The 230,686-nt window shown below is 33.4% G+C and carries 174 protein-coding genes, 2 tRNA genes and 1 pseudogene (2 of these 177 cut by a window edge); 74 read left to right on the forward strand and 103 right to left on the reverse strand.

Features of this window, described 5'->3' with window-relative positions; all coding sequences use genetic code 11:
- The 12 genes from QWY92_RS10000 to QWY92_RS10055 form a co-directional block, all read left to right on the forward strand.
- Nucleotides 1–5: the 3' end of a hypothetical protein gene (locus tag QWY92_RS10000; protein ID WP_290270827.1), read on the forward strand. It extends 376 nt beyond the left edge of the window; the window shows 5 of its 381 coding nt (coding positions 377–381); its start codon lies beyond the left edge, outside the window; it ends in the stop codon at nucleotides 3–5.
- Nucleotides 6–233: 228 nt separating this feature from the next.
- On the forward strand, nucleotides 234–755 hold the full coding sequence (locus QWY92_RS10005; protein WP_290270829.1) for a hypothetical protein: 522 nt from the start codon (nucleotides 234–236) through the stop codon (nucleotides 753–755).
- 141 nt (nucleotides 756–896) lie between these two features.
- Entirely contained in the window at nucleotides 897–2,771 is a 1,875-nt protein-coding gene (locus tag QWY92_RS10010) for an ATP-dependent nuclease (protein WP_290270831.1), read from the forward strand.
- Nucleotides 2,772–3,071: 300 nt separating this feature from the next.
- Nucleotides 3,072–3,398: a helix-turn-helix domain-containing protein gene (locus tag QWY92_RS10015; protein WP_290270832.1), complete on the forward strand. Its 327-nt coding sequence runs from the start codon at nucleotides 3,072–3,074 to the stop codon at nucleotides 3,396–3,398.
- Nucleotides 3,399–6,494, forward strand: a complete 3,096-nt coding sequence (locus tag QWY92_RS10020) for an Eco57I restriction-modification methylase domain-containing protein (RefSeq protein ID WP_290270833.1) — start codon at nucleotides 3,399–3,401, stop codon at nucleotides 6,492–6,494.
- A complete protein-coding gene (locus QWY92_RS10025) occupies nucleotides 6,491–8,383 on the forward strand; it encodes an Eco57I restriction-modification methylase domain-containing protein (RefSeq protein WP_290270834.1) in 1,893 nt (630 codons plus the stop codon). Before QWY92_RS10020 ends, QWY92_RS10025 begins: the two co-directional genes overlap by 4 nt.
- 465 nt (nucleotides 8,384–8,848) lie before the next feature.
- On the forward strand, nucleotides 8,849–9,580 hold the full coding sequence (locus QWY92_RS10030) for a phospholipase D family protein (protein ID WP_290270836.1): 732 nt from the start codon (nucleotides 8,849–8,851) through the stop codon (nucleotides 9,578–9,580).
- Between the two features lie 151 nt (nucleotides 9,581–9,731).
- The gene (locus QWY92_RS10035; RefSeq protein ID WP_290270838.1) at nucleotides 9,732–10,427 is read left to right on the forward strand and encodes an SH2 domain-containing protein; all 696 of its coding nucleotides are present in this window, start codon (nucleotides 9,732–9,734) and stop codon (nucleotides 10,425–10,427) included.
- 162 nt (nucleotides 10,428–10,589) lie between these two features.
- Nucleotides 10,590–11,921, forward strand: coding sequence for a hypothetical protein (locus tag QWY92_RS10040; RefSeq protein WP_290270839.1), 1,332 nt, complete (start codon nucleotides 10,590–10,592; stop codon nucleotides 11,919–11,921).
- 143 nt (nucleotides 11,922–12,064) lie between these two features.
- The gene (locus QWY92_RS10045) at nucleotides 12,065–12,652 is read left to right on the forward strand and encodes an XAC2610-related protein (RefSeq protein WP_290270841.1); all 588 of its coding nucleotides are present in this window, start codon (nucleotides 12,065–12,067) and stop codon (nucleotides 12,650–12,652) included.
- Between the two features lie 165 nt (nucleotides 12,653–12,817).
- A complete protein-coding gene (locus QWY92_RS10050; RefSeq protein ID WP_290270843.1) occupies nucleotides 12,818–14,407 on the forward strand; it encodes a hypothetical protein in 1,590 nt (529 codons plus the stop codon).
- Complete coding sequence (locus QWY92_RS10055) at nucleotides 14,391–14,888, forward strand: chlororespiratory reduction 6 domain-containing protein (RefSeq protein ID WP_290270845.1); 498 nt, start codon at nucleotides 14,391–14,393, stop codon at nucleotides 14,886–14,888. The genes QWY92_RS10050 and QWY92_RS10055 overlap by 17 nt, the downstream gene beginning before the upstream one ends.
- 132 nt (nucleotides 14,889–15,020) lie before the next feature.
- On the opposite strand, the gene QWY92_RS10060 is transcribed toward QWY92_RS10055, so the two are convergent.
- Nucleotides 15,021–15,989, reverse strand: a complete 969-nt coding sequence (locus QWY92_RS10060) for an IS110 family RNA-guided transposase (protein WP_290270848.1) — start codon at nucleotides 15,987–15,989, stop codon at nucleotides 15,021–15,023.
- Nucleotides 15,990–16,361: 372 nt separating this feature from the next.
- Here QWY92_RS10060 and QWY92_RS10065 point away from each other — a divergent pair, with 372 nt between their 5' ends.
- The 3 genes from QWY92_RS10065 to QWY92_RS10075 all read left to right on the forward strand — a co-directional run bounded on the left by QWY92_RS10065 (nucleotide 16,362) and on the right by QWY92_RS10075 (nucleotide 18,157).
- Nucleotides 16,362–16,862 (forward strand): hypothetical protein, encoded by a 501-nt coding sequence (locus tag QWY92_RS10065; RefSeq protein WP_290270850.1) that lies wholly within the window; start codon nucleotides 16,362–16,364, stop codon nucleotides 16,860–16,862.
- 179 nt (nucleotides 16,863–17,041) lie between these two features.
- Nucleotides 17,042–17,542 carry a hypothetical protein gene (locus QWY92_RS10070; protein WP_290270850.1) on the forward strand — a complete coding sequence of 167 codons (501 nt, stop codon included), beginning with the start codon at nucleotides 17,042–17,044 and terminating at the stop codon, nucleotides 17,540–17,542.
- 183 nt (nucleotides 17,543–17,725) lie between these two features.
- Nucleotides 17,726–18,157 carry an aspartyl protease family protein gene (locus QWY92_RS10075; RefSeq protein WP_290270852.1) on the forward strand — a complete coding sequence of 144 codons (432 nt, stop codon included), beginning with the start codon at nucleotides 17,726–17,728 and terminating at the stop codon, nucleotides 18,155–18,157.
- Here the strand turns inward: QWY92_RS10075 and QWY92_RS10080 are convergent.
- Nucleotides 18,117–18,308 carry a hypothetical protein gene (locus QWY92_RS10080; protein WP_290270854.1) on the reverse strand — a complete coding sequence of 64 codons (192 nt, stop codon included), beginning with the start codon at nucleotides 18,306–18,308 and terminating at the stop codon, nucleotides 18,117–18,119. The genes QWY92_RS10075 and QWY92_RS10080 overlap by 41 nt on opposite strands.
- A gap of 19 nt (nucleotides 18,309–18,327) precedes the next feature.
- On the opposite strand from QWY92_RS10080, the gene QWY92_RS10085 reads away from it, so the two are divergent.
- On the forward strand, nucleotides 18,328–18,546 hold the full coding sequence (locus QWY92_RS10085) for a hypothetical protein (protein ID WP_290270856.1): 219 nt from the start codon (nucleotides 18,328–18,330) through the stop codon (nucleotides 18,544–18,546).
- Here QWY92_RS10085 and QWY92_RS10090 read toward each other — a convergent pair.
- The 3 genes from QWY92_RS10090 to QWY92_RS10100 all read right to left on the reverse strand — a co-directional run bounded on the left by QWY92_RS10090 (nucleotide 18,533) and on the right by QWY92_RS10100 (nucleotide 19,544).
- Nucleotides 18,533–18,775: a hypothetical protein gene (locus QWY92_RS10090; RefSeq protein ID WP_290270858.1), complete on the reverse strand. Its 243-nt coding sequence runs from the start codon at nucleotides 18,773–18,775 to the stop codon at nucleotides 18,533–18,535. The two genes, QWY92_RS10085 and QWY92_RS10090, sit on opposite strands and share 14 nt — an antisense overlap.
- Before the next feature lie 191 nt (nucleotides 18,776–18,966).
- Nucleotides 18,967–19,185 carry a hypothetical protein gene (locus tag QWY92_RS10095; protein ID WP_290270859.1) on the reverse strand — a complete coding sequence of 73 codons (219 nt, stop codon included), beginning with the start codon at nucleotides 19,183–19,185 and terminating at the stop codon, nucleotides 18,967–18,969.
- Nucleotides 19,186–19,208: 23 nt separating this feature from the next.
- Complete coding sequence (locus QWY92_RS10100; protein WP_290270860.1) at nucleotides 19,209–19,544, reverse strand: carboxypeptidase-like regulatory domain-containing protein; 336 nt, start codon at nucleotides 19,542–19,544, stop codon at nucleotides 19,209–19,211.
- A gap of 667 nt (nucleotides 19,545–20,211) precedes the next feature.
- Between QWY92_RS10100 and QWY92_RS10105 the strand changes: the two genes are divergently transcribed.
- The 6 genes from QWY92_RS10105 to QWY92_RS10130 all read left to right on the forward strand — a co-directional run bounded on the left by QWY92_RS10105 (nucleotide 20,212) and on the right by QWY92_RS10130 (nucleotide 24,547).
- Nucleotides 20,212–20,787 (forward strand): hypothetical protein, encoded by a 576-nt coding sequence (locus QWY92_RS10105; protein ID WP_290270861.1) that lies wholly within the window; start codon nucleotides 20,212–20,214, stop codon nucleotides 20,785–20,787.
- Between the two features lie 209 nt (nucleotides 20,788–20,996).
- The gene (locus QWY92_RS10110; protein ID WP_290270862.1) at nucleotides 20,997–21,389 is read left to right on the forward strand and encodes a helix-turn-helix domain-containing protein; all 393 of its coding nucleotides are present in this window, start codon (nucleotides 20,997–20,999) and stop codon (nucleotides 21,387–21,389) included.
- A gap of 14 nt (nucleotides 21,390–21,403) precedes the next feature.
- On the forward strand, nucleotides 21,404–22,252 hold the full coding sequence (locus QWY92_RS10115) for an IS3 family transposase (RefSeq protein ID WP_290271577.1): 849 nt from the start codon (nucleotides 21,404–21,406) through the stop codon (nucleotides 22,250–22,252).
- A gap of 38 nt (nucleotides 22,253–22,290) precedes the next feature.
- Nucleotides 22,291–22,710 carry a hypothetical protein gene (locus QWY92_RS10120; RefSeq protein ID WP_290270864.1) on the forward strand — a complete coding sequence of 140 codons (420 nt, stop codon included), beginning with the start codon at nucleotides 22,291–22,293 and terminating at the stop codon, nucleotides 22,708–22,710.
- Between the two features lie 153 nt (nucleotides 22,711–22,863).
- Nucleotides 22,864–23,307 (forward strand): hypothetical protein, encoded by a 444-nt coding sequence (locus QWY92_RS10125; protein ID WP_290270866.1) that lies wholly within the window; start codon nucleotides 22,864–22,866, stop codon nucleotides 23,305–23,307.
- 157 nt (nucleotides 23,308–23,464) lie between these two features.
- A complete protein-coding gene (locus QWY92_RS10130; RefSeq protein ID WP_290270869.1) occupies nucleotides 23,465–24,547 on the forward strand; it encodes a toxin-antitoxin system YwqK family antitoxin in 1,083 nt (360 codons plus the stop codon).
- A gap of 128 nt (nucleotides 24,548–24,675) precedes the next feature.
- On the opposite strand, the gene QWY92_RS10135 is transcribed toward QWY92_RS10130, so the two are convergent.
- Nucleotides 24,676–25,644 (reverse strand): IS110 family RNA-guided transposase, encoded by a 969-nt coding sequence (locus QWY92_RS10135; protein WP_290270848.1) that lies wholly within the window; start codon nucleotides 25,642–25,644, stop codon nucleotides 24,676–24,678.
- A 361-nt stretch (nucleotides 25,645–26,005) separates the two neighbouring features.
- On the opposite strand from QWY92_RS10135, the gene QWY92_RS10140 reads away from it, so the two are divergent.
- Nucleotides 26,006–27,187, forward strand: coding sequence for an acetyltransferase domain-containing protein (locus QWY92_RS10140; RefSeq protein ID WP_290270871.1), 1,182 nt, complete (start codon nucleotides 26,006–26,008; stop codon nucleotides 27,185–27,187).
- Between the two features lie 235 nt (nucleotides 27,188–27,422).
- Here QWY92_RS10140 and QWY92_RS10145 read toward each other — a convergent pair.
- A pseudogene (locus QWY92_RS10145) lies at nucleotides 27,423–28,390 on the reverse strand (IS110 family RNA-guided transposase).
- Nucleotides 28,391–28,695: 305 nt separating this feature from the next.
- Between QWY92_RS10145 and QWY92_RS10150 the strand changes: the two are divergent.
- The 4 genes from QWY92_RS10150 to QWY92_RS10165 all read left to right on the forward strand — a co-directional run bounded on the left by QWY92_RS10150 (nucleotide 28,696) and on the right by QWY92_RS10165 (nucleotide 30,994).
- Nucleotides 28,696–29,133: a helix-turn-helix domain-containing protein gene (locus QWY92_RS10150; RefSeq protein WP_290270873.1), complete on the forward strand. Its 438-nt coding sequence runs from the start codon at nucleotides 28,696–28,698 to the stop codon at nucleotides 29,131–29,133.
- Nucleotides 29,134–29,480: 347 nt separating this feature from the next.
- Entirely contained in the window at nucleotides 29,481–29,951 is a 471-nt protein-coding gene (locus QWY92_RS10155) for a DDE-type integrase/transposase/recombinase (RefSeq protein WP_290271579.1), read from the forward strand.
- Between the two features lie 75 nt (nucleotides 29,952–30,026).
- A complete protein-coding gene (locus QWY92_RS10160) occupies nucleotides 30,027–30,500 on the forward strand; it encodes a Crp/Fnr family transcriptional regulator (protein ID WP_290270875.1) in 474 nt (157 codons plus the stop codon).
- An 83-nt stretch (nucleotides 30,501–30,583) separates the two neighbouring features.
- The gene (locus QWY92_RS10165) at nucleotides 30,584–30,994 is read left to right on the forward strand and encodes a DoxX family protein (protein WP_290270877.1); all 411 of its coding nucleotides are present in this window, start codon (nucleotides 30,584–30,586) and stop codon (nucleotides 30,992–30,994) included.
- 501 nt (nucleotides 30,995–31,495) lie between these two features.
- Here the strand turns inward: QWY92_RS10165 and QWY92_RS10170 are convergent.
- The 24 genes from QWY92_RS10170 to QWY92_RS10285 form a co-directional block, all read right to left on the reverse strand.
- Entirely contained in the window at nucleotides 31,496–32,086 is a 591-nt protein-coding gene (locus QWY92_RS10170) for a hypothetical protein (protein ID WP_290270879.1), read from the reverse strand.
- Nucleotides 32,087–32,168: 82 nt separating this feature from the next.
- Nucleotides 32,169–33,473, reverse strand: a complete 1,305-nt coding sequence (locus QWY92_RS10175; protein WP_290270882.1) for a tyrosine-type recombinase/integrase — start codon at nucleotides 33,471–33,473, stop codon at nucleotides 32,169–32,171.
- Nucleotides 33,474–33,816: 343 nt separating this feature from the next.
- Complete coding sequence (locus QWY92_RS10180; RefSeq protein ID WP_290270883.1) at nucleotides 33,817–35,346, reverse strand: aminotransferase class V-fold PLP-dependent enzyme; 1,530 nt, start codon at nucleotides 35,344–35,346, stop codon at nucleotides 33,817–33,819.
- A 65-nt stretch (nucleotides 35,347–35,411) separates the two neighbouring features.
- Nucleotides 35,412–37,379, reverse strand: a complete 1,968-nt coding sequence (locus tag QWY92_RS10185) for a protein-disulfide reductase DsbD family protein (protein ID WP_290270885.1) — start codon at nucleotides 37,377–37,379, stop codon at nucleotides 35,412–35,414.
- A 5-nt stretch (nucleotides 37,380–37,384) separates the two neighbouring features.
- Nucleotides 37,385–38,311, reverse strand: coding sequence for a M16 family metallopeptidase (locus QWY92_RS10190; RefSeq protein WP_290270887.1), 927 nt, complete (start codon nucleotides 38,309–38,311; stop codon nucleotides 37,385–37,387).
- A gap of 260 nt (nucleotides 38,312–38,571) precedes the next feature.
- A complete protein-coding gene (locus QWY92_RS10195; protein WP_290270889.1) occupies nucleotides 38,572–39,945 on the reverse strand; it encodes a TlpA family protein disulfide reductase in 1,374 nt (457 codons plus the stop codon).
- Between the two features lie 68 nt (nucleotides 39,946–40,013).
- Entirely contained in the window at nucleotides 40,014–41,216 is a 1,203-nt protein-coding gene (locus QWY92_RS10200) for a thioredoxin family protein (RefSeq protein ID WP_290270891.1), read from the reverse strand.
- A complete protein-coding gene (locus QWY92_RS10205) occupies nucleotides 41,216–42,583 on the reverse strand; it encodes a RagB/SusD family nutrient uptake outer membrane protein (protein ID WP_290270893.1) in 1,368 nt (455 codons plus the stop codon). Before QWY92_RS10205 ends, QWY92_RS10200 begins: the two co-directional genes overlap by 1 nt.
- A 4-nt stretch (nucleotides 42,584–42,587) precedes the next feature.
- Nucleotides 42,588–45,872, reverse strand: coding sequence for a SusC/RagA family TonB-linked outer membrane protein (locus QWY92_RS10210; RefSeq protein WP_290270894.1), 3,285 nt, complete (start codon nucleotides 45,870–45,872; stop codon nucleotides 42,588–42,590).
- Nucleotides 45,873–46,039: 167 nt separating this feature from the next.
- Complete coding sequence (locus QWY92_RS10215) at nucleotides 46,040–47,173, reverse strand: FecR family protein (protein WP_290270897.1); 1,134 nt, start codon at nucleotides 47,171–47,173, stop codon at nucleotides 46,040–46,042.
- 127 nt (nucleotides 47,174–47,300) lie between these two features.
- Nucleotides 47,301–47,858, reverse strand: a complete 558-nt coding sequence (locus QWY92_RS10220) for an RNA polymerase sigma factor (RefSeq protein ID WP_290270898.1) — start codon at nucleotides 47,856–47,858, stop codon at nucleotides 47,301–47,303.
- 171 nt (nucleotides 47,859–48,029) lie between these two features.
- Nucleotides 48,030–51,035 (reverse strand): type I restriction endonuclease subunit R, encoded by a 3,006-nt coding sequence (locus tag QWY92_RS10225; protein ID WP_290270900.1) that lies wholly within the window; start codon nucleotides 51,033–51,035, stop codon nucleotides 48,030–48,032.
- A gap of 34 nt (nucleotides 51,036–51,069) precedes the next feature.
- Nucleotides 51,070–52,266: a restriction endonuclease subunit S gene (locus QWY92_RS10230; RefSeq protein ID WP_290270901.1), complete on the reverse strand. Its 1,197-nt coding sequence runs from the start codon at nucleotides 52,264–52,266 to the stop codon at nucleotides 51,070–51,072.
- A gap of 180 nt (nucleotides 52,267–52,446) precedes the next feature.
- Nucleotides 52,447–54,099 carry an ATP-binding protein gene (locus QWY92_RS10235; RefSeq protein ID WP_290270903.1) on the reverse strand — a complete coding sequence of 551 codons (1,653 nt, stop codon included), beginning with the start codon at nucleotides 54,097–54,099 and terminating at the stop codon, nucleotides 52,447–52,449.
- A gap of 3 nt (nucleotides 54,100–54,102) precedes the next feature.
- Nucleotides 54,103–55,692: a type I restriction-modification system subunit M gene (locus QWY92_RS10240; RefSeq protein ID WP_290270905.1), complete on the reverse strand. Its 1,590-nt coding sequence runs from the start codon at nucleotides 55,690–55,692 to the stop codon at nucleotides 54,103–54,105.
- 164 nt (nucleotides 55,693–55,856) lie between these two features.
- Entirely contained in the window at nucleotides 55,857–56,270 is a 414-nt protein-coding gene (locus QWY92_RS10245; protein ID WP_290270908.1) for a hypothetical protein, read from the reverse strand.
- Between the two features lie 172 nt (nucleotides 56,271–56,442).
- Entirely contained in the window at nucleotides 56,443–57,033 is a 591-nt protein-coding gene (locus QWY92_RS10250; protein ID WP_290270909.1) for a hypothetical protein, read from the reverse strand.
- Nucleotides 57,030–58,343, reverse strand: coding sequence for a tyrosine-type recombinase/integrase (locus QWY92_RS10255; RefSeq protein WP_290270911.1), 1,314 nt, complete (start codon nucleotides 58,341–58,343; stop codon nucleotides 57,030–57,032). Before QWY92_RS10255 ends, QWY92_RS10250 begins: the two co-directional genes overlap by 4 nt.
- A gap of 54 nt (nucleotides 58,344–58,397) precedes the next feature.
- Nucleotides 58,398–58,470: transfer RNA gene (locus QWY92_RS10260), tRNA-Met, on the reverse strand.
- Nucleotides 58,471–58,811: 341 nt separating this feature from the next.
- Nucleotides 58,812–59,636 (reverse strand): leucine-rich repeat domain-containing protein, encoded by an 825-nt coding sequence (locus tag QWY92_RS10265; protein ID WP_290270914.1) that lies wholly within the window; start codon nucleotides 59,634–59,636, stop codon nucleotides 58,812–58,814.
- A 191-nt stretch (nucleotides 59,637–59,827) separates the two neighbouring features.
- Entirely contained in the window at nucleotides 59,828–61,144 is a 1,317-nt protein-coding gene (locus tag QWY92_RS10270; RefSeq protein WP_290270916.1) for a TolC family protein, read from the reverse strand.
- Entirely contained in the window at nucleotides 61,134–64,331 is a 3,198-nt protein-coding gene (locus QWY92_RS10275; RefSeq protein WP_290270918.1) for an efflux RND transporter permease subunit, read from the reverse strand. The genes QWY92_RS10270 and QWY92_RS10275 overlap by 11 nt, the downstream gene beginning before the upstream one ends.
- Nucleotides 64,331–65,461: an efflux RND transporter periplasmic adaptor subunit gene (locus QWY92_RS10280; protein WP_290270920.1), complete on the reverse strand. Its 1,131-nt coding sequence runs from the start codon at nucleotides 65,459–65,461 to the stop codon at nucleotides 64,331–64,333. Before QWY92_RS10280 ends, QWY92_RS10275 begins: the two co-directional genes overlap by 1 nt.
- 215 nt (nucleotides 65,462–65,676) lie before the next feature.
- Nucleotides 65,677–67,587 (reverse strand): ABC-F family ATP-binding cassette domain-containing protein, encoded by a 1,911-nt coding sequence (locus QWY92_RS10285; RefSeq protein ID WP_290270922.1) that lies wholly within the window; start codon nucleotides 67,585–67,587, stop codon nucleotides 65,677–65,679.
- Between the two features lie 85 nt (nucleotides 67,588–67,672).
- On the opposite strand from QWY92_RS10285, the gene QWY92_RS10290 reads away from it, so the two are divergent.
- The gene (locus QWY92_RS10290) at nucleotides 67,673–68,056 is read left to right on the forward strand and encodes a DUF983 domain-containing protein (RefSeq protein WP_290270924.1); all 384 of its coding nucleotides are present in this window, start codon (nucleotides 67,673–67,675) and stop codon (nucleotides 68,054–68,056) included.
- 216 nt (nucleotides 68,057–68,272) lie between these two features.
- On the opposite strand, the gene QWY92_RS10295 is transcribed toward QWY92_RS10290, so the two are convergent.
- From QWY92_RS10295 to QWY92_RS10330, 8 genes are all read right to left on the reverse strand, one after another.
- Complete coding sequence (locus tag QWY92_RS10295; protein WP_290270926.1) at nucleotides 68,273–69,313, reverse strand: NAD(P)/FAD-dependent oxidoreductase; 1,041 nt, start codon at nucleotides 69,311–69,313, stop codon at nucleotides 68,273–68,275.
- A 90-nt stretch (nucleotides 69,314–69,403) separates the two neighbouring features.
- On the reverse strand, nucleotides 69,404–70,294 hold the full coding sequence (porN, locus tag QWY92_RS10300) for a type IX secretion system ring subunit PorN/GldN (protein ID WP_290270928.1): 891 nt from the start codon (nucleotides 70,292–70,294) through the stop codon (nucleotides 69,404–69,406).
- 114 nt (nucleotides 70,295–70,408) lie between these two features.
- A complete protein-coding gene (gene porM, locus QWY92_RS10305; RefSeq protein ID WP_290270930.1) occupies nucleotides 70,409–71,968 on the reverse strand; it encodes a type IX secretion system motor protein PorM/GldM in 1,560 nt (519 codons plus the stop codon).
- A gap of 65 nt (nucleotides 71,969–72,033) precedes the next feature.
- Nucleotides 72,034–72,675 carry a type IX secretion system motor protein PorL/GldL gene (gene porL / locus QWY92_RS10310; RefSeq protein ID WP_290270933.1) on the reverse strand — a complete coding sequence of 214 codons (642 nt, stop codon included), beginning with the start codon at nucleotides 72,673–72,675 and terminating at the stop codon, nucleotides 72,034–72,036.
- Nucleotides 72,676–72,780: 105 nt separating this feature from the next.
- Nucleotides 72,781–74,142: a T9SS ring complex lipoprotein PorK/GldK gene (gene porK / locus QWY92_RS10315; protein ID WP_290270935.1), complete on the reverse strand. Its 1,362-nt coding sequence runs from the start codon at nucleotides 74,140–74,142 to the stop codon at nucleotides 72,781–72,783.
- Between the two features lie 161 nt (nucleotides 74,143–74,303).
- On the reverse strand, nucleotides 74,304–75,470 hold the full coding sequence (locus QWY92_RS10320) for a formimidoylglutamase (RefSeq protein ID WP_290270937.1): 1,167 nt from the start codon (nucleotides 75,468–75,470) through the stop codon (nucleotides 74,304–74,306).
- A 123-nt stretch (nucleotides 75,471–75,593) separates the two neighbouring features.
- On the reverse strand, nucleotides 75,594–78,146 hold the full coding sequence (gene topA, locus QWY92_RS10325; RefSeq protein WP_290270939.1) for a type I DNA topoisomerase: 2,553 nt from the start codon (nucleotides 78,144–78,146) through the stop codon (nucleotides 75,594–75,596).
- 210 nt (nucleotides 78,147–78,356) lie between these two features.
- Nucleotides 78,357–79,142 (reverse strand): hypothetical protein, encoded by a 786-nt coding sequence (locus QWY92_RS10330; RefSeq protein ID WP_290270940.1) that lies wholly within the window; start codon nucleotides 79,140–79,142, stop codon nucleotides 78,357–78,359.
- 485 nt (nucleotides 79,143–79,627) lie between these two features.
- Here QWY92_RS10330 and miaB point away from each other — a divergent pair, with 485 nt between their 5' ends.
- From miaB to groL, 7 genes are all read left to right on the forward strand, one after another.
- Nucleotides 79,628–81,076, forward strand: coding sequence for a tRNA (N6-isopentenyl adenosine(37)-C2)-methylthiotransferase MiaB (gene miaB / locus QWY92_RS10335; RefSeq protein ID WP_290270941.1), 1,449 nt, complete (start codon nucleotides 79,628–79,630; stop codon nucleotides 81,074–81,076).
- A 4-nt stretch (nucleotides 81,077–81,080) separates the two neighbouring features.
- Entirely contained in the window at nucleotides 81,081–82,349 is a 1,269-nt protein-coding gene (locus QWY92_RS10340; RefSeq protein ID WP_290270943.1) for a sigma-54 interaction domain-containing protein, read from the forward strand.
- A gap of 46 nt (nucleotides 82,350–82,395) precedes the next feature.
- A complete protein-coding gene (locus tag QWY92_RS10345) occupies nucleotides 82,396–82,902 on the forward strand; it encodes an LptE family protein (RefSeq protein ID WP_290270945.1) in 507 nt (168 codons plus the stop codon).
- 58 nt (nucleotides 82,903–82,960) lie between these two features.
- Nucleotides 82,961–83,926 (forward strand): DUF8458 domain-containing protein, encoded by a 966-nt coding sequence (locus QWY92_RS10350; RefSeq protein ID WP_290270948.1) that lies wholly within the window; start codon nucleotides 82,961–82,963, stop codon nucleotides 83,924–83,926.
- A complete protein-coding gene (gene secG, locus QWY92_RS10355; RefSeq protein WP_290270950.1) occupies nucleotides 83,926–84,273 on the forward strand; it encodes a preprotein translocase subunit SecG in 348 nt (115 codons plus the stop codon). Before QWY92_RS10350 ends, secG begins: the two co-directional genes overlap by 1 nt.
- A 151-nt stretch (nucleotides 84,274–84,424) precedes the next feature.
- Nucleotides 84,425–84,700 carry a co-chaperone GroES gene (locus QWY92_RS10360; protein WP_042498021.1) on the forward strand — a complete coding sequence of 92 codons (276 nt, stop codon included), beginning with the start codon at nucleotides 84,425–84,427 and terminating at the stop codon, nucleotides 84,698–84,700.
- A 102-nt stretch (nucleotides 84,701–84,802) separates the two neighbouring features.
- A complete protein-coding gene (gene groL, locus QWY92_RS10365; RefSeq protein WP_290270957.1) occupies nucleotides 84,803–86,431 on the forward strand; it encodes a chaperonin GroEL in 1,629 nt (542 codons plus the stop codon).
- Nucleotides 86,432–86,706: 275 nt separating this feature from the next.
- Here the strand turns inward: groL and QWY92_RS10370 are convergent, their stop codons facing one another.
- The 10 genes from QWY92_RS10370 to QWY92_RS10415 form a co-directional block, all read right to left on the reverse strand.
- Complete coding sequence (locus QWY92_RS10370) at nucleotides 86,707–88,317, reverse strand: RagB/SusD family nutrient uptake outer membrane protein (RefSeq protein WP_290270959.1); 1,611 nt, start codon at nucleotides 88,315–88,317, stop codon at nucleotides 86,707–86,709.
- A gap of 39 nt (nucleotides 88,318–88,356) precedes the next feature.
- Nucleotides 88,357–91,473: a SusC/RagA family TonB-linked outer membrane protein gene (locus QWY92_RS10375; RefSeq protein ID WP_290270961.1), complete on the reverse strand. Its 3,117-nt coding sequence runs from the start codon at nucleotides 91,471–91,473 to the stop codon at nucleotides 88,357–88,359.
- A 37-nt stretch (nucleotides 91,474–91,510) separates the two neighbouring features.
- Nucleotides 91,511–93,034 (reverse strand): fasciclin domain-containing protein, encoded by a 1,524-nt coding sequence (locus tag QWY92_RS10380; RefSeq protein ID WP_290270962.1) that lies wholly within the window; start codon nucleotides 93,032–93,034, stop codon nucleotides 91,511–91,513.
- Nucleotides 93,035–93,061: 27 nt separating this feature from the next.
- Nucleotides 93,062–94,720, reverse strand: a complete 1,659-nt coding sequence (locus QWY92_RS10385; RefSeq protein ID WP_290270964.1) for a fasciclin domain-containing protein — start codon at nucleotides 94,718–94,720, stop codon at nucleotides 93,062–93,064.
- A gap of 10 nt (nucleotides 94,721–94,730) precedes the next feature.
- Complete coding sequence (locus QWY92_RS10390) at nucleotides 94,731–96,185, reverse strand: RagB/SusD family nutrient uptake outer membrane protein (protein WP_290270966.1); 1,455 nt, start codon at nucleotides 96,183–96,185, stop codon at nucleotides 94,731–94,733.
- A 23-nt stretch (nucleotides 96,186–96,208) separates the two neighbouring features.
- Nucleotides 96,209–99,463 (reverse strand): SusC/RagA family TonB-linked outer membrane protein, encoded by a 3,255-nt coding sequence (locus QWY92_RS10395; RefSeq protein WP_290270968.1) that lies wholly within the window; start codon nucleotides 99,461–99,463, stop codon nucleotides 96,209–96,211.
- A 20-nt stretch (nucleotides 99,464–99,483) separates the two neighbouring features.
- Nucleotides 99,484–101,787: a fasciclin domain-containing protein gene (locus QWY92_RS10400; RefSeq protein WP_290270970.1), complete on the reverse strand. Its 2,304-nt coding sequence runs from the start codon at nucleotides 101,785–101,787 to the stop codon at nucleotides 99,484–99,486.
- A gap of 522 nt (nucleotides 101,788–102,309) precedes the next feature.
- Entirely contained in the window at nucleotides 102,310–106,500 is a 4,191-nt protein-coding gene (locus tag QWY92_RS10405) for a hybrid sensor histidine kinase/response regulator transcription factor (RefSeq protein WP_290270972.1), read from the reverse strand.
- Nucleotides 106,501–106,803: 303 nt separating this feature from the next.
- Nucleotides 106,804–107,775 carry a type I phosphomannose isomerase catalytic subunit gene (locus QWY92_RS10410; RefSeq protein ID WP_290270975.1) on the reverse strand — a complete coding sequence of 324 codons (972 nt, stop codon included), beginning with the start codon at nucleotides 107,773–107,775 and terminating at the stop codon, nucleotides 106,804–106,806.
- A gap of 14 nt (nucleotides 107,776–107,789) precedes the next feature.
- A complete protein-coding gene (locus tag QWY92_RS10415; RefSeq protein WP_290270978.1) occupies nucleotides 107,790–108,812 on the reverse strand; it encodes a LacI family DNA-binding transcriptional regulator in 1,023 nt (340 codons plus the stop codon).
- Nucleotides 108,813–108,942: 130 nt separating this feature from the next.
- Between QWY92_RS10415 and kduI the strand changes: the two genes are divergently transcribed.
- From kduI to QWY92_RS10430, 3 genes are read left to right on the forward strand one after another with little or no spacing between them, the layout of a single operon-like run.
- On the forward strand, nucleotides 108,943–109,785 hold the full coding sequence (kduI, locus tag QWY92_RS10420) for a 5-dehydro-4-deoxy-D-glucuronate isomerase (protein WP_290270980.1): 843 nt from the start codon (nucleotides 108,943–108,945) through the stop codon (nucleotides 109,783–109,785).
- A gap of 5 nt (nucleotides 109,786–109,790) precedes the next feature.
- Nucleotides 109,791–110,585: a gluconate 5-dehydrogenase gene (locus QWY92_RS10425; protein WP_290270982.1), complete on the forward strand. Its 795-nt coding sequence runs from the start codon at nucleotides 109,791–109,793 to the stop codon at nucleotides 110,583–110,585.
- 17 nt (nucleotides 110,586–110,602) lie between these two features.
- A complete protein-coding gene (locus QWY92_RS10430) occupies nucleotides 110,603–111,778 on the forward strand; it encodes a BT3233 family polysaccharide utilization protein (RefSeq protein WP_290270984.1) in 1,176 nt (391 codons plus the stop codon).
- Between the two features lie 79 nt (nucleotides 111,779–111,857).
- Here QWY92_RS10430 and QWY92_RS10435 read toward each other — a convergent pair whose 3' ends face one another.
- The 12 genes from QWY92_RS10435 to QWY92_RS10490 form a co-directional block, all read right to left on the reverse strand.
- A complete protein-coding gene (locus QWY92_RS10435) occupies nucleotides 111,858–113,438 on the reverse strand; it encodes a solute:sodium symporter family transporter (RefSeq protein ID WP_290270986.1) in 1,581 nt (526 codons plus the stop codon).
- 153 nt (nucleotides 113,439–113,591) lie between these two features.
- Entirely contained in the window at nucleotides 113,592–114,470 is an 879-nt protein-coding gene (locus tag QWY92_RS10440; RefSeq protein ID WP_290270988.1) for an inositol oxygenase family protein, read from the reverse strand.
- 105 nt (nucleotides 114,471–114,575) lie between these two features.
- Nucleotides 114,576–118,616: a hybrid sensor histidine kinase/response regulator transcription factor gene (locus tag QWY92_RS10445; protein WP_290270990.1), complete on the reverse strand. Its 4,041-nt coding sequence runs from the start codon at nucleotides 118,614–118,616 to the stop codon at nucleotides 114,576–114,578.
- A gap of 16 nt (nucleotides 118,617–118,632) precedes the next feature.
- Nucleotides 118,633–120,474 (reverse strand): metallophosphoesterase family protein, encoded by a 1,842-nt coding sequence (locus QWY92_RS10450; protein WP_290270992.1) that lies wholly within the window; start codon nucleotides 120,472–120,474, stop codon nucleotides 118,633–118,635.
- An 8-nt stretch (nucleotides 120,475–120,482) separates the two neighbouring features.
- A complete protein-coding gene (locus QWY92_RS10455; RefSeq protein WP_290270994.1) occupies nucleotides 120,483–123,479 on the reverse strand; it encodes a glycosyl hydrolase 115 family protein in 2,997 nt (998 codons plus the stop codon).
- Nucleotides 123,460–125,271: a Ca2+-dependent phosphoinositide-specific phospholipase C gene (locus QWY92_RS10460; protein ID WP_290270996.1), complete on the reverse strand. Its 1,812-nt coding sequence runs from the start codon at nucleotides 125,269–125,271 to the stop codon at nucleotides 123,460–123,462. Before QWY92_RS10460 ends, QWY92_RS10455 begins: the two co-directional genes overlap by 20 nt.
- Nucleotides 125,272–125,387: 116 nt before the next feature.
- On the reverse strand, nucleotides 125,388–126,803 hold the full coding sequence (locus QWY92_RS10465; RefSeq protein WP_290270998.1) for an alpha-L-fucosidase: 1,416 nt from the start codon (nucleotides 126,801–126,803) through the stop codon (nucleotides 125,388–125,390).
- A 37-nt stretch (nucleotides 126,804–126,840) separates the two neighbouring features.
- On the reverse strand, nucleotides 126,841–128,142 hold the full coding sequence (locus QWY92_RS10470) for an alpha-L-fucosidase (RefSeq protein WP_290271000.1): 1,302 nt from the start codon (nucleotides 128,140–128,142) through the stop codon (nucleotides 126,841–126,843).
- Nucleotides 128,143–128,154: 12 nt separating this feature from the next.
- Nucleotides 128,155–130,485, reverse strand: a complete 2,331-nt coding sequence (locus QWY92_RS10475) for a GH92 family glycosyl hydrolase (protein WP_290271002.1) — start codon at nucleotides 130,483–130,485, stop codon at nucleotides 128,155–128,157.
- A gap of 12 nt (nucleotides 130,486–130,497) precedes the next feature.
- Nucleotides 130,498–132,531 carry a glycosyl hydrolase 115 family protein gene (locus tag QWY92_RS10480; RefSeq protein WP_290271004.1) on the reverse strand — a complete coding sequence of 678 codons (2,034 nt, stop codon included), beginning with the start codon at nucleotides 132,529–132,531 and terminating at the stop codon, nucleotides 130,498–130,500.
- Nucleotides 132,532–132,679: 148 nt separating this feature from the next.
- Nucleotides 132,680–134,311, reverse strand: a complete 1,632-nt coding sequence (locus QWY92_RS10485; protein ID WP_290271007.1) for a RagB/SusD family nutrient uptake outer membrane protein — start codon at nucleotides 134,309–134,311, stop codon at nucleotides 132,680–132,682.
- Nucleotides 134,312–134,344: 33 nt separating this feature from the next.
- Nucleotides 134,345–137,257: a SusC/RagA family TonB-linked outer membrane protein gene (locus tag QWY92_RS10490; RefSeq protein WP_290271009.1), complete on the reverse strand. Its 2,913-nt coding sequence runs from the start codon at nucleotides 137,255–137,257 to the stop codon at nucleotides 134,345–134,347.
- Between the two features lie 270 nt (nucleotides 137,258–137,527).
- Here QWY92_RS10490 and QWY92_RS10495 point away from each other — a divergent pair, with 270 nt between their 5' ends.
- From QWY92_RS10495 to QWY92_RS10510, 4 genes are all read left to right on the forward strand, one after another.
- Nucleotides 137,528–138,904 carry a 3-keto-disaccharide hydrolase gene (locus tag QWY92_RS10495; protein WP_290271011.1) on the forward strand — a complete coding sequence of 459 codons (1,377 nt, stop codon included), beginning with the start codon at nucleotides 137,528–137,530 and terminating at the stop codon, nucleotides 138,902–138,904.
- 19 nt (nucleotides 138,905–138,923) lie between these two features.
- Nucleotides 138,924–140,273: a Gfo/Idh/MocA family protein gene (locus QWY92_RS10500; protein ID WP_290271012.1), complete on the forward strand. Its 1,350-nt coding sequence runs from the start codon at nucleotides 138,924–138,926 to the stop codon at nucleotides 140,271–140,273.
- A gap of 135 nt (nucleotides 140,274–140,408) precedes the next feature.
- The gene (locus QWY92_RS10505; RefSeq protein ID WP_290271014.1) at nucleotides 140,409–142,247 is read left to right on the forward strand and encodes an alpha-L-rhamnosidase-related protein; all 1,839 of its coding nucleotides are present in this window, start codon (nucleotides 140,409–140,411) and stop codon (nucleotides 142,245–142,247) included.
- A 13-nt stretch (nucleotides 142,248–142,260) separates the two neighbouring features.
- On the forward strand, nucleotides 142,261–143,781 hold the full coding sequence (locus QWY92_RS10510) for a sialate O-acetylesterase (RefSeq protein WP_290271017.1): 1,521 nt from the start codon (nucleotides 142,261–142,263) through the stop codon (nucleotides 143,779–143,781).
- 2 nt (nucleotides 143,782–143,783) lie between these two features.
- On the opposite strand, the gene QWY92_RS10515 is transcribed toward QWY92_RS10510, so the two are convergent.
- The 17 genes from QWY92_RS10515 to QWY92_RS10595 all read right to left on the reverse strand — a co-directional run bounded on the left by QWY92_RS10515 (nucleotide 143,784) and on the right by QWY92_RS10595 (nucleotide 169,723).
- On the reverse strand, nucleotides 143,784–145,289 hold the full coding sequence (locus QWY92_RS10515; protein WP_290271020.1) for an aminotransferase class V-fold PLP-dependent enzyme: 1,506 nt from the start codon (nucleotides 145,287–145,289) through the stop codon (nucleotides 143,784–143,786).
- 73 nt (nucleotides 145,290–145,362) lie between these two features.
- Nucleotides 145,363–146,364: a TlpA family protein disulfide reductase gene (locus QWY92_RS10520; RefSeq protein ID WP_290271021.1), complete on the reverse strand. Its 1,002-nt coding sequence runs from the start codon at nucleotides 146,362–146,364 to the stop codon at nucleotides 145,363–145,365.
- A 4-nt stretch (nucleotides 146,365–146,368) separates the two neighbouring features.
- Nucleotides 146,369–148,345 (reverse strand): protein-disulfide reductase DsbD family protein, encoded by a 1,977-nt coding sequence (locus QWY92_RS10525; protein ID WP_290271023.1) that lies wholly within the window; start codon nucleotides 148,343–148,345, stop codon nucleotides 146,369–146,371.
- A gap of 451 nt (nucleotides 148,346–148,796) precedes the next feature.
- Nucleotides 148,797–151,073, reverse strand: a complete 2,277-nt coding sequence (locus tag QWY92_RS10530; protein WP_290271026.1) for a DUF7133 domain-containing protein — start codon at nucleotides 151,071–151,073, stop codon at nucleotides 148,797–148,799.
- 197 nt (nucleotides 151,074–151,270) lie between these two features.
- Nucleotides 151,271–152,785, reverse strand: coding sequence for an aminotransferase class V-fold PLP-dependent enzyme (locus QWY92_RS10535; RefSeq protein WP_290271028.1), 1,515 nt, complete (start codon nucleotides 152,783–152,785; stop codon nucleotides 151,271–151,273).
- Between the two features lie 101 nt (nucleotides 152,786–152,886).
- A complete protein-coding gene (locus QWY92_RS10540; protein WP_290271031.1) occupies nucleotides 152,887–154,848 on the reverse strand; it encodes a protein-disulfide reductase DsbD family protein in 1,962 nt (653 codons plus the stop codon).
- A 14-nt stretch (nucleotides 154,849–154,862) separates the two neighbouring features.
- On the reverse strand, nucleotides 154,863–155,309 hold the full coding sequence (locus QWY92_RS10545) for a protein-disulfide reductase DsbD domain-containing protein (RefSeq protein ID WP_290271033.1): 447 nt from the start codon (nucleotides 155,307–155,309) through the stop codon (nucleotides 154,863–154,865).
- A gap of 246 nt (nucleotides 155,310–155,555) precedes the next feature.
- Nucleotides 155,556–156,452, reverse strand: coding sequence for a S1 family peptidase (locus QWY92_RS10550; RefSeq protein ID WP_290271034.1), 897 nt, complete (start codon nucleotides 156,450–156,452; stop codon nucleotides 155,556–155,558).
- Nucleotides 156,453–156,718: 266 nt separating this feature from the next.
- Nucleotides 156,719–158,092 carry a TlpA family protein disulfide reductase gene (locus QWY92_RS10555; RefSeq protein ID WP_290271036.1) on the reverse strand — a complete coding sequence of 458 codons (1,374 nt, stop codon included), beginning with the start codon at nucleotides 158,090–158,092 and terminating at the stop codon, nucleotides 156,719–156,721.
- Nucleotides 158,093–158,121: 29 nt separating this feature from the next.
- Complete coding sequence (locus QWY92_RS10560; protein ID WP_290271038.1) at nucleotides 158,122–159,504, reverse strand: TlpA family protein disulfide reductase; 1,383 nt, start codon at nucleotides 159,502–159,504, stop codon at nucleotides 158,122–158,124.
- A gap of 19 nt (nucleotides 159,505–159,523) precedes the next feature.
- A complete protein-coding gene (locus QWY92_RS10565; RefSeq protein WP_290271040.1) occupies nucleotides 159,524–160,897 on the reverse strand; it encodes a TlpA family protein disulfide reductase in 1,374 nt (457 codons plus the stop codon).
- 133 nt (nucleotides 160,898–161,030) lie between these two features.
- Nucleotides 161,031–162,227, reverse strand: a complete 1,197-nt coding sequence (locus QWY92_RS10570) for a DUF4465 domain-containing protein (protein WP_290271043.1) — start codon at nucleotides 162,225–162,227, stop codon at nucleotides 161,031–161,033.
- Between the two features lie 17 nt (nucleotides 162,228–162,244).
- Nucleotides 162,245–163,762, reverse strand: a complete 1,518-nt coding sequence (locus QWY92_RS10575; RefSeq protein WP_290271045.1) for a RagB/SusD family nutrient uptake outer membrane protein — start codon at nucleotides 163,760–163,762, stop codon at nucleotides 162,245–162,247.
- Between the two features lie 12 nt (nucleotides 163,763–163,774).
- Nucleotides 163,775–167,212: a SusC/RagA family TonB-linked outer membrane protein gene (locus QWY92_RS10580; protein ID WP_290271047.1), complete on the reverse strand. Its 3,438-nt coding sequence runs from the start codon at nucleotides 167,210–167,212 to the stop codon at nucleotides 163,775–163,777.
- Nucleotides 167,213–167,363: 151 nt separating this feature from the next.
- Entirely contained in the window at nucleotides 167,364–168,524 is a 1,161-nt protein-coding gene (locus tag QWY92_RS10585) for a FecR family protein (RefSeq protein ID WP_290271050.1), read from the reverse strand.
- A gap of 197 nt (nucleotides 168,525–168,721) precedes the next feature.
- On the reverse strand, nucleotides 168,722–169,285 hold the full coding sequence (locus QWY92_RS10590) for an RNA polymerase sigma-70 factor (protein ID WP_290271052.1): 564 nt from the start codon (nucleotides 169,283–169,285) through the stop codon (nucleotides 168,722–168,724).
- Nucleotides 169,286–169,648: 363 nt separating this feature from the next.
- Nucleotides 169,649–169,723, reverse strand: a tRNA-Pro gene (locus tag QWY92_RS10595).
- Between the two features lie 224 nt (nucleotides 169,724–169,947).
- Here QWY92_RS10595 and QWY92_RS10600 point away from each other — a divergent pair.
- The 12 genes from QWY92_RS10600 to QWY92_RS10655 all read left to right on the forward strand — a co-directional run bounded on the left by QWY92_RS10600 (nucleotide 169,948) and on the right by QWY92_RS10655 (nucleotide 184,889).
- A complete protein-coding gene (locus tag QWY92_RS10600; RefSeq protein ID WP_290271055.1) occupies nucleotides 169,948–171,084 on the forward strand; it encodes a PQQ-dependent sugar dehydrogenase in 1,137 nt (378 codons plus the stop codon).
- A 177-nt stretch (nucleotides 171,085–171,261) separates the two neighbouring features.
- On the forward strand, nucleotides 171,262–171,867 hold the full coding sequence (udk, locus tag QWY92_RS10605; RefSeq protein ID WP_290271057.1) for a uridine kinase: 606 nt from the start codon (nucleotides 171,262–171,264) through the stop codon (nucleotides 171,865–171,867).
- Nucleotides 171,868–172,200, forward strand: coding sequence for an FtsB family cell division protein (locus tag QWY92_RS10610; RefSeq protein WP_290271058.1), 333 nt, complete (start codon nucleotides 171,868–171,870; stop codon nucleotides 172,198–172,200).
- A complete protein-coding gene (locus tag QWY92_RS10615) occupies nucleotides 172,193–173,572 on the forward strand; it encodes a methylmalonyl-CoA mutase subunit beta (RefSeq protein WP_290271060.1) in 1,380 nt (459 codons plus the stop codon). The genes QWY92_RS10610 and QWY92_RS10615 overlap by 8 nt, the downstream gene beginning before the upstream one ends.
- Nucleotides 173,556–174,209: a hypothetical protein gene (locus QWY92_RS10620; RefSeq protein ID WP_290271062.1), complete on the forward strand. Its 654-nt coding sequence runs from the start codon at nucleotides 173,556–173,558 to the stop codon at nucleotides 174,207–174,209. Before QWY92_RS10615 ends, QWY92_RS10620 begins: the two co-directional genes overlap by 17 nt.
- A 9-nt stretch (nucleotides 174,210–174,218) precedes the next feature.
- On the forward strand, nucleotides 174,219–176,348 hold the full coding sequence (gene scpA, locus QWY92_RS10625) for a methylmalonyl-CoA mutase (protein WP_377879811.1): 2,130 nt from the start codon (nucleotides 174,219–174,221) through the stop codon (nucleotides 176,346–176,348).
- A gap of 24 nt (nucleotides 176,349–176,372) precedes the next feature.
- Nucleotides 176,373–177,122: a DUF5995 family protein gene (locus tag QWY92_RS10630; protein WP_290271065.1), complete on the forward strand. Its 750-nt coding sequence runs from the start codon at nucleotides 176,373–176,375 to the stop codon at nucleotides 177,120–177,122.
- Nucleotides 177,123–177,304: 182 nt separating this feature from the next.
- A complete protein-coding gene (locus QWY92_RS10635; RefSeq protein ID WP_290271067.1) occupies nucleotides 177,305–179,602 on the forward strand; it encodes a TonB-dependent receptor in 2,298 nt (765 codons plus the stop codon).
- Between the two features lie 24 nt (nucleotides 179,603–179,626).
- Nucleotides 179,627–180,751, forward strand: a complete 1,125-nt coding sequence (locus QWY92_RS10640; RefSeq protein ID WP_290271070.1) for a PQQ-dependent sugar dehydrogenase — start codon at nucleotides 179,627–179,629, stop codon at nucleotides 180,749–180,751.
- A 10-nt stretch (nucleotides 180,752–180,761) separates the two neighbouring features.
- The gene (locus QWY92_RS10645; protein WP_290271072.1) at nucleotides 180,762–181,178 is read left to right on the forward strand and encodes a c-type cytochrome; all 417 of its coding nucleotides are present in this window, start codon (nucleotides 180,762–180,764) and stop codon (nucleotides 181,176–181,178) included.
- 333 nt (nucleotides 181,179–181,511) lie between these two features.
- Nucleotides 181,512–182,516, forward strand: a complete 1,005-nt coding sequence (locus QWY92_RS10650; protein ID WP_290268461.1) for an IS30 family transposase — start codon at nucleotides 181,512–181,514, stop codon at nucleotides 182,514–182,516.
- Between the two features lie 162 nt (nucleotides 182,517–182,678).
- Nucleotides 182,679–184,889, forward strand: coding sequence for a response regulator (locus tag QWY92_RS10655; protein WP_290271074.1), 2,211 nt, complete (start codon nucleotides 182,679–182,681; stop codon nucleotides 184,887–184,889).
- A 90-nt stretch (nucleotides 184,890–184,979) separates the two neighbouring features.
- Here QWY92_RS10655 and QWY92_RS10660 read toward each other — a convergent pair whose 3' ends face one another.
- From QWY92_RS10660 to QWY92_RS10670, 3 genes are read right to left on the reverse strand one after another with little or no spacing between them, the layout of a single operon-like run.
- Nucleotides 184,980–185,207, reverse strand: coding sequence for a VF530 family protein (locus QWY92_RS10660; protein ID WP_290271076.1), 228 nt, complete (start codon nucleotides 185,205–185,207; stop codon nucleotides 184,980–184,982).
- The gene (locus QWY92_RS10665; RefSeq protein WP_290271078.1) at nucleotides 185,188–185,412 is read right to left on the reverse strand and encodes a DUF6500 family protein; all 225 of its coding nucleotides are present in this window, start codon (nucleotides 185,410–185,412) and stop codon (nucleotides 185,188–185,190) included. The genes QWY92_RS10660 and QWY92_RS10665 overlap by 20 nt, the downstream gene beginning before the upstream one ends.
- A 3-nt stretch (nucleotides 185,413–185,415) precedes the next feature.
- Nucleotides 185,416–186,696: a DEAD/DEAH box helicase gene (locus tag QWY92_RS10670; RefSeq protein WP_290271080.1), complete on the reverse strand. Its 1,281-nt coding sequence runs from the start codon at nucleotides 186,694–186,696 to the stop codon at nucleotides 185,416–185,418.
- A 178-nt stretch (nucleotides 186,697–186,874) separates the two neighbouring features.
- On the opposite strand from QWY92_RS10670, the gene QWY92_RS10675 reads away from it, so the two are divergent.
- Nucleotides 186,875–188,731 (forward strand): M1 family metallopeptidase, encoded by a 1,857-nt coding sequence (locus QWY92_RS10675; protein WP_290271082.1) that lies wholly within the window; start codon nucleotides 186,875–186,877, stop codon nucleotides 188,729–188,731.
- 85 nt (nucleotides 188,732–188,816) lie between these two features.
- On the opposite strand, the gene QWY92_RS10680 is transcribed toward QWY92_RS10675, so the two are convergent.
- Nucleotides 188,817–189,491 carry a uracil-DNA glycosylase family protein gene (locus QWY92_RS10680; protein ID WP_290271084.1) on the reverse strand — a complete coding sequence of 225 codons (675 nt, stop codon included), beginning with the start codon at nucleotides 189,489–189,491 and terminating at the stop codon, nucleotides 188,817–188,819.
- A 63-nt stretch (nucleotides 189,492–189,554) separates the two neighbouring features.
- Here QWY92_RS10680 and QWY92_RS10685 point away from each other — a divergent pair, with 63 nt between their 5' ends.
- On the forward strand, nucleotides 189,555–189,689 hold the full coding sequence (locus tag QWY92_RS10685; protein ID WP_290271086.1) for a 30S ribosomal protein THX: 135 nt from the start codon (nucleotides 189,555–189,557) through the stop codon (nucleotides 189,687–189,689).
- 3 nt (nucleotides 189,690–189,692) lie between these two features.
- Here the strand turns inward: QWY92_RS10685 and QWY92_RS10690 are convergent, their stop codons facing one another.
- From QWY92_RS10690 to QWY92_RS10715, 6 genes are all read right to left on the reverse strand, one after another.
- Nucleotides 189,693–190,418: a hypothetical protein gene (locus QWY92_RS10690; RefSeq protein ID WP_290271087.1), complete on the reverse strand. Its 726-nt coding sequence runs from the start codon at nucleotides 190,416–190,418 to the stop codon at nucleotides 189,693–189,695.
- A 74-nt stretch (nucleotides 190,419–190,492) separates the two neighbouring features.
- Complete coding sequence (gene yaaA / locus QWY92_RS10695; protein WP_290271089.1) at nucleotides 190,493–191,251, reverse strand: peroxide stress protein YaaA; 759 nt, start codon at nucleotides 191,249–191,251, stop codon at nucleotides 190,493–190,495.
- Between the two features lie 62 nt (nucleotides 191,252–191,313).
- Nucleotides 191,314–191,982 (reverse strand): VOC family protein, encoded by a 669-nt coding sequence (locus tag QWY92_RS10700; RefSeq protein WP_290271091.1) that lies wholly within the window; start codon nucleotides 191,980–191,982, stop codon nucleotides 191,314–191,316.
- A 320-nt stretch (nucleotides 191,983–192,302) separates the two neighbouring features.
- Complete coding sequence (locus tag QWY92_RS10705) at nucleotides 192,303–194,021, reverse strand: sodium:solute symporter family protein (RefSeq protein ID WP_377878705.1); 1,719 nt, start codon at nucleotides 194,019–194,021, stop codon at nucleotides 192,303–192,305.
- Entirely contained in the window at nucleotides 194,011–194,268 is a 258-nt protein-coding gene (locus tag QWY92_RS10710) for a DUF4212 domain-containing protein (protein WP_290271093.1), read from the reverse strand. Before QWY92_RS10710 ends, QWY92_RS10705 begins: the two co-directional genes overlap by 11 nt.
- Nucleotides 194,269–194,456: 188 nt before the next feature.
- A complete protein-coding gene (locus QWY92_RS10715) occupies nucleotides 194,457–195,818 on the reverse strand; it encodes an alanine/glycine:cation symporter family protein (RefSeq protein ID WP_290271095.1) in 1,362 nt (453 codons plus the stop codon).
- Between the two features lie 89 nt (nucleotides 195,819–195,907).
- On the opposite strand from QWY92_RS10715, the gene QWY92_RS10720 reads away from it, so the two are divergent.
- Both QWY92_RS10720 and QWY92_RS10725 read left to right on the forward strand, forming a co-directional pair.
- Complete coding sequence (locus QWY92_RS10720) at nucleotides 195,908–196,999, forward strand: heparan-alpha-glucosaminide N-acetyltransferase domain-containing protein (RefSeq protein ID WP_290271098.1); 1,092 nt, start codon at nucleotides 195,908–195,910, stop codon at nucleotides 196,997–196,999.
- Between the two features lie 11 nt (nucleotides 197,000–197,010).
- Nucleotides 197,011–197,379 carry an RNA methyltransferase gene (locus QWY92_RS10725; protein WP_290271101.1) on the forward strand — a complete coding sequence of 123 codons (369 nt, stop codon included), beginning with the start codon at nucleotides 197,011–197,013 and terminating at the stop codon, nucleotides 197,377–197,379.
- A 136-nt stretch (nucleotides 197,380–197,515) separates the two neighbouring features.
- On the opposite strand, the gene QWY92_RS10730 is transcribed toward QWY92_RS10725, so the two are convergent.
- The 4 genes from QWY92_RS10730 to QWY92_RS10745 all read right to left on the reverse strand — a co-directional run bounded on the left by QWY92_RS10730 (nucleotide 197,516) and on the right by QWY92_RS10745 (nucleotide 201,494).
- A complete protein-coding gene (locus QWY92_RS10730) occupies nucleotides 197,516–198,667 on the reverse strand; it encodes an adenylyltransferase/cytidyltransferase family protein (protein ID WP_290271103.1) in 1,152 nt (383 codons plus the stop codon).
- Between the two features lie 93 nt (nucleotides 198,668–198,760).
- Nucleotides 198,761–199,705: a phosphoribosylaminoimidazolesuccinocarboxamide synthase gene (locus tag QWY92_RS10735; RefSeq protein ID WP_290271105.1), complete on the reverse strand. Its 945-nt coding sequence runs from the start codon at nucleotides 199,703–199,705 to the stop codon at nucleotides 198,761–198,763.
- Nucleotides 199,706–199,826: 121 nt separating this feature from the next.
- Entirely contained in the window at nucleotides 199,827–200,336 is a 510-nt protein-coding gene (locus QWY92_RS10740) for a hypothetical protein (RefSeq protein ID WP_290271107.1), read from the reverse strand.
- Nucleotides 200,337–200,540: 204 nt separating this feature from the next.
- On the reverse strand, nucleotides 200,541–201,494 hold the full coding sequence (locus QWY92_RS10745; RefSeq protein ID WP_290271109.1) for a PhoH family protein: 954 nt from the start codon (nucleotides 201,492–201,494) through the stop codon (nucleotides 200,541–200,543).
- Between the two features lie 169 nt (nucleotides 201,495–201,663).
- On the opposite strand from QWY92_RS10745, the gene QWY92_RS10750 reads away from it, so the two are divergent.
- The 4 genes from QWY92_RS10750 to dnaN all read left to right on the forward strand — a co-directional run bounded on the left by QWY92_RS10750 (nucleotide 201,664) and on the right by dnaN (nucleotide 206,609).
- A complete protein-coding gene (locus QWY92_RS10750; protein WP_290271112.1) occupies nucleotides 201,664–202,521 on the forward strand; it encodes an SAM hydrolase/SAM-dependent halogenase family protein in 858 nt (285 codons plus the stop codon).
- A 103-nt stretch (nucleotides 202,522–202,624) separates the two neighbouring features.
- On the forward strand, nucleotides 202,625–202,921 hold the full coding sequence (locus QWY92_RS10755) for a putative quinol monooxygenase (RefSeq protein ID WP_290271114.1): 297 nt from the start codon (nucleotides 202,625–202,627) through the stop codon (nucleotides 202,919–202,921).
- Between the two features lie 10 nt (nucleotides 202,922–202,931).
- A complete protein-coding gene (gene gldG, locus QWY92_RS10760) occupies nucleotides 202,932–205,316 on the forward strand; it encodes a gliding motility-associated ABC transporter substrate-binding protein GldG (protein ID WP_290271115.1) in 2,385 nt (794 codons plus the stop codon).
- 174 nt (nucleotides 205,317–205,490) lie between these two features.
- Nucleotides 205,491–206,609 (forward strand): DNA polymerase III subunit beta, encoded by a 1,119-nt coding sequence (gene dnaN / locus QWY92_RS10765; protein WP_290271117.1) that lies wholly within the window; start codon nucleotides 205,491–205,493, stop codon nucleotides 206,607–206,609.
- Between the two features lie 322 nt (nucleotides 206,610–206,931).
- On the opposite strand, the gene QWY92_RS10770 is transcribed toward dnaN, so the two are convergent.
- On the reverse strand, nucleotides 206,932–208,659 hold the full coding sequence (locus QWY92_RS10770; RefSeq protein WP_290271119.1) for a porin family protein: 1,728 nt from the start codon (nucleotides 208,657–208,659) through the stop codon (nucleotides 206,932–206,934).
- Between the two features lie 79 nt (nucleotides 208,660–208,738).
- A complete protein-coding gene (locus tag QWY92_RS10775) occupies nucleotides 208,739–211,777 on the reverse strand; it encodes a tetratricopeptide repeat protein (protein ID WP_290271121.1) in 3,039 nt (1,012 codons plus the stop codon).
- A gap of 257 nt (nucleotides 211,778–212,034) precedes the next feature.
- On the opposite strand from QWY92_RS10775, the gene QWY92_RS10780 reads away from it, so the two are divergent.
- Complete coding sequence (locus QWY92_RS10780) at nucleotides 212,035–212,718, forward strand: cell division ATP-binding protein FtsE (protein ID WP_290271122.1); 684 nt, start codon at nucleotides 212,035–212,037, stop codon at nucleotides 212,716–212,718.
- Nucleotides 212,719–212,865: 147 nt separating this feature from the next.
- Nucleotides 212,866–213,756 (forward strand): glycosyltransferase family 2 protein, encoded by an 891-nt coding sequence (locus tag QWY92_RS10785; protein ID WP_290271124.1) that lies wholly within the window; start codon nucleotides 212,866–212,868, stop codon nucleotides 213,754–213,756.
- Nucleotides 213,757–213,766: 10 nt separating this feature from the next.
- Here the strand turns inward: QWY92_RS10785 and QWY92_RS10790 are convergent, their stop codons facing one another.
- Both QWY92_RS10790 and QWY92_RS10795 read right to left on the reverse strand, forming a co-directional pair.
- Nucleotides 213,767–214,831, reverse strand: coding sequence for a glycosyltransferase (locus QWY92_RS10790; RefSeq protein ID WP_290271126.1), 1,065 nt, complete (start codon nucleotides 214,829–214,831; stop codon nucleotides 213,767–213,769).
- A gap of 6 nt (nucleotides 214,832–214,837) precedes the next feature.
- On the reverse strand, nucleotides 214,838–215,926 hold the full coding sequence (locus QWY92_RS10795) for a glycosyltransferase (protein ID WP_290271128.1): 1,089 nt from the start codon (nucleotides 215,924–215,926) through the stop codon (nucleotides 214,838–214,840).
- A 102-nt stretch (nucleotides 215,927–216,028) separates the two neighbouring features.
- Here QWY92_RS10795 and QWY92_RS10800 point away from each other — a divergent pair, with 102 nt between their 5' ends.
- The gene (locus QWY92_RS10800; RefSeq protein WP_290271130.1) at nucleotides 216,029–216,958 is read left to right on the forward strand and encodes a glycosyltransferase family 2 protein; all 930 of its coding nucleotides are present in this window, start codon (nucleotides 216,029–216,031) and stop codon (nucleotides 216,956–216,958) included.
- Here QWY92_RS10800 and QWY92_RS10805 read toward each other — a convergent pair.
- The 6 genes from QWY92_RS10805 to typA all read right to left on the reverse strand — a co-directional run bounded on the left by QWY92_RS10805 (nucleotide 216,955) and on the right by typA (nucleotide 224,183).
- Entirely contained in the window at nucleotides 216,955–217,374 is a 420-nt protein-coding gene (locus tag QWY92_RS10805) for a sugar 3,4-ketoisomerase (RefSeq protein WP_290271133.1), read from the reverse strand. The two genes, QWY92_RS10800 and QWY92_RS10805, sit on opposite strands and share 4 nt — an antisense overlap.
- A gap of 8 nt (nucleotides 217,375–217,382) precedes the next feature.
- Nucleotides 217,383–218,660, reverse strand: coding sequence for an O-antigen translocase (locus QWY92_RS10810; protein ID WP_290271135.1), 1,278 nt, complete (start codon nucleotides 218,658–218,660; stop codon nucleotides 217,383–217,385).
- Entirely contained in the window at nucleotides 218,657–219,757 is a 1,101-nt protein-coding gene (locus QWY92_RS10815) for a DegT/DnrJ/EryC1/StrS family aminotransferase (protein WP_290271138.1), read from the reverse strand. Before QWY92_RS10815 ends, QWY92_RS10810 begins: the two co-directional genes overlap by 4 nt.
- Nucleotides 219,754–220,740, reverse strand: a complete 987-nt coding sequence (locus tag QWY92_RS10820; RefSeq protein WP_290271140.1) for a GNAT family N-acetyltransferase — start codon at nucleotides 220,738–220,740, stop codon at nucleotides 219,754–219,756. Before QWY92_RS10820 ends, QWY92_RS10815 begins: the two co-directional genes overlap by 4 nt.
- Before the next feature lie 52 nt (nucleotides 220,741–220,792).
- The gene (locus tag QWY92_RS10825) at nucleotides 220,793–222,100 is read right to left on the reverse strand and encodes an O-antigen translocase (RefSeq protein ID WP_290271142.1); all 1,308 of its coding nucleotides are present in this window, start codon (nucleotides 222,098–222,100) and stop codon (nucleotides 220,793–220,795) included.
- 283 nt (nucleotides 222,101–222,383) lie between these two features.
- On the reverse strand, nucleotides 222,384–224,183 hold the full coding sequence (typA, locus tag QWY92_RS10830) for a translational GTPase TypA (RefSeq protein WP_290271144.1): 1,800 nt from the start codon (nucleotides 224,181–224,183) through the stop codon (nucleotides 222,384–222,386).
- A gap of 156 nt (nucleotides 224,184–224,339) precedes the next feature.
- Here typA and QWY92_RS10835 point away from each other — a divergent pair, with 156 nt between their 5' ends.
- The 3 genes from QWY92_RS10835 to QWY92_RS10845 all read left to right on the forward strand — a co-directional run bounded on the left by QWY92_RS10835 (nucleotide 224,340) and on the right by QWY92_RS10845 (nucleotide 226,561).
- Complete coding sequence (locus QWY92_RS10835; protein WP_290271146.1) at nucleotides 224,340–224,699, forward strand: hypothetical protein; 360 nt, start codon at nucleotides 224,340–224,342, stop codon at nucleotides 224,697–224,699.
- Between the two features lie 143 nt (nucleotides 224,700–224,842).
- The gene (gene kdsA, locus QWY92_RS10840) at nucleotides 224,843–225,661 is read left to right on the forward strand and encodes a 3-deoxy-8-phosphooctulonate synthase (protein ID WP_290271147.1); all 819 of its coding nucleotides are present in this window, start codon (nucleotides 224,843–224,845) and stop codon (nucleotides 225,659–225,661) included.
- Between the two features lie 21 nt (nucleotides 225,662–225,682).
- Nucleotides 225,683–226,561, forward strand: coding sequence for a hypothetical protein (locus QWY92_RS10845; RefSeq protein ID WP_290271149.1), 879 nt, complete (start codon nucleotides 225,683–225,685; stop codon nucleotides 226,559–226,561).
- 265 nt (nucleotides 226,562–226,826) lie between these two features.
- Here QWY92_RS10845 and QWY92_RS10850 read toward each other — a convergent pair whose 3' ends face one another.
- The gene (locus QWY92_RS10850; protein ID WP_290271151.1) at nucleotides 226,827–227,207 is read right to left on the reverse strand and encodes a DUF1801 domain-containing protein; all 381 of its coding nucleotides are present in this window, start codon (nucleotides 227,205–227,207) and stop codon (nucleotides 226,827–226,829) included.
- 89 nt (nucleotides 227,208–227,296) lie between these two features.
- On the opposite strand from QWY92_RS10850, the gene QWY92_RS10855 reads away from it, so the two are divergent.
- The 6 genes in view from QWY92_RS10855 to QWY92_RS10880 are tightly spaced (at most 53 nt apart) and all read left to right on the forward strand, a layout consistent with a single transcriptional unit that may run on beyond the window.
- Nucleotides 227,297–227,905, forward strand: coding sequence for a hypothetical protein (locus QWY92_RS10855; protein WP_290271153.1), 609 nt, complete (start codon nucleotides 227,297–227,299; stop codon nucleotides 227,903–227,905).
- On the forward strand, nucleotides 227,902–228,237 hold the full coding sequence (locus QWY92_RS10860) for a hypothetical protein (RefSeq protein WP_290271155.1): 336 nt from the start codon (nucleotides 227,902–227,904) through the stop codon (nucleotides 228,235–228,237). The genes QWY92_RS10855 and QWY92_RS10860 overlap by 4 nt, the downstream gene beginning before the upstream one ends.
- 4 nt (nucleotides 228,238–228,241) lie before the next feature.
- Nucleotides 228,242–228,535, forward strand: coding sequence for a winged helix-turn-helix domain-containing protein (locus QWY92_RS10865; RefSeq protein WP_290271157.1), 294 nt, complete (start codon nucleotides 228,242–228,244; stop codon nucleotides 228,533–228,535).
- 53 nt (nucleotides 228,536–228,588) lie between these two features.
- On the forward strand, nucleotides 228,589–229,971 hold the full coding sequence (locus QWY92_RS10870) for a DUF4153 domain-containing protein (protein ID WP_290271159.1): 1,383 nt from the start codon (nucleotides 228,589–228,591) through the stop codon (nucleotides 229,969–229,971).
- Between the two features lie 6 nt (nucleotides 229,972–229,977).
- Nucleotides 229,978–230,376 carry a hypothetical protein gene (locus QWY92_RS10875; RefSeq protein WP_290271160.1) on the forward strand — a complete coding sequence of 133 codons (399 nt, stop codon included), beginning with the start codon at nucleotides 229,978–229,980 and terminating at the stop codon, nucleotides 230,374–230,376.
- On the forward strand, nucleotides 230,373–230,686 hold the 5' portion of the coding sequence (locus QWY92_RS10880) for a SanA/YdcF family protein (protein WP_290271162.1). Its footprint extends 316 nt past the window's final position; 314 of the gene's 630 nt are visible here — the first part of the coding sequence; it begins with the start codon at nucleotides 230,373–230,375; its stop codon lies beyond the right edge, outside the window. Before QWY92_RS10875 ends, QWY92_RS10880 begins: the two co-directional genes overlap by 4 nt.

A 230,686-nucleotide genomic window follows, 5' to 3' on the forward strand; every position in this document is an offset into this window, starting at 1 on the left:
ATTGAGCGAAAAACTACCCACAACAATGCCTAAACGTAATGCGGACTTTATGGCTAAATCTAAAGGTCTGTGTATATTTATAATGTCGCTAAATCTTTGGGATTTAGCTTTGGACAAGAAAAAATAAAAACTAAACCAAAAGCTTTAGCTTCGTGCGTAGACGGAAACTAAATGTTTCCTTACTTCCGCACTACGCTTAGCCGAACCGTTGGCAAACATTTGAAAAAAACGAAATGAGGATAATTCCATCTGATAAAATTGAAATAATAACTACTCTTTCAAATCAAGAAGTCAGAAAAATATTAGCGGAAAATATTCGACCAAAAAAAAGACTGAAAATTGGATTTGACAAATCTCAAGAAAAGGAATTGTTTGAAGGAAATTTTGAACAAGACAAGTTTGAAATTCAGCGAATAATAACTGGTCGGAATTCTTTTCTTCCTCAAATCAAAGGAAAAATTCAACCGAATATAAATGGAACCAAATTAGTTGCGGAATTAAAAGTTCACACTTTTGTAATTGTGTTTATGCTATTCTGGTTGACTTTTGTCGGATTTTCCTTCATTATGGGAATTGTAGGGGTTATAAATCAAGGAACTAATCCTATTTTGCTAATCTTTCCATTAATAATGATTGGTTTTGGAATCAGACTGGTACATTACGGATATAATAGTCAAAAGGACAAGTCTATAACTGATTTAAAGAAAATTATAAACGGACAACTAAAAGAAAAAACGTTTGCCAACAATGTATAAACGCAATTACGGCGGATTCGACTTCGTCCGAATCCAAACGTAATTGCTAAAGCCTGTGCTCAATCGAAAATTTCCGTATATTTATTCCGTAACTGACGTTTATACCAAACCGTTGGCATTAATACAAAACCAGAACTATAAATGACATTTCCATTTGATATTACGATTAATCTATCTCAATCAAGAATAAAAGAAGTTCAAAATAAAAAAATCACTATTCATAATGGAATCACTACATTTTTGGGTCCCAATGGAGCTGGGAAAACACAATTACTTAGAGGATTAAAAGTTAGTTTAAACTCTCACCTAAATGGAAAAAAAATAAGATATGTTTCTGCTGGAAGACTAAGCCCAATGGAAAGTTATCGTTCGGACAATCAAGGATACGGAAACACTATACAATTTGACAATGCTCAATTTGGAGATAAAAGTGCCGTTTCAAGAAGACATAAAAATGAAACAATTCTAGGTGATATTGCTACTCTTTCGGAACGTGCGGATATACTTATAAAAATTCAAGAAAGATTAAGGAAATTATTCAATAGAGATGTGATTATTGATTGGGATGGAGGAATGTTAAAAGTTTTTTTTGCTAGAATAGATAGTGATAGTAGTGAAAGTTATTCTTCAGCAAGAGAAGCGAGCGGTTTGTTACATTTAGTCTCAATATTAGCAGCTTTATATGATGACGAGGTTGGTTGTCTACTTATTGATGAACCCGAAGTTTCATTGCATCCTCAATTACAAGCATTCTTACTTGAAGAAATTAAAAAAGTGGCTGGTAGAAATAACGAGATTGGGAAAAAACTTATTTTTATTTCTACCCATTCTACAGAATTCGTAGAACTCAGTTCGGTACAACAATTGGCTTCAATAGTCTTTTGCAAAGATATTTTTGAGAATCCCGTACAAATTGACCCAAGTTTAGGCGAATTTCAAGGAAAAAAATTACAAGCACTTCTTGCTAGACTTGGTCAAGAACATAAACTTGCCTTATTTTGTCATAAGCCTTTACTTGTAGAAGGTCCAAGTGACCAAATTATTTGTTCTGCAATAAGTAGAAAACTCTCTTTAAATACTGAGGCAGCTGGCTCTCAAATTTTACCTGTCACAGGAAAAGGTCAGTTTCCAGTAGTAATCAAATTAATGAGACTAATTGGTAAAGAGCCAAGTATTTTGGGTGATGCTGATGCGCTTACAGATGGTTTAGATATCATTAGCTCTTTCACTACTTTAAGTTCGGCAAATAATCTTGCAAACGAACTAGGTCATCGAGATGCTTCAAAATTTGCTCGTGATATATATAATGATTTTTGCCTTCAAATATCTGAACATTGGAATGATATTAGCTCACTTTGTAAGAAACATTATTATTGGGTAAATAGAGATAAAGAAAAAGAAGAAATTATTGCACAAAAAAGAAGTGCTTTTTGTTGGCTATTTAACACAGATAATGAAATCATTAAAACTCAACCTAATGGAGAATCTTGGTTAACAATAAAAAATCGTTTAAGTTCATTATTAGACTTTTTGGAAAAATTAGGTTGCTTTATTCTTAGAAAAGGTACAATTGAAGCCTATTATCAACATTCAGAAACATTAACAAATGATGAAAAACCTAACGCTGCATCATACGAGGTAAATGGATTAATGGACGAAGACGATATAAAAGTTAAATCTGCTTATTCTGACATTATAAGACCAATAAAGTTTTGTTCGAGTGCAAAAGAAATAAACGAAGCACAAGCTACAAGGGATTTATTATTAGCAATTGCATCACCTGCTTTAGCTTCAATTAATAAAAATACATCTGATAATGAGTTAAGAATCCTATCTAATAGCTTATTAGGTGACAAATCAAATTTATTTAAGCTAAGCTGTATTGTAGAAAGGGAAGATATTTTTTTAAACATTGAATTATTATCTAATATTTTAGATATAAATGGATTTCCTATAAAAATTAAAAAAGGAGCAAATCCAATTGAGGTTGTGAATAATTCATTGGGATTAAAATAAAGTACTAATGCCAACACAGTATATAAAAAATTGCTATTTTGTGCTTAACCAATGTTAGTTGCTTTGTTTGCTAGCTTCTGATTTTCCTTCGGAAAATCCTCGCACACAAACACGCAACATTTCATATACATAAACGTTAGCCACAAGCTGAAAAGCCAACCGCACAGTCAAGCACATTTCATTTTTTTCGTGCCTCAAAAAATAAAAAGAGCTTGCCTTTTTCCACCACCACCTGAATAGGAAATCACGAAATATTTATTATATTTGTCAAATACTGACAAGTCTAAATATTCAAGTCAAATGAAACAATATTTTGGGGAATACATTAGGAATTTACGAACGAAAAAAGGACTTACTTTAACGCAATTAGGTGCTAAACTTGATTTAGATTCTGCAAACCTTAGCAAAATTGAAAATGGAAAAAGAGAGTTTGATGAAAAAAGACTTGAATTATTAGCTTCAGTTTTTTGTCTTGATATTGAAAATTTAAAAACAGAATTCTTTAGTGAACTCTTTGCGAAAAAAATATACGAAACTAATTGCTCTACAGAAGTTCTCAATGTTGCCGAAGAAAAGGTAAAATACTATAGAGAGCAAAATGTAAAACAAGGAAAACTTAAATTATAGATGTCTCAGAGAAAAGAACAATTAACCGAATTGGTGCAAAGATACCAAGCCTTCAAAGAAGAAGGACGTTTAGATTTAAGCTCTGAGGAAACCATCAGAACGTGGATAAATGAATTACTTTCTATCTTTAATTGGAATGTGATGGACACATCTCAAGTACTTCAAGAGAAAGTTTTATCTAGAGAAGAAAAAGAGAGATTAGTAGAAATTGACTCAACCTCTACTCGACCAGATTACACTTTTAAAATAGGAAATCAAAAACTTACTTTTCTTGACGCTAAAGCAGTTTCGGTTAATATAGAAACAAGCACCTCTTCCGCTTTTCAAATAAAATCTTATGGTTGGTCAATTTTGGCTTCTTGTACATTTTTAACAAATTTCGAGGAATTTGCTATTTATGATTGTACTTATGTTCCAAACCAAGGTCAGCCAGCTAACTTAGGTAGAACCTATTTAAAAATAGATGATTATGTTGAGAATTTTGACGTTTTAGAAACACATCTTCTTAAGTCTAACATCTTAAATGGAACTCTTGAAAAACTTTATGCAAACACTCTTAAAAATGTAAGTAGTGTTCAAAAGCTTTCACCTGACTTAGTTTTTGCAGAACAGCTTTCAAAGTTTAGATTATCTCTGGCTAAAAATATTGTAGAAAACAATAGCGACCTGATAAGCAATAATTCAGAGTTACTAGCTTATCTAACACAAGTAATTATAAATCGTATAATATTTATTAGAATTTGTGAGGCTAGACGAATTGAAAGAGATGGCTTGCTATTAACCTTTCAGGAAAATGGGTTTTGGTCTGAATTCAAAAATTCATCTTACAATGATTTCTTCGAACATTATGACGGACCTCTTTTTGATAGAATAAGTGATATCCAAGAATTAGAAATAGATAACGAAATCATTAAGGATTTAATAGATACACTCTATTATCCTTCGCCTTATAGATTTGAGGTTATTCCAACAAAACTTTTGAGTGACATTTATGAGATTTTCTTATCAAAAAAACTAATAATTGAAGATGGAGAAGTTTCAGAGAAACTTAAACTTGAATACATTAAAACTAATGGTGCTATTAGTACACCTCAATATTTAGTTCAAGACTTACTTAAAAGAACTATCATTAAGGAAAGTCTGACAGAAAGAGGGCTTGAAAGTATTTCAGAAACTAAAATTTTAGATTTTGCCTGTGGTAGTGGAATTTTTCTAATTGAAACTTTTGATTACTTACAAGATATTTTCATTGATTACTACAAAGAAAATCCATCCCAAGCTTTTAGTCACTTCTTTTTTCAAAACTCTGATTTAACAACATTAACTATTGCTGGAAAAAGGCATTTAATATCTAATTGTATTTTTGGTGTCGACATTGACCCAGAAGCAGTTGAAGTTGCTCGAATGTCATTGTCACTTAAAGTTGTTGATAGTTCCGAATTTTATGAAAACTATCAAGAAATTGGAATCTTTGGTAGTCAAATCTTAAATAACGTTGGGAATAATATTAAATGTGGTAATACACTAGTTTCAAAAGATATAACTGTAAAATATCCACTAATAATTTCAGACCAGCCACAACTTTTTAGAACAAATGCATTTGACTATAATAGCGAAGATGGTTTTTCTGAAATTTTTGATACTAAAGGTGGTTTTGACTACATAGTTGGTAATCCACCTTATGTTGAAGTCAAGAATTATAATGTAGAATATCCTATTATGCATCAATACATTAAAGCGGAATATGAAACTACAAAAAATGGAAAAATTGATTTAGCTGTAGCTTTTATAGAAAGAGCATTTTCAATTTTAAATGATAGAGGGAAATTAGGACTAATTGTTCAAAGAAGATTTTTCAAGACTGATTATGGAAAAAAAATTCGTGAATATATTAGTTCTAGAAACTTACTTTCGCAAGTTATAGAGTTTGAAAGTTCGGATATATTTCCAAATCGAATAACATATATAGCAAATCTTATTTTGGATAAAGCCAGACCAGAGAGTATTTCATTTTTGAAAATTGATTCTGATTTAGAGCAAATTCCTTCGACTTTGCGTAGTATCGAACCATTTGAAAATGATGACACTAAATTTTCGACAATACCTTCTAGCGGATTAAATCAAAATCCTTGGAATTTTGAAGATGCTGATTTGCTTGCGATAAAAACTTTGCTTCTAAACAATCACGGAAAATTTGGAGATTTTGCAAAAGTAAAAGTTGGTATTCAAGTTCTCTGGGATAGAGCTTATCATATCAAAGTAACATCAATAAATGATGATGGTACACTTACAGGAAACACGCATCTCGAAGAAAATATTACAATTGAAATAGATGCTTGTCGTCCATTAATGGTTAATGAAAAATTTTATCCTTTTTGCAATGACGAAACATCTACTTATGTAATTTTCCCTTATGACACATCATTAGAAGAAAACATACCTATTCCATTCTCTGAATTCAACGAACGATTTACATTAGCAGGTCAATATCTCAATAGGCATAAGGATGAAATTGTTAGTAATGTGGCAACTTGTGATGGAGAGGAAGTTTGGCATCAATTCACTAGAGTGCAAAATCATAAAGCAATTTATCCTAAGGTCTTACTGCCAATGACTGCAAATGATACATACGCTACAGTTACACAGAATCCTTTAAACTACTGTGACAATGCTAATATGTTTTTCATTGATATTCCAGAAAAAAACGAAAATAATTTGTTTGCAATGTCTGGAATAGTTAATTCTACTTTATTTTCAGTTTTAGCTAGGTCAATTGCATTAAGTCAAATGAATGGGTATTTTAAATTTAATAAACAGTTTATAGAACCAATACCGTTTCCTAAGGAGAATTTCAATACTAATATTGCTTTAGTAAATGAGATTTCGGCAATAGCAATTAGTATTAATCAAACACAGCAACGATACAGAAGTTCATCACCAAGACAAAAGACTACATTAAAGACTTTGCTTAACACATATTGGACTAATCTCGATAATAAAGTCTATGAATTGTACGATTTGTCTAATGACCAAATTTCCTTTTTCAATGGAAGAGGTAGAAACATTAACAGAATAGAAATACTTGATAGATTATGATTAATAAAGAGATATCAAAATTTCTAAATGAGCTATCTGACAATTTATCAATTGTCAATAAGCTAATTATTGGTGCTTATCTTAAATTTAATAACATCAAAATTAAGAACAATAAATTAATTCTTTCTTGTATCCAAGGTAATGATAAACAAACGATTGATAAATTCATTAATTTAATAAAACTAAAGAATGGAAAATTTGACTTTGAAGATGTAATTCATTTATTTGAAACCAGTATACCTTCAAAGGATGTTTCTGTAAATGGAGCTGTTTACACACCTAATTATATAAAAGATTATATAGTTAAAGAAACACTTTATAAAATAAAAAATGCTGATTTACCTGATATAAAAGTAGCAGATATTGCTTGTGGAACTGGAGCCTTTTTATACACTGTAGCTCAAGAAATAAAGGTTAAGTCTAACAAAAGTTATTTTGACATTTTCAAGCAAAATATTTACGGTCTTGATATTTCTGATTATACAATTACTAGGGCAAAAATTTTACTCACGCTCTTAGCACTTTCTAATGGAGAGGATGAAAAAGAATTTGAGTTTAATTTAATGGTTGGAAATGCTTTAGATTTCAACTGGTATAAAAAAATAAAAGATTTCAATGGTTTTGATATTGTTTTAGGTAATCCGCCTTATGTTCGAGCGAAAAATTTGAGTGAAGAAACTAAATCGCTTTTATCAAATTGGGAAGTTACAAAAACTGGAAATCCAGATTTGTACATTCCTTTTTTTGAAATAGGTCTCGAATACTTAAAACCAAGTGGAATACTTGGTTACATAACTGTAAATACTTTTAAGAGAAGTGTAAACGCTAGAAACCTTAGGGAGTATTTTAAAACTAATCTATTCGACTTAAAAATAATAGATTTTGGTAGTTCACAAATATTTGCAAACAAATCTACTTATACCTGCATTGTATTTATTGAAAAACAAAAATCAAATCAAGTTAAATACCAAAAAATAACAGCTAAAGATTTTCTAAATAAAAATCTAAAAGACTTTACTCGAATCAATTATAATCTATTAAACACAAAAAAGGGTTGGATTTTAAATAAACCAGATGTTTTAAAGAATATAAACAAAATTGAAAGTATTGGTATTCCATTAGGAGACAAATACCCAATAAGAAATGGTTTAGCCACATTAAGTAATGATATCTTCATATTTAAGCCAGTTGATGAAGATGAAAATTATTACTACCATCAAAACGGAAAACTTCACAAAATAGAAAAAGGAATTTGCAGAGATGTTATAAAACCTAATAGACTAAAGGCAGAATCAGAAATTCCGGTATTAAAAGAACAAATAATATTTCCTTATTATCAAGATAATTTTCAAGCAAATAATTTCGACTATAAATCAAATAAGAAAATAGTATTTGACGAAAATTACTTCAAAGAAAATTTTCCTGAAGCATACAAATATTTAGAAGGAAACAAGGTTCAGCTATTAAATAGAGACAAAGGAAAAAAAACAAAATATAAATGGTTTGAGTTTGGAAGAACACAAGCATTGAATGATTTTGGTAAAAAGTTACTATTCCCTTATATGGCTGGACAACCTTATTTTGTTTATACCGACCAGGATGACTTATTACTATATGCTGGATATGCTGTTTATTTTGATTCGGAACGAGAACTAAAAGTGCTAAAACGAATTTTAGAATCTAAAGTGTTTTGGTATTACATTAAAAAAACTAGTAAGCCATATTCAGGCAATTATTTTGCATTAGCTAAAAATTACGTAAAAGATTTTGGAATTTGCAATTTAAATGAAAATGAAAAAAATTATTTACTAACGACTGAATCATTTGATGAAAGAAATGACTTCTTATTGGAAAAATATAACATAAATCCAACAGCATTAGCCGAATAAGCCCACGCTTAAAGCCATACACATTTACAGTCGCATCATCCAAGCTTCACCAAAACTGTAAAAGAGTATGTCTTTGCCAACGCTAGCAAGTTTGCGGAAAAAAGCCAGTGGCTAACAACGTGTATAAAACATAGCTATTATAGGCTTTACGAGAGGTTTTTGTATATTTACAAAGTACGCCAAATTTTTAATTTGGTTATATTTAAAAAATAAAATTAAACATAAAAATTAAAATTTCGGCTCGTGCTAAATCCGAAAAGTTAGTGTCTATTTATACGCTACGTTTCATACACAAGACCGTTGTAAACAATTGCTCACGAATCTCAAAAATGGGGAACAAAACTTTCATTGACGGAAAAGGTTATGTCAATTATAAAGGATTTGAAAAGCACGAAAATTCTGATTGTTTAGTTTTATTTATTATAATAATTTCTTTATTTTCGATTCTCAAAATTATAATATAAAATGGCAAAATTCCTAAACACTACAGGTGTTTCATATCATTTAGAAGAACTAATAAAAAATACTACAGACAGATTAATTTTAATTAGTCCATATCTTCAATTTCATAAAAGAGTTAAAGACCATTTGGAAAATTTAAACATTCAAAAAAAAGACATCCGAATTATTTATCGAGAAAACAAATTACAAGTGGCAGAAAGTAATTGGTTGGAAAGTCAAATAGGAATTAGGACAAGCCTTTGCAATTCTCTTCACGCAAAATGTTATTTAAATGAAAACGAGGCGATTGTAACTTCAATGAATTTATATTCTTTTTCGCAACAGAATAATGATGAAATGGGAATTCACGTTACCAAAGAAAAAGATGCTGATTTATATAATGACATTTACAATGAAGTTCAAAGACTTTTAACGATTAGTGAGGAAATACGAATTACTGTAAAAAAAGTTGATAAGGAAATTGAACAGAAAACTGAAGAAAAGATTAAAAAAGTTCAAGAAAATAAGGATTATACAAAATCTAAATTATTAACAACAAAAGAATTGTCAAAATTGACTGGTTTGAGTAGTCGAAAAGTTAACAGCTGGTTTACCGAAAATAAACTGATGTATAAAAAAGATGACGATTGGATTACAACAAAACGTGGAAAAGAAACTGGTGGAATTGAAAAAAATGGACAATATGGACAGTTTGTTATTTGGCCAGAAAATATAGCGAAACATATAACCGAATAAAAAACTGTTTACAACACCGTGTATAATTAATTGCTTGTTTTAAGCCTACTTACGAACATTCCTGCGGAATATTCTATCCGTGATTTATTTGCTAACTTAGTGCCTAAATCACGCAACTAACCATACACAAAACCGTTGTAAGTCATACAAAATGAGAACTTATCTATTAATTTCCTGTACTAAAAAGAATGAAAATTTTATTTCTAAAGTAGAATGGAATGAGGATGAAATGGGACAAAAAATCATTTTTGAATCCGAATTTGAGACAATAGCAAACTCATTATTAAATGTTAAGTTAAATAAGAGACTTGATGAGATTTGTAAAATTTGGCTTAAATTCAATCAAGAAAAATATAGAGGTGGAACGAATTGTCAAAATGGAATAATTGAAGTTCCGTCTGACAATTGGATATGTAAATTAGATAAAAAACTGTGTTTATTACAAGCTGTAATAGAATTAAATAATAAATCTGATTTTTATGAAAAGTGTCACGCAAACGAAATCGAGAAAAATAATATTATAAAAACAATAGAAAGCAAAAAATATAACGGATTTCATCATTTGGCAGGAAGGTATCAGTGCCCTAAATGTCAAAAAGATAAAAAACAAGAAAAATTTAGTTTTCATTATCCTTGGGAATTTATTCCTTTAATAGACCTTGAGCTAAAAGAAACCGATTTTGAAATCTTAAAAAAAGAAACTGACAAAATTCTTTCAAGAGATTTCGCAAAAGACCCAATAATCTGTAGTAACTGCGCTATTGATTTAATAAAAAAGCATCTACCGAATGAAAGTAGGTTTAAAATATTTGAATATATAATTGATAGAAAAAAATTAAACTTATAAAAGTACGCCTTACAACACCGTGTAAAAAACATTGCTTATTTTAGTTAAACCGAAAGGTTGTTGCTTTTTTGCTAACTCTGATTTTCCTGCGGAAAATCCTCGCATACAAAAACGCAACGTTCCTTACACATAAACGTTGGCAGCAACCTGAAAAACAACTAAATGATAAACAAACATATTTTAGATTTTAACGAAAACTTAATTGGGCTTAGGGACTTTGTAGAACTAATTGACCCATTCCTAAATGAAAAGCTTGAAGAACACGACCAACATCTTCAACCTCTGATTTTATCCGCAATGCTCAAAGAAGTATTAACTAATCCACAAGACTTCGAACAGGAAGACAAGGAAAAATACACGGAATTTCAGCAAAAACTCACCAAGGACCTTGAGGCTAAATATTCTGAAATACCTGATGTTATAATTGACAAAAAAGAAGATGGAGAACAAAAAAAATATTCAATAAAAATTGCGAATACAAATAGTGAAGTTTCAAAACATTTAGATAACGTTGCTAAAAACAGAAGTCATATTGAATTACTTTATACTAATTCTCTTATATCGACTTTAAGTTCTGTAGAATGGTTTTTCTCTCAATTATTACATTTCTTTTATGACAAACATCCAGAATCAGCAGGCGTTCAAAAAAGGACAATGACTTTGACAGAATTGAAAAGTTTTGGAAGTATCGAAGATGCAGAAAAGTATTTAATTGATGTAAAAATTGATGAAATATTGAGAGGGAATTTTGAAAGTTGGCTTAATTTATTAAAAACAGAATTATCACTTGGACTTGGTTATCTAAATGATATAATGGACGAGTTAATTGAGGTTTACCAAAGGAGAAACCTATTTGTTCATAATGGAGGAATAGTAAACTCTATATATCTTTCAAAAGTCAACGAAAAAGAAAGGAATGGAATTTCCCTCAATGATAAGTTAACAGTTGATAAAGAATACCTTGATAATGCAATTTGTAAACTACAAAAGGCATTTATTCTTATAGGTGCTGAGCTTTGGAAAAAATTAAGTCCTGAAGATACTTCAAGAGGCGATATTCTTGGAGACATTGTTTATGAAAACCTACTCCATTCTCGATGGGAAATTTGTGAAGGTCTGTGCTATTTTTCACTTAAAGATTCACAAATTGACCCAGTTGACAAGGTTATTGCTCAAATCAACTATTGGCTATGCAAAAAGGAAACAGGGGAATATAAATCAATTGAAAAAGAAATTAATAAAGCTGACTTTTCAGATAAAAAAGAAATATTTCAATTAGGCTTATTTGCATTACGTGGAGAAACGGAAAAAATCCTAGAAACCTTACCAATAGTTCTTGAAACTAATCAAACAAATATTGAGAGAATAGAACAATTTCCATTACTTAGAGAATTTAGAGAAACCGAAGAATACAAAACGTTTAAAAAAGAGTCAAAATTCTTCAAAGAAAAAAATAAAGAAGTTATAACACCAAATAAAGTAGAAAAAGAATAAAGGCAGCTGCCAACACCGTATATAATTTATTGCTAGTTCAAGCCTACTTACGAAAATCCTCGCGGATTTTCTATTCGGTTTTTATTTATTAACTTAGTTGCTTAACCACGCAACAAACCATATACAAACACGTTGCCAGTAATATGAGAAAAACTCTGCTAATATTAATAATACTGTTTTCATTTGAACTTTATTCACAAGAAATAATAAAGTTTTCAGATGCGGAATTTGAATTTTGTCTGACAAAAAAATGCGGAGAAACTGACTGTGAAATAACTAAAATTGAGGTTCTGAAAAATGGAATCTTAAAGCAAACTATAAAACCGAGCGAAAACTATTTCAGCAAAACATTTCCAAACGACCAACTATTCGCAATTGAGGATATGAATTTTGACGGAAAAACGGATTTTAGGCTAATGGAATTTCTTCCTGCTGGACCGAATGTTCCTTTTCTATTTTGGATTTATAATCCGACAAATGAACTCTTTGAAGAAAACAAAGATTATGGAGAAATAACTTCACCTGAATTTGATTACGAAAAAAAGCAAATTAATTCGACTTGGAGAAACGGTTGTTGCGAACACGGACGAGATATTTATGAATTAACAAACGGAATTCCAAAATTGACCGAACGATTTGTTATTGGACATAATTCGGAGGACAAAGAATATTATGAACATTGGAAAGTTGAAAACGGAGAATTAAAACTAATTGAAAAGAAAGTTGAATAAAATACTACTGGCAACACCGTATATAATTTATTGCTAGTTCTAGCCTACTTACGAAAATCCTCGCGGATTTTCTATTCGGTTTTTATTTGCTAAATTACGTGCTAAACCACGCAACAAACCATATACAAACACGTTGTATGCAATTTACGAACATCAAGAATATAGATGAAACACATTGATCCAAGACAACAAATCAGAATAAATGATTATATAATAATTGCTGAAAAATCTTGGCCAAAAAATTATTTTCGTGAAATTTCTGATTTTGATGTGATTAAAAAATTTTATAATGATTCATATCAAAATTTTGAAAATGAAATTGAACTATTATTAGAAAAATTCCATCCAGCTTCTTGGGTAAGAGCTGCATATATTCAGTTAGAATTATATACCTTGGAACTGCATACAGCTCATATTGAAAAAAAAGACCTAACTTCTGTACCATACTTATTTATTCCAATCGCAAGATATGGTTGGAGATATATCATTGAAAAATCATTAGAAAAATTAGAAGATTATGATTCTGAAATAGAAAATGAGAAAAGACCAGGTGATGAATCTATAAGTAAAGTTTTCACATTACTTATAGGTCTTAATTATACAAATGAAATTTCAAATTATTTACATTTCTTTAAAGATAAATTTAATGATATAAAAATTATTTTTTCTCCTTCAGTATATTCAACTTTTCCTACAATAAAAAAATCAGATAGACTTTTTTTTGATAATCTAATAAAATACATCGGACAACAAGTAGAGTATGCAAAATTTCCTGATTTTGACTTTCGTAAAAACAAAAAATTATTAAAAAAAATTAATACTTTTCTAATAAATAACTTCAATTTTGTTTTAAAAGATATAGAAACAATTTTGTTTTTTTTAAGAGATAAAGTGAGTGTTGAAATAAATGCAACAAACCTTGTAATTCCAACTGACGAGTTGGCTATATTAATTTCTGAAAGGAATAATTTAGAAATTGAACAAGTTCAAAATATTATAAATTTTATTTTTTTAGACACCTCTGTTTTTCATTATCAAAAACGAGACTTTTTAAGGAGAAGTCAAAATATTAGAATGCTTAATTATTCTGGTTGTAAATTTAAACTAACTAATAATTTAAGAACAATTTATGACAACGAATCTTCAAATTGGGAACATATAAAATCAGCCGAATCTCATTCCATAATCTCATTTGTAGTATTGGCTGAATGGTCTGATAATTTCATTTCAAGACTTGCTTTCGGACAAAGAACAGACTTAAAAAGCTTTAGTAATATTTTAAATAAAGAAATCACAAACATTGAGGACTATTTTCACCGAAATATCTTTGAAAATGCTATTAGAAATATATTAATTAACAAAAATATTCCATCTTTATCAATTAATAAGGTGAATAAAAAAAATATTCCTTGTGGTGAAATCGATGCTTTGGCTGTAGATAAAGAAAATAAAATTTTATATATAATAGAAGCTAAAAATACTGCGCCTACTAAAGATGCAAGAGCATTTGCTAAAAATATAAAAGACCATTTTAAACAAAAAAAATATGACTTAAAATTTTCTAATAAAATAAATTGGGTTAAAAACAATCTATCTTCAATATCTGAAATTTTTGGTATTGAGATTACAAATGATTTCTTAATTGAAAAATATTATATCACAGGAAACCCAAGTCCTATCAAATTTTTAGTAACTGATTATTCAGTAATGACATTTTACGAATTTTATCAAATAATTAATGAAAGATACAGATAATATTAACCCAGATGAGTACGACAAAATAATGTCGGTAATAAGTAAAGAGTATATTGAAAATAAAGATTTTGAATACGTGCAAAATTTTTATAATCAGATGTTGGAAAACCCAACTAAATATGAAAACAAAGTAATATTGATTATACAAGGTTACGATGATGATCCAAGAGAATTATTTGAAATAAAAGAGGTAAGAGAATATTTTTCAACTTTAGATAAGTTGTTTCCATATTGGTTTTACTTCATTTATAGAAAAATTGAAGAAGGATACTCATCCCTAAAATTAATTATGCTCTTGTTAGTTCCTTGCGAAGTAATTAATCTAAACAATGGAAAGAAAAGTATTGAATATGATTTAGAAGAATATGCCAAGTTTATAGAAATTCATTTTCATTACTTTAATGAATTAACCGATAAACTAAATATGACGATCCAAGAGAATGAAAGAATTTGTTCTGAAATACATAAAAATTACAATTAACAAAAAACTGCATACAACAAAGAACTGAGGTAAAAAACAACATTTTTCTTCATTAAATTTAGGTACTATTATATTGGGCTTACAAAATCAAGCCATTGGTTTTGTAAGCTTTTTTTATACTATTTTTTTTAATTATCTAGGCAATACAGAAACGTGATTTTCATCGTAAGGCCTACCCGATTTAGCAATGGCAAAACACTGTTTTAGCAGCTTATTACCAACAGCTATTAAGGCTACTTTCTTGCTTTTTCCTTTGTTTACTATGCGCTGATAAAGTTCCCGACAAGCTTTATTGTGTTTACAGGCGTTAAACGAACATAAAAACAAGAGATTCCGTAGCTTTTTATTACCTACTTTACTTATGCGTGAGCGACCTCGAATACTGCTTCCAGACTCTCGTATAGTAGGTGTTATACCTACGTAACTACACAATTGAGATGATGTCTCGAATTTTGTAAATCCATCGGTTATTACAACTAAAAATAATGCCGTCTTTATACCTATTCCTGGCACAGAAGTCAATAAGGTTAATTGTTCTTGTCCGTCTTGCTTTACTAACGATAAAAGCTTTAATTCTATAGCTTCTATCTCTTTATCAAGGTGCTTTTTATTGCGTTTTAAAGAACGATAAACATTCTTGGAGGGGATTCCTAAAACCTCCTCGCCGTGCAACTTGTTCTTTGTTGCTGTACGATGTTTAATGTAAACATCCATTAATCGAAACAACTGTAAACATTCAATTTGCACATCTGTAAGTGCATTATAAAGCGGAACTTCGTTAATTAAAGCATACTCACAAATAGCTTTCGAATCGCTCTTATCTGTTTTTACTTTAGCTAGCTTCATTTGAATAAATCGTTTTACGGATAACGGATTTACGACTGAAACGATAACGCCATTTTTGTACAAATACTGAGCAAGACGGTAATGATAATAACCAGTAGCTTCCATAACGACTAAGCTATTAATAGGTAATTCTTTTAGAAACATTTTAAAGCCAGACTCATCATTTTTATACTGATTATGGCCAGATTTATTACCATGCACATCAAATACATCTTTACTGATGTCAATTCCAAAAGTTTCTTTATATTTATTCATAAGAAAATGAGTTATGAAAGAACGAACTACTAGGTTCACAACAACTTGAAAACGAGATCTAAAAAGTCTCACAGAACTGATCGTGATTTAGTAGGAAAAGAGAGCGGATTATCAATGTTGTCGAAGTCTTAAGCTTCACCGTATATAGTAACCTTAATGCGCTCTTTTGTTCTTTCTGATTTATAGCTAATTTAATAGAAATCAAACTTAAGCCGTGTATAAAAAATTGCTAAATTAGTGCTTTACCAAAGGCAGTTGCATTTTTGCACACTTTGATTTTCCGGTGGAAAATCCTCGCGCACAAAACCGCAACTTTCCATAACACAACAACGTTGTGCTTCATTAAAACCAAACTAGAACGAAATAAAAAATATGGGAATATTTGACTTTTTTAAGAAAAAACAAAACGGAAAAACAAATGAAAATCCGATTGATGAAACTCAATTAGAATTTATTGAAAAATCAACTAATAATGCTGAACGACTGATTTCAAGTTTCAATGAACGACTAGATGACGGATTGGATTATAGCGAATCAAGTTTGGCTCTTTTAGACGAGGAAATTTTGAGTTTATTTTCGGAAAACAAGGATGATATGGATTCTGGAATGTTGGAGGACATAATTGCTCAAGCAGGTTCGTATATATTTGAAGTTGCTAGAAGAAATTACGGAGGGAAATATTATTGGTATGACCAATTAAATCAGCCGATTTTAGTCACGGGACAACCTAATTTTGAAATTTCAATTTTAGCCTTTGAGAAAGTAAAACAGCGAATTGAAAACGGAAATGAAGACAATATTCCTTTCTTTTTTGCAGGATATTCGGAACGAGTAAAAAAAGGAAAAAAGGGAGATAAACCAATGATTACGTAAAGAAAAAACGAAAGCACAACACCGTATAAAAATAATTGCGGTTTAGTGCTTAATCAAAGGTCGTTGCGTGTTTGTAACGTCTGATTTTCCTTCGGAAAATCCTCGCATACAAACCCGCAACTATTCTTATACATCAACGTTGTGCTTCATTAAAACCAAACTAGAACGAAATAAAAAATATGGGAATATTTGACTTTTTTAAGAAAAAACAAAACGGAAAAACAAATGAAAATCCGATTGATGAAACTCAATTAGAATTTATTGAAAAATCAACTAATAATGCTGAACGACTGATTTCAAGTTTCAATGAACGACTAGATGACGGATTGGATTATAGCGAATCAAGTTTGGCTCTTTTAGACGAGGAAATTTTGAGTTTATTTTCGGAAAACAAGGATGATATGGATTCTGGAATGTTGGAGGACATAATTGCTCAAGCAGGTTCGTATATATTTGAAGTTGCTAGAAGAAATTACGGAGGGAAATATTATTGGTATGACCAATTAAATCAGCCGATTTTAGTCACGGGACAACCTAATTTTGAAATTTCAATTTTAGCCTTTGAGAAAGTAAAACAGCGAATTGAAAACGGAAATGAAGACAATATTCCTTTCTTTTTTGCAGGATATTCGGAACGAGTAAAAAAAGGAAAAAAGGGAGATAAACCAATGATTACGTAAAGAAAAAACGAAAGCACAACACCGTATAAAAATAATTGCGGTTTAGTGCTTAATCAAAGGTCGTTGCGTGTTTGTAACGTCTGATTTTCCTTCGGAAAATCCTCGCATACAAACCCGCAACTATTCTTATACATCAACGTTGTACCCAATTAGAAACCGCCCAATGAAAGGTGAGGAAAGAGAATGAAAGATAAAGGGATATATGATTTAGGAATAACGCATAAAGGAAAATTAACACCTAACGGAATGCCTTATTTTAAAGTTAATATTGTTGGTGGTAATTTACCGAAATATAATGTTTACCATAATGGAATTGATGCTGTTTTAGACACGGGAGCTACTAAAACTCATATAACACCACAATTAGCAAAAGAATTAAATTTAAAAGCAACAAATGTTGATTATGGATTATATCCATTAAAAGAAGGGGTTTCAGAAACAAATGTTTTCAAAATAGATTTTATTATAAATGGAATAGAAGCGTGTTTTAGTGAAGAGTTTAAAGAAATGCCTTATGGGTTTCAATTCCCTTTAGTTTTCGGAACTGAATTTATGATTAAATGTAAAAAACTATCTATTGATTTTCAGAAAGAGGAATACGTTTTAGAATTGTAGAATTATATTCCAAAACACCAATAGGAAGATTCCATTCTAGTTTTTGTGTTTCAGTAAGGTCTTTTCCTGTTGAATTTAACGAGTCATAATATAAATCATCTGACTTATCACTCATGCTCAAACTCTTATGCGCTTCTGACTTATCACTCATAATCTAAAAACTAAATAAAATGAATTACGTTATTAACGATAGAACAAACAAGAAACGATATGAAAATGTTAACTTGGATTACAGAACAGAAATTGGTAACGATATTATGCATAAAAACATGACTTTTCGTGTTGAAGCTATAGCTATAGCGATTCCTGAACATGGAGTTATAGAACTTATATGTATAAACCGAACAAACAAGCCTAAACAAGCCGATTTAGAAGTTACTTATCGATAAACTTAATATTTTTTAAGTATATTAAATATCTGTTAGCTTCTTCAATTAGCATTTCCGTTGCTTCTGTTAAATCATCAGTAATACCTTCGTAATGCTCTTGATTTATAAAAGGAAAACTGAAATTTGCTATTTGTTCAACTTTAGAATAGTACGAAGTTACTTTATAGTCTAAATTTCTGTCTTGAGGTGTTTTGTCTCTAAAAGGAACGACAGTTGTTTTATCCGCCATAATAACTGGGTACAACACTGTATATAATTAATAATGGCTCTAGTGTTTTATTTTAAAGTTAGTATTTATCAATGGTCGAAAACTGTATTTCATTAGTTTATATATTAGCCATTACTAATAATATACGATTTCCGTTGGCAATAATAGATCAACGAACTAAACATTGAATAATTATGAATTATAAAAAAAAATTAAAACTCCTTTCCTATAAAAATTAAATTTGAAGATTCTAATGTATCACCATTATCTAAATTAGGGATTTGAAGTACATCATAGTCTGGAATTATAAGTGTATTTATTAATTGAGGCTGTTGATCTTTATTTATCAATATTTCATTCTCATCTGCAATACAACTACAAAAAATCAAAATAGATATTAATAAAATAGATGGAATAGATTTTGTTTTCATAATAATAAATTTTGCTTTCATAATCAAGTTATATCGTCACATTCTAACTTTACATAAAGTAATTTTGTACAGGGTGTATTTGATGGACAGATATTAGTCACATCAATAGTTATTTCTTGTGTCTTAAACCCAATCATACTAAAAACTAAAACATCTCCATCATCAATAGGGGAAATACTGAAATTACCTTCAAAATCTGTGTAAGTACCTACAGCCTTATTTTTAATTTTTACAGTTACCCCTGGAAGAACAGTACCATCACATTTACTAGTAACTCTTCCAATTATTATGTTCAACAATGCATTCTGCTCTGAATAAGATCTTTTTGTTTCTATTAAATTACTTGAATTTTTATTCAAATCATTAGAAATGCTAAAACTTGAACAAAACAAAACAAAACAAAATTTTTCCTGTCATAATATATTATTTTATCAAATATAACACTTTATTTGTCAAATAAATACAAAAATTACACTTTTTTTAGATAGAGTCTTTGCGTGGTATCTTGGACTATTGAGGTCTGTTTTAAAATTACACTTTTGTTGATGATTCTCTGTGATATCATATTTCTTTACTTAATTCTCATTTCAATAGTATTAAAAATACAAGCCAAACATCCTATCGTATTTATCGAATTTGCTAACCCTTTAAAACTTAATCTTTTTGTTAAAGCAGACCTAGAACAAATAACTAAAAAAATCTCTTTGTAGAGAAATAACTATCATAAGACAAATATATAGAATTGGTTTAAAAAAATCAATGAAAACTATAAAACAAACGAGTAAAATAGTTATATTCAAAATGTAAAAAATTTATTTAATAGAAAACTTGGTATTTAATATAATGAAAAATATAAAATAACTTTAAGCTTAAAATAAAGCTACTATTGCCAACACCGTGTATAATTAATTGCTTGGTTTTAGCCAATTTACGAAAATCCTCGCGGATTTTCTATTCGATTTTTATTTGTTAAATTAAGTGCTTAAACCACGCAACAAACCATATACAAAAACGTTACCTACAATATTGAAAAAACTGCTTCAAATAATAATTCTGACTTTAATCACAGCTTGTGGTTCAACTAAAAATACGACTGACCTAATTGCGGACGAAAAATTTGAATTATGCTCTGAAATCAAATATAATCGACTCGTAACGGAAATTGGACCGATTGAGGGAAAGCTGATTTACAAACAAAATATTCATAGTTTATTAGAAAATTCACTAATTCAAGAAAAATATCTGACTGAAATAAGCAAAAACGGATATACGGAATTATTAAAAAAGGCAAGTCGCAAAGAAATAGAGCCTGAGTTTTTTGAGAAACTTAAATCGGATTTAGGATTTGACCCATATTTGTTATTTCCGATTAATTCCCATTTATCCTGCTATGGTTATTTATTTGAACAACTAAAAATTTTAGACAAGTCAAGTTGGCAATTTGAATTTGGATTAGCTTATAACAAATTTGAGGCTTACGGAGATTTAAAAACTGACAGCGAATATTTAATTGATGCGCTGAATAAAATTCCAGAAGATAAATTTCAAAAAATAATGTATCGGAAATTATTCTTGGATTTAATATACACGAATTTGAATTAAAAATACTGTAGGTAACACCGTGTATAATTAATTGCTTGGTTCTTGCCTACTTGCGAATATTCCTTCGGAATATTCACGGGTTCGTAAAAGTTTGCTAATTTAGTTGCTTAACCACGCAACTAACCATACACAAAACCGTTGTGTGCAATTTGACAAAATGTAAAATCCTGAAATAGGTTGACTAAAAATTAAACACTTTTAGTTACACTATGGACACAAGTAAAAAACAACCCTGCCGAAAAAAGAACTACAAAAAAGTAGGTTTCGAACTCAAACTTTTCATCATTGATCAAATTCATAATGGACGAATATCTGTCAATTATGCAGCTAAGAAATATGATATTTCTAGACCAACTATTCAGTACTGGATTAAAAAATATAGTACTTTAGAGCAAAAGAAATTAGGCATGAGTAAGCAAGACGAAATTAAAAGATTGAAAGAAAAAATTGAGGAATTAGAATTCGTAAAAGACTTCCAACAAGATATAATTGCAGACATGGAACTTATTACTGGAGTCGATATGTCAAAAAAGTCATTGCCCAAAACATTAGCAGACGAGATTCAAAAAAAGAAGACAGACCGTTTAAAAGAAAATGGTTAATTCAGTGTTTTGGGATTAGTAAACAAGCTTTCTATAAACGCTTGAAATCTCATCAAATAAAACAAAATAACGAGCTTGTTTTGACCCAAATGGTAAAGCAATGTCGTAACCAGATAGGACAGCGAATAGGCGCTAAAAAACTGTATCATGAATTAAAAAACGACATAGAAAAACAAGGAATTAAAATGGGAAGAGATAAATTCTATGCATTCCTTAAAGCCAATAGATTACTGGTTCCTAGGACAAAAAGGTTTCATATAACAACCAACTCTAATCATCATTTTTATAAATATAAAAACCTGGTAACTAATAAAATTCCAACCAGAGCTGAACAGCTTTGGGTAACAGATATTACCTATATCAAAACACAAAAAGGTCATAGTTATTTAGCTTTGATAACAGACGCCTATTCTAAGCAAATAATGGGCTATAAATTAGATGCACATATGAGAACATCACTTTGTATAGATGCGTTAACTATGGCTCTTAAAAATCGTAAATACCCTAATCAAAAACTGATTCATCATTCAGATAGAGGGATACAATATTGCAATCCAACCTATACTCTATTCGCAGAATCCAATGGATTAACAATGAGTATGACTGAGAAATATGACCCATATGAAAATCCAATTGCCGAGAGAATTAATAGAACTTTAAAATATGAATACGGTTTAAAACTTACAATTAAAAACACTAAATTAGCTCAGAAAATTACAAAAAGAGCTATTAATATTTATAACAATATTCGACCACATTTAAGTCTTGATTTATACACACCGAAACACGTACATACAAATCAAAATGTAGACTACAAATCGTATCGAAAAAATAAAAACAAACTGGAATTATTAACCTTATAAAAACAAAAAAAAGGTCAACCTATTTCAGGACAATACAAATGAGTACGGAAAACAAAAATGAATTGGAAAAACAAGAAAAGACAATCCGAAAAAGTCTTGCATTGGTATTTATTCCAATTTTTATTGTAATTATCTCCATCTCACTTATTCAAAACAATTCGGAAAGCTATCTTGAAAAAGAATACAAAGAAATCCGAAATAACTCATACTCTGGAAAAATAACAAGTCTATTATCAGACAAAGATAACGGACGAACAAGACCAATTCTCATTGATAATAAATGGGAAAAAGAAATTCCTTTTTTCATACACGAAAAACTGAATATTGGAGATTCCTTATATAAGAAAACTGATTCTGATTTTGAATATTATGTTCGAAAATCAAAAACGGACACTATAAAAAGAGATGTGAATAAGTTTTATCGGGAAAAATATTTTGACAAACTGAATGAAAAATAAAAAACTACCTACAACACAGTATATAAAAAATTGCTATTTTGTGCTTAATCAATGTTAGTTGCTTTGTTTGCTAGCTTCTGATTTTCCTTCGGAAAATCCTCGCACACAAACACGCAACTTTCCATATACATAAACGTTAGCATACATTTGAAAATGACACTTTCCGAAGTATCTTTTTATATAATTATTATCATTTACCAACTCTTTAGTATGGTAATAATAACATTTACGGAAGACCTAAAAGATGACAAATATTTTAAAAGATATTTAAAAATCACTTTCTTAATCGGATTTCTTGGAATTATAATGGAGTTAATGAATTGGACTTATTTCTGTACATTTAATTGCACACTTCTGACTTTCTCACCTTTTCTGACTTTGTTAATCTCAAAAGGGATTATTGAATTTTATAAAAAAGTTTTTAAAAAAGAAGCTTTTCAAATGCAATGGGGAAGATTGTCAGACGGAATTTGGATAAAGAACAACGGAGATATAAAAAACAGAGGATATTATGGTTGGTATAGCGTAAACATTGGGAGTTTTCCAATTTTCATAATTACAGCTATATTTTTGCTAATAGAAAAAAACGTATGCTAACATTGTATAAAAATAATGCGTAAGTTTATTCCTAAATCAAAAGTTAGTGCTTGTTTGCTTGCATCTGATTTTCCTTCGGAAAATCCTCGCACTCAAACTACGCACTATTCTTATACGTAACCGTTGTGTGTAATTTAAAACAAGTAACCTACCAAAATTGAAAAATAAGCTCTTCATACTTTTTTTAATACTTTTTTGCTCTTGTAAGGACAACCCAAATGATTCTAGATACAAGAATTCAGACTATGTTTTTTATGAGGAAAATGGTAAAAAAGGTTATTGGCAAAAAATAAGTAAAGACTCAGACTTTAAATACAAAAAAGGAATACTAAAATATTACTACGACAATGGAAACAGATTCGGAGAAATAGAAATATTGGACAGCTTACCAAACAGAATAGAAAAATTATTTGATAAAGAAACAGATACCTTAATAAAAACTGTTTGGAAAAAAAATAACGAGGAATACGAGCGGATTTATGAAAATGGATATTACAAGCATTTTTACTCTAACAAAGGAGAAATAGTAATCGAAGAAGGTTTAGTTGAAGATAATTTAGAGCAAGGTCTTTGGAAAAGATATTGGAATACAGATGGTAACATTAAACAAACCATTAATTTAAAAGATGGAAAAAACCATGGAGAAAGAGTAAATTATAGGAGAAACGGAAATAGAAAAGACTTATCAAATTGGGATATGGACAAACAAATAGGACAAGCAATTTTTTATTACGAAAATGGAAAAATAGAAGAAGAAAATCATACAAAAGATGGCGAATTTCATGGTTCAATGATAAAGTACTTTAAAAACACAAATGTCGAATCTGAAAGACAATATTGGAAAGGAGAACTCATTGATACTTGTAAAACTTATTACGAAAGTGGACAATTAAAACTTTTACAGTTTTTCGATTTAGATACCATCTCAATGAAAAAAAGCGGGAGTCAAATTAATTACTATCCAAGTGGCAAAATAGAAGCTGAAATCACTTATAATGATAACATTGCGAATCTTAAGAGATATTATGAAAGCGGAGAATTGGAAGAATTATCTACAAAGATTAATGGTAAACATGATGGTAAGGTAATTGCTTACCATGAAAATGGAAATAAAAAAATTGTAGGAATAGCAAGTAAGGGTTACTATAATGGGGAATTTCAATTTTTTAATAAATCAGGAAAATTGGAAAAAACTGTGAACTATGATTTAGGAGAACCTTTAGATTCTATAATGCATTAAAAACTACACACAACAAAGAACTGAGGTAAAAAACAACATTTTTCTTCATTAAATTTAGGTACTATTATATTGGGCTTACAAAATCAAGCCATTGGTTTTGTAAGCTTTTTTTATACTATTTTTTTTAATTATCTAGGCAATACAGAAACGTGATTTTCATCGTAAGGCCTACCCGATTTAGCAATGGCAAAACACTGTTTTAGCAGCTTATTACCAACAGCTATTAAGGCTACTTTCTTGCTTTTTCCTTTGTTTACTATGCGCTGATAAAGTTCCCGACAAGCTTTATTGTGTTTACAGGCGTTAAACGAACATAAAAACAAGAGATTCCGTAGCTTTTTATTACCTACTTTACTTATGCGTGAGCGACCTCGAATACTGCTTCCAGACTCTCGTATAGTAGGTGTTATACCTACGTAACTACACAATTGAGATGATGTCTCGAATTTTGTAAATCCATCGGTTATTACAACTAAAAATAATGCCGTCTTTATACCTATTCCTGGCACAGAAGTCAATAAGGTTAATTGTTCTTGTCCGTCTTGCTTTACTAACGATAAAAGCTTTAATTCTATAGCTTCTATCTCTTTATCAAGGTGCTTTTTATTGCGTTTTAAAGAACGATAAACATTCTTGGAGGGGATTCCTAAAACCTCCTCGCCGTGCAACTTGTTCTTTGTTGCTGTACGATGTTTAATGTAAACATCCATTAATCGAAACAACTGTAAACATTCAATTTGCACATCTGTAAGTGCATTATAAAGCGGAACTTCGTTAATTAAAGCATACTCACAAATAGCTTTCGAATCGCTCTTATCTGTTTTTACTTTAGCTAGCTTCATTTGAATAAATCGTTTTACGGATAACGGATTTACGACTGAAACGATAACGCCATTTTTGTACAAATACTGAGCAAGACGGTAATGATAATAACCAGTAGCTTCCATAACGACTAAGCTATTAATAGGTAATTCTTTTAGAAACATTTTAAAGCCAGACTCATCATTTTTATACTGATTATGGCCAGATTTATTACCATGCACATCAAATACATCTTTACTGATGTCAATTCCAAAAGTTTCTTTATATTTATTCATAAGAAAATGAGTTATGAAAGAACGAACTACTAGGTTCACAACAACTTGAAAACGAGATCTAAAAAGTCTCACAGAACTGATCGTGATTTAGTAGGAAAAGAGAGCGGATTATCAATGTTGTCGAAGTCTTAAGCTTCACCGTATATAGTAACCTTAATGCGCTCTTTTGTTCTTTCTGATTTATAGCTAATTTAATAGAAATCAAACTTAAGATGTATAAAAATAATTGCGGTTTAGTACTAAATCAAAGGTCGTTGCGCGTTTGCTACGTCTGATTTTCCTTCGGAAAATCCTCGCACGCAAACCCGCAACTATTATTATACTAGACCGTTGGCGGTAATTAAACATCACAATCAGAAGAATGAACACATTTACAAACAAAAGAATTCAGTCCATAGACCTGCTAAGAGGTTTGGTGATTTTGCTAATGGCACTTGACCATGTAAGAGATTATTTTCATTACGATTCTTTCATGTATGACCCATCGGATTTAACCCAAACGACTGTTCCGGTATTTTTTACCAGATTTATTACTCATCTTTGCGCACCTGTTTTTTGTTTTTTAGCAGGAACTTCTGCTTTTTTTGTTGGTCAAAAGAAAGATTTAAATTCACTATCGGTTTGGCTTTTAAAAAGGGGATTATGGTTGATTATTGTTGAGTTTACAATTGTAAATTTTGGATGGTATTTTAAATTCAATACTACGTTTATTGATTTAGCAGTTATTTGGTGTTTAGGCGCTTCAATGATTTTCCTTGCGGGTTTAATCCGCCTACCCAAATCCATGGCGATATTAATAGCTCTGTTTTTTGTGTTTGGTCATAATTTATTTGATTCCTTTAAACCAATACCAAACGATATATTCAGTAAGCTTTGGTATGTTTTTCATGTTGAAGGTGAATTTAAACTGGGGTCATTAACTGTGTATTCTGTATACCCTTTAATGCCTTGGATTGGATTGATGACATTAGGTTATTTCATTGGTCAACTTTACCTGCCAACTTTCAACAGTAAAAAGAGAATAAAAATATTGTATGGCGCAGGTATTTTATTAATTGTTTTATTTGTTGTTTTTAGAATTAGTAACCTATATGGCGATTTGCACCCATGGACAGAACAGAACTCATTGACATATTCTATATTGTCAATATTAAAAGTTACTAAATACCCTCCATCATTTGCCTTTATTTGCATTACAATTGGCCCTGCTTTAATTTTATTGGCGGCATTTGAAAATTTTAAAAATAGCTTATCGAAAATATTTATAACTATCGGACAAGTACCTATGTTTTTTTATGTTGTACATATCTACATTATTCACGTTGTAGCCATTTTTGCAGCTTTAGCAACTGGGTATCAATTCTCCGATATGATACTAGACATCTGGATACCTTTTAGTCCTGATTTAAAGGGTTATGGATTCAGTCTCCCTATTGTATACCTAGTCTGGTTAGGTATCCTTGTGGCCTTATATCCTATAACCAAAAGATATAACCGTTATAAAAAAGACAATAAAAACAAGTGGTGGCTAAGTTATCTATAATTAACTACCGCCAACACCGTATAAAATTAATTGCTAGTTCTAGCCTACTTACGAAAGTCGTCGCGGACTTTCTATCTGTGATTTATTTGCTAACTTTAGTGCATAAAACACGCAACTAATCAAGAACTGTGTTAAAAACCTATAAAAAAGCAGTTAATTTTTAAACAATATTCTTCTATTACGTTTTTATCCTAGAATAAAAACATATTGAAATAAATAATTTTATAACTAGGGTTTACCTTACTAAAACGCTTTCGTAGTTTTCGTCATACCACAAATGAGATTTAGCAATTGCAAAGGCCTGTTTTAGTAGCTTATTACAAACAGCAATCAAAGCTAATTTTTTGCTCTTCCCTTTGGCTACAATCCTGCTATAGAGCTCTCGACAAGCCTTATTATGTTTACTTGCTGAAAAACTACAAATAAATAATACTTTTCTCAACCGCCTATTTCCCATTTTACTTATTCTAGGTCGTGATCTTATACTACTTCCTGATTCTCTTATAATAGGTGTTAAACCTGCAAAAGAACAGAGTTCGGATGCTGTATTAAAACGTTCAAACCCATCGTCAAAACTATTAAAAGAGCACTGGCTTTGACTCCTAAACCTGGGATACTTTTTATGCGACTATGCAAGTCCTGATACTCTTGTTTTACTAATTTTAAAACGGTTATCTCCAGAGTTTCTATTTCTTTTTTATAAAATTTTAAGCTTCTATTTATCGACCGTATCACTCTAGGAACAGGACTGCCTTGGGCCTCTTCAGAATGCAATTTGTTTTTAAGAACTATTATCTCTTTGGTATATAAATTACTTAAACTTAATAGATGAGAACATTCTATTTGACTTTTAGTCTGACCTGTCCATAAGCTAGGTCTATTCATAATTGCATATTCATAAATCATTTTAGAATCACTCTTGTCTGTCTTTATTTTTGATAGTTTCATTTGAATGAACCGTTTTACAGACAAAGGATTTTCAACACTAACTTTAATATTATGCTCTATTAGGTAGTACGCTAATCGCAAGTGATATACCCCTGTAGATTCCATAACGCAATGGGGATTGCTTCCCATGAGTTTGATGAATCTCTTAAAGCCTGTAAGCTCATTACTAAACTGGTGAAACAATCCATCGCTTCCCATTACATCAAAAACATCTTTACTAATGTCAATTCCAAAATAATTCGTATTTTCATTCATATTTAATATGTTATGAAGGAACATATCTACCGTGTTTTCTACAACTTAAAAACGAGATCCTTAGTCTCTTAGAACTGTACGAAATAATAGTAGAAAAGAGAGGGGATTCTCAAGAAAATCGAGATCTTGTCTCACTATACAAAATAACCTTTATCCTCTCTTTTTGTTCTTTCTGTTTATATACTTAAATTTAATATCTTTAATCAATAATCAAACTTAAGTTATACAAGACCGTTATGTGCAAAATTGAGCAACGTAAAATCCTGAAATAGGTTGACTAAAAATTAAACACTTTTAGTTACACTATGGACACAAGTAAAAAACAACCCTGCCGAAAAAAGAACTACAAAAAAGTAGGTTTCGAACTCAAACTTTTCATCATTGATCAAATTCATAATGGACGAATATCTGTCAATTATGCAGCTAAGAAATATGATATTTCTAGACCAACTATTCAGTACTGGATTAAAAAATATAGTACTTTAGAGCAAAAGAAATTAGGCATGAGTAAGCAAGACGAAATTAAAAGATTGAAAGAAAAAATTGAGGAATTAGAATTCGTAAAAGACTTCCAACAAGATATAATTGCAGACATGGAAATTATTACTGGAGTCGATATGTCAAAAAAGTCATTGCCCAAAACATTAGCAAAAGAGATAGAGCTAAAGAAAAAACAGCGTATAAAAGAAAATGGCTCTATGGATGTTTTGGGATATCTAAACAAGCCTTCTATAAAAGACTAAAAGCTCAACAAAAACAACAAATAGAGCATCAAGAACTAATTAAAATGGTCAAGGGCTACCGTAAAAAAGTAGGCTCGAAAACCGGTGGAATTAAGCTACACACAGAACTAAAACAAGACTTTGTAAACGCTAATATTAAGATCGGCAGAGACAAGTTCTATCGCTTCCTCAGACTAAATAATTTTTTGATTCCCAAAACTAAAAATTACATCAAAACGACAAACTCAAACCATATGTACAAAAAATATAAGAACCTAGTAAAAGACCACGTTCCTACTCGACCAGAACAACTATGGGTAAGCGATATCACTTACATTAAAACACAATAAGGTCATAATTATTTAGCCATTGTTACAGATGCTTATTCTAAACAGATTATGGGCTACAAACTAGATAACCATATGAGAACATCACTTTGCACCGATGCACTCGCTATGGCCATTAAAAACAGAAAATATCCCAATCAAAAGCTTATTCATCATTCAGACAGAGGTTTTCAATACTGCAATCCTAAGTACACAACTTTTGCTGAAGACAACAGTATCGTAATGAGTATGACTGAGCAATACGACCCTTATGAAAATGCTGGAGCAGAAAGAATTAATAGAACGTTGAAATACGAATATGGATTAAAACAAACGATTAAAAACACAGAACTAGCTCAAAAAATGACGGAGCAAGCAGTCTATATTTATAACAATTTAAGAACGCATTTTAGCCTGGAATTAAGAAAACCTGCAGAAGTACATTTAAATCCTAATATCAAATACAAGTCGTATCGAAAAAATAAAGTAAATTTACATGAACTAACGATTTAAGAACGGAGAATTTTAATTAAAAAAGAGTCAACCTATTTCAGTATAATACACCCATCCTAAAATAAGGCTACATAATTGAAAAAAATAAACGTAAAAAAAGGAGATATCTTACAGCGAAAAGGAGACATAAGCACTAAGATATATATTGTTGAAAGCGGTTTGTTGCGTAGTTATACAATTGATGATAAAGGAAAAGAACACATTTATATGTTTGGGCCTGAAAACTGGTTAGTTACTGATAATTGTGCCCCCAATACACCTTGTCAATTATTTATAGATGCTCTTGAAAATTCAATTATAAATGTCACTTCGAAAGAAGAATTATTAAAAGAAAGTCCAGATCTCGATTCCTTGTTGAGACGATTAAATATAATGCAAAATAGAATTATAATGTTAATGAGTTCTAATGCAAAAGAAAGATATGAGCATTTTATTAAAACCTACCCAAATATTACTCAAAGGGTTCCACTAAAATTGGTGGCTTCTTATTTAGGAATTACACCTGAATCTTTGAGTCGTGTTAGACATGAACTCACTCAAAAAAAATAATCTAATGTTATTTCTTGATCTACATCAAGGCATACGTTTTCCAAAGCGATGATTTTTGTAGAATAAAATAAAAAGAAATAAAAATGACAAATCAAAAAAGTAAAAAAGCAATTAATATAGTATTATGGGTTGCCCAAGGATTATTAGCTATCATGTTTATAATGGCTGGTATAATGAAAGCTACTCAACCATTAGAGGCATTAGTAGAATCACTTCCATGGGTCAAATCTACACCATTAGGATTGATAAGATTTATTGGTATTAGCGAATTATTAGGAGGTTTAGGTTTATTAATTCCCTCTATTTTTCGTTTTAAACCTTTTTTAACTGTTTGGGCTGCTTTAGGTCTTGCATTAGTTATGCTTTTAGCTAGTGGTTATCACGCTTCAAGAGGTGAGTTTTCTGCGATAGGAGTTAATTTAGTGCTACTGGCTCTTTTCCTATTCATTGCGTGGGGAAGAAGTAAAAAAACACCTATACTCCCTAAAAGTTAGTGGTAAATTAATAGCTGAATTAAAACGGCAAACAACAAAGTACTGTGGTAAAACACATATAAAAACACTTTAACTCTTCTCTACAATATTTAGCGGAAAATGGATCGTGTATTTTTACGCAACTAACAATTTAACTTTAGTTAGAACCTCTGAAAAAAGGCCTACCAGTTTCAGTATAATACACAGAAACAACTAAAAGAAGATATAAAAAATCATTTAGATGTTCTTCTTCAGCTCACTGATTATAAATTCATTTTTTATTCTAATAATCATAAAAAAATTGAATTTAGCGTAAAACGAACGTTCGTTTTACGCTAAATTCAATTATGTGGATATTAAAAGAGTTTTTAATTTTTATAAAAATTGACTACAATTATCATGTATAGCATATGAAATAACATATAACCTCACCTATTTACAAAAAACTAAGAATACACAACAATACCTATCCTGTCTTTTCATTTGGTACGTTATATTATAGAAAAATATAGTATTTCCCTGTTAGATCTCTTTTCCAATCTGAAATACCGTTTCTAACAAAAAGGCTTCTGCATCTTCTTCTGTTATTAAAGGAGATTTCTTTTTTAGGAGTTTAGGGGTTTCAACGTTCTTTAATAAGTCATTCGAGCGTTCTGAATCAGTAATAATATTTAATTCACTTTTTACTTCCGTTAAATTGTTTTCTATAAACTTTAAAACATTTACCTCTTGGTTTTTGAGTAATTTATTCGGTATGATAATGTGAGATTTTAAATCCTCTACATGTTTTAAAAATACTTTGGTCTGGGATATAAATGTATTCTTAGTATCTTCTCTTAAATTAGGAATATCTAATTCAACATGATTTTCCATCCAATCGGAAACATACAAGACAAAATTGACATGTTCTAAATACTTTTCCAAGACAAATTGAAATTGTTGCTTTGGCAAGCGTTCATTTTGATCGATCAGCTTAAAGATGGTATCATTTAAAATCATCGGCTTGCTCAATATTTCAAAATGACATTGCTGATCTTTTAACTCGCTATCAAATCCTTTCCTATCAATTAAAATAACCCTATTCAACATCTTTGTATTCTCTAACTCAGGCATCAATCGAGATGGTATATAAAACACGAAAGGCTTGTAAAGCGTCTTCCATAGATCAGCAAATAGTTTATCAAGCTCCATAGTCCTATTTAATGTGTTCGGAATAATCTTCTGGTAACTCCGCATCAATATCTCTAAGGTATTTTTGAAGCGCCGACATCGAGGAATGACCTGTTATTAACATAAGCTTACTTTTTGCCTCGAATGGAGAGGAGCCTTTTACCAAAGCTCTATATAGCTTTGTTATATACGTATGCCTAAAACTATATAAACCATAATCTTTACCTAATCCAAAAGGATTTTTTACTACCTTTTTAAAACGTTTTGAAAAGTAATCTCGTTTATTATCCACAGCAGTTTCCCACTCTCCTCCTATTTGTTCTGGCGTGAATAAACTAAGAGATTTATTCATTTGAGAAAGATCGGGTAAATCCTTAATTAACAAATCAGGAATAATTTTTGTTTTTAAAGGGCTGTTTTTAGCTTTAAACTTAATCACTTTATTTTTTAGGTCAATATCTCCCACTTTTAACCTACAGACTTCTATTGGTCTTAAAAAATTATAGGAGATAAACTTAATATATAATAACAATAAGGCATCTTGATTCTCTAGGTATTGATAGATTTCTTCTTGCTTTTCCTTAGTGTAGGTTTTATTTCGTTGTGGTATCGTTTTTAACACAGGAATTCTTTTCATGAAATTGCTTAGTACGATATCATTATCTTCCAAAACCTGTATTAAACTGCTTAAATCTACTCTAAAATTGTTTCGGTTACGTGCGCTTGTATTATCCAATACATGGTTTAAAAACTGTGTTACAAGCCTTCTATCTAACTGATCTATTCTAGTTATTTCGGGATGGACATCTTCAACCCATTTTAAAAAATTATTTATCCTATTCTCATAGGCGCGTTTGGTTGTTTTACTCAATAATTTTTCTTTCAGTTTTAATCCGAACTCAAAAGCTTCTTTGATCGACATTGCAGGCGCAGTTGAATCTTTTTCTTCTGATTTAACAGCTTCTGGCTTTTGTTCAACTTTAGAACGCTTCTCTTTAACCTTTCTTTTAGCTAACAAATCCCTGTTATCTTCAAAAGGATTAAACCCTTCTTTTAGTAGTTTGAGTAAATTTCGTTTGTATACGGTTAAAATAAAAAGACGGTCTTCTTTGGTATTATATTTATTCGTTTTACCGTAAACATTTTGCATACGTTGCAATTTTCCTGTTTTAGGATTACGATAAGAAAAGTAGACATACCAACGCTTGCTCAAATCTCCTTTGGCGCTATAAATTTTTGGTACGGAAAAAAGAGTCTTCAATGGTGAGTTATGTTCTAAATCGTGTTCACTTTCGTGTTCAAATGTAAGAATTCTATTCAAATTAGGCATAAAAAAAACGGTTTAGTGTGAACTAAACCGTCTGTTTTAAAGCAATTCTACTTAGTAGCGGGAACTGGACTCGAACCAGTGACCTTCGGGTTATGAGCTCTGCGTTCACCAAATACTAAACACATTTACTGGGCTCACAAGCCTTCAAATTATAAAATCGTATGCAAAAACGTATGCAGCTTTTTGTTTTCAGATTATTGAAATATTTGATGCAATTTAAGAATAAATTTGAAAAAACAAAACTTCTTATTTTTTTGATATCAATTAGAATTAAATTCTTGATAATATAAATTCCATGATATGATTTTTTATTATTGTTGATTCAAATATAAATGCTTAATCATTACTTTTTAAACCAATCCTTTATGATTTCGCTTTCTGTATTCAAATTAGAATGATGGATATATTCGTTTTTTGAAGCATCATAGTTATAATCTTCAGACCAAATCTTGAAATTTTTGGCTACCGTTTCAATTCCATCACAAATAAATTCCACTTCAGTATTGGTCATCGTTGGGTGTATAGACATACGTATCCAACCCGGACGCTCCACCAAACAACCTTCCAGAATTTTCTTTTCAATAGATTTTGAAGTCGGTTCATCTACATGTAACAAATAATGTCCGTATGTACCGGCACAAGAGCAGCCTCCGCGTGTTTGCACACCAAACCGATCGTTTAATAATTTAACCACCAAATTATAATGCGCATGATTGATGTAAAATGAAAAAACGCCTAAACGCTCCGTATGTTTGGGTGACAAAAGGTTTAAATTTTTAATCTTTGAGAGTTTTTCAAAGATAATAGCATTCAGTTCATGTTCTCTATCCAAAATATTTTGAATGCCCATTTTTTCTTTCAACTGTATGGAGAGTGCTATTCGGATGGCTTGTAAAAAACCAGGAGTACCGCCATCTTCCCGAGATTCAATATCATCAATAAAATCATGGTCACCCCAAGGATTGGTATAACTTACCGTGCCGCCTCCTGGATGGTCTGGCACTAAGTTTTTATATAATTTTTTATTAAAAATTAATACACCTGTGGAGCCGGGACCTCCTAAAAATTTATGTGGTGAAAAAGTAATAGCATCTAAATATGACTCCTCATTTTCAGGATGCATATCAATTTTTACATAGGGCGCCGAACAAGCAAAATCTACAAAGCACAGACCATTGTTATCGTGCATTATTTTAGCAATCGCATGATACGGTGTTCTAATACCTGTAACGTTGGAACACCCAGTAATTGCCGCTATTTTTATGGGTGTTTCACTATACTGCTCTAATAATTTTTCTAAACTTTCTAAACACGGCAAACCTTCTTCATTTGACGGAATGACTTTTACCCGAGCAATAGTTTCTAACCATGATGTTTGGTTGGAATGATGTTCCATATGTGCCACAAAAATAATGGGTCTTTTTTCTTCTGGGATTTGGGTGTGTTCTTTTAGGTTTTCATTTAATTTAAGACCTAAAATACGCTGGAATTTATTGATGGCTCCCGTCATGCCTGTGCCCTCAGTTAATAGCACATCATCACTTGAAGCATTCACATGTTTTTTAATAATGCTTCTTGCTTCATGATAAGCGTGCGTCATCACACTACCGGTTATCGATGTTTCTGTATGTGTATTTGCTACAAAGGGACCTATATCATTTAAAAGTTGGTCTTCGATAGGCCGGTATAATCTTCCGCTGGCTGTCCAATCCGCATAGATGATTTTCTTTTTTCCATAAGGCGACACAAACGTCTTATCCAAGCCCACTACATTTTCTCTAAATGTCGCAAAATAAGTTTCAAGGTTTGATGGGAATTCAGATGTTTTTTTGGGACGCAATATGTCTTTTATAAAATTTCTAATAACACTCATGGTTTTCTATTTAAGAAAAAATAGTTCTGACTTTAACATCAAAAATATTTCTCATCAAAAAAATATTATTTTTCAAAGTTTTCAATACCTGTTTGAAGCCATGTGTGATAGTCTTCTACATCGGGGGTATAACCTACAGGTTCTAATAAATTTTCTTCATTATGATCCATTAATACATAAAACGGTTGCGAATTGGCTTTGTACTTAATGGTTTGCAATTCACTCCATTTCTGACCAATATACTTTAGTTTCTTACCTGGTTTCAATTTTGACTCTACCACTTCATGAGTTTCTAAGGGGCGTTTATCATCCACATACAAGGATATCAAAACCACATCGTTTTTAAGGATGTTTAATACTTCTTGTTTTGGCCAAACGTTTTGCTCCATTTTTCGGCAATTCACACAAGCCCAACCTGTAAAGTCAATCATAACAGGCTTACCTACTTCTTTTGCGTATAAGAGACCTTTATCATAATCATTAAATGCTAAAATATCGTGTGGAGCCAAGAGATGTGAGCCATCTGGCAGTCCTTCATGCAAATCTAAAACTGAGGCTGTTCCCATTTTTGAATACCCAACACCGTATGGCGATTCGCTATATTCCAATGGCGGAGGGAAAGCACTTATTAAATTTAATGGTGCTCCCCAAAGGCCGGGAATCATGTAAACGGTGAATGATAATACCACTAAACCTAAGCTCAATCTTCCCACAGAAATATGGGTTAAGGGTGAATCGTGTGGTAATTGTATTTTCCCAAATAAATAAAATACTAATGTTCCAAAGATGGCAATCCAAATAGCTATAAAGACTTCACGTTCCAGCATGTGTAATTGTAATACTAAATCGGCTTGCGACAGAAATTTAAAAGCCAAAGCTAATTCTAAAAATCCAAGGACTACTTTTACCGTGTTTAACCAACCTCCCGATTTTGGCAAAGAATTTAACCAACCCGGAAATGCTGCAAATAAAGCAAAAGGTAAAGCGATGGCTAATGAAAAACCTAACATGCCAATTATAGGAGCCAATCCTCCTTTGGATGCGGCTTCAACTAGTAAAGTACCAACAATAGGGCCTGTACACGAAAAAGACACTATTGCAAGGGCTAAAGCCATAAAAAAGATACCTATCAATCCGCCTCTATTGGCTTGTGAATCTACTTTATTTGCCCAAGAATTTGGTAGCATAATCTCAAAAGCACCCAAAAAGGATACTGCAAAAATAACTAACAGTAAAAAGAAAATAATATTAAACCATACATTGGTTGCCAGTGCGTTTAAAGCATCGGCACCAAAGATGCCTGTTACAGCAGTTCCTAAAAGCACATAGATTACAATAATACAAATACCATAGATAATTGCATTTTTTATTCCAGCAGCTTTATTTTTACTTTGCTTAGTAAAGAAACTCACGGTCATAGGAATCATAGGAAATACACAGGGTGTTAGTAATGCCGCAAACCCCGATAAAAAAGCAATAAAAAAGATAGACCAAAGCCCTTTTTTGGAGTCTTCATTGGTTGTTATATCTACATTACCTGAAACAGCTTCATTTACATTGCTTTTAGTTGAATTTACTACTGAACCATCAGAAAGTGTGTATACCAAATCTACTTCGGTTGGTGGTAAACAACGTGCATCATCACATACCATAAATTCAACAAAGCCCTTGATAACCGTTACACCTTCTTCTACTATAACTTTTTGTTTGAAGGTTGCTGTTGCTTCAAAAAACTTAATTTTCATTTCAAAAACAGGGTCGTCTACAATATGCCCCTCACCTTCTGTGGTATTTCCTGATATTTTAAAATGGCCATCGCTATCATCATAGGTAAATGTGGTTGGTATTGGGCCGTCTTCAGGGACCTTTTGTGAATACAAATGCCATCCTTTTTCAATAGATGCTTTTGAAACCAAAACATATTCGGTGTCTGATAATTTTTCAACACTAGTTTTCCATTTTACGGGGTCTAGTACTTGAGCTTGACTAACTAAAGAGGCAGTAAACACTAAAAATAAAAGTATGTTCTTCATGGTCTTTATTTTAAAGATTTCTTACTATTCTGGTTTAAATCGGCAACGGTTTCCGTTTCCAAAGATTTTTTATGGCGTATACCAAAATTAATAGAAGCAGACGAGATTTCCGGATCCATGCCTAAACTATATAACATAGTGTCGTTTTCTGGAATATTAACTACAAAACGTTCTTTAGAGGTTTTAACCGCTGGGATTTTTGAGAATTTTTCTATTATTTTTTGTTCAATCTCGGCAACATTTATATCTCCAATTATAACAAAGGCTTGTAAATCTGTTCTATACCAATCATGATAAAAATCACGAAGGGATTTATAGTCAAAACTTTCAACCACACTCATTAAACCAATTGGCATTCTGCTAGCATATTTTGAATGGTTAAATGTAATAGGCAATGATGTTTCAAATAAACGCATGCTCCCATTTTGACGTGTACGCCATTCTTCTTTTATAACACCACGTTCTGAATCTATTTCTTCATCTGTTAATAATAAATAATTAGACCAGTCTTTAAGAACGGTTAAGCAAGTATCAATCAAACCATCTTTTGTTGGGATGTTATTTAAATTATATACGGTTTCGTCAAACGATGTATAAGCATTTATATCTTTTCCAAAAACAGCTCTATGCTTTTGTAGCGTATTTAATATGCCTTTACCAGGGAAGCTTTCGGTACCATTAAAAGCCATATGTTCTAAAAAATGTGCCAAGCCTTGCTGATTATCGTTTTCTAGAATAGAGCCTACATTTTGAATTATATAATAACTAACAGCATCTTTTACTACATCGGTATTTTTAATATAATAGGTAATCCCATTGGTTAAATTGCCTTTCTTTATAGAAGTATCTACTGGTAAATAATCGGAATAAGTGACTCTTTGGGCTATACTTTTACAGGCGAAAAGGATAAATAGAATAAAAACACGTTTCATAGTTGCTGCTGTTTTTTTCAGAATTTTAAAAAATGATTTTAGGAAATTTATAAATTTGGGGTTAAGTAACTGTACATAAAAATTGTTTTTATGTACAGCCCTTAAAAACCTTTTTGTTCATTAAAGAGTGACTAATTTAAAACTTGAACAGTAAAGACTTTAATTGATAATCGCTGTTATTTATTAAAACAAAATAATTAAGTTTTACCCCTATTAATTAAATATTAAAATTAAAAAAAATGTTTTTTAGCATGACATTGCTATATACTTAATTCATTAAATAAACCAATTAGTTCTGGTTCGGATGGTCTAGGCGCATTCGCTGTCAAAATATGACCTTGAGGGTCTAATAAAATAAAACGAGGGATTCCTTTGATTAAATACTCTTGAATAAATTGAGATTCCCAAGCATTATCCGCAAATAGCTGAACGCCTCCTAAGTTTTCTTTAGAAACCATTCTTTTCCATTTTTCGTAATCCGAGGTTTTATCAATTGAAATACTTATAAATTCAATATTCTTATTGTGGTACGTTTTTTCAATTTCTTTTAAAGAAGGAATTTCTTTTTTACAAGGTGCACACCATGTTGCCCATACATCAATATACACGTATTTACCTTTAAAATCGGATAATGACTTTGTGCCTCCCGAATAGTTTTTATAATCGACAAACTGCGGTGAAACTTGCCCTTTTTCTACCTTTTTTAATTTTTTATAGTTATCGCTAATAGTTGCCTTATGGTCGCTATTTGTTGAACCTTCCATAAATATTTTATAAAACTCATCTAAGCTACTTGTATATGTAATACCGTAAACAGATTCACTGTACAATAAACTATTACGAATGGTATCATTCTGTATAGCTGCTATTTCTTTTAAATTAGCTATGTCTCTTGGCATTTTATTTTCCTCTATTAATGTTTTTGCCGTTTTCTTTAAATTTATATTTAATATTCTTTTATATGCTGAAGAAAAGAGATAATCATCACCATTATTAAAATCAAAATCTTTTAAATCTGGAAGAAATTGCTCTGAGACTTTAAACGTGTTATCTTTTGTAAAATAATTATGAAACTCTTCATAACTTAATAGGTTATTGATGTATTCATATCTTATATTTCTTAACTCTTTCTTTCTAAAATCATTAGAAATTTTCAAATTTTTAGCCAATAAACTTATACTGGTATCCTTAATTTTAGCGACTGTTTCTTTATAATCTTTTTCGCTTAAGCTATAAAAGTGTTTTCTGTTTTTTATTAATTTCAATTCCTTTTGTCTTTTAGCTAAAATATAGTTATTAGCCTCAGCGCCTTTTCCTGCATACGTTAACGTATTATTGAAATCGTTAGCATCAAATTTTAATGTAACGTTATACCCTTTCTCAAAATAAGGTCTTAGATACACTTTTCCATGAGATATTAAATGCGCCCCATTATCAACCTTTAAAGTATCTATAAAATGACCGGTTGAAGACAATTGTATGGTATCTTTTATTTCTGTATTGTTAATAGAAACAACTATATAATCTTGTATTTTATTTGCTATTTCACCTGATAGAATAATGTAGTCTTTCTCATGGTCTTTTTTACATGATACTAGACATAGTATGCAAAATAATTTTACGATATTTTTCATCTGTTCTCTGTTTTTTTTTATATTATTTATAAACCATCCATTTTTATAATGGATGGTTTATAAATAAATTAATTAGCAAATTGTGCCTGAATGGCTTCTAGCTTTTTTTTAGCAATCTTTTTTACTTTAGTGCTAATGGTATCGGCCATTTTTACCGCAAGTATTCCTGCTTTTATGGCTTCTTCTTTATTACCCATCTTACTTTGTATTAGGGCGTACGTTGAAACCGTACCATAACTATTCTGTGGCATTTGGTAAGCTTTAGATATTAAATAAGCCGATTGTTTTAGAATATCTTTATCAATATCCGTTTCATCACGAGTCGCAGACCTTGCAATAAAAGCAATTGTTTCTGGATCGTTTTGTAACACATTATCAACATAAAAATTAGACGTTTCTATGAATTTTTTAGAATCTTTTGTTTTTAAGAAGTATTCACAATGTAAAATTGCTACATCTTTAGGGTTATCTGTGATTTTTTTCAAAGAATCTAATTGTGATAAAAATAAGGTGCTATTCAAGGTGTTTAAACTTTGGTATATGTTTCTTTTCAACACTTTCTCATAAACTTTATTTATGGCAGACTCTCCAGCGATTTCTTTGTATAATGATTTATTCTTATTAAGTAATTTAAATAAATCGCTTTCTTCATTAGAAGTAAAAGCTTGAACAAGTTTCCATCCAGAATATGTTTTTAACCAAGTACTATCTACCTGAGACATCACCTCATCTAAAACTTTTTTGCTTTTAGAGGCGCCACTTTTTCTTAAAGCTATGGCATAATCTAGCTTTTCGTCTACGGATAATTTTCCTTCTTCATAAAATTTAGCTAAAGTGCCTAATGCTTTTTTAGGGTTAATTGCATTTTGCCCCAAATCTAAAAAGCGTTCTGCACTCATTTTAGATCCAGATTTATGTATAACTTCTCCCTTATGGTTTATAAACAAATAGGTAGGAAATGATTGGACTCCATATTTTTTTCCAATTTCAGGGCCTTCGCCTTTTTCCATATCCAGTTTTACATTAATAAAAGTTTTATTATAAAAACTAAAAACTTCTGGTTTAGTAAAAACATTTTTATCCATCCATTTACACGGAGCACACCAAGATGTATAACAGTCAAGAAAAATTAATTTATTTTCTTTTTTCGCTATTTCAAGTAAACTAGTAAAGGAGCCGTTTTTGAAATTAATTTCTGAATCTGGTTTTGGCTTTTCTTTACAAGAAATGAATAGAAATAAAAAAACTAATGCAATAGAAAAATGTTTCATTAATAATCTGGATTTTGATCTATCATATTGTTAGATAGTTTAACTGATTGAAAAGGTATTGGTAAAATAAGTTTAGAATCAGAAGAAATAGGTTTAAAGTCATTAATATCAAGATCTCCTTCTTTGTAATAACGTACTAAATCAAACCATTCTTCGCCACCTTCACCACCTAATTCATATATTTTCTCTTTTCTAATAGCTTCTAAAAGCTCAGTTTTATCGGCTGTTTCAATAAGTGTATTATCACTTCGTTCTCTAATCATATTCAACGCATCTAACGAGGCTTCAATATCATCATCTCCTCTTAACACTGCTTCAGCATATATTAAATAAACCTCTCCTAAACGCATAAAATATTCTGTGTCTGCCGTAAGTGCCTCGCCATTATAAACTGAATTATTAAACTTATTATTTACGCCATTAGAAGCTATAGCTGCACTTTTTCTTAAATCCCCCTCCATAAAGTCCTTGTAAAAGTCAGTTAGGCCAAAATAAGATCTGAATATAAATGCTTTGTTGTTTCTATCATTGGCATTATCAAAAGGAGTTTGAAATAATACTTCTTTGGTATTTGCTATTTTTTTTGTAAAAATATCAGCAAAAGCATCTTCTAAAGTTCTATCATCAGCCTCAATTACTTCAAGTGCAAGTTTGGCTGCTGTAGTATAATCCTTTTTATAAAGCAATACTTTACTCTTTAACGCTTTAGCAAATAAATTTGATGTATAGAATGTGTTTGAAAAATCTGGCCCATATTGTATGGCATAATCTAAATCTTCTAAAATTAGCGCATAGGTATCCTTAACGTTTGCTCTACCTTGAATTATAGCATCCGAAATTGGTTCTTCTTTTAAGACAATTCCGTAGTTTGAATTTTCATCAAAAAACTGTCCCCAAAACCTTAATAAATAAAAATTTGTTAGTGCTCTTAATGTTTTTGCCTCTGCAATAATTTCATTTTTTCTAGAATCATCAGAATCAAGTTTCTCAGTTTTTGTGATGATATGATTTGCATTATTTAAAAGGAAATACATTTTTGTATATAGCAATTCTATATAAGCATTTTCTGAGGTAACTTCATTGTTAAAAAACTGACTAAAACTACCTGGCCCTCTACTGCCAACTTTCATAGTTAACCCCATTAAGGAAGAAAACCCAGGTACATATGATGTAAATTCTAATCCATCTATTAATATTCCATAAGTGCCATACAATGCTGTTTGAGCCTGATCTATGTTGGTAATTACATTCTTCTCTGATACCTGATATACAGGTTGTATATCTGTGACATCAACTAAATCACAAGAGGTGATAAATAAAAACGTAGTTAAAAAAACTATATGCTTTGTAAATTTTATTGCTTTCATAATATTATAAGTTTAAATTTAATCCTAATGAAATGGTTTTTACAGGAGGGTAAGAGGCGGTATCATAACCTTGTCTAAAGTTATTTGAACCGTTGTAATTAACTTCAGGGTCTAAGCCACTATATGATGTAATTACAAAAATATTACTTGCCGATAATGATAAGCTTGCCCGTTGAATAAATAGCTTTTTAAGTAGGCTAGGATTAAGTTTATATGTGACATTTATATTTTTAAGTCTAAAAAATGAAGCATCTTCAATGAAAAAGTCAGAATTTCTACTATTGTTATTTGGATCTCTTAACGCCAAACGAGGAATATCAGTATTTGTATTTGTTGGAGACCAAGCATCTAAAATTCCTGTTGAGTAATTATTTGTATGTGTGTCAAAAATTAATAGATCTGTTTTATTAGTATTGTATAAATAATTACCAACACTAAAATTAAATAATGCAGAAACTTCAAAATTTCCAATGCGAATAATGTTACTCCATCCACCAAAAAAGTCTGGTTCAGCTTTTCCAATAATATTATTATCATCATCACCTATATATCCATCTCCATTTACATCAGCAAACTTAAAATCACCTGGAGCCGTATTAGCAGATTGATAAACACCATTGGGAGAATTAGTATTTAAATCATCTATTTCTGTCTGGTTTTGAAAAATACCTGCTACTTTATATCCAGAAAAATAACTAATTGATTCTCCTTCTATTAAATTATTATAATATCCGCCATTTAATTTAAGTACTTTACTTTTTATTGATGTTATATTTAAGTCGGTAGTCCATTGAAATTTATCAGTTGAAATAACATCTATACCAATTTGAAATTCAAAACCTTTATTTAAAAAATCTCCAATATTTGAAAATTGACTACTACCACCTGTTTCTAAAATAACGTCTCTAAGTAATATTTGATCAGAGGTTTTCTTATTAAAATATCCTAAAGACCCATTAATTCTTCTGTCCCACAAAGAGTAATCTAATGATACATCTAACTGGTTAGTGGTTTCCCATCTAATATTTGGGTTTGGAATTGTATTTGAAACCACCCCATTATTATTGTTATAAAAACTCCCTGCAGCGAAAAAAGTGTCATATTGAAAATCTGAAAAATTAGCAGATCCAGTTTTTCCGTATGATGTACGAAATTTTAAATCATTTACAAAATCAACATCTTCTAAGAAAGACTCTTTGCTAATTCTCCAAGCTATTGCACCAGATGGGAAATATCCCCATCTATTTTCGGGTCCAAATTTGGTAGATTTATCTGCTCTACCAGTAAAAGTTACATAATATTTATTACTATAATTATAGTTAACTCTTAAAAAAGATGATGATAAACCACTAATAGTACCTCCAGTGGTTAAAGCAACATTTGATGCAGCTCCTGGCGTTATTAAAACCTCATCATCAGGAAAATTGGTAGCATTAACATTAGAATATTCACTTTTGTTTTGTGTATGTGAAACACCTATAACAGAATTGATATCATGCTTATTAATTTTTTTATTAAAATTAAGAGTGTTATCTAAAACTCTAGAAGAAAATGTATTTTCTCCTTGCTTAAGGGTTCCTTTACGAGAATAAGCCAATTCTAATGGGTCATAACTTGGTGTGTATCTAAAACTAGAATTATCTGAAGTTCTATAAGAATAGGTTGTTTTAAAGAAAAGCCCTTTGGTTATTTCGTATTCTCCAAATAATGATAATATTATGCTTTTGTTTGTAACAGAATTAGGGTATGTTGTTTTTGCGTAAGGATTTGCTTGAAACGAAAAACTAGGTGCATCATAAGCATAATCACCATTTTCGTCATAGATAGGAATATCTGGTCTATATTTTACGGTTTGATAATAAAATGTATTTCCTCGTCCTTTATTTTCTGAATCGTTGTAATTGAAATTAGTCCCGACTCTAAGTTTGTCAGAAAGTTTGGTTTCTAACTTTGTTCTTAAGGTATTTCTTTTAAAGCTAGTTCCTAATATGGCTCCTTTTTGATCTGTAACTCCAGCCGAAAGCGAATAAAGTGAAGACCCGTTTAAAGAACCACCATTCGCATTTAAATAGTAGTTTGTATTAATAGCCCCTTGGTCTGTTTCTTCTTTCCAATCAGTATTAACATTTGTACCGTATGGGTATAGCGAGCTATCAGCAGGAAGATTTGCTCCTGCATTGCCATAAGCTTGTTCTATAACATCATGAAACTGTTCTGAATTAAGCATAGAATAATCATTAGTAAACCTAGAGATGCTTGTAGTTCCACTAAGACTAATACTAGGTACAGAAGAATAACTACCTTTTTTGGTTGTAACAATTATAACACCGTTTGCTCCTCTTGAACCATATATAGCTGTTGCTGAAGCATCTTTTAAAATATCAATACTCTCAATATCCTGAGGGTTTATTGAAGATAAAGGAGATAACTGCGAATATGAACTCTCTGCGTAAAAGGAATTCCCTAAGCCTTGCCCTATTTCAATTGGAAGTCCATCAATAACATAAAGTGGTTCATTATTTCCAAAAACAGAGGTTAGTCCTCTAATTCTTATTGACGCTTCTGAGCCAGGCGCTCCTGATGCTGTGACCACATGCACACCTGAAGCCCTACCAATTAATGCATTATCTAAACTTATTGGATTTGATTTATTTATTTCACCAACATTAATGGTAGAGACTGACCCTGTTAAATCTCTTTTCTTTTGGCTTCCATAACCTACTAGTACAACGGCATCTAAAGACTCTGAATCTGTTTCTAGAGTTACACTAATTTCTAAACTGTTAGCTACCACTATCTCTTTAGTTTTTAGACCTACATAGCTAAAAACCAAAACACTTCCTTTTGTTGCAATTATGGTATATTTTCCATCAAAATCGGTAAAGGTTCCATTTTTAGTGCCCTTTTCAAGAACATTAACTCCTGCAGCAGGCACGCCGTTGTTGTCTGTAACTATTCCAGAAACCTTACTCTGAACGGCTTCATTTTCTACAATAAGTATGGTATTATTTTCAATACATTTTATACTAAAATCGCCATTTGACAGACTCCTTTCTAAAAGGTTATTAACTTTAACAGTTCCTTTCCTTAGATGAATTTTCGGATAATCTTTAAACATGTTCACTTGATAAATAAATGTATAATCGGTTTGATTCATAATAAGATCAAAAATCTGATCCACAGTTATCGTTTTATCGGCGTTAATAGTTATTTTAACGTTCTGAGACAGCACATTATCTGGTGTAAAGCTAAAAACGGTTGTGCATAATAAGAATATAAATGCTCTCATAATGGTTGTTAATAATTTTTTTCTTAAACAAAAAAAATCTTTTGTTGGTTTAATTTTCATAAATTTAAATATTGTTAGTGAGTTAAACATTTAATTGATTAATGATTCAAAAAAGGGGGATAAAGTGATATTCTTTGGCTAGTTGAAAACTTTGCTCCCTTTTATTTTTAATTTTTCAAGAATATTGTTTTGTTTTCTATGTCATAGGCTTCTATAAAATTTATATTTTGGATTAATTTCAAAATATCTTCGATATCCTGATTTTTATTTAACACGCCTTTAAAATGGATATCTTCTAGCGACTTGTCTTCAAAAACAATTTCAACATCATACCATCTTGATAATGTCTTCATAATGTCTTTTAAGGTTTTATCCTTAAAGCTAAATAGTCCATTTTTCCAAGCAATTTCTGAATACACATCAACCGAGGATACACTTGATTTTTTAGTATCAGTATTTAGGTTAAATTGCTCTCTAGGTTTCAGTACTTTTCTTTGATTTTCAACGCTCACTACTACTTTTCCTTTCACTAATGTTGTAGCGATACTGGTTTCATCTTTATAGGCTTTGACGTTAAATTCTGTTCCTAAGACTTGTATTTCTTGTAGATTATGAAGCACTTTAAAATCGGCTCCATTGTGCTCACTACTATGAGAGACATCAAAATAAGCCTCGCCGTAAACAAGTTCAACTTGACGACTGGCGCCTTCTCTAAAACTTACTGGATATTTAAGCTGGGTTTCTGAATTTAACCAAACTTGAGTGCCATCGGATAATTTCACGAAATATTGGCCACCTCTTGGTATGGTTAAATAATTGTAGATTATTTCCTTTGTAGCTACACTAGGTTCTTTATAAACCAATGCTTCACCATCGCTAGATAAATTATCAGAAATGTATTGTTTCCCTTTTTCTAATGAAATCGCAGTACCATCTTCTAAAGTTAAAGTAGCCTTATCTGATCCTATTTTTATAGTATTATTAGTAATTACCGGATCAACTACTTCATTAACATTTTCCTTCTTAATTAAAAAAGTAATAGAAATTAATAACACAATAGATGCTGCTGCAACATACTTTAAATAGTTAGTTTTCTTAACTTCTTTCGGCTTTATCTTCTTTTCTATTGCATTCCAACCTTTTTCAATATCTATTAATAAGTTATCATCATGATAATTTCCCTGAACTTTCTTAAAATATGCTTTATGAAGTTCGGACTCATTATACCATTCCCAAAAAATAGTGGCTTCTTCTTCAGAAAGGGTATCATTTAGTTTCTTTAAAATTAATTTGAATTCCATTTAGTTGTCTTGTATTAGCATGCTTTAACATTATGACAACGATTAGGTAACAATGGGTGACAAAAAAATTGCGTTTTTTTTAAAAAAAATTGAAATTACATAAATTTAAATCAAAGAAAGTGGATTTTTACTGATTTAATTTAAGCAACATAAGGATAACTGTTACCATTTCTGCGATTTTAGATTTAGCTCTTTTTAACTGCGTTTTAACTGTGTTAACTGAAATACCCAATTCTTTGGCAATTTCTAAGTACTTATAATTGTGCAAAAATTTAAGTTTAACAATTTGTTGCATTTTTTCTGGAAGCGTATCTACAATTTTTAAGATTTGATGGTACACAATGGCTTTATCTTCTTCAGAAGTAGAATTAAAAACATGTTCAGAAATTAAATTGATATTAAAATCCAATAATTCTAAATTATCAGTAATCTTTATGGACTTTAAGTAGTTAAAGCATCTATTTCTAACCATAGTATAGAGATAGCCCTTTAAAGAAGTTTCAATATTTAATTTATTTGCATGCTCCCATATATATATAAAGATTTCTTGAACAATGTCTTCACTGGCATCTTTATCAAAAAGATAACCATTTGCATAAACAACAAATTCTTCATAATGCTTATCAAAAAAGGTTTTAAAAACCTTTTCGTTTTTTTTACTTATTTCCTCAAGTATAAGGTTCATTAAATTAGGGAGCTATTATGTGTTTAAACAAATCTATTAAAAAGAAATATAACAAAAATTAATAACTATAAAACATTTGCTAGTTATTCAATTTAAAAGAACTAAAATTGAGATTAAAAAAATTAAATTAACGATTAACTATAACTAAATTCTAATATATGCACTTCAAGTTTAAGCACTCCAATCACTATACTGACCTTCGGCTTGCTGCATAATTTCTTCTAGAATTTCATTAAGCTTTGCTAAACTTACTTTTTTACGCAATTCCTTTTTAACAGCAAGTCTAATAGCTGCTTTGGCATTTTCTTTCTTAGTCCAATCGTATTGAAGATTAGATTTTACCGCTTTTACCACCGCATGTACAATATCTTGAATGGGGCCTTCTTCTTTTATAATATCTTTTTTTGCTGCCAGAATATCATAAAACGCTAATTCTTCTTCGCTTAGTCCTAGCTCTTCGGTACGTTTATCTTCATTTTGTAAGTCTTTTGCACGTTCTACCATTTCGGCAATAGTAGCATAACTATCTAATGCATTGGTGTGGTAGCGTTCTATTACCTTTTCAAGTTCCTCTCTTAAAGATGTGTATTTTTTAATATTTTTATGAAGACGTAATTTGATTTCATCTTTTAAAATATTTTTAATCAATTCTATTTTTAAAGCGTGTCCATCTTTTTCATTTTTTGCTCCTAATAAAAAGGTTTCATCTAAAATGGAGATATCTGGTTTTTCTATGCCAGCCATGGCGAATACATCAACAATATCCTCAGAATCGATACTTTGACTAATCAGTTCTTTAATTCTTTCTTTTTGCTCGCCTCTACTTGATGTTACCGATTTGGCGTTTCGCAAAGCTTTAGAAACATGTTGCGCAAATAATACATCTACAGCATACGCTTGTATTTCGGTTTGGCTTTTTACAATAGATAACAGACTAGACAATGTTTTCTCTGCCTTCATGTAATTGTTTGCATCTTCATCGTATTTAATCACATGATTTAATGCTGCTTTTACTAAAAGCACTTTATCAGCATCACGCAAACGTTTCCAATCGGAATAATCAATAGATTCAGGTATAAAGGCTTTGCATATTTCAACTTGATTGAAAAACAATTCTAAAGCTTGCTCCATATCAATTGTTGGCTTGCCTTCTCCGCCACTGCCTGTATATTTACTAGTTGCTGTTTTTAAGTTATCGCCAATACCAATATAATCTACAATAACCCCGTTTTTCTTATCTTTTAAAACACGGTTGGTTCTAGTAATGGCTTGCATTAAATTATGACCTTTCATAATTTTATCTACATACATGGTGTGAACACAAGGTGCATCAAAACCTGTCAACCACATGTCTCTAACAATCACGATTTTTAAAGGATCGTCTTCTTTTTTAAATCGTGCTTTTATCCCTTCAGTAGCATCTTTTGTTCTAAAGTGTGGATTCCAATCTACTGGATCTTTAGAGATATTTCCTGTCATCACTACGGCGACTTCTGGGCAACCGTCTAAAGCGGTTAGGGCATTATACATTTTTACGCAATTGCGTCTGCTCATGCAAACCACCATCGCTTTCCCTTTTAAGGTGTTCGTTCGGTTTGTATAATGGTTTAAGATGTCTTTTGCTATTTTATTAACACGATCTTCACTTCCTGCGGCATCTTCAATAGCGGCCCATTTCAGGTTACTATTATCTTCTTCACCTTCGGTTATTTCATCAACTTCATCATCAATACTTTCATTCCATAAATGAAGCTTAGCCAAACGGGGTTCGTAAAAAATATTTACAGTGGCATTATCGGCTACCGCTTGTTTAATATCGTAAGTATGAATTACAGACCCAAATACTTCTTGTGTATCGGCATCTTTACTATCTATGGGCGTTCCTGTAAAACCTATAAAAGACGCTTTTGGCAACGCTTTACGTAAATTAGAAGCAAAGCCATCTAGCAAACCATATTGCGTTCTGTGGGCTTCGTCTGCCATAACGATAATGTTTTCGCGATCGGACAAAATAGGATGTTCCAATTCGCCTAAAGCCTCGTCTGTGGTTTGCTTTAATCTGAACTTTTCAATAGTTGTAAAAATAACACCGCCAGCACCTGCGCTTAATAACTTGCGTAAATCGTTTGTGGTATCGGCATGTTGCACATCGCCAACTAAATCTTTTGCGAGTACAAAGTTTTCATACAGTTGTCGGTCTAAATCACTTCTGTCGACTTGTATAACAATGGTTGGATTTTTTAATTCTTGAAGACTACGCAAAATACCTGTGTAAATCGCCATAGAAATACTTTTGCCCGAACCTTGGGTATGCCAAATGACACCAATACGACCATCACCAAACGGGCGTACCGATTTTTTTGCTGCGTCTACCGCAAAATTAACACCGAAAAACTGATGGTATTTGGCTCCTTTTTTTATGAGCTTTCCATTATGATCTTCATGAAAAATGAAGTTTTTTATATAATTAAGTATTCTATCTTTTGGAAATAAACCGAATAACAAGGTGTGCATTTGGAAATCGTTGTCTTGTACGGTATCTCTACCGTTAATACTTTTCCAAGCTGCAAACCATTCCATACCCGAACTAAACATACCATGTTGCGCCTCGTTACCATCGCTAATAATAGTTAGAGCATTATACTCAAACAACAACGGAATATCTTTTTTATAATGCTGTATTTGGTTGTGTGCTTCTTTTACGTTGGTGTTTTGATCGTACCAGTTTTTCAATTCAAAAACAATTAATGGTAAACCGTTAATGTAAATAATAATGTCTGGTCGACGTTTATTTTTTCCTGTAATGCTAAACTGATTCACTGCCCAAAAGCTATTATTTTCTGGGTTTGTAAAATCTATAGGATACATATGTACTGCTTTTTCTTTACCCGAAGCATCTTCGTAAGCAAACTCAATCCCTTTTGTGAGTTTTAAATGAAAGCTGCGGTTACGATGCTCTAAATCGGCTCCTGCATTATTGGTAAACTCCGATACTGCTAAGGTTTGAATTTCTTTTGGAATATCTGGATATTGCTGTTGTATAAACTGAAGCAACCTATCTTTTAATACCACTTCGGTATTATGGTTTTGTGGTAAGGCTGTGCCTAATTGGTGTTTGTAACCTAAATCGGTTAACCAATCTATAGTGGCTTGTTCTATGGTTGCTTCTGTTGTCATAATTCATATCCTGTGAAAACAGGAATCTTATTAATTAAACTAGGTGTTCTACTTGTGCTCTAAATTCTTTTAAACGGACTTCTCCACTTATTAGTTTTGGTAATAGGGTGTCCCGGAGTTTTGTTAGGGATTGGTTTTCTTTTTCATTTGAAAAAATCAATCTAGATAATGAATAAAATTCAGCTAAAACCTCTTGAATAATTGAATCCTCCTTTGGCATCGCAATACCAATTGATAGTAAATTACTTTTATTCAATTTTGGTTGAACAGCACCTGTTAAATACGGATTCATATCCATTTGGGCAATATGACAAATAACCAGTTTATTAATTCCGTTTTGTTTTCCTTCCAAAATATGTGCATGATTATTAACCCAAAATTTACCAATAGCACTAAAGCCAATAGGAGTTTTACGTGAGCGCAAATTTTCTCCATCTTCAGATATAATTACATATTCTCCATCAAAAATAAAATCATCAATATTATCAATTACACCTGATGCCCCATAATATGGATATTCACCTTTTCTTTTACTTCTTTGTCCTGTACTTAAAGGAATCCTTTTGGAATTTAGTATATACGCCAGATCATCTATTTTCTTTTCTTCCCAACCTTTAGGAATCATCCCCAATTCACTATCTACAAACTCGCCATCTTGAAAAGGGCCAAAATCTACAAACCAATGCTTGTACAATGCCATAGCCATGCCTTCTAAGGTTTTGTTTGTGGCTAGGTTGTTTTCTATTTTATCGTCTATTGCTGATAGGATGTTTGCTATTTGGGTTTGTTCTGGGAGTGGGGGAAATGGAATTTCCCATTGTTTTAAATTGTTCCAATCTGCACGAGGCATTTTTGTTCCTGTACTAGTTTCTGTTGCTTTATCCGTAAATTCTTGAGTTTTTATAAACTGATGTAAATAACTTTGAGAAACTAAACTTTCATTTTTAGTATTAATTATTAGCATATCCGTTGAACATATTCCTGAAAACTTAGGTCTATAAACCTTTTTGAAATATGGCCTTATTTTACCATAAAGAATATCTCCTTCAACAAATTTTGATTTATTACTTGAAACTTCACTTGCATTACCTATTCCATCCAATAAAAAATTTCCTTGTCCGATATGTTCTAAACCTAGATACTTTTCACCATTAAAGTCAGAAGGTTTAATTCCTTCTTTTCTTAATTTGGCAATGTCTTCTAGTTTATATGTTTTCCAGTTATTTGGCATTAATTTTTTTATTACTTATTCATTCTTTTTGTTTGTTCATATCACATGAGCAAACTTGTTTTTTTGAACATTAAAAATGGTTTATTTCTATTTTTTATTTAAAAACCTAAAAAGAAATAAAAAGAAAACCCCTTGTAAACACTGTGTTTTAACTATTTTATTTTCGTTTTTATTTTTCATTTATTTTTTTTTAGACAATTTATATGTTCTATTTTTTCTACCTCCTAAAGGAAGTAAACGCCCCTCTTCTGTGAGTGCATATAAACACTTTTGAATATCGTTTAGTTCTACATCTTTAATATGCTTATGGATTTCTTGTTTAGAACGCTCACCATTATATTTTAGATACTCAATAATTAAATGCTTTAACTGTTCTTTATCTATTGTTTTTAAGGTAGGAACGATGTTTAATTTTGATTGTGAAAATAAGGCTGGGTTTAATAAATACTCTGTTCCTTTTTTAATACCTCTTGTGGTTAAAATAGACTTTTCTAATAAGCTACCTAACCAACTTCTTAACCGATCTTCTGTAGATAACTGTAATTTAAAGGATAATTGTGTAGAAAGTATTTTTTTATCAGAAGCCACCAAGCCAAGTACAATATATTCTTTTTGACTTAATTTAAAGTGTTGTGAAATATACTCTAAAATCTCTAATGCCTCTTTGTCTACAACACCAGAATATACGGTAACCGCAGTTTTATTAATGGAACTCTCTATTACTGGTAAAGGCTTTATTTCTCTTACTAGTTTTTCATAAATAAGATCATAACCAGAACCTTCTCCTTCCATTAACCCTAAATCATGAAGTGTTTGTATTAAATGCGGATTACGCCTGTGTCTTTCATGCAAAATATTATCGGCTGTAATACCTAAAGGCAAACCACCAGGGTTAGTAATTACCATTCTGTCGGGATATACTTCTATAAATATATCTCCAGAAATGGTATATCGTTTGTGTGCAATGGCATTAATAAGTAATTCTCGAATTACTTCTTTTGGATAATTGCGTAATTGTTTCCTAAAGAGTCCACTAGAAATTTCTGTTGAATAATTTAGCTCTATAGCTTCTTTTTCAATTTCGATAAGTAATTCCTTAGGGTTGTGTAAATGAAAGTGCCAGTCCTTTTTTCTTATTTTCTCTTCAAGGTCATTATAAACAATATACTGAATAGTTAAGGGATAACTTAATCGGGCTCGTTGATTCGCTCTACCTAACCAAATTACACCTAAGTTTGTTAAAAAGCCTTCTTGATTAATTAATTGATAAAACTCTAAAATTTCCTCGTTAGATTTTTCTTTTATAAAATCTGAAACAAATTTCGAATTTTGAATTTGCTCTATAAAATAAGTGACTTGATTTATGTCTGCATCCTCTAATCTTATTCTTCCTACAGAGACCAACTCCCACTGAAAAGCACTTTTTTCTGCTGCTAAATTGGTAAGTTCTTCACCAGAAACAGGCACACAATTATCTGTAACTCGAATAAAAACTTTACCTGTAGAAGTTGTAGCAATTGTACGCGTGGAAGGATGTATCATAAATTTAAAATACTCTCCTCCATTTTCGTGAGTAATAATTTCTGGGTTTACAATACCAACAGAATCGGTTAAATCTCTAAGCCTTGATATGGTCTTATTTGCTGCTTCTTGCTCAATTTTCTGATCTTTAGGCGGCTCTGATTTGCGATCTTCAATACCAACAATAATTGAACCTCCTTGTGCATTTGCAAAAGAAACACAAGTTTCAGCTAAACTTTTAAGGTCGGACTTAGGTCCAACTACTTTTTTTAAGCTTTTAAAGTCGATATTACTATTTTCTAAAAAATCCATATATTAAAACTTGTCAAAATTCTCTAAAATCTGCTTTTGTAATTCATTCCCTTTTTCAAAATGGGTTTGCAACTGCGCTTTTAAGGTTTCCATTTTATCTTCAAAAGGAATCCCATCATCTTCAACCGCTTCCGTACCTACGTAAATACCAGGAGTTAGTTTGTAATCTTGCTTTTGTACTTCTTCTAGGGTTGCGCTGTAGCAAAAACCGTCGGTGTTATTATAATCACCTTTTATATTACGCCAAGCGTGGTAGGTTTCTGTTACTTTATCAATATCTTCATCGGTAAACACACGTAGTTTTCTACTTTCCATAGTGCCCATTTTAGAGGTGTCTATAAAAAGAATTTCGTTGGTGCGTTCTCTATGTTTGCCATCTTTACCATCTCTATTTTTACTTAAAATAAAAATGCATGCAGGAATACCTGTGGTTAAAAACAATTTGTCTGGTAAACGCACTATGCAGTCAACCATGCTATGGTCTACCATGTGTTGGCGTACGTTTTTCTCACCTTTATTATTAGAGGTCATGGCTCCATTTGCCATAACCACACTTGCTGTACCTGTACCACTTAAATGGCTCCAAAAGGTTTGCATCCACATATAATTGGCGCTACCATCGGTGGTAAATTCATCTTTTGGACCAAAGAGTCTTGGATCGTTTTCAGGTAAATCTTCGGGATGCCATTGGCTGACATTAAACGGCGGATTTACTATTATGAAATCGGCTTTTAAGTCTGGGAATTTATCTTGTAGTAAAGAATCTCCTAAGCGTACATCGAATGATAAATCGCGTAAGGCTAAATTCATTTTACATAAACGTAGTGTACCATCATAACGCTCTTGTCCGTAAATAGAAATGTTCTTTTTATCTCCATTATGGGCTTGTAAAAACTTAAGCGATTGAACAAACATACCACCAGAACCACATGCGGCATCGAAGATTTTACCTTCGTAAGGTTCAATCATTTCTACTAGTAAACGTACTATACTACCTGGTGTAAAGAATTGCCCTGCGCCAGAGCCTTCTGCAATCGCAAACTTACCAATGTAATACTCGTACACACGCCCAAGAATATCACTATCTGGATTTTCTTTTTCGGATAGTTTTGGGTTGGCTAATAGGTTAATTAAACCTGCGACTTGTTTTGCCGTTAATTGGCTTTTCACAAAAATACGCGGTAGAATACCTTTTAAATCTGGTCTATAAGTTGCTAATGTTTGATCGAGAACATCGAAAGCATCATCTACCAAAACCTTAATATTATCTTGCTCTGCATTGTCTTGCAAGAATTGCCAAGTGGCTTTTTCTGGAATAATGTATGTGTTTTTAGATAGATACTCGTCTGGATCTTCTAAAACATAGTTTTGTTCCTCTATATCTTCGGTATAATAATCTGACGCCTTATCTTCTAGTAAATCTTTTAAGGCATCTCTGCGTAACTCATAACGTTCGGATATGTGCTTTAAAAATATTAACGGCAAGATGTAATCTTTATATTGATTCTCGGCTACTGCGCCTCGTAATTCGTTTGCTGCTTTCCATAACTCCTGTTCGAAGTTAATATCTGCTTTTAGCTGGTTTTTTGACATTAAATGGTGATCTAAACTATAAAGTGACTCTAAAGAGTCCCTATTGATTATTAATTATTGGAATTTATAAATTTAATAAAGAAATGTAATTTAAAACTCAAATACTGAAATTTCTTTCGTTATTTTAAATTCTCTTATACTTTAGCGAATGTGTTACTTAAAAATCACATATATACCACACTCCCAGTCTCAACATCATAGAAGGGACACCTCCCCATTGAATCTATACTAATATTATTTATTGGTAAAAAACGCCCAATTATAAGTGTTTTGAGCTCCTGTATATCTTTTTTAGTAGCGGCTTTGTTTTCCTTAGCTGTGAGCAAGCTTTTCAAACCATCAACAACCGCCACACCAGCTGCTGCATTTCCAACACCGGCAAAACTCATTGCTTCAACCTTTGCTCCTTGCTTTTCAACTGTATTTTCAACTTTGCTTAATACTACTTCATTGGTTTTATTGCTTTGTTTTGTTTGCCAATGTCTACTTCGGCAGGAATTGGTGCAGAATTTTTGAGCACCACGCCTTTTTGGAATATATTCATCTCCACAATGCAAGCAAACTTCTGTTTTTTTCATAATTATACGTAAATTGAACGTTAAATTTACGTATAATTTTTCACTTTAATATTTTTTTGTCTAAACAAAAAACGCGTTCCAACAATAGTTTTTCCGCTTCCTTTTCTGTAATTACTGAATGTTTTTTAGATTTTTTCAATGATTTACTATCAACGTTAGGTAAATCTTGAACTTAATCACAGTTATTATTATCTGTATTATCAAGTGGCTTTATATACTGTTTTGAAATATCTGGAAAATAAGTCTGTATTTTTCCTAATACATCAAATTTACCTTGAGGAACGGCTTGCCTATTTGGATAAAAATGTTTTATAAAGGTTTCCAAGTGCTTTTTGTAATAAACAGTTTGGATCTCGAACAGCCCTTTTACCGTATTATCTGTATTTGACACTTGCTTTATGTTCCTGTTCATCCAATCGGTTATATAAAATATACACTCCACTTGTTCATAATATTTATCCAAAATATAATTGAAATTAGACAACTCGCCATTGTTTCTCTCTTCCAATAATTTGTAGAGGTTTCTTTCCAACTTTGACGCTTTAAACAAAGCATATTTATTGTCTCTCCCTGTTTTATAAGGCATAGGGCCTTGCGTGGTATCCATAACCAGAATCTTACCGGTTATTTTCCCTATACCTTTAACATATAGTGCATCCTTAATTTCTTTAGTAAAATTTTTATCGGGAATAAAGAACAACAGCACTTCCCATAGGTTGGGAATCAATCCCATAAAAAAATGTTCTAAAGGGGTTTCACTCATGATGTCTTTAACATTTTAGAATAATCCTCAGGCAATTCAGCATCAATATCTCTAAGGTATTTTTCAAGCGCTGACATAGAAGAATGACCAGTTATCAGCATGAGTTTACTTTTAGCCTCAAATGGTGATGATCCTTTCATCAGGGCACGGTAAAGTTTGGTTATATAGGTATGCCTAAAACTATATAATCCATGGTTTTTACCCAACCCAAAATGATCTTTTACCACCCGCTTGAAGCGTTTTGAGAAATAATCCCTTCTGTTCCCTACTTCGGTTTCCCACATACCTCCAATTTGTTCGGGAGTGAACAAAACCATATCCTTATCAAATTTTGATAAATCTGGTAAATCATCCCACAATATTTCTGGAATAATTTTAGTCTTTAGAGGACTGTTCTTTGCTTTGAACTGGATGGTTCTATCTGCTACATTAATATCACCTACAGTAAGTCTACAAACCTCAATAGGACGTAAAAAATTGTAGGAGATAAACTTTATATAGAGTAAAAGCATGGAGTCTTTCTTTTCTAAATAATCGAAAATAGCTTCTTGATCATTGTCTGTATAGGTTTTGTTACGCTCTGGTATCGATTTTAGCACAGGTATTTTTTTGATGAAGTTTGACTTTAAAATATCATTATCTTCCAATACCTGCATGATACTACTCAAATCCGTTCGGTAATTATTCCTATTTCGTGAACTCGTCTTATCTAAAACATCATTCAAAAACGCAGAAACTATTTGTTTATTTAATGCATCTATGGTTTTAATTTCTGAATGATTAGTATTAAGCCATTCTAAAAAATTCTTAATATGATTGGCATAGCCTCTTTTTGTGGTTGAATTGACGAGCTTCTCTTTTTGCTTCAACCCAAAATCAAAAGCTTCTTTCAAGGTCATTGCAGGTTTTTCTAACTCGACCCCCAAATCTTTGATTTCTGCTTTATCATGAACTTCGGATTCTTTGTTTTTTTCCTGTGAATGCAATCTTTGATATAATTCAGTGTTATCGGCATAAGGGTTATAGCCTTGTTTCAATAGCTTCAACAACACTTTTCTATAAGTAACCAGAACAGAGAGTCTTTCCTCCTTTGTTTTATACTTGTTGGCATTGCCATAAAAAGGAGTTACCCGTTTTAATTTACCGGTTTTTGGGTGCCTATACGAAAAATAGAGATACCAGCGCTTTTTTAAATCGCCATTCCCTGAATAGATCTTTGGAGTTGAAAATTTTTTGTTTACTGACAAATCGTATGCACTTTCGTATTCATTTTGTGCATCTAAGGTAATTAATTCTTTTAAATTAAGCATAAAAAAACGGCTTAGAGAAAACTAAACCGTTGTTTTTAATACTTTTAATCTTTGTAGCGGGAACTGGACTCGAACCAGTGACCTTCGGGTTATGAGCCCGACGAGCTACCTACTGCTCTATCCCGCGATATAATCTAGAAATAATTTACTTAGCTTTTAACTCTTGGCTCATAATACCAATCAAATTATTTCCGACTGCAAATATACAACCCTTTTTAGATATAACAAGCATTTAAATAGAAAAAAATTAAACTAAATACTAAGCTATTTAAAACGTGTGAGTTATAATGAATAAAAAAAATCATTTTTCTTTAGACTTATTGAAGTCTATATACTTTATAATTAATATTGATGAAAATACGTTATACAAATATTCCAAATCATTCTAAGCGAAGTTATATAAACAAAAAAAAGGTAGCCATAACGACTACCTTTTCTTCTTATTAATTATAAAAAACACTTCGAGTTTTATTCTTTTTCGATGTCCATCTCTGCTGTTGCAGATTCTGATAACATCATAGATAAGCTTTGCGGACCACTACCTGAAACTGAAACGTACTCTTGGTTTAGGTTGTTGTCGCTCACCATTAATGTTTTTAGCTGTGTTAAACGTATAAATTCTATTGGCAGATTTCCTGTAAATTGATTTACAGCAAGTATCAATTCTTCTAAGTTATTAAGTTGTGCTAATTCGGCTGGTATTTCACCTTCCATTCTATTATCCATTAAACCTAGCTTTTCTAATTTTACTAAGGCATGAATTTGAGTTGGAATAGAACCTGTTATATAATTACTGCTTAATAATAGTTCTTTTAAATTAGTAAGTTGCATTAATGATTCCGGTAAGTCACCTGTTAGCTGATTGCTATATAATCTTAAGTATTCTAATTGTTTTAATTGTCCGAGTTCCGTAGGAATATCTCCTACAAGCTTATTCATAAATAATTCTAAGGCGGTTAACTTTGTTAATTTTGCTAAGGCCACTGGCAATTCACCCGAAATTTTATTGAATCCTAAATTAAAAACTCTTAGTTCCGCTAAATCTCCTATCTCACTTGGCAATTCACCTACTAGGTTATTAAATTGAAGATTGATTTCTACAACATTATTATCTTTCACTGTTACACCATGCCATGTATTTACTGGAGATCTTAAATTCCATGTGGTGTGCCATGCAGCTCCATTTGTGGAGTTATACAACGCGATTAACGCATTTTTTTCTACCGACGATACATTTGCAAACGAATAACTTGTTACTAGGCAACAAATTAAAATAAGTTTTAAAGTTTTCATAGAATGGGGTTTTTATTGTTCTCTCTTGTACGAAAGTACCCCATAGATAGATTAAAAACTATTTTATTCGCTGAAACGCACTAAATTTTAACATTTATACATCGTTGAAATACCTTTTTAAAAGGATAAGTAACATCAATTTGTACGACAATTACAACTCATCTTTAGCTCACACTCCGTTTACAAGCTCTTTAAAACCTTACATTTAAAAGCTGCCCACTAATTTGCAACATAAGTAATTCGGCTACTTTTGCGGTGTACTTTGCTTGATTTCTGCTAAGCTCTGCGTTTAGTAAATTAAGTTGGGCTTGTCTAAATTCTATGGAATTAACTTGACCAATCTTAAATTTTTCTTCGGTTCTATCAAAGTTATTCTGAGCGGTTTTAATGTTATCTTCTTGAAGTTTAAAAATATTCAGCTTGTTTTGGTAATCGTCCCAAGCATTATTAAAATCGCGTTCAACAGATACTAAAAGTTGTTCCTTTTGAATATTTTGTGCCTCCAAGTTTACTTTAGCATTTCTAACGTTGGTAATAGTACTACCTCCATCGAATAAATTCCAACTAAAATTTACCCCTCCTGAAAACCCTGTATTTATAGAATAACTAGAAAAAGAGGCTGCATTATTATTGTTTTTGTTCCATCCATAACTTCCCGTTAAACCTATTGTAGGCAAATAAGCCGATGCTTGAGATTTTACGCTTAAAGTATTAATGTCTATGTTTTTGTTTACCTGTAAGATATTAATGTTACTCGTTTTCACATTCTGTAACAATTCCTCTTTATCATATAAGGTATTAAATGCGATATCCGATTCAACAGAAAAATCTGGTGCTAATGAATTTCCTAATACAAAGTTCAAATCACGTTTAGCATTTTGCAATTGCTGTTGGGCATTCATTAAACTAATACTATCATTATTAATATCAACTTCGGCGTTAAGGCTTGCTAATTTGGTGCTTTGTCCGTAATCGAATTGATATTGCGCTCTCACCAAACGATCTTTAGAGATAGCCAAGGTTTGAGTAATAGCACTCGAATTCTCATGCAATTCTGCCACATTATAATAAATGGAAAACAACTGTATAATGGTATTCTCGATAGTTTCTCGAGCTTGCAACTCGGTTAATTGTAAGTTTTCTTTAGATTGCTTGTAATCGTAAGAACGTCCTAAACCATCAAATAAAGTGTAATTCAAATTTGTACTGGCATTATAACTCGAACTTTCAGCACCTTTCAAAACCCGGTCTGTTCCGTCAGAAAACCCAACCTCTGTATCGTCTAAATTATAGTTTGCACCCGCATTCCCCGTAAGGGTTGGTAAAAAACCAGAATTTAAAATATCAGCATTATTTTCAGCGATTTCCACATCAGTCTTAGCCAATTTAATACCGTAGTTATTATCTAAAGCCAAGCTTACGGCTTTTTCCGGCGTTATTAATTCCTGTGCAAACAGCGATGTTTGCGTTATTAATACTAGACTTAAAAAAACAAATTTAATGTTCATCTTCTTCTTTTTGTTCTTTAATGGCACGTTCAACTTCTTCTTTAGTCACTTTTTCTCCTGTAGCTAACCATTTGGTATTCTTTTTAATACCATTACTGAAAGCTAAAAATAGCGGTAAAACTAATAAGGTTAAAACGGTGGCATAAGCGATTCCGAATGAAATTGAAATGGCCATGGGTTTTAAAAATTGGGCTTGTCTACTTTTTTCAAGTAATAAAGGTGCCAAACCTGCAACGGTGGTTAACGAGGTTAAGAAAATAGCTCTAAATCTAGATTTTCCGGCGTCGGAAAGAGCTAAATCGAAAGACATCCCTTCTTTTAAATTCGCATTAAATTTCCCGATTAACACCAAACCATCATTCACCATAATACCAATTAATGCAATAATTCCTAATAATGATAAAATATTTACAGGAAAACCTAAAATCCAATGTCCCCAAGCTACTGCCGTTAAACTAAAAGGCACTAATAGCATCAGTAATAGTGGTTGACTATAACTTCGGAAGGTAAACGCAATGGTTATATATATCAGTAATAAAATAGGAATTCCAGCGGCTTTAAGTGATTTAGATAACTTGGAAGCCTCTCTGTTTTGTCCTTCAAATGATGCTGAAATAGTTGGATATCTTGATTGAATTTCAGGAATTACATTTGCCTTAATATCGTCAATAATATCTGTTGTACTTGTATTCGGATCTTTTAAATCTGCAGAAACTTGAATTTCACGTTGACCTTCTAAGTGATTTATAGCCACATCGCCACGTTCAATAGTGTAAGTCGCAATATCCTTTAATGATACACGCGCCCCCGAAGGCGTTACAATACGCATATCGTCTAAATTATTTATCGATTGTCGGTTGGTTAAATCATAACGCACCCAAACTTTAATTTCATCTTGACCACGCTGAAAACGCTGTGCTTGCACCCCGAAAAACCCAGAACGTACTTGCAGCATAACCGCTTGTAAGTCTAACCCCATTAAATAGGCGCTTTCTTTTAATTCTAAACGAATTTCCTTAATACCCGCAGGATCATTATCTTCTACATCCTTTAATAATGGATTGGTTTTTAGAACTTCTTTCATTTCTAATTTAGCCGCCTTTAACTCTTCAATATTATTACTTAAAAGTGATACTGAAACGGGACTTCCTCCAAAATTACCACCAGAACCAAAAATTAAACGCTCGGTACCAATAACGGGGCCTACTGCTTCGCGTAGCCTATTGGTAACTAAAGTTGCACTAATGCTATTCGGACGCTCTTCTCCAGGTAGCATATTAATACGTAATTGCCCGCTTGACGAACTTGTTAAGGAAACAATAATATTTTCGAACAACTCCTTGCCGGTACCTTTAAGATACTCTTCTGTTAATTCTTTATTTAAAATAACGGCTTTTTCTTCTATCATGGAAATAATAGAATCTGTTACCTTAACATTGGTTCCGTTAGGCATATCTAATTCTACAGAAACACGATCACTGGCCACAGATGGAAATAATGTAACTCCAATAACACCGCCTCCAATAGCGCCCATAGTGAGTATTAAAATTCCAATAAAAAAGCTTAATGATAGCATTTTGTATTCTAAAACAAAATCTAAACACGGACTATAAACCTTATCACGTAGAAACGTCATAAACCGATCGCCCATTTTATTAATGATTCTCATTTTAGAGAAAAACTGTTTTAATTTAGATGGATTTTCATCTTCAACCGGTTTCCGAAGTGCTTTGGAATGCGCTAAATGCGCTGGTAAAATAATCAAAGCTTCCACTAATGAAACCACTAAAGTTAAAATTACGATAACGGAGACTTCACTGAAAAACTCACCAATTCTACTATCCAAAAACAGGAATAACGAGAAGGCTAATAAAGTTGTAATAATAGCGGATACAACAGGTGGAATAACTTCCATAGTCCCATCGATTGCTGCTTGAATTGGTGTTTTACCTTTTTCGTAATGCTGATAAATATTTTCGGCTATTACAATACCATCATCCACTAAAATACCAATCACGATAATCATTCCGAAAAGGGATAGCACGTTGATGGTGACATCAAATTGAGCGGCAAAAATAAACATCCCTAAAAAGGAAACCGGTAAACCAAAAGCGACCCAAAACGCCAAACGCGTATTTAAAAATAAGGATAAGAAAACCAATACTAAAATCATCCCAACAATGGCATTCTCTGTCAATAATTGGGTTCTTTGATTTAGAGTGATCGATAAATCTCGAACGATATGGATTTTAACGTTATTATGACTTTGATTATAACCTTCTATATAGGTTTTAATTTTTTCGGCGGAAGAAATTAAATCTTCATTATTGGTACTAGTTACTGAAATATCAACCGCTAATTCACCATCAAAATAAGTAGATTTTGGTGTTTCAGAAAAACGATCTCGAATAACGGCAACATCACCTAAACGCACTACTTTTCCATCACTGGTGGCTTTTACAACGATATATGACAATTCTTTTCCGTAGTACGATCTATTATTAGCTCGAATTAAATATTCTTCGGCATCGGTTTTAATATTACCACCTGTAACTAAAATATTAGACGCGCTTACTGCTTTCGATACATCGGAAAAACTAATGTTGTATGCTAGTAAACTTGCTTCGTTAACTGCTATTTCAATTTCTTCATCCGGATATCCCGAAACTTCAATTTGCGAAACGCCTTCGAGCGCTCGTAAATCATTTTCAACTTGTCGACCTAATTGTTTTAAAGTTGCTAAAGGAATATTATTTCCGCTTAAAGCGAAAGAAATCGTCTCTCGTACAGCCTCTTGTTTGGCTACAATAAGCGGTTCCATTCCTGATGGAAAAGAAGGCACACGATCTACCGCATTTTTAACTTCCAAAAGCATGAAATCTATATTTTCACCTTTTTCAATCTCTACTGTTATGGCACCACTATTTTCTCTAGACACTGAAGTTACCCGGTCTACACCACGTAATCCTTTAAGATTATCTTCAATTTTAAGTACAACTCCTTCTTCTATTTCTTGAGGAGAGGCTCCCGGATAGGCAACACTAATATTAATAATTTTAGATTCGGTTAAAGGAAAGTATGAGGATTTAAGAGACAATATACCAAGTGTTCCAAACACGAAAAATGCCAAAATAAAAATATTTACAGCAACGTGATACTTAATAAAATAACTGATTAATTTTCTCATTATTTATTTCCCGTTTTATCAGTTCCTTTAAAAGGCTTTACCAGCATGCCTGCATAAGCGCCTGGCACTGGTTTTTTAAGAATAATGGTGCCATTAGGTACATTTTTTAAAACCACTTTTGTGTCTGAAAAATAAACAGGTTTTGCTTTTATAAGGTCCAACAAACTATCGCGAACAATAAAAATCTCATTGCTTTCCGATAGTAAGTTTCTATCTATTTCAATAGCGTCTTGCTCTTGTTTCGCATTTAAATTAGCTTCTAAATAGATCCCTTCCTTTAAATTACTATCCGTAACATCAATATAGGCTGTAATGGTTTGTGTGGTAGCATCTACGCTTCCGTTTACACGAGAAACTTTACCGGTGTACGTTTGTGTTTTATCTAAATTAGTAAGCGCAACCTCTTCGCCCACTTTTACTAAGTTTGCGTAATTTTCATTAAGCGCCACTTCCATTTCGTAAACCGACGTATCGATAAATTCTCCTAATTTTTGTCCACTTCTTACTAAAGTTCCCTCCGTAATTAAAGCCTCAGTTAAAATACCAGAAAAGGGTGCATAAATATTATATTTTGAAAGGCGTTGTTCTAGATTTTTAACATTGTAATATCTAGAAATAATACCACGACCGGTGATAAAATAATTTTCTTTATCCGAAGTTATTTCAGGTAACTGCGGTGTTGTTTTATTCAAATCAAAACCTGTAAGATAGTTTTGCCATTTTTGAAAAACTTCAGGAAAATCTAAACGCAAATCAGGCATTATAGCCGCAATATCGTTATATAAATTACTTTTTTCAGATTGTACACTGGCGTAGTGTTCCGAGGCATCGATGCGCACTAAAGTCTGTCCTTTAGAATATATTTGTCCGGGTTTAAAAAGCGTTTTAGAAGATTTAAACAAGCCTTGAACTTCTGCATAAATCTCTAAACGGCGCTTGGCAACTAAACTCCCATTCGCAGGAATTATAATTTGAACTGTACCGTTCGCCACAGTATCTATCAATACCGTTTTTACCACTTTCTCCTTTACAGGCTTGGGTTTGTTTTTTTCGTCTATCAGTTTTTTAGCAATAAAAAAGGAGACCACAATGAATAGAATTCCAAGGCCTGAAAGTATAATTTTGCGCATGTTTTTAGTTTAGATAATCTGTTTGTAAAATTACCTAATACCAACTACCAAAAAGTTAAAAAAAACATAAAAGAAACTTAAAAAACGCAGGAAACCTTATTCCAACAGGCATTATAAAACTTTCATTGTCTTAAAATTAAGATAAAAACATTCTATTTACCTTAATAATCTAAGAAAAACGTTGAATGAAACTCGTCTAAACATAGAAAAATTGATTAGCTTTCGAATGCTTCAATTTCCATCTGGATATCTTCCCATTTTTGCATGAACCCCTGTAAATCGGTTTTCATTTTCTGGTAATTATCAAAGAAATTAGGCTTAGAAGATACTTCTTCATAATTAAGTTCAAGTTCGGCATCAATCTTTTTAATCTTGCGCTCCATGTCGTTTATTTTAGACTCCACGTTGCTCAATTTGTTATTCAAAGACTTCATTTTCTTTTGATCTTCGTACGATTGTTGATTTTTCTCCTTCGGAGTTTCCTTGATAATGGTACGTTTTTCAACCTCACGTAAACTATCAACATTACGTTTCTCTAAATAATAATCAATATCCCCTAAGTATTTCTTAATTTGTTGATCTTTAAATTCGTAAACCGTGTGCGTTAAGCCTTGTAGAAAATCACGATCATGCGATACTAAAATCAAGGTACCTTCAAAACGTTTTAAAGCCTCTTTCAATACGTTTTTCGATTTAATATCCAAGTGATTTGTTGGCTCATCCATAATCAACACGTTAAACGGTTGCAGCATTAATTTTGCCAACGCCAAACGGTTTCGTTCCCCTCCTGAAAGGACACGTACATACTTTTCAGCCTCGTCTCCTCTAAATAGAAACGATCCTAAAATATCACGCACTTTGCTACGGTTGGTTTCGTTTGCCGCATCAATCATAGTATCTAAAACAGTTTTATTACCATCTAAATACTCGGCTTGGTTTTGAGCAAAATATCCAATTTGCACATTATGTCCCAATTTCAATTCACCATCATGTTGAATATCGCCCACCATAATTTTGGCCAGCGTCGATTTTCCTTGACCATTCTGCCCAACAAATGCCGTTTTTGTATCGCGTTCAATCAATAAATCAATAGCACTTAAAACTTGATTACTTCCGTAATTTTTTGAAATCTGATTAGTTTCTACAACCACTTTTCCTGGCGTAATAGATACCGGGAAATTAAGTGTCATCACACTATTATCATCTTCATCAACCTCAATTCTATCAATTTTATCTAACTTTTTAATCAGCGATTGCGCCATAGTTGCTTTCGATGCTTTCGCACGGAACTTTTCTATAAGCTTCTCGGTTTGCTCAATTTGCTTTTGCTGATTTTTTTGCGAGGCTAATTGTTGCGTACGCAACTCTTCACGCAATACTAAAAATTGCGAATAAGGTTTCGGATAATCATAAATGCGCCCTAACGAAATTTCAATAGTTCTATTCGTTACATTATCTAAAAACATTTTATCGTGCGACACAATAGCTACTGCTCCTGTATAATTTCTTAAAAATCCTTCCAACCAAATAATAGATTCAATATCCAAGTGATTGGTAGGCTCATCCAGCAGTAAAATATCGTTGTTTTGTAATAGTAATTTCGCCAGCTCAATACGCATACGCCATCCTCCCGAAAACGTATCGGTTAGTTTGGTAAAATCTTCGCGTTTAAATCCTAAACCTTGCAAAATCTTTTCCGTATCACCTTGGTAATTATAACCGCCCAAAATATCGTATTGGTGTTGCAAATCGTTAATATCAATCATTAACTGGTTGTAACCCTCACTTTCATAATCGGTACGTTCCGCCATTTGCGTATTTACCGTCTCCATTTTAGCTTCTAGTTCCTTGATTTCAACAAAAGCCTCGTAAGCTTCTTCTAAAACGGTGCGACCTAATATAAAATCGATATCCTGTTTTAAGAAACCAATTTTAAGTTCCTTATCAGCTGCAATTTGCCCTGTATCAGGTTCCATTTCCTTCGACAGAATTTTAAGCATGGTTGATTTTCCTGCACCATTTTTACCAATAAGGCCGATTCTATCACCGTTCCCGAGTTTAAACGTAATATCTTCAAATAAGTATTCGCCTTGAAATGAGACCGATAAATTATGAATGTTCATCATAGAAATGTAACTTTTATTACAGTGGGTTAATTGAAAAATCTGTACTTTTGCCCTGTAAATGCGTTTGCAAAAATACACAAATATTATGTTTAAAAAAGGCTCAAAATTATATAGTATTTTCACAGGATCTTGCCCAAAATGTCACGGCGAATCCATGTACAAAAACAGCAACCCCTATGCGCTTTCCGAAACGCTAAGCATGCACGAAAATTGCAGCTGCTGTAACACAAAATACAAAATAGAACCCTCGTTCTTTTATGGCGCCATGTACGTTAGTTACGGTGTGGGCATTGCTTTTGCCGTTGCCGCCTACGTTATAAGTAGTTTAATTTTCAATGCTAGTTTAAACGGTATTTTTATTTCTATCATAGTAACTCTCGTTGCATTTATGCCTGTAATTATGCGTGTATCTAGAAATATTTGGATTAACCTTTTTATGAGTTACGACAAAAAATTAGTAAAAAAATAAAACCTATTTCTCTATTTGGGCGTTACCCAAGGGTCGGGCTTTCCGCTATATCTTTTTTTAAAGTCTCTTTTTACAGCGCATATTTCACCATAAAACTCAAGGCCTTTTTAAAATATCAGCATTAATCCGAAAGTTCAAAAAAAGGATGCCGCATCAATCCCTAACGCGAGGCTCGTTTACTAAAAACAGTCTAAAATTGTGAGTTCCTTTTTTAGGCTATAAAAAACGTTCAATATTAATTTCTTTATCTAAAGGTGTTCCTGCTTCAATAAATTCAAAAAGAGATTTAGCCATTGCAGGTCCAATCATCACACCACGTGTTCCTAAACCATTTAAAACATAAAGATTTTTAAGTGTTTGATGTTGCCCTACTAACGGACGTCTATCCTTCACCGTAGGCCGAATTCCTGCCACTTGGTTCACAACTTCAAACTCACAGTCAATCACTTTTATCAGTTTATCTAATAGTTCCTTCTCTGCTTTTTTGGTGGTATCGTGTGTGGTATCATGCCAATCGTAAGTTGCGCCAACAGTATATAGATCGTCTCCCAACGGAATTAAAAACACACCGGCTTTCAATACAAAATTCATTTTTAATTCAGGAGCCAAAATAGTAAGCAACTCTCCTTTTGTAGGCACTAAAGGTAAATCACTAAAAAACGGATTTTTAGTTACCCCGAAACCTTCAGCAAAAACAATATGTTTGGCTTGTATGTTTTTATAAGTAACTCCAGAGTTTTCAGCAGTTACAGCATCATAATCAAAACCTTCTGTAATTAGTAGGTTTTCAGCTTTTAGATCGGCTTTATAGGCTTCAATTAATGTTTTCACATCAATTCTACCTGTTTCTAAAACTTCACCAAAACCAAACGAAGCATTTATACCATTATTGGTATTCTTAATTAACGATGTAGAAAGGTATTTGCTAAGCGCTGGTTTATCGGAAGCTGTAAACCAATCATTCTGCTCTTCCACCGAAGCAAACTTCCTATAAACAGGTATTTTATGATCGAGTTTTACCTTTAACCTGTCTTCTAAAACTTTATACATAGGTAAAGCGAGTTCCAACTGTGCATCGCTTTGCCATACCGATGTAAAACGTTTTAGCACCACCGGGTTGTACAAACCTCCAGCCACCGTAGACGACTGCTGTGATGCATTATCGCACACTATAAAACTTTTGTTATGCGCTTTTAATTGTTCGCAAAAACTAATACCGGCTAAGCCTATTCCTACAATAATATAATCTACTTTCATACGCTACGAAGATAAATATTTACGCACTTTATTTAACAAAAAAACGCCCACTTAAAAGTGAGCGTTTTATATTTTAATAAGATCTAGAATTTAATATGTCCACATATCTAATTCAAAATCTCTAATTTTATCTTTAATTCTATCAGACTCTAACAATTGCATTAAAGCATTATTCGAAATATATTCTGATACTGCTCTATCACCTTGTACATTTTCTTCTTTATAAGTATACCCTTGAAAACGTCTTGCGTTTAAAATGTGGTCGAAAGAAAATGGCATAGAACTATTTTTGTTATTAAAGGATTTTGCTTCGTGTAGAACTTTACGAGCATCTGGGAAGAAAATCCAAAATAGCTCTACTAAGTCTGGCTCAGCGTCATCAATAAAGTTAACATCTGGTGCCACAGGAGCAATACCTAATAAACGGTATTTCATTTCAGCTTGACGTTTATCAAAGTACCAAAGTCCTTTAATATGGTATTCTCTAATTTCGGCAGATGTAATACTTCTTTTGTTAATATATTCTGCAGATAATGTTTCACCTGCATTTAATTGCTCGATACCATACTCTGTAGTATCTACTTTTACTAAAGCAGATTCTATATCCAATAACGTTCTTTTACCATTAAAGTAAGAGTCGTCATAAATATTTTCAATATTTCCATTTTTGATGTTCTTCATTAAAACATCATATAATGAACGTCTGTTACTACTAATATTATTAGTATCTACAGGGTAATACAATGGAAAGTTTGCACGCTCGTCTAAAACTATTTTTTCCCAAGTCATTTTAGAAAACAGAATATCTCTATCATCTACATAGCCGTATTCTAAAGGTTTATCATTATCAACAGCCTTTTGAGCAGCGGTTCTAACACCAATTTCTTCTGGGCTTTTAGCGTTTAAAATATTTGCTTGAGCAAATGCACCAGACACTGTACAAACAGTTGTTACGGTTAATAAAAAACTTTTCAAATTCATGTGCTTACTATTTATTGTTTTTAATGAAACATCTTAAATAAAATAGATTTTACCTAAGATGTTTTATCCTGTCCTACTTTTATTCAGTAATAACTAAACGTTATTTATACTTTTTTAGTTTGTAAGCTCGATAATAATCGGTGATACTTTTTTAAGTATTACACTTACACCGGTAGCTTTAGCATTGATATCAAAGATAGTAATATCTGAACCACGTTTTGCTTTACGCAACGCCCCTTTTGCTCTACCATCTAATTTATTTCCACTAACATTTATTGTTGGTTGCCCTGGTACTTTAAATTTAAAACCTGTAACACGTAATGGCAATTCAAAATCAAAATCGTCAAACTTAGCACCAATAGTAGAAATTTCAAGACTGTTACGTTGCATTTTTACAGCACCATCTTCCCCTCTTACAGTTCCCGTTGGTTTTGGTAGATCTTTAATTCTAAATGTTGCTTTATCTCCAACTTTTCCACCATCAGGTAAAGTTCCAGAAACATTAATGGTTACTTCTCTACCCTGAATTTTAGTAGCATCCATGGTGTAGCTACTTCCAGATCCTCTTGATAAACCTTGTGCGCTTGCGCTTACTTTATTATCAGGAATACCAGCAAATGAAATAGTCATTGGATTTTTAACACCTCTATATACTACATTCATTTTATCTGCAGAAATAGTTGCAGAGTTTGGTTTAGAAACCGTTGCAAACGATGATTTAACAGGTACTTCTACCTCTTCACCATCTTGAGCAAAATATAAAGCTCCTGCAATTTTATGTTCTCCAACACCACCTGTTCCTATTTTAAGCTTCACTTTTCCACCTTCAATAGAGTATTGATCTTCAGATAATTTTCTACCGTCTAAAGTTAACTCCACACGACTTGGTTTTGTAGACGCATCTGTACGACCTAAAACAATTTGTCCGTCGAACTGCTCACCATTAAAGTAAGCCGATTTAGACGTTTCCATTAACGTTGTATAGTTTGTCATAGACACCTCGCTAGATAATGTACCTTGTAACATGTTGCCTAAGATTTCAGACTCGGTTGCTTTAACATCCGATTGAAGTTGTGTCATTTTAGTTAAAGACGCTACTAAAGGAAACCCTTTATAGTTATGATCTAACCATTCTACTTTTCCAGCGCCACGTTTAACATCATCAGTATTAAATTTGTCTTTCACAGATTTAACAACCTCTTCCATGCCTTTTTGGCCTTCCAATAACTTAATAACACCTTCTCTAAAGGTTACAATTTGTGCTTTGAATTCTTTAGCTTCTGGTGTTAAAACACCACCTTTAAAAAAGTTTTGATCTAAGTAATCTCCCTTATCCATACTTTCGTATTCTTCAGGATCGTCTACTGTTGCAATCATTTTTCCTTTTAATTCTTCAATGTAAACATTGAAGTTTGAAGCCAATTGATCTAAAGCTTCACCTTTAGCTTTTAAAGGTTCGTATTTTTCTGGTTGCTCATCTGCTTTTAACTTTAAGTTATTTACAAATGCTTTGTTTCTTATTTCTGCCGACTCGTTTGATTCTTCAAGTCTTTGGTTCATGATTCCGAATGCTGAAAGTACTTCTTTCGACATATTTAATGCTAACATCGCAATAAATATGAGGTACATCAGGTTAATCATTTTTTGTCTAGGTGATAAATTTCCTCCTGCCATAGTTAATTAGGTTTTTTTGTGGTTGATTAATAATAAGATTTGGGATTATTAACTCGCCTAATTAATTATTTATTCATTGCAGATAACATTCCGCCGTAAACTCCGTTTAAAGATGATAAGTTTGATGCTAGAGATTGCATTTGCTCTTTCAATTTAGCGGCATTCTCAACAGATTCTTCATTAATGCTGGCTTGTTTGCTAGCACTTTCTAATTGCACTTTGTATAAACCGTTTAACGATTCCATTTGTGCTGCTGCTAAAGATAACTCTTCACCATATTTTTTAGTTGCTTCAATAGAATCTACAGTAGACCCAATATTTTTTGCTGCGCCTTCAAAGTTTTTGATACTATCTCCTAAACTTGCGATTAATTCTCCATCAATTTTAGCTTCTTTCAATAAGTTATCCAATTTTTTAGATAATAAACCTTCAGCGTCTTGATTTTGAACAGCTTCTTTTTTAGATCCTGCTCCTCCAGCTAATTCTGGGTATACTAATGACCAGTCTAATTCATCATCAACAGGTTCAAATGCTGATAATGCAAATATAATTGCTTCGGTAACAAGACCAATAGTTAACATGACGTTACCTGTTAATGGACCAATTTGAAAGTGAATAATTTTGAATAAAGCTCCAACAATTACCACTGCTGCACCTAATCCATAGGCCATATTCATGAATCTTTTACCTGTTTTTGACTTTGCCATAATTTTTAAATTTTAAGTTTAAGTACGAATACTTAAGTAGGTTAATTAATTAAATTTATTTTGATTTGATTTGATTTGATTTGATTTGATTAAATATAAAATAGATTAGTTTCCGTTCTTAGTTACTTGTGTCCCCATATAATCTTGAACGGTTCTAAAACCTATATAACTTCTTGCAGAATCTGCATACTCGTAATCTCTTGAACTTACCTGTAAAAAGTAAGCAACATCTTTCCATGACCCACCACGAACAATTTTACGTTTATTGTCTCTATCGTTTACACTTGGATTTATACTAGAAGTGTATTCGTATGATGAAGGATCGTATGATGCGTTCACCCATTCTGAAACATTACCCGACATATTATATAAATTATAATCGTTTGGTTCGTATGATTTTGCTTCTACGGTATATAATGCTTGATCGGCAGCGTAATCCCCACGTACAGGTTTAAAGTTTGCCATAAAACAACCTCTATCACTTTTTGTGTAAGGCCCACCCCAAGGGTATGTTGCTGCTTGTAGACCACCACGTGCGGCATACTCCCATTCTGCTTCTGATGGTAACCTAAACGTATTTACCATAGCTGCACCTTTTCTTGATTTTTGGTACGAATTTTTATTTATGGTTCTCCACTCACAAAATGCTTTCGCTTGTTGCCAAGTAATACCTACTACAGGATAGTCTCCATAAGCATCATGCCAAAAATAATCGTTGTGCATTGGTTCGTTATACGAATACGCAAAATCTCTAATCCAAACCGTTGTATCTGGGTAAATTTTAATTTCTTCTTTTACAATCGCATCTTCACGCTTAATACCTCTATTTTTCGCAGCTTCTTGGATGTCCATATAGCTGTATTGAAATTTAAATTTATTAACATCCCAAGTACGTTGCCCATTATAAGACGCTTCTAAAGGCAAATACATAGTATCCATAACCTCAGCATACCACTCATCTGGATATTCAGCTGTATCAAAAATTAAATCAACATCTTTGTTCAACTTTCTACCTTCATAGCCTGTTGGGCCTAATCCTGTATAATTTTGAAACATGTATTTTTCGTAAACAGACATATTTGCTGTATCTGCATCTTTAAATGCAAACTCACCAATACCTCCATCGTCAGGAATTTTCCCAATTTCATCCGCTAAAACAGCTAATTTCATTCTAACAATAGAATCTCTAACCCAATTTACAAACTGACGGTATTCGCTGTTTGTAATCTCGGTAGCATCCATATAAAATGATCTTACTGTAACCGTCTTTGCTGGAGCATCTTGCACACCCGCTAAATCATCATCAGCTTTACCCATGATAAATGCGCCACCAGGAATAAGCTCCATGCCATAAGGCTTTTCTGGATGCCATTTTTTCCCTTGTACACCGGTTAGTTCGCCTCTATCGTTAGAGCCGCAACTGGCTAGCATTGCTAATACTGTGGTTAATAAAATAAACTTCTTCATAATCATAGAAAACTCGCGGTTAATTATTTAAGCTTCAACTTGAGAGCGTAAACTTATTTATATATTTTGTAATACACAACTTTTTAATTAAAAAAAATACATTTCATCGTAAAAAAATTACATTTCATCGATTAAATGCGCATTTAAGCCATATTTCGTATTTATAAGCTATTTTTCCTAATGGCTTTATACCAACGTTCTGGCACTTTATTATTACAGGCATCTTTATAATCTTGATGCATGCAAGGTAATAACGTGTGCCTCTTTAATTTATTATTGACTTCAGATAAAAAAGGAATTTCAATCCACCATCGCCCGGTTTTAATACTCTTGTAAAAAACAAGTTCTTCCGAATCGACCAAGGTAATGAATTTTTGGTAAGTATTTTCTTCCGAGAAATCATCATCTTTAACCCTATAATTCACACCTTCTATAAAATACCACAACATTTGTGCAACCAACATGGAGGTAATTTCATCATCTTTGGAAGGCTTATACTCGTAAATACCAAATGATGTTACTTTATTGCTTATACCAGCATAACGAGCAATGGCACAAATTTCTTTTCCATCTAAACCGTTAGGTGATACTTTTTGTTTTAAACTTACTTCGGAACTTTTTACTGAATTTAAATCGACACTTACAATATCAGCATCACGTAAAGCGGGCTCTACAATAGTAATATCGTGAGAGACTTGCCCTAAGCGATAGGATTCAAAATAAAGGCTATCCATTAAATCGATCTCTTCTTGTGCGTTAAAATAGGTTTGATAGCCTATAGTCGCGTAATTAAAGAGATTATATGGTTGATCTAAAATGATTTTCCCGACGAAACTATTATTTTTCAGTCCTTTTGCAGAATCGCCTAAATCGAATTTAGAATCGACATTCACAATATTTACCATAGGCGCCAAATTATCATAGGCGCGATAAATGGGATAGGTCAAATCTTGCGATCCTCCTATAACCATGGGAATTATTTTGTTTTTGACTAAAGTGTTTATGGTTTCTTTTAAGGCGAAGTAAGTATCATCTACACTTTCTCCTTTTTCAATATCGCCTAAATCGGCAATACTCATGTGCCAACTTCCGGGAAAAAGATTGTAAAAGGCATTACGGATTTCATCTAAACGAAATTCTTCACCGATATAATTGATGTCGTTTCTATTTTCTAAAACCCCAATAATAGCCACGTGAACACCTTCTAGATCGGGCATGCCCTGCTGCGAAGAATGAATCTTTATTTTACGCCCTAAAGCCTGAGGTGAAAGTAATTCGTTGTGCGCTAACACAAAGTCCGAAACAGGAGACAGAAAATTAAAATCCATTAAAATGTACTAAGTTATGTCGTTTTGCTTTTTACAAATATCAATAAAAAAAGAAAACATTTGCTATAAACATAAAACTTTATATCACAAATAAAACCCTTATTTTATGTTTTTATCGTAAAATTATTTCTTTTTGGTTGCTGTTTTTTTTGTTGTAGCCTTTTTCGCTGTTGTTTTCTTAGCGGCCGCTTTTTTAGGTGCTGCCTTTTTCTTGGCTACTTTTTTCTTTGGCGTTTTAGCTTCAATTAGCTTAGCGGCCTCTTCCAAGGTCATTTCAGTAACGTCAACAGTTTTCGCTAATTCTACTTTAATTTTGCCTTTAATTACGTTATGTCTGCCCCAACGAGCCTTTTCTACGCGAATACCTTCGTCTTCCCAATTATGGATTACTTTATCAATTTCCTTTTGAATTTTAACTTCAATAAGCTCAACGATTTCCTCGTCTGATAAATTATCCCAATCGTACTTTTTATTCACATTAATAAACATGTTGTTCCATTTAATGTATGGACCAAAACGACCTTTTCCTTTTTGAACAGGTAAATCGTTATACATGTAAATTGGCGCATCGGCCTTTTGTTTTTCTTTTATTAAAACAATAGCATCATCTAGCTCTACACTTAATGGGTCGGTGCCTTTAGGAAGTGAAACATAAGCATCTCCAAACTTAACGTAAGGTCCAAAACGTCCATTATTTACCACCACTTCTTCGTCTTCAAAATTCCCTAAATTCTTAGGAAGTTGAAACAAATCCATCGCTTCTTCGAAAGTAATAGAATTTAATTGTTGATCTGGACTTAAACTTGCAAACTGCGGTTTTTCTTCATCATCTACCGTTCCTATTTGAACCATTGGTCCAAACTTCCCTAAACGTACACTTACGCGCTTACCTGTTTTAGGATCTTCACCTAATATACGTTCGCCAGATTCTCTATCTGCATTTTCTTTTACATCTTCAACAATGGGATGGAAATTATTATAAAACGATTTCATCATTTTTTTCCAATCCTCTTTCCCTTCTGCTATTTCATCAAAATCAGCTTCTACTTTTGCTGTAAAACTATAATCTAAAATAGATTCGAAATGATTCACCAAAAAGTCGGTTACAATCATTCCAATATCTGTTGGAACTAACTTCCCTTTATCTGACCCCACTTTCTCTGATAAAGTCACATCCTTTACATTACCATCTTGAAGTTTTAATTGCGAATAGCTTCGTTCTTCACCATCAACAGTACCTTTTTCAACGTAATTTCTATTTTGAATGGTTGAAATGGTTGGCGCGTAAGTAGACGGACGACCGATACCTAACTCTTCCAACTTCTTAACTAAAGAAGCCTCTGTATATCTTGCTGGCGGACGTGTATAACGTTCGGTTGCTGTAATATAACTATTCAGTAGGGTTTCGTTTGTTTTCATTGCTGGAAGCATACCATCTTGCTCATCAACATCTTCATCATCGGTACCTTCTAAATATACTTTTAAGAAACCATCAAACGTAATCACCTCTCCATTAGCACTAAAAGTTTCTTTATGTGTTGAAGCGCTAATTTTAACATTGGTACGCTCCAATTCAGCCTCGCTCATTTGCGATGCAATAGAACGTTTCCAAATTAAATCGTACAAACGGGCTTGATCGTAATCGATATCTACCGAATGCACAGCAAAATTGGTTGGACGGATGGCCTCGTGAGCTTCCTGCGCCCCTTTTGCTTTCCCTTTATAGTTACGTGGTTTACTGTATTTATTTCCGTAAGCGTCTTTAATTTCTGCTTCTGCACCTTTTCGTGCTTCGTCAGATAAATTAACACTATCCGTTCTCATATAGGTAATTAAACCGGCTTCGTATAGGCGTTGTGCCATTGTCATGGTTTTACTTACCGAGAAATATAATTTTCTAGATGCTTCTTGTTGCAGTGTGGATGTTGTAAATGGTGCTGCTGGTGATTTTTTAGCTGGTTTTTTCTGTAAATCGGCTACTTTAAAATCGGCTGAAGCATTTTTCTCTAAAAACTTCTGTGCTTCTGCTTTAGTTGAAAAGTTCTTCGGAAGTTTTGCTTTGAAAGATTGGCCATCTTCATTAGAGAATTCAGCATCAATTCTATACGATGCTACTGGAGCAAAGCCTTGAATATCGCGTTCTTTTTCAACAATTAGTCTAACCGATACCGATTGTACACGGCCGGCAGATAAACCACCTTTTACTTTTCTCCATAACACCGGAGAAAGCTCGTAACCAACAATTCTATCTAAAACACGACGTGCTTGTTGTGCATCTACTAAATCGTAATCAATTCCACGAGGATTTTCAATTGCTTTTAAAATAGCAGCTTTTGTAATTTCGTGAAAAACAATACGTTTTGTTTTCTTTTTGTCTAGTTTTAATGTTTCGGCTAAGTGCCAAGCAATAGCCTCTCCCTCGCGATCCTCATCACTTGCTAGCCAAACCATTTCGGCTTTCTTTGCTAAGTCTTTCAGTTTTTTTACAACTGCTTTCTTATCTGATGATACTTCATACTTGGGATCAAAATCACCCTCAACATCAACCCCTAATTCTTTGGAAGGTAAATCGGATATATGCCCGAAACTAGATTCTACTTTAAAATCTTTTCCTAGAAATTTCTCGATGGTTTTCGCTTTCGCTGGTGACTCTACTATTACTAAATTCTTCGCCATAAATCATTTTTTACAGGTACAAATGTATATCAAAAAAAGTATATCTGCCTTATTTTTCGTAGTATCTGTATTTTTTTTAACAACAAAACCCTGCTTTTTAGCCTAAAAAGCAGGGTTTTATTTATTTTTTTATTCTTGATAGTCCTTATTATTAACCGAACTATTTTATTCTTGTTTCAAAAAAAGTTTCAAAATTAAATTTGTAACATTTTATTCAATAGACGTCCCTATTTCTTCAATAGCATCTGTTGTTTCATCAAAACCTACGACCTTTTTATAAACCAAATATATAGGGTGTAATAAAAAGGCTTGTAAAAACAAAGACCCTAATCCGCAAGTAATCATAGATAGTACCATAATACATAAATAACTTACCAAAAATAATGCAAGGGTAATCCCCCATTTTTTATTTCCTATTTTAAAACTTGCTTTTACAATTTCGCCAGTAGAAAACTCTGCATTATAAGCAAATATTAGCGTGAAAAAAGAAATAGGCACCATGGTATAAAGTAACGGAATGTAGCATAATAAGGCCGACGGAATCGCAATACCGATAGCAATAAGCATCAGTACAAATACTTTACTTAAATATTTTCCTTTAATGAAGTGAAAAAAGTCTGAAGTCGTTACAGCTTCATCATGATCCATTCTTTTTATTATTCTAAAAAATGATGCTTGTAATGCCATGCTTATTGTTCCTAAAACGCATATACCGATAATTACAAACAACACATAAAACACAGACATGCCGCCAATAAAAGTATTTAAAGCTTCTTGATCGTTGTAGCCACTTTCTTGTTGCGCCACCATTAAACCAATTAAAGGAACGTAAAGCACTAATATAAGTGGCAACATAATCACTAATGTGAAAATTTGAAGTAAAAAGCCTTGCACCCAGGTTTTCTTGTATAACTCAATGGCTTCGCCAAATATTGAGCCAAAATCGAGCTGCTTTGCATTGTTAATTTTTTCAATTATACTGGTAATGGTATTCATTATATAAGGTTTAATTACTGGTTAGGCAGCGAAGATAATCCTTTATGTTAAAATCAAAAAAAAATCCTACTCAAAGCAGGATTTTAAATTTTTATTTAAACGATGTACTGCATTAACAAGCATATAGCGATAGTTAAATTTACATTATTTTGTAGATACTCGTATTGACATGAGGTATTACCACCAATCGTCAATAATGAATTCTGAAGCGGAATCACGTCTTTTGATTGAATAGCGACGATAAGACAAGCTCATTTCATCTTTAAATTGCTTGTTTTATAAACCTTTTTTAAAATGATGATTTCACCTGTTAAAGAAGCTTCTCTTTCAAAATATGTTAAAGCGAACAAGCAGTCTCGATATTTAATATTTCATCAAATACTACATTATAAAATACTCTTAAAATTAAACTGCCACTTTGTCACCAAACCTAAATTAATTGTATCTTTGCATACTTATTGAATGATACGAGTTTCTAGCAAACTATGGAAAAGATTATAGACGAAAAAAAACAAGGCCAAGCTTTAGATATAGAAAATAAAGCAGGCAATACACGCAAACTTTTTATTGAAAGCTACGGCTGCGCAATGAATTTTAGCGACAGTGAAATTGTGGCTTCTATCATGAAGACTCAAGGCTTTAATACCACACAAAAACTAGAAGAGGCCGATTTGGTTTTAGTTAACACTTGCTCTATTCGGGATAAGGCCGAACAAACGGTGCGGAAACGATTAGAAAAATATAACGCTGTAAAACGCGACATTAACCCAAAAATGAAAGTGGGTGTTTTAGGATGTATGGCCGAGCGATTAAAAACAAAATTTCTTGAAGAAGAAAAAATTGTTGATTTAGTGGTTGGCCCAGATGCATATAAAGATTTACCAAACTTATTAGCCGAAGTTGACGAAGGTCGAGATGCCATAAATGTGATTCTTTCTAAAGAAGAAACCTATGGTGATATTTCGCCAGTACGTTTAAATTCTAACGGTGTTACCGCTTTTGTTTCTATAACTCGAGGTTGCGATAATATGTGCACCTTTTGCGTGGTACCTTTTACACGAGGTCGCGAACGCAGTAGAGATCCTCAAAGTATTTTAGAAGAAATTACCGATCTTTGGAACCGTGGTTATAAAGAAATAACGCTTCTTGGGCAAAACGTAGACAGTTACCTTTGGTATGGTGGCGGACTTAAAAAAGACTTCGAAAAAGCCAGCGACATTCAAAAAGCAACGGCCGTAAATTTTGCTAAATTATTAGATTTATGTGCTATAGCGAAACCTAAAATGCGTATTCGTTTTTCAACATCGAACCCACAAGATTTAACTTTAGATGTGGTTGAAACGATGGCGAAACATCAAAATATTTGTAACCATATTCATTTACCTGTTCAAAGTGGAAGCAATCGTATTTTAAAAGCGATGAACCGTTTACACACCCGTGAAGAATATTTCGAACTCATAGATAACATCCGAAGTATTATTCCAAAATGTACCATAAGCCAGGATATGATTGTTGGTTTTCCGACAGAAACTGAGGAGGACTTTCAAGATACGGTATCATTAATGAAATATGTAAAATATAACTTTGGCTACATGTTTACCTACTCGGAACGCCCAGGAACAATGGCCGGACGTAATATGGAAGACGATGTGCCAGAACCTATAAAAAAGCGTCGTTTACAAGATATTGTAGATTTACAACGCGAACACAGTGAATTTAGAACCAAGGAATTTTTAAATACCACGGTGGAAGTTTTAATCGAGAAAGAATCGAAAAAATCTACCGAACAATGGTCTGGACGTACCTCACAAAACGTGGTTTGCGTATTCCCGAAAGGCGACTTTAAAATTGGTGATTTTGTAAACGTCCAAGTCAAAGACTGCACCAGCGCAACATTAATTGGAGAAGGCATCGCATTATCAATGAATAATTAAAAACATGGAATCAGTTCAAGCAATAAAACAACGTTTTGGCATTATTGGTAATACACCAACGCTAAACCGAGCCATAGAAAAAGCCATACAAGTAGCACCAACCGATATTTCGGTTTTGGTTACTGGTGAAAGTGGTGTTGGTAAAGAAAGTATTCCCAAAATCATACATCAATTATCGCATAGAAAGCACAATAAATATATTGCAGTAAACTGTGGCGCTATACCAGAAGGCACCATAGACTCAGAGCTTTTTGGACACGAAAAAGGTGCTTTTACAGGTGCTACTCAAACCCGAGAAGGTTATTTTGAAGTTGCCGATGGCGGCACCATTTTTTTAGATGAAGTTGGCGAGCTACCACTAACCACCCAAGTGCGTTTATTACGTGTTTTAGAAAACGGTGAGTTTTTAAAAGTAGGTTCTAGTAAAGTACAAAAAACCAACGTGCGTATTGTGGCCGCAACAAACGTTAATATGTTTGAAGCTATACAGAAAGAAAAATTTCGTGAAGATCTTTATTACCGTCTAAGTACGGTAGATATTAACTTACCACCGCTTAGAGAGCGTCAAGATGATATCCATTTATTATTCCGGAAATTTGCTAGCGATTTCGCTTTAAAATATAAAATGCCAACGGTTAAACTTACCGACCATGCCGTGCAGGTGCTTATAAAACATCGCTGGAGTGGTAATATTCGTCAGTTACGAAACATCGCCGAACAAGTTTCCGTTTTAGAACAAAATAGAACCATTAGCGCTGAAACTCTTCACGGTTATTTACCTACATCGGGCGCTAATTTACCTGCGGTAATTAAAACATCTAAATCTGAAAGTGATTTTAGTAGCGAACGCGAAATTCTATACAAGGTGCTTTTTGATATGAAAGCAGACTTAAACGATTTGAAGAAACTCACTATGGAACTCATGAAGAATGGGAACTCCAAAGATGTCGAGAAGAAAAACGAAAGCCTAATTCAGAAAATCTATGGAGACGATGATGAAGATGTCGAAGATTTTGAAGAAAGCATTAACGACACCGAATTACTTTCTATTCCAGAGCGTTCTTCTCCTACTGAAGAAACAACAACGGCACAAGATAAATATCATTTTGCTGAAGAAATAGAGGAAGAAGAAACCTTATCTATCCATGATAAAGAATTGGAATTAATTAAAAAATCGTTAGAACGTCACAGCGGAAAGCGTAAATTAGCAGCTGCCGAACTTGGTATAAGTGAACGTACGCTTTACCGAAAAATTAAACAATACGATTTGTAAACTACCGTTTTATTACAAACCACGTTTACCAAATTAAAGCATAGCAATGAAAAACACAACATATATTTTATTATTTCTAGCCATGGCAACCCTTACCAGTTGTGGAATATACTCGTTTACGGGCGCATCTATTCCTGCCGATACAAAAACCTATCAGGTTAATCGGTTTGAAAATAATGCCCTTTTAGTAGAACCTGGTTTAGAACGTGATTTTAAATTGGCTTTGGAAGATTTAATACAAAACCAAACCAACTTAAGCCTTGTACCTTCTAATGGCGATTTGGTTTACGAAGGTGAAATTACGGGCTATCGTGTTTCGCCAACCACAGCAACATCATCGGACGTGGCAGCACAAAACAGATTAACCATTAGTGTGAAACTACGTTTTTTCAATAGAAAAAAAGAAGAAGATGATTTAGAACAATCTTTTTCTTTTTATTATGATTATGACGGAACCTCTCAACTTATTGGAGCACAAAAAACCACGGCACACGAAGAAATTTTCGAACGCTTAACGCAAGATATTTTTAATGCCACATTGGCGAAATGGTAAAACCGTTTTAAACATCTATAATAGTCTAACATCAATTATTAAAAATTTGGCTTAGCCAATGAATCAAAACGATTTCACATATTTATTACAACATCCAGAAGCCATCACACATCAACAAACTGTGGCGATAAAATCTGTTATAGATGAATTTCCGTATTTTCAATCCGCTCGTGCAATTCATTTAAAAGGTTTAAAAAACCAGAGTAGTTTGGCCTATAATCAGGCTTTAAAAACTACGGCTGCTTATACTTCCGATAGAAGTGTTTTGTTCGATTTTATTACTTCCGAAGCATTTATTCAGAATGAAATTTCAAAATACATCAAACAAAACATAGCACATGTTAATGATATTGAGGTTGATATTGAAGACATTACCGTTAATAAAAAAGTGACTATTGATGATACTTTAAAGCAACAGATAGAAGCTACGACAGGTGTTTTAGACCCTTCATTATTTGAACCTAAAGAAGCAAGACCAATAAAAGAAACGACTTTTATTCATGAAACTCCTGCAACTATAGAAAATGCTATTTCAACCCAAACAGAAGAAAATGCACCCGAAACGGTTTTAAGTTTAGGGCAACCACTTCCTTTTGATAAAACAGAAACCCATTCGTTTAACGAGTGGTTAAAACTATCCCGTTTTAAACCTATTGAAAGAATTGAAAACAGGCAACTAGATAAAATAAAACCGAAAAAAGACAAACCGGCTAAAATTAAATCGCCAGAAGCTTTAGAAAAGGAAAAAAAGTTCGATTTAATAGATCAATTCATCATAAAAAACCCAAAAATAAACCCTACAAAGCCGCTTTTGCAAAAAGGAAATTTAGCCAAAGCGCAAATGATACAGCCGGAAGCCTTAATGACAGAGACTTTAGCGCGTATTTACGTAGAACAAAAAAACTATCCGAAGGCAATTCAATCTTATAAGATTTTAAGTTTGAAATATCCAGAAAAAAGTGGTTTCTTTGCAGACCAAATTAAGGCAGTAAAACAATTACAAGAACAAAATAACAAAAGATAATGAGTACGTTTACAATATTTTTAGCATTAATAGTTGTGGTTGCATTTTTACTAATTGTAGTAATCATGGTGCAAAACCCTAAAGGAGGTGGATTATCTTCTTCTTTTGGTGGCGGTGGAACCCAACAATTAGGTGGTGTAAAAAAGACTACCGACTTTTTAGATAAAAGCACATGGTATTTAGCCACATTTTTACTAATATTAATATTAGCTTCTAATGTCGCTATTAATAGAGGAGATTCTACTATAGAATCTAAAGCACTAGATTTAGATGCTACAACAACACAACCTTTACCTACAACAACTACAGCACCAGATGCTGCTACAATAAAGGATAGTGTGAACTAATACTTTTTTTAAAAAATAGAATAAAAAATGCCAACTTATACAGTTGGCATTTTTTATTTCTGCAAGTTTGTCAGTCGCTGTCCCTTGGCATATTTTTAGCGTACTATTAAAGCATCATATATAATTTAATTAATTAAAAAATAACATCACAATGAGCTTAAACATTAAACCATTAGCAGACCGCGTTCTAATTGAGCCTGCTGCTGCTGAAACGAAAACAGCTTCAGGAATTATTATTCCAGATAATGCTAAAGAAAAACCACAAAAAGGAACTGTTGTTGCTGCTGGTAAAGGTACCAAAGACGAACCTATTACTGTAAAAGTTGGCGATACCGTACTTTATGGTAAATATGCTGGTACTGAGCTTAAATTAGAAGGTACCGATTATTTAATTATGCGTGAGAGCGATATTCTTGCGATTATTTAAACCGCTTTTTTCATTTCCGTGAAAGCGGAAATCTCATCAAGTTAAACTAAATTTTCACTAAATAGTTTCCCGTATTTCTGGGAATAAAAAATAAAACATATTATGGCAAAAGACATAAAATTTGATATTGAAGCTCGCGACGGATTAAAACGTGGCGTTGATGCATTAGCGAATGCAGTAAAAGTAACTTTAGGTCCAAAAGGACGTAACGTTATTATTAGTAAAAGTTTTGGAGCACCACAAGTTACTAAAGATGGTGTATCAGTAGCTAAAGAAATAGAATTAGAAAACCCATTAGAAAACATGGGTGCTCAAATGGTGAAAGAAGTAGCCTCTAAAACCAACGATTTAGCTGGTGATGGTACTACAACAGCCACTGTTTTAGCTCAAGCTATTGTAAAAGAAGGTTTAAAAAACGTTGCTGCGGGTGCTAACCCAATGGATTTAAAACGTGGTATTGACAAAGCTGTTGAAGCTATAGTTGCCGATCTTGAAAAGCAAGCTAAAAAAGTAGGTAACTCTTCAGAAATGATTAAACAAGTTGCTGCTATTTCTGCAAATAACGATGACACTATTGGCGAATTAATTGCTACGGCTTTTGGTAAAGTTGGTAAAGAAGGTGTTATTACTGTTGAAGAAGCTAAAGGCATGGAAACTTATGTGGACGTGGTTGAAGGTATGCAATTCGATAGAGGTTATTTATCACCTTACTTTGTTACCGATGCTGATAAAATGATTGCTGATTTAGAAAACCCATACATTTTATTGTTCGATAAAAAGATTTCTAACTTAAACGAAATTCTTCCAATTTTAGAGCCTGTTGCTCAATCTGGTCGTCCATTATTAATTATTGCTGAAGATGTTGACGGACAAGCGTTAGCTACTTTAGTTGTAAATAAATTACGTGGTGGTTTAAAAATTGCAGCTGTTAAAGCACCTGGTTTTGGTGATCGTCGTAAAGCAATGTTAGAAGATATCGCTATTTTAACAGGTGGAACTGTAATTTCTGAAGAAAGAGGTTTCACTTTAGAAAATGCAGACTTATCTATGCTTGGTACTGCAGAAACAGTAACTATTGATAAAGATAACACCACTATCGTTAACGGTTCTGGTGATGCTGAATCTATTAAAAATAGAGTCAACCAAATTAAATCTCAAATTGAAACTACAACTTCAGATTACGATAAAGAAAAACTACAAGAGCGTTTAGCTAAATTAGCTGGTGGTGTTGCTGTACTTTACGTAGGTGCTGCAAGTGAAGTTGAAATGAAAGAGAAAAAAGACCGTGTTGATGATGCATTACACGCTACAAGAGCTGCCGTAGAAGAAGGTATTGTTGCTGGTGGAGGTGTTGCATTGGTAAGAGCTAAATCTGTTTTAGAGAAGCTAACAACAGATAACTTAGATGAAACAACTGGAATCCAAATTGTTGCTCGTGCTGTTGAAGCACCTTTACGTACTATTGTTGAAAATGCAGGTGGCGAAGGCTCTGTAGTAATAAATAAAGTACTTGAAGGCAAAAAAGACTTTGGTTTTGATGCAAAAACTGATACCTATGTAGATATGCTTAAAGCTGGTATTATCGATCCTAAAAAAGTAACACGTGTAGCATTAGAAAATGCAGCCTCTGTTGCCGGAATGATTTTAACAACAGAATGTGCTTTAATTGATATTAAAGAAGATGTACCTGCTATGCCAATGGGCGGTGGCGGTATGCCAGGCATGATGTAATCCATCAATATTGAAGTATTGTTCCGATAAAAATATCGAGCCGTACTTATAACACTTTAAAAGGCTTCTTAATACTTTAAGAAGCCTTTTTTATGCTTAAAATATACTCGGCTCCGGTTATCCAATACTATATCAAAACAGATAATAATCTCTTTGCTCTTTTAAAGTGTAACTATTGATATAAAACATAAAAACTCCAAGCATAACACTTGGAGTTTTTCCCTTTTAAAAAATACTAATGTAATATTTAGCTAAAAATATAATCTTACATTATACTAGTTTGACACAAAGTTATCAGGAATAGTATATGGTAAAAACCAGTTTTCTGGGTTTTGTAATTTTTGTTTAATAGTAGCACCAGTACCAGCATCACCAGAAGTTATAAACTTATCGGCTACAGCATCGGCTAAAATATCAGGATTGTTTGCACGTATTGAAAAACGCATTAAATCTTCCCATCTATTGCCTTCAAAAGCTAATTCTAAAGCGGCTTCGTTTAAAATTAACGCTCCTACTTCTTCAATAGCAGTTGAGCTTGTTAAGTCTAAATCTAAACCAACAGGCGCTAAACCTGCACGACCACGAACACCTAAGTTTCCAGAAACTGGTTCGTCACTATTATTTACAGTATAATAAACTTCCATATCGAAATTTAAATACCATTCTTCATTTTCAAATATTGGTGCATCCACAGGGTCAACATTCGGGTTATTAAAAATACCATTTACAATTGCCAACGCTTGCTCTGGGTGTCCTGCATAATTAATTGCTTCTGCATATCTTAAATATACTTTAGCCACTCTAGTCCAACTAAAATAGTCATATTGGTATTTAGAAATTAAAGGTTCTGCAGCTTCAATAGTAGCCGATAACTTAGCTCTTTCATCTCTATTATCTTCTACAGCTTCACCTTCATATCCCATAGATTGACTATTCCAATTGGTAATAATAGATGTAGATGCTTGTAATTGTTTAGTAACAACCTCAAAACTATTATTTGGTTGTCTAAATTGCTCACTAAAGGCTACATAATCAATAACTTCGTTTGTACGAACGCTTTCGTCAAATATATCCGCCCATCCATCAGAATAAGTATAATTGTCATTATTTTCTGTAACGGTAATCGTATTACTACTTAAGTTATAGTTACGACCATCAAACATGGCTTTATTTAAAAAGAACATATAATATGTTGCCGCTTGAGTATTATTACCTTTCCATAAATTTAAATCCCCCAAAAGAACGAATTGATCTGGAATCATTTTAAAAATTTCAAACCCCAAAGATCCTGCATACTTCGACACATTTTCCACATTCATAACACCCTGAAGGTTTGCTATTAATTGATCTATTCCTTCATCGAAAGATAATAATGGATACGTATCATCCAAATCATCACTTGTTCTAATCGGCTTTGTAATGTATGGCAACTTACCGTAATTGATAAGAATTTGCATTTGCGCCCAAGTTCTAATTCTTAAGATAGACGCATAATCTTCTAATAATTCTTCTTCGTAAGCCTGTGTATCAATACCTTCTAAAGCGAAGTTACAGTTGTTAATAATCGAGAACATAGTTGTTAAATCGGCATAGCTATTATCGGTGCTTATATCATGATTATTAACCTCTCTAAGTTCATCAATAGTACTTGCAGTTACATTGGCTAAATCGGCACGCAGTTCTCCTAAAACCACATATTGCCCCACCACTTCTTGCATTTGTGAAAGTACTCCAAACAATGCTGATCGTGCATCTATTTGATCGTCCCCAAGATAATCCTCAGCAAGTAATACTTCTTCTGGTTCTACTTCTAACATACTCTCGCAAGATGTTAAAAGTGTTAATCCGAAAAGTATACTGAACGTAATATTTCTATATTGTTTCATTTATATCTGTTTTTTAAATTTGAATCTATTATACAAAAATTATAGTCCTACTCTAACTCCAACTAAAACTGAAGTATATTGAGGTGTTAAACCGGCATCGATACCTTGTAAATAACTAGTTTGCGACGAGCTTACTTCTGGGTCGAAACCTAAATAATCTGTAATAGTAAATAAGTTATTTGCCGTTAGGTAAACTGTGGCATTAAAAAAGTCTGGACTATAAGATAATGATAGGGTTTTTAGACGGATGTATGATCCATCTTCAATCCAACGATCTGAAAATCTTGAATTCCCAACCGCATCTCCATAAACGGCACGGGGAATGGTTGTGTTTTGGTTTGCAACCGTCCAACGATTAGCAACCGCTTGACTTTGGTTTGCTAGTCCCGACATAGATTCTGTTTGCCAGCGTTGTGCGTTGTACACATCGTTTCCTTGACTGAATGAAAACACCGCTGATAAAGATATGTTTTTGTATGTGAATGTATTGTAAACCATTCCTGTAAAATCTGGATTAGGGTTACCTATTACCACACGATCATCTTCATTAATCACGTTGTCCGAATCATCGCTATTGACAAAACGTACATCACCTGCAACAAATGGCTGTTCAAAGCCTGCAAAATCGGCCCAGTTCAAACCTTCCGTAGAAGCCTCAGTTGCATTGTTGTAAATTCCATCTGTTTTATAACCGTAGAATAAGCCTAAAGCACTACCCTCTCTATTAATAATAGTGGCATTTACACCATCGATATCATAAATTTGTTCGTTACCAGGTAAAGAAACAATCTCGTTTTTGTATTGTGAAATATTTCCACCAACATCCCAACTGAAATTATCAGTATTAACGATACGCGCATTAACCGATAATTCGAATCCTTTGTTTGTAAGTTTTCCGTCGTTAGAAAGGAAACCTTCACTACCAAAGACTGGGTTAATACTTGTTTGGTTTAATAAACCATCTGTTACATTATTAAAGTAATCGAAATTGAAAGCTAAACGTTCGTTAAACAAACCTAAATCTAAACCTAAATTAGCCTTAGTCGTTTCTTCCCAACGGATAGAACTTTTTGCAATATTACCATTAACAAGTCCTGTTCCTTCTAAAAATCTAGTCGGTACAAAGTAAGATTCGGCATTATAGTTTCCAATACCATCGTTACCTGTTAAACCATAACTTGCTCTAAATTTTAATTGATCTACAACTTTATTGTTTGCCATAAAGTTTTCTGAAGATATTAACCAACCTAATCCTAGTGCTGGAAAAACTCCCACTGATTTATCGTCACCAAAGCGAGATGAACCATCAAAAGCCAAATTATAACTAACAAAATATTTATTTAAAAAAGAATAATCACCATTAGCATAAAGTGAAGCATATTTCCAGTTACCAATATCTCCAGAGGTTACAAAGGTATCTCTATTACCATTGTTTAATGATGTAAACTGATCATCTGCAGAGTTACCACTTATAGAGTATGAGTTTTCATAATCATTTTGATTGTAACGCACCCCTAAGTTTATAGAAAAATCGTGGATATTATCAACGTTTAATTTATAGTTTAATCGTGTATCGTTATAGATAGCGAATAAGCTTTCTACACTTACTTTTGATGTACGGTAAAAAGCATCACCATACTCATTACTTTCTTCAGATAATCCTAAATCTGGTAAAAATACATTTTGTCTGTTTTTAATATAGTTTACACCTGACAATGAACTCAAAGTTAATTTATCCGAAATTTTATATCCGAAATTTAATTGCCCGTATAAGTTATAATCTTTCGCTACAAATGTAGCCACATCGGTAATAACTACCGGGTTAGTAAACCCACCGATATTATCAACATCTTGATAAATATCTGTAACAACACCATCTGCATTTTCTGTATAAGGTGCTAAAAATGGTGATTTGTTTAACGCAGAATATATTGGAGATGTACTCATTAAGCCATCATCATATAAACTTCTATCTGTATAAGCTACACTTAAGTTTGTAGATAAAGATAATCTATCTGTAATGTTTGTATCCGCATTAAAACGTGTTGTAAAACGTTCGAAATTTGAATTAGAAATTACGCCTCCATTAGTAGAGTACCCTACCGATAAGCCATATTTTGCAATTTCATCACCACCTGTTACTTTTAAATAGTATTCATTAACATAATTATCATCAAAAACTTCTTTTTGCCAATCGGTAGAGTTATGGTATTTTTCATAATCTTGAAACGAAGGACTTTCATTAAAATAAGGTAAATTACTTATTTCGCTATTGGTGTAAAGTCCAGAGTTATTTAATTGATTAGATAAATAGCTTTTGTACTGATCAGCATTCATCATTCTAATATTATCTGGCGATACATTTAAACCTGCTTGCGCATAAAAATCTATTTTAGTTGTAACATCATCCGTTTTATTAGTTTCAATAAGTATCACACCATTCGCTGCTCTTGACCCGTATATAGATGCAGCATCTTTAATTACCGTAATACTCGCGATATCTTTAGGGTTAATATCCGATAATGGATCGTAGCTATACCCTCTAATAATAGAATTATTACTAAATGTATTTGTTTCGATCATCATACCATCTATAACAATTAATGGTTGTGTAGAACTATTTAAAGTATTATACCCTCTAATAAAATTATTAGATCCAATACCAGGAATCCCTGAACGCATTACACTTCGCATACCACTTAACTCGTTCCCTGTCATCATATTTGCTGCAGATTCACGAGAGGTTGCAATATTTCCTTCTTTTACAGAAATAGCACTTACTACCGACGCGTTACTTTTATCTCTAAGCGGCGTATGAATATCTTTATAGTATGTGTTAAAATCTTTCTTATTAATTTTAATTTCAAGTGTAGATCGGCCTCTTAAAGCGACTTCTTTATTTTGAAATTCTTGGCTACTTAATGTAAGTGTAGCTCTACCATCTGGAACTTTTATAGAAAAGGCACCTTTTTCGTCAGTTAATACTGAAGAAAACTGACCCGCTCTTACGTTAACACCAGCCAAAGGCTCATCATTAGTGGCGTTAAGGACTGTTCCCGTAACTATTTTATTCGATTTTTCCTGCCCTTGCGATGCAAAAGTGATTCCGAAAAACAGAATGAAAAGCAGGGAATATGTATTTTTTATTTTCATCATAATCTGATAATTCATGTTTATTTTTTAGTTAAAATACTTACTCTACTGGTTTTAATTCCACGTAATCTAAACCAAACTTACGGTCGTATAATAGAAGTTCTGGCTCACTAACATCTACTATAATTTTAAGTTTCACAAAGTATTCATTATCGAGTTCTTCGTTAATAAACACAGGAATATCATAAACATCACCAATAGGAACAATGCCTTCTTCAAGGTTACTTACTACTAATGGTCCTATTTCGTTTACTACTACATTACCATCTGCATCTTTATAACTAAATTCAAAACGTAACTTGGTGTTTTGAGCTGCTCCAATTGCAGAGAATTTTAAGTTGATAGTATAACTTGCAGATAACACATTACTGAACGCTATTTCAAAAAAGTTGTTACTGTTACTGCCATCTGGATTTGCTAATAAACTTACAGTATTAGTAAATTTTCCTGACGCCACCTCTTGAAACTTTTGTACTACTGAAAAATCTGTTAAAGATCCAATAGTTCTTCTTTTATTGTTTTCAACTTCGTAACGAATATCCTTATAAATAACATTATTTACATCGTAATTTAAAGCACTAACATCAAACACATTACCATTACTTAAAGTTTCAGTATTAGTTATGGCCCCTGCTTCTAGCATAACCATGTTTCCAACTGTGTTTTCAATTAATGTTCCATCTAAGTCTGCTACTTCTAAAGCAGGAAACGTGAGATTGTTGAAAATGGCTCTATCGGTATTACTTTTTATAGAATCTTCAACTGGATATTGGTAATAATCCTTAAAACGATCGTAGATTCCTGCATAAGCATCATCTCCTAAACCTATAAAGGTAAAACGATCTTCTTCTGAACTTAAATCTCCAATAGTTTTAAATTGGGTATTTGATGAGCTAAAAACAGAATCGTAAACCGTTTGCCCTAATGTATTAGTTCCTGTTTTAACACTTCTTGCTTCATCGAAAAGAATTTCGTTATACTGCGAAAAGTATTCCATTAAAACAGTGTATTGGTCTATATTGTCGTTAAGGAATCCCCAGATATTCGGTTTTACACTTAAAACGCTTGACATTTTATGCACAATACCATTTGATGTTAAAACATCTTGTTCTAACACATCAACACCTCCAAAAGTAACTTGTCCATCTACATTAGAAAACTCGATATATTTATCGTTAAGCATTTTTACAAATACTTGGTTTTCATTTATTGTAGAACCATAAGAAAATCTAGAAATATGATTTCCTATTAATTGTGCTAATGCATCTGGATCGTTTAATACATCGGCAGATACTAAAGCTAAGGCTTCGTTGTTTGGTGCCCAAACAGTAAATGCTTGTGAAGAGCTAAGCAATTCTTCAAAACCGGCTTGCTTAACGAGTTCTACAAAGGTTGAAAAGTTAGTATCACTAGATAATGTTTCTAAAATACTAGATTCTAACCTTTGATCTTCTTGACCGTAATGGTCGTCCAAGGCATCCTCCTTACAACTAAAAGTTACAAGGACAATAAGAACGGCACATAAACGGCCTAGGTTAAATATGAAATTATGTTTATTATTCATTATAAGTTCTTTAATTATTAAATTCAATTAGTCGACTGGTACAAACTCAATATAATCGATAGGAATACCTCCCGATCTTATAGTTTCAAAACGAAGTACATGACTTTTTTGTTCAGGCATAAGCAAATCATCAATAATGATAAATCTAGCAAAACCAGCTGTTTCATATGATGTTGCTGAAATTTTATCATCATTATTATCTCCTACTTTAAGTCCTCTAACATAACCTAAAGATCTTAATTCAAGAGAATCTTCATCTGGCCAACCAATCCCTAATTCACTAGGGTTAGATCTCATATCCCATTGTGATCCAATAGGCTGTCCATCCCAATAGGTTTGGAATATTGGTCTACCATTATTACCTGTGTTTCCACAAACACGAAGTTCGTATTTACCTTTGGGTAATACCGGTGTGTCAAACTCGATCCAGGTTACAGCACCTAAATTTAACACCGATTTATTATCGTATGCAGGGGCAGAATTTCTAAGGATTCTAATTCGAACTGCAGGAAACACACGTACCGACTCAAAACGATCTGAATCATACCAAGTATTATATCCAATTTTACCAGCTTGGAATTCAGGTAAACTTGTACCGAAATCAAACATTACATATTTTGCCTTTGGAATAAATATGGTAAATAATTTATTAACCGTATGATATACACCATTTTTGGCTGGGAAATTACTGTCTTCTGAAATTAAAGAAGTCCAAGTATCATTTACTCCCGTCTCGGTTTCATTTAACTTAAGTTCTTTATCTGTTTTAAAAGATTTTATAGCATTTTTTGGTAAAACCGTACTAACAAAAGAATCTGAAGGGAAATCTGCAGAATACAAGAAGCTTTCTGTAGCATGATATCCCATAAATCTGTTTAATTCGTTTAATTCGTTGGTATAATCTGTATCACCTGGAGATATTCTTTCGGCTAATTCTGCAAAAGAGTTAATGCCTTCTTGAGCGTAAACAGCATCTGATTCAGCTAAAATGGTGAAATTATTTTTAGAACCTGTTTCACTAAAATATTGAGAAAACTGCTCATAGTATCCTGTTTGTTTTAAAGCTTCAATAAAAATAGTGTGCTTCCCTGCTTTTTCCATGACAACAGTAACAGGATCGATAAATGGTTCTAAAACCCCAGTAAGCGCATGTATAGTACCATTGTTTGTACGGATATCATATTGATCTAAACCAACTTCTTTGTTTATTTGAACATTAGCAATACCACCTCCTAATAAATAAGACGTTGTAAGGTAATCTCCTGTATAGGTTGTGTCTCCTAATCTTCCTTCAATAAAACTACTTGTAGCTCTACTTGTAGGCAAGGTGTGAAATTTAACCAATACTTTTAAAAAGTCTATTTGTTCTTCCGATGTTAATTCGGCTACCGTACTCACATTAAATCGCTCTTGTAAATATGCTTTTATAGCTGTATTAGTAGGTGCTAAACAAGTATAGCTTCCGTAACTTCTTAATGCCGTATAAAATTCTGTTTTTTGCAGAATTTCAACATACATAGAAAATTTATCTGGGTTAGCTTCTAATACTTCTGATATTGTCATATCAGTAGTCTCTCCGTCTGTGGTAAAAAATGTTGTTCCATCAAGAGAATCCTCACAGCTGTTTATTAATAACATAAACAAGCCAAGACCTCCGAGCCAAGTAATTATTTTTTTAGTTTTCATAGGATTGGTTTTAGTTTTCGTAAAATGGATTCTGTACTAAATTATCATTCAAGTTAATTTCGTTTTGATAAATTGGTAGAAAATATGAATCAGGGTCTGAGTAGTAACTTAAAATTTGTTCGTAATCATCTGCTCCAGCTTTAAAATCAACTAAATTTATAATAAGCTCTTGATTTGCAAAATTATTTCGACGCGCAAAACGCAATAAGTCATACCAACGTTTTCCTTCGAACGCTAATTCTTTTTGGCGCTCTAACAATAACGCTTCTAACAAACTAGATTCATCTTTAGATACATCTAACGGTACAGAAACAGCACGCTCATGTACACTGCTAATTAATTCGTAAGCTGCATCTAAATCTTTTTTATCTTCAGATAAGATATAAGCTTCTGCTTGCATAAGTATAATATCGGCATAACGGTAAAATATAAAATTGTTATAAAACTCGTCACTACCACGATACTCTCCTGTTTCATCTACACCTGCATATTTAAAAACAGCTGAATTCTCTCTATCAAAAGTACCTAAGTGCCCACGAACATCATCTGGGAATTCTCTAAACAATTCACTCATTCCTTGATACGCTACGTAATTAAGATTAGCGACTTGAAATGAATTTCTAATTGTTGTTGAAATATCACTAAACTGTAGTTCGAAAATACCTTCGTCTGAGTTTCCTTCAAAGAATATGCTATTAAACCATTCGTCTCCATTAACTAAGCTATAGCGGCCAAGATCCATTAAATCTTGTGCTGCATCAATACATTCTGTGTATTGCTCGTTCCATAAATAAGCATCTGTAAGTATAGCAAGCGCTGCTCCTTTCGTCATTCTCCCTTTATCATGAGCTGTGGATTGTGAATAACCAATATTTAAGTCTTCAACAGCTAAAGTTAAATCGCTAATAATTTGAGAAAGTATTTCCTGCTCTGTGTTTTTTGCTGGATAAAAATCGATTTGATTGGTTGATGTTGCAGTTAAAACTAACGGCACTTCTTTAAAGTTCTTAACCAAGATTAAATACGCTAATGAACGAATAGTAATAGCTTCTGCTTTAAACGTTTTTAATTCTGCTATAGAAAACGTTTGATCTAGTTCTTGTGCTCCATCGGCAAACTCTAATACTAAATTACAGTAGTTTATAGTTGCATAAAAGGTACTCCAATTTGTTAAACCATCTGAAGGAAGCATATAATTCCTCATGATGTTTTCTAGACCTCCACTACCAGAAACCATCATCTCAGCTCTAAGCTCACCCCATTTTAAAACTCTATCGGTAAAGCCAGACTGGTTCATCGATGCATAACATCCTGCCACAGCCGAACTTACTTGTTCTTTATTTTTCCAAAATTCTTGTTGAATTAAGTTGTTCTTTGGTTCTAGATCTAAGTAATCGCTACAAGAAGACAATGTTGCGAAAAGCATTGGAACCATTATAAATATTTTAATTATGCTTTTTTTCATAATATTTTAATTTTTTATGCTATTTAAAATGATAGATTTACACCTACAGTTACTTGTTTCGATCTTGGAGTTTGTTCCGCATCGTAACCTAACTCTTGCCAATCGTTACTAATTCCTCCTTCAGGATCTACTCCCGAATACTCGGTAAAAGTTAGTAAATTAGTTCCAGTAATATAAACTGAAGCCTGTGTAAAATTCAACTTGTTAATAAATGGCTTTGGCAAATTATATCTTACCGTGATGTATTTCATTCTTAAAAACGAAGCATCTTCCATAAAACGATCAGATCCTAAAGTATTAACCGTACTACCGTAGATTGCTCTTGGTATATCGGTTTCATCACCTTCAAATCTCCAACGTCTTAATACCGCTGTACTTTGATTATCAAAATCATCCATACTTTCTGTATTCATACGTGCAATATTCATTAACTTTTGGTTGTATCTAAAGTTAAAGAAGGCATTCACCTGAAAGTTTTTATAACGAATATTTGGTCCAAATCCACCAAATAATAATGGGTTTGCATTACCTAAATACACTACATCTAGCTCGTTAATGTTTCCATCTTTATTAACATCTTCATACATCGCTTCACCTGGAGCAAATTCTTTACTGTTATTAAAAACTAAGTTTTTAGGCGTTCCGTCAAGATCATAAATAATATCTCCATTTCCATCACGAGCTACTAAATCTTCTTGAGTACTAAATACCCCTAAATAACGGTAACCATAGAATGAACCAATTGGGTTACCTTCTTGAATTCTTTTTAAATATCCTCCTGGACCTGTTGTTAATGGATTTCCAGACTGTGCTACTTGTGCTTCTGTAATACGTTTAACAATATTTGAATTACGTGCTACATTAAAGTTAAAGTCTAAGCCAAAATCTTCATTATTAATAATCTTGGTTCTTACACTAAACTCGATACCTTGATTACTAATATCTCCTAAATTTAAATACGGTATTCTTGAAAAACCAGAAGTAGATGGTATCGACGTGTCTTTGGTTAATAAATCTTTAGTATCCTTTTGATAGAATTCTAAATCACCACTAACTCTACGGTCAAAAAAGGAATAAGTTACCCCTAAGTTTTTCTGAATTACAGTTTCCCAACGTAAATCGGTTAATTCCATACTGCTCGGAATTACTGCTGGCTCATCTAAATAAGAATAGCTATATGTTGTATAGGTGTTATAAGAACCATAGTTTGTTCCTGGTGAGTTACCGTTTACACCATAACTAGCACGAATACCGATCTCATCTACAAAATCTGCATTTTCCATAAAAGGCTCTGATGACAGAATCCATTTTGCAGCAACACTTGGGAATGTACCATTTCGGTAGTTTGTACCAAATTTAGAATTTCCTTCTGTTCTAATACCCCCACTTAAAATATAGCGATCTAAATACTGATAGTTAAAAGCAAAATTAGCAGCTAAGGTTGTGTTTTGCTCAAATGTAGACACAAGTGAGTTTCCAGATCCTTCAACTCTAATATTAGCAATAGGTGTTTGTATATCACTTGTTGGACTATTACTAGCAACAGCGACATACCCTTGACTTGTTTTTTCGAATGTTTGAAAAGAGAAACTTGATAAAAACGAATGATCTTCTCCCAATTCTGGCATCCAAATTAATTTATTATCGGTACGCATTACAAAAAACTCACCATCATCAAAAGTTGCTCTATTTGCTCCTGAATTCGTCCATGCTGCTCCAATAGCTTCTTCTGGCACAAATCGAGATTGCTTATCTACATTAATATCAAACGAAATAATAGATCTAAAATCGAAATGTTTATTCGGCTTATAGCTAAATCTGAAAACCGGTGTAATTCTATTATTTTCAGTATTATTTTTAGACAACTTAGCCATTGCTACTGGGTTGTAATACGTAACACCATTACCTTGAAAAGAATTTTCAGGTGTAAAATATTGATCGGTTAAATTCCCATTTTCATCCACTTGATAAATAGATTGATTAGGCATTTTTACTAAAGCTAATGATCTTAAATTAGCTTGTCCTAAACTATTGTCTTTAGCATAAGAACGATCTAACGAACCGTGACTATAAGACAACTCGGAAGCAATTGTGATTTTATCAGAAATATTATAATCTAAAATGGCACGTGTTGTAAATAATTTAAAAGCACTACCTACTGTTGTTCCTAATTGGTTTTTATAACTTCCAGAAACACGGTATGATGATTTTTCTCCACCACCAGATACACTTAAGAAATGCTCATTGGTATAACCTCTTTGAGTTATTTCATCCATCCAATTTACATTTTTATTATACAATTCATAATTTTCGTAATCTGGATTGTATGATACAGGATCACTATCTGGTAAATCGGTTTTTATTGCAATAAACTCATCCTTAATTAAGGTAGAATATTGATCTCCATTTAACATTGGAATTCCTGATGGTTGTTCAGACGTACTTCCTTTATAACTATAAGAGAAACGTGCTTTACCTTTAGCTCCACGTTTGGTTTTAATAAGTAATACTCCATTTGCTGCACGCGACCCGTATTGTGCGGTTGCTGCGGCATCTTTTAATACTGAAATTTCTGAAATATCATCTGGTGATACTCCAATCATAGATGCGTATTGATCTTCATCGGCTGTAGAAAAGTCGAAACCTGTATCAATTTGTGTTTCAAATGGTACACCGTTGATTACAATTAATGGCTCTGATGATGCGTTTAATGATGATGTACCACGAATACGGATAGATAGACCTGCTCCAGGATCTCCCGAATTCGCTACAATATCTACACCACTTAATCGACCTTGTAGTTGATCTACAATTCCTGATGATGCGGTTTCACTAATTTCTTTAGTAGAAATAGTTTCCATGGCTGTAGCAATTCTACGTTTATCCATGTCAAACTCTCCTGTAAACACCTTTTTTGTTGCTCTTAAAACAATAGCATCTAATTCTGACACATCTTCTTTTAAACTAACATCTAGTACTGTTTTATCACCAACGGTTAATTCCTTAGTAACAAAACCAATATAAGAAAAGGTTAGTACATTACTGGCATCGTGCATTTTAATGGCGTAATTACCATTAAAATCGGCTACAACACCATTAATAATACGGTTATTTTTATCTTTCTCTGCAATGGTTGCTCCGGTTAACGGCTGCCCATCTGCTTCTGAGATTACGACTCCTGATATGCTTCTTTGTGTTTGTGCCGACATACTGAACGCCGAAAACAATACACAAACTATCATTAAGACATATGAATATGACCTGTTTATATCCTTCATATTAAAAACTTTTAGTTTTATTATTTTATATAATTATTGATTTCGTGTATTACGACTCTTTTTGATAATATATTTAACATACCACCAGTAGTTACGGATTCCCCTGTTTCTTCATTAGTAATAGAAATTGACGATGTTGTATTAACTACTGAAAATTGATCGTACACTTCAGCAAAATCGACAATTTTACTAAAGTACATCGAAGGGAAAGTTCCTGACACTTTTCCGTTTGTAGGTAATGCTTGTTGTATGAAATGCTTTTTAGCAAAGTTTAAAAGATCTCTTTTCGCTATAGCTTTTTCTAATTCATCCAACCCATTTACTGTACTTGGCTCCACAATTACCCCATCACTAATAGCTTGTGCAACGGCAGTGTTATTTGGTGCAAATAATGTAAACGTTCTTTGTAGATTTAAGAAGTTGATTAATTTATCACTCGAACCAATAATAGTAATCAATGCGTCAGACGTTTCTAAAACTTCTACAAATGATGAAAAACTAGCAGCATTGTCTACTAAAGTACCATAGGTGAAATTCATTGGCACATTTATAGCATCGCTCATTTCATAAAAATTCCCATTATCTGTTGTTTGCACTTTCTCTACTTGAGCCGATTCAGCAATTTCAAGATCTCCACCTCCTTGTGCCAAATTACCGTTAGATGTATAAACAAATTCACCACTTCTTGCTTGGTAATATGTATTTGCGTTAAAGTCTACATCTTCATCAATGATATGATTCAGAACAATGTCAGCTATTGTTTTTCTAACATAAGCGACATCTGCCGCATTTGGAGAACTCGCATCTGGATCTGGGTATGTACGATTAAAGGCATTATTAGGGTCACCTTCAACTTTCATATATATTACAGATACATCTGTAGGATCATAAGATTCTAAATCGGTAAGTACTGTTATTCTTCTAGTTGCACTGTTAGGGTCGGCTATATTCTCAAACTGGTCGTTTCTAATTCCTAAAATAGAGAACCTTACTGCTTTACTTTGTAATGCGGTATCAATTCTAAGGTCTTGAACGGCTTGAAGCATCATAGAATAATTAGGATCTAATAATAATGGGCCCATGATAGTGCCAAAACTATTATTAGTATAAACCGTGTTTACACCTACGAAGAAACCGTTGCTGCAGAATTTTTTATCTACAATGTCTTCTGCTTTAAAATCTACTAAACCTAAACTAGTATCATAACTTTGACCAAAACTACTCGGACAAATATCATAATAGTTATTAAAGAAAAAAGGTGAAATAAATTTACCTAATACCTCTAGTGGCATATCATCATAACTACTGTAAAATTCACCTAAAATACTGTTTCCGCTTAAATATTCATTTAAAGCATCGTTGGTAGGTGCTAATAAACCCCATCCTTGAGCTAAAGTACCATCGATATTTGTTGCATAATTTTCATCAAAAGGATTAAAGGGTAGATAATCGTTTTCAATTCCTGTTGAAAATCTAAATTGATAAATTGTTTCTGTTTCACCTGTTTCTTCATTAACCTGATCGCCCATTAATCTAAGGGTAGCAAAACGCTCTAACATCTTTCTAAACATAGAGTATTTATCACCATATTCTGGGGACGACAGATTATCGTACATATTTCTTTTAGGCTCAAACACCTTATCTAAGGCATAAATGATTCCATTTTCAGCTACAACATTTTGTTGTGAAACGTTTGAACCAAACACCTTCATGTCTCCATCATTAAACGTCTCGCCTTCAAACATGTAATCGTAATCGGATTTTTCAACACCATTGATTTCCATGTAAGATTCAATAAAATAGTTTGTTGTTTTAAATCTGCCCAAACTAGCATCAACAATGTATTTACCAGGCTCTAATTTATCCCAGTCCATGATGTGCTGCAGAGTGTCCATATCAAACACTCTATTTGGTGTTTTATACTGTGTTCTACGTCTAAAACTTTGTCCTAAATAAAACCTAGCAGGAAAATAAGTTAAGGTTGTTGTATTCCAACCATCAATAACTATAGAATACTCTACGATATCTTCTATTTTATCTTGAGAAATCGCTTCAAAATTCGATATCCCAGCTTCCGTCATGTAAGCCTCAAATGCATCATCTGTTGGCGCAAACACAGTCCAAGACCCTCCTTTTACTAAAGGCTCTTTGTAAGGTGTTTTATCTAACGCTTGTAAATAATAATTAAAGGTTCCCATCGACTCTAGCTGCTGATAAATTGTACCAGCTAAATTATCTGGTCGGGCATACTCAAGCGGGTCAGGCTTGCAACCAAAAGTAGCCATAATTATAAATAATATAATTAGACCATTTCTATGCTTCATTTTGTGTACCATATTAATTGTAATTAATTTTAAAATTATTGTTTAGTTATTTAATTAGGTTCGGATTTTTTTCAGATTTAAACTTATTTCTTAAATAAATTTATTGAGATAATCTGTTTTGAGATAAATGTTAACGTCTGTTAATGAGTGTTAACTATTTGTTAAGACAAAAATAAAAAAGAAAGCCTGTTCATACTATAAATTATAGTTACTTCGAGATAAATTATTGCTTTTTTAAGGGGTAAAACAGTCTCAACCCTTGTTTTTATTCAGATTACAACAAATACTTGTTAATAATATATTATATCCATAAAATTAAATAGCTTTAATTATCAAATCAATATAATGCCCATTTTTATAGATTTTGGACTTTTAAAATTAACAATTTATTTAGTGTTCAACATAATTCAAATAACGCATACTGCTTAATCTAAGGCATAAAAAAACCTCAGATTAATAATTAATCTGAGGTTTTTTTAAACATTAACTTCTTACTTCTAATTCTAATTTCGAAGTACTATTCTATTCTTTTTCTTTCTGTTCTATAAACTGACTTGGTGTTACATCAAACAATTCTTTAAACGTTTTACTAAAATAAGCTGTAGAATTAAAGCCTGACATATGAGATACTTCTTTTATTGAATAATTATTTTGTGTTAATAATTCGGCAGCATATCGCAATCTTATGGTTCTTATGAAATTACTCGGATTACTGCCTGTTAAATTATTTATCTTTTTATAAAACTGTGATCGGCCAATATTCATAACCTCTAGTAAATCGCCTTGTTTAAAGTCGATATCACTGATGTTTTCAATAATTACTTTGGTGGCTTTCTCTAAAAAGGCTTCGTCTAAATTATTTGTAGTAACCTCGCTAGATGGGAAAATACCTCCAATTTCTGAAAATCGCTTTTTAAGTCTTCTCTTAGCTTCTAGTAGGTTATTAATTCTCGCTTTTAATACATTGGTAACAAAAGGTTTCGAGATGTAACCGTCGGCACCATGCTCATAACCTTCTATTCGATCTTCCACCAATGTTTTTGCGGTTAATAGAATTACAGGAATGTGGCAGGTTTCTAAATCGCTTTTTATTGCATTACACATTTCAAAACCATCCATTTTAGGCATCATCACATCACTTATCACTAAATCAGGCAAGTGTTTTTGCACCTTCTTTAAACCATCAACTCCATTAACAGCTTCTATTACCACGTAGTTTTCTCTTAAATCGCTACTTAAATGCACACGCAACTCTTTGTTATCTTCAACAACAAGCACCATCGGTTTGTTTGGGTCGTTGCTTGCGGCATCATCATCGTCGTCACTTTTAGCATTCGGTAGATCGTCGTTAGAGATCAACATATCATACTCTACCGCTTTCATGGAGTTAATTAAAAATTCATTTTTAACGTTCTCAACATCTTCTGGCTTAGCATCAATATTTAGTGGTAATTTTATAATAAACTTTGTGCCTTTGGTATCTTTACTTTCAACATGTATTTCACCACCATGTAATTCTACAAGACCTTTTGTAAAATTTAATCCAATACCTGTTCCTGCTTTGGTAACATCTACATTGTAAAATCGAGAAAAAATGCGTCGTATTTGCTCTTTATCTAAACCTACCCCTGTATCTTCTACAATAATTTCGACATACTCGGTTGATTTTTCTTTAACCCAAAATTTATAATTCGCCTTACTTTTACTGCTGTTTATTTTATTAATGGTTACCGTAATATCTCCACCACTATTGGTAAACTTAATAGCATTAGAAATTAAATTGGTAATTATTTTTTCAACTTTATCAAAATCGAATAAAGAAATTACACTATCAGAAGTGCTTTTAAAATTGTAATTAATTTCTTTTTTAAACGCCAAATCTGTAAATAACGAAAAAATATCTTGACTAAACTTCACGATGTCTCCTTTCTCTAGTTGTAATGGCGACATACCCACATCCATTTTACGGTAATCTAAAAGCTGATTTACCAAGTGTAATAATCGCCTGGCACTACGCTGAATGGACAATGCAGATGTTTTAACCACTTCAGGATTATCATTAAAACTAGATAATATTTTATCTACCGGATTTAAAATTAAGGTTAGTGGTGTTCTAAATTCATGAGATACATTTACGAAGAACTGTAATTTCATTTGGTCGAGCTCGTGCTCTTGTTCTTCCTGCACCTTCAACTCATAATAATACATTAAGAAACGCACAATTAACGCACCTATTAATATATAAATAAGATAAGCCCACCAACTTCTCCAAATAGGTGGCGAAATTATAATGTTTAGATAAGACGTTTTTGCCGTATCCCATTGCCCATTAATACTCGCTTTTACTTCAAACCTATAGGTACCAGGCTCTAAATTAGAAAGCGTTATCACTCTATTGGCTCCCAAACTTATAAAGTCATTATCCAAGCCTTCCATACGGTAAGCATATTTAACCTGTTCCGGATTGTCAAAATATAAGGCAACAAATTCTAATGAAATATAGTTTTCATTATACTTTAAGGTTAATTCTTTTGTTTCTGAAACCCCCTTATTCATAGGAATTCTTCCATTAATAGAATCTCCTGCTACAATAGGTTTATTGTTCACCTTGAGATTGATGATTTGCGGTTTCAGATCAACGAAAGCTGGGATTTCAATTTCCCTCGGATTAAAAATATTAAAGCCATTTATTCCACCAACAATAATTTGTCCGTCTTTAGTTTTAGTAATGGATTTAGACTGAAATTCCGCCCCTTGCAAGCCGTCATGTGTATTATAGTTTACAATTTGATCGGTTGCCGGATTCAATAGCGATAAACCGCCTTTAGTTGCTATCCAAATATTGCTATCATCATCTTCTTTTATTCCAACAACTAGGTTATTTGGTAATCCACTTTTCAAAGAATAGGACTTGATCAGGTTTAAATCGGGATCTAATTTATAGGCTCCACTATCCGACCCTACCCAAATATTTCCTATATGATCTTCTGTGATATAATTAATACCTTCCTCAATTAAGCCTTTTACTCTAACATGATTAAACTCAATATGTTCTGGAATATAACCTTCAATACTATTTAAATCTACCACATTCAGGCCTAGCACTGTACCTACAAACAAACGTTCTTTAGAATCTATAAAAGTGCTAAGAATGGAACTACTAAGCAATCTCTTTTCACCACTATCTGTACTTTTGTAACTTTTAAAATGTTTATTTTTAGGATTGTACAAGCTTAAACCATCGTGCCTTAAACCAAACCAAATTCTGTGTTTAGCATCTTCAACACCGGTCCATACGGAACTTTGCCCTATAGAAAGCGAATCTTCTCTATTATGCACAAACACTTCACTTTCGTGAGTTTCAGGGTTAAAGCGGTTAACCCCACCATCAATAGTACACACCCAAATATACCCTTCGTGATCTTCAAAGGTGTACATTATTTTATTAGAACTCAGTGATTTTGGATCCTTAGAATCACTACCGAAATGCTTAAAAGTATGATCTTCTTGATTAAATAAATTAAGCCCGCCATAATATGCACTTACCCAGATGCGTCCCTTAGAATCTTGCAATACAGACTGAATGGTTTTCTGGTTTAGGCCATTTTTATTGTTTGGTTGATAGTAATAATGTTTAAAGGAATAACTAGAAGGATTAAGTTTACTTATTCCAATATCATAACTTCCAAACCAATAAATTCCTTTTCTATCTTGAAATATTTTTGAAGGCTTATTATTTGGTAAAGAAAAGGGATCGGCATAATTATTAACCATATGCTGCTCTAATACCAACTCACCGTTAACTTTTTTAAAGGAATATAAGCCATAAACATCTGTAGAAATCCAAAACAAGCCATCGTTATCTTGATAAATATCAAAAATCGGGGTGTTTTCTTCAACTAAAGACACATGTTGAAACGTGTTTTCTTTTTTATTCCATCTAATTAAATTAGATAAATCATTTCCAATCCAAAACTCGCCATCTTGATCGATAAAAACTTTTTTAGTGATATGATCTAACTCGTACGATTCTTTTTTCCCTATTAAAACACGATCAAAATTATCATTTTTTGGATTATATTGATTTAAGTACTCCCCATCTGTACTTGCCCAAATAACGTTATCTTCATCTTGTAAAATAACATTTACACCATTATTATCTAAAGAGTTTACATTATTAGGATCGCTTAAATAATAGGAAAACTTAAAATTATCTTCATTAGTACTATAGTCGTAAAGTCCAATTTTTATAACACCAATATTAGTCGCAACCCATAAGGTATTGCTAATACTATCGTAAAGTAAATCGTTTATAACTTTTTGCGAACCATTTGATAATGCAAAATCTTTATAGAGATTAATACGAATAAATCTATTGGTTTGCTTATTGAATAAATTAAGTCCATTATTGGTACCAACCCAAAGGTTTCCCTCATTATCTTCTGTAATGGTATTTACTCTATTATTACTAATTGAAGTAGGATCGTTTAAAATCGATCTAAATATTTCGAACTCGTAACCATTGTATTTATTTAGCCCATCAATAGTACCAAACCACAAGAACCCTTCTTTATCTTGAAAAATCTCGGTACACGTGCTACTAGAAAGTCCGTTTAGTGTATTTAAATTTTCAAATTTCAAATTGCTATCCTGACCAATAACAACATTGGACAGTAAACAAATTAAAGCAATAACATAATTTCTTAAACTCATTAGTTTTATTAGAAGTTTCAACAAACCTAAACAATTAATTATGTGAAAACAACAGCATTTTAGCTTCATTTTCCTTCAAATCAACTCTTTGTAGGGCAACAATTACATTTAATGTATTGCCAAGAGAGAATGTCTCGTATTTTTTAGTACCTTTTTCAATTGAAAAAGGTACTAAATATAAGATTTAAGCTGTAATAAAGCAACAGCTTAAACCTTATTTTAAACATTTCATAAAAGTGTAAGGTATTTTCTAAAAAAACACCTTACACTTTCAATTAAAATCTATTCTATATCTGTTGAGTTTTAAAGATAAATCTCTAATAAATCAGCTTCCGAAGCCTTTAACGTTACCGCAGTAATACTTGCAGGCAACAATAAAGTTTCTCCTGTTTTTAAACTGTAGTTTTCACCAGAACATGCTATATCTAAACTTCCGCTAACACACATGTAAATAACAAAAGAATCTAATTGAGAATAATCTTTCTCTAACGTGTTTTCAACCTTAATAAAATTAGTTTTAAAATATGGCGAATGCACTAATGTATTAGCCGTGTTTACTTTAGTCTCATAACTGGTTTTAAAATCGCTATGGTAAGTAAAATCGATAGCATCTAGTGCTAAATCGTTATGTAGCTCACGTTCTTTTCCTGTAGTAGCATCAACTCTATTGTAATCGTAAATACGATATGTTACATCGGATGTTTGTTGAATTTCCGCCAACAAAACCCCAGAACCAATAGCATGAATTCTCCCTGTAGGAATATAAAATGTATCGCCTTTTGCAACAGTTTCATGATGCATCACCTCTAATACGGTATCATCTTCTAATTGCTTTTGGTATTCTGCTTTATCAATTTCTTTCTCGAAACCTACAATAAGTTCTGCATCTTTATCAGCTTGCATAACATACCACATTTCATTTTTTCCGAAGGAATCATGACGTTCTTTTGCCAATTCATTACTTGGGTGAACTTGAATAGACAATGGCGTTTTGGCATCAATAAATTTAATAAGTAAAGGAAAATCTTCACCGAATTCTTTATAAACCGATTCGCCAACAAAAGCACCTTTATACGTTTGAATTAATTGCTTTAAGGTTTGCCCTTGCAAATCTCCTTCCAATACTTTAGTTTCATCCCCTTTTACATCCGAAATCTCCCAAGATTCACCAATGCTTGTTTCTGTATATTCCTTATTAAGTTGCGTTTTTAATTTTTCGCCTCCCCAAAGTCTGTATTTGTAAAGCGGCTCGAATTTTAATGGATATAGTGTCATAGTAATCTAATTTTCTAGTTTAATATTTTAGATGAATTTCTTTCAATTAAATGTGTTTCTATCAGGATTGTTTGTCCTTTTTTAGGTGTTTTTTTATTTTTAATGTGTTCTAACATCAATTCCGTGGCTACTTTTCCTATTTCGAAACCCGATTGATCAATCGTGGTTAACGATGGTTCTATAACACTGGAAACCGGCTCGTTGCTAAACCCAACAATAGCAATATCATCTGGAATACTGATTTTCTGCTCTTTAAGATGTTTCATTGCTCCAATTGCCGATAAATCGTTAGCTGAAAACACCGCATCAATAGGCAGGTTTTTAGCTAATAATTTCTGCATACTAATATAACCATCTTGTTCCATAAGACGAGAACTTATTACATATTCTTCGTTAAACGGAATATTGTTTTCTAACAGTGCTGCCTTATACCCTTCAAATCGGTTTTTGTATATTTCTAATGCCTGTGGTCCCGAAAAATGTACAATATGCTTACAACCTTTTGAAATTAAATGATTAGTCGCATCAAAGCCACCCTTAAAGTCGTCGATAAGTACAGAGCTTACCCCTTCAATAGCGCAATGTCTATCAAAGAATATCACAGGAATACCGCTTTTTTTCAGAATTTCTAAATGGTCATAATTTAAAGTTTCCATAGAAACTGAAATTAATAAACCATCGACCCGGTTTGCTACTAAGCCCGAAACAATCTTTTTTTCGCGTTCTAATTGCTCTAGCGACTGACAAATAATAACATTATAGCCCGCCAAATAAGCACTTTCCTCAATACCTTGAATAGCCGAAGAAAAGAAATGACGTGATATTCTAGGTACCACAACCCCTATAGTATGAGTTTCGTTTTTTCGTAAATTGGATGCCAACATATTACGTTGGTAGCCCAACTCCTTTGCCTTTGCTAGAATTTTCGCTTTGGTTACAGGGGTTACGCGTGGGCTATCATTTAAGGCTCTAGATACGGTAGAACTATCTATCCCTAAAGCCTTAGCAATGTCGTGTATGGTTGGTTTAATATTCAATCTAATAATTGAATTCGTTCAGTTTAATTTTCACAAATATAACAAAATCCAATCGATTGTATTTCAATAAAATTTATTATATTTACAAAGTTTTAAAATTTACAAAAATCACATACAAATACTAGATAAGATGAAAAACAATTATGAAGTGCGCTACGCCGCATCACCACAAGATGTTAAAACTTACGACACAACAAGATTAAGAGACGAGTTTTTAATTGATAACTTAATGGAACCAGATGCTTTAAATTTGGTATATTCTCATTACGACCGTTTTATTTCAGGTAGTGCTGTGCCAGTAAAAGCGCCATTAACGTTAGAGGCTATTGACCCTTTAAAAGCAGAATTCTTTCTTGAACGTCGCGAATTAGGTATTATCAATATTGGAGGTTCAGGCACAGTTACTGTAGATGGTGAAGTTTACGAACTTGATAATCGTGAAGCATTATACGTTGGGCAAGGTAATAAAGAAGTTGTTTTTGCTAGCAAATCGGCTAACGAACCAGCTTTATTTTACTTAAACTCTACACCTGCTCATAAAGCATATCCAAACAAAAAAATTGGAATTAATGATGTAGAAGTTGTACAATTAGGTGCACCTGAAACGGCTAATGCAAGAACACTTAGAAAATATATTGTAAACAGCGTAGTAGATGTTTGCCAATTACAAATGGGAATGACCGAATTAAAATCAGGTTCTGTTTGGAATACAATGCCAGCTCACGTGCATGACAGACGTATGGAAGTTTATTTCTATTTTGATGTACCTGCTGAACAATCTGTTTGTCACTTTATGGGACAACCACAAGAAACACGTCATATTTGGATGCAAAATAACCAAGCTGTTATTTCTCCAGCATGGTCTGTACACTCTGGATCTGGAACTAGTAACTACACCTTTATATGGGGAATGGCTGGTGAAAACTTAGACTACGGAGACATGGATCACTGTAAAATAACTGAATTAAAATAATAACAATGTCTATAAACTTATTCGATTTAACAGGAAAAGTAGCCCTTATTACAGGTGGTACTCACGGCTTAGGACAAGCCATGGCTGAAGGTTTAGGTAACGCTGGTGCCACTTTGGTAATCAACGGTGCATCGTCGCAAGACAAACTAAATACAGCTGTAGAACATTATAAATCTTTAGGCATTAACGCTTCAGGATATCTTTTTGATGTTACAGATGAAGCTCAAGTTATTAAAAACATAGCTGCTATAGAAAAAGAAGTTGGTAACATTGATATTCTTGTAAATAATGCAGGTATTATTAAAAGAACGCCGCTTGAAGATATGGAAGTTGCAGATTTTGAAGCTGTAATTAAAGTAGATTTAGTAAGTCCGTTTATTATGTCTAAACATGTTGTAAAAGGCATGATTAAACGTAAAGAAGGTAAAATAATCAACATTTGCTCTATGATGAGTGAACTTGGTAGAAGTACTGTTGGTGCTTATGCAGCTGCAAAAGGAGGTTTAAAAATGCTAACGCAAAACATGGCTACCGAATGGGCTAAACACAACATACAAACTAATGGTATTGGACCTGGTTATTTTGCTACTACGCAAACCGCTCCAATTCGTGTCGATGGTCATCCATTTAACGATTTCATTATTAACCGTACACCTGCTGCACGTTGGGGAGACCCAAAAGATTTGCAAGGTGCCGCAATATTTCTAAGCTCAAAAGCTAGTGATTTCGTTAACGGGCAAGTGGTATATGTTGATGGTGGTATTTTAGCGACTATCGGAAAACCTGCAAATGAAGATTAATTTAAAGTCTATTTATTATGAACAGAAATAAAATTTTAGCCGGTATTTTTTGTACCGCCATACTTGCTTCATGTAATCAAAAAGAAGACACAAAATCAATTGTTGTAAAAAACACTTTAGATTTTGAAAAAACTTTTGAAACAGTAGAATTAACATCTACTTTTTTAAATGTTACCGATCTAACAACTGTTGGAATTCGAGATGCTAAAGACGGCACTTTACAAGTAACGCAAACGGTAGATAATGATGGTGACGGTACAATGGACGAAATTTTATTTCAACCTAAAATAGCTGCAAATTCAGAAAAAACATTTGAAATTGTAACCATTACAGAAGCTGAAAAGCCACAAGCTGAAGAACTTTGTTATTCTCGTTTTGTACCAGAACGTACAGACGATTATACATGGGAAAACAACAAAGTAGCTTTTCGTGTTTATGGACCTGTTGCTCAAAAAATGATTGAAGATGGCACACCTGGTGGAACACTTTCTAGTGGTGTAGATGCCTGGTTGAAAAAAGTAGAATATCCAATTATTAACAATTGGTATAAAAAGAACGCTATTAAACCTGGCGCTTATCACGAAGCTTCTCCGGAAGGTCGCGATAATTTCCACGTAGGGGTTAGTAGAGGTGTTGGTGGTATTGCTGTAAAAGCAGATACAACTTACTACTTCTCTAAAAACTACACAAAATGGCGCACCATTACTACAGGACCACTTAGAACGAGTTTTCACTTAGAGTATGCAAATTGGGATGCTAACGGAAAGTTGATAAAAGAATCTAAAACTATTAGTTTAGATTTAGGAAACAACTTCTCGAAATTCACAACAAGTATTGAAGGTACCGATACTATTTATGCTGGCTTAACCCTACATGAAAAAGATGGTAAAGTTACCGGAAGTGATGAAAATGGATGGGTTAGCTACTGGCAACCACACTTCGAAACCGAATTAGCAACAGCTATTGTAGCCCCTAAAGGAACATTTTTAAGCTACAATACTTATGATACTGAACAAAAGGATTTAAGTAACGCTTACGCGGAATTAAAAGTGACTAATAACGAAGTGGTGTATTACGCAGGTTTTACTTGGAGCGAAAGCAACCAATTTAAAAACAGCCAAGAATGGGAAGCTTATTTAGATATGTTTTCTAAACAAATTAACACACCTTTAGAAGTGGTTTTGAATAAATAACTTCATACTATTTCTAAGTCATTTTATTAAAGTGATTGTTTCTACTCTTTTATCTAAAGCATGAAACAATCACTTTTTTTTATGATACATTTCCTAATAATATGTAGATAGCAACCGTTACTACACAAAGGAAAATAGCCATAGGCTTGGTATATTTCCAGGTTTTCATTTCTACAAATAAAATATTATCCTGTTGCATTTCTTGCGTTGGTGGATAAAAGTAAGATACCGCAAACATTACGATCAGGTTTAAAACAAATTCTATTCCCCAAATGTGAACAAAATGAATATCAACTTTAAATATAAACGTGGTTAAAATATAAAACGTTAAACCAACAAACAAAGCCGCCTTTGCTCCCATCGCCGATATCTTCTTTATAAAAAACCCTGCTAACATTATAGAAGCAATCGGAATAAAGAAAATACCATTAAGTTGCTGTAACAATTGATACAAACCATCTGGCGCATTGGCCACCATTGGGGCTACCAAAATAGCAAAAACAGCTAAAACTAAAGAGGTTAATTTCCCCACTTTCACCAATTTCTTATCGCTACAATCTTTCCCGAAATGACGCTTAAAAACATCGATACTAAAAATAGTAGCAGCACTATTTAAAACACTATTAAAGGTACTTAAAACAGCTCCCATAACAATAGCAGCAAATATACCTACTAGGCCTACAGGCAGTACTTTTTTAATTAATTCTGGGTAAATCATATCTTGGTTTTCGTACATGTTATCACCAAAATAATAAAACCCAATAACGCCTGGTAGAATAATTATAATCGGTACCAATATTTTCAAAACACCAGTAAACAGCAGTCCTTTTTGAGCTTCAACTAAATTCTTAGCTCCCAAAGCACGCTGAATAATGGTTTGATTCATACTCCAGAAATACAGCTGATTGATAATTAATCCCGTAAACAACACTTCGAATGGTAATACCGAATCTTTAGCACCAATCACATTAAATTTTTCCGGACTATGATTATATACTTTACTTAAACCTTCAAAAGGATTCCCGTCACCAATACTAACTAAAGCAATTAACGGAATGGCCAAACCTCCAATAAGTAGTCCGTAACCATTAATTGTATCAGAAACTGCAACAGCTTTTAATCCTCCGAAAATGGCGTAAATAGAACCTAAAATTCCCACGGCAACAACGGTAATCCAAAGTCCTTCTTTTTTTGAAACTTCTAATACTTCAGATACGTTAAAAATACTTTCTAAATTTATGGCACCGGTGTACAATACTATAGGTAATAAGGTTACAATAAAGGAAATCATTAAAAACAAAGCCACCAAAGTTCGGGTGGTACTATCAAATCGTTTTTCTAAATATTCGGGTATGGTTGTTAAACCCATTTTTAAATATTTGGGCACAAAATAAATGGCTGCAGCTACTAAAGCTAATGCTGAAGTTACTTCCCATGCTATAATAATGAATCCATTTTTATACGACGAGCCATTCATCCCGATAAGATGTTCCGTAGAAATATTGGTTAACAACATAGACCCCGCAATAACAACACCTGTTAAACTTCTTCCTCCAAGGAAATAGCCGTCTTTTGAGTTTAATTTTTCTTTCCGAAGTTTGTACCAAGAATAAAAAGCAACAAAGAGTGTAAAGCCTATAAACGTAAGCGCAGTGTACATATAGTTAGTTTAGTGGTTAGTTGGTATTGAAATTTAAAAGTCGAAAATTTCAACATAAATTAATTTGTCAAATTACAGATATCACATCTTAATTTGACAAATTAACTATAGCTGCCAAGGTTACTCAGCGTTTTTATAATCTATTTCGAAGTTTTAAAACTTCAATGTATCTGGTAAATATTTCGCGACCAAATCTTTATAATACGGTAAAAGTTCTTCCGCATTTGGTGGTACTGGTGCTTTTGAATATAAATCGTAAGGGTTAAATATTTTTACCCATTCGAATAATTCCACATCTTTTTCATTCATTAAATGCGTATAATCGTTTTCACGATGCTGTGAGTAAAATGAATGATAACGAATCATATACAACGCTGAATCTGGTAAATAATCTTTCAGAATTTGGTATAAGTATTCATCGTGCCCCCAACTCATTTTCACATTATCTAATCCACAATTTGGAGTATAAACGCCGTATTTAGTATTGTAACGCGGATCGTTATAATCGGGGTTTGCTTTAAAGAATTCTGGATATACAATTTTATCTGAATACGCACAACCTACCGGAAATGTATCGCCAACAACAGCCCATTGCGGCTCTCCAAACAGGCATAATATTTTACCTAAATCGTGAAGAAATCCTGTGAGCACAAACCAATCGGGATGTCCGTCGGCGCGAATAGCTTCTGATGTCTGTAAAAGGTGCTGTAACTGATCTAAATCAATATCAGGATCACTATCATCAACCAACGTATTTAAAAAGTCTACGGCTTCCCAAATAGACATTTCTTTTCTATCGAACTTTAAAAACTCAGCTTCTTTCTTACACACAAAATCGTACGTTTGAAACTCGTGATTCACCTTATAAAATTCGCGCACGGTATCTAATCGTTCAGAATCTACATAATTTCTAAATTCCTCTTTTTCTTTTTTAGCGTCTTCCGGATCTGGATAACGGTCTAATAAATTGTCTTCCCAATCGTCAATATTCTCCATTGGATTTTGGAGATTTTTGTTCAAAGATTCTTTCATTGCTCTAATGTGAATTAGTTTAATTTTCTAACCGCAATTTAAAAGATAATAAAAAAAATTAAATGGATTAATACATCAAAAACATGGAGAAATGATATCAGAATCCTATTTAAGCAGCTTACTTGGTGGGTAACCAAATTGCTTTTTAAAACAACGACTAAAATACAAAGGATCGTTAAAACCTACTAAATCCGTGACTTCCGAAACATTATGTTTTTTCGTTTTTAGTAATTGTACCGATTTTTTTAATCGAATGGTTCTAATAAATTCATTCGGAGCTAAATCTGTCAATTCTTTTATTTTTCGATATAATTTTGATGAACTCACACCCAATTCCTGACATAAAAACCCTGTTGTCAAATCGGGTTTACTGATGTTTTCTTCAATTAGTTTTGAAATCCTTCCCATTAAAACTTCATCCACCGGTGAATGCGTTAACAAACCAATTTCACTATCGGCATCATCAGAAAATTTCGTTTTTAATTCCAGTCGGGTTTTTATAATGTTAACCATAATTGATTTCAATAAAGACGGATCGAAAGGTTTTACCAAATACCCATCGGCTCCTACATTAAAGCCCCTAACTTTATCTTCATTTTCTGAAAGCGCAGTTAATAAAACCACTGGAATATGACTGATAAACTCATCATTTTTAAGTTCTTTACAAAACTCAATACCGTTCATAATGGGCATCATAACATCGGCCACGCATAAAATAGGTTTTACTTGTCGGCAAATTTGAAGTCCTTCCTCTCCATTTTCAGCTTCGTAAACTTTGTAATAGTTAGACAGGTAATCTATCAAATATTTTCGCAGCTCCGTATTATCCTCAATAACCAATATTTTCTCTTTAATCTCCGTATTGGTCGTTACTTTCTTTATTGGTACTTCCGGAATCTGCGCATCTTCATTAGCATTCGCAACAAACTCAAAAACTTCATTTTTCTTATAAAGCTCACGACTTATTGGAATTTCAAAAGAGAACACACTTCCCTTCTTAGGCGTACTTTCCACCGTAATACTGCCTTTATGTAAATCGACCAAAGCTTTTACTAGAGACAAACCGATACCGGAACCCGTGTTATTTTCGATACTATTTGTGGCTTGATAAAAGCGTTTAAATATTTTTTCTTGACTTTTTTGCGGGATACCAATACCATCATCGCTCACTTCAACCACCAAGTAATCGCTGCTGTCGCTTTTTAGACGAACAAACAAATCGACATGCCCATATTTATTGGTGAATTTTATAGCATTAGACAATAAATTGTACAGAATTTTATCATACTTATCCCGGTCTATCCAGCCGAAAAGCGAATCGCTTTCTGTATTAAAATTAAGCTGAATTTCTTTATTGTATGCAAACTCCTTAAACGAATCAAACGTGTTTTGGGTGTATTGCAAAATATTGGTTCGTGAGACTTTAAGTTTTAACTCGCCTGTTTGTGCTTTTCTAAAATCGAGTACCTGATTTACCAAATTCAACAGTCGACTTGCGTTTTGATGAATTAAATTATAACGGCTCTTTTGGTAGGTGCTGCTATACTCCTTGCTTTCTTCAATTAACTGCTTTACAGGGCCAATAATTAAGGTTAATGGCGTGCGCAACTCATGCGAAATATTGGTGAAAAACCGTAATTTTTCATTATTTAATTTAATATCACGTTCTCTATTTACCTTTTCGGTTACCAATTCTTGCTTCAAGCGCATTCTGTTCTTTACTTCGCGCCTTACCAAAAACAACACCAATCCGAGTGTTAAAATAAACAATATTAATGCTTGATATGTTAACCAAAATGGGCGTTCAATTTTAATATTATAACTCACCACATCACTCCAATGCCCATCACTATTACACGATTTTATTTTGAACACATATTTCCCCGGAAATAAGTTAGTATACTGTACTGTGCGAGAATTACTGCTTGTGGCAATCCATTTTTTATCGAAACCTTCTAATTGATATTCAAACTTATTTAATTTTTCGTTTGCATAAGACGGTGTGGAGAACTGCAGCGAAAAATTCCTGTTATCATAATTTAAGGTGATACTTTTTTCTTGGTTGAAATCTTTTTCTAAAGGAATTTCTTTATTGATTTCCATGCCCGGAATCAAGATTTCATTCTGAATTTTAATTTCAGTAATAATAGGTTTCGGCGATAATTTATTCTCTTTTATGGTATACGGAGAAAAGTAAATAACACCGTTTTTTCCACCCAAATAAATATCGGAATCTCCAAATTTGTAAAATCCTCTAGAACTAAAGTAATCCAAACGATTACCACTATTAACATGATAAATATTATAATCGAAACTATCCAATTTCAATCGAGCAACACTGTTATTATTCACATTTAACCATAAATCGCCAGCGCTATCAATAAGTAAATCTGTTACCCATTTCCCAGCTAATTCTTTAGGTTCTTCCAACGACTGAAAGTTATTATCACTACTATCAAAAAAGCATAAACCATTTCGGGTTGCTGCCCAAAGTGTCCCCGATTTATCAAAAACAATATCACTTACATTATCATGAGCCAGTCCTTTATTTTCATTCAAAAAAGACGTGTAAACGACTTCGGTTTTCGAAGTTAAATCATACTTTACAACCCCAGTTTCGGTAGCAAACCAAACCATGTTATTTTCCCCCTTGAGAACCTCGTTTATTTCGCTGCCTTTTAGCAACCGTTCTTCAGGTCGGTTTTTAGTTATATTTTCGGTATCCAAAATTAAAGCGCCTTCACCAAAAGATCCAACAACCAATTGATTATTTCCTAAATTATCAAAAGCTACTACTGGCGATTCTTCAAAACCAATATCGACTGTTTTTGAAGTATTTTTTACATAATCATAAACCAAAATTTGACCGTTCCACAAGCCACAATAAAATATTTTACCGTCAAGAGAATAAATACTAGCAATATCTTTTTGATTAATTTCTAAGGGATTAAAATGATCTTCTTTTGAAATATAAAGTCCATTATGGCGCGTTGCCACAATAATTTCGCCTGTATACGCTGTCGCAAAACCACGAATTCTAGGCGCCTGATTTCCTATATATTGCGAAATATCTTTATTTAAATTGAATTGATTTTCAAACGGATCATACTTATCCAAACCATCTTCGGTGCCAATCCATAAAATTCCTGAAGCATCAAAATATAAGGCTGAAACCAAATTATCAACCAACGAAGTTTGGTCTGTTAAAATAGAATAATAACGTTTGTACTCCCCTTTACTAATAGCTTCTAAACTATCGCAAACAAGTAAGCCCCCAAGCGTACCCACCCAATATTTGCCATCTGGAGCTTGAGCAACTGCTAAAAAATAAGGCCCTAAAGCCTCTCTAGCTTCTTTATTTTCAATATATAGATTTTTAAATTCGCTGTCTCTTTTATCTAATTTGTAAAGCCCTTTTCGGGTACCGACGAAAATATCATTTTTGGCATCTTCGTATATAAAATTCACATACGGATTCACTTCTTCCGAATTCGGGATTTGCAACGTAAACGTCGCTATTTGCTGAATATTCCCGACAGAATCTAAGTTTATTTTCGCTACCGAAGCGCTGCCATAACTGCCTATCCAAATATTTCCTTCGGAATCTTCAAAAATGTCTTTAACATAATTAAAGTTTGGGATATTTACTTTTTCGAAACGTTTATCTTCTAAAAAGAATAAAAACACACCATGATCTTTTGTGCCTACCCAAACCCGATTAAAATGATCGACATAAATGGAACGGATTTCTTCATCTTGTAAACTATTGGGGTTTCCAACTTCGTTTAAAAATGTGGTAAATTTTTGAGTATCACAATCAAACAAGGTCAAACCTTTACGCGTTCCAATCCAGATATTCCTTTCTTTTTCATCCAGTTCTAAAGCCGTAATATCATTATCGTTAATGGTATTTCCACCTTCAGAAGTGTTTAAATACGTCTTAAACTCATAACCATCAAACCTGTTTAAACCAGAAAATGTTCCCAACCACAAAAACCCATGTTTATCCTGCAACACATGGCGCACCGAATTATGAGATAAACCGTTGTTATCATTATAATGTTCGAATTTAATGTTTTGAGCAAAAGCGCCAAAAACAAACAAAAACAGAAAAAGGGCAATATTAAAACGGTTGGTTATTAACAAATTTTATTTCGGGTATTTATGGCGTTATTCTTTCAATAGTATTGGCTTCTAAATTTATTCTAAAATGATTTGAAGGTAAGCCATGTCTGCTTTTATCAAAAATAGACGCCCATAATTGAAATCTTTCATCTGATGCTTTCTTTAGTAGACTACATACCTGTTCATAAGCTTTCAATCGGTTTACACCAATATCTTGAAAAGCCAACTCGTCGGCACTTCGTAGTTTATAAAAGTCGTAAATCATATCAAAACCTGTCCAATTCTCAAAGTTTTCTAAAGTTAGATCATTCGTCTTTAAATATGCTTTCACTTCAGCATCTTCAATCCTACTTTTTAATAATAAATCTTTTCCTGTGGACGATAACAAACTATCAGCAAAAGCTTTAGGCCAATCATTTGGTAAAAACCGAAGTCGTACTAATTCTTTCAAATGAAATTTAGTGAAATCTTTATAATTTTCGGTTAATAAGATGTCTTTATTCCATATTGAAGTTGCTCCGGATTCTTTTAAATAAGCATATTCCTGCTCATATAATGGAAATAAACTATTAAAATTTTTAGCCGATTTAATAACGACTGTTTCAACTTCAAAATCGGTTTTAGAATGTATGGTTAACACTTTATATCCTGGCGTATAAGCTGCCAATGAAGGGGTTTGAATGTTAAATAAAGTATTGCCTTTTCCACTGGTACGAACGCCTGTATCATTAATATGCATATGGCCGCCAAAATGAATTTGAATACCTGCATCGGCAAACGTTTGAGCGACTTCCTCGTTGGGCACACGGTGCAATTGCATTTTTTTATCACCAAAAAACTGTTTCATTTCTACGGAAGCGTCATCGTTGAAATCCACCATAGGATAATGGCTAAACGCTATTAAAACTTTGCCTTGTTTCTTAGCTTGTTCGGCTACTTTTTTCACCCAAGTAACCAAATGACTTTTCTGTAAAAGGACATTATTATAACCGATACTAGCACCTGAAAAATCGTTTGGGTTATTTGAAACTCCAGCTAATTCCGTATTCGGCACATACACGTTGGCATCAATAGCCAACAACCAAACTCCCGCAACAGGCTCTACTAAATAACTAGCATCTGGATGTGCATTATACGCATCGATTTGATAGGTTCTTTTATTTAAAATTGAAGCTTCTTTTGCCTTTTCAAAACTATATTCGTTATAAGCATAAGAAGAAAATGGCGTTTCCCAATAGCGGTATTCCGGTTGAGGATAAAACCCAAAAGAAGACATTTCATTTAAAATATCTTTATAGCCCCATTTTTTTATTTCTGAAGTTATAATAGGTTTTAATTGACCTTCAACACCATCTTTTAAGTTTTTAATTGAACTTGTTATGATTTGTTCCTGCCCACCAACTCCTAAAAAATCAGATTTTCCAGCGTCTTGTGTGAAGGGTTTTACAGGGTCGTGATTCCCCGTGGTAGCAAAAAACAAGATGCCGTGTTTTTCAGTATATATATCTAACAGCTTTCGTAAACCTTTAACATGAATGGGTTGCCCGTCGTCACTAAAATCGCCTGGCAAAGCCACGTACTTGATACCTCTCGCCACAATATCATCTAAAGCAGCGATGCATGCGAAATAATTTTCATTGAATATTCGAGTGGATTTCAATTGCGCATCCATGGTTCTGATGTTTGCAAATTCACCCGTTTTTGGATTTTCTATACCTTGGTAATCTGCATCTTCAAAATGCGCATAAACATCTTGAAAATGTGCATCGGCTATAAATGCTATTTGTACAGGAGTCGACTCATTTTTTATATTTTTCTTACAAGAAAATAGCAATGCTAAAAGCAGAATACAAATACACTTACTATACAATTTATTCAAAATTCTAATTATTTTTTAACGGTTTCCTTCGGAAAAGCATAACTCGCTTTCCATCCTCCTAAATCTATCAATACCTGATCTATCATAACACCAGGATCTACCATCCAAATTTTTAAAGTATGTTTTCCTGCTTTATTTACAATTTGCAACGCCGATTGAACCGAAGCATTTTTAAGTACATTTTGCTTCCACGAAGCACTACGTCCAAAAGTTTGAAAATCTACAATTACAGGATCAGCATCATCAATAGAAACAGCGCAACGCACGCCAAATCCAGCATGTGGCGCATGGGTTGGCACCACTTGTAAATTCACTTGAGCTTCTCCGAAATTGAAGGTGTAAAAATCGTATTCTAAAACAGGACTGCTCGTTAAAATAGCCTGAATATCGACTGTTGGTGTTGCTGTTCTTGGCAACGCGGCAATTACATTATTGGTATAACCAATACCTTCTAAACGTTCCCATTTAGCTTCGTTTCCATCTTTTTTACGTGTGAAATTTTCAGCATCTATCGATACATAGCCTTTATCTTCAACAAAACCTTTATAATTTTTTAGAGTGTCAAGTTCTGGATTATAAACCGAAACGCCAATACTTGTTGTTTTTCCTTCGGAAATAAAATCAATCGCACTATTCACTTTAAAACTTGGTGGAATTAATTGAAAATCGTGACCTAACGGTGCTTCTTTTTTGTTCTCTCCTTTTGGCACTTTATCCCAATCAATAGTTATCCAAAGACGTTTTTCAACGATATTAGAATTCGAATTGAGCGTACCTTTAGTTTCTGATATTTTAATCCAATCCGCTTTAGGTTTCGCTTCCCAATCCACCGTTCCAGTACCATTTATAAACACATCTATAAAATAAGTGCTCTTGGTGTAACTATTAAAAACAGGTAGCACATCGGCATAACTATTAATCACCTCATGGTTAACTTCCATTTGATAACCTTCCAAAGCCAAACCTAAATGGGCTTTTTCAGTGTTTTCTACATGTGATACAGCGGGCTGGGCAAAAACAGGTAAAAATCGTGGCGCCATGGTCATTATGTGATTCCATTTCCCGTTTTGAAGCTTTTCATTATAATAATTTGTTTCTTTCTCAATACGTTTATAAGCTGCCTTTGATTGTGCTGCTAATGTATTTGCACTTTGCCTGCCTTGCTTGGCGTTAAACTTATTTTTAAAACTATATAACCATTTCTGATTGAGTTTTGAAGCGCCAATAACAGGATAATACACCAGTTGATAAAAGGCATCCTTTCTATGCTCATCGATTTTATCATATAAATTTTCAGTTGTTTCGATGATGTTTTGATAGCTGTTGATGCGTTCTGAAACCTCATCGCCATAATGATACTGTGTTAATTCGGTTTCACCAGCTTTAGTAACCGGCTCAACTTGACTCCAAGCCATAAATTCGGGACGACGGATATAAGCCAAACGGTTGTTTTCGAATAAAACATCGGTAATTTTAGAAGCTGATGCTTTTCCGAATTCACGCGCAGCCCAATCGTTCATATGAGATTTTACAGCGGTGCTTTTATCAAAACCATCCATATCCCAGGCCATATCTAAAAAGAGTTCGATATTGTATTCGTGTGGTTTAATATCGCCACAGTTCAGAATCCATATTTCACGTGATTGAAACTCAAATGCTTTCGACATTTCTTCCCACATTAAAACAGGATTTGTGGAATTGAGCCATAAATAATCGTGTGGTCTGCCCCAATACGAGGTATGATAATACACGCCAGCACCACCTGCTCGGGTTTGCTCCTCGGGGTTACTTAATTGGCGCATGTAGCCATAATTATCATCCGTCCAAACCAGAGTGATATCTTCTGGTAAGTCTAACCCGTTTTGGTAGTAGTTTAACACTTCCTTATAAGGTACAAAAGCCTGCGGAATGGTATTCGGATTCTTCTTTGTTTCCTTTTTTAGAATAGCACGTTGGTCGGTAATAACACCTTCTAGAAGTTTTACCTGAGCCTCGGTATCATCTTCACCAACAATCATAGGCGAATCGTGTTCACCACGCATACCTGTAGTATAAATCCCTTCTAAATCTGCGGTTTCCTTAACCCGTTTTCTGAAAAGATTCTTTATGGTTTCTGAATTTGTATCATAACGATACTCCCCCATGGTATCATGTTTCCATTCCGTATTAATATTACTCAACATAGGCTCTGCATGCGATGTTCCAATAACAATCGCATAATCGTCTGCTACAAATTTATTTTCAGGATACGAGTAAAACGGTTTGGTGCTAGAATGCATAGCCGGCCAAATGGTATTAGCTCTTAGGCGCAACAACAACTCAAAAACTTTAGCATAGGTTTTAGGACCAATATCACCGGTTTCTGGTTCAAAATTTAAAGCAGCCCAACGTTGTAAGCCCCAATCTTCATCATTTAAAAATACACCTCTGTACTTTACGGAAGGACTTTTAGATACTTTATTATCAACAGAAATTATAAGGTTTTCACTTTTCTCTGGAGTTACATCGGCCCACCATTCCCATGGTGATACGCCTATTTTTCGAGAAAGCTCTAACAAGCCATAAGCTGTTCCTCTGCGATCGCTACCCACAATAACTAAAGCTTTATCAATATTTTTAGTTGGGTTTTCAACCATTTGAATGGCATAACGTTCCCAATGATTTTCAAATTCAGAAACCTTTATTTTTCCTGATGAAATCAATTTATCAATCAAACTATTTTTACCGATAGTCCCTGCAATAATTATTGCTGTATTTTTACTTGTTTTTGAAACAACAGCAGGTTTTTTTCCTGTAATATTAAACACATCACTTGCTAGAATATCAGCAGCAATAGCTACCACTTTAGCATCTTTTTTATCAATTAAAATAGAAACCACTTCGTTTCCTTCAACTATTGAGAATTCTGATTTTTGCTGAATTTGCGCCGATAAAACCGACACTTGTAAACAAAACATCAGAAGTCCTAAATATTTAAACATGCTTTTAGTTTTTAATTTTCTCATAAGTGTTATCATCAAAAATTATTTTAAAATCGGAATCAAATAAAGTCGATGGCACATAATAATCCGTAGAAATCACTTGTGCTCCAGAAGCTTTAGCTTTTTCAAACCTAGCGTAACTTTTGGTACGTGCTTCCTTAGTTCCAGCATCGGCACGGGTGCGCACCATATAACCTTTGTCAACTAATGTTTTAATGTACTCAAAATCTGTAATCGGGTTATTTATAATTCGAAATGCAGCTTCCGGATTCCCTTCTTTACTATTTACAAAAAGAACGCGTCCTTTTAAGCCATCATGACCGCCTAGGTAATCATTAATACGCGCTTCCTTTTCATCTAAAACAAATAAAAATTTTCCTTTTAGCTCACTTAATTCTGGCCAACCTGCTTTTAAAACAGCTTCTTCAAGGGTTTTAAAATTGCCACGAACAGCATCGGGAGTTATCAATTCTGAATCGGAAAATACGGATCTAATTTCAACATCAAGACTATCTAATGCCGTTTTATCAAAAGTTAAAGGAGTTCTAGTTTGTGGCACTTCCTGATCTTTTGTATTGATAAGAATAACTACAGGCGTGTGATTCGGGTGCTTATCTGACCATTTTTTTAAGTTTTTTAATCCGTCTCTAAATAGCAAATGATGGCTTCTAAAATCTATATCTTGCACATGAAACATTTTAAGTCCTGGCTTTTTTAACTTTTCCTCAATATCAAAATCTAAAGGTGTTTTTCCTAAAGTTTTTACAATATCCAATCCTTTCGGATTTGAAAAATGCCCACCTAGCGGATCATAAAAAACATCTAACTCCAAGTTTCTCAACCCTAAATCTAATTGTTTTTCTAATGAAACATGACCGTATTGCAAGCTTTCTATTTTAGGACTTACACCATGTAGATAATCATACAACGGTTTTTCAATTTCAATTTTATATGAATTATGACTTCCGATGACTTGCATGTCGTTAAGTTTTGGTTTTGACACCGCCACTTTTTCAAGCCATTCTTTTGCCAACTTTGGCCATTGCTCACCTGCAGCATTACCATCTCGCAAACCATAACCGTGACCGCCTTTTGGGTATACGTGTAATTCTACCGGCGTTTTATTGTCTCGTAATGCTTGCCCCATAACAAAACTGCTATTACCGTAAGGGTCGTCTGCTGTTCCGAATATAAAAAATGGTGGCGTGTCTTTATCTAATGTAAAATCAGGATGGATGGTTTTATTTTCGCCTTTATCTAAATAAGCAGGATAAATAAGCATGGTAAAATTTGACTGACTTGAAAACGCATCAATTTCATCTTGGCTTTCGTAAAAAGGTGTTTTAAACGTTGTAGATGCTAAAGCGGATAAATGACCGCCTGCTGAAAATCCAATAAGTCCAATATTATTGGTATCCAATTGAAATTCTGAAGCCTTACTTCTAACTATTTTAATGGCACGTTGAATATCTTGCGCTGCACCTTTATCGTTTTTAGGTACACGATATTGCAATACAAAAGCCGTATATCCCAAAGTATTTAACCATTCGGCTATCTCATCACCTTCTTTATCTATAGCCAAAATATTATAACCACCGCCAGGACAAACAATAATTCCGGCTTTAGACGCATTGGGCTGTTCAGGTCTATATACAGTGAGTAATGGGTTGGTAACTTCGCTTAATCTTTTAACATTTCCCGAAGTGTTCCCTGAAATTTTAGCAGGTTGCTTTTCGCTACTTTCCCCTGGGACTTTATTGGTCCATAATTCTATGGTTTCGCTAGATTGCCCCCAAGAAACAACAGTTGATAACAAGAAAAAAAATACGAATTTTAATTTAAGATAATGCATTAATACGTGAATTTACACCCTTTGAAATAACGGATATTATTTATTAAAAGAAACTCCTAAATTACTGTTTTTTTGAATAATTACAGTCCTATTTTAAAGCCTGTAATAGGAATTTCGTTTTCGGAATACTTTGGAATTTCTACCATTAATCCCTTCTGAGTTTGTTTCCAATTTACTTTTTCGGAAGTATTTAATTGTGTTACCGTTTTAATCTTTCCTGCGTTCTCTATTGAAAAGGCTTTTATAAGCACTTTCTTCTCTGTTGGACTACAAACATAAGCGTAAATGGCACCATCTTTTGTGGTGAACCTCACTTCAGGAAAAATGTCTTTAGATGTAGCATCTTTCAAGTTATCTTTCATGGTGTTTTCTCCTTCTGAAACCTTAATCTTTTCGACCTGCTTTGGAACTTCTGCAAGACGTTCTGCTTGTACTTTCCATGGTTTAGCCCCATAAACACCTTCTGAATTTTGTTTCATCCACTGCCCTATTTGTGCTAATCGAGCTTGGGCCAAATCTGTAATTTCTCCTTTTGCAGTTGGCCCATTATTCAATAATAAATTCCCGCCTTTACTTACTATTTCTAATAACTGACGTGTCATTAATTCTGAAGATTTATAAATGGTATCATATTCAATATACCCCCAGTTTTTCCCCATAGTAATACAGGCTTCCCAAGGATCTGACTCTAAACCATCAACAATTTCTTGCTCTGTCACTTTATAATCACCAAAACCATGCTTAATTCGGCTGTTAATAATACAATCTGGTTGAATGCCAAGTATCAATTCTCGCAATTCTTTGCTTTCCTCCGGGCTAATTAATTCTGGTGTATCAAACCAAATAACATCAATTTTACCGTATTGCGTCATCAATTCTTTGATTTGCGGCTTCACCTTTCTTTCAAAATAACGGCTGTAGACTTTGATATCTTCATCAGGATAATCTACCAAATTACTTCTACCTCCTTTAAAAGGCCAATCGGTAGCCACATCTGGATCTTCCCAATCGCGACCTAAAGAGTAATAAAACCCAAATTTCATATCGTGTTTATGGCAAGCATCAACCAATTCCTTCATGGGGTCTTTGGCGTATGGTGTTCTGGTTTTTATGTTATAATCGTTAGATGGTGAATCGAACATGGCGAAACCATCATGGTGTTTTGAAGTGATGATAATATACTTCATGCCAGCGTCTTTTGCAGTAAGCACCCACTTTTCAGCATTGAAGTTTACGGGGTTAAAATCGTCGGCAATAGTAGCATATTCCTTTAATGAAATTTTTTCATGAATCATAAAATGTTCATTCCCTTTTGCTACGTGTCCATCCCAATATCCCGCAGTTTGCGAATACAAGCCCCAATGTAAAAACATGCCAAATTTAGCATCTTTCCACCAGTCCATTTTATCGGACGATTGCGCAAAGGTATTCGTCATAAAAATGAGTAAAAAACCTAAACTGTAATAAAACTTTCTTCGGAATGTGCTCTGCTTCATTTTAAATTATTTTGAATATGTTTTTTATACTAAAATTCTACTTTGTAATAAATTCTATGTTGGTTAATTTCACCACCACTGGGTTTGGCCAAATTTTATCGTTATAAAGTCTTTGCGCTCTACTTATCGATATTTCGAGTAAATCTTCATGCTGAATAAATCGAGATGTTGGTGTGTTTTCTGGCCAGTATTCCACCACTAAATCGTTCTGCCCGAGTACGGAAATTGTGGTGTTTTTAGTTGATCGCATGTTTTTCAATAGAAAGTTTCGTCTAAACCCTTTAAACCAATTTTCTTGCCCTGTGATAAAAACATAAGCCGTGTTATCCTCTTTACCTTTTGTAAACCACATATCGCCATCTTTTACAATGGTTGGAACGGTTCTCACATTTTTAACGCCTTCTTCATTAACATACATCCACAAAGCAATTTCTCGCAAACGCTCTTCTTGCTCTATCGGAATTTCTCCGTTAGGTTTCGGACCAATATTCATTAGGAAATTACCGCCTTTAGCACGGATTTCAATTAATTTATCTATTAATTCTCCTCCATCCTTATAATCTTCATTTGTAGGTTTGTATTGCCATTGCGTACCCATCGTCATGCAAGTTTCCCATGGTCCTGGCATAGCACCTCCAGGAATTTTTTGTTCTGGTGTATTCATCTCACCACGAGTGACTACAATATCCGGTGCTATTTCATGAACATATTGCGCCATAGGCTTCGCTTGAAAGGCATCAAAAAACATCACATCTATAGGGCCATAATTATCAATAACCTCTTTAACTTGAATTTTATCGTATTCAAAAAGTTCTTTATTAGCCGTTACTTGTGTCATTGGACCTTTTCGAGAAATTAAATGCCCTTGCTTATGGATGAAACTAAAATCTTCTGGAGAAAAATAAATTCCCACTTTCAAATCGAATTTACGCAACGCATTTACTAATTGACCAACAATATCTTTACCGTAAGGCGTATTCATGATATTGAAATCGGTTGTTTTAGTATCCCACATACAAAAACCATTGTGGTGTTTTGCTGTAAAAACAACGTACTCAGCTCCTGCTACTTTAAACAGACGCGCCCATTCTTCAGCGTCAAATTTATCGGGGTAAAATGTTTTTGGAAGTTCGTTAAAATATTTACTTACATAATCTTCTGAAGCCCCAACTAACGAATGACTAATAACGCTCCCTAATTGAGAATCTACACTCCAATGCACAAATATACCGAAGCCCATATCCATGAAATCCTCATTAAGCTCGGGCTTATTTTTAAGCTGCGAAAAGGCTGAAAATGTAGTTAATAAAACGAGTAAAACGGTAAATTTAATCTTCATAATAAATTTTTATTACTTGGTATTAGAGCTGTTAGACATTTCTAAAATTAAATCGCCGCCTTTAATAATATCCTGATGCGAAATACTATAATGACCAATAGGCGCATTATTTAAACTCACTTTATTTACATAAACATTGGCATCACTATTATTATGCGCCTTTATGCTGAATGTTTTATTCGAATAATAATCTGGATTTAACTTGATAGTAACCTCATCAAAGATAGGACTTCCTATTTGATATTCTGGATTGCTTTCTGTGCCTCCATTCATTTGAAATAATCCAATTTTCATAAGCACTGAAAGACTTCCCATTAAACCTTGATCTTCATCACCATTAAAACCTGTAGCCGGCGATAAACCAGAATATGCTTTATTAATAACTGCACGAGACCAATACTGAGACAAATCGTTTCTTCCTAATTTATTGAACACAAAAGCGGTTTGCATTGATGGTTGATTGCCATAATTTACAGGAATTCTACTATATTCAGGATGCAATTCTTGCGCATGTGAATTTCCTGCTGTAAATCCGATTTTTTCTGCTGTTTTAAATTGCTCATCGAGTTTTTCAACCGCTTTATCATTTCCGCCCATTAAGGTTGCTAAACCTTCTAAATCGTGAGGTACAAACCATGTAGATTGCGCACCGTTAGATTCTATAAAACCGTTTTCTGCTTGGTACGGATCGAAATCTTTTTTCCAAACGCCTGCTACGTTTTTAGGTCGCATCCAAGTTGATTCTGTATCAAAAACATTTTTATAATTATTGGAACGTTCCATAAAATAATTATAATCGTCGTTATGGTTTAACTTTTTAGCCAATTGCGCTAAAGTCCAATCTTGATATGCATACTCCATGGTCATACTTGCTCCATCTTGATGCCCACCGAATTTACCATCTGGAATTGGGTAAGGTACATAGCCGTTTTCAATATAATATTTCAAACCACCCCCCAAATCGGTGTTATGCTCGTAACCGGCTTTCCCCATGATGCCCTTAAGCATGTGGTTCTTTTTTAAGGCCTGATAAACACCTTCTAAATCATCTTTTAAAATTCCTTTTTGAATGGCAGATACCATAAATGGCGTAGACGATGCCCCCGTCATCACGTAAGTATAATTTCCTCCGGAAGGCCCACGTGGCACCAAACCGCCATCTTTATAATATTGCATTAATGAATGAGCAAAATCTTCCATAATTTCAGGATAAACCAATCCCCAAAGGGTATTTATAGTCCATTGCGCACCCCAAAATGAATCGGAATTAAAGTGATTGAATTTCGGTTTATTATTTGCGTCTAGTGGCAATTGACCAACTCTAAACGCTTCGCCTGTATTATCTGGATAGGCACCGTTAATATCGTTTATAATTCTGCGACCTTGAAGTGCATGCCATAAATCGGTATAAAAACGTCTTTGTGCTTGTTCGTTATTTCCTTTTACATCAATTCGTCCAAGTAACTCATTCCACTCGTCTTTAGAAGCATCTACAATTTGGTCGAAATCCCAATTTGGTAATTCTTCATTTATATTAAGATTTGCATTTTCCACGGAAGTGTACGATATACCCACTTTCATTAAAACGTCCTGATCATCTTCTTTCAAACTGATTAGGTAGTTCCCGGTTTCTTCATCTTTTTCTAAAGCCTCAATTTCAGTATTCAACTTTACCTTAAAATACACCGTTACCGGTTTTGGACGTCTATGTGTACGTTCCATCACCAAATGCCCTGAAAGTTCATTTTTATTATTTTGTTCTAAAAACCCATTCGAATTTTTACAAGGCCCTAAAGGGGTATTCAGGTTAAAAAGAATGGCTGCATTTTGGTTTTCAGGAAATGTATATTGATGTAAACCCACACGTTTTGTACTTGTAAGTTTGGTTTCAATTTGATAACGTTCCAGTTCTAAACTATGGAAACCAGGTGTTATTTCCTCGTTGTCATGATTAAATTTTGAATAAAAATCTTTAAAAATGTTGCTTTTATTTTCTTCGGAAACAGTAACGGGCATTACCGACACCCCCGACATTTGCCAAGCATGAATATGGCTAAACCCTTTAATAGTATCTGTTTTAAAACGATAACCACTGCCCCAAGCTCCACCAATTTGTGTGTCGGGACTTAAATTAACCATCCCAAACGGGCGATTGGCTGACGAAAAGAAGAACCATCGTGAATTTTCGGTATCTAACAACGGATATACTTTTGCTGTATAATCTATGGCAGATTCAGAGCTTGTTTCTAAATCTTGTTTTTCATTTTCTTTACACGAAAACATGGTAAGACATATAATACTTAAAATGTAAAATCGGTGTTTTAGGAGGGGATATAACTTCATTATTATAGGTTTTTAAGGCGTCATTTTATTTAAGTTTTCTTCAATAGCTTTTAACATATCGTGTGTAGGAAAACCATTGTTTTGTCTTCTGTTTTTTATAGCGTACCAATCTTTCCATTTATCATCTAAATCGCCTGAAGCTCTACGCGTATAAATAGCTTCTAATTGTTCTTTAGCGATAGGGAGCAATCCTTTTGCTTCATTTAAAGCCGTTATGTTTTTGGATGTCTCGAAAGCTTGTTTCAGCTTCGTCATTTTATGCAATGTCGTTTCAAAAGTAATTAAATCTTGATACAATTGCGCAGGTAATAGAATGTATGCGTGATAAAAATTGGTAGCATCAATTTGATAACCTTGCTCTGCTTCCGTTAAGGCTTTTTGTACGTTTTCAGCAGCGTGCTCTGTGGTTTCGTAATCCCCGATAACGCGTTTATAATCGAATGGAATTGGTGTTTTACCAGGCCTTCTAATGGGTGCGTTTGATAAATATGAAACCGCTTCGCGAATTTCCCATAAATGCTCTACATAACCTTTTCGTCCTTCTTGTGCTTCGTGTAAATATTGCATTGATTTTATGGCGTGTTCTGAAGCTTCATTAGAAAAATAACGATTTGTCCACATTTTATAAAAATCCTTTCCTGTAAACGTATCAGGATTATTACAAAAGGCGCTATAAGCTTCTAAATTCAATAAAAACGGTCTGAAATTTTGTCCGTTTACTAAACAGAATTTATCAGCTTCATAATCTTGAAACATCGCTTTCATTATCGTTTCAACCTTGTTTGGATATGGATTATGAACGGTGTGATTTAACCAATAACCCGCATGCATATAAGTTCCAAAATCATACCCATCCGTGGTGTTTGGCAGATGTTCAAAATCACCAAAACCGTGATCAGACCAAAGTACCGTCCAATCTTCTGGGGGACGAAAACCTTCGTTCCACATTTCCATCCCATCCGAATAACAAACCAGCACTTTTTGTGCTTTGGGTTTATACTCATCTATTAATTTCCCGAAGACTACAAACACTTCATTAAAAACATCTATTTTGTTTTCGCCACACGTGCTTTCGTATTTCCAGTCCCAAACTTGATGACGTGGACGCAGAATAAAAATATCGGTTTTAGCAAGCGGAGTTTCCTCTAAATAATAACGCCATGCGCTTACCCAATCGGCTTTGTATGTTTTCCAACAATCGGCTTTATCGGCCGACATGGGATGTATTTGATAGCCCAACTCGAAATCTATGGCAATTTTCATCCCTTTTAAATGGGCATAATTTATCATTTTATCTATAAAATCGATATCTACTTGATAATCTGGCTTGAGTTTTTTGTATTCTGGACGAACAAAAAATTCTGGACGTCCCAGCATATCGAATAACTGAATAGCATTGTAGCGCATACGTACCAAGGCATCAATTAATTCGGTGTACGACTCCCAATCGTATTCTAACAATTTACCTCGGTAATTTGCGAGCTCGTCCACATCGTTTTCAAAATAAGCTAAAACCGGTACTTTTGGTGGCGCTATTGTTTTTGGAGTGAAATTGAAAACGGTTTCATTAGAAATTTTATTAGCGGTTTTACCTGTCCAATATTCTAAAGGATCGATTCCTAAGATTTCTTTTGAATAATCGTAAACAGCATATTGCAACCCTTGCGTGTCGGATCCTGCTATAACGATAATGTTTTCTTGATTTTTGTAATTTATTTTTGCCCAAATTCCACCACGACTTCCTGGGATTTCTTCAGACAAATGAATGTTTTTTTGAATGGCTAATTCACTGATTAACGCATTTGATATTGTTGTTCCTAAAATAAAAACAGTTCCCGATTCTGGAAAGCCTTCTTTTTCTGAAACGATTTCAATAGGTGTATTTACAACTTTCTTTAAGTCGTTTTGTAAATCGGTTACAACGTTTAACTCGACTTCTGACAATTGATCTCCAACCACTAAATAAATGGATTGATCAACCTGTTTTGTACATGAAAAGCTAAGGACAAAAATAGAAAGGATGCTTAAAATGTATAATTTCTTCATGAATAAAATGTTATCAAATTGATAATGGCGTGCACTACTTCGTAATATTAAACTTCTGAAAAGCAGTTAATTTAAATGAAATAAAAATATAGGCAGACAAATATGCGTCTGCCTATAATAAACCTGTGTTTCTTTAATTTGCTATTAATTAATATCCAAGGTTTTGTTCTAGGCCTGGCGTTTCTGCAATTGGCCCAGAAGGAATAGGAAATATTCTCATATTTGTATCGGCATCAGTTTTATCTGTCCAGATATCTTCATAAGTTCCGAATCGAATTTGATCTGTTCTTCTATGATATTCCCAATAGAACTCAAACCCCCTTTCGTTGTAAACTTCTGTAAGTGTTGCACTACCTGTTGCAAAACCAGATCCACCACGTGCAATTCTAACAGCATTTACATCTGATAATGCATCACCAGATCCTAATCTTAATTTAGCTTCTGCTCTCATTAAATATAAATCGGCCAATCTAAACACAGGTATATCAACACCTGTATCATCTCTATTGGTACCTATATCATCTATACTCCATTTTGAAACTCTTACCCCTACAGATTGATTTTCGGCTATCAAACTCACTTCTCTGGTATGATTAGCTAAAGTTTCATCCTTATTCCAAAGCTTTACAGGAACAATATCAATAGTTCCGTCACCATTAAAAAGAGGTGTTCCTGCATCATTTTTTATACCATATTGCTGCCCTTCAAGAAAGCCACGGTTCATTTTATAATCAGAAAATAGTATCGTACCAGTTTCACTAGCGTAGTTTTCTTTATAATATCTAGGGTCGTTTGCAGAGTCCCACGTATCTAAAAACTCTGGCAATGTACATCCAGCGTCTGAACCTGTTAAATTAGTAGTACCATCGTTTGCAAAATAAATAAGCCCTCTAGACAGCCCATTAGTCGTGTTTCTAGAAACACTTCTACCGCTAATTCGTATAGATGTTAATTCATTTTTTATTGACCATATAATTTCAGAGTGATTTTCATTGTCAGGATCGAACATACTAAAATAATCATCAGTTTCTAAAGTATGAGTTCCTCCATTTATCACTTCAGTTGTAAGATCAATAACATTTTGCATATCAGCATCGGTAAAATTAAAACTACCAGCATATCTATCTGTATAAACAGCTTTGTTTAAATAGACTCTTGCCATAAGCGATTTTGCTGCATCCTGAGTAAAACGTACTGTGTTTTTTCCTGTAGGAAGACTGGCCATAACCGATTCTAAGTTTGCAATAATAGTATTTACAGCATCGGCTCCTGTTAGAATTTGCGGGTCTGTACTAAAGTTAATATCGCTAATACCACGATATGGTACTTGACCATAAGCATCTAAACATACCCACATATAATGTGATAATAAACCTACTGCCTCGGCATACTCTTGGCTTCCTTCCTCCAAATAAGAAATTGCTTGAAAAGAAAAAGCCATTCCAGTTGTGATATGATCCCATGTTTCGGTTGTGTAACGATTTTCTGGTCCGTATGTATGCTTATGCAGTTCTTGGAAAACACCTCCATCAAACCAATCGGTTCCTCTCGTTGGCAACATCCCTTCATCTGCTGAAAATGTTTGTAAAGCAAAAAACCATCGGTGTCCATAAACCATTCTCATATTGTTATAGACAGGAGCTAAAAGGTCTAAGGGGTCTGCATTAATTAACAAATCTTCTCCAAGCGATTCGTCAATAATTTTCTCTTCGATATCACATGACTGAAACCCAAAGAATACAGCCAATATGATGCTAAAAATTATAGATTGTTTTTTCATAACTTATATTGTATTATACTTTGTTATTTTAAATTAAAAAGAAAGGTCTAAACCAACAATAATGGTTCTAGGACGAGGATATGCGCCAAAATCAACACCATAAACATTACCACCTCCTGTATTTACCTCTGGATCATATCCTGAGTAGTCTGTGATAACAAAAAGGTTTTGACCTGTAACATAAACTCTTAAATTATCAAGAAAACCATTATTTTTAACATTCCATCCCAATGTGGCATTGTTCAACCTAAAGAATGAACCATCCTCAATATATCTAGATGAAGACACTGGAGCATTAATTGGACTTTCGTTTAGGTCAAGGTACTCTCTAAAAATATTATTTCCATTTTGTCCCAAAGACGCTGCACTAGAATAAGCTCTTGCCGTATTATTAAAAATATCTACACCACCAACTCCATTAAAGTTCAATCCTAAATCGAAGTTTTTGTACGATGCATTAATATTAAATCCATATAATGTACTAGGTAACGCATCTCCTACTATTTCAGAATCTGCTGATAATATTTCTACACCATTGCTATCGAAACCTTCAAATCGAGGTAAATAAAACGATCCTGCAGATTCTCCATTGGTAAAAATACTACTTGTTTCCCCCGATGTTCCAGGGCCAAAAATTTCTCCAACAAATATATCTGTCGCAAGTCCTGTAATATTATTATCTACAAATGATATGTTTCCTGAAAAGTCCAAAGAAAAATCATCTGTTCTAATAGCGTTTACATTTAATGCTACCTCAAAACCCTTGTTGATGATTTCTGCTTCTGAGTTTACATAAACACTACTTGTTAACGAAGGTACAGGCGCAGAAACTTGTAAGAATAAATCTGTTGTACTTTTATTAAAATAATCAAAAGTACCACTAACTTTTCCATTCAATATAGCCCAATCAATTCCAACATTGTATTGCTCTGTAACTTCCCATTTTAAATCTGGGTTAGGTGTTCTTGTTGATGTTACACCATTAACAACCGTTGTTCCATTAAACGTATAACTATTGTTAACGCTAGTCTCAAATGAAGCTTGTGTAACCCTTACTGGAACAGCTTGATTACCTGTTTGCCCCCAACCTAATCTTAATTTTAAATTAGAAAACATATCAGAGTCTGCAAGAAACGCTTCTTCATTTATTTTCCATCCTAATCCCACTGCAGGGAAATAACCATATTTATTATTTTCACCAAATACAGAAGATCCATCTGCTCTAAACGATGCCGTTACCAAATATCTATCTAGAAAATTAGCATTGATTCTTCCAAAGAACGATTGTAATTTTCTTTCAGAATCACCAGATTCTATGCTAGAAGTACCATCTACAATTCCTAAGTTATAAATAGGATCTATTTCATAGGTAGAAAAATCTTCTCCATCAAACCTTAAACTTTCATTATTAAAAGTTTGATATGAATGTCCTGCAAGCGCATCGAAGTTCCATTTATCATACTCTTTTGAGTATGTTAGAAAATTCTCGATTAATACGTTTGTATCTTCATTTGTAGTTTTAACAATCTGATCGGTATCATAAGCTCCGCCTTCATCAGCATTATTATACAATCTTATGATACGATCTGTATCGGAATTTTCGTAAGCCAAATTAAGCTTATAATCTAAACCTTCAACAATAGTGTAGGTAGTTGTTAAGTTTGCTAAAACTTTTTTGCTTTCAGCCTTATCACGGTACAAATCAAAAAGCTGTACAGGATTATCTGTTGCTCCCGCCAATGTAACCACTTCTCCATTTGCATCATAAACAGCCCCTGTTGGATTAGCTCTAAGCGCACCAGTGATTAAATTACCTAAAGCTTGACTTTCGTCTGCAAGATTAGCCACAGTCATGTTTGCTTGAAATTTTAATCGATCCTCTAATACCGAAGTATTTACACTGAATCTTCCTGTAACTTTTTCATGTCCTGTAGTTTTCACCACACCCTCTTGATCTAAATAACCTAATGACACATTATAGGTTGTAGTACCAGCGCCACCAGAAATTCCTAAATTATAATTATTAACTAACGCTGTTTGATAAATTTCATCCTGCCAATTAGTACTCGCATTTGCTGAATCAATATAATCATCAGGGTCTCTACCTAATATTGGAGCCAAACGTGCTGTTTGTTCACGGAATTCGCTAGCGGTTAACAAATCAACATCTCGTGCTACTGAAGAAATACCTGTTGAGGCACTAAAAGTTACTTTTGTTTTACCTTCTTTCCCTTTCTTTGTTTGAATAAGTACAACGCCATTAGCACCTCTTGTTCCGTAAATTGCGGTAGCAGAAGCATCTTTTAAAACAGTTATACTTTCTATATCTTGAGGGTTTAAAAAGTTCAAAGGACTTTTAGCTCTTGAAACTCCCCCAACACCATTCAAACCATTCGAACCAGACGATCCTCCATCCAAAGGCACACCATCTACAACATAAAGTGGATTACTAGAACTACCAATAGAATTCACACCACGAATATTAATGTCTACCGCACTTCCTGGCTCACCAGAACCAGTGGTTACATTTACACCGGCCATTTTACCTTGTAGTAATTGTCCTGGAGAATTGGATACACCAGAATTAAAATCTTTAGCTCCAATAACTTTAACAGAACCTGTCAAATCTTTAGATTTAACACCTCCATAACCAACTAAAACCACTTCTTCAAGTTCAGCGGCATCTTCCTCTAGTTGCACATTCAATGTTGCTTGCCCATTATATGTAAGTTCTTTGGTTACAAACCCCATAAATGAAAACACAACTACATCTCCTTTTTTCGCACTAATTTGATATTCACCATCAAAATCTGTTGCCGCACCTGTAGACGTTCCTTTTAAAATAATGTTTACACCAGGAATTGGCACGTTTTGATTATCTGTTACGGTACCCGAAACTTTAGACTGTGCCCAAGCAGTACTCGCATAACCTATTAAAAAGGTCATTAATAAGAGCTTTAATTTTTCCATATTAATTATAGTATTAGTTTATATGGCTAATTTATAGTTAAACATTTGTTAATGAATGGATATTTTAATCCAAATTATGGATGCAATCACCAATACAAAATAAATCCATTCAGTCGAAAACACAGTATTTACGGGAGATCCGACTAAATACCAATGACTAATAAGTCCATTGTTTTGAAAAACCTGTCCATTTTAAATTCCATAAAAAAAAGTATCTTAGTGAACTAATAACTAAGCTACATTAATATGAAAAAACGCACTTTATACAGAAAGGCATTACTACTTGCTTTTGTTTCTGTATTATTTAACTGTAAGGAAACCCCTAAAGACAACACCCCTTGGCAATCTTTATTTGATGGTGAAACCCTTAACGGATGGCATCAATTAGGAGGTACAGCAACATACGCTGTTCGCGACAATGCTATTGTTGGTACAACCGTACATAATACACCAAATTCTTTTTTAACTTCGGATAAAATGTATGGTGATTTTATTTTAGAATTAGATTATAAAGTAGATTCTACTATGAATTCTGGAATTCAAATTAGAAGTAATAGCATACCTACTTATAGAGACGGACGCGTACATGGTTATCAAGTTGAAATTGACCCATCAAAACGTGCTTGGAGTGCTGGAATTTACGATGAATCTCGTCGTGGATGGTTAAACACCATGGAAAACAACCCAGAAGCACAAAAGGCTTTCAAACAAAACGATTGGAACCACTACCGAATTGAAGCTATTGGTGATACTCTAAAAACTTGGATTAACAATGTACCTGCAGCCTATTTAATAGATGATAAAACAGCAAGCGGTTTTATTTGTTTACAAGTACACGGCATCCATGCTGATAAAAAAGAAGGCACAGAAATTATTTGGAAAAACATTAAAATACTTACCGATAATCTTTCGGAATACACTAAAGCATCTCCACTTCAACCTACAATTACAAAAAACAAATTAACTATAGATGAAAAGAAAAAAGGATGGAAATTGCTTTGGGATGGCGAAACCACTAACGGATGGCGTGGTGCTAAACTTGAAGAATTCCCGGAAAATGGATGGCAAATAGAAGATGGCGTTTTAAGCGTTTTATCTTCAGGAGGTGCAGAATCTAATGCTGGTGGCGATATTGTAACCAAAGAACAGTTTGGTGATTTCGAATTAAAAGTAGATTTCAAACTCACACCTGGCGCTAATAGTGGTATAAAATATTATGTAGATACTAATATGAATAAAGGTGCTGGGTCTTCAATTGGATTAGAATATCAAATTTTAGATGATGACTTACATCCTGATGCCAAATTAGGAAATCATGACGGTAGTAGAACCGTGAGTTCTCTCTACGATTTAATTCAAGCCGATGTTAACAAACCTATTAAGCCTATTGGCGAATGGAACACAGCACATATTATATCTAAAAACAACCATGTAGAACACTGGTTAAATGGCACAAAAGTTTTAGAATACGAAAGAAAAAGTGATGATTACAAAAAATTAGTATCGGAAAGTAAATATGCTAAATGGCCAAACTTTGGCGAATTAGATAAAGGTGAAATCCTACTTCAAGATCACGGTGATTTTGTATCATTTAAAAACGTAAAAATTCGTCCAATCAACTAAACCACAGACTAAATATATTATGAGTTCAAATAGAAGAGATTTTTTAAAAAAAACAGCCTTAGGCGCGGTTGGCGCCACTATAGCCTCCAGTAGCTTAAATGCGATGTCGGCCAAAAGTTATTCTAAAATTATAGGTTCCAACGATCGTATTAACGTAGCCCTACAAGGTTTAGGTCGTCGTTACAACGCCTACATGTCGGCTATTGCTGATAAAAATAATAATATTGAATTAAGCTATTTATGCGACGTCATGAAAAGCCAACGTGATAAAGCAGGTATTGCAGTCGCAAAAAAACTTGGAAAAATACCTAAGTTAGAAAACGACATTCGTAAAATATTAAACGATAAAGATGTGGATGCTATTTTTATGGCCACTCCAGATCACTGGCACGCTCCAGGCGCTTGTATGGCTATGCAAGCAGGCAAACATGTGTATTTAGAAAAACCATGTTCGCACAACCCACAAGAAGGCGAATTAGTTGTGGCTTATCAAAAAAAATATAACAAAGTGGTACAAATGGGGAACCAACAGCGTTCGTCTTCGCAATCTCAAGAAATTATAAAAGCCATCCACGACGGAGTTATTGGAGATGTTTATAACGCCATTGCGTTTTATACAAGTAAGCGCGGACCAGTACCTCATCAGAAAAAAACAGCACCACCAGAAGGTTTAGATTGGGATTTATTTCAAGGCCCTGCACCAAGACGAGAATATACTGATGATACTTGGAACTACAACTGGCACTGGTACGGTTGGGATTACGGTACTGCCGAAATGGGAAATAATGCCACACACGAGTTAGATATTGCACGTTGGGCATTAGATGTTAAATATCCAGAACATGTAGATGTTAAGTCTGGGAAATTCCATTATAAAGATGATGGTTGGGAAATGTACGATACTATGGAAGCTACTTTCCGTTTTGCAGGAAACCGCAGCATTCAATGGGATGGACGCAGCAGAAATGGTTACGATAAATACGGGTCTGGTCGTGGAACAATAATTTATGGTTCTAACGGTTCTGCTTTTATTAATCGTGATGGTTACAAACTTTACGATATTAAAGGAAAAGAACAAAAAACCAATGTTATTACCGGTATTGAAGACGGAAATGCACTTGGTGGCGGTGGCGGATTGTCACATGCACATACTGTAAATTTCTTTGACGCTATTCGCGGAAAAGCAGCATTAACATCGCCTATTGATGAAGGTGCTATTAGCCAAATGTTAACGCATTATGCCAACATTGCCTCTAGAATTGATGATTCTTTTGAAGTTGATGAAACTTCGGGTAGAATTTATAACCGAGAAGCTATGAAACTTTGGTCTAGAACTTACGAACCAGGTTGGGAAATTAAACCAGTTTAGTTTTTAATAATTTTAATCAGCATCTTTATTTCGAATACATTATTCGGTTTAAAGATGCTTTTTTTTAGTAGCACAATATTCTATTATTTCAAAAAAACAAAGCAAACACAACGCTTAACAAAACGATTAATTTTTATGAATAAATATCTTTCACTTCTAATTTTTATTGCAGCATTTCAAGGTGTTAATGCACAATATCAAACTGAAAATCTAGATTTAGAAAACAACTATATTCAACCTGAAAGCATCGTCAAAGTAGGCGAAAATCATTATTTTATCGACTTCGGAAAAGCTTATTTTGGTAACGTTGAAATTTCTTCAACCCAAAGCCAAAATGATTCCTTAGTTTTTCATTTAGGTGAAAAGTTAGATGGAGAATTTCATATTGATAGAAACCCTGGAGCCACGATCCGCTACCGAAAATCGAAATTGAATCAATTATTAGCTAACGAGCCCGTTTCTCCTAAAATGTCTCCTTACAAAAGAAACACCACCGGAGCTGCCATTATTTTAGCCGATAGTATTGGTGCTATTATTCCGTTTAGATATTGCGAAATTGAAAACTTAAAAATCCCTATTGAATCTATTCAAATTAAACAAAAAGCATTACACTATAAATTTAATGATGATGCTAGTGCCTTTTCTTCTTCAAATGCCATCATGGATTCTATTTGGGAGCTTTGTAAACACACCATAAAAGCCACTAGTTTTACAGGTTATTATGTTGATGGCGACCGCGAACGTATTCCTTACGAAGCCGATGCATACATTAACCAATTAAGCCATTACAGTGTCGATAATGAGTACACTATGGCGCGACGTACCAACGATTACTTCATCAACCACCCAACGTGGCCTACCGAATGGTTACTGCACACCGTACTGATGTTTCATGCCGATTACATGTACACCGGAGATATTGAACCTTTAAAAAAACATTACGATAACCTAAAACTTAAAACCTTAATGGACTTAGAGCGTGCCGATGGTTTAATAAGTTCTAAATCGCCAAACTTAACCAAAGATTTAATTTTAAAATTAGGGTTTAAAAAAGCAAACACTCAAATTAAAGATATTATAGACTGGCCACCAGCACAAAAAGATACCGGCTGGAAAGTTGCCCTTGTAGAAGGTGAGCGAGATGGTTACGAAATTGTACCCGTAAACACTGCCGTTAATGCCTTTTATTACTACAATTTAAAATTAATGACCGAGATTGCTACGGTACTAAACAAAACAGAAGACGCCGCATTTTATAAGAAAAAAGCGGAACTTGTAAAAACAACGATAAACACTAAATTATTCGATGCTGAAAAAGGATATTATATTGATGGAGAAGGATCTTCACACTCCGCTCTACACGCCAATATGCTGCCTTTAGCTTTTGATTTAGTTCCTGAAGAACATGTGGCATCGGTTGCTGCATTTGTAAAATCGCGTGGAATGGCATGTAGCGTTTATGGCGCTCAATATTTACTAGAAGGCCTTTATAAAAGTAATGAAGCTGAATATGCTAACAGCTTAATTTCAGACACTGTAGGTGATAGAAACTGGTGGAATATGATAAAAGTTGGATCTACAATGACCATGGAAGCTTGGGATGTAAGGCACAAACCAAATGCCGATTGGAATCATGCTTGGGGTACTGCGCCTTTAAACGCCATTACACGATACATGTGGGGTATCAAGCCTAAAACGGCTGGCTTTAAAGTTGCCGAAATTAATCCGAAATTAGGAAAACTAACACATACATCAATTAAAGTACCAACCAAACATGGTTTTATTTTAGCCGATTTCAAAAAGGAAACGGATAAAACAGATCGTTATACTATCACTATTCCTGAAGATATGTCGGCAGAATTTATACTTCCTAAAACTCTAAAAAAGGCTTATTTAAATGGCAAGAAAGTAAAAAGGAAAGCCTTACATTTAGCACTTGAAACTGGCACGCATCACATCAAAATCGCATACTAATTAGCTTTTTAAAATGAAAAAACACCTATTAATTCCTGTATTATTTATTGCTCTTTTACAAAATACTATTGCCATTGCTCAAGAACTTAAACCGGCCAATTTATTTTCTACTGGTATGGTTTTACAGCAAAATGCACCAGTACCAGTTTGGGGAACCGCAAAGCCAAATAGTAAGGTTACAGTAACCTTTGACACGCAAAAGGAAACCACAAAAGCCGATAAAAATGGGAAATGGATGTTGAAATTAGCGCCATTAAAAGCCTCTAAAATTGGTAAAGACATGGTTATTTCAGCTGATACCGAAATTGTATTATCTAACGTTTTAGTTGGTGAAGTTTGGATATGCTCAGGCCAATCGAATATGCAATTCAAAGTTAATTCCGTACCAGAAATAAAATCTTTAGAGCCATTCGCTAGAAATATTAGAACATTTCAAGTTAAAAACATCGTATCACTTGAAGAAGCAGATGATGTAACAGGACGTTGGGAAGTTACTACACCAAGTAGTGCGGTCGCTTTTGGTTTTGCCTATTTCTTAGAAAGTATTGGAGATGTGCCAGTAGGCATTATTTTATCATCTTGGGGAAGTTCTTCTATTGAAGCTTGGATGCCAAGAGACATGACGAACGATTTACCATATTTCAAAACTATTATGGATGATTTTGATAAAGATGTCACTACTCAAAACCGACTTAAAAAAGCTATAAACTCGCCAAAAGGTTGGAACATCAAAGAGGATATTTTTATGAGACGCCAACCCAATGTGGTATACAATGCCATGATGAAACCGCTAGCGCCTTATGCTTGCCAAGGATTGGTTTGGTATCAAGGTGAACGCAACACACGCTATCTATCTGGAGTCCCTGAAGTAACCGAAGCGAATTGGTTTCATAAGGTTTCTGGAATGAAGGAATATGGAGACATTTTAAAACTTTGGATTGAAAATTACAGAAAACAATGGCTGAATGAAAACATGCATTTCGCTATCGTGATGCTTCCTGGTTACGGAAAAGGCACTCATACAACACCTACAATAGATTCTAAAAGCCCTACAGCCGAATCTTGGGCTTGGATGCGCGAATCGCAGCTACAGGCTTTAGACCTAAAAAATACGAGTGTAATAAATACTATAGATTTAGGTAGCGAAACTAATATTCACCCAACCGATAAATTCCCTATCGGACAACGATTAGCGCTTTTAGCTGCTAAAAACACATTAGGTATAGACGTACTTGCTGCTGGCCCCATGCTAGATAAAGTAGAAGCTAAAAACAATACGTTAACCGTTCATTTAAAAAACAGCACGGGTTTAAAAACGAATAACAAAAAATCGCCAACCGGGTTCTGGATTGCAGATGCATCTTTAAATTGGAAAATAGCCAATGCTAAAATTGAAGGTGAAACCGTTATTCTTCAGAATAAAGACATTGCGCATCCTGAATTTATACGTTATGCTTTCGCCGGAAAACCAGATGTTAATTTGGTGAATTCGGCTAACTTACCTGCCTATCCATTTAGAACGGATGCTGATTAAATTTAAAACCAATTCTGAGAAATTACTTTTTCAGCATTGGGTTGACTTTTATGAATGAACTCATTTTTTATAGCATTATACTCATAATCCTTTCCCCAGGTTTCAAAATTTGCAGCCACTTGTTGAATGGCATCACAAATAAAAAGCACTTCAGCATTGGTTAACGTGGGATGGATAGACATTCTAATCCAACCTGGACGCTCAATGAAACAACCTTCTAAGATTTTAACTTCTATAGATTTTGAGGTATTTTCATCTACATTAAGCAAGTAATGCCCGTAAGTCCCAGCGCAAGAACAGCCGCCACGAGTTTGCACACCAAAACGATCGTTTAAAAGTTTTACTATTAAATTATAATGCGCCTTTTCAATATAAAATGAAAAGATCCCTAACCGATCTGTATGTTCGGGTGCTAAAATGTTTAAGTTTTTTACAGCGCTTAACTTTTCAAAAATGATGGCATTAAGTTCGTGTTCACGATCTAGAATATTATGAACCCCCATTTTTTCTTTCAACTGAATAGAAAAAGCAATTTTTATGGTTTGCAAAAAACCTGGAGTCCCGCCATCTTCTCGAGTTTCAATATCATCAATATAATCATGATCGCCCCAAGGGTTAGTATAACTCACTGTTCCTCCCCCCGGATTATCAGGCACTAAATTTTTGTATAATTTCTTATTAAAAACCAATACACCAGATGTTCCTGGACCACCCAAAAATTTATGTGGCGAAAAGGTTATCGCATCTAAGTACTGCTCTTCATCAGCAGGATGCATATCAATATCAACATAAGGTGCCGAGCAAGCAAAATCTACAAAACACAAGCCATTATTTTGATGCATTATTTTTGCGATATCATAATACGGCGTTTGTATACCTGTAACGTTAGAACAGCCTGTAATAGCAGCAATTTTTATGGGCACTTCACTGTATTCCTCAAGTAAACTGTTCAAACTATTTAAACAGGGTAATCCATTAGCATCAGAGGCTATTACTTTCACGCGTGCTATGGTTTCCAACCAAGACGTTTGATTGGAATGATGCTCCATGTGAGACACAAAAATAATGGGTCTTTTTTCCTCAGGAACTTCAGTATGATCCTTTAAATTTTCATTTAATTTAAGTCCTAAAATACGTTGAAACTTATTTATAGCGCCCGTCATTCCTGTACCAACTGTAATTAAAACATCGTCTTTTGATGCATTTACATGGCGCTTTATTATGGTTCGAGCGTCATGATAAGCATGCGTCATTACACTACCTGTAATCGATGTTTCAGTATGCGTATTTGCCACAAAAGGCCCTACACTATTCAGTAATTTTTCTTCAATAGGCCTGTATAATCGTCCACTCGCTGTCCAATCAGCATAAATAATCTTTTGCTTTCCGTAAGGCGATTCAAAAAATAGATCTACACCAACGACATGTTTTCGAAAGGGTTCAAAATACTGTTCTAAACTCGTTTGTTTTTTTAATTTAGAAAGAATACTGTTTTTAAAAACACTCATTATAGAAAAATTTTAAGACGTTTTACACTAAAGTTGCTTTATAAGTATCAGATTAATTTAATACCAGAACTTATTAAATATCTAAAGTTTCTAGTAAGGTTTTTAAACCTGGGCTTGATGGTCTTGGAGCATCTGCTTTAACAACAACACCTTGTGGGTCTATTAAAATGAACCTAGGAATTCCTGTTACTTTATAAGCAGAAGTGAATGTTTTATCCTCATTTGCATATAATTGCATACCTCCAAGTTCTTTTTCAGCAATCATCGTTTTCCATTTTTCGTATGCGCTTTTCTTGTCGATTGAAATACTAACAAATTCGATGTTTTTACCATGGTATTCTTTTTCAATGGCTTTTAATGAAGGAATTTCAGCAATACATGGTCCACACCAAGTTGCCCAAAGATCAATATAAACATACTTTCCTTTTAAATCACTTAAAGAAGTTGTACCACCTTTAATATTCTCATAATCGGTAAACTGAACAGATTCTTGTCCGTTTAAAGCCGACAATTCCTGCCTTTTTTTATACATGTTACGAAGTTGAACTTCTACCATACCAGCCTCTTTTTCTTGGTTTGCTATAAAAAGAGAATCTAATTCCCCTGCATTATCCAATAAGCTTTTAACAGCCGCTCCGTTCGTTTTAATCTTCTCGCTAAAAGTCGTTTCATCTAACTCAAAAAGGGCGTCTAAATCATAGATTTTCTCCATTAATAAACTTTTTTCGTTTAAATAATTATTAGGATTTGCTCCATTTCCAGAAAACGCAAGTGTTTCATCAAATTCTTTCGTATCTATATATAAGCTTAAATCGTAACCATTTTTCAAATACACACGTGCTTGCTCGGTACCATCGTTAATAACGAACACACCTTCTTTAACTTTTAACGTATCAGAAAACGTTCCGTCTGTATTTACTTTTATCGTCTTAGAAAAGCCACGCTGAAGCACAACTAATGAATCGGAATTTTGATTAGCAATTTTCCCCGAAAGGGTAACATAATCTTTTGGCGCTTCTGGCTTACAAGCCGTTAATAACACTGCTGCAGCTAATACATATACTAAATTCTTCATACTTTTATTTTTTAAATTTTGAAATTCCTTTTTCTAACCAACTGTGATAATCTTCTACATCGGGCGTGTATGCCACTGGATCTATCAAATTTTCTTCATCATGCCCCATTAACACATAAAAGGGTTGTGAATTGGCTTTATATTTTATGGTTTGTAATTCGCTCCATTTCTGACCGATATACTTCAATTTTTTTCCTGGTTTTAATTTTGATTCAACAACCTCATCGGCTTCTAATGGGCGTTTATCATCCACATATAAGGAAATTAAAACAACATCATTTTTCAGAATACTTAAAACTTCAGGTTTTGGCCAAACATTTTGTTCCATTTTGCGGCAATTTACGCAAGCCCAGCCTGTAAAATCAATCATAACAGGCTTCCCTACTTCTTTTGCATAAGCCAAACCTTTATCATAATCATTAAAGGCTAAAATATCGTGTGGTGCTAATAAATGTGCGCCTTCAGGTAAATCGCCATGAGCATTTTCACTATTAGACATAGCAGCAGCTCCTACCTTTGTAAAACCAACACCATAAGGCGATTCACTGTATTGTTGTGGTGGCGGAAATGCGCTAATTAAGTTTAACGGTGCACCCCAAAGCCCCGGAATCATATAAATAGTAAAGGTTAAAACGATTAAACCTAAACTTAAACGCCCTACGGAAATATGCTGTAATGGCGAATCGTGAGGTAGTTGAATTTTCCCGAAAAGGTAAAATGCTAGAGTTCCGAAAATAGCAATCCAAATAGCAATAAATACTTCGCGCTCTAAAAAATGAGCTTGTAAAACTAAATCGGCTTGCGATAAAAATTTAAAAGCTAAAGCAAGTTCTAAAAATCCTAAAACAACTTTTACAGTGTTTAACCAGCCACCCGATTTTGGTAATGAATTTAACCAACCCGGAAAAGCAGCAAACAATGCAAAAGGCAAAGCAATGGCCAAAGAAAAGCCAAACATCCCTATAATTGGTGCTAAACCTCCTTTTGACGCAGCTTCAACTAATAACGTGCCAACGATAGGCCCTGTACAAGAAAAGGATACAATAGCTAAAGCTAATGCCATAAAAAAGATACCAATTAATCCGCCACGATCGGCTTGAGAATCGACTTTATTAGCCCATGAATTTGGTAACATAATTTCGAAAGCACCTAAAAATGATGTTGCAAAAACAACTAATAATATAAAAAATATGATATTAAACCACACGTTAGTTGCTAGAGCGTTTAACGCATCTGCACCGAAAATTCCGGTTACCGCGATACCTAATAACAAATAAATAACGATGATACTAATACCATAAATAATGGCATTTTTAATGCCTGCCGCTTTACTTTTACTTTGTTTGGTAAAGAAACTCACCGTCATCGGAATCATAGGAAACACACATGGCGTTAATAAGGCTGCAAACCCCGATAAGAAAGCGATAAAAAATATTCCCCAAAGTCCTTGTTTAGATTCAGAATCTTTAGAATCTTCAGAAATATCTTGTTTTTCAATAGTTGAGCTTGTGTTGCTTGCTTTTAGATTATCTTCTTTTGAAATTTGAAAAGATAAATCGACTTCTGTTGGTGGTAAACATCTGCTATCATCACAAACCATGAATTCCACAAAGCCTTCAACTTTTGAAATGCCTTCTTCTACCGTAATTTTCTGTTTGAAAGTTGCTGAATTTTCGAAAAACTTAATTTCCATCTGAAAAACAGGATCATCGATAGTATGTCCTTCTTCTTCGGAAGTATTACCTACTATTTTAAATCCTCCTTCACTATCATCATAAGTAAATGTTGTTGGAATTGGACCATCATTGGGTACGGTTTGCGAATATAAATGCCATCCCGAATCTATAGTTGCTTTAGAAACTAACAGATATTCGGTCTCTGATAATTTTTCTACGGAAGTAGCCCATTTTACGGGATCTATGATTTGTGCTTGTCCAATAAAAACAGCAATTAGTGCAAAAAATAAAATTATTCTCTTCATTCTTTTAATATATTATTACCTGATTATAGTCTTAAAATTCATCTATTGCTTTCAAAAACAAAGGAAACTTAATTATTGATTTCACTTTAGCACTTTAACTATTTCCTAGCAAAGTTACCTCTTATTAACGATAAAAGAAAAGTATGCCATCTGCTGCAATAACCTATATCGTGCTTTTTCTTAAAATGAAAATAACAGACTCGGTTTTATAGCAACCTGTAAAGTTTGTAAATGTGTTTTATTCGTGGCTAACACTATTACTACACGTTACACCTCTATAGACAAGTCTCGAGGAAAATACCCTTATTAAAATTGTGTTAAAATTTAAAACCTTCAAAATGAAGCCGCTTTTTAAAAGCATATTCAGTTTTAATAAAGTCCATGATTATTAGTGAAGAGACACAACGAGACTCCTTTTTTCTTCTTCACTATTTTTGAAGTAAACCTATTCTTAATATCCCAATTCTAGCAATTCCTTTTCGCTAAAAACACCACCTGATTTTGGTTTTACATCACGCAGTGCTTTTATTTGTTCAACGTTTATTCCTTTTGACCCTTCGGAAAACGTACTATGCAAATAGCTGATAATATTTTTAATATCAAGATCGGTAAAAGCAGGGTTATTAGCAAGGCCGGGCATGGTTCCGTTCAATTCATACAAGGTTCCATTAACATGTACAGGGCCCGCCAAACCATGTAGTAACACCAACGCCAACCTTTTTGTTGAACCTGTTACGTATTCTGAATTCTCTAATGGCGGCGCTAAATCATCAACACCTTCACCATTAAAACCATGGCAAGTTGCACAGAAATTTCTGAATATTTTGTACCCAAACGTATTAGACATCGCTGGCTTAACTTCTGTGTTTTTCTTTTTATTGCTTTGTTTGTTTAAAATAGTTTTATCTAAAATGGCTTTCAACATATGTTGAGAAACAGCACTTTTTTCTTCATCTAATAATGTTTTATACATTTCCTCTACACCTCTTAAACTACTGATAACACCTTGCTGATATATTACATTTTCAGCATATCGATTTGAAAGTTCAAAAAGAATTGGAAACACATTTTCTGTTGAAACCTGCGCCCAACCTCCTAAAGTATTTAAAATGTATAAATCTAATTCAGCATTATTCCTTTTTACCAAACCATTAATCAACGGTACTACGGAAACCAAATTATTTTCACCGGCATAGTTTTCCAACAATACTAATGTGTGGTTTAAAACTTCTGTTTTACTTTCTGAAGATAAAAGCATTTCCAATGTTTTAAAATCAAGCTGTCCCATACCGTTTAAAGTGTGTAAAGCATGTATTTGAGCAATAGCATTTTGAGTATCTAAAGCTGAATTTTTCAAAAGAGAAATCGCATCATTGTCGTTTTTAAAAACTAATAATTGTTGCGCTCTGTCTCGTAACCAGCCGTTTTTACTACCCAATAAACCCACCAACTCTGAAGTTGATAATGTTTCTACATTAATAATATCTTTAGATGAATTTTCATTTTTCACCACACGCAATATGCGCCCCATACCAACAATAGTATCTAAGGCTTTTTTGGCGTATTGATTTTTTAAATAAGAGGTTAAAAATACTTTATCTTGAAGAATACCACGATGCATATCTACGACATACAAATTGCCGTCTGGTCCATTATTCAAATTTACAGGACGAAACCCTTCATCTGTGGAAGCCAAAAATTCGGTTTCAGCAACGGCCTGTCTGGCGCTTACTTTCGCGCCTTCAAAAGTTAGAATTTTTCGTTTTACCACATTGGCTTCGGGGGCACAAACAAAGGCGTTTTCATAATAATTTGCATCAAAATTTTCACCCGTATAGATTAAAGGACCACATGCCGATGTTACGTTAACCAACAAACTATCTTTATCTAAAACACCGTTTACATAACCGCGATTAACTGAAGTGGGATGCAATGGATACACCCGTTGATCTACTGTTAATCTTTTATTTAACGCAGCTCCTCCTTTAAAATACGGATTCTTATCGGTAACATTTGGCAACACATAGTCCCCCATTAATTGTACCGAATTGGTATTATAATACAACCTGCCAAAATTATCTTTTGTAATACCCCATTGTCCTCTAAACGCTGTTGGTTCTTTTTTCCACTTTCCGTTTTTTCGTTGGTATCTGTATTTAGATTTCGCATTATAAATCCAATTATCTAAATGCATCATTAAACCATTCGGCTGATGCTCTACATTACCGCCGTCGGCATAAGCAGAGTCTACTAAAACACGATTAACAGGCTTATCATTTTCAATATCTACAAACCACAAATTTGGTGGTTCTGCATAAAGTAAACCGCCATAAACATGAGAAATAGCCCGCGGTAATACCAAACTATCTAAAAATATTTTGGAATGATCGGCAACACCATCATGATCTAAATCTTCCATTATAGAAATGACACCATTAGGCATTTCATCACCAATACCTTTTAAATTTCTCATGTACCCTTTCATCTCAACAACCCACATACGACCTTGATTATCAAAATCCATGGCCACTGGTGCCTCAATAAAAGGCTCTGAAACAGCAACTTCTAAATGAAACCCGTCTTCTATTTGATAGCTATCTAACGAAATTTCGGGTTCTTCATATGCTGTTTTTTTACAGCCAATAATAAAAATTAATAGGATGAAATTTAATACTAAAATTTTATTTGAAGCTATTTGAGTTATAAATGAACGCGTTTTAAATGCCATTAATTGTTGGTTTCTAGGGTGTTTTAAAGGGCATTATAATGCCTTTTGTGTAGTTTTTGAAAGCCTAAAATTACAACAATTTTGAGAAGTAGAAAACTACCGAAATCATAAAGGTTTCAGAAATTTTAATTCTTGGCACGAAACGTTTTCAAACTAAAAACTTAAGGATTTAAAAGCATTCATAAAAAATCTATTTACTATCTGGAGATATCAAACCAAGATTTTGCAATTTCAATTTCTTGCGGCATGCTTCCTAAATGCTCATAGCTGTTTTTTGTAACATTATAATGATAGTCCATACTCCATTTCTTATGATTAAGCACTACAGCCTCTATCGCATCGCATATAAACTCCACTTCTTTATTTGTCATGGTAGGATGAATGGACATGCGCACCCACCCCGGACGTTCCATTAAGCAACCTTCCAAAATTTTTAATTCTATTGATTTAGACGTTTGTTGATCTACATTTAATAAATAGTGACCATAAGTACCTGCGCATGAACAACCACCACGGGTTTGCACTCCAAACCTATCATTTAGCAGCTTTACGATTAAGTTATAATGTGCATCTTTAATGAAAAAAGAAAAGATTCCTAAGCGATCGGTATGATCTGGGGCTAAAAGATGTAAGTTTTCAATTTTTGAAAGTCTTTCAAACACAATGATATTTAATTCATGTTCTCGGTCTAGAATATTCTGTACGCCCATTTCTTCTTTAAGCTTAATGGACAACGCAATTTTTATCACCTGTAAAAATCCTGGTGTACCGCCATCTTCACGAGTTTCGATATCATCAATATAATCATGATCTCCCCATGGATTTGTGTAAGACACCGTGCCACCGCCTGGATTATCTGGAACCAAATTTTTATATAATTTTTTATTAAAAACCAAAACACCTGACGATCCCGGACCTCCTAAAAATTTATGCGGAGAAAACGTGATGGCATCTAAATATTCATCGGCATTTTCAGGATGCATATCGATATTAACATAGGGTGCTGAACAGGCAAAATCCACAAAACATAAACCATTGTTTTGATGCATGATTTTTGCCACTTCGTAATAATTAGTTCTAATGCCCGTAACATTGGAACAACCTGTAATAGCAGCTATTTTTATAGGACAATCTTGATGCTCCTTAATGAGTTCTTTCAATTTTATCACACATGGTAAACCGTGATTGTTTGAAGGAATCACTTTTACTCTAGCGATGGTTTCCAACCAAGAGGTTTGATTTGAATGATGTTCCATATGAGACACAAAAATAATGGGTCTTTTATCTTCCGGAACTTCCATGTGGTCTTTTAGGTTTTCATTCACCTTTATACCTAAAATACGCTGAAACTTATTGATAGCTCCCGTCATTCCTGTGCCCACAGTAATAAGCACATCATCTTCTGAAGCGTTTACATGTTTTTTAATAATCGCTCTAGCCTCACGATACGCCAAGGTCATGGTAGAACCTGTTATAGAGGTTTCGGTATGGGTGTTGGCGACATACGGACCAATTTCATTTAGTAGTTTTTCTTCTATTGGCCTGTATAATCTTCCGCTTGCGGTCCAATCTGCATAAATAATTTTCTTCTTTCCATAAGGCGATTCAAACTCTTGATTAATGCCAACCGTTCGCTTCCTAAATTCCTTAAAGTATGTTTCAAGTTTGGATGTACGCTTTTTATTTCTGAAGTTATCAATTATAGTATTCATGTTTTTCAAACTTTAATTGAAGAATCACTCTAGCACAATAAAGTACCAAAGCAATTCTTCTCACTAAAACAATTAAGAATCTCTAAAAAAAGTATACTTAATTAAAAATTTTCGGTTCCTGTTTTTAACCAAGTATAATAGGTTTCAACATCTGGGGTATAAGCTACTGGAGTTATTAAATTTTCTTCATTATGATCCATTAAAACATAAAATGGTTGTGAATTGGTTTTATATTTTATGGTTTGAAGTTCGCTCCATTTTTGTCCGATATATTTTAACTTCTTCCCTGGTTTAAGTTGAGATTCGACAACCTCATCGGCTTCAAGTTTTCTTTTATCATCAACATATAAAGAAATTAATACTACATCATTTTTTAAAATATTTAAGACCTTCGGATCGGGCCAAACATTTTGTTCCATTTTTCTACAATTAACGCAAGCCCAACCTGTAAAATCTAACATCACAGGTTTACCAACTTTTTTAGCATAGGCCATACCTGTATCATAATCGTCAAAAGCCAAAATATCGTGTGGCGCTAATAAGTGTGCACCTTCAGGTAAATCGCCATGAGACGCATTACTTCCGCCTGATCCTAATTTAGAAAAGCCAACACCATAAGGCGACTCGCTATAATCTTGAGGTGGCGGAAATGCACTAATAATGTTTAAAGGTGCACCCCAAAGTCCAGGAATCATATAAATAGTGAATGTTAAAACAATCAATCCTAAACTTAATCTTCCTACTGAAATGTGCGATAATGGTGAATCGTGTGGCAACTGAATTTTTCCGAATAAATAGAATGCTAATGTTCCGAAAATGGCAATCCAAATCGCGATGAATACTTCGCGTTCTATAATATGAAGTTGTAAAACTAAATCTGCTTGACTTAAGAATTTAAATGCTAAAGCCAGTTCTAAAAACCCTAAAACTACTTTTACTGTATTTAACCAACCTCCCGATTTAGGCAATGAATTTAACCACCCAGGGAAAGCTGCAAATAATGCAAATGGTAGCGCTATTGCTAAAGAAAAACCAAACATACCAATTATTGGAGCCAAACCACCTTTGGATGCGGCTTCAACTAATAAGGTTCCTACAATAGGGCCTGTACAAGAAAAAGACACGATAGCTAAGGCTAATGCCATAAAAAAGATACCTACAAGTCCGCCTCTATCTGCTTGCGAATCGACTTTATTGGCCCATGAATTTGGTAACATAATTTCAAAAGCACCTAAAAAAGAAACAGCAAAAACAACTAAAAGAATAAAGAAAATAATATTAAACCATACATTCGTAGCTAATGCATTGAGGGCATCGGCACCAAAAATTCCGGTTACGGCGATACCTAAAAGTAAATAAATAACGATAATACAAATACCATAAATTATGGCATTTTTAATTCCTGCGGCTTTGTTTTTACTTTGTTTGGTAAAGAAACTCACCGTCATTGGAATCATAGGAAACACACAAGGTGTTAGTAAAGCTGCAAAACCAGACAAAAAAGCTATAAAAAATATGGCAAAAAGCCCTTTGTTTTCTTCCTGATTTTTTTCCACATGAATACTACTATCATTAACCTCATCTTCAACGGCTTCCAGTCTATTTCCTGAATTTTTATGTAATTGAAACGTTAAATCAACTTCTGTTGGAGGTAAACACCGCGTATCGTCGCAGACCATAAATTCGACAAATCCAGAAATGGAAGATTTCCCTGCTTCTACTTCAACTTTTTGCTTAAACGTGGCTTTGTTTTCAAAAAACTTAATTTCCATTCCGAAAACGGGATCATCCACAATATGTCCTTCTTCCTCTTCGGTATTTCCTATAATTTTAAATCCCCCCTCACTATCGTCATAAACGAAAGTTGTTGGTATTGGACCATTTTCTGGTACATTCTGCGAATACAAATGCCACCCTCGATCAACGATAGCGGTAGAAATTAAATGGTATTCGGTTTCTGAAATTTTCTCTACTGAAGTTGTCCATTTTACGGGATCTAGGACTTGCGAATACCCCGTTAATGAAAATATTAAAACACTTAATACTAAAATAAATTGCTTCATTATATGATCTCGTTTTATTTGATATTGAATATTAAATCTACTTCGGTCGGAGGCAAACATCTACTATCGTCGCAAACCATAAACTCTACTGTTCCAACTACCTTAAATGGTATATTTTCTTTAATTAAAATACGTTGCTTAAATGAAGTTTTCGTTTCAAAGAACTTAATTTTCATATTAAAAACAGGGTCATTAATGACGTGCCCAACGTCCTCCTTGGTATTCCCTTTTTTTAAATAATAGTCGCTACTTTCAAATAAAAATGTAGTTGAAACCGGCCCGCCTTCTGGTACATTCTGCGAATACAAATGCCAGTTTTCCTCAATCGTTGCTGTTGCTAACAATTCGTATTCTTTATCCGTTATTTTCTTTACTGATGTAGACCAGTTTACTGGTTCTAAAACCTGCCCGTTACTCATTGTAAAAACGAATAACGTTAGTAGTAATATAAGATTTTTCATGTTTTTATTTTTTAAAGGGTTGTTATTTACTAAACAACCCTTTTTTTGAACTCTCTAAATTGTTTTAATATATTTAATGACTAACTCAAATAATTTAAAACTAAACAATAACAGAAAGCTACTTTTTTTATTCAAGAAACTAAATAGGAATTACAATTTTACTATTTGCCAAATACCTCTTTTTATATTTTAGTCCAAAACATCATAAAAATTAACAACACCTCTAATTCTTACAAGTTTTCTCTTTTAATCTTTTATGTATTTATTAAGTTGACTTACGGGTATAACTATTTTTGTAACAAGCTGTAAATCTCCTTTTTTACCACCTCCTGTATAGTATGGATGGGTAGCACTCACTACACCAACGACTTCACCCGAATCATTAACAACAGGCCCGCCACTAGAACCTATACCGAACTCTGCTGTTATTGAAATTTTAGGTTCTGCATTCTTGGAACTTATATATTTTCTAGAAATGATACCTTTAGTCATAAAAAAGGTGTTTTTAAAAGGATGGCCCATTACATATACATCTTCGCCAATAAGTTCCGTTTCGGCCAACGGTAGTGCTTTTAATTTCTCGCCATTTGTTTCAATTTTAATAATCGCTAAATCATTAGATTTACTTGCAGACAAAATTTCTGTAACAACATAAACGGTTCCATCTTGAGTTACTGCAAAAATACCTCCATTATCATCCCCCGACTCAGGATTAATAACATGATAATTGGTTACAATTATACCATCTTCATGAATTACAAAACCTGATGCCGAGCTTAAATGTACATTTGGACACTTATCACATAAATAAGACGTTCCTATAAATACTGTTCTGTCCTGTAGATAGTAATACATTTGATTACCCGTTTTTTTATCTAGCTTAGTATGTGTTATCTCAACCCCCGAATTGGCTTCAAAGTTTTTAACTTTGTCTTTTTGAAGTTTTTTATAAGTTGTGTGCTTATTAGCTAACACTATTTTTTCTACTTCTTTATTTGCGGCATCTATAAACGCTGAACCGTTTTCAACTTCATCTCCCGATATAACAACTCGTGTGCCTTTTTCTTTAGTAGTTGTTTTACTAGGATTACAACAGCAAAGTGATAATGATAATGATAAAAATATGATATAATTAATTTTCATTTTTTTTGTATTAATAAGATTTTTCTAATGTTTTTTTATGGTTAGCATTATTAATATAGAAAAAAATATTTCATGTGTTTTTTCAAATTATGAGATCTTTTTTATTTCAAATTAACATAGAAGAGTCCCTTCTTAAACAAATTAAAAAGAGGCTATTTTATAATTCTCTTTTCTTAACTTTGATTAAGACTAATTCAAAAATTTTATACTAACAAAATAGTTAAGAGGGATTTAACTACAAAAACATGTTTTAATTGATGTGAATATTAAATTTTAAGTCCTTCAAACAATGAGATTAATTCTGGGTTCGATGGTCTTGGAGCATTCGCATTTACAATATTTCCTGAAGGATCTAATAAAATAAATTTAGGAATACCGTTAATAACATAATCTTTAATAAACTGAGATTGAAATTCATTGTCTGCAAACAATTGAATACCTCCAAGCTCCTTTTCTTTAATCATCGTTTTCCATTTTTCATAGCTTTTTTCTCTATCTACAGAAATACTTATAAATTCTATGTTTTTACCATGATATTGTTTTTCAACTTTTTTAAGTGAAGGTATCTCCCCTATGCAAGGACCACACCAAGTTGCCCAAACATCGATGTAAACGTATTTTCCTTTTAAATCATCTAAAGACGTTGTTCCTCCAGCATAATTTATATAGTTTTCAAATTTAGGAGACGGTTTTCCTGTTTGAACTTTCTTTAATTTTTCATAAGATTCAGTTAAGCTCGCTTTTTCTTCTTCGTTCGTAGAACCAGACATAAAAAGATTGTAATACTCGTCAAGATGCTCTGTTCTAGTAATACTAGCTATCGTTGTACTTAACAAATCATTTTTAATACTTTGGTTTTCAATAGAGGAAAAAGCTTTTAAATTGGCTATATCGTTAGAAATATTTTCAGATTCTTTAATTTCAGCGGCCTTATTCCTGTAATGCATACCTACTAGAGATTTATAGGCTCTAGAATTTTTATAATCTTCTTCGTTATTATAATCAATATCGTCCAAATCACTTAAGAAATCTGAAGACACTTTAAAATCTTTTTTCTTTGTATAACGTGCGTGAGAATATTCAAAGTTAGCTATTTTATTAAGGTAGGTGTATTTTATATCTTTTTGCTGTGCTACTCTAAAACTTTCAGGAATACCCTTTGTGTCTCTTAATAGTTCGTTAAGAGAAGTAATTATAGTATTCATTTTATCTTTAAATACATCTTGCTCCAAAGTATAGACGTTCTCAGTACCCTCTAACTCTTTTGCTTTTTTAGCTCTAGCTCTTAAGAAGTTATTTTCTCCTGCACCATTTCCGCTTACGGCAACAGTACTGTCTAATGCTTTTGAATCTGCATTCATAGTTAAATTATACCCATTTTCTAAATGAATATTGGTTCGCATTTTATTATAAATTAATTGATACATTCCTTCTTTACCTCGAATGGTATCTTTAAAAGATCCATCGCTAGCAACTAGTATTGTATCTTTAAATGTGCGATCATTAAAACTTAATACAATTATTTTGTCATCATTATTGTTTAGTAACTTACCTGAAAACAGAGCGTAATCTACAGGTGCTTTTGCCTTACAAGAAAGCGCGAATATTGCGATTCCTGTTATAAATAGTAATTTTTTCATACGATTAGTTGTTGTTTTTAATGGTATAATTAAATACCTAATTCATTAAATAAGGTTATTAATTCTTCTTTTGAAGGTCGTGGTGCATTCCATGATACAATGTTTCCTTTTGGATCTAACAAAATGAAACGTGGGATACTGTTAATTTTATAAGCTTTAATAAAATCGGTACTCCAATCTTTATCTGCTAGTAATTGAACACCTCCTAATGCTTTATCTGCAATCATTTTACTCCAAGCTTCTCGTTTATCTTGTGTGTCTATAGAAATACTTACAAACTCAATATTTTTACCGTGATATTGCTTTTCAATTTTTTTAAGCGCAGGAACCTCAGCTAAACAAGGTCCACACCAAGTTGCCCAAACATCGATATATACATGCTTGCCTTTAAAATCACTTAATGAACTTGTTCCTCCTGCGTTGTTTACATAATCTGTAAAAACAGGAGAAGGTGCTCCTTTAGATAATTTCTTTAAGTCATCATACTTTTTAGTGAAAACTTTATTATTCTCTGTTGAAGTAGAAACAGCCATGAAAGTTCTATAATACGCATCCATATCATCGGTATAAGCTATATCGTATTTTGATGCCGCCTCTAATAAATCATTTTTTATATAATCATTTGGAATTTCTCCAAACACTTTAAGCTTAGCTAAATATTTATCAATTCCCTCTTTATCTGCCAAATCAACTGCTTTCAGCACAAAATATTCTTTAACTAATTCATCATACCAACCTCTATGCTTATAAGCTTCTTCGTTAGTAAAATCTACTCCTTCTAGTGGTTTAAGAAATTCCTTTGAAACTCTAAAATCAGGCTGTTTTAGGTTTCTCCCGTGTCTTCCTTGATACCGCACTAAAGATAATAGATAGTAATTATTCAATTGCTCACGCTCAAATTGAGCAAACTCGCTAGGCAAATCCGGAAAGCTATCTAAATATTTTATAAGATTTTCTTTAATCATGCTGGCTTTAGCACTAAAATCAGATTCGTTTAGACTATTAAACTCCTCAAAATCACCTCTTAGGCGGTCTCTTCGACTATCTTCTGTCAACAAATATTTAGAAGCATTAGAATCTGGCCCAGTCAATACCGAGGTGCTTCTCATATCTTTACCGTCTGTGGTAAGGTTATACTCCCCGCCATTGGCTAAGTAAATATCAATTCTGTTCATGCCTTTACCACTAAACCTGTAGGTGCCTGTTCCTGAAAATATGGTGTCGCAAATAAAAGCCCCATCCTCTGCTGTTTTAACAGTAAATCTACCTTTAGCATCTTTATGAGATAATCTAAATTCTTTAGATGGAGCGTCTAAAATGGTTCCAGATAACAAAATATAATCTTTAGGAGCTTCCTCTTTGCAGGATATTATTGTTAATACAAAGCTTAATACACAAATTATGTTTTTCATGTTTTTCATTTTTTTTGTTCTAAATACCTACTTCATTAAACAAGGTTATTAATTCAGTTTTAGAAGGTCGTGGCGCATTTGAACTAACAATTTTGCCATCAGGGTCTATTAAGATAAAACGTGGTATACCACTAATTTGGTAAGCTGTAACAAAATCGCTTTTCCAATCTTTGTCCGCTATTAATTGCACACCTCCTAAGCTTTTATCTGTCACCATTTTTCTCCAAGCATCACGTTTATTTTCTGTATCTATAGAAAGACTTACAAATTCTATGTTTTTCCCATGGTATTGTTTCTCAACTTTTTGAAGTGCAGGAACCTCAGCTAAACAAGGCCCGCACCAGGTTGCCCAAACATCGATATAGACGTATTTCCCTGCAAAATCACTTAAAGAAGATGTTCCGCCAGCATGATTAACGTAATCTGTAAATGTTGGAGACATTGCCCCTTTACTCAATTTTTTTAAAGCTTCATACTTTTCAGTAATATTTTTATTGTTTGTTGTTGAAGTAGAAACAGAAATATAAGTGTTATAATATTCCTCAAGGTTGTTTGTATACGTTATACCTCCTTTAGCGGCACTCATTAGTAAATCATTCTTTATAAAATCGTTAGGAATTGCTCCAAACACTTTTAGTTTAGCCAAGTGTGCATCTATCTCTTCATTTTTCGCTAATTGATTAGCTTTTCTATTAAAGTGCTCATTTACTAATTTAGTATAAGAAGCTCTACCTCTATAAGCTTCTTCGTTTAGATAATCTACCTTTTTTAATTCTTCCAAAAAACTCTCAGACACCTTGAAATCTGGATTTTCAGTATATCTTTTATGTGAGTTCTCATACTTAATTAACGTTAAAAGATGATAGTTATATAACTCTTCACGTTCAGCTTCAACAAATTCTTTAGGAATATTTGCAAAACTATCTAAATAAGCAAGAAGACTTTCTTTAATCATTTTTTCTTTAGCTCTAAAGTCAGATTCGTTTAATGAATTAAATTCAGCATAATCTCCTCTTACTTTAATGATGTTATTTATTTTTGTCATTAAATAATTAGAAGCATCAGGGTCTGTTCCCGCTAATTTGACTGTGTTTTTGAAGTTTTTTCCATCTGCGGTTAAATTATATTCTCCGCCATTGGTTAAATAAAGATCAGCCCTGCTTCTAGGATCAAAAAAGATATAACGACCAGTTCCAGAGGTTATAGTATCAGAAAATGTTCCGTCTTCTGCTATTGTAATAATGTTTGAACCTCCCTTACCTCCAAGTCTAAATTCTTTAGATGGCGAATTTAAAATGGTTCCAGACAATAATATATAATCTTTAGTTTGTTTTTTTTCTTTGCAAGACGTTAGGCATAACGTTAAAAGCAATAGAGCTATACTTTGTTTCATTTTTTATTTTTTTAGCAATAAAAGTCTGTTTATACTGAAATTTCTGCTCGAGATAACGTTAAGTTAAATTTCAATAAGAGTTTTATAAAACGGGAAAATTAATTCCCGTTTATATATTTATGTTATCTTTTTTTTACTGAAGACGAATTCCATCTAAACAAAACGTTGGTGGATAGACCATTGTTCCTTGATTATCAACATATGACGATGACATTTTAAACAATACTTTATCTACCTGTCCTAAAGAAGTTAAATCTACTCTTTTCCAATCGTCTAAAGTAAACACATAATCAGGGTTTTCAGTGTCCACACCTTCTAATAGCGATAAGTAGACATCCATAGTTCCTGTAGAGCTTCCATTTAAAAAACCTTCTATAGTTAATGTTATATCACCTATAGTTACTGCATCATAAGCAAGATCATAAGCGGCATCATATGCATCACCAAAAGCAAGAGCAAATGCAGCATCATATGCGGCATCATATGCAGTATCATAAGCCGCTTGTTGCTCTTCGGTAGTACTAGCTGGAAAGTCGATAATATATGTGGCACGTGCAGCATCTCCTGCAACTATTCCGGCAGCATCTCCTGCAGCCTCTCCTGCAGCTCTGTTCCCTGTAGCTTCTCCTGCAGCTTCACCAGCAAGTCTTTTACTAAGTATTTGATGCCCCGCTAATCTTACAGTATTTAAAGTTCCATCAATTCCAGGAAGTGTATAAACGGTTTCACGGTCAGTGCTAGGGATATTGGGGTTTGCTTTTACATCCCCATCAAGTTTATACATTTGCGTCTCTGAATCTAGGTCATCAGAATAAATAGAGCCATACTTTGCTAAAAGAGCAGTATACGTAGTATTTGCTACTAGTACATGTTCTACAATTCCAGGTTTAGATAATGTAAAATAGGCATTATCATTATTTGTATTTCCTACAAGATAATTTTCAGTTCTATTTATATCGTTTGTAAAAACACTAAAAGCGGTTGAATTGATAGCCTCTTGTGTTTGAGCAGGTGTAGCTCCACCAACGGGTCCAAAATCGCGTGTTAATTCCCAAGGATAAGACCGGAAATTTCTATTAGACAACGCAAATCCACTATAACTTCCATCACCTGATTTAGCTACATTAACAGTGATGATACCTGAAGAATTGTCACCAATTTCATAAGGAGCATCCGGAATTTCATAAGAAAATCTATCTAATGATACTTCGTTAAACGTAATATCCTCTGGATATGGAAGTTCTGCTAAATACTGATCAGCACAAGAGCTGAGCATAGTTAAACCAATCACAGCTGCTGTGATACTTATATATTTTTGTGTAAATTTCATATAGTATTTTATTATAATTATTCTAAATCTGGATTTTGTTCTATCACTTTATTTACAAGCATTTCTTCGGAAGGAATAGGATAACATATTTTATTAAACTCTATAGTCATATTTTTAAGTGATTCCATCCAAAGTTGCCCTTCTGCTGTTTTAAACCGAAGAGAAGCAAAAAATGAACTACCATTTTCTAAGAATGTTTCTAAAAAGTATTCTTTAAAAATCATATCCCAAGCTTCCTGCTCACTTTGAGGATCTAGAGACTCAAATACCGGATTTGTTCTTTTAGAACGCATTTCGTTAATAGGTGCTATTGCTTCCGAATAAGAAGCCCCCGTTCTTGCTAGTAACTCAGCTTTTAAAATATATAACTCTGAATACCTAAAAAAGTAAGTATTGTACTTATTATCTTGAGGAGAGGCAACCTGTCCCCAATATTTACCTAACCTACATACTTTTTTCCATGACCAATATTTATATGAACTTGTACCATTATAAGGATATGCCATTTCCCCTGTAGCAATTTCCCAACGCGGATCTTCTTTAAACCAAGTATCAGTACCATTTCTTAGCCCTGCAGTGATATACTGAGGAAGTGTCCATGACGACAAGAAAGTTCCACTAGTAACCAATGATGTAGTATACCTTGAATCAGCCATCCATATATCTAAATTCCCATCTTGTTCTAAATAACCAGAAAATAGGTTTTCTGGTGAATCCCAAGAGTCTACATATACTTGAGCTAAATCGGCTTGCATTTCAAATCCTGGAATGCTAGAGTTTAAAATTTCATTTACCAATGAAAGTGCTTCTGATAGCTCTGGTGTATTTCTTCCATCATTAAACCCCGATCTAAAAAGTAATATTTTAGCTTTAAAAACTTTAGCAAATTCTTTAGAAACATATCTATTCCCTTTAACAGAGAAACTAGGCAAATTCTCAATAGCAAAATCAATATCTTCAAATATCCTGGTATACGACTCTCCTACACTAAGCCTTCCTTTTTGAAGATTTGTTACAGTAGCCAATTCATCGCGGTATAATACACCATAAGGACTATCATCATCACTTTCCCACCAATGTCCAAATTTCCAAAAAACAAAAGTTTGAGCAAATGCTTTTAAAAATCTAGCTTCTGCTAATAACGCCGTTTTTTCTTCATCACTTATTGTTGACTGACCTAATTTCGAAATACCATTTATTGCAAAATTGGCAGCGTTTATAGCTTCGTAATACCCCAACCAATAATATTGTTGACTAGGTGAATTATTTGTTTGCGTAGTGGTCATCTCGTAGTCTCCAGAGCTGTGTCTAACAAATCCAGCTTTAGATGCTAAAGCGGAATATAGTCCTCCAGAAAAATTAGAACCTTGCACTATAAATGGATAAACACCATCAACAGCCGCTCTAGCTTTAACTCCGTTTGTAATTCCTGTTACTTCATTTAACTCAAAACTAGGGGTTATATTTAGTTCATCATCACATGAACTTACTCCAAATATTAGAGCTATTAATGATATGTATAATAGTTTTTTCATAATTAAATATTTTTATTTTAGATTAACCTTAATTCCTAAACTATAAACTGATGCCGCAGGATACGTACTTTGATCTTGCGCAGAATATACACTTGTAGAACTATCAGAAATCCTACCTCCATCTGGTTTAAATCCAGGATATTTAGTTATTGTAAACAAGTTTGAAGCTTTAAAAGATATATTAACTCCAATAATTTTTGAATTTTCAAATACTTTTTTAGGAATATCATAAGACATATTCAATGAGTTTAACCGAATAAAAGATGCATCGTGTAAATAAAAGTCAGAGAAAAGTCCATTACCACCAATAGCATTTGGTGTTAGTCTAGGGAATTTTGCTTCATATGGACTTAACACTATAGTACTTTGACCTGCAATACTTACACTATTATTATAAGCATCCGTAATACCATATTTGGCTTGTTGTCTAGGATAATCCCAAAGCCTTAGATGTCCATAAGCATAAGTAAAGTTTGTGTTAATTCTAAAGTTTTTATAGGAATAAGAAAAACCAAATCCACCAAAGCCATCAGGAACAGAAGAACCTAAATGCTTACGGTCGGCCTCTGTGATTTTTCCATCTGGAATACCATCTGGTAATCCATCTTCACCTATACCACTATTATCAAGATAGATAAGATCTCCCATACCTTCACTAGCGCTATAGTAAAATTCTTGAACTCCAAGAGAATTTGTACTATTTCTAAATGCATAAGCATCTTCTGGAGACACATAAAAGCGCCCTGCTGTTTGGTACCCAAACCATTCACCTACCTCATCTCCTGTATAAAGAATCATTTTTGTATCACTCGGTGTCATAACTAAATGATCTATATTGGCATTAAATTCTGTTATTCTTGATCGACTCTTAGCCCAATTAAAATCAAATGTTAAACGGTGATTTTTATTTTTAATAATGTTAGCTCTTATATCAATTTCATAACCCCTAGCATCCATTGTTGCTACATTTGCATTTATACTTCTTTCAGAAGAACTCCACGGTATCTCATTTGAATAAATTAATTTATCACTTTTCTTACTATAAGTTCCAATGGTACCAGTAATACGATCGTTAAAGAATCCAAAATCTAATCCTAAATCAAACATTTTAGTTTCTTCCCATTGTAAAAATGGATTTCCAAGAGAACTTGGATAAATTGCTGGAGCATTATTATATGTTTCAGCAGAAACTCCTGTTGCCCAGTCATTATACCCTAAACGCCCTGTAGAACCTGTTACACCAAAAGATGTTCTTAGTTTTAGATGCGAAAGATATTTCTTAATTTCTTGAGATTTTAGAAACTTTTCATTAGTAACTGTCCATGCAAAGGCTCCAGAAGGAAAAATCCCCCATTGTTTTCCTGAACCAAAACGAGATGAACCATCTCTACGAATTGTACCCGAAATGATATAACGATTATCATATTTATAATGTAAACGTCCAAACATACCAATTAAGGCCGTTTTCCGTTCTGTTTCTCCTATACGAGTTATAGATGCTTGCGATCCAAAATTATTAAGAATGTCGTCATCAGGAAAATCTTCTGCTAGCATAGTATGGCCACGAGTAACATATTTTTCTAAAGTGTGTCCCAATAAAGCAGTAACATTATGTTTTTTTCCTATTTGCTTTACATAACTTAAAGTGTTGTCAAATACATCACGAGAACTTTTATAATTACTCCAAGATCTTTCTCCTAGTTCTTCTTGATATGTTCCTCTTCTATCAAAAGATAAAGACTCAGAATCACTATAACTATTTGCAAAAGATGTTCTAAATTTAAGACCATCTAATAGTTCGTATTCTAAGTATGCCGTAGAATTAAGAGTAATGCTATTTGAATCATCGATATTTGCCAAAGCAGTTAAAGGATTTTCAACATAATACCCTGGAAGATATACAGATCCATCATCGTTATATGCATTAATATCTGGACGTATTCTATTTAAAACCGTTAATAAACGATCCTTATTACTTCTTTTGGTAGTAGCTCCTCTAATATTTAATCCAAATTTTAAGTTATCACTTAGCTGGGTATCAAGGCTGGTACTCCCACTTATTCTTTTATTAAATCCAGTCTTAACAATACCTTGAATATCTTGCAGACCTATGGATACATAATACGTAGTTTTATCTGAGCCACCTCTAACTGATGCGTCATGCTTTTTATTTAAAGGAGTTTGCGTAACAACATCCTGCCAATCGGTATTACCTCCAAAAAATGCGGTTGGAAGCAATTGCAAGTCATCTTTATCAAACTCACTAGTATTTAAATCCAAAAACGCTTGTTCATCCATATAATTACCAGTATCACCACCCCAACCATTGGCCATAATTTGCTCTTTAACAGCAGCTGTCATATAAGCTTCGTATTGTGGTCCGTCAAAATATTCAAATGAATTAAAATCTGTAACTGTCGCTGAAATACTTGAAGAAAACGTGAATACAGGCTCTCTGTTCCGTTGCCCTCTTTTAGTTGTTACTATAACAACCCCTTGAGCACCTCTAGAACCATAGATAGCTGTAGAAGAAGCATCCTTTAAAACATCTATACTCTCAACAGTATCTAAATTTAAATCATCTAAGGTAAGACCATCTTGTGGCACACCATCAATAACCCATAAAGGTTGATTATCACCATTAAGCGATGATGATCCACGGATAATAATACTTATTGGTGACGTTGGTGAGGCAGATTGCACTTGTACATTTACCCCTGATGCTTTACCTTCAAGTAAACTTTCAATAGTATTCCCCATAGGAGCGTCTTCTATATCTTGTTTATCAATTCTAGAGATAACACCCGTTGCATCACGAATTTTGGTAGTACCATACCCAATAACAAGAACCTCATCTAGCCCCGAAAGTGACGCTTTCATCTTTAAGTTAATGAAGGCTTGGTCTCCAACAGTAATTTCCTGATTTTCGAACCCTAAATAACTAAAGACTAAAATAACGTTATCATTACTATCAGCTAAGTTTATCGTGAAATTTCCATCGAAATCCGTGTATGCTCCGTTTTTTGTGTTTTTAACCAACACACTTACACCGGATAATGGCACCCCGTTTTCATCGACGACGTTACCTTTTATTGTTTTTTTCAAGACTTTAATAACTTCTACAATCGGTTTTTCTTCCGAAACTTTACTTTTAATAATAATGGTGCTTTCTTCTGAAAACTCATAGATAAATGCTCCTTTTGACAAACTCATATCCAAGAGTTCGTTGGCTTTAATTATTCCTTTTTTCAATGAAACTTTTGGATAATTCTCAAACAAATCGGCTCTATAAATAAACCGGTAATCTGTCTGATTCTTAATCATTTTAAAGACTTCGTCTACCGAAATTACTTGATTGGCTTTAATTTCAATTTTAGCGTTCTGAGAGAATCCATTTTTAGGAGATAAACTAAAGACGGACATCGATAAAAGAAAAATAAATGTTTTCATGATGAGCGTTAAAAGCCTTCTCTTCTTGAAGAGAAGCGGATTAGTAATTTTTTTTTTCATAAATTTACATGTTGGTTAGTTAAATCATTTAATTAATCACTGTTTAATGGGATATCACTGGCGGTTAGAGGTTTAGTTTTATCCCGTTTTTTTATTCTATAGTTATATGTTTATCATCGATTTTATATTTCATATTATTAGTGTTTTTTATAATTTCTAGTATATATTCTATAGACTGTTGTTTACTGATAATACCTGTAAACCCAATACTTTTCATGTCTTCATTAGCGATTGTAACATCAACATCATACCATCTTGACAACACCTTCATAATATCTTCTAAAGATTTATTTGTAAAGCTAAACTCACCAATACGCCAGGAAATAAAGTCTTCGACCTCTACTGTAGAAATTTCAAAATCATTTTTAGCTTGAGATAGTTTTGATTGTTGTTTTGGTTCTAATATGCTTTTATTTATATTATTACTAACACAAACACTGCCTTCTACCAAAGTGGTAATAATTTCAGTTTCGTCCCTATATGCTTTTACATTAAACATGGTTCCCAATACTTTTATACTTTGCTCATTGGTTTTTAAATGAAAAGCATCTCCACCATGATTGGTGCTTTTTGATACATCAAAATAAGCCTCCCCATAAACCAACTCTATTTCCCTCGGTTTTCCTTTTATAAAATTTACGGGATATTTTAGCTTAGAATCTGAATTTAACCAAACTTGAGTACCATCGGACAATTCTACAAAAAACTGCCCTCCTCTCGGAATTGTTAAATAATTATAGACGAGTTCTTCATCTGGTTTATCTGGTTTATCTGGTTTATTATAAACTACAGATTTACCATTACTTTTTAGCTTATCAGACTCGTAAGAGGTTTCTTTATCTAGAACAATATTACTTCCATCTTCTAAAGTTAAGGTCGCTTTATCAGATCCGATTTGAATGGTATTACTAGTTGGTACAGCACAAACCTCTTCCTTATCTTGTAATTTATACATAGAACCAAATACAACAAATGCAACTAAAGAGGCAGCAACGGCATATTTAAAAATAGCTTTCTTATAAAACGGAATAACTTTAACTGGACTCTTTTCTTGGATGGATTCCAGAATATTGATAAGCATTTTATTTTTTATCTTACTTTCTGGACCTAACTCTTCAACCCACTCATGGGTCTCTTGAAAACTTTCGTAATAGTTTACAAGTTTTTTAACTTCTTCAATCGTAATTTTTCCATCTAGATATTTTTCAATTAGGTTTTGAAAATCTTGATTTTTATTTTGATTGTATTTCATAAAATTTATAAATACGTTAAGTGTATATTAAGTAAGTGTCAAAATGGAGCACTACCCCCCAAAAGAAAATCAATTATTTTTTATTTTCTTTAGAAATAATATTACAAAAATACAAAAACACGCCATTTAAACCAACGAATAAGCTTAAACACTAAATAAAACGCAATGTTATTTTATTGTAAAAAAGAAATGGAAATTTATAAATTCAGAAAAAGGGTAACAAATAAAACCTGTCCTAATGAAGTACGAAGTACGCGAAGTGCGTTTGTAATATGATTCTCTACCGTTTTAACAGTAATACCTAATTGCTCTGCTATTTCTTTGTGGCTTAACTGTTCTTGTCGACTAAGTTTATAGACTCTTTTGCACTTTTCCGGTAAACTTTCAACAACAAGCTTAACATAGCTTTTAAGTTCCTCGTGCATCATTTTAGTTTCTGGAGTGGTGTATTGTAACCGCTCATTCAGGTCTTCAAACAGCTCAACTCGCATCATTTTATTAGCTCTAAATTCAGCAAAAACTTTATATCGCACACAAGCATAAAGATAACTTTGCAGAGATACTTTTATTTCAAGATCTTTACGTTTATTCCAAAGATCAATAAATACATCTTGAATAATTTCTTCGCAAACCTCTTTATCTTTCAATAAATTATAAGAAGAAATATAAAGCACTTTCCAATAGTTATCATAGAGTATAGTTAAGGCTTTCTTGTCGTCAACCTTTAACCTCTGTATTATTTCGCTATCGGAGTTGTACATAACTTACATGACCATTCTAGATAGAATATTCAGTGATTTTTAATTAAATAAAAGTTAAATTTCGACTAATATATGTTAAATTTCTTTAGAAGAATAAATCTAGTTTGAAAATAAAAATTTAGAAGCACTATTTTTTTTATATTAACAAATTGAAAGGTTTATTTTACTAATTCGAATAAAAATCGAACTTATTTTTACAATAACGAAGATAAGTGCAATATTAACGTAAACTTACACCTATATAGAACGACTTAAAATCGGACAAACACGTATTATTCAGTAGAGATTTAATGAAAGAATTAGAATTGAATACAAAACCTTTATAAACTAAAAAAACCTCTTGATTTCTCAAAAGGTTTTTAGTCGGGGTGGCAGGATTCGAACCTGCGACCTCCTCGTCCCAAACGAGGCGCGATAACCGGGCTACGCTACACCCCGATTCGGTTATCTGTAACGGGATGCAAATATACTTTATTTATTCATTCTACAAATTAATTTTCAAAAAATTTTTCACAGATTATAAAATAAATTGAAAAAACATATAAAAACACCTACAGAACGTCAAGTGTTTAAAGTGTTTTCTTTCGGTTGTAATAATTTAATTACAAAAAACATCAATAAAAACACCGTTTTTAGCTTAAATTTGAAACAAACCCTATTTAATGAAACATCAACTAGTCATAACATGGATTACCATTATTACCCTATCTAGTTGCGTTCAAAAATCAAAATCCAAAACAGAAGTTCAAAACACCAAACCTGTTAGTTATACCACAAAAGTTGTAGTTCCTGAGTTAAACATCCCGTCAGGCATGGCGTTTCTTCCCGATGCTAGTCTTTTAATTACCGAAAAAACAGGAGAACTATTGCTTTTTAAAAACAAGAAAACCATTAATATAGAAGCCATTCCAAAAGTGCATTGGGCCGGACAAGGTGGCTTGTTAGATGTTGCCATACACCCAAATTACAAAAAAAACGGTTGGCTCTATCTGATTTACATATCTAAAACAGAAAAAGAAAAAGGGTCTCATACCGAGTTAATGCGCGCCAAAATAAAAAACGATTCTTTAGTTGAAAAACAAGTGCTCTATAAAACCAGCACCAATAAAAAAATAGTACAACATTTTGGTTCTCGTATAACTTTTGATAATGATGGAAATCTATACTTTTCTATTGGAGATCCCGCAAATAAAAACTCAAACGCACAAGACATTACTCGTGATGGCGGGAAAATTTACCGCATAAATGATGATGGCACCATCCCTACCGACAATCCATTTGTAATTGTTCCCAATGCTAAAACAGCTATTTACAGCTACGGTCATAGAAATTCACAAGGCCTGACATTACATCCAAAAACAGGAGCACTTTGGAGCAACGAGCATGGTGTAAACGGTGGAGACGAAATTAACATTATAGAAAGTGGTAAAAACTATGGCTGGCCTATAATCACATACGCTCTAACATATAAAAACACAAAAATTAGTCAAATCACCGAAAAAGAAGGTATGGAACAACCTCTTTATTATTGGAATCCATCCATTGCTCCCTCCGGAATGACCTTTGTAACCTCAGATAAATATCCTAATTGGAAAAACAATATACTCACAGGTTCCTTAAAACGTCAGCATTTAGAGCGCCTTGTTTTAAAAGACAACAAGGTTATTAATCGTGAAATATTATTCAATGATATTGGCCGAGTGCGTAACGTAATAGAAGGCCCTGACGGTTACCTTTATATAGCAGTCGAAGGATTGGGTATTCTTAAAATTATTGAACAGACAGAAAAGGGACTATAAAAAAAAAGCGTGCTTATTTAAAGCGCTTCATCTAACCTTTTATTGCAGAACTCCTTTTTTACAGCCTGAAATCAATAAAAACAACGCACCAACTAGAAGTCCTTATCTTTAAAAAATAAATCTAATTCAGCTTAAAAAATTGTACATTTAATTAACTTTGTACAAAACTATAAAAACATGCTAATTATTGGAATTGCAGGCGGCACAGGTTGCGGCAAAACAACGGTTGTAAATCAAATTCTTCATGAATTGCCAGAAGGTGAAGTGGGCGTTATTTCTCAAGATTCATATTATAATGATAACACACACTTATCTTTCAACGAACGTGGTAACATCAATTTCGATCATCCAAGATCCATCGATTTCGATCTATTAGCAACACATTTAAAAGCATTAAAAAAGGGAAAAAACATACATCAACCTGTTTATTCTTTTGTAAAACATAACCGAACGGGCGATACTATTTTAACTCACCCAAGAAAAGTAATGATTGTTGAAGGTATCTTAATATTGACAAATCCCGAATTACGAGACATGTTCGATATCAAAATATTTGTACATGCCGATACCGACGAGCGTTTAATACGTAGATTAAAACGTGATATAACAGAACGTGGCAGAGACATTAATGAGGTTTTAACACGTTACCAAACCACGTTAAAACCCATGCATGACCAATTTATCGAGCCTATGAAAGAATATGCTGATATTATTATACCTAACAATAAACGCAACGCTGTAGCTGTTAATATTGTACGAACCATTATTAACGACAGACTCTAAATGGCTAAAAAAAGTAAAAAAAACAACAAGTATCTAAAACCTTTCAAAAATTGGTTTGTACTGATTTTCACAGGTTTTATGGTTTGGATGATTTTTTTCGATGCCAACTCTTGGCTTATTCATCATGAATTAAACAGTGATATTAACGCTTTAGAAAACGAAAAAGAATATTACAATCGTGAAATTGAAAAAGATAATAAAGCAATTAAAAAATTAAGTTCCGAAGAAGGATTAGAAAAATTTGCTCGCGAAGCTTATTATATGAAACGTGAGAATGAAGAAATTTATATTATAGAATACGAAGATAGTTTAAAAGTAAAAACAAATGAATAACGGCTTGTTTGATGATTTCGATGAGGTTTCAGCAAAACAATGGAAACAAAAAATCCAGTTCGATTTAAATGGAGCTGAATATAACCATGCCTTAATTTGGAATTCAAACGAAGACATTGCCGTAAAACCATTTTATCATGCCGACGATTTTGACATCCTTCCAGAACCATCAAACACCAAAGCCAGCGCATGGAGAATAGCGCAATCTATTTTTGTTGCTCATGTTGAAAAATCCAATACCACAGCCATCGATTCCATTAAACGTGGCGCGGAAAGTATTCATTTTATTATTCCTTCCGAAGCTATTTCTATTGAAAATCTAATAAAAAACATTGATACCGAAACCATACCAATTCATCTGGACTTGCAGTTTCTATCGGTGGATTTTGTTAAAAACATATATACCCTTCCGGGGAAAAATAACATTACCACTTCTTTTGACATTATTGGGAATTTGGCTAAATCTGGAAACTGGTTCAACAACCTAAATGATGATTTTTCGAAATTTGAAATATTAGCAGATACTTCGAAATCCATAACCATAAACGCCGATTTATATCAAAATGCAGGCGCCAATATGGTACAACAATTGGCTTATGCTTTAGCCCACGCCAACGAATATTTAAATCAATTTAAAACCAACTTACACGAAAACACCACAGTAACATTCAATGTTTCGGTAGGCTCAAATTATTTTTTCGAGATTGCAAAACTGAGAGCTTTACGCTTACTTTGGAATACTTTAGCTGCGGAATATGCGATTAATCCGGAATGTCAAATTAAAGTAACACCAACCAAACGCAACAAAACACTTTACGACTTCAACACCAATATGTTGCGTACCACTACCGAATGTATGAGCGCTATTTTGGGAGGTGCTAATACCATTGAAAACTTACCTTATGATGCTATTTATCATAAAACTAACGAATTTGGCGACCGTATTGCAAGAAATCAATTGCTTATTCTAAAACATGAAAGTTATTTTAATAAAGTAAACAATCCTGCCGATGGTGCGTATTACATCGAAACGCTAACACAACAAATAGCCGAAAAAGCCCTAGAGTTATTTAAGGATATTGAAACGCAAGGAGGCTTTTTAAAACAGCTCAAATATGGTACTATTCAACGTAAAATAAGAGAAAGTGCACAAAAAGAACAAGAACAATTTAACAACGGTGAACTTATTTTATTAGGCACCAATAAATACAGTAACCCAACGGATACTATGGCCAAGCGCTTGGAAATTTATCCCTTTGTAAAAACCAATCCTCGAAAAACTTTAATTGAACCTATAATAGAAAAACGGTTATCAGAACAGATAGAACAAACCCGATTGAAAAATGAAAACAAAAATGAAATTAACTTTTAACCTAATTTTAGTTTTAATAGCATTCACCTTTATGGGGTGCGAAAAAAAAACACCTTTTAGCGACTTTAAATACGCCAACAAAGGTGCTGTGTTAAATTGTGAAAATATAAATACACCACTTTTTAACGAAGCTTTATTTAGTTTTGAAAATGATATTGTTTCATTTTACAACAAAAACGGACCGGAAAATATAGGCCTAGCTTATTCTCAATTTATGCGTAATGCCATTAATGGCCGTGCTAAATATATCGAAATAGTTTCTCCACATACGGTAAAAATATTCGAGGCATTAAAAAACGAAAACAACCTATGGGATGCAGAAAACACTAAAAGTTATTTAAACTATAAAAGTGATTATATCACCTGTATTCTTGCAAACATAAAAGATGCAAAATTAAAAATCACTTTTAACGCCTTAGTCTCTACCAATAGTATGAGTCCGGAGTTATTTGGCACACCAATATCTAGAAATTACCGCGTTTTAACAACCGATAAATATTTGGCGGCTTACGTAGCTTTAGATTTATATTACGCGAAACTTTTTAAGATAGATTTATCGCAAGTTAAAGATAAACCTGTGGTTGAAGAAAAGGTCGATTTTAATAAGAGACCTGTGCGCACAACCCCAACAAATTAAAACCTTACATTGAGAAAAAAACTGCAACATATCACTTTAAAGACCACTACGGAAACCAACCTTTCCGAAGGCGATAACACGACTACGTTTATCACTTCCGAACAAATTCCGTTTAAATCTACCTATTCAAAAAGTGATATTAAAGCTTTAAAACATCTCAATTTTGTTGCTGGAATGGTTCCCTATTTACGTGGCCCTTACAGCACCATGTATGCAAAAAAACCTTGGACCATTAGGCAATATGCAGGATTTTCTACAGCAGAAGATAGCAACGCCTTTTACAAACGAAACTTAAAAGCAGGGCAAAAAGGACTTTCGGTTGCTTTTGATTTAGCAACACATCGGGGCTACGATTCCGATCACGAACGTGTTGTTGGTGATGTTGGTAAAGCCGGGGTGGCCATCGATTCTGTGGAAGACATGAAAATTCTTTTCGACAGCATTCCGCTCGATAAAATTTCAGTTTCCATGACTATGAATGGCGCCGTTTTACCTATTATGGCCTTTTATATTGTAGCTGCAGAAGAGCAAGGTGTAAAACCCGAGCAACTCGCTGGCACCATCCAAAACGATATTTTAAAAGAGTTTATGGTGCGTAACACATACATTTATCCGCCAGCGCCATCGATGAAAATTATTTCGGATATTTTTGAATATTCGAGTAAACACATGCCGAAATTCAATAGCATAAGTATTTCTGGCTACCACATGCAGGAAGCCGGAGCAACCTGCGATATTGAACTCGCTTACACCCTAGCCGACGGTTTAGAATACATAAGAGAAGGCTTAAAAGCAGGTTTAGATATTGATACTTTCGCACCGCGTCTATCATTTTTCTGGGGTATTGGCATGAATCATTTTATGGAAATAGCCAAAATGCGCGCCGCACGAATGCTTTGGGCTAAACTAGTAAAACCTTTCAACCCCAAAAACCCAAAATCGCTCTCGTTACGCACCCATTGTCAAACCTCTGGTTGGAGTTTAACAGAACAAGATCCGTTTAATAATGTCGCTAGAACTACAATTGAAGCTACGGCTGCTGTTTTTGGCGGCACCCAAAGTTTACATACCAACGCGCTTGATGAAGCTATTGCCTTACCTACCGATTTCTCGGCTAGAATTGCAAGAAACACACAAATATACTTACAAGAAGAAACGAAAATAACAAAAACAGTTGACCCATGGGCAGGCAGTTATTTTGTTGAAAAACTAACCGCTGATATTGCCGAAAAAGCTTGGATTTTAATTGAAGAAGTGGAATCACTTGGAGGAATGACTAAAGCTATTGTAGCCGGTATCCCCAAAATTAGAATTGAAGAAGCCGCTGCTAGAAAGCAAGCCAAAATAGATTCTGATCAAGATATTATTGTTGGTGTAAACCGATATGTTTTAGACGAAGAAGCTCCGATTTCTACTTTAGAGGTCGATAATCAATCGGTTAGAAAATCACAAATTGAACGCCTAAACACTATAAAAGCGAGTAGAAATTCTAAAAAAGTAAAAACGGCTTTAGAAAATTTAACCAAAGCCGCACGCACAGGACAAAATAATTTATTAGCTTTAGCTATTGAAGCAGCTCGCGAACGAGCCACTTTAGGTGAAATTAGTGATGCCTTAGAAATTGAATTTGGGCGTTATAAAGCACAAACTAAATCCTTTTCTGGCGTGTATAGTAAAGCAATAAAAGACGATAAACCCTTTAAAAAAGCTCAAGAATTAGCTGATATTTTTGCAGAGCAAGATGGTAGACGCCCACGGATTATGATTGCCAAAATGGGACAAGACGGTCACGATCGTGGCGCAAAAGTAGTTGCCACCAGTTATGCCGATATTGGGTTTGATGTGGATATTGGCCCACTTTTTCAAACCCCAGAAGAAGTTGCTAAACAAGCCGTAGAAAATGATGTACATGTTTTAGGCATATCCTCTTTAGCTGCTGGGCATAAAACTTTAGTTCCACAGGTTATTGAAGCGCTTAAAAGTTATGATCGCGACGATATTATGGTTGTAGTTGGTGGGGTTATCCCAAAACAAGATTATCAATTTTTATTTGATGCTGGAACCGTTGCCATATTTGGTCCGGGCACAAAAATTAGTGAAGCCGCAATAAAAATATTAGAGATTTTAATTGATGAGTAACCTTTAACTCTAATTTTTGATGGCATGATTGCAAACACTATAGACGACGTTATTATTCATTTAGAATACATCATTCAAGATTCTATTAAAAACGAAAGTACGTTAGGCTATTTTGCTGCACTCTATCAAAAAGTAACCATTACCGTAAAAAACAAACTTGGTACAAATTATTTTGAAGACGACGTTCGCATGGCGCAATTAGATGTTATTTTTGCCAATCGCTATTTACTCGCTTACTCCAATTACAAGCAAGGCAAACCTGTTTCAAAATCTTGGCAATCTGCATTTGATGCTGCAACAAATTGGCAACCTATTGTCCTTCAACATTTACTTTTAGGGATGAATGCCCATATTAATTTAGATTTAGGTATCGCTGCCGCGGAAATAACAAAGCCTACGACAATAAGACAATTACAATCCGATTTCAATAAAATTAATGATATTTTATCTGCTTTAACACATGAAGTTTCTGCCGATTTAGCTGAAATTTGGCCCACTTTACTCAAAATATTAAAATTCACGAATAAAGTTGATGATTTTATCATAAACTTTAGCATGGGTTTAGCGCGAGATGGTGCCTGGAAATTTGCTAACGTACTTGTAAATTACCCCGACTTAGAAGCTAAAGACATTGCTATAGCCGATAGGGATGCTACTATCTCTAACTTTTCAACATCGATTACCCATCATAAATTTACTATTAAAATGATGTTTTTAATTGCTCGTATCGATGAGCGTGGATCTATTTCTGAAAAAATAAACATGTTGAGATAATTCCGAAGAAAAAATAACACGATTGAGAAAACAAATATCACCCCTTCCCTCTATTCAATAAAACGCTTCAATTCAGAGTCCTTTTTATTTCAGTTTTAAAAAAAATTAACATTTAATAAAATCAAAATATCTTATATTTTGCACCAATAGAACCTACCAAACAAAAGTTGTTCAATCCCGAAATGAAAATATTTAAATCATCCATTTTTCTCAAAGCAAGTATTACAACCATTCTGACTTTCTGTTTCCTAACCTCCAATGCGCAAAACCCTATAAAGGTGCGAGTTATTGAAAAAGAAAATGGCACGCCACTAAAACAGGTTACCATTAAGAATGTTGAGAATAGCAAATTTTCAATTTCGAATGATTTAGGCTACTTTGAAGTTCCTAGCTCTGGCGAATATCAATTTACCAAAACGGGGTATAAAGAAATTAGTATTACACTAAAATCTAACATTAAAATCGTTCAGTTAGAACTTAACCCCAATCAATTAAATGAAGTTATTGTTAACGCGCATCACTTACCTTTAGAGTTAAAAAAAACCAATACTACAGTTAATATTATTTCATCCCACGATATTGATCGTGGTATTACTACCAGCCCTATACACGCATTAAACCGAGTACCTGGCGTATTTATGCAATCGGGAGCTTTAAACACGAATAAAATTTCAATCAGAGGTATTGGCTCTAGAAATTTATACGGAACTTCAAAAATAAGAGCGTATTTTCAAGATATTCCTTTAACTTCAGGGAACGGAGAAACCGCTATTGAAGATTTTGAATTAAGCACCATCTCTAGATTTGAAATTATAAAAGGAGCCGGATCTAGCATTTATGGTGCCGGATTGGGAGGGACTATACATCTCATTCCTGAACACGCTTACTTAAATCGAACCACAGCGGAAAGTGATATTACAATTGGATCGTTCGGACTTGCTAAAAGTGTTTTAAACATCAATCATGGTACAAATAATAACAGTTTCAAAATAATCCACAGCAATACACAAAGTGATGGATACCGCGATAATAATGCGTACAACCGCCAAACTTTTACCTATAATTCTAACCACTTTTTGAACAAAAAAAATGACCTTTCCATTATAGCGAGTTATGTTGATTTAAAAGCTTTTATTCCAAGCTCTTTAAACGAAGATTCTTATAAAAATAATCCAAAATCGGCGGCTTTTACTTGGGCGCAATCAAAAGGATATGAAGATACTCAGCGTGGTATTTTAGGACTTTCTTGGAATCATCAATACACCAATAACCTGAAACAAGTGAGTAGTATTTTTACTTCATTCAAAAAAACATACGAACCCCGACCTTTTGATATTTTAACCGAGAACACAACAGCTATTGGCGTTAGAAGTCGGATTTCTGGAACGTTCAAAACCCTCAATTACACCATCGGTGGTGAATTATTTAAAGACCACTACAACTCAAAAAATTACGACAATCTTTATCAAGACGCTCCAGAAGGCACAGGATCTGTACAAGGTGATAAATTTTCTGATTTTAGAGAAAACAGAACCTATTACAACATCTTTTTTGAAACCCATTATCAAGCTTCAGTAAATACCATGTTTACGTTTGGATTAAATTTCAACAAAACATTTTACACCATAGCAGACCGTTTTATTTCAACCGAAAACCCCGACCAATCTGGTGATTACAGTTTTAAAGCCATGCTATCTCCCAAACTTGGTGTATCTCATCAATTAACGGAAAACATTAATATTTATTCGAATATTAGTCATGGATTTTCGCCACCTACAACGCAAGAAACCCTACTACCCGATGGCTTGATAAATACCGATATAAAACCAGAAACAGGTTGGAATTATGAAATAGGCACACGTAGTGCATTTTTCGATAAGCGATTACAAATCAATTTAGCATTATACCGACTCGATGTTCGAAATCTATTAGTTGCTCGAAGAACTGGTAATGACCAATTTATAGGCGTTAACGCGGGTAGAACCTTGCACAGCGGACTAGAAATGATTTTGAGATACCAATGGTTAACATCGAAAAAATTATTACTACATCAATACGCTTCTTACACTTTAAATCATTTTAAATTTAAAGATTTTGTAGATGAAGGCAACGATTTCTCAGGAAACAAATTAACAGGTTTGCCCTCAAATATATTAAACACAGGCTTTGACTTAGATACAAAACTAGGCCTATATTCCTCCATAAACTACCAATACGTAGGCCGCATACCAATAACCGATAGCAATGCCCTTTTTTCCGATAGGTATAGCGTAACTAACATAAAAATGGGCTACAAATACAACATAAATAAGCACTTTAAATTAAATGGTTATTTTGGCCTCGATAACGTATTCAACACCCGTTATGCATCGCAAATTCTTATTAATGCCACAGGTTTTGGAGGTGCTGCACCAAGATATTATTACCCTAGCCAACCATTAAATTATTACGCAGGAATAAACTTAAGTTATATGTTTTAACTAAATTTATAAAAAAAACAAAAAATGAAACAATTACATATATTCATCGCCATATTTACACTGTCGTTAAATGCATGTGCACAACAAAGCGAATCGCAAGTAAAGGCCGAAACGCCGATAGCCTTAAATTACACCACTGAAATTGTTGTTCCTGAAATAAACATCCCCTGGGGCATGGTTTTCCTACCAGATGGCAGCATGCTTATTACCGAAAAAACAGGTGAACTTATTCATTTTAAAAACGGGACAAAAACGAATATTGAAGGTCTCCCTGAAGTTTATGTTCGTGGACAAGGTGGTTTATTAGATATTAAAATTCATCCTAATTACGCCAATAATGGTTGGTTATATATTACATACGCTTCCGCGGAAGGCGAAGGAGATGGTGGCAATACCGCTCTAATGCGTGGAAAATTATCGGGTAATACTTTAGTTGAAAAAGAAGTATTATACAAAGCAGGTCCGAACACAAAAAAAGGACAACATTTTGGCTCTAGAATCGAATTTGATAAAGACGGATATTTATATTTCTCTATAGGTGAGCGCGGTAATCGAGATGAAAACCCACAAGATATTACGCGCGATTGCGGAAAAATATACCGCTTAAATGATGACGGCTCCATTCCTGAAGACAATCCCTTCATAGAAACACCCAACGCCAAAACAGCCATTTTTAGTTACGGACACCGAAATCCGCAAGGCATGATAAAACACCCAAAAACAGGTGCTATTTGGGTTAACGAACATGGCCCAAAAGGTGGTGATGAAATTAATATTATAGCAAAAGGTAAAAATTACGGCTGGCCTATAATCTCGTATGGTGTAAATTACAGCGGCACCGCATTTACAGAAATCACAGAAAAAGAAGGTATGGAACAGCCCTTATTTTATTGGGCGCCATCCATTGCACCAAGCGGCATGGCCTTTGTAACTTCGGATAAATATCCCGATTGGAAAAACAATATACTCGTGGGCTCATTAAAGTTTCAATATTTAGAGCGATTAGTGCTTGAAAATAACAAAGTAGTAAAGCGTGAAGAATTATTTAAAAATATTGGCCGTGTTCGTAACGTTATTCAAGGGCCAGACGGTTACATTTACGTGGCTGTAGAAGGCACAGGTATTGTAAAAATTGTTCCTATTAAATAAAAATAAACCTATGAAATTCATCGCATTTTTTGTTATAATTTGCTTTTCACTTTACAGCACCATGCCTGTTAAAACATTATATACTCAAACTGATCCTTTAAAAGAAAGCATCGCTCGAGGCAGCGAAATTTACACTGATTTCTGTATGTCTTGCCATTTACCCGATGGTAAAGGAGTAGAAAACGTTTATCCGCCCCTAGCGCAATCTGATTTTCTTATAAAAGAAAGAGTTGAAAGTATAAAAATTATAAAATTTGGTAAAACAGGCAGCATGGTGGTTAACGGGAAAACTTATAACGGCAGTATGGCACCTTTAGGATTAAGTGATGATGAAGTTGCCGATGTGATGAATTATATATCCAACACTTGGGGCAATATAAATGAAACCATAATTACGGAAGACGACGTTGCTAAACTTGAAAAATAAAGCCGTATTAAACTAATTATATACTAAGTTGTTGCTCTCAACGACAATTCTCACTCAATACCCTTAGAATATTAAAAACGCTCCTCCTCTGAAGAATTTCTCAGGAAACTACATAATAGCTAAAAAGTAAGAATCTTCAATGAGTATTTCTATAGCTTTCTATATATAACAATTGAAAAAGCACAATTATAAGAACAAATCAAGGCGTGATAAGAAAAATACTTCTAAAAAATAAATACTTTTCATACTCCACTACGTTACAACCCCTCTCATTAAACAACCCCTCCATTCAATAACTTAACGCAACAAATCTAAATTAATAGATTTGTTATAATGGAAGTAAAAAAACATAGACGACTTACCCTTAAAGAAAGAGTACAAATAGAGACCCTTTTAAACGAAAATAGATCCAAAGCTTATATCGCTAAACAGCTCGGCCGAGCACGATCTACAATCTCTAGAGAAATAAACAAATTAGTAGATAATCCCAATGATAAATACGATGCAGATTTATCGCATTGGTGTGCTAAAGATGATTACCTAAACAAAAGAAATTTAGACAAAATAAGCACTCATAAACCTTTAAAACATTTTGTCTATAAAGGACTTTTATCTCAGTGGACGCCTGAACAAATCTCTGGAAGAATTAAAGAACTTTATCCTAATGACCCTATTATGTCTATCTCTCATGAAGCTATTTACAAACATATTTATACAAGACCTCAAGCCAGTTTAAATAGAAAACTAATCAAACTACTGGTACGTAAAAAAACAAGACGGAGACCGCCTAAAAAAAGACGTGGAACTGGTAGCAAAATAATCAACCAAATCAGTATAGACAACAGACCTAAGCATATTGATGATAGAATTGAAATTGGGCACTGGGAAGGCGACTTAATCATCGGTAAGAATCATAAAAGTGCCATCGGAACCATTGTTGAACGTAAAGCTCGATATACTATTATTATAAAACTTGACTCTAAAAAAGCGGATGAAGTCGCTAAAATGTTTTCTCATAAACTAAATCAATTAAACAACATTTTTAAAAAATCTATGACTTACGACAACGGAATTGAAATGGCTAGACACGAAAAAATAACTCAAAATACTGGTATGAAAATTTTCTTTGCACACCCCTATTCTTCATGGGAAAGAGGTACTAATGAAAACACTAATGGACTCATTAGAAGGTACCTTCCTAAAGGAACAGATTTTAACCAAATTGATGAAAAATTACTCATGAATATTCAAGAAAAACTTAACAATAGACCGCGTAAAATTATTGGCTATAAAACGCCTAAAGAAATTATGGATTCTGAACTTAAAAATGTAGCTTAGTAGCTAACAAAAAAAAGCAACGTTTGTTGCGTTAGAACCTTGAATGCAGCACCTTCATCGTTTTAAATTTTGATTTCTATAAAAAAACTAGCAAATTATTAATTGAAATATTATCAGGTTTTATAATCATTTGTATTTTAGCAATGATATACAAACGATTATATGCTTTTTTTGATTAATTCTGCTCTTAAAAATATTAGGTCTCACTTAAATTATTTAATATTATTCGCCTTTTCACTTAGCTTTTCTCAAAGTGAAAACACAACTTACTTAGACTCTATAAGAGGCGAGGCCTATATTCAAATGGCTTATAATCACCATTATAAATCCTTAAGGTCGGTTAATAGAATAAAAGAGTATGCTAAAAAGCATAAATTACCAAGTTACCTTGCAGAAACCGAGCACATGCTTGGCCTAATCGAAATACAACAAAGTAGTTTTGACAAGGCTGCAGATCACATCCTTAAAGCCATAGAGCGTTACCAAGTATTAAACGACAGTATTGCTTTGTGCAGATCTTATAACCTCTTAGCGTATTCATATGCTATTTCTAATAATTTTTCAAAGTATGCCGAAGCAGTAGAAATAGCAAAAAATTTAGATACTAAAAACGGAAAACAACGCAAGTTTTACATTTATGAAACTGAAATTATAGCATTATATAATCAAAAAAAATATGACCCATTAATTGATTTAGCCCGTCAAGCTATAAATGATTTCATTCAACCAGAAAATTTACAAGCGGATAATGGGGATAAATATATATTTCAAGAATCTCATTTATACAGTTATAAAATGTATCTCGCTTTTGCCTTATTAGAAAAAGGCGAAGATGTAGATGAGGCTCTAAAAATTTTAGATGTATTAAATAACGAAAATTTAGAGTCCATATTTTGGAATAACCCTCGTTTGTATGAAAACAAAAGCAGGATTAGCTATTACAAGGCAAGAAGTTTTATTAATGATCCAAAAAACCAAGATTCTATTGAATTTTACTTGAACAAGACTTTCTTTTTTGCTCAAAAAACTCATTCCTCTTTAAAAGAAAAGCTCACCATTAGTTATGATTTTTTGCAACAAGCCATTAAAAACGAGGCTGAAATTGAAAAAATTCAACTCATAAATAAAAACCACATAAAAGAAAACAATTTAGTAAAAAAAACAAATTATCTTTTAATTACTATTTTATGCATCCTTGCTTTATTTTTAGCCTACTACATTTATTCTAAAGCAAGAATTCAAAAAACAGTCACCTCTTTAAGAATAATGCAAACCAACCGCGATCATTTTTTAGGCATTGTTAGTCACGAAATGAGAACGCCACTTTACGCCTTACAGGAACTTTTCCCCCTTTATTTAAAGGAACAAAAAAGTTCTGTAAAAAAAGAGTATCTATTACAAATAAATCTAGCTTTTATAAGTTTAAGGCATGCCTTAGATAATTCTTTACAATATTCTAGATTAAACTTTTTTGACGCCAAAGTAACTCTGAATAACGCACCTATTCAACTTAACAACTTACTAAATTATATCATTACATATTTTAATTCATTAACTATTATTAATGAGGTAGAGTTACTTGAAGAAATAGCACTAAAAAACAATCGTTTTGATTTAGATGAAGGTAAATTGACTTTAGTTTTAAAAAACCTTTTTAAAAATGCTGTAGAAGCCCAAGGCGCTCACTTTGTACGATTTATTGTTACAGAAGTTGTTTTAGAAAACAGTAGATCCCTAATAAATTTCCGTATCGTTAATGATGGCACAGGTATAAGTCAAAAAGCGATTAATTGCATCGAGAATAAAGATATAAATATAGCGTGTAATGATAGTCAAAAAGGACTAAGCATAGGTCTAATTTTGTGTAATAATCTGTTGTCTTTTTTTAATTCAAGTTTGATATTCAGTAAAAACAAAAATGGTCATCAAGAAGTTTCGTTCAGTATTCATGCTGCTGCTTTAGAAGACGATAAAACCGCAGTTAACATTACGGAACTTAAAGAAATTAGTAAATCGAAACGGGTTTTATATGTAGATGATAACAAAATAAACTTAATGGTTACAAAAAAAAGTGTACAATCATTAGGGGTAGAATGTGATATTGCTGAAAACGGTTTTTTAGCCATAGAAGCTATTAAAAACAAAGCTTATGATTTAGTTTTAATGGACATCAACATGCCTGAAATCAATGGCTACCAAACCAGTTTAGAAATTAAAAAAATAACCAAAAAAACCCCAATTATTGCTTGTACTGCTTTAAGTAAAGATGAGATTTTAGAAAAATGCAACCAAGCTAAAATGCAAGATATTTTAACCAAACCCGTTGAAAAGTACGAGTTAAAAAAAATGATATTTAAATATTTGAATGTATAATCCTGATATAGGCTAACTCATTTAAACTCAATAAATATCGAGATTTATTGATACTACCTTAAAAAGGTAAAACGCGAAAACAACAAATAGTTAACGCTTATTATTTTTTAGCATCTTTAAATACATGTTTTCTACTTTAGTCCGTGCCCAAGGCATGCGGCGTAAAAATTTTAAACTAGATTTCACCGAAGGATTATCTGTAAAACATTTAATTTTAATATTATACCCCATGTATTCCCATCCATAATGCGCCACCAAATCGTTGATAATTTGTTCTAATTTGATACCGTGTAACGGGTTATTTGGCTGAGATTCCATGTACTAGTGCTTTTATTTTTACTGCTTTTTCAAAATGATCTAGTTTATGGGTTTCAATCCACCAAGTGGCAGCTTCCAATAACAATTCTGGATTATCATTTTTGTTTTTAAAAAAAGCATAAAAGGAAACACCAACGGCGTCTCCTTTTGCAGCTATTTTTTTATCGCAAACTTCAATAATTTTATCTTTTAAAATTTGTTGCATCTTTTATTTACGTCTATCAGTACTACGTTTTGGTCTTCTAGAATTACTACTTTTATTAGAGCTTTTACTAGAATTCCCTGATTTATTAGACGGTCTAGAATTTCTGTTCTGGCGACCTTGCCCTTGCTTAATTGGTTGCGTAGACGCATTTGGATCTGGTTCAAAACCTTCCAATACTTCAACCGGAAGTTTATTACCTATAAGCTTTTCAATATCTCTTAAAAACGTTGTTTCATCTGCACTTACCAAGGATAATGCGACTCCATTTGCCCCTGCTCTACCTGTTCTACCAATACGGTGAACGTAATCTTCAGGAATATTTGGAATTTCAAAATTGATAACATGTGGTAATAATGGAATATCCAATCCACGCGCTGCAATATCAGTAGCTACTAACACACGAATGCGTCCACTTTTAAAACCGGCTAACGCTTTTGTACGAGCTCCTTGACTTTTATTTCCATGAATAGCTGCCGCCGAAATACCCGCTTTATCCAGTTTTTCACATAGTTTATTAGCCCCATGTTTAGTACGTCCAAAAACTAAAACTTGTTTCCAGTTTCCATCAGAAATTAACTTAATAATTAATGGCGTTTTTAAACCTTTAGCCACACGATATACTTTTTGAGTAATCGCTTCAACTGCTGTATTTTCTGGTGTGGCTTCCACCTGCACCGGGTTATTTAAAATCCCATGCGCTAATTTTTTAATATCTTTAGAAAACGTGGCCGAAAACATTAAGTTTTGGCGTTTTTCTGGCATCGATTTAATAACCTTTTCGATGTCGCGTAAAAACCCCATATCAAGCATTCTATCAGCTTCATCTAAAACAAAAATTTCGACACGTTTAAGTGACAATAATCCTTGGTTTTGTAAATCTAATAAACGTCCCGGAGTGGCTACTAAAACATCAATACCTTGACGAAGCGTTGCTACTTGTGGTTTCTGGTTTACACCACCAAAAATAACTGCACTACGTAAATTTAAAAACTCACTATATTCTCTAACATTCGCATAAACTTGCGCTGCTAACTCACGTGTTGGTGTTAAAATTAAAGCACGAATTGGTCTGAATTTATCCTTCGGATTTTCAGATAAAATATGTAAAAGCGGTAATGTAAAACCTGCTGTTTTCCCTGTTCCTGTTTGTGCCGAAGCTAAAACATCGTGCCCCTCTAAAACTGGAGGAATGGCTTTTTCTTGAATTGGACTTGGGGTAGTGTATCCTTTTTTGCTAATCGCTTTTAGCAAGGCTTCGGATAAGCCTAAAGATTGAAATGACATAAAAATTGTTTAGTAAAGCTCTTTATTCGAGCTGTTGAGATGACAATTTATGTAGTAAACACCATCTCTTATATTAAGTTGCAAAGGTACGTTTAATTTTTTCGATGTTAGTTTAATTCTTTATTTTAAAGCAAAAACGAGTAACTTCGTCGTAAATTTTTTAAAAATTCAATACTCTATGAAAAAGACCCTACTCCTATTCGCCAGCTTAGTGCTTTTATTTGCTAGCTGCCAAAACACTCCAAAAACAGCAGTTATAAACCATTATATTGAAGAACCTCACTCATTTTCTCAACCCAACAAAGCCGTTGTAACGCATTTGGATTTAGATATTAAAGTCGATTTTGAAACGGAAATCATCACAGGAACGGCATCTTACTTAATCACCAATAATAATGCTTCGGAAATTATCCTGGATTCTAAATTTTTAGAAATTGAAAACGTGCAAGCCGATGGTATCGATACTAATTTCTCTTTAGACACATTTGACCAGCAACTCGGAAATGCATTAAAAATAGCTATTAAACCCGAAACCAAGCGTATTAGCGTTTCATACAAAACCACCAACAAAACAGAAGCCTTACAATGGTTAAAACCTCAACAAACGGCCGATAAAGAGCAACCATTTCTATTTACACAAGGTCAGGCAATTTTAACACGAACATGGATTCCTATTCAAGATAGTCCGCAAATTAGATTAACCTACAACGCCACCGTTTCAGTGCCTGCTCAACTTATGGCCGTTATGAGTGCTGAAAACCCAAAAGAAAAAACCGAAAACGGCGTTTACAGCTTTAAAATGAAACAACCTATTTCACCTTACCTAATAGCCCTTGCTGTTGGTGATATTGCTTATAAACCCATTAGCAATCGTACTGGTGTTTATGCTGAAAAATCGATGCTTGAAGCTGTATATAATGAGTTTTCAGATATGGAAAACATGGTCGCTTCCGCAGAAAAACTTTACGGCACTTACGCTTGGGAACAATTCGACGTTATTGTTTTACCACCAAGTTTCCCGTTCGGCGGCATGGAAAACCCACGTTTAACCTTTGCAACACCAACCGTAATTGCAGGCGATAAAAGTTTAACCTCGCTTGTGGCTCACGAATTGGCACATTCTTGGTCGGGAAACCTAGTAACCAACGCCACATGGGACGATTTTTGGCTTAACGAAGGTTTTACTGTTTATTTTGAAATGCGCATTATGGAAGCCCTTTACGGAAAAGATCGTGCGAATATGTTAGCCCGTATTGGCAGACAAGATTTAGAAGAAGAATTAGCAGGTTTTAAAGATACGCCTAACGATACCAAATTAAAATTAAACCTTGACGGAAGAAATCCCGACGACGGCATGAACAGTATTGCTTATGATAAAGGCTATCTATTTTTAAGAACTTTAGAAGAAACTGTGGGACGCGAAAACTTTGATGTTTTTCTAAAAAACTACTTTAATTCAAATGCATTTTCAACGATTACGACGGAAAAATTCATCACTTATTTAAATGAAAATTTACTCGAAAAACACCAAATCTCTTTCAATACTGAAGCATGGATTTACGAACCTGGAATTCCAGAAAACCAATCCATTATTGTTTCTGATAAGTTTGAACAGGTTGAGAAAACCGTTGCAGAATTTGTAAAAACAAACAGCATTGATAAAACTATTACTAAAACTTGGACGCCACAAGAATGGGTGCATTTTGTTCGTAATTTCCCAGAAGACATGTCGGCAGCACAAATGAAAATACTGGATAATACTTTCGATTTAACACATTCCAAGAACTCCTATATTGCTATGGTTTGGTACGAGCAATCTATAAATCATGATTATCACAGCAACGATGTTGATGCTCAAATTGAAGCTTTTTTGATAAAAGTAGGACGTCGTTGGTATGTTTCAACTATTTACAAAGCCTTTAAAGGAAATAACAAAACAGACGTTGCTTTAGAAATTTATAAAAAAGCACGGGAAAATTATCATTCGGTAACAACAAATACAATTGATGCTATGCTAGGTTATAACCCTGAATAATTTTCAATTTAAAACTTAATTCTATTCATAAAAAAGCCCCGTTTATTAAAAATAAACGGGGCTTTTTTAATTCGCTTAAATCACATCAGAAAAACTCTCTATACTGCATTACTCGAAAATCGAAGGTGTTAAATTCCGGGTTACTTGCTTTCAACTGTTTATAAAGCGGCATACTACCAATAGCCCTATTTGCAGAACCTGAAGACGATGTTAAGGATACTGTTTTAATAATCCTTGGTGCATCGGATACCGACTCAACAGGCATTTTAAATTCATGAATTCGTGGCACTTCATTTAAAACAACGTCCAATTTCAGGTTATAGTTTTTAATGTGTTTTCTAAAAAAATATTCAGGTCCATTTTTACTATTTCCGCCAGTAAATAACAACGTATCAATATTCGGATATTGTTTTAAATAACCAATAATATCACGAAGTTCTATATTTTTCATTCCTAAATCGGAAGCATCAATTTTATCGCGTTCGCAACTATTTACAATATCACAAACTCCAATTTTATGCTGAATAAAAAACGCCTTACGTTCAGCTATAGCTTCTTGTGAATTATCAAAACGCAAGTTCAAATTATGAATTTTATCAATATACAACCATAACGAATTGTAATAACTCCCATAACAAAAATCGACATCCTTTTCTAAAAGCTTGCCCGTTGAAAACCGAGGAGGCGGCAATGTACCTACAATTAATTTTGTAGTATCCTCATTAATAAACGGTTGGTATGGATGCTGATGTTTAAACACGTTTTACTTGGTTTTTAAGCTAAAATTCAATACCTTATTTGTAATAAAAAAACATATTCTACAATGGGAAAAGGAGACAAAAAAACAAAACGCGGAAAAATAAACAGAGGTACTTTTGGTGCACGCCGACCACGAATAAAAAAGCGGCCCTCTATTGAAAACAAACTTGATATTAGCAAGAAGGCTAAAATAAAATAGTGATTATGCTATTTGCGACAGTAATTTTTCGGCTTTAGACACGGCAAATCGATACAGTTTTCTGTTGGGCTTTGTCATGTGTTGGGCTTCTTTTTGAATCTCTTCCAAAATAGTTTTAGCATCTTCATTTTTGTTTCTACTGATATAGAATTCTGCTAAAACCACACGTTCATCATAAAAAGAATATCGAATATCTATTTGTTTCAAGTTGAATTCTGCAGCTTCAAAATCGCCTAATTTCTCGTATGCTAAACCACAAATAAATTGGGTTTTAGATTGCTTATATTCTACTTTATCTTTTATTTTATCTGCAAAAACTACGGCATTGTTGTAATCTTTATTCAGGAAATAGGCTTCCACTAATTTACTATTCACGTAAAAATCGTTTTCGTAACCATCGTTAAGCGTCATTAAATAATGAGATAAAGCATTCTTATAATCTTTATTTTCTAATTGTGCATCGGCAAGATTTACTCTGTTTTGGTACGATTCTGAAAATTCCAACTTGCTTTCTAAGTCTTTAATTTTCTTCGTCGGATTTATAATATGCGTAATCTCACTCGTTAATTTTTGGGCATCGCGTTTGTTATAAACCTGGGTTAACAAATAAATAATACATCCAATTACAGGCACAAAGAAAATTAGAAACACCCAATAATACGAGTTTCTGTTTTTGTAAATGTGATATACACAAAACACTTGAAACGCCACAATAAGGTAATAATACATTGATAAATTTGTGTTTTAGTTTGTGCTCGAATTTAAGATTTTCAATTTAAAACCTTATAAAAACAACGTTAATTTTAACGCGTAAAAATCAAGTCGTTTTCTTTAGACATTTCTTCACTAAAACCATAACCACCGTAATTAAACCCTTTTAAATCGTCTATAGTTTTAGCATCGGTATCAATAATATAACGTGCCATTAACCCGCGCGCTTCTTTAGCGTAAAACGAGATTATTTTGTATTGTCCGTTTTTAAATTCTTTAAAGTTAGCGGTTACTACGGGTACTTTCAATTCTTTTTTATCGATGGCTTTAAAGTACTCGTTACTTGCTAAGTTTAAAAAGATTTCATCGTCTTCTAATTCTTCATTTAAGGCTTTTACAATGTCCTTTTTCCAGAATTCATATAAGTTTTTTTTGGTTCCTACAGGCATTTTTGTGCCCATTTCTAAACGGTAAGGTTGTATTAAATCGGTTGGTTTTAAAACGCCATATAATCCCGAAAGAATTCTTACGGTACTTTGTAATAGTTCTGTTTTTTCCTCGGGGATATTGTAAGCATCTAAGCCTCGATATACATCGCCATTGAAAGCATATACGGCTGGTCGGGCATTTTCTGGAGTAAATGGCAATGTCCAATCTTGATTACGGTCGTGGTTTAACTGCCCCAAAGCATCAGAAATACTCATGAGTTTTGATAGATCTTTTGCCGATTTCTTTTTAAGCACCTTATTTAAACGTTCGGCTTGTTTTAAAAACGAACCTTGGGTGTGTACGTTATTTGGTAATTCGGTTTCTAAATCGAGTGATTTTGCTGGAGATATAACTAATTTCATCTTTATATTTTTAATGCCCCAAAAGGGTTGGTATTTATGTTTTACTATTTTTTTTGAGACCTCTAAATTACAATATTTCTATTAGTCGGGATAACTTCATTGTTTATAAAACTAAAGTTGTAATCTCCTTTAACTATAAAATCGGCCGTATGCGGAACCTCTTGCGTGGGATGCCATGTTTTAACGGTTTTATTAATTAAAATGAATAAGCCTTCGTGGTTTCCTAAAGCACAAAACCGATTAAAATCGCCATCGAAAACAGGAATTGATTTTATGTTTGAAATGGATTGGAACACGGTTTTTATATCTTCGGTTGGCAAGCCTATTTCACTTATTGATAGGATGCTTTTTGATGAAAACGCTTCTGAACTTATTTGGTTTAAATCGGCCCGAGCAATAAACTCAACAATATTATTATCGGCATCGTAAAAATAGATAGCTTTTGCATTCCACTTTTCGAAGTTTGAAATTTGCTGATCACCATCGGGTAAAATAACTACCCGTTTTTGAAGCCACAATAAGGCTTCTTCTACTTTGTTTGATGGTATATTAAATGCAAAATGTGCGGGTTTAACCGATTGTTTAAATTGAAAACTCAACATACCATCTCCCGTTTTAAAGGTCACTTTTTCTTTGGAATCTAACAGTATATTGAAACCTAAAACATTTTTATAAAACTGCTTTTGTTTTTCAATTTGATTTGTAAATAGGGTGAGTTCCTTAATTTTCATACTTCAAAAGTAATAGATAAAACTAATACCTTAAGCATGTTTTAAATGATAAAACCTATTTCAATATAAAAAGATGTTATGGAAGATTATTGGTAACGAATCACTTTTTGAGTGCTAATTTTAGCGGATATACCCGCGTTAGGGATTGATGCGGCATCCTTTTTTTTTGATTGAAAACCTTAAACTAGACGTTAAAAACTAGCTTCATTTTTATGCTAAAGCTCACAAATACGTACACAATCTAAAAAAAGATATAGCGGAAAGCCCGACCACCGCTAAGCTATTAAAAGCTTGGCGGTGGTAACGCCCCAATTTATATGTTAATGTGTTGCCTCTCCGGCGCCACTTGGAATTCTAATATTTTCTACAATTTCTTGTACATACTCTGGTGGTTCGGGTGTGAATTTCATAATAACAACAGATACTATAAAGTTGATAACCATGGCTATGGAACCGAAACCTTCGGGCGAAATGCCAAACCACCACTCGGCTTTTGTACCGCCGCCAAACCAGCCAAATTTAAATTTAAGCATGTAAAACAGCATGGATAAAATACCGACAACCATACCGGCAATAGCGCCTTCTTTGTTCATTTTTTTATAAAAAATACCCAAAATAATGGCTGGAAAAAAGGAGGCTGCTGCCAGCCCGAAAGCGAGCGCGACGGTTGCTGCTACAAACCCTGGCGGATTGACGCCAAAATAACCTGCGACACAAACAGCTGCTACTGCCGCTAAACGTGCTGCGATTAATTCGCCTTTTTCGCTAATGTCTGGCTTAATCATTTTCTTGATTAAATCGTGAGATACAGATGCTGAAATAACTAATAACAACCCGGCAGCTGTTGATAAAGCCGCAGCTAATGCACCCGCAGCTACTAATGCAATTACCCAGTCGGGCAAATTAGCAATCTCTGGATTCGCCAGCACCATAATATCGTTATCGACTACAAGTTCGTTTTTATCTTTATCTGCTAAATATTGAATATTGCCATCGTTATTTTTATCGGTAAAGGTGATTAACCCAGTAGTTTCCCATTTTGTAAACCATTCCGGCATACTTGAATATGGCTTATTGGATACCGTTTCGATTAAATTAGTTCGAGCAAAAACCGACACGGCTGGTGCTGCGGTATATAAAATAGCGATTAATAATAAAGCTAAACCCGCCGATTTTCGAGCATCTTTTACTTTTTTAACGGTGAAAAATCGAACAATAACATGCGGTAATCCTGCTGTACCTACCATTAACGCTAATGTAATTGCGAAAATATCGGTTAACGATTTTGTGCCTTCGGTATATTCTGCAAAGCCTAACTCCGTACTTAAACCGTCGAGTTTATCTAGTAAATACGTTCCTGAACCATCGGCTAATTGGCTACCAAAACCTAATTGAGGAATAGGGTTCCCCGTCATTTGAATAGATATAAAAATGGCTGGTACCATAAACGCGAAAACAAGCACACAATATTGTGCGACTTGCGTATACGTGATGCCTTTCATACCGCCTAAAACAGCGTAGAATAACACGATAATCATCCCAATGATAACACCGGTATTAATATCAACTTCTAAAAAGCGAGAAAACACTAAGCCTACGCCACGCATTTGCCCTGCCACATAAGTAAAGGATACAATAAGTGCGCAAAACACACCTACGGAACGTGCGGTGTTTGAATAATAACGATCGCCAATAAAATCGGGTACGGTAAACTTTCCGAACTTTCGTAAATAAGGTGCTAATAATAAAGCTAAAAGTACGTAACCGCCTGTCCACCCCATTAAATACACAGCACCATCATACCCTGCAAAGGAAATGATACCAGCCATGGAAATGAATGAAGCTGCACTCATCCAATCGGCTGCTGTGGCCATACCGTTAGCTAGTGGAGATACACCGCCACCGGCTACATAAAATTCTTTGGTTGATCCGGCTCTAGCCCAAATGGAAATACCTATATAAAGTGTAAATGTAAGACCTACAATAATGTATGTCCAGTTTTGGACACCTATGCCTGAGAGAAAAAAACTATGCATCATATCCGTATTTTTTATCGAGTTTATTCATTAAACGAACATATACAAATATCAAAACAACAAATACATACATAGAACCTTGTTGTGCAAACCAGAAACCGAGTTTGAAACCACCCATTTTAAAATTATTGAGGGCATCTTTAAAAATGATTCCTGCCCCAAAGGACACAATAAACCATATAAATAGTAAAAGGAGAACATATTTTATGTTCTCCTTCCAGTAGGCTTGCGCCTTTTCTTTGTCTGTCATCTTAAATTTAGTTTAGTTTAGCTGGTAAAGCGGACTGTTAGTATTGGTAAAAAAGTAAAATACTTCCAGTTGGTATGGCTAAATTTACATATAAAAATTTAACTATAAAATTAAGTGTTTCAAAAACACTAATAACTCGTTTTTTTAGTTACACATTTTAATGTTTTAATCAAAAATGAATACGAACTCTAAGCTTTTATCCTCTGAATATAATTTCTAGCTTCTTTTAAAACTTTGGGAGCGAGTATAATAGTACTTATCATGGTTGGAATAGCCATAAGCGCAAACACCCCATCAACAAGGTTAAGCATCGCGCTAAACGGCATTATTACCGCTAATACAATACTGAGAATATAAAGATAATTATAATAGTGTTTTTTATCGGCCCCTATTAAAAAAGACAAACACTTGGAACCGTAATAAGAATACGAAAACAAAGACGATATACTAAAAATAGCCACACAAACCATAAGTAAATACTTGCCATAAATTGGCATAGCGTGACTGAATGCCGAAGCTGTTAAACTCACGCCGTTATTATCTGTGGTTTCCCAAACCCCAGTAACTAAAATAGCTAAAGCGGTTAACGTACATACAATTAAAGTATCTATAGCTGGGCCTAACATAGCCACCAAACCTTCGCGTATAGGTTCGTTTGTTTTAGTGGCTCCGTGTGCCATGGGAGCGGTACCAATACCGGCTTCGTTTGAAAAAGCACCACGACGAATACCGAGTAGAATTAATGCACCTAAAACACCTCCTAAAAAAGGCTCGCCTTTAAAGTTGTTAGCCGCAAAAGCATCGGTAAAAATCATAAAAAAATATTTTGGAACCACCTCGTAATTGGAAATTAAAACAAACAACACCAAAGCAAAATAGAGTATAACCATAGCCGGAACCAATTTAGATGCCGCAAGGCTTATTCGCTTTAACCCGCCAAGTATAATTACCGATGTAATAATCACTAAAACTAGCGCTAAAATCAGGTTAGATTTCAATCCCACCGTAACACCGTTTGGAGTTAATACAATATCGTTTATAGCTTGTGTTAATTGGTTTACATTAACAACCGGTAAAGCTCCAACTAAACCGCAAACACTAAACATTACAGCTAATGGTTTCCACGATTTCCCTAAACCTTCAGTAATAAAATACATTGGGCCACCTTGTAAATCGCCATTACTATCTTTTCCCCGAAACATCACCGCTAATGACGACGTGAAAAACTTGGTAGACATCCCGACAATGGCACTAACCCACATCCAAAACATAGCACCCGGGCCACCCAAAGAAATAGCGGCCGCAACACCTGCTATATTTCCCATACCAATGGTAGAAGACAAGGCAGTTGTTAAAGCTTTAAAATGTGAAATTTCTCCTGGATCATCTGGGTTGTCATATTTCCCTCTCAATACTTGAATCGCATGACCTAAATATCGAAAAGGTAAAAAACGTGATACAACTAATAAATACAATCCGCCTCCAATAAGCAATAAAACTAGAGGTAACCCCCAAGCATAATCTGAAAATGTTTTAATGATTTTTTCCATATTTTTTTTGTAGATTTTATAAATATATTAATTTACAAACAGACCTTTACAGTTATTAAAAGTATATTTATATTTTAAAGCTAATTGTATTGCAAACCAATCGTATATATTTTATTGACGCTGTTCGTGCATTTGCCATTTTAATGATGTTGCAAGGACATTTTATCGATAATCTACTTGCCCCCATGTACCGAGATGACACCAATGTGTTTTATAACATTTGGCATTACCTCCGTGGCATTACGGCTCCAACATTTTTCACCATCTCAGGACTTGTTTTTTCCTATTTACTCCTGCGTGCTTATGCTAAAGGCGACGACAAACCTCGAATTAAAAAAGGTGTGTTCCGAGGTTTATTGCTACTGCTCATTGGTTACGGATTGCGTTTAGATATTTTTAATTGGCTTTCCGGTAATTTTAATAACCGTTTTTTTGTTGTTGATGTTTTACAATGTATTGGCTTGGCTCTAATTACGTTAGTTGGTTTACACTTAATATTGAAAAAATACAACTATCTTTTTTCTATTGTTTTAGTTATTTTAGGTACACTATGTTTTCTATCTGAACCACTTTATAGAGATTTAAACACGGAAAATATCCCAATCATCTTCGCTAACTATATAACAAAGTCTAACGGCTCCGTTTTTACCATTTTACCATGGATAGGCTACTCCTTTTTTGGTGCTTTTATTTCCACAGTATTCTTTAGGCATGTGCATCGCGACCGCTTTAAAATAATTGCCATTGCTACTTTTTTCATCACAGGATATTTCCTTATTTATCAATCGTCTGACCTTCTTGTAAAGCTAAGTCAATCAACAAATATTGAACTCTTTAAACAATGTGCTTATTATAACTACCTTTTTACCAGACTCGGTAATACCTTAATTCTATTTGGTCTATTTTATAGTTTAGAACCTTTTTTGAAACAATCTATAATTTCTAGAATAGGCGAAAAAACATTATCCATTTACGTCATTCATTTTATTATACTTTACGGAAGTTTCACAGGCTTAGGGCTTAATCGCTTTTTAAGAAAATCCTTAGCCCCAACCGAAGCTATAATTGGCGCAATTCTTTTTATGATTGTGGTATGCTTAATCGCGTTTCATTATGCGAAAACTAATGCTTTTATTTATAATTTAATTCGAAAAATGTCGGGTAAATTTAAAACACAATAACACCTTCCATTATGGCTTACGATGAATTTTTAGCAGATAGAATACGACGTGTTTTAAAAGATAAACAAATCTATTTTTCTGAACTTAAAATGATGGGAGGTCTATGCTTTAAGGTAGATAATAAAATGCTTTGCTACATTAATATTAACAAAGATTATGGTGATAGTTTGATTATGGCTCGTATTGGAAACATTGTTTATGAAAATCAGCTAAAAAAGCCTGAATGTTTACCCATGAACTTCACAGGACGTCCCATGAAAGGTTATATTTATGTTACTCCGGATGGGTTTGATACAGAAGCTAATTTAGAGTATTGGATACAATTATGTTTAAATTTCAATCCGTTAGCTAAGGCAAGTAAACCAAAGCGGAAGAAGTAAAAGGCTCCTTAAGCACCTAATCAAACCTCCCTATAAAAAGCTTTATCATTTTTTTAAAAGTAATACTGTAAAAAAAATGGGCAATCTCGTTTAGAAATTGCCCATTTATACTATTTTTATTTATGAATCTCACATATTATAAAACCTCTTTTCTGCGAATATTAATTCGCATAGCACCTTCTATAGGCTTGTCTGACACTAATATTAAATAACCTCCGCCACCTGCACCTGCCAACTTCCACGCAAGCGCTTTGTCTTTGTACTTAGCAATTTCTTCATTAATTCTATCATTTAGCATAGCTGGAAACATTTTAGTTTGTGCCTTAAATGATTTTAAAAACCCTTCAGAAAATTTTTCTAAATCTTTATTTAGAATAGCATCCCACACATCATCAGCTGCATCTGTAAGTGCTTTAACATTTTCCTCATTGATATGTGTAACTTTTAAAAGATCGAGCCCTGGCTCCCTAGGCCATAATAATGCCATGTAAATATGATCTTCTAACCAAGCAAGTGTAGATTCTTCATGTATAGATTCAAATTTAATTGGCCAATATGCATTATCATATTGATGTCTAACTAAGCCAGGCATACAAATACCGATTGCATCTTGCGCACCAGAAATCATCGTAGACCCCGGGGTGTTTTCAAACTTGAAAAGGATTTCGGCCAGCTTTTCTGGCTTTTCCATTGGCAAGTAATATGGCCATATTTTTTTTGCTGCATTCCGAGTAGATGTAGACATACCACATCTTTCATTATACTCAATTACAGGTTCTAATGATAAGGTTATAGCCCATCCTGATCCGTATTTTGAAACATAAGGCTGATCGATCCAAGTTCCTGCCAAATCTATTCTATATGGTAATGTACAGTTACCAGCAGACCGAATGGCTGTTGTTGACCGTTCTGGCAACCCTGCATCGGGTATTCTTTCTAATAATTTTAGCTCAATACCTAAACGAGTACATAATTCTTGTTTTTCTGGAGAAAACCCATCTTCATTTACAATAAAATAATCAGGCTTTAATTTAACAAGATCATCTTTAAAATCTAAAATACCAGACCCCGTATTTACAAAGGCCTCTTTTACATATCTAATAGCATTAATGGTATAAATTCTTTCTTGCTCTGAGTTTATAGTTTGACGTCCTTTCAATTCATCTACCGTAGCATCAGACCCAATTCCTACATATAAATCACCATACTTTGCGGCTTCTTTAAAAAATGCTATATGCCCACTATGAAGCATATCGAAACAACCTGATACAAAAACTTTTTTACTCATTTAATGAAATTTTAAAATTAATTCAAAATACTATTATGTACAATAATCTCTTTAATGTATTAAAACTCGTAGGGATGGTGAGATATATACTTTCTATTTTAAATACGCTAAAACATTAGTTTCAATACGCTCTTGAATATTAGAAACATCTGCTTTTACAAAAGTTTCTCCAGTAATATTTTCATAAAGCTCAATATAACGATCGGATACCGATTGAATATATTCATCGCTCATAACAGGTACTGTTTGCCCTTCTAAACCTTGAAAATTGTTAGCAATTAACCACTGACGTACAAACTCTTTAGAAAGTTGTTTTTGAGCTTCACCTTTTTCTTGACGCTCTTGGTAACCTTCTGCATAAAAGTAACGTGAAGAATCTGGTGTATGAATTTCATCTATTAAGACAATTTTTCCGTCTTTAGTTTTTCCAAATTCGTACTTTGTATCTACTAAAATTAATCCACGAGAAGCTGCTATCTCCGTTCCTCTTTGAAATAATTTACGTGTGTAATCTTCTAAAACTAAATAATCTTCTTCTGAAACAATACCGCGCTTTAAAATATCTTCACGAGAAATATCTTCATCATGATCTCCCATTTCTGCTTTTGTTGCCGGAGTAATTATTGGGTTTGGAAACTTATCATTTTCCTTCATCCCTTCTGGCATGGTAACGCCACAAAGTATGCGTTTGCCTGATTTATATTCACGTGCTGCATGACCAGACATATAACCACGAATAACCATTTCTACCTTGTAAGGCTCGCATAAATGACCAACTGCTACATTTGGATCGGGTGTTGCCGTTAACCAATTAGGAACAATATCCTTCGTGGCGTCCATCATTTTTGTAGCGATTTGGTTTAATATTTGCCCTTTATAAGGAATTCCTTTTGGCATAACCACGTCAAAGGCAGATAAACGATCGGTAGCGACCATAACTAGTTCGTTATCATTAATATTATATACGGCTCTTACTTTTCCTTTGTACAGACTTTTTTGTCCTGGAAAATTGAAATTGGTGTCAGTAATTGTGTTCATTAGAAGTAAACTGTTGTTTATTGTGCAAATGTAATTTGTTTACTATCACCAAACAAGTCTAAATAAAAAAAGGAGAAATGTAAATTTCTCCTTCTTAAGCATTATTAAATACTATTGTGATTTATTTAAACCTGATATTATAGGTAACTCCGACACCAACATTTTGCACATCAACATCGTATTCTGCAAACGTATTTTGATAATAAGCATAGAAATTCCAATCTTTATTATGGTAACCAATTTGAGGATTAACATATAATCCGCCATCATTATTTTCAACATTAGTTAAAAAACCATATCCAACATCTGTTCCTAAAAACAAACCATTTGGTGTAAAATAATAACGAACGAAACCTGCTGCGGGAATCACTCCAAAATCATCAATATCATCTTTTCCAAAAAAGTGATTATAACCTGACGCTACTCCAACCCCAATATTAGGATTAATTAAATATTGCCCTCTTAAATCTAAACCTAAAGAGTAGGAAGACACATCACTTGCATCGCCTACAGGTATTCCTGTTATTATACCTGCCTTTAACCAAGAGTTATCCGAAGTTATTTCTACATCTTCCTGTGCAAAAACTGAGTTAAAACCTAATAAAACTGCTACTAAAAGTATTTTTTTCATAATATATTTCGTTTAAAATTATATGCAAATTTCCAAAACTTAGACTTAAAAAAGTTACAGGATTATAGGTAATGCTTATAGAATTATAGGGTAAATTTCCGTTAGAAACACTAAGTCAATATGTTATAATTAAAAAGATCTGAAATAACAAAAGCCAGTTAAAAACTGGCTTTTGCTTTATGCTTTAAATAAACGGTATAGATATTAATCTATATTCTCAATACTTTTATAAGCTTCAATTACTTTTTTAACGAGTTTATGGCGAACAACATCTTTATCGTCAAGAAAAATCATGCCGACACCTTCTACGTTTTTCAAAATTAAAAGCGCTTCTTTTAGTCCAGAAATAGTACGCCTTGGTAAATCTATTTGTCCCGGATCTCCGGTTAATAAAAACTTGGCGTGTTTACCCATACGGGTTAAAAACATTTTCATTTGGGCATGTGTTGTATTTTGCCCTTCGTCTAAAATCACGAAAGCATTATCCAATGTTCTACCTCGCATAAAGGCTAAAGGAGCGATTTGAATGGTGCCATTTTCTATATATTGCGCTAGTTTTTCAGCAGGAATCATATCACGAAGCGCATCGTAAAGCGGTTGCATATAGGGGTCTAACTTCTCCTTTAAATCTCCGGGTAGAAAACCTAAATTCTCCCCTGCCTCTACCGCAGGACGTGTTAAAATAATCCGTTTTACTTCTCTGTTTTTTAGAGCTTGTACCGCCAATGCGACACCGGTATATGTTTTCCCTGTTCCGGCTGGCCCGATAGCAAAAACCATATCGTTTTTGTGCATGAGCTCAACCATTTTTCGTTGGTTGGCTGTTTGGGCTTTAATGGTTTTACCGCCTACGCCATGCACGATAATTTCACCTCCTTTAGAAGATGCGATAAAATCGTCACTGCTTTGGCTTGTTAAAACACGTTCAATAACATTTTCGTCTAACTTATTATATTTAGCAAAATGTTTGATGAGCATACTCATGCGACGATTAAATTCGTCCAGCATTTCTTCTTCTCCAAAAGCTTTAATTTGGTTGCCTCTGGCTACAATTTTTAATTTAGGAAAGTATTTTTTTAAAAGTTCAATATTTACATTTTGTGCGCCAAAAAATTCTTTAGGCGTAATTTCTTCTAATTCAATGATGATTTCATTCAAAGGCGTTGTTTTAATTTTAACTAAAATAGATATTAAAACCTCTCAATTTTCATTTAAAATATAAAAACGAAAACAAAAATTTATGTAGGTTTGTATCTCGTAAGTGTTCATCTCAAAAATACATAATTTTAGATGACAAATCACTAAAAACATATCAACAATTTTGCTCATGGCAATAATAACTTTAACAACTGATTTCGGGGAAAAAGACCACTTTACTGGCGCTACAAAAGGCGCTATTTATAGTGAATTGCCCGATGTTAATATTGTTGATATCTCGCACAATGTATCGCCATTTAGTATTCCGGAGGCCGCTTATATTATTCAGAATGCGTATAGTAGCTTCCCAAAAGGCACCATCCATATTATTGGTATTGACTCGGAGATTAACGCTGAAAACAAACATATTGCAGTTAAGTTAGACGACCATTATTTTATTTGCGCTAATAATGGGATTATGAGTATGATTTGCTCTGATATTGCTCCCGAAAAAATTGTTGAAATCAATATTCATGATAGGCTGCAAAGCAGTTTCCCGGTGCTCGATGTGTTTGTAAAAGTAGCTTGCCATATTGCACGTGGTGGCACTTTAGAGGTTATTGGAAAAACAATAAACAGCATAAAACCAATTAAAAATATTGAGCCTTTTGTTAAGGATGATAAAACTCAAATTATTGGTAGTATAATCTATATTGATAATTACGGCAACGTGATTACTAACATTAAACGCAGCTTTTTTGAAAGCATACAAAAAGGGCGCACCTTCGAAATTTCGGCTCGTAATTACAAGTTTAAAAAGATACACCAAAAATATAGCGACATTGTAAATTTTGATATTCCTGCTGAAAAACGCCAAGATGAAGGTCGGAAATTAGTGGTTTTTAATTCGGGTGGTTTTCTAGAAATCTCAGTTTTTAAAAGCAACCCTTCTACCGTGGGAGGCGCATCTAGCTTGCTTGGCTTAGGTATTATGGACGCGGTTAGTATTAACTTTTCGGCCGAATCGGCGCTGCCAAACGCAATATAATTGTTGGTTGTTGTTTATCTAAAAAGATTAATACTTTTACAAAAAGATATTATAAGCGGTTTTAAATTTGCCGTTTTTATTAAACATATCAAAACAAGAAACTATGTTAGTCCGTATTGTTAAATTGGGTTTTTACAAACAAAATATTGATGTTTTTTTAAACAATTTTGAAAATAACAAAGCAAAAATTAGAGCGTTTGATGGTTGTACTTTTTTAGAACTGTACCGCGACAAAAATGACCCTGGTATATTTTTCACTTACAGTTATTGGGAAAGTGATGCACATTTACAAGCTTACCGAAAATCGGCTATTTTTAAATCGGCTTGGCGCACTATAAAACCCCTTTTTAGTATACGTCCCGAAGCTTGGAGCGTTGATAAATTAGAAACCTTAGATTAAAACTACATACATGTTTGCCATACTAAAAAAAGAAATCAACTCGTTTTTTGCATCGCCAATTGGTTATTTAGTGATTGCTATTTTTTTATTATTGAACGGTTTATTTTTATGGCTTTTTAAAGGCGAATTTAATATTCTTGATTATGGCTTTGCCGATTTATCACCCTTCTTTTTATTATCACCTTGGATTTTAATATTCTTGATTCCAGCGGTCACGATGCGAAGTTTTTCCGACGAAAAAAAACAAGGTACTTTAGAGTTATTGCTTACCAAACCTATCTCGCATATGCAGCTTGTTTTAGGCAAATATTTTGGTGCTTTAATTTTAATTATAATGACGCTTGCTCCAACCTTGTTCTATGTTTACACAGTTAACCAACTCGGAAACCCTGTTGCAAATTTAGACACCGGAAGCACCTTGGGGTCGTATTTCGGACTTTTATTTTTAGTAGCGGCTTATACAGCTATTGGCGTGTTCACCTCTACATTATCCGATAACCAAATTGTAGCTTTTATCAGTTCGGTGTTTTTATGTTTTCTGTTTTATATTGGCTTTGAAGGTATTGCCGATTTTGCCTCTAGCAACCTTATAGATCAATTAGGCATGAGTGTGCATTATAAAAGTATAAGTCGCGGCGTGATTGACACCAACGATGTACTTTACTTTTTAAGCGTTTCCATATTTTTTATTTTCATCACAGTTAAAGGTATCAAAACTGAAGGATTCCAGAAGAAAACGTGGATACAAATTCTTACTATTTTCATCGGGTTATTTATTCTGAATATAGCCACAAACAGTTTCCATAAACGATTCGATTTAACTAAAGATGCACGATACACTTTAAGTGAAGCCAGCTTAGAAATTATAAAAGATGTAGAAACCCCTATCATTATTGATGTGTTTTTAGATGGCGAAAACTTTCCTTCGGAATTTAGAAGGCTACAAAGCGAAACCAAACAATTATTGGAAGAGTTTGAAAATGAAAACAGTAATATTATTTTCAATTTTTTCAATCCGTTAGAAGATGAAGCCAATCGCGATATCATCATTCAGCAACTTACGCAGCGTGGTTTAACACCAATGCAAATGAGTGTGCAGGAAAACGGCAGCTCTACACAGGCTATTATTTTTCCATGGGCGCTAGCAAGTTACAATAATCAAACGGTTACAATTCCTTTGATAAAAACTAAAATAGGAGCCAATCAGCAGGAATTAGTTAGCAACTCCGTACAACATTTAGAATATGCTTTCGCTGATGGTTTTAGCAAACTTACCCAACCAAAACGTCGTAAAATCGCTATTCTAAAAGGCAACCAACAACTAGAAGATAAATACATTGCGGACTTTGTGAAAAAACTAGGCGAATATTACCTTATTGCACCATTCACGTTGGATAGCGTTGCCAATCAGCCACAAAAAACGTTGACGGACTTGGAGGTGTTCGATCTTATTATTTCAGCAAAACCAACCGAAGCGTTTACTGAAAAAGAAAAACTTGTATTAGATCAATACACCATGAATGGCGGTAAAAGTCTTTGGTTAATTGACGCCGTAGCCATGGAAAAAGATAGCTTATACAATGCTACAGGATCTAATTACGCCATGCATCGTGATTTAAACTTAACCGATTTTTTCTTTAAATATGGGGTACGAATAAAGCCTGTTATGGTTGCATCTCCTTATTCGGCACCGATAACTTTGGCCATGGGAGAAGGTAGTAATGCGCAATTTCAAAATTTTAAATGGCCGTATTCGCCGTTTGGAAACTCGAATAGCAACCACCCCATTGTTAATAATTTAAATTTGGTGAAATTTGATTTTGCCAATCCTATAGATACCTTAAAAAACAAAATTAAAAAAACCATCCTTTTAGAAACTGCACCGGTAACTAGATTAGAAAGTACGCCAAGCAAAATAAGTTTAGACGTGGTTACTAAAGAACAAAACCCAACCGACTTTAAAGGCAAAAAACAAACGCTAGCTGTTTTGCTCGAAGGTGAGTTTACATCGGTTTTTAACAACCGTATTAAACCCTTTAAACTCCCTCAAGATCTTCAAAAAAGTAAACCAACAAAAATGGTTATTATTGCGGACGGCGACGTCATAAAAAATGACCTCATAAAAAATGTACCTCAAGAATTAGGCTTCGATCGGTGGACCGGAGAAAATTATGGCAACAAAGAATTTTTACTGAATACCGTTAATTATCTGCTAGACGATACTGGACTTATAAACATTCGATCAAAGGAAATTGCCGTTGCTTTCCTAAATCAGCAAAAAATAGCCAAAGAAAAAACGACCTGGCAACTTATTAACATCGCATTACCACTCGTATTGCTTGCTTTGTTTGGTTTTACATTTAATTACTTTAGAAAGAAAAAATACACCGCTTAAATGTTAATAAGTTTGTTTCCAAATATAAGCCGATTGGAATATATTTGTAAGTAGCATAATTACAAATTTAACTCAGTTAATTAGATGATGCATTCTATAACTAACATCTTTTTAAGGAGATTAGAATTAGAAGAAAAATGTGCCATGTAACCGCTAAAAAATAAAATTCAACAGATGAAATTTATAGTATCAAGTACTTATTTATTAAAACAATTACAGGTTTTAGGTGGCGTGATAAACAGCTCGAACACCTTACCCATTTTAGATAACTTTTTATTTGAATTAGACCATAACAAGCTTACGGTTTCAGCAAGTGATTTAGAAACCACCATGGCTTCTTCTTTAGATGTTGAAAGTGATAGCGAAGGTAGCGTTGCTATTCCAGCACGTTTATTACTAGATACTTTAAAAACCTTTCCAGAGCAACCTTTAACGTTTGTTATTGAAGACAACAATACGGTTGAAATTAGCTCGAACCACGGTAAATATGCTTTAGCTTACGCCGATGGTAACGAATTTCCAAAAGCTGTAGCATTAGAAGACCCAAGTAAAACAGTAATAGTTGGCGATATTTTAGCAACAGCTATCAGCAAAACTATTTTCGCTGCTGGAAACGATGATTTACGCCCAGTAATGAGTGGTGTATTTTTCCAGTTTTCTACCGAAGGTTTAACCTTTGTAGCAACCGATGCACACAAATTAGTAAAATATACACGTGCTGATGTACAGGCCAACCAAGTGGCTGAATTTATTATGCCTAAAAAACCTTTAAATTTATTAAAAGGTATTTTAGCGGCTAGTGAAGATGAAGTTACTATTGAATACAATGAAAGTAATGCGAAATTTACTTTTGAAAATTCAGAATTAATTTGTCGTTTAATTGATGGAAAATATCCTAATTACGAAGCAGTAATTCCAAAAGAAAATCCGAATAAACTATCTATAGACCGTACACAGTTTTTAAATTCTGTACGTCGTGTTAGTATTTTCTCTAACAAAACCACACATCAAATTCGTTTAAAAATTGCTGGTGCTGAATTAAATATTTCTGCGGAAGATGTAGATTACAGCAACAAAGCAGAAGAACGTTTAACTTGTGATTACCAAGGTGATGATATGCAAATTGGTTTTAACTCACGTTTTTTAACTGAAATGTTGAATAACTTAAACTCAGACGATGTACAACTAGAGATGAGCATGCCGAACAGAGCGGGTATTTTAACGCCTATTGACGGTTTAGATGAAGGTGAACATATTACAATGCTTGTTATGCCTGTAATGCTTAACGCATAACATTTAGAACATTATTTTATATAAAAGCGGTTATTTTGAAAATATCAAAATAACCGCTTTTATTTTTAATAGTAATTTAACTACTCCCGCGTTAGGGATTGATGCGGCATCCTTTTTTGCTCTTCCTAGTTGTAACGTGCTTTTAAAAGGAAAAACAACCTTAAGTACAGTGTGATTGAAATTTATAAGACAAAAAAGATATAGCGGAAAGCCCGACCCTTGTGGTAACGCCCAAATAAAGGATTTTACAAGCATCCAAAATATTCCTATAAACAGAAACGTTTAAAAATATTCCCGCTTTCGCGGGAATGGAAAATTATGACTAAAAATCGAATTTATAAGTAGCACCAGCTAAAAACTGAATACCTTGTACAGGTGTGTTTTGCCAGCGTTGGTAACTGTTGTTGGCTATATTATTAGCTTTTGCAAATACCGAAATTTGTTCGGTTACATGATATCCAACGTGTGCATTGGCATCGAAATAACTATCTAAAGTTACGGTTTGTGGCGCTGGAACCACTGTACCATCGTTTAAAAAGTATTCATCTTTACGTTCGCCTGTGTAAAATAAATTGGCGCCTGCAAACCATTTTTTGTCTATTTGGTAGTCTAAAAACAGTGAGCCTTTTACGTCTGGTAAATTCCATGCTTCAGCTTCGTTATCGCTAGAATAACTAAAATATTCAGCTTTTAATCCGAGGTTGAAATTACGATTAACATCTACATTTATTTCTCCTGAAAGGCCAAAAACAGTCACATCGTCATAGGCAATTCCGAAGGAGTTTCCGTAATGATAATCTTCACTTAAACGTGTAATGGCGTTGCTTTTATACAAAGCCATGTTTTGGTTAGAGGTGTAACTTCCGCTAACATTATAACTCATGGCGCTCGATAATTTCCCTTTTAAACCTACGTAAGCATTGTATTGTTTATCGGTTGGTGTAATTAATAATGTTGGTGATACAAATGGATTTTCGGAAGCAAAACCATAGTAAGAATTTTGCTCTAAATCCCCTTGAATTCCACCGTAAGCAATTACCACATCGTTAACTACACGGTAGGTTGCTGTGATATTTGGGTAAATGTAAAATTGGTTAGAACCGCTAGCTGTATCGTTTAAATAGAATGCCGAAACACCTAAATTCAGAGTTAAATCGTCTTGAATAATTTGATAGCTTGGCATAAGACCTATTTGAAAATTACCGTAATCTATAGCGTTTGTTGCTGTATAATTATTATCAAAATCGCCACCTAAGTAATCCACTTTAATTTCGGTCGAAATTTCTTCGCCATTAACAGGCACATCAACTTTTCCTTTGGCAATAAACCTATTTTCTCCAGAACCTTGATTGTCGGAGAAACGTCTAAAAAATACACTTCCAGAGTTTATATAAGTATCTTCAAAACTAATATCTCCACCAACATGCGCGTTGTAAAACACGTGTCCTACATCGATATTATCGGCTTGTGCATTAGCAACATAAGTATCGGGCACACCGTACCAATTATACTTTTGATGTTGAAAACCACCTTCTACATTCCATGCTGAATATCGGGTTCGGGCCGCATAATTGACATTAATTTTCGAATCTGAAAAACCATGATCGAACGCTACGCCATCGATTCCATCTCCTGATGAATGATGACTCACATAACCCCCAACACTTTCATTACGACTTATGGCGTGATTTAGGTAAACCTCGCCCAAAATAGTGGTATAACTCCCCACGCCTAAAGTCGCGTAGTTATCATATAATTTTATCGGTTTTGCTTTTTCTACAACTGCTGCTTTTCCTTTTGCAGGTGTAAATGTTGACGCTACCGGAAAGGAGAAAATATTATATTTAATCTCTTTTTTGGTTTCAGTTGTTTTATCGTCTGAAGTTGGCACTTCTTTTACTTTAAAGGCATCGGAAATCGATGGTGCGTATGGTTTTACAACATCGATAACTCCTGTATTTATAGTATCGTTCTGTTTGTTTTGAGCATACCCAACAGTGGCCACTAATGTGATGGCAACGGTTAATATATTATTGATTTGCTTGCGCATAGATCTATTGTTTTTATTACTTTTTTATTCTTTCTTAAAATGTCAAAAACTATTGTTTACAAATACGTATTGAACCACATTAATCTTCTGGTAAAATAGATGAGTTTGTTTTAGATTCTTCCTTCTTAATTTTACTTAATTCTGCTTTGGCTTCTTCAACCACATCATCAAATTGACTGAAGTTTTCAATCACACTCTCTAAAATGTAAGTGGCTTGAAACGCATCCTTTAATCCGTAAAAGTTTTTCGCCATAAGCACTAAGCCCTTCGCACTATAATATTTATAACCTGAAAAATCTTTAGCCAGTTTTTGTACCGACACGTTAGAGGCTTCATATTTCTTCGTTTTATTTTTAAAGTAAGCATTATAGTAAAGTGCTTCGGCAGCAGTTTCTCCCGTAGCCACTTTTTCTACTTCAGCGTAAGCCACTTTTGCCCGATCTTCATTATTGGTTTTAATGGCCGAACGTGCAATAATCACTTGAGCATCGGCTTTAATTTTATTATCGATTTTAGAATTAGTGAGCACTTTTTCGGCGTAAGCCACGGCGTCGTTATAATTTTCTAACTCATAATTTGCTTTCATTAAATTAGACTGTGCAAAAATGACGTTCTGCGGAAAATTAGCTTCACTTTCCAACCTTGCCAAAATAGGCATGGCGTTATTCCAACTTTTTGTGCTTAAATAAAACTGCGATAATTTAGAAAGTGCTTCTTCGGTGTATTCACTTCGAGATGCATCGACAACATATTTATAGTGTGGTGCGGCATTTTCTAACAAATCCTTTTTGGCATACATTTGTGCTACATAAAAATGCGATTGTAAAGCGTGTAAACCACGTGGAAACTGGTTTAAATACTTATTAAATTGCGTTATAGCTTTATCTGTATTATTATCTAAATATTGCTTTTCGGCAGCTTCGTAAGTAGCGTTATCCAAATCAGCATCGGTAACCTCTACATAATCGAGTTGTTTTACCCATGCGGCATATTCGTTAACACGACCTAAATCGATATAAATTAAACGCGCTGTAGCCACAGCCTGCAAAGCCTCGGGAGTACCAGCGTAATCACTAGCTACCTTTTTTAATTTAACCAATGCTTTTTCGTTTTGACGCGCATTGTAAAACACCAAACCTTGACGTAGTAAAGCTTTTGGCACAAACGAACTGGCTCGATATTCGGCTGCTAAACGATCGTAAACCGGCATCGCCTGATCGATTTGATCAGCTTTTACATAAGAATTCCCCAACTCAAACATCGCATCATCACGAAGTTTCGATTTTGGATATTTTGAAATAAAATCGCTCAATTCTTTTATTTTTTTTGAAGCATTACCTGCATAACCTGTACTTATTGCTTTTTGGAAAAAGGCATAATCCGATTCGATAACATTCAACTTAATAGCATTCTCGTAAGCATCAATTGCGCTGCTATATTGACTAGATACAAAATGACCATCGCCTAAACGTAAATAAGCATCATTCAACCTGACTTCATCTTTCCTTTCATTCGAAATAAATTGATTGAAATGCTTGGTAGCTTGCGGGTAGTTTTTCAACTTAAAATAAGTGTAAGCTAAATTGTAATCTAAGTTTTCAAATTCTGGGGTCGCTTCTGCACCTGTTTGTTGCTGATATTGTTTAAAACCAATTAAAGCATCGTCGTAATTTGTTAAATTATAATCTGTTTCAGCTTTCCAAAATGTAGCTCGTGCTGTAAAAGTAGCGTCTTGTTGTTCTTTTAAAGAACCATCAAAAAGTGATACAGCTTCTTTAAATTTATTTTCACTATACAACTCTAAACCTCTATAAAAAGCCACTTTTTGGTATGCTACTTTATTTTCGAAGCTTCTTTTTCCTTCTAATAGTTTAAGGGCTTCTTTGTAGTTTTTTGAGGTAATATATGAATCGATTAATAAGGTTTCTACTTCTTCCTTATAAGATGTATTCGGATATTTTTCTAAATAACTCGCCAATACTTGTGGTGCCGATTGGTATGAATTTCCTATTTCGTAACTAATTTTAGCATAATTAAGCCAAGCATCTTCTTGAATTTTTAAATCGAAATCCATTTCCGAAGCATTTTTAAACGCATTTAAAGCTTCCTGTTTTTTACCTAAATTGATATAACTTTCTCCTAAATGATAATACGCATTTTGAGCGATGGAATTTGTTCCGCCAATAATTTTATTAAATTCGGATACGGCATTTTCAAAATCCCCTTGCTTATAATGTGCGTAACCTAACTGGTAATAATCGGTGTTGCTCCATTTTGCATTACGATCTCTTTTTCCTTTTTTCCCTTTATATGCGGTTAAATACGGAATAGCCTCTGCATATTTCTCTAGGTTGAAATAACTTTCGCCTATAATTTTTGAAAGCTCAGACACTTCATCAGCATCACTTTTATTCAATTGCGCTTTTGCTAGTGTAATGGCTTTTTCAAAATTTCCTAACTTAAAATTTAAATCGGCTTGATAATAAGACAACTTTTCTTTGTAACGTTCTTGATCGTTTACCTGCTCAAAATATTCATTGGCTTCTTCATAATCATCACCTTCATAAGCCATAAAACCGATGTAATATTTAGCTTGCGAGCCGTATTCTTTAGAGTTTTCAACCTTTGATAAATATTTTTTGGCATCTTTAAATTGCTTGGTAGTAAAAGCCGTATAACCATTATTGAAATAAAACTTTTCTTTTTCACTGCTTCCTAAAGCATTTAAATCTACTTTTTGATACCATTTGCGGGCATACGAATATTTTCCGTTGGCGAAATAATAATCGGCTACATCAACAAAAGCAGTATTTCTTTTAGTGCTTGTTGGATAATCTTCAACAAAATTCTCGATAAGCTGATCGGCGTTTTGCTGATTTAAACGCACCGCACAATTAGCTATATAATAAGCACAATCTGATTGAAGCACCTCTTCTTTAGCCGTTTTTTCAACACTACTAAATAGTGATTTTGCAGCTAAATATTGCTGATTATTATAAAGTGATAAGGCTTTTTGGTACTCCACTAAATTACTGGTGTACACCGCAGATTCTTGCGCCATAACCTGGCAACTAAAACTGATGGCAACCAAAAGTGAAAGGATATTATTTTTAGTCATTAATACTCCGTTTTTAATTTAAAATCAAAGATAATTTATTAATAATGCTATAACGAAATAATCGTGCCATAATTATATTTTGCAGTGTAAAAAATTTGAACGTTGGTTAATATTTATTTCTTATCAGCTACTGTTCTTTGAATACTAGATACTCACGCTTAGTTATTGAACACTTGTAGCAAAACTTTTCATACATAATTTCAGCTTTTCATTTTTTAATAATACATTTACAGCACTTTATAAATCTACTTTATTTTATGTCGAATGCTATTTTAGAATTAAAAAACGCGTCTATTTTTCAAGGAGAAAGCTTAGTCCTTTCCGATGTTAATGTTGAAATTAACAAAGGAGAATTTGTGTATTTAATAGGAAAAACGGGCACCGGAAAAAGTAGTTTTATGAAAACGCTTTATGGAGATTTACCGTTAACAGAAGGCGAAGGCCATATTGTAGATTTTAATTTAAAAACCTTAAAGGAAAAAGAAATTCCGTTTCTACGCCGAAAGCTAGGTGTGGTTTTTCAAGATTTTAAATTACTTCCAGACAGAACTATAAACGATAACTTAATATTCGTTTTAAAAGCTACTGGATGGAAAGTTAAAGCTGAAATGAATACTCGGGTTGAAGAGGTTTTAAATAAAGTAGACATGAAAACTAAAGGGTTTAAATATCCGCATGAACTTTCTGGTGGCGAGCAGCAGCGTGTTGCCATTGCGAGGGCTTTACTAAACAACCCAGAACTTATTTTAGCCGATGAACCTACAGGAAATTTAGATCCGCAAACGAGCATTGAGGTGATGGAAGTATTACAAGACATCAATAAAAACGGCAACACTATTTTAATGGCAACGCATGATTATGCCCTGCTTTTAAAATATCCAAGCAAAACATTAAAGTGTGATGAAAACGCGGTTTACGAGGTGGTGCAACGAAAAAATTAGCCTTCACTTTCATCTTTTAAAATTTAAATTTCTTTGGAAATAATCCCGAAGCTCTATTCTTTTAATAAGCAGAATCAACAACCTTATCGACTATTGAAGGCTTAACATATTTTAAAAATGTATTTTTATACTTTCTAATAATCGGCGATGCTTTCTATTTTAATTCCAACTTATAACTATAATATTACCGTTCTGGCACATACGCTTTTCGAACAGGTTTCGTTATGTGGTATCCCCTTTGAAATTTTAGTGTTTGATGATGGCTCTAATTCTGAATTGAATATTAAAAATGCAGAAATTAACAATCTTCCAAATACTAAATTCATTGCACAAAAAAAGAATGTTGGTTTAAGCAACAATCGGAATGCTCTGGCGGAAGCAGCCAAATACAACTACTATTTATTTATTGATGGCGATTCTTTATTACCAGACAGCCATTTTATTTCACGATATTTAGAATCTATCCACGAAAACGTTGATGTTGTTTATGGCGGAAGAATTCATCCCGAAACGGTAGAACCTGAAAGAAAGTTACGCTGGAAATATGGCATTTATCGCGAAGATTTACCCGCTAACGAGCGCCTAAAAAAGACTTACAAATGCGTGCTTTTCAATAATACCGTTATCAGTAAAACGGTTTTTGAAAAAATTCGATTTGAAAAAACAATTATACAATATGGACATGAAGACACCATTTTCGCCTATCATTTAAGTCTTATTGAAGCGCATGTAATACATATTGATAACCCGGTGATTCATGGCGATGTCGATTTTAATACTGTGTTTTTCGATAAAACACATAAATCGATAGAAAACTTAAATTTTATTTACAAGAACAAGTTAATAGCCCCTGATTTTGTTACCTTTTTAATACTTTTCAATAAATTAAAACGGTTTAAATTAAACTATCCATTAGCCTTAATTCACACACTGTTTTACACTGTTTTCTCTAAAAACTTAAAGTCTGATCAACCGTCCCTTTTTGTTTTTGATATGTTCAGGCTTAGTTATTTTTGTTCTTATAACTTAAAAAAATAAATTTATTTTTTTAAGCTTGAAACAACTTGTGCCAAACGGCCATTATAGCATCAATATCTAATTTAGCCAGACTCTTTTTTGCGTTTTCGCCTAAGCGCTTTTGCAAATCTAAACCGCTAATAAGATGCTTTGTTTTTTCAACATACGATTGAATATTATTTGAACCAATTAAAAAACCATTCACATTATCTTCCACTAACGTTTTAGATCCATAATTCTCAAAAGCAATAATAGGCAACCCGAAGGCTTTGGCTTCTATAAACACTAAAGGAAAGGATTCCGATTCCGATGTGGCTAACAACATCGATGCTTCAGAATATATTTTATTTAAATCATTAATAGGCTCGCAAAGCATTACACTATTGTTGAGATGTAAAGCTTCAACATGGCTTTTTAAATTTATTTTATTGTTTTTTTCGCCATAAATTTTCAGTACCCAATCTGGATTATTTTCTACAACTTTTTTCCAAATATGAAGTAATTTATCATACCGTTTCTCATAAGCATGACGCCCTACAGCAACGGCTATATTTTTTTTATTTAATATGCGTTCTGAAGGTGTTTTAAACCAAATCGGGTTCGGTATTACTAAAACATCTTTGCGACTCCAATCTTCCTTTTCAAATTTATTTAAAACAATAAATTCCTGATATTTATGAATACTTTTTTCTGTAACGAGATTAGCGCATTTTAATAAAAACCTTTCTTTTAATGTACCAGCTGAAATATACTTACTGCAATGCCTTTCGTAAAAAAGAGGTGCTTTTGAGGTGATTAAATAAGGTAACAATGCTCCTTTAAATCCATTATCACAATTAATTATAAAGTCAGGTTGTATTGTATTTACAAGGTTATTTAATTGTTTTTTATAACCCAATTTTCCTTTTGCATCCAAAGGGAAAATATTGATTTTACTATTGAAATTGTAAAAAAACGAAGCGTTGTCATGATTACTATTAATAACCGAAATTTCATAATGAAACGTTTCAACTAAATAATTTAATTTCACCGAAAGTATCCGTGCAACACCACCAGAGTTTTGTAAATGCGTCGTTATATAGAGTAGTTTTTTCAAAAGAAATTAATTGTATTTCATTAAATCTAGCCATTGTTCGCCTACAACATCTAGCGAAAATTTAGAGATACTGGCTTTAGCATTCCTCTTACAATTCAAATATAATGCATCGTCCGTCAACATCCTGTCCAATCCATTAACGAGTGCCTCCATATTTTGATTGTCAATTAAAAGTCCATTGCTTTCATGCTGAATGATCTCTTTTGGCCCTGTCGGACAGTCGAATGCTACAACAGGTGTTCCGCAAGCTAAAGCCTCTAAAACTACCATAGGCAGCCCTTCTGCTTCGCTCGATAACACATAAAACTTAGCATGCTTCATGTAAACATATGGATTGGACTTAAACCCTAAAAAATGGACCAAATGACTGATTTTATTATCGTTCACCAAATTCACTAAAGTTGGCTTTAACGTCCCTTTTCCTAAGATAACCAAAGCTATATTCTGACTTGGTAATTCAGAATCTGCATAAGCTTGAATCAATTTATCAAACTGCTTAACATTATCGTCAAATTGCCCAACACCAATAATATACTCAAAATCTAAAGGCGCTTTTTCCGTAACAGCCTCGTCAATATAAGTTACATCTACAGGGTTGTAAATATTTAAAACCTTATTGAATTTATATTTTGCTTCTATTAAACCATGCATCACGTTTGTGATACTAATTATAGCATAACTTTGTTGGTAAATTAAGTTGGCTAACCATGTTGCATCGGGAAAATACTCGTTTATTTTATAGCTATGTACGGTATAAATGGCTTTAGTACGATATATTATTTTGGAAATTAGAAACTCTTGAATAAAGTTTATCCGAAACCGGAAATCGATAATAAAATCGAATTGATGCTGCTTTAAATACTTATTAAAATGATAGAATCTATTTATTTTATTGAAAATACTGTTTTTGTTACTTTTAAGTTTTCCTAAGTTAAATATGGTTCCAGAACAGGAATAGCCCAGTGCGTCATGAAAAATGATGATATGAACGTCTAATCCCTTTTTGTGAAAAAACTTGGAAAGATTAGCCATAACTCGATCTCCTCCGCCACCACTCAATCTAAAACCAACTAATGCAATTTTCTTTACTTTCATTCATTAAATCCTCAATAACTCAAAAATAGGTGTTTATTTTTTTAAATCTATTTAATTTACCTTAAATTCCTACTTTCAAAATACTAAAATTCTAAACTGTTCATGATTGAATTATCGGTTCATCTTCTTACCTACAATAGCGGTAAACATATTGAAGAGACATTACTTTCCATTCTTAAACAAAACGTAGATTTTAATTATGAAATTGTGGTCGGTGATGATTGCTCTACCGATAATACTTTAGAAATAATAAAGCAATACAGCACAAAACATCCTAAACTTTTTAAGATTAAAAAGAACGAATCGCAATTAGGTATTTTAAGAAATTTTAAAGCCACTTTAGATCGATGTTCGGGTCATTATATATTTGATATTGCGGGTGACGATTTATTTAAAAGTGAGTTCGCTTTACAGAAAATGGTAGACATTTTAAAACACGACGACAGCTTAGGCTTTGTAGATAGTGGGTCGGACAAACTTTTCGTTAAAAAGAACACGGTGAAATCTTTTTATAATCAAGAGACTTTAAAACTTTCAAAAGAAGCGTATTTAGATAAAATTTTACTTGGCCAAGCTGCATCTATTGGCGTTTGTTTTAATAAAAAACACTTATATAATTTTGTAGATTTCGACTACTATATAAATCAAGGCATTACTATTGAAGACTACCCTATTATTGTTGATTTAGCAATGAACACAAATTTTGAAAGGATAAAAGAATCGCTGCATATCTATCGTGTTCATGAAGCATCTTACTCACAAAAAAAGAGTTTTGAAAGTCATTACTGTTTAAAGCAACAAATGAGACAATTGTTTGATTTTTATACCGAAAAATATAATTTAAACAAGGGATTGATAGACACTTTTAACAGCCATTATTATAAAGAACTATTATTTTTAACAGGCTATTTTGAAGAAAAACAACTTGGCAAGGATACTTATAAAATGATACCCAACAAAAGCATTAAAGATTACATACATTTTTGGGCCAGCCAAAATTCTTTATTCAGAAAACTTGTTTCTATAATTTAGCTACGTTCTACCCTATTATAATTTGTGAAATCCTCAAAATCTCTAATATAATCATCTTCATCATAAACCTCCGAAGCTATAACCAAGCAAACCGAACCCGATGAGAAATTTTCCAATTCTCGCCAAATCCCCGGAGTTATTAAAAGTCCTTTAGAAGGGTTGTTCAGCGAAAATCTTTTTTGGTCTAAACCGTCCTTTACAATAACATCAAAACTTCCACTTAAAGCAACTATAAATTGGCTTAGCGTTTTATGCGCATGCCCACCTCTGGTTGAACCACTTGGTACATCAAACAAATAATAAACTCGTTTTATTTCAAACGGAACAACATTATTTTCTATAACCGCAAGATTTCCTCTAGGATCCTCAATTTTTGGGATAGCTAGATTTTTCAAATCATGAACACTGCTTTTCATCTAATTTTTTATATTTTCTTTTTAAAAATAGAAGGAATTAACAATAAAACCATCAATAAGTAAATAATGTACCTTAAAAAATGAGCAAAAACAATACCTTCTACACCCATTAAATTTACAAAATAGACACCAAATATATATAATATTATATAAGAAATAGCTTCAGTTAAAATATAAAGCTTCCACATTTTTTTTGCAATAAACTGATATGCAATTACAACGGATACTATTTTAACTAAATCGCCAAGCAATTGCCACTTAAATAAATTTTGCATGGGTAAAAAATCATCTGTAAACAGCATTTGAATAATAAATACTCGGAAGAAATAGATTCCCAAAAACATCATGGCGAAAATTGGAACTATAACTTTATATATTTGAAACAGTTCCACTTTAAATCCTTTCAAACTATTAATTTTAGCATATTTCGGAAGTACATATAACGAATAAACACCTGTTAAAAAAGACAAATAATAGTTAGACAAACCAGTCATACTTGTCCAATATCCTGCTTCGGCAACAGACAGTTTTTGAATTAAATAATTTCTTAACTGAAGATCAACAATATTACTTAAAACAACAGCTGCAATAGCCATTATTATATATTGATATAATTTATCCTTAAAAAAGGAATGAAATTTAATTTTAACTTTAAAAAATAGAAGAATCTCCTTTTTTGCAAAAATAAATAGCGCCACTATGTGAGCTATTGGTGTTAAAGTTATAGCCAATAATGCTCCCGAAAGCCCATAAATTAGAACTAAAGAAATAACGACAGCAGTTATTAATGTATATGAAGTAAACGAAATTAACGTTGCTTTTTTATAATTCGATTTCCCATTTACAACAGCAAAACATAAATTAAAAAAAGCCATAAATGGCATTGTAAAAGATAAAATAATAAATAAGTAAGCGTACTTTGTAGAGTTAAATAAATACAAACTAAAGTAATCTGCCGCAAAAAACAATCCGCAAAAAACAGCAACACTTCCAACTAATGCATACGCCGCAGAGGTACTATATAGTTTATTTAAAACTTCAGGCTTATTTTCAAATTCTGATTGATACTTTAAAACCCCTTGATCTATACCAGTAGTGGAAACTAAACCAAATAATGCTAGAGCATTTTTTAAATTCCCTAGCAAAGCCATACCATTTGGCCCCAAATAAATGGCAATTAACTTTTGAGAAATTAAACCTAAAATAGAGCGCAAAACAACTCCTATGGAATTAACCGAGAAAAGTTTAATTAAAAATAAATCTTTATTTTCTTTGAAGAATTTCACTTAAATTGATTTATCACAGAAACAATTTTTAACATTTCTGTTTCTTTTATGGAAGCATTTATAGGAAGGCTTAACACCGTATCACTCAACCTTTCAGAAATGGGTAACGACATTGAAGACAACTCAATATATGCTTTTTGTTTATGTATTGCCAATGGGTAGTGTATCATCGTTTCAATACCATTTTTAGATAAATACTCCTGAAGCTCATTCCGTTTTTCACACCTAATTACAAATTGATGAAATACATGCTGTTTTGAATGACCAACAGGTAAAACAATTTGGTTAGAAGTTATATTTTCAAGATAAAATTGTGCTATTTCACGTTTTTTATCATTTTCGTTATCAAGGTCTTTCAATTTAATTCTTAAGAAAGCAGCTTGCAACTCATCTAACCTACTATTAAAACCTTTAAACTCATTTTTATAAGCAGAGGTTCTCCCATAATTACGGAGTTTTTGTATGGTTTGAGATAATTCCAAATTATTGGTAGTAATAGCTCCTGCATCACCCAGCGCACCTAAATTTTTTGTTGGATAAAAACTAAAAGCGGCAACATCCGACACATTTCCAGCTTTTCGTCCATCGGTATGCTCTGCACCATGTGCCTGGGCTGCGTCTTCAATTAATATTAAATTATGTTCGTTTGAAATAGCCTCTAAAGCATCTACATCGTAGAGCTGGCCATATAAATGCACGCCTAGAATGGCTTTCGTTCTAGGTGTTATCGCTTTTAAAATAGCATTAATATCAATATTAAATGTTTGAGAGTTTGGTTCTACCAATACTGGAGTTAACCCCGTATTACTAATTGCCAAAACCGTTGCTATATAAGTGTTTGCAGGCACAATAACCTCATCGCCTTTTTGTAAAATGCGCAATGTTTTATACGCTTCGAATATTAATTGTAGGGCATCGAGTCCCGAACTGACACCAATACCATATTTTACGCCACAATAATTTGAAAATTCTTTTTCAAAACCAACCACTTCTGCCCCTAACATGTAGCTACCAGAATTTAAAAAACTTTCAAACTTACTTTTAAACTCATCTTGATAGCGCGCATTAAGCGCTTTTAAATCTAAAAACTTAATCATATCATGATATTTTTTAAAGCAGAATAATTTTGAACCTCAATGTTATAAAAACGATGTATTACTGCTGAAGCACCAAAACTTTGTTTCCAATTTAATAAGCCTTCATTAATGTTTTTACCCTCATTTTCGTTTGAAATTCCAAAATCGAAATAACGTTTATCTTTATAAACATCAGTTATTAAAAAATTCACCAGAAAATCTAAGGCGCCTACGTTCTTAACCTTTTCAGTTGAAATATATTGTAAATGCACTACACTTTCTGTTTCAAAAACAGTACACCCTGCTAATAGTTCATCGCAATCGTAAACATTATATTGTTTGATATTATTAGGGAATTTAGCGTGTAGCAAGGTTATTTCAGCTAATGCATGTGTTGGTTTAGTTTGATGCTTTGTTTTTAAATTAGGAATTAAAATCGTATTCCAAAATGTTGAAAAATTAGTTTCCTTTTTCACCACTAAATCATTTTTATTCGCTTTTTTTAATTGCCGCTTCCGTAAGGTTGAAAACTTAAAAGGTGCATCTAATTTAATAGCCATGGAAACATCATTTCGATAAGTCTCAGCTTTTAAACTATGTAGTAAATACGGCAACTCTCCAGAAGGTTTAAGGTGATAAATATCAGGGATTTCTTTTAGGTATAGGTTCTCGATATCATTCTCAAACAAGAATTCTAATATAGCATAAAGCGTACCTAATGTAGATTGAAAAGCGGTTGTTTTAGAAAGAACAATTCCCCCATAAGTTAAACCCTGATGTGAAAAAACGCAATTTCCCGAAATATTGGCTGGTAAAATAGCCATTAACGTCTCTTTCTTAAAAACCATTAATGAATAATCTTCAAATCGTTCCTTATGGTATTCCATAAAATCGCGATGAAAAAGAAATGATCCGTTTTTGGAATTTTCAACAAATCTATTCCAAGCATCATAATAAACATGGGTATATTTTATGACTTTATAAGCAGAAAGATTTTCGTCCATATTTAATTCACTACAAGTATTAATATATTAAAGATACAAATACTTATTCATTTTAAACTTCCAATTTTCGCTTATCGGCACCAAATAAAGAAAGCGTTAACACCAATACCACAATAGAGAAATAAATGGTATAACTTACAAAATGAGCCATTACAGCGCCATTTACATCTTGATACAAATCAATATAATAAATACTGAACATGTACAAAGCAATAACAAGTCCGATTTCGGTTAAAAGGTAATGCCAAAACATTTTTTTAACTAAAAACTGAGACACCATAATTAAAGAAAGTGCTCGCATAAAATCGCCTAATAATTGCCAGAAAAATAAACTTTCAACCGGACTAAATTCGTCAGAAAAAATAAGGCTAACAATTATAGATTTTGAGAAATAAACACCCGATGCCGCTACAATAAAAACAGGAATTAATATTTTATAACAACACAAAACCGCTTTCCAAAAGACTCTAACATTATCAATTTTAGATAATCGAGGTAACACATAATAGCCCATTAACGCAGTGCCAAACATAAAATAGTACCTTGAAATTCTATTCATGGCTTCCCAAAACCCAGCTTCTTTATAGCCTAAATTATCTATAATATACGACCGTATACTTAAGGCTACTAGTGGTAAAATAACTGCTGAAAACAACGACATTACCGAAAACGGCGCTATCTTTTTAAGAAAATCAAATTTAATATTGTTCACTTTAACCAAACCAGATAAACTGCGTCTGTTTATAATACCTACTAGGGTAATTAAAAAAATGAGCGACTCTGAAATAACGACAGATATTAATGCGCCTTCAATACCTGTTTGATAAATTAAAATAAGTGCTATAAGCCCTGATAATATTTGACCTATACTATTTATTAAAAGCAATGTATTATACTTGGAAAACCCTTTCAATATGGCAAACGAGAACATGTTTATGGCATAAAACGGTAATGCTATGGCAAAAACTTCAATAACATAAGTGTAGTTATTATAAATTGGAAAAATAAGATTATTTAAAGTCTCTGCATTTAAATAGCATAGAACTGAAATTAGTACGCAGGACAGATAACCGATATAAAAGGCCGTGGAAAGCAATTTACTAAGCTTACATAAATCGTCCCTAAACTCACCTATATATTTAACAAGAGTATTGTACATGCCTAAAACAGACATATGATGCAAGGCACTTACAAAATTTTCTAAATTCCCAATTAAAGCAAAACCTACAGGTCCAATAAAGAGTGCTACAGCCTTAGAAATTAAAACCCCTATGGTAACCTTAATTAATACAGAAATGCTTTTTACAGAAGCCAGTTTGCTTAAAACGTGATGTTTAATATTATGAATAGATGGCTTCAAAGAAGAATAAGTTTCTAGTGTTTATTTGTTTAATCAAAAGCAGCCATAAATATATAAAACTGAATTTAGTTGAAAAAACTTAATCTATCAAAGATACAAAACCGTTTCACTTTTGTTGCTTTTATATGATGTGATCTAAAATTAATTTCACCTATTCATAATCAACCAATTAAACAAAACACAACGGATAAAAGCTGCTTTCAAAATTTAACTTTTAGGCATAAAAAAAGAGAAGCCTATACCTATAGACTTCTCTTTTTTATTTGATTAATTAGCGTGCTAATTAAATCCCTTTATTTCTCTTACGGTCTGCTTCAGACAACCAAATTTTACGTAAACGTAAGTGGTTTGGTGTTACCTCAACATACTCATCTTTTTGAATATATTCTAAAGCTTCTTCTAAAGAGAATTTAATTGCTGGTACAATTTTCGCTTTATCATCTGCTCCAGAAGAACGTACATTACTTTGTTTTTTAGCTTTTGTAATGTTGATATTCATATCATCCTGACGTGAATTTTCTCCAATTACTTGACCTTCATAAATATTTTCACCTGGCTCTACGAAAAACTTACCTCTATCTTGTAATTTATCAATAGAATAAGGAATTGCAGTTCCGTTTTCCATAGATACTAAAGATCCTGAAATACGTCCTGGAATAGCTCCTTTAACAGGTTGGTATTCTTTAAAACGGTGCGCCATAATAGCCTCACCTGCAGTTGCTGTTAATAATTGGTTACGTAAACCAATAATACCACGAGAAGGAATCATGAATTCACAAATCATACGGTCGCCTTTAGCTTCCATAGATAACATTTCACCTTTACGTAAAGTTACAAACTCTACCGCTCTACCTGAAACTGTTTCAGGAAGGTCAATAGTTAATTCTTCAATTGGCTCACATTTAACACCATCAATTTCCTTGATAATTACTTGTGGTTGTCCAATTTGAAGCTCGTAACCTTCACGACGCATAGTTTCGATTAAAACCGATAAGTGTAATACACCACGACCAAAAACCATGAATTTATCTGCACTACCAGTTTCACCTAGTTTAAGTGCTAAATTTTTCTCTAATTCTTTTTCTAAACGATCTTTGATATGACGAGATGTTACATACTTTCCATCTTTTCCGAAGAAAGGAGAATCGTTAATTGTAAATAACATACTCATTGTAGGCTCATCGATAGCGATAGATTTTAATCCTTCAGGATTTTCTAAATCAGAAACAGTATCTCCAATTTCAAAACCTTCTACACCAACAAGCGCACAAATATCACCAGTTTGAACGCTCTCTACACGTTTACGTCCTAAACCTTCGAATATAAATACTTCTTTAATTTTACTTTTAGTTACCGTACCATCTCGTTTTACTAAAGCGATTTGTTGGCCTTCTACAATGTTTCCTCTTTGTACTCTACCAATCGCGATACGACCTGTAAAAGAAGAGAAATCTAAAGATGTAATTAACATTTGAGTTGTTCCTTCTGGAAATACCGGAGTTGGAACGTGCTCTACAACCATATCTAATAATGGTTCAATGTTAGTTGTTTCGTTTCTCCAATCATCACTCATCCAGTTATTTTTAGCTGAACCGTAAACTGTTGGAAAATCTAGTTGCCACTCTTCGGCACCTAATTCAAACATTAAATCGAAAACTTTTTCATGTACTTCATCAGGCGTACAGTTTTCTTTATCAACTTTGTTTATAACCACACATGGCTTTAAACCTAAATCAATTGCTTTTTGCAATACAAAACGTGTTTGTGGCATTGGCCCTTCAAAAGCATCTACCAACAAAACAACACCATCCGCCATATTTAATACACGCTCTACTTCACCTCCGAAATCGGCGTGACCAGGTGTATCAATAATGTTTATTTTAGTGTCTTTATAAACAACTGATACGTTTTTAGAAGTAATTGTAATACCTCGTTCACGTTCTAAATCGTTATTATCAAGAATTAGATCACCTGTATTTTCGTTTTCACGAAATAACTGACAGTGATACATGATTTTATCAACCAACGTCGTTTTACCGTGGTCAACGTGTGCAATAATTGCAATATTTTTAATATTAGCCATAATTCGTGCCTTAATTTAAGGCTGCAAAGGTACGTGTTATTTTGATACATAGTTAAAAATTTGTTATAATTAAAATTGAATATAATTTCCCGCCCTTCTTTTCGTTAACTTTACAGTAATCTCTCACAAATATAACATCACAAAAAACGTATTGCTATGACGCCATTAAATAAAATAACAAAAACGACTCCATACCTTTATTTCATTGTAATTACCGCTTATTGGTTTACAGAAATTAATAGAACAGAAGGCCTCTCAGCCTACCCTATTTTATTATTTGCAATTCCTTTTTTATGGCAAATAATAAAGCCAAATAAAACATTAAATTTTTCGCTTGGTATTACTTTTGTGTGCCTTTCTTCTTATTTAATCATCGGTTATTTATCTAAAGTAGTCTACTTTAACCCTTTAATATTTTCAGCTAATAACACCACATTTTTCTCACTTTTATTCGTAATCACGAATTTTTTTATGGCTATGTGGATTATTAAAAACAGTATGAGAAACACACTTTAATCTCGAAAAAAATCAAGATTTCAATAATAAAAAGATATAATTGGCCGCTATCTAAAGTCTTAAAAAAGGCAATAGATAGCGGCCAATTTAGTTATTAAAAACCACTATAATTTGATTATCTTTGCAGCTTAAATTTCAAGTCGATGACACTTCAAGATATTCCAAAAATAAAACACACCAATTCAAATAATTTCTTTCTGCTTTGCGGTCCATGTGCGATCGAAGGAGAAGATATGGCCATGCGCATTGCCGAAAAGGTTATTTCTATCACCAATAAATTAGAAATTCCCTATGTATTTAAAGGCAGTTTTAAGAAAGCAAACCGTAGTCGGATTGACAGTTTTACGGGTATTGGAGATGAAAAAGCTTTAGAAATTTTAGCCAAAGTATCCGAAAAATTTGATGTACCAACCGTAACCGATATTCACGAAATATCCGACGCAGCACTTGCTGCGCAGTATGTAGATGTACTTCAAATTCCAGCTTTTTTAGTACGCCAAACCGATTTAGTGGTGGCTGCCGCGAAAACAGGTAAAGTGGTGAATCTTAAAAAAGGACAATTTATGAGTCCTGAGGCTATGAAACATGCCGTACAAAAAGTTAAAGATGCAGGCAGCGATAAAGCATGGATTACCGATCGTGGCACTATGTTTGGCTACCAAGATATGATTGTCGATTTTCGCGGTATTCCTACCATGCGCCAATTTGCACCAACTGTTTTAGACGTTACCCATTCCTTACAACAACCCAACCAAAGTGCTGGTGTTACTGGCGGACGTCCAGATATGATAGAAACCATTGCCCGCGCCGGAATTGTAAATAACGTAGACGGTTTGTTTATTGAAACACATTTCGATCCTGCAAATGCCAAAAGCGACGGGGCTAATATGTTACACCTCGATAATTTAGAAAACCTACTAAGCAACTTGGTTAAAATTAGAAAAACCATACAATCGCTATAATTAGTACCTCAAATTACAGTAATGAAAACATCCCTAAAAAACCTTGTACTTGCATTAAGTATAGTCGCTTCTAGTGCCTACGCTCAAGATATAAACCCCTTAAAATACACAGCTACCAATAAAGGTAAAATTTTTGTAAGTTGGGGTGGTAATCGCGAAACCTTTAGCAAATCAGACATTCATTTCGAAGGCGAAAATTACGATTTCACCATAAAAGATGCCACTGCAAAAGACAAACCCAAAGGTTGGCACATCGATTACATCAACCCTACTCGAATGACCATTCCGCAAACCAATTTCAAACTTGGGTATTTTATATCCGAACACTACACCATTTCATTTGGTTTAGACCACATGAAGTACGTTATGGAACGCGAACAAACAAGAGTATTAGACGGCTACATAGACTTACCTGTAAAAGGCTATATCGATTCTCCAATCGAAGGCGAAGGTTATCAGTTTAACGGCACATACAACAACGAGCCCACCTATTTATCAGCCGATTTTCTAAGTTTTGAACACACCGACGGGCTTAATTACATACACGCCGAAATAGCGCGTGTAGACGATATTTCATCATTTTTAGGCCTACCAAACACCGATAAATTTCAAATTAACCTTTCCGAAGGTGTTAGCGCGGGTGTATTATTTCCAAAAACGAATAGCACATTACTTTTAATGGATCGCAACGACGATTTCCACATTGCAGGTTATGGCGTTTCCGCACGAGCAGGAATCAACTTCACATTTTTCAAGTACTTTTTCATGCAACTCGATTTAAAAGGCGGTTACATCAACATGCCCGACATACGCACCACACCAAACCCTGTAGACCGCGCCTCACAACATTTCACCTATTTACAACGCGTTATTGCTTTTGGAGGTATTTTCCGAATATAACTTCGTTTTATAATTAGGGCGGGTTTTTAAAAAAAATAAAAACCGGGCTATCCGCTATATCTTTTTGCAAGAATCACGCATTAATAAACACATTTCAAAGTCCAGAAACTATGGTAAAAAACGATACTTTCTGGATTTTTTATTTTGCAAAAAGGATGCCGCTGCTATCCCTCCCGCGCAGAGCCGCCGAGATCACTTCACAAAACCAGCAAAAAGAACACGTTGCAAAATTCACGACTCCCCTATTACCGAAGTAAAACCGCTACTACCCAATAAACCAAGCCCGTTTACTTTCGCTCAGCACCTTAGAAGCCTCAAGTAATAATGCAACAAAATTATCATACTCTAAATCTTCTAAATTTTTCAGTTGCACCGATCGTACTTGCTTTCTTTTATTATCATTTTTCAGTATCGGAAACTTTTTTTCGAGAAGTACACCTTGCACAAAAGCCACATCCACATAATTGGTTCCTTTCAAAATATTTAGATAAATCATTGGTTTGTTATGGCAATTATAAAATGGGATTTTATAGCTATACCGTTCGGTAACCTCTGGTAGAGTTTTCAAAATAATACTACGCACAAAAAGCATAATTGACTGATAGGGTTCTTTCTGATTCAAAAAATAAGTATCTACCGGATTCATAACCAATCAATTTAATTTCAAACATAATAAAAATTTATACTTCAAAATCAAAAAACATTTATTTACTTTGCAATTCAAAGTACTTTATTATGGAGTCGGAAGATTATTTAAAAGACATTTCAGAAATTAAAAACCTGATGAATAAATCGTCTCGGTTTATTTCTCTCAGTGGATTATCTGGTATTTTAGCGGGCACTTATGCGCTTATTGGTGCTGCAGTCGCTTATTGGTTAGTAACAGCACACAGTTACGGCACCTTAATGTTGGATGGTTATATCTTTAGACTTGTTATGCTCGATTTAGCACTTGTTGCTTTATTTAGCGCTGTTACAGGCTACTTTCTTTCGGCTCGAAAAGCAAAAAAAAGCAATACTAAAATGTGGGATGCCACATCTAAGCGCTTAGTTATTAATTTTTTAATTCCTTTAGTTGCTGGTGGTTTATACATTTTAATTATTTTAAGCAATGGTAAATACGGCCAAACCGGTGGTTTAATGCTTATATTTTATGGCTTAGCTTTGGTGAATGCTTCCAAATACAGTATTGGAGATATTCGGTATTTAGGCTATATAGAAATTGTTCTAGGTTTAATTGCAACACTACTACCCGGTTATGGGTTTTGGTTATGGGTATTAGGCTTCGGCATAATGCACATTATATACGGCAGTATTATGCACTTTAAATACGATGTAAAATGAACAAAGCACTCAAAATCGCCATATTTTCTGCACTCATTATTTATGGACTAGGCATTACATTCTTATATTATTCCAATGAAAAATATGAGCAAGAAGTTGCATTTTACGACGTAAACAAAAATGGTATTATAGATAACGACGAAGTTAATCAAAACTCGAAAGCCATTGTAGACAAAGGATCTAAACGCAAAACAACACAACAAGGCGCTGTAATTCTTATACCCTTTTCGCTATTTCTTGGAGGCATTACGTTTGCTGTAATGTTTCTTTTAGGCAAAATTAAAACGATTAATGACAACGAAATAATAAAATCTAAAAGCAAGCGAGTTTAGATCGATGAGCATAATAACCAACATAAATAAAGCGTTCGACCACCGCATTAGATTAGGCATTATGTCTATTTTAATGGTGAACGAATACGCCGATTTTAATATGCTCAAAGAGCTTTTAGGTGCTACCGATGGTAATATTGCAAGCCATGCCAAAGCGTTAGAAAAAGTTCTATATATTAAGGTTGAAAAACAATTTATTGGTCGTAAACCAAACACCCGCTACTCAACCACTGACCTAGGTCGTGCCGAATTTAAAAAACACATTAGCGCACTAGAAAAATTAATAAATAAACAATAAACCTTTTTTTTACTATCACACTTTGAAATTCAAAGTACTTTAAATTAATCATTATGAAAAACATACCACTCATTATCGGAGCGCTTTTATTTAGCACCTTATTTTACAAACAAAGCATCGGTTTAAACCTATCGTTATTTACAGTATTAACCATTTTATTGCTGGTTATCAACAACAAAAAATTCTTCAAACACAAAAGCACGTTGTTACTTAGTTTGGTTTATATTATTACAGCGGTATCCGTGTTTATATTTCAGTCACAGTTGGCCATTATTGCAAATATCATTGCGTTTTTCACTATAATTGGGCATGTTTCCGAACATGAATCGTCTATTTATATTAATTGGCTTAACGGCATTTATACCACTATAGCCGGATTTTTCGAACGAAATTTATTCGCTAATCCAGAACACCCTACGCCATCCAAAAAAAATATTGACTACCTACATTTGGCTAAAATTATCGGCATTCCGCTTTTAGTCGTTATTATTTTTATCGGCCTATACCGAAACGGGAACCCTGTTTTTAGCGATTTTATAGCCAAAATAGATTTTAGTTTTTTTAATTTAAATTGGTTTTTATTGGCTGCTTTAGGTTACTACTTATTCTACAATATCTCTACACCCTTACAAGTTAATCCCATTACTGAAAAAGATTTAAGCATTGGAAATTTCTTAAAAAACACAGGAAACCCTTCCGAAGAAAGCTTAAAAAAAGAAAATCAGTTAGGACTTATCCTAATGGTACTTCTCAATGTTTTAATTCTACTTTTTCTTATTACAGATATTGCCTATTTAGCAAGTATTGACACACTAAATGCTCCCGAATTATCCAATCAAGTCCATAGCGGAATTTATGCTCTTATTGCTTCTATATTAATGGCTATTGTTATTATTTTATGGTTTTTTAGAGGCGACCTCAACTTCTACAAAAACAACCAAACCTTAAAAACATTGGCTTATACTTGGATTGCTTTAAACCTCATTATGGTATTTAGTATTGGTGCAAAAAACTATCATTATATCGCTTCTTTTGGGTTTACCTATAAACGTATTGGTGTGTTTGTTTACCTATTGCTCACATTAATTGGACTTTCAACGACTGTTGTGAAAGTGTACAAAATCAAAAATTTATGGTATTTATTTCGTGTAAACACACAACTTGCATTTGTTATTCTTATAATGTCTTGCGCTTTTAATTGGGATGGTGTGATTACACATTACAACTTAAATTACTCCAAAACAACTGACGTTTCGTACCTCATCAACTTATCAAACAATAATACTTTCATCCTAAAATCTTACAGTAACAACACACATTTAAACGCTAGCTACAAGCACAAAGTAGATAAAAAACTAAACACTTATATAGAAATGTTAAACCAAAGAGATTGGCAAGAATGGAGTTTCGACAATTTTAAAACAACTGTAAAATAAATCCTTATGAAACTTCCGCTAATCATATTAAAAGCCACTTTACTTTCAACAGTAATATTTTGGGTTATTCTGTTTCTTAATGGAACAGATTCAGCTTTGTTAATTTATATAGTACCATCAATGATTCCCATTTCAATATGCAATACCATTGTAATAACCTGCACTATTGCTCCCTTTTTCTGGTCGAAAAATGATAACACAAGCTACCAAACCGTGTTTAAAACATACTTCCCATATTATGCCTTGATCTGCTTTTCGCTTTGCGTTTATGGCACTTTTCAAGAACCGGTTTTACTTTGTTTTTACGCCGCAGCGTTCATATCGACTTTGCAAACTTGGGTGTGGATTGTAAAACATGCTGAAACTAAAAAGGTAGAAACTCCTAAAATAATGGAAACCCTATGAAACACGTAAAACGTTTACTAAAACTAGCTTTTTTTATACTCATTTATATTGTATCTATAAACTTATGGATAAACCATCAGGCAAAAAGCGCTTTATATAATAACGTATCTGAAATCCCGAAAAACAAAGTCGGACTTATTTTAGGCGCGGGAAAAACCACCCAATATGGCAATATAAACTTGTACTACAAATACCGTTTGGAAGCTGCCATTGCCTTATTCGAATCGGGAAAAATAGAATATATTTTAATAAGTGGCGATAATAGCCGAAAAGATTACGACGAGCCAACGGATTTTAAAATTGATTTAAT

It is taken from the genome of Algibacter miyuki, from assembly GCF_030409805.1.
GTDB lineage: Bacteria > Bacteroidota > Bacteroidia > Flavobacteriales > Flavobacteriaceae > Algibacter > Algibacter miyuki.

Coding starts and splice junctions, on each gene's coding strand:
- QWY92_RS10005 (WP_290270829.1), top strand. CDS start 234: ATGAGGATAATTCCATCTGATAAAATTGAAATAATAACTACTCTTTCA.
- QWY92_RS10010 (WP_290270831.1), top strand. CDS start 897: ATGACATTTCCATTTGATATTACGATTAATCTATCTCAATCAAGAATA.
- QWY92_RS10015 (WP_290270832.1), top strand. CDS start 3,072: ATGAAACAATATTTTGGGGAATACATTAGGAATTTACGAACGAAAAAA.
- QWY92_RS10020 (WP_290270833.1), top strand. CDS start 3,399: ATGTCTCAGAGAAAAGAACAATTAACCGAATTGGTGCAAAGATACCAA.
- QWY92_RS10025 (WP_290270834.1), top strand. CDS start 6,491: ATGATTAATAAAGAGATATCAAAATTTCTAAATGAGCTATCTGACAAT.
- QWY92_RS10030 (WP_290270836.1), top strand. CDS start 8,849: ATGGCAAAATTCCTAAACACTACAGGTGTTTCATATCATTTAGAAGAA.
- QWY92_RS10035 (WP_290270838.1), top strand. CDS start 9,732: ATGAGAACTTATCTATTAATTTCCTGTACTAAAAAGAATGAAAATTTT.
- QWY92_RS10040 (WP_290270839.1), top strand. CDS start 10,590: ATGATAAACAAACATATTTTAGATTTTAACGAAAACTTAATTGGGCTT.
- QWY92_RS10045 (WP_290270841.1), top strand. CDS start 12,065: ATGAGAAAAACTCTGCTAATATTAATAATACTGTTTTCATTTGAACTT.
- QWY92_RS10050 (WP_290270843.1), top strand. CDS start 12,818: ATGAAACACATTGATCCAAGACAACAAATCAGAATAAATGATTATATA.
- QWY92_RS10055 (WP_290270845.1), top strand. CDS start 14,391: ATGAAAGATACAGATAATATTAACCCAGATGAGTACGACAAAATAATG.
- QWY92_RS10060 (WP_290270848.1), bottom strand. CDS start 15,989: ATGAATAAATATAAAGAAACTTTTGGAATTGACATCAGTAAAGATGTA.
- QWY92_RS10065 (WP_290270850.1), top strand. CDS start 16,362: ATGGGAATATTTGACTTTTTTAAGAAAAAACAAAACGGAAAAACAAAT.
- QWY92_RS10070 (WP_290270850.1), top strand. CDS start 17,042: ATGGGAATATTTGACTTTTTTAAGAAAAAACAAAACGGAAAAACAAAT.
- QWY92_RS10075 (WP_290270852.1), top strand. CDS start 17,726: ATGAAAGATAAAGGGATATATGATTTAGGAATAACGCATAAAGGAAAA.
- QWY92_RS10080 (WP_290270854.1), bottom strand. CDS start 18,308: ATGAGTGATAAGTCAGAAGCGCATAAGAGTTTGAGCATGAGTGATAAG.
- QWY92_RS10085 (WP_290270856.1), top strand. CDS start 18,328: ATGAATTACGTTATTAACGATAGAACAAACAAGAAACGATATGAAAAT.
- QWY92_RS10090 (WP_290270858.1), bottom strand. CDS start 18,775: ATGGCGGATAAAACAACTGTCGTTCCTTTTAGAGACAAAACACCTCAA.
- QWY92_RS10095 (WP_290270859.1), bottom strand. CDS start 19,185: ATGAAAACAAAATCTATTCCATCTATTTTATTAATATCTATTTTGATT.
- QWY92_RS10110 (WP_290270862.1), top strand. CDS start 20,997: ATGGACACAAGTAAAAAACAACCCTGCCGAAAAAAGAACTACAAAAAA.
- QWY92_RS10120 (WP_290270864.1), top strand. CDS start 22,291: ATGAGTACGGAAAACAAAAATGAATTGGAAAAACAAGAAAAGACAATC.
- QWY92_RS10125 (WP_290270866.1), top strand. CDS start 22,864: ATGACACTTTCCGAAGTATCTTTTTATATAATTATTATCATTTACCAA.
- QWY92_RS10135 (WP_290270848.1), bottom strand. CDS start 25,644: ATGAATAAATATAAAGAAACTTTTGGAATTGACATCAGTAAAGATGTA.
- QWY92_RS10140 (WP_290270871.1), top strand. CDS start 26,006: ATGAACACATTTACAAACAAAAGAATTCAGTCCATAGACCTGCTAAGA.
- QWY92_RS10150 (WP_290270873.1), top strand. CDS start 28,696: ATGGACACAAGTAAAAAACAACCCTGCCGAAAAAAGAACTACAAAAAA.
- QWY92_RS10165 (WP_290270877.1), top strand. CDS start 30,584: ATGACAAATCAAAAAAGTAAAAAAGCAATTAATATAGTATTATGGGTT.
- QWY92_RS10170 (WP_290270879.1), bottom strand. CDS start 32,086: ATGCCTGAGTTAGAGAATACAAAGATGTTGAATAGGGTTATTTTAATT.
- QWY92_RS10175 (WP_290270882.1), bottom strand. CDS start 33,473: ATGCCTAATTTGAATAGAATTCTTACATTTGAACACGAAAGTGAACAC.
- QWY92_RS10180 (WP_290270883.1), bottom strand. CDS start 35,346: ATGAGTGTTATTAGAAATTTTATAAAAGACATATTGCGTCCCAAAAAA.
- QWY92_RS10185 (WP_290270885.1), bottom strand. CDS start 37,379: ATGAAGAACATACTTTTATTTTTAGTGTTTACTGCCTCTTTAGTTAGT.
- QWY92_RS10190 (WP_290270887.1), bottom strand. CDS start 38,311: ATGAAACGTGTTTTTATTCTATTTATCCTTTTCGCCTGTAAAAGTATA.
- QWY92_RS10195 (WP_290270889.1), bottom strand. CDS start 39,945: ATGAAAAATATCGTAAAATTATTTTGCATACTATGTCTAGTATCATGT.
- QWY92_RS10200 (WP_290270891.1), bottom strand. CDS start 41,216: ATGAAACATTTTTCTATTGCATTAGTTTTTTTATTTCTATTCATTTCT.
- QWY92_RS10205 (WP_290270893.1), bottom strand. CDS start 42,583: ATGAAAGCAATAAAATTTACAAAGCATATAGTTTTTTTAACTACGTTT.
- QWY92_RS10210 (WP_290270894.1), bottom strand. CDS start 45,872: ATGAGAGCATTTATATTCTTATTATGCACAACCGTTTTTAGCTTTACA.
- QWY92_RS10215 (WP_290270897.1), bottom strand. CDS start 47,173: ATGGAATTCAAATTAATTTTAAAGAAACTAAATGATACCCTTTCTGAA.
- QWY92_RS10220 (WP_290270898.1), bottom strand. CDS start 47,858: ATGAACCTTATACTTGAGGAAATAAGTAAAAAAAACGAAAAGGTTTTT.
- QWY92_RS10225 (WP_290270900.1), bottom strand. CDS start 51,035: ATGACAACAGAAGCAACCATAGAACAAGCCACTATAGATTGGTTAACC.
- QWY92_RS10230 (WP_290270901.1), bottom strand. CDS start 52,266: ATGCCAAATAACTGGAAAACATATAAACTAGAAGACATTGCCAAATTA.
- QWY92_RS10235 (WP_290270903.1), bottom strand. CDS start 54,099: ATGGATTTTTTAGAAAATAGTAATATCGACTTTAAAAGCTTAAAAAAA.
- QWY92_RS10240 (WP_290270905.1), bottom strand. CDS start 55,692: ATGTCAAAAAACCAGCTAAAAGCAGATATTAACTTCGAACAGGAGTTA.
- QWY92_RS10245 (WP_290270908.1), bottom strand. CDS start 56,270: ATGAAAAAAACAGAAGTTTGCTTGCATTGTGGAGATGAATATATTCCA.
- QWY92_RS10250 (WP_290270909.1), bottom strand. CDS start 57,033: ATGAGTGAAACCCCTTTAGAACATTTTTTTATGGGATTGATTCCCAAC.
- QWY92_RS10255 (WP_290270911.1), bottom strand. CDS start 58,343: ATGCTTAATTTAAAAGAATTAATTACCTTAGATGCACAAAATGAATAC.
- QWY92_RS10265 (WP_290270914.1), bottom strand. CDS start 59,636: ATGAAAACTTTAAAACTTATTTTAATTTGTTGCCTAGTAACAAGTTAT.
- QWY92_RS10270 (WP_290270916.1), bottom strand. CDS start 61,144: ATGAACATTAAATTTGTTTTTTTAAGTCTAGTATTAATAACGCAAACA.
- QWY92_RS10275 (WP_290270918.1), bottom strand. CDS start 64,331: ATGAGAAAATTAATCAGTTATTTTATTAAGTATCACGTTGCTGTAAAT.
- QWY92_RS10280 (WP_290270920.1), bottom strand. CDS start 65,461: ATGCGCAAAATTATACTTTCAGGCCTTGGAATTCTATTCATTGTGGTC.
- QWY92_RS10285 (WP_290270922.1), bottom strand. CDS start 67,587: ATGATGAACATTCATAATTTATCGGTCTCATTTCAAGGCGAATACTTA.
- QWY92_RS10290 (WP_290270924.1), top strand. CDS start 67,673: ATGTTTAAAAAAGGCTCAAAATTATATAGTATTTTCACAGGATCTTGC.
- QWY92_RS10295 (WP_290270926.1), bottom strand. CDS start 69,313: ATGAAAGTAGATTATATTATTGTAGGAATAGGCTTAGCCGGTATTAGT.
- porN (WP_290270928.1), bottom strand. CDS start 70,294: ATGAATTTGAAAAGTTTTTTATTAACCGTAACAACTGTTTGTACAGTG.
- porM (WP_290270930.1), bottom strand. CDS start 71,968: ATGGCAGGAGGAAATTTATCACCTAGACAAAAAATGATTAACCTGATG.
- porL (WP_290270933.1), bottom strand. CDS start 72,675: ATGGCAAAGTCAAAAACAGGTAAAAGATTCATGAATATGGCCTATGGA.
- porK (WP_290270935.1), bottom strand. CDS start 74,142: ATGAAGAAGTTTATTTTATTAACCACAGTATTAGCAATGCTAGCCAGT.
- QWY92_RS10320 (WP_290270937.1), bottom strand. CDS start 75,470: ATGGATTTTAATTTTCTGTCTCCTGTTTCGGACTTTGTGTTAGCGCAC.
- topA (WP_290270939.1), bottom strand. CDS start 78,146: ATGGCGAAGAATTTAGTAATAGTAGAGTCACCAGCGAAAGCGAAAACC.
- QWY92_RS10330 (WP_290270940.1), bottom strand. CDS start 79,142: ATGAATACCATTACCAGTATAATTGAAAAAATTAACAATGCAAAGCAG.
- miaB (WP_290270941.1), top strand. CDS start 79,628: ATGGAAAAGATTATAGACGAAAAAAAACAAGGCCAAGCTTTAGATATA.
- QWY92_RS10340 (WP_290270943.1), top strand. CDS start 81,081: ATGGAATCAGTTCAAGCAATAAAACAACGTTTTGGCATTATTGGTAAT.
- QWY92_RS10345 (WP_290270945.1), top strand. CDS start 82,396: ATGAAAAACACAACATATATTTTATTATTTCTAGCCATGGCAACCCTT.
- QWY92_RS10350 (WP_290270948.1), top strand. CDS start 82,961: ATGAATCAAAACGATTTCACATATTTATTACAACATCCAGAAGCCATC.
- secG (WP_290270950.1), top strand. CDS start 83,926: ATGAGTACGTTTACAATATTTTTAGCATTAATAGTTGTGGTTGCATTT.
- QWY92_RS10360 (WP_042498021.1), top strand. CDS start 84,425: ATGAGCTTAAACATTAAACCATTAGCAGACCGCGTTCTAATTGAGCCT.
- groL (WP_290270957.1), top strand. CDS start 84,803: ATGGCAAAAGACATAAAATTTGATATTGAAGCTCGCGACGGATTAAAA.
- QWY92_RS10370 (WP_290270959.1), bottom strand. CDS start 88,317: ATGAAACAATATAGAAATATTACGTTCAGTATACTTTTCGGATTAACA.
- QWY92_RS10375 (WP_290270961.1), bottom strand. CDS start 91,473: ATGATGAAAATAAAAAATACATATTCCCTGCTTTTCATTCTGTTTTTC.
- QWY92_RS10380 (WP_290270962.1), bottom strand. CDS start 93,034: ATGAATAATAAACATAATTTCATATTTAACCTAGGCCGTTTATGTGCC.
- QWY92_RS10385 (WP_290270964.1), bottom strand. CDS start 94,720: ATGAAAACTAAAAAAATAATTACTTGGCTCGGAGGTCTTGGCTTGTTT.
- QWY92_RS10390 (WP_290270966.1), bottom strand. CDS start 96,185: ATGAAAAAAAGCATAATTAAAATATTTATAATGGTTCCAATGCTTTTC.
- QWY92_RS10395 (WP_290270968.1), bottom strand. CDS start 99,463: ATGAAGGATATAAACAGGTCATATTCATATGTCTTAATGATAGTTTGT.
- QWY92_RS10400 (WP_290270970.1), bottom strand. CDS start 101,787: ATGAAGCATAGAAATGGTCTAATTATATTATTTATAATTATGGCTACT.
- QWY92_RS10405 (WP_290270972.1), bottom strand. CDS start 106,500: ATGAGTTTAAGAAATTATGTTATTGCTTTAATTTGTTTACTGTCCAAT.
- QWY92_RS10410 (WP_290270975.1), bottom strand. CDS start 107,775: ATGACACTATATCCATTAAAATTCGAGCCGCTTTACAAATACAGACTT.
- kduI (WP_290270980.1), top strand. CDS start 108,943: ATGAAAAACAATTATGAAGTGCGCTACGCCGCATCACCACAAGATGTT.
- QWY92_RS10425 (WP_290270982.1), top strand. CDS start 109,791: ATGTCTATAAACTTATTCGATTTAACAGGAAAAGTAGCCCTTATTACA.
- QWY92_RS10430 (WP_290270984.1), top strand. CDS start 110,603: ATGAACAGAAATAAAATTTTAGCCGGTATTTTTTGTACCGCCATACTT.
- QWY92_RS10435 (WP_290270986.1), bottom strand. CDS start 113,438: ATGTACACTGCGCTTACGTTTATAGGCTTTACACTCTTTGTTGCTTTT.
- QWY92_RS10440 (WP_290270988.1), bottom strand. CDS start 114,470: ATGAAAGAATCTTTGAACAAAAATCTCCAAAATCCAATGGAGAATATT.
- QWY92_RS10455 (WP_290270994.1), bottom strand. CDS start 123,479: ATGAGAAAATTAAAAACTAAAAGCATGTTTAAATATTTAGGACTTCTG.
- QWY92_RS10465 (WP_290270998.1), bottom strand. CDS start 126,803: ATGAAGCAGAGCACATTCCGAAGAAAGTTTTATTACAGTTTAGGTTTT.
- QWY92_RS10470 (WP_290271000.1), bottom strand. CDS start 128,142: ATGAAGATTAAATTTACCGTTTTACTCGTTTTATTAACTACATTTTCA.
- QWY92_RS10475 (WP_290271002.1), bottom strand. CDS start 130,485: ATGAAGTTATATCCCCTCCTAAAACACCGATTTTACATTTTAAGTATT.
- QWY92_RS10480 (WP_290271004.1), bottom strand. CDS start 132,531: ATGAAGAAATTATACATTTTAAGCATCCTTTCTATTTTTGTCCTTAGC.
- QWY92_RS10485 (WP_290271007.1), bottom strand. CDS start 134,311: ATGAAAAAACAATCTATAATTTTTAGCATCATATTGGCTGTATTCTTT.
- QWY92_RS10490 (WP_290271009.1), bottom strand. CDS start 137,257: ATGACCTTTTTAATAGGTTATGCGAGTACTGCTTGGGCACAGTCTAAA.
- QWY92_RS10495 (WP_290271011.1), top strand. CDS start 137,528: ATGAAAAAACGCACTTTATACAGAAAGGCATTACTACTTGCTTTTGTT.
- QWY92_RS10500 (WP_290271012.1), top strand. CDS start 138,924: ATGAGTTCAAATAGAAGAGATTTTTTAAAAAAAACAGCCTTAGGCGCG.
- QWY92_RS10505 (WP_290271014.1), top strand. CDS start 140,409: ATGAATAAATATCTTTCACTTCTAATTTTTATTGCAGCATTTCAAGGT.
- QWY92_RS10510 (WP_290271017.1), top strand. CDS start 142,261: ATGAAAAAACACCTATTAATTCCTGTATTATTTATTGCTCTTTTACAA.
- QWY92_RS10515 (WP_290271020.1), bottom strand. CDS start 145,289: ATGAGTGTTTTTAAAAACAGTATTCTTTCTAAATTAAAAAAACAAACG.
- QWY92_RS10520 (WP_290271021.1), bottom strand. CDS start 146,364: ATGAAGAATTTAGTATATGTATTAGCTGCAGCAGTGTTATTAACGGCT.
- QWY92_RS10525 (WP_290271023.1), bottom strand. CDS start 148,345: ATGAAGAGAATAATTTTATTTTTTGCACTAATTGCTGTTTTTATTGGA.
- QWY92_RS10530 (WP_290271026.1), bottom strand. CDS start 151,073: ATGGCATTTAAAACGCGTTCATTTATAACTCAAATAGCTTCAAATAAA.
- QWY92_RS10535 (WP_290271028.1), bottom strand. CDS start 152,785: ATGAATACTATAATTGATAACTTCAGAAATAAAAAGCGTACATCCAAA.
- QWY92_RS10540 (WP_290271031.1), bottom strand. CDS start 154,848: ATGAAGCAATTTATTTTAGTATTAAGTGTTTTAATATTTTCATTAACG.
- QWY92_RS10545 (WP_290271033.1), bottom strand. CDS start 155,309: ATGAAAAATCTTATATTACTACTAACGTTATTCGTTTTTACAATGAGT.
- QWY92_RS10550 (WP_290271034.1), bottom strand. CDS start 156,452: ATGAAAATTAATTATATCATATTTTTATCATTATCATTATCACTTTGC.
- QWY92_RS10555 (WP_290271036.1), bottom strand. CDS start 158,092: ATGAAAAAATTACTATTTATAACAGGAATCGCAATATTCGCGCTTTCT.
- QWY92_RS10560 (WP_290271038.1), bottom strand. CDS start 159,504: ATGAAAAACATAATTTGTGTATTAAGCTTTGTATTAACAATAATATCC.
- QWY92_RS10565 (WP_290271040.1), bottom strand. CDS start 160,897: ATGAAACAAAGTATAGCTCTATTGCTTTTAACGTTATGCCTAACGTCT.
- QWY92_RS10570 (WP_290271043.1), bottom strand. CDS start 162,227: ATGAAATTTACACAAAAATATATAAGTATCACAGCAGCTGTGATTGGT.
- QWY92_RS10575 (WP_290271045.1), bottom strand. CDS start 163,762: ATGAAAAAACTATTATACATATCATTAATAGCTCTAATATTTGGAGTA.
- QWY92_RS10580 (WP_290271047.1), bottom strand. CDS start 167,212: ATGAAAACATTTATTTTTCTTTTATCGATGTCCGTCTTTAGTTTATCT.
- QWY92_RS10585 (WP_290271050.1), bottom strand. CDS start 168,524: ATGAAATACAATCAAAATAAAAATCAAGATTTTCAAAACCTAATTGAA.
- QWY92_RS10590 (WP_290271052.1), bottom strand. CDS start 169,285: ATGTACAACTCCGATAGCGAAATAATACAGAGGTTAAAGGTTGACGAC.
- QWY92_RS10600 (WP_290271055.1), top strand. CDS start 169,948: ATGAAACATCAACTAGTCATAACATGGATTACCATTATTACCCTATCT.
- udk (WP_290271057.1), top strand. CDS start 171,262: ATGCTAATTATTGGAATTGCAGGCGGCACAGGTTGCGGCAAAACAACG.
- QWY92_RS10610 (WP_290271058.1), top strand. CDS start 171,868: ATGGCTAAAAAAAGTAAAAAAAACAACAAGTATCTAAAACCTTTCAAA.
- QWY92_RS10615 (WP_290271060.1), top strand. CDS start 172,193: ATGAATAACGGCTTGTTTGATGATTTCGATGAGGTTTCAGCAAAACAA.
- QWY92_RS10620 (WP_290271062.1), top strand. CDS start 173,556: ATGAAATTAACTTTTAACCTAATTTTAGTTTTAATAGCATTCACCTTT.
- QWY92_RS10630 (WP_290271065.1), top strand. CDS start 176,373: ATGATTGCAAACACTATAGACGACGTTATTATTCATTTAGAATACATC.
- QWY92_RS10635 (WP_290271067.1), top strand. CDS start 177,305: ATGAAAATATTTAAATCATCCATTTTTCTCAAAGCAAGTATTACAACC.
- QWY92_RS10640 (WP_290271070.1), top strand. CDS start 179,627: ATGAAACAATTACATATATTCATCGCCATATTTACACTGTCGTTAAAT.
- QWY92_RS10645 (WP_290271072.1), top strand. CDS start 180,762: ATGAAATTCATCGCATTTTTTGTTATAATTTGCTTTTCACTTTACAGC.
- QWY92_RS10650 (WP_290268461.1), top strand. CDS start 181,512: ATGGAAGTAAAAAAACATAGACGACTTACCCTTAAAGAAAGAGTACAA.
- QWY92_RS10655 (WP_290271074.1), top strand. CDS start 182,679: ATGCTTTTTTTGATTAATTCTGCTCTTAAAAATATTAGGTCTCACTTA.
- QWY92_RS10660 (WP_290271076.1), bottom strand. CDS start 185,207: ATGGAATCTCAGCCAAATAACCCGTTACACGGTATCAAATTAGAACAA.
- QWY92_RS10665 (WP_290271078.1), bottom strand. CDS start 185,412: ATGCAACAAATTTTAAAAGATAAAATTATTGAAGTTTGCGATAAAAAA.
- QWY92_RS10670 (WP_290271080.1), bottom strand. CDS start 186,696: ATGTCATTTCAATCTTTAGGCTTATCCGAAGCCTTGCTAAAAGCGATT.
- QWY92_RS10675 (WP_290271082.1), top strand. CDS start 186,875: ATGAAAAAGACCCTACTCCTATTCGCCAGCTTAGTGCTTTTATTTGCT.
- QWY92_RS10685 (WP_290271086.1), top strand. CDS start 189,555: ATGGGAAAAGGAGACAAAAAAACAAAACGCGGAAAAATAAACAGAGGT.
- QWY92_RS10690 (WP_290271087.1), bottom strand. CDS start 190,418: ATGTATTATTACCTTATTGTGGCGTTTCAAGTGTTTTGTGTATATCAC.
- yaaA (WP_290271089.1), bottom strand. CDS start 191,251: ATGAAATTAGTTATATCTCCAGCAAAATCACTCGATTTAGAAACCGAA.
- QWY92_RS10700 (WP_290271091.1), bottom strand. CDS start 191,982: ATGAAAATTAAGGAACTCACCCTATTTACAAATCAAATTGAAAAACAA.
- QWY92_RS10705 (WP_377878705.1), bottom strand. CDS start 194,021: ATGATGCATAGTTTTTTTCTCTCAGGCATAGGTGTCCAAAACTGGACA.
- QWY92_RS10710 (WP_290271093.1), bottom strand. CDS start 194,268: ATGACAGACAAAGAAAAGGCGCAAGCCTACTGGAAGGAGAACATAAAA.
- QWY92_RS10715 (WP_290271095.1), bottom strand. CDS start 195,818: ATGGAAAAAATCATTAAAACATTTTCAGATTATGCTTGGGGGTTACCT.
- QWY92_RS10725 (WP_290271101.1), top strand. CDS start 197,011: ATGGCTTACGATGAATTTTTAGCAGATAGAATACGACGTGTTTTAAAA.
- QWY92_RS10730 (WP_290271103.1), bottom strand. CDS start 198,667: ATGAGTAAAAAAGTTTTTGTATCAGGTTGTTTCGATATGCTTCATAGT.
- QWY92_RS10735 (WP_290271105.1), bottom strand. CDS start 199,705: ATGAACACAATTACTGACACCAATTTCAATTTTCCAGGACAAAAAAGT.
- QWY92_RS10740 (WP_290271107.1), bottom strand. CDS start 200,336: ATGAAAAAAATACTTTTAGTAGCAGTTTTATTAGGTTTTAACTCAGTT.
- QWY92_RS10750 (WP_290271112.1), top strand. CDS start 201,664: ATGGCAATAATAACTTTAACAACTGATTTCGGGGAAAAAGACCACTTT.
- QWY92_RS10755 (WP_290271114.1), top strand. CDS start 202,625: ATGTTAGTCCGTATTGTTAAATTGGGTTTTTACAAACAAAATATTGAT.
- gldG (WP_290271115.1), top strand. CDS start 202,932: ATGTTTGCCATACTAAAAAAAGAAATCAACTCGTTTTTTGCATCGCCA.
- dnaN (WP_290271117.1), top strand. CDS start 205,491: ATGAAATTTATAGTATCAAGTACTTATTTATTAAAACAATTACAGGTT.
- QWY92_RS10770 (WP_290271119.1), bottom strand. CDS start 208,659: ATGCGCAAGCAAATCAATAATATATTAACCGTTGCCATCACATTAGTG.
- QWY92_RS10775 (WP_290271121.1), bottom strand. CDS start 211,777: ATGACTAAAAATAATATCCTTTCACTTTTGGTTGCCATCAGTTTTAGT.
- QWY92_RS10780 (WP_290271122.1), top strand. CDS start 212,035: ATGTCGAATGCTATTTTAGAATTAAAAAACGCGTCTATTTTTCAAGGA.
- QWY92_RS10785 (WP_290271124.1), top strand. CDS start 212,866: ATGCTTTCTATTTTAATTCCAACTTATAACTATAATATTACCGTTCTG.
- QWY92_RS10795 (WP_290271128.1), bottom strand. CDS start 215,926: ATGAAAGTAAAGAAAATTGCATTAGTTGGTTTTAGATTGAGTGGTGGC.
- QWY92_RS10800 (WP_290271130.1), top strand. CDS start 216,029: ATGATTGAATTATCGGTTCATCTTCTTACCTACAATAGCGGTAAACAT.
- QWY92_RS10805 (WP_290271133.1), bottom strand. CDS start 217,374: ATGAAAAGCAGTGTTCATGATTTGAAAAATCTAGCTATCCCAAAAATT.
- QWY92_RS10815 (WP_290271138.1), bottom strand. CDS start 219,757: ATGATTAAGTTTTTAGATTTAAAAGCGCTTAATGCGCGCTATCAAGAT.
- QWY92_RS10820 (WP_290271140.1), bottom strand. CDS start 220,740: ATGGACGAAAATCTTTCTGCTTATAAAGTCATAAAATATACCCATGTT.
- typA (WP_290271144.1), bottom strand. CDS start 224,183: ATGGCTAATATTAAAAATATTGCAATTATTGCACACGTTGACCACGGT.
- QWY92_RS10835 (WP_290271146.1), top strand. CDS start 224,340: ATGACGCCATTAAATAAAATAACAAAAACGACTCCATACCTTTATTTC.
- kdsA (WP_290271147.1), top strand. CDS start 224,843: ATGACACTTCAAGATATTCCAAAAATAAAACACACCAATTCAAATAAT.
- QWY92_RS10845 (WP_290271149.1), top strand. CDS start 225,683: ATGAAAACATCCCTAAAAAACCTTGTACTTGCATTAAGTATAGTCGCT.
- QWY92_RS10850 (WP_290271151.1), bottom strand. CDS start 227,207: ATGAATCCGGTAGATACTTATTTTTTGAATCAGAAAGAACCCTATCAG.
- QWY92_RS10855 (WP_290271153.1), top strand. CDS start 227,297: ATGGAGTCGGAAGATTATTTAAAAGACATTTCAGAAATTAAAAACCTG.
- QWY92_RS10860 (WP_290271155.1), top strand. CDS start 227,902: ATGAACAAAGCACTCAAAATCGCCATATTTTCTGCACTCATTATTTAT.
- QWY92_RS10865 (WP_290271157.1), top strand. CDS start 228,242: ATGAGCATAATAACCAACATAAATAAAGCGTTCGACCACCGCATTAGA.
- QWY92_RS10870 (WP_290271159.1), top strand. CDS start 228,589: ATGAAAAACATACCACTCATTATCGGAGCGCTTTTATTTAGCACCTTA.
- QWY92_RS10875 (WP_290271160.1), top strand. CDS start 229,978: ATGAAACTTCCGCTAATCATATTAAAAGCCACTTTACTTTCAACAGTA.